Annotated in this window: 202 protein-coding genes, 6 pseudogenes and 4 riboswitches (1 of these 212 cut by a window edge); of the genes and pseudogenes, 67 read left to right on the top strand and 141 right to left on the bottom strand. The window is 36.0% G+C overall.

The features are described 5' to 3' along the window. From ACQKP0_RS13055 to ACQKP0_RS13030, 6 genes are all read right to left on the bottom strand, one after another. A protein-coding gene (locus ACQKP0_RS13055; protein ID WP_427406285.1) for a tripartite tricarboxylate transporter permease crosses the window boundary here: on the bottom strand, positions 1-825 show its 5' portion. Its footprint begins 681 nt before the window's first position; the window shows 825 of its 1,506 coding nt (coding positions 1-825); its start codon is at positions 823-825; its stop codon lies off the left edge, out of view. Positions 826-841: 16 nt separating this feature from the next. Further along, positions 842-1,285, bottom strand: a complete 444-nt coding sequence (locus ACQKP0_RS13050) for a tripartite tricarboxylate transporter TctB family protein (protein ID WP_427406284.1) — start codon at positions 1,283-1,285, stop codon at positions 842-844. Positions 1,286-1,345: 60 nt separating this feature from the next. Next, entirely contained in the window at positions 1,346-2,350 is a 1,005-nt protein-coding gene (locus ACQKP0_RS13045; protein WP_427406283.1) for a tripartite tricarboxylate transporter substrate binding protein, read from the bottom strand. Positions 2,351-2,501: 151 nt separating this feature from the next. After that, positions 2,502-3,179: a response regulator gene (locus tag ACQKP0_RS13040; RefSeq protein ID WP_427406282.1), complete on the bottom strand. Its 678-nt coding sequence runs from the start codon at positions 3,177-3,179 to the stop codon at positions 2,502-2,504. Continuing rightward, positions 3,151-4,782 (bottom strand): ATP-binding protein, encoded by a 1,632-nt coding sequence (locus tag ACQKP0_RS13035; protein WP_427406281.1) that lies wholly within the window; start codon positions 4,780-4,782, stop codon positions 3,151-3,153. Before ACQKP0_RS13035 ends, ACQKP0_RS13040 begins: the two co-directional genes overlap by 29 nt. A 255-nt stretch (positions 4,783-5,037) precedes the next feature. Beyond that, positions 5,038-6,501, bottom strand: coding sequence for a protein adenylyltransferase SelO (locus tag ACQKP0_RS13030; protein ID WP_427406280.1), 1,464 nt, complete (start codon positions 6,499-6,501; stop codon positions 5,038-5,040). 458 nt (positions 6,502-6,959) lie between these two features. On the opposite strand from ACQKP0_RS13030, the gene ACQKP0_RS13025 reads away from it, so the two are divergent. The 3 genes from ACQKP0_RS13025 (at position 6,960) to ACQKP0_RS13015 (ending at position 10,118) form a co-directional block, all read left to right on the top strand. Further along, entirely contained in the window at positions 6,960-7,229 is a 270-nt protein-coding gene (locus tag ACQKP0_RS13025) for a CD3324 family protein (protein WP_427406279.1), read from the top strand. 376 nt (positions 7,230-7,605) lie between these two features. Beyond that, on the top strand, positions 7,606-8,256 hold the full coding sequence (locus tag ACQKP0_RS13020; protein WP_427406278.1) for a FusB/FusC family EF-G-binding protein: 651 nt from the start codon (positions 7,606-7,608) through the stop codon (positions 8,254-8,256). 560 nt (positions 8,257-8,816) lie between these two features. Further along, positions 8,817-10,118 (top strand): NRAMP family divalent metal transporter, encoded by a 1,302-nt coding sequence (locus tag ACQKP0_RS13015; protein ID WP_427406307.1) that lies wholly within the window; start codon positions 8,817-8,819, stop codon positions 10,116-10,118. Positions 10,119-10,372: 254 nt separating this feature from the next. On the opposite strand, the gene ACQKP0_RS13010 is transcribed toward ACQKP0_RS13015, so the two are convergent. The 3 genes from ACQKP0_RS13010 to ACQKP0_RS13000 form a co-directional block, all read right to left on the bottom strand. Further along, positions 10,373-12,649 carry a glycoside hydrolase family 3 N-terminal domain-containing protein gene (locus tag ACQKP0_RS13010; protein WP_427406277.1) on the bottom strand — a complete coding sequence of 759 codons (2,277 nt, stop codon included), beginning with the start codon at positions 12,647-12,649 and terminating at the stop codon, positions 10,373-10,375. 263 nt (positions 12,650-12,912) lie between these two features. Then, positions 12,913-14,199 carry an MFS transporter gene (locus tag ACQKP0_RS13005; RefSeq protein ID WP_427406276.1) on the bottom strand — a complete coding sequence of 429 codons (1,287 nt, stop codon included), beginning with the start codon at positions 14,197-14,199 and terminating at the stop codon, positions 12,913-12,915. A 136-nt stretch (positions 14,200-14,335) separates the two neighbouring features. After that, the gene (locus ACQKP0_RS13000; protein ID WP_427406275.1) at positions 14,336-16,624 is read right to left on the bottom strand and encodes a glycoside hydrolase family 3 C-terminal domain-containing protein; all 2,289 of its coding nucleotides are present in this window, start codon (positions 16,622-16,624) and stop codon (positions 14,336-14,338) included. A 156-nt stretch (positions 16,625-16,780) separates the two neighbouring features. Between ACQKP0_RS13000 and ACQKP0_RS12995 the strand changes: the two genes are divergently transcribed. Beyond that, a complete protein-coding gene (locus ACQKP0_RS12995) occupies positions 16,781-18,022 on the top strand; it encodes a helix-turn-helix domain-containing protein (RefSeq protein ID WP_427406274.1) in 1,242 nt (413 codons plus the stop codon). A 50-nt stretch (positions 18,023-18,072) separates the two neighbouring features. After that, positions 18,073-18,144, top strand: a pseudogene (locus ACQKP0_RS12990) (IS3 family transposase); the annotation flags it as partial. 130 nt (positions 18,145-18,274) lie between these two features. Here the strand turns inward: ACQKP0_RS12990 and ACQKP0_RS12985 are convergent. Continuing rightward, a complete protein-coding gene (locus ACQKP0_RS12985; RefSeq protein WP_427406273.1) occupies positions 18,275-19,042 on the bottom strand; it encodes a class I SAM-dependent methyltransferase in 768 nt (255 codons plus the stop codon). Between the two features lie 287 nt (positions 19,043-19,329). Next, entirely contained in the window at positions 19,330-20,550 is a 1,221-nt protein-coding gene (locus tag ACQKP0_RS12980; RefSeq protein ID WP_427406272.1) for a YibE/F family protein, read from the bottom strand. Positions 20,551-20,801: 251 nt separating this feature from the next. On the opposite strand from ACQKP0_RS12980, the gene ACQKP0_RS12975 reads away from it, so the two are divergent. Beyond that, positions 20,802-22,400 (top strand): FIMAH domain-containing protein, encoded by a 1,599-nt coding sequence (locus ACQKP0_RS12975; RefSeq protein ID WP_427406271.1) that lies wholly within the window; start codon positions 20,802-20,804, stop codon positions 22,398-22,400. A gap of 173 nt (positions 22,401-22,573) precedes the next feature. Continuing rightward, positions 22,574-23,650 (top strand): HupE/UreJ family protein, encoded by a 1,077-nt coding sequence (locus tag ACQKP0_RS12970; RefSeq protein ID WP_427406270.1) that lies wholly within the window; start codon positions 22,574-22,576, stop codon positions 23,648-23,650. Between the two features lie 219 nt (positions 23,651-23,869). Here the strand turns inward: ACQKP0_RS12970 and ACQKP0_RS12965 are convergent, their stop codons facing one another. After that, entirely contained in the window at positions 23,870-24,496 is a 627-nt protein-coding gene (locus ACQKP0_RS12965) for a hypothetical protein (RefSeq protein WP_427406269.1), read from the bottom strand. Between the two features lie 84 nt (positions 24,497-24,580). Beyond that, entirely contained in the window at positions 24,581-25,252 is a 672-nt protein-coding gene (gene yeiL, locus ACQKP0_RS12960) for a transcriptional regulator YeiL (RefSeq protein ID WP_427406268.1), read from the bottom strand. 79 nt (positions 25,253-25,331) lie between these two features. Here yeiL and ACQKP0_RS12955 point away from each other — a divergent pair, with 79 nt between their 5' ends. Beyond that, on the top strand, positions 25,332-26,510 hold the full coding sequence (locus ACQKP0_RS12955; protein ID WP_427406267.1) for an MFS transporter: 1,179 nt from the start codon (positions 25,332-25,334) through the stop codon (positions 26,508-26,510). A gap of 259 nt (positions 26,511-26,769) precedes the next feature. Here ACQKP0_RS12955 and ACQKP0_RS12950 read toward each other — a convergent pair whose 3' ends face one another. From ACQKP0_RS12950 to ACQKP0_RS12910, 9 genes are all read right to left on the bottom strand, one after another. After that, on the bottom strand, positions 26,770-28,722 hold the full coding sequence (locus tag ACQKP0_RS12950) for a lamin tail domain-containing protein (protein ID WP_427406266.1): 1,953 nt from the start codon (positions 28,720-28,722) through the stop codon (positions 26,770-26,772). Between the two features lie 86 nt (positions 28,723-28,808). Further along, positions 28,809-29,612, bottom strand: coding sequence for an HAD-IIA family hydrolase (locus ACQKP0_RS12945; protein WP_427406265.1), 804 nt, complete (start codon positions 29,610-29,612; stop codon positions 28,809-28,811). 19 nt (positions 29,613-29,631) lie between these two features. Continuing rightward, a complete protein-coding gene (locus tag ACQKP0_RS12940; protein WP_427406264.1) occupies positions 29,632-30,429 on the bottom strand; it encodes a sugar phosphate isomerase/epimerase family protein in 798 nt (265 codons plus the stop codon). A 51-nt stretch (positions 30,430-30,480) separates the two neighbouring features. Beyond that, the gene (locus tag ACQKP0_RS12935; protein WP_427406263.1) at positions 30,481-31,575 is read right to left on the bottom strand and encodes an ABC transporter ATP-binding protein; all 1,095 of its coding nucleotides are present in this window, start codon (positions 31,573-31,575) and stop codon (positions 30,481-30,483) included. A 12-nt stretch (positions 31,576-31,587) separates the two neighbouring features. Then, a complete protein-coding gene (locus ACQKP0_RS12930; RefSeq protein ID WP_427406262.1) occupies positions 31,588-32,412 on the bottom strand; it encodes a carbohydrate ABC transporter permease in 825 nt (274 codons plus the stop codon). Then, positions 32,402-33,307: a carbohydrate ABC transporter permease gene (locus ACQKP0_RS12925; protein WP_427406261.1), complete on the bottom strand. Its 906-nt coding sequence runs from the start codon at positions 33,305-33,307 to the stop codon at positions 32,402-32,404. The genes ACQKP0_RS12930 and ACQKP0_RS12925 overlap by 11 nt, the downstream gene beginning before the upstream one ends. Positions 33,308-33,441: 134 nt before the next feature. Then, positions 33,442-34,746 carry an ABC transporter substrate-binding protein gene (locus tag ACQKP0_RS12920; RefSeq protein WP_427406260.1) on the bottom strand — a complete coding sequence of 435 codons (1,305 nt, stop codon included), beginning with the start codon at positions 34,744-34,746 and terminating at the stop codon, positions 33,442-33,444. Positions 34,747-35,188: 442 nt separating this feature from the next. Then, positions 35,189-35,791, bottom strand: coding sequence for a glycerol-3-phosphate responsive antiterminator (locus ACQKP0_RS12915; RefSeq protein ID WP_427406259.1), 603 nt, complete (start codon positions 35,789-35,791; stop codon positions 35,189-35,191). Between the two features lie 512 nt (positions 35,792-36,303). Continuing rightward, positions 36,304-37,077: an acetoin reductase gene (locus ACQKP0_RS12910; protein ID WP_427406258.1), complete on the bottom strand. Its 774-nt coding sequence runs from the start codon at positions 37,075-37,077 to the stop codon at positions 36,304-36,306. Positions 37,078-37,580: 503 nt separating this feature from the next. Between ACQKP0_RS12910 and ACQKP0_RS12905 the strand changes: the two genes are divergently transcribed. The 5 genes from ACQKP0_RS12905 (at position 37,581) to ACQKP0_RS12885 (ending at position 44,856) form a co-directional block, all read left to right on the top strand. Continuing rightward, entirely contained in the window at positions 37,581-38,648 is a 1,068-nt protein-coding gene (locus ACQKP0_RS12905; protein WP_427406257.1) for an extracellular solute-binding protein, read from the top strand. A gap of 268 nt (positions 38,649-38,916) precedes the next feature. Continuing rightward, positions 38,917-39,930 carry an ABC transporter ATP-binding protein gene (locus tag ACQKP0_RS12900; RefSeq protein WP_427406256.1) on the top strand — a complete coding sequence of 338 codons (1,014 nt, stop codon included), beginning with the start codon at positions 38,917-38,919 and terminating at the stop codon, positions 39,928-39,930. 10 nt (positions 39,931-39,940) lie between these two features. Continuing rightward, positions 39,941-41,656, top strand: coding sequence for an ABC transporter permease (locus tag ACQKP0_RS12895; RefSeq protein ID WP_427406255.1), 1,716 nt, complete (start codon positions 39,941-39,943; stop codon positions 41,654-41,656). A gap of 12 nt (positions 41,657-41,668) precedes the next feature. Continuing rightward, positions 41,669-42,496, top strand: a complete 828-nt coding sequence (locus ACQKP0_RS12890) for a glycerophosphodiester phosphodiesterase family protein (RefSeq protein ID WP_427406254.1) — start codon at positions 41,669-41,671, stop codon at positions 42,494-42,496. Positions 42,497-42,681: 185 nt separating this feature from the next. Beyond that, positions 42,682-44,856, top strand: coding sequence for an extracellular solute-binding protein (locus tag ACQKP0_RS12885; RefSeq protein ID WP_427406253.1), 2,175 nt, complete (start codon positions 42,682-42,684; stop codon positions 44,854-44,856). 41 nt (positions 44,857-44,897) lie between these two features. Here ACQKP0_RS12885 and ACQKP0_RS12880 read toward each other — a convergent pair whose 3' ends face one another. Then, on the bottom strand, positions 44,898-46,457 hold the full coding sequence (locus ACQKP0_RS12880; protein WP_427406252.1) for a malate:quinone oxidoreductase: 1,560 nt from the start codon (positions 46,455-46,457) through the stop codon (positions 44,898-44,900). A 575-nt stretch (positions 46,458-47,032) separates the two neighbouring features. On the opposite strand from ACQKP0_RS12880, the gene bacA reads away from it, so the two are divergent. After that, positions 47,033-47,830, top strand: a complete 798-nt coding sequence (gene bacA / locus ACQKP0_RS12875) for an undecaprenyl-diphosphate phosphatase (RefSeq protein ID WP_427406251.1) — start codon at positions 47,033-47,035, stop codon at positions 47,828-47,830. A 200-nt stretch (positions 47,831-48,030) separates the two neighbouring features. Here the strand turns inward: bacA and hprK are convergent, their stop codons facing one another. Next, entirely contained in the window at positions 48,031-48,966 is a 936-nt protein-coding gene (gene hprK / locus ACQKP0_RS12870; RefSeq protein ID WP_427406250.1) for an HPr(Ser) kinase/phosphatase, read from the bottom strand. 105 nt (positions 48,967-49,071) lie between these two features. Continuing rightward, positions 49,072-49,443: a winged helix-turn-helix transcriptional regulator gene (locus ACQKP0_RS12865; protein ID WP_427406306.1), complete on the bottom strand. Its 372-nt coding sequence runs from the start codon at positions 49,441-49,443 to the stop codon at positions 49,072-49,074. 206 nt (positions 49,444-49,649) lie between these two features. Between ACQKP0_RS12865 and ACQKP0_RS12860 the strand changes: the two genes are divergently transcribed. Further along, positions 49,650-50,864, top strand: a complete 1,215-nt coding sequence (locus tag ACQKP0_RS12860; RefSeq protein WP_427406249.1) for an MFS transporter — start codon at positions 49,650-49,652, stop codon at positions 50,862-50,864. Between the two features lie 93 nt (positions 50,865-50,957). Next, the gene (locus tag ACQKP0_RS12855; protein ID WP_427406248.1) at positions 50,958-51,800 is read left to right on the top strand and encodes an aldo/keto reductase; all 843 of its coding nucleotides are present in this window, start codon (positions 50,958-50,960) and stop codon (positions 51,798-51,800) included. 131 nt (positions 51,801-51,931) lie between these two features. Here ACQKP0_RS12855 and ACQKP0_RS12850 read toward each other — a convergent pair whose 3' ends face one another. Next, on the bottom strand, positions 51,932-52,750 hold the full coding sequence (locus tag ACQKP0_RS12850) for an ABC transporter ATP-binding protein (protein ID WP_427406247.1): 819 nt from the start codon (positions 52,748-52,750) through the stop codon (positions 51,932-51,934). 491 nt (positions 52,751-53,241) lie between these two features. On the opposite strand from ACQKP0_RS12850, the pseudogene ACQKP0_RS12845 reads away from it, so the two are divergent. The 4 genes and pseudogenes from ACQKP0_RS12845 to ACQKP0_RS12830 form a co-directional block, all read left to right on the top strand. After that, a pseudogene (locus ACQKP0_RS12845) lies at positions 53,242-54,180 on the top strand (FecCD family ABC transporter permease); the annotation flags it as partial. Further along, positions 54,181-55,197, top strand: a complete 1,017-nt coding sequence (locus tag ACQKP0_RS12840; RefSeq protein ID WP_427406246.1) for a FecCD family ABC transporter permease — start codon at positions 54,181-54,183, stop codon at positions 55,195-55,197. 23 nt (positions 55,198-55,220) lie between these two features. Next, positions 55,221-56,135 carry an ABC transporter substrate-binding protein gene (locus tag ACQKP0_RS12835; RefSeq protein WP_427406245.1) on the top strand — a complete coding sequence of 305 codons (915 nt, stop codon included), beginning with the start codon at positions 55,221-55,223 and terminating at the stop codon, positions 56,133-56,135. A 523-nt stretch (positions 56,136-56,658) separates the two neighbouring features. Beyond that, positions 56,659-57,663, top strand: coding sequence for a DUF3231 family protein (locus ACQKP0_RS12830; RefSeq protein ID WP_427406244.1), 1,005 nt, complete (start codon positions 56,659-56,661; stop codon positions 57,661-57,663). Between the two features lie 295 nt (positions 57,664-57,958). Here the strand turns inward: ACQKP0_RS12830 and ACQKP0_RS12825 are convergent. After that, a pseudogene (locus ACQKP0_RS12825) lies at positions 57,959-58,024 on the bottom strand (methylated-DNA--[protein]-cysteine S-methyltransferase); the annotation flags it as partial. Between the two features lie 16 nt (positions 58,025-58,040). Next, complete coding sequence (locus ACQKP0_RS12820; RefSeq protein ID WP_427406243.1) at positions 58,041-59,375, bottom strand: amidohydrolase family protein; 1,335 nt, start codon at positions 59,373-59,375, stop codon at positions 58,041-58,043. 135 nt (positions 59,376-59,510) lie between these two features. On the opposite strand from ACQKP0_RS12820, the gene ACQKP0_RS12815 reads away from it, so the two are divergent. After that, positions 59,511-59,858 (top strand): helix-turn-helix domain-containing protein, encoded by a 348-nt coding sequence (locus ACQKP0_RS12815; protein WP_427406242.1) that lies wholly within the window; start codon positions 59,511-59,513, stop codon positions 59,856-59,858. Next, positions 59,807-60,406 carry a hypothetical protein gene (locus ACQKP0_RS12810; protein ID WP_427406241.1) on the top strand — a complete coding sequence of 200 codons (600 nt, stop codon included), beginning with the start codon at positions 59,807-59,809 and terminating at the stop codon, positions 60,404-60,406. Before ACQKP0_RS12815 ends, ACQKP0_RS12810 begins: the two co-directional genes overlap by 52 nt. Positions 60,407-60,532: 126 nt before the next feature. On the opposite strand, the gene ACQKP0_RS12805 is transcribed toward ACQKP0_RS12810, so the two are convergent. From ACQKP0_RS12805 to ACQKP0_RS12785, 5 genes are all read right to left on the bottom strand, one after another. Then, positions 60,533-60,772 (bottom strand): indolepyruvate ferredoxin oxidoreductase subunit alpha, encoded by a 240-nt coding sequence (locus ACQKP0_RS12805; protein ID WP_427406240.1) that lies wholly within the window; start codon positions 60,770-60,772, stop codon positions 60,533-60,535. Positions 60,773-60,811: 39 nt separating this feature from the next. Beyond that, entirely contained in the window at positions 60,812-61,369 is a 558-nt protein-coding gene (locus tag ACQKP0_RS12800; RefSeq protein ID WP_427406239.1) for an NADPH-dependent FMN reductase, read from the bottom strand. A gap of 78 nt (positions 61,370-61,447) precedes the next feature. Next, a complete protein-coding gene (locus ACQKP0_RS12795; RefSeq protein ID WP_427406238.1) occupies positions 61,448-62,068 on the bottom strand; it encodes a superoxide dismutase in 621 nt (206 codons plus the stop codon). A gap of 358 nt (positions 62,069-62,426) precedes the next feature. Beyond that, a complete protein-coding gene (locus ACQKP0_RS12790; protein ID WP_427406237.1) occupies positions 62,427-62,813 on the bottom strand; it encodes an ImmA/IrrE family metallo-endopeptidase in 387 nt (128 codons plus the stop codon). A 289-nt stretch (positions 62,814-63,102) separates the two neighbouring features. Further along, entirely contained in the window at positions 63,103-65,370 is a 2,268-nt protein-coding gene (locus ACQKP0_RS12785) for a TOTE conflict system archaeo-eukaryotic primase domain-containing protein (RefSeq protein ID WP_427406236.1), read from the bottom strand. Between the two features lie 84 nt (positions 65,371-65,454). Between ACQKP0_RS12785 and ACQKP0_RS12780 the strand changes: the two genes are divergently transcribed. The 4 genes from ACQKP0_RS12780 (at position 65,455) to ACQKP0_RS12765 (ending at position 67,648) form a co-directional block, all read left to right on the top strand. Next, complete coding sequence (locus ACQKP0_RS12780) at positions 65,455-66,000, top strand: DUF6155 family protein (RefSeq protein ID WP_427406235.1); 546 nt, start codon at positions 65,455-65,457, stop codon at positions 65,998-66,000. Positions 66,001-66,394: 394 nt separating this feature from the next. After that, positions 66,395-66,715 carry a YbjQ family protein gene (locus ACQKP0_RS12775; RefSeq protein ID WP_427406234.1) on the top strand — a complete coding sequence of 107 codons (321 nt, stop codon included), beginning with the start codon at positions 66,395-66,397 and terminating at the stop codon, positions 66,713-66,715. 1 nt (position 66,716) lies between these two features. Next, positions 66,717-66,944, top strand: coding sequence for a hypothetical protein (locus tag ACQKP0_RS12770; protein WP_427406233.1), 228 nt, complete (start codon positions 66,717-66,719; stop codon positions 66,942-66,944). Between the two features lie 227 nt (positions 66,945-67,171). After that, a complete protein-coding gene (locus tag ACQKP0_RS12765) occupies positions 67,172-67,648 on the top strand; it encodes a DinB family protein (protein ID WP_427406232.1) in 477 nt (158 codons plus the stop codon). 160 nt (positions 67,649-67,808) lie between these two features. On the opposite strand, the gene ACQKP0_RS12760 is transcribed toward ACQKP0_RS12765, so the two are convergent. The 15 genes from ACQKP0_RS12760 to ACQKP0_RS12690 form a co-directional block, all read right to left on the bottom strand. Beyond that, complete coding sequence (locus ACQKP0_RS12760) at positions 67,809-68,390, bottom strand: GNAT family N-acetyltransferase (protein WP_427406231.1); 582 nt, start codon at positions 68,388-68,390, stop codon at positions 67,809-67,811. A 128-nt stretch (positions 68,391-68,518) separates the two neighbouring features. Beyond that, positions 68,519-68,803, bottom strand: a complete 285-nt coding sequence (locus ACQKP0_RS12755) for a CD3324 family protein (RefSeq protein ID WP_427406230.1) — start codon at positions 68,801-68,803, stop codon at positions 68,519-68,521. Positions 68,804-69,342: 539 nt separating this feature from the next. Beyond that, entirely contained in the window at positions 69,343-71,679 is a 2,337-nt protein-coding gene (gene helD, locus ACQKP0_RS12750) for an RNA polymerase recycling motor HelD (protein ID WP_427406229.1), read from the bottom strand. Positions 71,680-72,030: 351 nt separating this feature from the next. Then, a complete protein-coding gene (locus tag ACQKP0_RS12745) occupies positions 72,031-72,552 on the bottom strand; it encodes a GNAT family N-acetyltransferase (RefSeq protein WP_427406228.1) in 522 nt (173 codons plus the stop codon). Positions 72,553-72,773: 221 nt separating this feature from the next. Next, complete coding sequence (locus ACQKP0_RS12740) at positions 72,774-73,796, bottom strand: C45 family autoproteolytic acyltransferase/hydolase (RefSeq protein WP_427406227.1); 1,023 nt, start codon at positions 73,794-73,796, stop codon at positions 72,774-72,776. Positions 73,797-74,109: 313 nt separating this feature from the next. Then, the gene (locus tag ACQKP0_RS12735) at positions 74,110-74,583 is read right to left on the bottom strand and encodes a hypothetical protein (protein WP_427406226.1); all 474 of its coding nucleotides are present in this window, start codon (positions 74,581-74,583) and stop codon (positions 74,110-74,112) included. 43 nt (positions 74,584-74,626) lie between these two features. Further along, positions 74,627-75,523 (bottom strand): serine/threonine protein kinase, encoded by an 897-nt coding sequence (locus ACQKP0_RS12730; protein ID WP_427406225.1) that lies wholly within the window; start codon positions 75,521-75,523, stop codon positions 74,627-74,629. Positions 75,524-75,765: 242 nt separating this feature from the next. Beyond that, positions 75,766-76,221 (bottom strand): YjdJ family protein, encoded by a 456-nt coding sequence (locus ACQKP0_RS12725; RefSeq protein ID WP_427406305.1) that lies wholly within the window; start codon positions 76,219-76,221, stop codon positions 75,766-75,768. Positions 76,222-76,349: 128 nt separating this feature from the next. Continuing rightward, complete coding sequence (locus ACQKP0_RS12720) at positions 76,350-76,883, bottom strand: hypothetical protein (RefSeq protein ID WP_427406224.1); 534 nt, start codon at positions 76,881-76,883, stop codon at positions 76,350-76,352. 653 nt (positions 76,884-77,536) lie between these two features. Further along, complete coding sequence (locus ACQKP0_RS12715; RefSeq protein ID WP_427406223.1) at positions 77,537-78,154, bottom strand: DUF5052 family protein; 618 nt, start codon at positions 78,152-78,154, stop codon at positions 77,537-77,539. 223 nt (positions 78,155-78,377) lie between these two features. Beyond that, positions 78,378-79,190, bottom strand: a complete 813-nt coding sequence (locus ACQKP0_RS12710; protein ID WP_427406222.1) for a DUF2262 domain-containing protein — start codon at positions 79,188-79,190, stop codon at positions 78,378-78,380. 108 nt (positions 79,191-79,298) lie between these two features. Beyond that, positions 79,299-80,801: a hypothetical protein gene (locus ACQKP0_RS12705; RefSeq protein WP_427406221.1), complete on the bottom strand. Its 1,503-nt coding sequence runs from the start codon at positions 80,799-80,801 to the stop codon at positions 79,299-79,301. Between the two features lie 529 nt (positions 80,802-81,330). Continuing rightward, a complete protein-coding gene (locus ACQKP0_RS12700; protein WP_427406220.1) occupies positions 81,331-82,203 on the bottom strand; it encodes a hypothetical protein in 873 nt (290 codons plus the stop codon). Between the two features lie 87 nt (positions 82,204-82,290). Continuing rightward, positions 82,291-83,691 carry a HAMP domain-containing sensor histidine kinase gene (locus tag ACQKP0_RS12695; RefSeq protein WP_427406219.1) on the bottom strand — a complete coding sequence of 467 codons (1,401 nt, stop codon included), beginning with the start codon at positions 83,689-83,691 and terminating at the stop codon, positions 82,291-82,293. 2 nt (positions 83,692-83,693) lie between these two features. Beyond that, entirely contained in the window at positions 83,694-84,341 is a 648-nt protein-coding gene (locus tag ACQKP0_RS12690; RefSeq protein WP_427406218.1) for a response regulator transcription factor, read from the bottom strand. Positions 84,342-84,701: 360 nt separating this feature from the next. Between ACQKP0_RS12690 and ACQKP0_RS12685 the strand changes: the two are divergent. Then, positions 84,702-85,094: pseudogene (locus ACQKP0_RS12685) on the top strand (Rrf2 family transcriptional regulator); the annotation flags it as partial. Positions 85,095-85,169: 75 nt separating this feature from the next. Continuing rightward, positions 85,170-86,075: an NAD(P)/FAD-dependent oxidoreductase gene (locus ACQKP0_RS12680; protein ID WP_427406217.1), complete on the top strand. Its 906-nt coding sequence runs from the start codon at positions 85,170-85,172 to the stop codon at positions 86,073-86,075. 153 nt (positions 86,076-86,228) lie between these two features. Here the strand turns inward: ACQKP0_RS12680 and ACQKP0_RS12675 are convergent. Both ACQKP0_RS12675 and ACQKP0_RS12670 read right to left on the bottom strand, forming a co-directional pair. Beyond that, positions 86,229-86,852: pseudogene (locus ACQKP0_RS12675) on the bottom strand (CPBP family intramembrane glutamic endopeptidase); the annotation flags it as partial. 219 nt (positions 86,853-87,071) lie between these two features. Beyond that, positions 87,072-87,494 carry an NUDIX hydrolase gene (locus tag ACQKP0_RS12670; protein ID WP_427406304.1) on the bottom strand — a complete coding sequence of 141 codons (423 nt, stop codon included), beginning with the start codon at positions 87,492-87,494 and terminating at the stop codon, positions 87,072-87,074. Between the two features lie 318 nt (positions 87,495-87,812). Between ACQKP0_RS12670 and ACQKP0_RS12665 the strand changes: the two genes are divergently transcribed. Together ACQKP0_RS12665 and ACQKP0_RS12660 are read left to right on the top strand one after the other, a co-directional pair. After that, the gene (locus ACQKP0_RS12665; protein ID WP_427406216.1) at positions 87,813-88,673 is read left to right on the top strand and encodes a methyl-accepting chemotaxis protein; all 861 of its coding nucleotides are present in this window, start codon (positions 87,813-87,815) and stop codon (positions 88,671-88,673) included. Positions 88,674-88,694: 21 nt separating this feature from the next. Next, positions 88,695-90,155, top strand: a complete 1,461-nt coding sequence (locus ACQKP0_RS12660) for an aldehyde dehydrogenase family protein (RefSeq protein ID WP_427406303.1) — start codon at positions 88,695-88,697, stop codon at positions 90,153-90,155. A gap of 183 nt (positions 90,156-90,338) precedes the next feature. On the opposite strand, the gene ACQKP0_RS12655 is transcribed toward ACQKP0_RS12660, so the two are convergent. From ACQKP0_RS12655 to ACQKP0_RS12635, 5 genes are all read right to left on the bottom strand, one after another. Then, the gene (locus tag ACQKP0_RS12655) at positions 90,339-92,363 is read right to left on the bottom strand and encodes a methyl-accepting chemotaxis protein (protein WP_427406215.1); all 2,025 of its coding nucleotides are present in this window, start codon (positions 92,361-92,363) and stop codon (positions 90,339-90,341) included. A gap of 1,145 nt (positions 92,364-93,508) precedes the next feature. Further along, complete coding sequence (locus tag ACQKP0_RS12650; RefSeq protein ID WP_427406214.1) at positions 93,509-94,504, bottom strand: SPFH domain-containing protein; 996 nt, start codon at positions 94,502-94,504, stop codon at positions 93,509-93,511. Between the two features lie 41 nt (positions 94,505-94,545). Next, positions 94,546-95,424 carry a TPM domain-containing protein gene (locus ACQKP0_RS12645; RefSeq protein WP_427406213.1) on the bottom strand — a complete coding sequence of 293 codons (879 nt, stop codon included), beginning with the start codon at positions 95,422-95,424 and terminating at the stop codon, positions 94,546-94,548. After that, a complete protein-coding gene (locus ACQKP0_RS12640) occupies positions 95,421-96,449 on the bottom strand; it encodes a TFIIB-type zinc ribbon-containing protein (RefSeq protein ID WP_427406212.1) in 1,029 nt (342 codons plus the stop codon). The genes ACQKP0_RS12645 and ACQKP0_RS12640 overlap by 4 nt, the downstream gene beginning before the upstream one ends. Before the next feature lie 68 nt (positions 96,450-96,517). Then, the gene (locus tag ACQKP0_RS12635; RefSeq protein ID WP_427406211.1) at positions 96,518-97,195 is read right to left on the bottom strand and encodes a PspA/IM30 family protein; all 678 of its coding nucleotides are present in this window, start codon (positions 97,193-97,195) and stop codon (positions 96,518-96,520) included. 563 nt (positions 97,196-97,758) lie between these two features. On the opposite strand from ACQKP0_RS12635, the gene ACQKP0_RS12630 reads away from it, so the two are divergent. Next, on the top strand, positions 97,759-99,003 hold the full coding sequence (locus ACQKP0_RS12630; RefSeq protein ID WP_427406210.1) for an aminopeptidase: 1,245 nt from the start codon (positions 97,759-97,761) through the stop codon (positions 99,001-99,003). A gap of 286 nt (positions 99,004-99,289) precedes the next feature. Here the strand turns inward: ACQKP0_RS12630 and ACQKP0_RS12625 are convergent, their stop codons facing one another. The 9 genes from ACQKP0_RS12625 to ACQKP0_RS12585 form a co-directional block, all read right to left on the bottom strand. Then, positions 99,290-100,363 (bottom strand): AI-2E family transporter, encoded by a 1,074-nt coding sequence (locus tag ACQKP0_RS12625; RefSeq protein ID WP_427406209.1) that lies wholly within the window; start codon positions 100,361-100,363, stop codon positions 99,290-99,292. Positions 100,364-100,690: 327 nt separating this feature from the next. Continuing rightward, positions 100,691-101,545, bottom strand: a complete 855-nt coding sequence (locus ACQKP0_RS12620; protein WP_427406208.1) for an MBL fold metallo-hydrolase — start codon at positions 101,543-101,545, stop codon at positions 100,691-100,693. A gap of 1,019 nt (positions 101,546-102,564) precedes the next feature. After that, a complete protein-coding gene (locus ACQKP0_RS12615) occupies positions 102,565-103,845 on the bottom strand; it encodes a dicarboxylate/amino acid:cation symporter (protein ID WP_427406207.1) in 1,281 nt (426 codons plus the stop codon). A 25-nt stretch (positions 103,846-103,870) separates the two neighbouring features. Beyond that, positions 103,871-104,719: a diaminopimelate epimerase gene (dapF, locus tag ACQKP0_RS12610; protein ID WP_427406206.1), complete on the bottom strand. Its 849-nt coding sequence runs from the start codon at positions 104,717-104,719 to the stop codon at positions 103,871-103,873. A gap of 203 nt (positions 104,720-104,922) precedes the next feature. Continuing rightward, positions 104,923-106,116, bottom strand: a complete 1,194-nt coding sequence (locus ACQKP0_RS12605; RefSeq protein ID WP_427406205.1) for a MalY/PatB family protein — start codon at positions 106,114-106,116, stop codon at positions 104,923-104,925. A 308-nt stretch (positions 106,117-106,424) separates the two neighbouring features. Beyond that, positions 106,425-107,405, bottom strand: a complete 981-nt coding sequence (locus tag ACQKP0_RS12600; RefSeq protein ID WP_427406204.1) for a 1-aminocyclopropane-1-carboxylate deaminase/D-cysteine desulfhydrase — start codon at positions 107,403-107,405, stop codon at positions 106,425-106,427. A gap of 36 nt (positions 107,406-107,441) precedes the next feature. Then, positions 107,442-108,611 carry a trans-sulfuration enzyme family protein gene (locus ACQKP0_RS12595; protein WP_427406203.1) on the bottom strand — a complete coding sequence of 390 codons (1,170 nt, stop codon included), beginning with the start codon at positions 108,609-108,611 and terminating at the stop codon, positions 107,442-107,444. A 1-nt stretch (position 108,612) separates the two neighbouring features. After that, positions 108,613-108,978, bottom strand: a complete 366-nt coding sequence (locus tag ACQKP0_RS12590; protein ID WP_427406202.1) for a RidA family protein — start codon at positions 108,976-108,978, stop codon at positions 108,613-108,615. A gap of 285 nt (positions 108,979-109,263) precedes the next feature. Then, positions 109,264-110,544, bottom strand: a complete 1,281-nt coding sequence (locus ACQKP0_RS12585; protein ID WP_427406201.1) for a dicarboxylate/amino acid:cation symporter — start codon at positions 110,542-110,544, stop codon at positions 109,264-109,266. 756 nt (positions 110,545-111,300) lie between these two features. Here ACQKP0_RS12585 and ACQKP0_RS12580 point away from each other — a divergent pair. Both ACQKP0_RS12580 and ACQKP0_RS12575 read left to right on the top strand, forming a co-directional pair. After that, a complete protein-coding gene (locus ACQKP0_RS12580; protein ID WP_427406200.1) occupies positions 111,301-111,987 on the top strand; it encodes a helix-turn-helix transcriptional regulator in 687 nt (228 codons plus the stop codon). Positions 111,988-112,314: 327 nt separating this feature from the next. Further along, complete coding sequence (locus ACQKP0_RS12575) at positions 112,315-112,770, top strand: MarR family winged helix-turn-helix transcriptional regulator (RefSeq protein ID WP_427406199.1); 456 nt, start codon at positions 112,315-112,317, stop codon at positions 112,768-112,770. A gap of 479 nt (positions 112,771-113,249) precedes the next feature. Here ACQKP0_RS12575 and ACQKP0_RS12570 read toward each other — a convergent pair whose 3' ends face one another. From ACQKP0_RS12570 to ACQKP0_RS12560, 3 genes are all read right to left on the bottom strand, one after another. Then, entirely contained in the window at positions 113,250-114,416 is a 1,167-nt protein-coding gene (locus ACQKP0_RS12570) for an MFS transporter (RefSeq protein ID WP_427406198.1), read from the bottom strand. Beyond that, positions 114,413-115,240, bottom strand: coding sequence for a MerR family transcriptional regulator (locus ACQKP0_RS12565; protein WP_427406197.1), 828 nt, complete (start codon positions 115,238-115,240; stop codon positions 114,413-114,415). The genes ACQKP0_RS12570 and ACQKP0_RS12565 overlap by 4 nt, the downstream gene beginning before the upstream one ends. A 193-nt stretch (positions 115,241-115,433) precedes the next feature. Further along, a complete protein-coding gene (locus ACQKP0_RS12560; RefSeq protein WP_427406196.1) occupies positions 115,434-116,447 on the bottom strand; it encodes an alpha/beta fold hydrolase in 1,014 nt (337 codons plus the stop codon). Positions 116,448-116,581: 134 nt separating this feature from the next. On the opposite strand from ACQKP0_RS12560, the gene ACQKP0_RS12555 reads away from it, so the two are divergent. The 3 genes from ACQKP0_RS12555 (at position 116,582) to ACQKP0_RS12545 (ending at position 118,778) form a co-directional block, all read left to right on the top strand. After that, a complete protein-coding gene (locus ACQKP0_RS12555) occupies positions 116,582-117,475 on the top strand; it encodes a LysR family transcriptional regulator (RefSeq protein ID WP_427406195.1) in 894 nt (297 codons plus the stop codon). Positions 117,476-117,535: 60 nt separating this feature from the next. Continuing rightward, positions 117,536-117,643: a hypothetical protein gene (locus tag ACQKP0_RS12550; RefSeq protein ID WP_427406194.1), complete on the top strand. Its 108-nt coding sequence runs from the start codon at positions 117,536-117,538 to the stop codon at positions 117,641-117,643. A gap of 295 nt (positions 117,644-117,938) precedes the next feature. After that, on the top strand, positions 117,939-118,778 hold the full coding sequence (locus ACQKP0_RS12545) for a YitT family protein (RefSeq protein ID WP_427406193.1): 840 nt from the start codon (positions 117,939-117,941) through the stop codon (positions 118,776-118,778). Positions 118,779-119,267: 489 nt separating this feature from the next. Here the strand turns inward: ACQKP0_RS12545 and ACQKP0_RS12540 are convergent, their stop codons facing one another. Next, on the bottom strand, positions 119,268-120,089 hold the full coding sequence (locus ACQKP0_RS12540) for an alpha/beta fold hydrolase (RefSeq protein ID WP_427406192.1): 822 nt from the start codon (positions 120,087-120,089) through the stop codon (positions 119,268-119,270). Positions 120,090-120,256: 167 nt separating this feature from the next. Beyond that, on the bottom strand, positions 120,257-121,618 hold the full coding sequence (locus tag ACQKP0_RS12535) for a PLP-dependent aminotransferase family protein (protein ID WP_427406191.1): 1,362 nt from the start codon (positions 121,616-121,618) through the stop codon (positions 120,257-120,259). Between the two features lie 131 nt (positions 121,619-121,749). Between ACQKP0_RS12535 and ACQKP0_RS12530 the strand changes: the two genes are divergently transcribed. Together ACQKP0_RS12530 and ACQKP0_RS12525 are read left to right on the top strand one after the other, a co-directional pair. Continuing rightward, positions 121,750-122,694, top strand: coding sequence for a DMT family transporter (locus ACQKP0_RS12530; RefSeq protein WP_427406190.1), 945 nt, complete (start codon positions 121,750-121,752; stop codon positions 122,692-122,694). A 35-nt stretch (positions 122,695-122,729) separates the two neighbouring features. Beyond that, positions 122,730-123,623 (top strand): DMT family transporter, encoded by an 894-nt coding sequence (locus tag ACQKP0_RS12525; RefSeq protein ID WP_427406189.1) that lies wholly within the window; start codon positions 122,730-122,732, stop codon positions 123,621-123,623. Positions 123,624-123,684: 61 nt separating this feature from the next. Here the strand turns inward: ACQKP0_RS12525 and ACQKP0_RS12520 are convergent, their stop codons facing one another. Together ACQKP0_RS12520 and ACQKP0_RS12515 are read right to left on the bottom strand one after the other, a co-directional pair. Continuing rightward, a complete protein-coding gene (locus ACQKP0_RS12520) occupies positions 123,685-124,056 on the bottom strand; it encodes an MmcQ/YjbR family DNA-binding protein (RefSeq protein ID WP_427406188.1) in 372 nt (123 codons plus the stop codon). Between the two features lie 24 nt (positions 124,057-124,080). Continuing rightward, positions 124,081-124,476 carry a VOC family protein gene (locus ACQKP0_RS12515; RefSeq protein ID WP_427406187.1) on the bottom strand — a complete coding sequence of 132 codons (396 nt, stop codon included), beginning with the start codon at positions 124,474-124,476 and terminating at the stop codon, positions 124,081-124,083. Between the two features lie 393 nt (positions 124,477-124,869). Between ACQKP0_RS12515 and ACQKP0_RS12510 the strand changes: the two genes are divergently transcribed. From ACQKP0_RS12510 to ACQKP0_RS12495, 4 genes are all read left to right on the top strand, one after another. After that, positions 124,870-126,312, top strand: a complete 1,443-nt coding sequence (locus tag ACQKP0_RS12510; protein ID WP_427406186.1) for a L,D-transpeptidase family protein — start codon at positions 124,870-124,872, stop codon at positions 126,310-126,312. A gap of 209 nt (positions 126,313-126,521) precedes the next feature. Next, complete coding sequence (locus ACQKP0_RS12505) at positions 126,522-127,403, top strand: LysR family transcriptional regulator (protein WP_427406185.1); 882 nt, start codon at positions 126,522-126,524, stop codon at positions 127,401-127,403. Between the two features lie 205 nt (positions 127,404-127,608). Beyond that, positions 127,609-128,439, top strand: a complete 831-nt coding sequence (locus tag ACQKP0_RS12500) for a sulfite exporter TauE/SafE family protein (RefSeq protein ID WP_427406184.1) — start codon at positions 127,609-127,611, stop codon at positions 128,437-128,439. A 341-nt stretch (positions 128,440-128,780) separates the two neighbouring features. Next, positions 128,781-129,254: a hypothetical protein gene (locus ACQKP0_RS12495; RefSeq protein WP_427406183.1), complete on the top strand. Its 474-nt coding sequence runs from the start codon at positions 128,781-128,783 to the stop codon at positions 129,252-129,254. A gap of 248 nt (positions 129,255-129,502) precedes the next feature. Here ACQKP0_RS12495 and ACQKP0_RS12490 read toward each other — a convergent pair whose 3' ends face one another. The 10 genes from ACQKP0_RS12490 to ACQKP0_RS12445 form a co-directional block, all read right to left on the bottom strand. Beyond that, complete coding sequence (locus ACQKP0_RS12490) at positions 129,503-130,771, bottom strand: cytosine deaminase (RefSeq protein WP_427406182.1); 1,269 nt, start codon at positions 130,769-130,771, stop codon at positions 129,503-129,505. Further along, the gene (gene codB / locus ACQKP0_RS12485) at positions 130,761-132,035 is read right to left on the bottom strand and encodes a cytosine permease (protein WP_427406181.1); all 1,275 of its coding nucleotides are present in this window, start codon (positions 132,033-132,035) and stop codon (positions 130,761-130,763) included. The genes ACQKP0_RS12490 and codB overlap by 11 nt, the downstream gene beginning before the upstream one ends. Before the next feature lie 347 nt (positions 132,036-132,382). After that, positions 132,383-133,708 carry an Ig-like domain-containing protein gene (locus ACQKP0_RS12480; RefSeq protein ID WP_427406180.1) on the bottom strand — a complete coding sequence of 442 codons (1,326 nt, stop codon included), beginning with the start codon at positions 133,706-133,708 and terminating at the stop codon, positions 132,383-132,385. A 548-nt stretch (positions 133,709-134,256) separates the two neighbouring features. Beyond that, positions 134,257-135,090 (bottom strand): hypothetical protein, encoded by an 834-nt coding sequence (locus tag ACQKP0_RS12475; protein WP_427406179.1) that lies wholly within the window; start codon positions 135,088-135,090, stop codon positions 134,257-134,259. A 347-nt stretch (positions 135,091-135,437) separates the two neighbouring features. Continuing rightward, the gene (locus ACQKP0_RS12470) at positions 135,438-136,685 is read right to left on the bottom strand and encodes an McrC family protein (RefSeq protein ID WP_427406178.1); all 1,248 of its coding nucleotides are present in this window, start codon (positions 136,683-136,685) and stop codon (positions 135,438-135,440) included. Between the two features lie 4 nt (positions 136,686-136,689). Beyond that, entirely contained in the window at positions 136,690-138,996 is a 2,307-nt protein-coding gene (locus ACQKP0_RS12465; protein WP_427406177.1) for an AAA family ATPase, read from the bottom strand. Between the two features lie 309 nt (positions 138,997-139,305). After that, positions 139,306-140,043, bottom strand: a complete 738-nt coding sequence (locus ACQKP0_RS12460) for an ABC transporter permease (RefSeq protein WP_427406176.1) — start codon at positions 140,041-140,043, stop codon at positions 139,306-139,308. Continuing rightward, positions 140,040-140,774, bottom strand: a complete 735-nt coding sequence (locus ACQKP0_RS12455; protein WP_427406175.1) for an ABC transporter ATP-binding protein — start codon at positions 140,772-140,774, stop codon at positions 140,040-140,042. The genes ACQKP0_RS12460 and ACQKP0_RS12455 overlap by 4 nt, the downstream gene beginning before the upstream one ends. After that, a complete protein-coding gene (locus ACQKP0_RS12450) occupies positions 140,771-141,208 on the bottom strand; it encodes a helix-turn-helix domain-containing protein (protein ID WP_427406174.1) in 438 nt (145 codons plus the stop codon). Before ACQKP0_RS12450 ends, ACQKP0_RS12455 begins: the two co-directional genes overlap by 4 nt. A gap of 319 nt (positions 141,209-141,527) precedes the next feature. Next, on the bottom strand, positions 141,528-142,181 hold the full coding sequence (locus ACQKP0_RS12445) for a DUF4097 family beta strand repeat-containing protein (RefSeq protein ID WP_427406173.1): 654 nt from the start codon (positions 142,179-142,181) through the stop codon (positions 141,528-141,530). Between the two features lie 162 nt (positions 142,182-142,343). On the opposite strand from ACQKP0_RS12445, the gene ACQKP0_RS12440 reads away from it, so the two are divergent. The 3 genes from ACQKP0_RS12440 (at position 142,344) to ACQKP0_RS12430 (ending at position 143,967) form a co-directional block, all read left to right on the top strand. Then, a complete protein-coding gene (locus ACQKP0_RS12440; protein WP_427406172.1) occupies positions 142,344-142,490 on the top strand; it encodes a hypothetical protein in 147 nt (48 codons plus the stop codon). Positions 142,491-142,552: 62 nt separating this feature from the next. After that, complete coding sequence (locus tag ACQKP0_RS12435) at positions 142,553-143,311, top strand: MerR family transcriptional regulator (protein ID WP_427406171.1); 759 nt, start codon at positions 142,553-142,555, stop codon at positions 143,309-143,311. Continuing rightward, complete coding sequence (locus ACQKP0_RS12430) at positions 143,308-143,967, top strand: GAP family protein (RefSeq protein ID WP_427406170.1); 660 nt, start codon at positions 143,308-143,310, stop codon at positions 143,965-143,967. Before ACQKP0_RS12435 ends, ACQKP0_RS12430 begins: the two co-directional genes overlap by 4 nt. Before the next feature lie 413 nt (positions 143,968-144,380). Here ACQKP0_RS12430 and ACQKP0_RS12425 read toward each other — a convergent pair whose 3' ends face one another. The 5 genes from ACQKP0_RS12425 to ACQKP0_RS12405 all read right to left on the bottom strand — a co-directional run bounded on the left by ACQKP0_RS12425 (position 144,381) and on the right by ACQKP0_RS12405 (position 148,845). After that, positions 144,381-144,647 carry an SDR family oxidoreductase gene (locus tag ACQKP0_RS12425; RefSeq protein WP_427406302.1) on the bottom strand — a complete coding sequence of 89 codons (267 nt, stop codon included), beginning with the start codon at positions 144,645-144,647 and terminating at the stop codon, positions 144,381-144,383. Between the two features lie 197 nt (positions 144,648-144,844). Beyond that, positions 144,845-145,591, bottom strand: coding sequence for a chitin disaccharide deacetylase (chbG, locus tag ACQKP0_RS12420; protein ID WP_427406169.1), 747 nt, complete (start codon positions 145,589-145,591; stop codon positions 144,845-144,847). Then, positions 145,579-146,565: an ROK family protein gene (locus tag ACQKP0_RS12415; protein ID WP_427406168.1), complete on the bottom strand. Its 987-nt coding sequence runs from the start codon at positions 146,563-146,565 to the stop codon at positions 145,579-145,581. Before ACQKP0_RS12415 ends, chbG begins: the two co-directional genes overlap by 13 nt. Positions 146,566-146,588: 23 nt before the next feature. Then, positions 146,589-147,995 (bottom strand): APC family permease, encoded by a 1,407-nt coding sequence (locus ACQKP0_RS12410; RefSeq protein WP_427406167.1) that lies wholly within the window; start codon positions 147,993-147,995, stop codon positions 146,589-146,591. Positions 147,996-148,131: 136 nt separating this feature from the next. Further along, positions 148,132-148,845, bottom strand: coding sequence for a GntR family transcriptional regulator (locus tag ACQKP0_RS12405; protein WP_427406166.1), 714 nt, complete (start codon positions 148,843-148,845; stop codon positions 148,132-148,134). 178 nt (positions 148,846-149,023) lie between these two features. Here ACQKP0_RS12405 and ACQKP0_RS12400 point away from each other — a divergent pair, with 178 nt between their 5' ends. Then, on the top strand, positions 149,024-150,415 hold the full coding sequence (locus tag ACQKP0_RS12400; RefSeq protein WP_427406165.1) for a sugar phosphate nucleotidyltransferase: 1,392 nt from the start codon (positions 149,024-149,026) through the stop codon (positions 150,413-150,415). A 101-nt stretch (positions 150,416-150,516) separates the two neighbouring features. Then, entirely contained in the window at positions 150,517-151,245 is a 729-nt protein-coding gene (locus ACQKP0_RS12395) for an SIS domain-containing protein (protein WP_427406164.1), read from the top strand. Between the two features lie 549 nt (positions 151,246-151,794). Here ACQKP0_RS12395 and ACQKP0_RS12390 read toward each other — a convergent pair. After that, positions 151,795-153,594 carry a PD-(D/E)XK nuclease family protein gene (locus ACQKP0_RS12390; protein WP_427406163.1) on the bottom strand — a complete coding sequence of 600 codons (1,800 nt, stop codon included), beginning with the start codon at positions 153,592-153,594 and terminating at the stop codon, positions 151,795-151,797. Positions 153,595-153,847: 253 nt separating this feature from the next. Here ACQKP0_RS12390 and ACQKP0_RS12385 point away from each other — a divergent pair, with 253 nt between their 5' ends. Next, positions 153,848-154,450: a M15 family metallopeptidase gene (locus ACQKP0_RS12385; protein WP_427406162.1), complete on the top strand. Its 603-nt coding sequence runs from the start codon at positions 153,848-153,850 to the stop codon at positions 154,448-154,450. 558 nt (positions 154,451-155,008) lie between these two features. On the opposite strand, the gene ACQKP0_RS12380 is transcribed toward ACQKP0_RS12385, so the two are convergent. From ACQKP0_RS12380 to ACQKP0_RS12355, 6 genes are all read right to left on the bottom strand, one after another. Continuing rightward, complete coding sequence (locus ACQKP0_RS12380; protein WP_427406161.1) at positions 155,009-155,500, bottom strand: PTS sugar transporter subunit IIA; 492 nt, start codon at positions 155,498-155,500, stop codon at positions 155,009-155,011. A gap of 87 nt (positions 155,501-155,587) precedes the next feature. Continuing rightward, complete coding sequence (locus ACQKP0_RS12375) at positions 155,588-156,913, bottom strand: 6-phospho-alpha-glucosidase (RefSeq protein WP_427406160.1); 1,326 nt, start codon at positions 156,911-156,913, stop codon at positions 155,588-155,590. A 45-nt stretch (positions 156,914-156,958) separates the two neighbouring features. Then, complete coding sequence (locus ACQKP0_RS12370; protein ID WP_427406159.1) at positions 156,959-158,557, bottom strand: PTS transporter subunit EIIC; 1,599 nt, start codon at positions 158,555-158,557, stop codon at positions 156,959-156,961. Positions 158,558-158,680: 123 nt separating this feature from the next. Next, complete coding sequence (locus ACQKP0_RS12365; RefSeq protein WP_427406158.1) at positions 158,681-159,454, bottom strand: MurR/RpiR family transcriptional regulator; 774 nt, start codon at positions 159,452-159,454, stop codon at positions 158,681-158,683. A gap of 226 nt (positions 159,455-159,680) precedes the next feature. Then, positions 159,681-161,066: a 23S rRNA (uracil(1939)-C(5))-methyltransferase RlmD gene (rlmD, locus tag ACQKP0_RS12360; protein WP_427406157.1), complete on the bottom strand. Its 1,386-nt coding sequence runs from the start codon at positions 161,064-161,066 to the stop codon at positions 159,681-159,683. A gap of 157 nt (positions 161,067-161,223) precedes the next feature. Further along, positions 161,224-162,108 (bottom strand): polymorphic toxin type 44 domain-containing protein, encoded by an 885-nt coding sequence (locus ACQKP0_RS12355; protein WP_427406156.1) that lies wholly within the window; start codon positions 162,106-162,108, stop codon positions 161,224-161,226. A 181-nt stretch (positions 162,109-162,289) separates the two neighbouring features. On the opposite strand from ACQKP0_RS12355, the gene ACQKP0_RS12350 reads away from it, so the two are divergent. After that, the gene (locus tag ACQKP0_RS12350) at positions 162,290-162,907 is read left to right on the top strand and encodes a sugar transferase (protein WP_427406301.1); all 618 of its coding nucleotides are present in this window, start codon (positions 162,290-162,292) and stop codon (positions 162,905-162,907) included. Positions 162,908-163,082: 175 nt separating this feature from the next. Here ACQKP0_RS12350 and ACQKP0_RS12345 read toward each other — a convergent pair whose 3' ends face one another. The 10 genes from ACQKP0_RS12345 to ACQKP0_RS12300 form a co-directional block, all read right to left on the bottom strand. Then, on the bottom strand, positions 163,083-164,648 hold the full coding sequence (locus tag ACQKP0_RS12345; RefSeq protein WP_427406155.1) for a sulfatase family protein: 1,566 nt from the start codon (positions 164,646-164,648) through the stop codon (positions 163,083-163,085). A 145-nt stretch (positions 164,649-164,793) separates the two neighbouring features. Continuing rightward, positions 164,794-166,194 carry an MFS transporter gene (locus ACQKP0_RS12340; protein ID WP_427406154.1) on the bottom strand — a complete coding sequence of 467 codons (1,401 nt, stop codon included), beginning with the start codon at positions 166,192-166,194 and terminating at the stop codon, positions 164,794-164,796. A gap of 16 nt (positions 166,195-166,210) precedes the next feature. Beyond that, entirely contained in the window at positions 166,211-167,968 is a 1,758-nt protein-coding gene (locus ACQKP0_RS12335) for a sulfatase (RefSeq protein WP_427406153.1), read from the bottom strand. 417 nt (positions 167,969-168,385) lie between these two features. After that, a complete protein-coding gene (locus tag ACQKP0_RS12330; protein WP_427406152.1) occupies positions 168,386-169,051 on the bottom strand; it encodes a TetR/AcrR family transcriptional regulator in 666 nt (221 codons plus the stop codon). A gap of 106 nt (positions 169,052-169,157) precedes the next feature. After that, entirely contained in the window at positions 169,158-170,144 is a 987-nt protein-coding gene (locus tag ACQKP0_RS12325) for a formylglycine-generating enzyme family protein (protein WP_427406151.1), read from the bottom strand. A gap of 530 nt (positions 170,145-170,674) precedes the next feature. Then, complete coding sequence (locus tag ACQKP0_RS12320) at positions 170,675-171,931, bottom strand: nucleoside permease (protein ID WP_427406150.1); 1,257 nt, start codon at positions 171,929-171,931, stop codon at positions 170,675-170,677. A gap of 48 nt (positions 171,932-171,979) precedes the next feature. After that, complete coding sequence (locus ACQKP0_RS12315) at positions 171,980-172,915, bottom strand: nucleoside hydrolase (protein ID WP_427406149.1); 936 nt, start codon at positions 172,913-172,915, stop codon at positions 171,980-171,982. Positions 172,916-173,156: 241 nt separating this feature from the next. Further along, positions 173,157-173,258: riboswitch (purine riboswitch) on the bottom strand. Between the two features lie 420 nt (positions 173,259-173,678). Then, positions 173,679-174,119, bottom strand: coding sequence for a CoxG family protein (locus ACQKP0_RS12310; RefSeq protein ID WP_427406148.1), 441 nt, complete (start codon positions 174,117-174,119; stop codon positions 173,679-173,681). Between the two features lie 100 nt (positions 174,120-174,219). Then, complete coding sequence (locus ACQKP0_RS12305; RefSeq protein ID WP_427406147.1) at positions 174,220-174,807, bottom strand: GNAT family N-acetyltransferase; 588 nt, start codon at positions 174,805-174,807, stop codon at positions 174,220-174,222. A 110-nt stretch (positions 174,808-174,917) separates the two neighbouring features. Beyond that, complete coding sequence (locus tag ACQKP0_RS12300) at positions 174,918-175,142, bottom strand: hypothetical protein (protein ID WP_427406146.1); 225 nt, start codon at positions 175,140-175,142, stop codon at positions 174,918-174,920. Positions 175,143-175,359: 217 nt separating this feature from the next. Between ACQKP0_RS12300 and ACQKP0_RS12295 the strand changes: the two genes are divergently transcribed. Together ACQKP0_RS12295 and ACQKP0_RS12290 are read left to right on the top strand one after the other, a co-directional pair. Next, the gene (locus tag ACQKP0_RS12295) at positions 175,360-176,073 is read left to right on the top strand and encodes a TerC family protein (protein WP_427406145.1); all 714 of its coding nucleotides are present in this window, start codon (positions 175,360-175,362) and stop codon (positions 176,071-176,073) included. Between the two features lie 136 nt (positions 176,074-176,209). Beyond that, positions 176,210-176,662 carry a hypothetical protein gene (locus tag ACQKP0_RS12290; RefSeq protein ID WP_427406144.1) on the top strand — a complete coding sequence of 151 codons (453 nt, stop codon included), beginning with the start codon at positions 176,210-176,212 and terminating at the stop codon, positions 176,660-176,662. A gap of 337 nt (positions 176,663-176,999) precedes the next feature. Here ACQKP0_RS12290 and ACQKP0_RS12285 read toward each other — a convergent pair whose 3' ends face one another. From ACQKP0_RS12285 to ACQKP0_RS12275, 3 genes are all read right to left on the bottom strand, one after another. Then, positions 177,000-177,806, bottom strand: coding sequence for a hypothetical protein (locus tag ACQKP0_RS12285; protein ID WP_427406143.1), 807 nt, complete (start codon positions 177,804-177,806; stop codon positions 177,000-177,002). Between the two features lie 230 nt (positions 177,807-178,036). Next, positions 178,037-179,914 (bottom strand): molecular chaperone HtpG, encoded by a 1,878-nt coding sequence (gene htpG / locus ACQKP0_RS12280; protein ID WP_427406142.1) that lies wholly within the window; start codon positions 179,912-179,914, stop codon positions 178,037-178,039. 351 nt (positions 179,915-180,265) lie between these two features. After that, positions 180,266-181,633 (bottom strand): TrkH family potassium uptake protein, encoded by a 1,368-nt coding sequence (locus tag ACQKP0_RS12275; RefSeq protein WP_427406141.1) that lies wholly within the window; start codon positions 181,631-181,633, stop codon positions 180,266-180,268. A gap of 204 nt (positions 181,634-181,837) precedes the next feature. Here ACQKP0_RS12275 and ACQKP0_RS12270 point away from each other — a divergent pair, with 204 nt between their 5' ends. Then, the gene (locus ACQKP0_RS12270) at positions 181,838-182,332 is read left to right on the top strand and encodes an N-acetyltransferase family protein (RefSeq protein WP_427406140.1); all 495 of its coding nucleotides are present in this window, start codon (positions 181,838-181,840) and stop codon (positions 182,330-182,332) included. 37 nt (positions 182,333-182,369) lie between these two features. Here ACQKP0_RS12270 and ACQKP0_RS12265 read toward each other — a convergent pair whose 3' ends face one another. Next, complete coding sequence (locus tag ACQKP0_RS12265; protein WP_427406139.1) at positions 182,370-183,578, bottom strand: M20 family metallopeptidase; 1,209 nt, start codon at positions 183,576-183,578, stop codon at positions 182,370-182,372. Between the two features lie 301 nt (positions 183,579-183,879). Between ACQKP0_RS12265 and ACQKP0_RS12260 the strand changes: the two genes are divergently transcribed. The 7 genes from ACQKP0_RS12260 to ACQKP0_RS12230 are packed head-to-tail and all read left to right on the top strand — an operon-like array spanning position 183,880 to position 190,250. Beyond that, positions 183,880-184,977: an extracellular solute-binding protein gene (locus tag ACQKP0_RS12260; protein ID WP_427406138.1), complete on the top strand. Its 1,098-nt coding sequence runs from the start codon at positions 183,880-183,882 to the stop codon at positions 184,975-184,977. After that, positions 184,967-185,800: an alkaline phosphatase family protein gene (locus tag ACQKP0_RS12255; RefSeq protein ID WP_427406137.1), complete on the top strand. Its 834-nt coding sequence runs from the start codon at positions 184,967-184,969 to the stop codon at positions 185,798-185,800. The genes ACQKP0_RS12260 and ACQKP0_RS12255 overlap by 11 nt, the downstream gene beginning before the upstream one ends. Positions 185,801-185,834: 34 nt before the next feature. Continuing rightward, a complete protein-coding gene (locus ACQKP0_RS12250) occupies positions 185,835-186,680 on the top strand; it encodes an ABC transporter permease (RefSeq protein ID WP_427406136.1) in 846 nt (281 codons plus the stop codon). Continuing rightward, complete coding sequence (locus ACQKP0_RS12245) at positions 186,677-187,456, top strand: ABC transporter permease (protein ID WP_427406135.1); 780 nt, start codon at positions 186,677-186,679, stop codon at positions 187,454-187,456. Before ACQKP0_RS12250 ends, ACQKP0_RS12245 begins: the two co-directional genes overlap by 4 nt. Before the next feature lies 1 nt (position 187,457). After that, a complete protein-coding gene (locus tag ACQKP0_RS12240; protein ID WP_427406134.1) occupies positions 187,458-188,462 on the top strand; it encodes an ABC transporter ATP-binding protein in 1,005 nt (334 codons plus the stop codon). Continuing rightward, on the top strand, positions 188,459-189,262 hold the full coding sequence (locus ACQKP0_RS12235; RefSeq protein WP_427406133.1) for a DeoR/GlpR family DNA-binding transcription regulator: 804 nt from the start codon (positions 188,459-188,461) through the stop codon (positions 189,260-189,262). The genes ACQKP0_RS12240 and ACQKP0_RS12235 overlap by 4 nt, the downstream gene beginning before the upstream one ends. Then, positions 189,252-190,250 (top strand): histidinol phosphate phosphatase domain-containing protein, encoded by a 999-nt coding sequence (locus tag ACQKP0_RS12230; protein WP_427406132.1) that lies wholly within the window; start codon positions 189,252-189,254, stop codon positions 190,248-190,250. Before ACQKP0_RS12235 ends, ACQKP0_RS12230 begins: the two co-directional genes overlap by 11 nt. 263 nt (positions 190,251-190,513) lie before the next feature. Here ACQKP0_RS12230 and ACQKP0_RS12225 read toward each other — a convergent pair whose 3' ends face one another. From ACQKP0_RS12225 to ACQKP0_RS12215, 3 genes are all read right to left on the bottom strand, one after another. Next, positions 190,514-191,182, bottom strand: coding sequence for a YqeB family protein (locus tag ACQKP0_RS12225; protein ID WP_427406131.1), 669 nt, complete (start codon positions 191,180-191,182; stop codon positions 190,514-190,516). 16 nt (positions 191,183-191,198) lie between these two features. After that, complete coding sequence (locus ACQKP0_RS12220; protein ID WP_427406130.1) at positions 191,199-191,792, bottom strand: TetR/AcrR family transcriptional regulator; 594 nt, start codon at positions 191,790-191,792, stop codon at positions 191,199-191,201. Between the two features lie 237 nt (positions 191,793-192,029). Continuing rightward, on the bottom strand, positions 192,030-193,496 hold the full coding sequence (locus ACQKP0_RS12215) for an amidase family protein (protein ID WP_427406129.1): 1,467 nt from the start codon (positions 193,494-193,496) through the stop codon (positions 192,030-192,032). A 295-nt stretch (positions 193,497-193,791) separates the two neighbouring features. Here ACQKP0_RS12215 and putP point away from each other — a divergent pair, with 295 nt between their 5' ends. Continuing rightward, the gene (gene putP, locus ACQKP0_RS12210; protein ID WP_427406128.1) at positions 193,792-195,273 is read left to right on the top strand and encodes a sodium/proline symporter PutP; all 1,482 of its coding nucleotides are present in this window, start codon (positions 193,792-193,794) and stop codon (positions 195,271-195,273) included. Between the two features lie 139 nt (positions 195,274-195,412). On the opposite strand, the gene ACQKP0_RS12205 is transcribed toward putP, so the two are convergent. The 8 genes from ACQKP0_RS12205 to ACQKP0_RS12170 form a co-directional block, all read right to left on the bottom strand. Continuing rightward, complete coding sequence (locus ACQKP0_RS12205; RefSeq protein WP_427406300.1) at positions 195,413-195,997, bottom strand: TetR/AcrR family transcriptional regulator; 585 nt, start codon at positions 195,995-195,997, stop codon at positions 195,413-195,415. Positions 195,998-196,151: 154 nt separating this feature from the next. Further along, positions 196,152-196,694: a phosphoribosyltransferase family protein gene (locus ACQKP0_RS12200; RefSeq protein ID WP_427406127.1), complete on the bottom strand. Its 543-nt coding sequence runs from the start codon at positions 196,692-196,694 to the stop codon at positions 196,152-196,154. A 16-nt stretch (positions 196,695-196,710) separates the two neighbouring features. Beyond that, positions 196,711-197,781: an NCS2 family permease gene (locus tag ACQKP0_RS12195; RefSeq protein WP_427406126.1), complete on the bottom strand. Its 1,071-nt coding sequence runs from the start codon at positions 197,779-197,781 to the stop codon at positions 196,711-196,713. 229 nt (positions 197,782-198,010) lie between these two features. Further along, positions 198,011-198,112: riboswitch (purine riboswitch) on the bottom strand. 146 nt (positions 198,113-198,258) lie between these two features. Beyond that, positions 198,259-199,170 carry a diacylglycerol kinase gene (locus ACQKP0_RS12190; RefSeq protein WP_427406125.1) on the bottom strand — a complete coding sequence of 304 codons (912 nt, stop codon included), beginning with the start codon at positions 199,168-199,170 and terminating at the stop codon, positions 198,259-198,261. A gap of 238 nt (positions 199,171-199,408) precedes the next feature. Further along, on the bottom strand, positions 199,409-200,287 hold the full coding sequence (locus ACQKP0_RS12185; protein WP_427406124.1) for a LiaF transmembrane domain-containing protein: 879 nt from the start codon (positions 200,285-200,287) through the stop codon (positions 199,409-199,411). After that, positions 200,284-201,363 carry a hypothetical protein gene (locus ACQKP0_RS12180; RefSeq protein ID WP_427406123.1) on the bottom strand — a complete coding sequence of 360 codons (1,080 nt, stop codon included), beginning with the start codon at positions 201,361-201,363 and terminating at the stop codon, positions 200,284-200,286. The genes ACQKP0_RS12185 and ACQKP0_RS12180 overlap by 4 nt, the downstream gene beginning before the upstream one ends. Continuing rightward, positions 201,360-201,815, bottom strand: a complete 456-nt coding sequence (locus ACQKP0_RS12175; RefSeq protein WP_427406122.1) for a zf-HC2 domain-containing protein — start codon at positions 201,813-201,815, stop codon at positions 201,360-201,362. The genes ACQKP0_RS12180 and ACQKP0_RS12175 overlap by 4 nt, the downstream gene beginning before the upstream one ends. Then, positions 201,812-202,342 carry a sigma-70 family RNA polymerase sigma factor gene (locus ACQKP0_RS12170; RefSeq protein WP_427406299.1) on the bottom strand — a complete coding sequence of 177 codons (531 nt, stop codon included), beginning with the start codon at positions 202,340-202,342 and terminating at the stop codon, positions 201,812-201,814. The genes ACQKP0_RS12175 and ACQKP0_RS12170 overlap by 4 nt, the downstream gene beginning before the upstream one ends. A gap of 410 nt (positions 202,343-202,752) precedes the next feature. Here ACQKP0_RS12170 and ACQKP0_RS12165 point away from each other — a divergent pair, with 410 nt between their 5' ends. Next, positions 202,753-203,181 (top strand): helix-turn-helix domain-containing protein, encoded by a 429-nt coding sequence (locus ACQKP0_RS12165; protein WP_427406121.1) that lies wholly within the window; start codon positions 202,753-202,755, stop codon positions 203,179-203,181. 152 nt (positions 203,182-203,333) lie between these two features. Here the strand turns inward: ACQKP0_RS12165 and ACQKP0_RS12160 are convergent, their stop codons facing one another. From ACQKP0_RS12160 to ACQKP0_RS12130, 7 genes are all read right to left on the bottom strand, one after another. Then, complete coding sequence (locus tag ACQKP0_RS12160; RefSeq protein ID WP_427406120.1) at positions 203,334-203,759, bottom strand: HIT family protein; 426 nt, start codon at positions 203,757-203,759, stop codon at positions 203,334-203,336. A 505-nt stretch (positions 203,760-204,264) separates the two neighbouring features. Next, entirely contained in the window at positions 204,265-204,672 is a 408-nt protein-coding gene (locus ACQKP0_RS12155; protein WP_427406119.1) for a hypothetical protein, read from the bottom strand. 58 nt (positions 204,673-204,730) lie between these two features. Continuing rightward, a complete protein-coding gene (locus tag ACQKP0_RS12150) occupies positions 204,731-205,243 on the bottom strand; it encodes a sporulation protein (RefSeq protein WP_427406118.1) in 513 nt (170 codons plus the stop codon). 159 nt (positions 205,244-205,402) lie between these two features. Then, complete coding sequence (locus tag ACQKP0_RS12145; RefSeq protein WP_427406298.1) at positions 205,403-206,215, bottom strand: arylamine N-acetyltransferase; 813 nt, start codon at positions 206,213-206,215, stop codon at positions 205,403-205,405. 386 nt (positions 206,216-206,601) lie between these two features. Continuing rightward, positions 206,602-207,546 (bottom strand): SDR family NAD(P)-dependent oxidoreductase, encoded by a 945-nt coding sequence (locus ACQKP0_RS12140; RefSeq protein WP_427406117.1) that lies wholly within the window; start codon positions 207,544-207,546, stop codon positions 206,602-206,604. Between the two features lie 277 nt (positions 207,547-207,823). Next, entirely contained in the window at positions 207,824-209,122 is a 1,299-nt protein-coding gene (locus tag ACQKP0_RS12135) for an MFS transporter (protein WP_427406116.1), read from the bottom strand. A 16-nt stretch (positions 209,123-209,138) separates the two neighbouring features. Then, on the bottom strand, positions 209,139-210,359 hold the full coding sequence (locus ACQKP0_RS12130; protein ID WP_427406115.1) for an MFS transporter: 1,221 nt from the start codon (positions 210,357-210,359) through the stop codon (positions 209,139-209,141). Between the two features lie 425 nt (positions 210,360-210,784). Here ACQKP0_RS12130 and ACQKP0_RS12125 point away from each other — a divergent pair, with 425 nt between their 5' ends. Then, the gene (locus tag ACQKP0_RS12125; protein ID WP_427406114.1) at positions 210,785-210,934 is read left to right on the top strand and encodes a hypothetical protein; all 150 of its coding nucleotides are present in this window, start codon (positions 210,785-210,787) and stop codon (positions 210,932-210,934) included. 159 nt (positions 210,935-211,093) lie between these two features. Here ACQKP0_RS12125 and ACQKP0_RS12120 read toward each other — a convergent pair whose 3' ends face one another. From ACQKP0_RS12120 to ACQKP0_RS12090, 7 genes are all read right to left on the bottom strand, one after another. Then, a complete protein-coding gene (locus ACQKP0_RS12120) occupies positions 211,094-211,489 on the bottom strand; it encodes a hypothetical protein (protein ID WP_427406113.1) in 396 nt (131 codons plus the stop codon). A gap of 175 nt (positions 211,490-211,664) precedes the next feature. Next, on the bottom strand, positions 211,665-212,222 hold the full coding sequence (locus tag ACQKP0_RS12115; protein WP_427406112.1) for a hypothetical protein: 558 nt from the start codon (positions 212,220-212,222) through the stop codon (positions 211,665-211,667). 50 nt (positions 212,223-212,272) lie between these two features. Next, positions 212,273-212,428 (bottom strand): hypothetical protein, encoded by a 156-nt coding sequence (locus ACQKP0_RS12110; RefSeq protein ID WP_427406111.1) that lies wholly within the window; start codon positions 212,426-212,428, stop codon positions 212,273-212,275. A gap of 98 nt (positions 212,429-212,526) precedes the next feature. Continuing rightward, positions 212,527-213,213: a hypothetical protein gene (locus ACQKP0_RS12105; RefSeq protein WP_427406110.1), complete on the bottom strand. Its 687-nt coding sequence runs from the start codon at positions 213,211-213,213 to the stop codon at positions 212,527-212,529. Positions 213,214-213,302: 89 nt separating this feature from the next. Then, a complete protein-coding gene (locus tag ACQKP0_RS12100) occupies positions 213,303-214,256 on the bottom strand; it encodes a magnesium transporter CorA family protein (protein ID WP_427406109.1) in 954 nt (317 codons plus the stop codon). Positions 214,257-214,294: 38 nt separating this feature from the next. Continuing rightward, on the bottom strand, positions 214,295-215,245 hold the full coding sequence (locus ACQKP0_RS12095; protein ID WP_427406108.1) for a magnesium transporter CorA family protein: 951 nt from the start codon (positions 215,243-215,245) through the stop codon (positions 214,295-214,297). A gap of 21 nt (positions 215,246-215,266) precedes the next feature. Further along, a complete protein-coding gene (locus tag ACQKP0_RS12090) occupies positions 215,267-216,202 on the bottom strand; it encodes a magnesium transporter CorA family protein (RefSeq protein WP_427406107.1) in 936 nt (311 codons plus the stop codon). Between the two features lie 299 nt (positions 216,203-216,501). Further along, positions 216,502-216,675: riboswitch (M-box (ykoK) riboswitch) on the bottom strand. Positions 216,676-217,323: 648 nt separating this feature from the next. Between ACQKP0_RS12090 and ACQKP0_RS12085 the strand changes: the two are divergent. From ACQKP0_RS12085 to ACQKP0_RS12075, 3 genes and pseudogenes are all read left to right on the top strand, one after another. Continuing rightward, positions 217,324-217,611, top strand: a pseudogene (locus tag ACQKP0_RS12085) (S-adenosylmethionine decarboxylase family protein); the annotation flags it as partial. A 188-nt stretch (positions 217,612-217,799) separates the two neighbouring features. Further along, positions 217,800-217,971, top strand: a riboswitch (M-box (ykoK) riboswitch). A 564-nt stretch (positions 217,972-218,535) separates the two neighbouring features. Continuing rightward, positions 218,536-219,240 carry an MgtC/SapB family protein gene (locus ACQKP0_RS12080; RefSeq protein ID WP_427406297.1) on the top strand — a complete coding sequence of 235 codons (705 nt, stop codon included), beginning with the start codon at positions 218,536-218,538 and terminating at the stop codon, positions 219,238-219,240. Between the two features lie 20 nt (positions 219,241-219,260). Next, a complete protein-coding gene (locus tag ACQKP0_RS12075; RefSeq protein ID WP_427406106.1) occupies positions 219,261-220,034 on the top strand; it encodes a magnesium transporter in 774 nt (257 codons plus the stop codon). A gap of 75 nt (positions 220,035-220,109) precedes the next feature. Here the strand turns inward: ACQKP0_RS12075 and ACQKP0_RS12070 are convergent, their stop codons facing one another. The 7 genes from ACQKP0_RS12070 to aceA all read right to left on the bottom strand — a co-directional run bounded on the left by ACQKP0_RS12070 (position 220,110) and on the right by aceA (position 226,957). Beyond that, the gene (locus tag ACQKP0_RS12070; RefSeq protein WP_427406105.1) at positions 220,110-220,556 is read right to left on the bottom strand and encodes a hypothetical protein; all 447 of its coding nucleotides are present in this window, start codon (positions 220,554-220,556) and stop codon (positions 220,110-220,112) included. A 138-nt stretch (positions 220,557-220,694) separates the two neighbouring features. Then, on the bottom strand, positions 220,695-221,252 hold the full coding sequence (locus ACQKP0_RS12065) for a thioredoxin family protein (protein WP_427406104.1): 558 nt from the start codon (positions 221,250-221,252) through the stop codon (positions 220,695-220,697). 223 nt (positions 221,253-221,475) lie between these two features. Beyond that, positions 221,476-222,906, bottom strand: coding sequence for an Asp-tRNA(Asn)/Glu-tRNA(Gln) amidotransferase subunit GatB (gene gatB, locus ACQKP0_RS12060; protein ID WP_427406103.1), 1,431 nt, complete (start codon positions 222,904-222,906; stop codon positions 221,476-221,478). 12 nt (positions 222,907-222,918) lie between these two features. Beyond that, positions 222,919-224,376 carry an Asp-tRNA(Asn)/Glu-tRNA(Gln) amidotransferase subunit GatA gene (gene gatA / locus ACQKP0_RS12055; protein ID WP_427406102.1) on the bottom strand — a complete coding sequence of 486 codons (1,458 nt, stop codon included), beginning with the start codon at positions 224,374-224,376 and terminating at the stop codon, positions 222,919-222,921. Positions 224,377-224,387: 11 nt separating this feature from the next. Next, positions 224,388-224,678: an Asp-tRNA(Asn)/Glu-tRNA(Gln) amidotransferase subunit GatC gene (gene gatC, locus ACQKP0_RS12050; RefSeq protein ID WP_427406101.1), complete on the bottom strand. Its 291-nt coding sequence runs from the start codon at positions 224,676-224,678 to the stop codon at positions 224,388-224,390. A gap of 334 nt (positions 224,679-225,012) precedes the next feature. Further along, positions 225,013-225,489 carry a DinB family protein gene (locus ACQKP0_RS12045; protein ID WP_427406100.1) on the bottom strand — a complete coding sequence of 159 codons (477 nt, stop codon included), beginning with the start codon at positions 225,487-225,489 and terminating at the stop codon, positions 225,013-225,015. A 184-nt stretch (positions 225,490-225,673) separates the two neighbouring features. Beyond that, entirely contained in the window at positions 225,674-226,957 is a 1,284-nt protein-coding gene (gene aceA, locus ACQKP0_RS12040; protein ID WP_427406099.1) for an isocitrate lyase, read from the bottom strand. 419 nt (positions 226,958-227,376) lie between these two features. Between aceA and ACQKP0_RS12035 the strand changes: the two genes are divergently transcribed. Both ACQKP0_RS12035 and ACQKP0_RS12030 read left to right on the top strand, forming a co-directional pair. Then, on the top strand, positions 227,377-227,745 hold the full coding sequence (locus ACQKP0_RS12035; protein WP_427406098.1) for a DUF4183 domain-containing protein: 369 nt from the start codon (positions 227,377-227,379) through the stop codon (positions 227,743-227,745). A 105-nt stretch (positions 227,746-227,850) separates the two neighbouring features. Continuing rightward, positions 227,851-228,144 (top strand): DUF4183 domain-containing protein, encoded by a 294-nt coding sequence (locus ACQKP0_RS12030; RefSeq protein ID WP_427406097.1) that lies wholly within the window; start codon positions 227,851-227,853, stop codon positions 228,142-228,144. A gap of 242 nt (positions 228,145-228,386) precedes the next feature. Here the strand turns inward: ACQKP0_RS12030 and ACQKP0_RS12025 are convergent, their stop codons facing one another. Both ACQKP0_RS12025 and ACQKP0_RS12020 read right to left on the bottom strand, forming a co-directional pair. Further along, positions 228,387-229,076: an ABC transporter ATP-binding protein gene (locus ACQKP0_RS12025; RefSeq protein WP_427406096.1), complete on the bottom strand. Its 690-nt coding sequence runs from the start codon at positions 229,074-229,076 to the stop codon at positions 228,387-228,389. 10 nt (positions 229,077-229,086) lie between these two features. Next, positions 229,087-230,478 (bottom strand): ABC transporter permease, encoded by a 1,392-nt coding sequence (locus tag ACQKP0_RS12020; protein ID WP_427406095.1) that lies wholly within the window; start codon positions 230,476-230,478, stop codon positions 229,087-229,089. Between the last annotated feature and the right edge of the window lie 208 nt (positions 230,479-230,686).

The raw sequence follows: 230,686 nt of genomic DNA, 5'->3' as shown, positions 1-230,686 counted from the left end.
AAGCAAAGAGGCGATGGTCCCTCCTGCTCCTGGTAAAACTCCAATGAGGAAGCCTAGTAATGATTGTTTCCCTGCTGTCGTAGACATTTCTCGAAATTCTTTTTTTGATAACCGCAAACTACCAATTTTATTCGTATTAGCACCTTTTTCCTTTCGAGTAATAATTAATGAACACACTTCTGCCAGTGCAAACAGCCCAAGCGCAATGACGAGGAAATCAATCCCTTCTAATAGGTGTGCACTGCCGAATGTGAACCTTGGTGTACCGGTTTGAGCATCAATCCCAACTGTTGCAATCATAAACCCAATGGTAGCTGAGATTAATGCCTTTATCGTTGACCCTTCAGCTAAACTTGACACAGCTGTTAATCCCATCAGCATTAAAGCAAAATAAGCAGGTGGTCCAAATGAAATAGCAACATTTGCAAGGGTCGGTGCTAAAAGGGTAAGCAATATAACACTGATCGTTCCTCCAATAAAGGACGATATCGCAGCAATCGCTAATGCCTTTCCAGCCTTCCCCTGCTTGGCCATCGGATAACCGTCAAAGCTCGTAGCTACTGCTTCAGAGGTACCCGGTGCATTTAATAGGATCGAGGAGGCAGCCCCACCATATGCCGCACCATAATAAACTCCAGCCATTAATAATAAAGCCAGGGCCGGTGACATTCCATAAGTAATCGGAATCATAACCGCAATAGCTGTAATAGGACCTAGACCAGGTATCATGCCAATAACCGTCCCGACGATAACTCCGATTAAGACAAACAGGATTCCTTGAAAACTGAAAACAACTTGGAGTCCTGATAGAATTCCTTCAAACATGATTCATTGCTCCTTTCTAAAAAGGCAAAATTCCACTTGGTAGTTGAACTTGCAAAAATGCTGTAAATAATAAATAAATAGCTATTGGCAGAACGAGCGAAACGATGCTATTCGATAAAAAATGTTTATATCCGAGATACCATGAGCAAAAAAAGATAAAAAGCGCTGTTACAATAATAAATCCAAGCAATTCCAGAAAAAGAATATAAAACAGAATAAAGCCTATCACGACTAGAATAGGAACTAAGTCCTCTTTGCTTACTTTGGCTATTTTCCCAGAATCCTTAATAAAAAATAAACCGATCGATAATACCAATAAAATAAACCCTAATGCAATCGGAACGACATCAGAATCAACTGGCACATATGCATAAGAAGGCAATCGAAAACTAAGAATTAAATAAATGACAGATACCACAATTAAAACAAGTGAAACCTTTTTGTTTTTTGTGTTTAACATGAAGAGCACCACCTTTGATAGAATGAGCCGATGAAAAACACATCGGCCCATGTAAATTTACTATTTTGCTAGACCAAGTTCGTCTAATAATTCCTTCATACTTTTGTTTTCTTCTTCCAAAAACTTTTGATAGTCGTCGCTGCCCATATATTTCTCATCCCAGCCGTATTTTTTCCTAATTTCTGCCCATGGAGAAGAATCACTTAACTCTTTAAATTTTTTCTCATAATAGCTTATAGCAGCTTTGTCCATATCTGAAGGTCCAAAAATTCCTCTCCAGTTAACGAAAGTGGCGTCAATTCCTTGTTCCTTCGCTGTTGGGAAATCCGAAATGACATCCCCTTCAAGCCTTTGTTCTGAAGTAATTCCTAATACTTTGATCTTCCCTGCCTTAACCTGTTCAGCAGTCTCAGCCACTCCTGCTGAAAAAACTTGTGCATTCCCATTTAATAAGGAAGTTAATGCTCCACCATCTTGGTCAGATACATACTTAATCTTCGTAATATCTACTCCAGCAGCTTTCGCAATTTTTACAAATTGAATATGATCCATGCTGCCAGGAGAAGAAGCACCTATCACCGTTATACTTGATGGATCTTTCTTCATATCATCAAATAGGTCATTTAAACTATTCCATTTGGAATCTGCTCTTACGGCAAATGCTGCATAATCAGCAATCAAATTGGCAATTGGTGTAAAATCTTTGTAATCATATTCTGATTGACCATTTAATGGTACAAGCAGCATCGGAGGTGAAGTGACAAATAAGTTATAAGGACTTCCCTTTTTTGAATGGATGTACGCCCAACCAACAGCTCCCCCTCCGCCGGTTTTATTAACAACTCCCATTTTTTGATCAATAATTTTCTCCTCACCTAAAACTTTCGCGGCCATTCTAGCAGTCGTATCCCATCCCCCTCCAGCACCACTAGGAGCGACAATTTCAATTGTTTTTTCCGGCTTCCAGTCCTTTCCTCCATTTGAGGATGAAGTATTACTTGAACAAGCAGATGTAAGAACCATAAAAATTGCTAATGTAACAACAAACATAATTCTTTTTCTCATTTTTCTAATCTCCCCCTTCAAAGCTTAAAAAAATAATATTAAAGAATGAGTAGTTTGTAACCGTTTACAAAATAAATTAAAAATAAAAAAATTGTGAACATTTCGTTCATAATGTTCACAATCAATGGGAAAATAAGTATAAATAAATTTATTATTTGGATAATCGATATTTTCTTTCAGGTCTTCCAACAATTCCGTATTCTAATTCGGCATTTCCTTCACCAATCGATATTAAATACTCTAAATACCGGCGAGCAGTTGGTCTGGATGCCCCCATTTTTTCACCCAATTCTTCTGCAGATACACCATTTGGCAAAGCTTTTAAAATTACTTTAACTTTTTGCAATGTTAAGGGATCGATTCCTTTCGGTAAATTTTTGTTTAAATTAGTTCGTTCAGCTGTTAAACCAAAATATGTATCGATTATATCTTGATTTAATTCTTCAGAATCAGAGAATAATTGGTGTTTTCTTTTATAGCTTTCAATTGATTGACGAAATCTTTCCATCGTTGCAGGCTTAATAATATAATCAATGGCACCTTGCCTTATAGATGCTTCGACATACATTTTTTCTGATGCCGCAGATATAATGATCACATCTACATGTGGGTAATCTTTGCGAATTTCATATAATAGATCTGTTCCTAATTGGTCAGGCATAAAAATATCTAATATCACTAAATCAACTTGATTATTTTTAAGTAAGATAAGGGTTTGCTCTCCATTTAATGCTTTTCCAACGACACAAACATCCTCTATTTTATTTAGAAACTGCTCATGGATCGATGCCACTCTAAAGTCATCTTCTGAAATGATTACATTGATCATGTAGATCCTCCTCATATTTATTATGCTTAGGTATAAAAATTGAAAATATTGTTCCGCCGCACTTTTTCTCTTGTATTTCGATCGTTCCATGTAGTTCATCTACTACTTCTTTTACTATACTCAATCCATATCCTCGTTTTTTTCCTGTTTTTGTTGTATATCCTTTTTGAAAAATTTGATTCATAGCTTCAACTCTAATTCCACATCCAGTATCGACAATTTCAAATACAATATCATTTCCTACATCTGTTGCAAAAAAGGTGATCTCTTTTTTCATGCTATTTGAAACCGCCTCAAAGGCATTATCAATGATATTTCCAAGAATAGATATTAATTGGGAAAGACCAATTCGTGTTGGCAATGGTTGTAATTCACTCGATTGATCAATCGTAAATTTCACTTTCATTTCTGAGGCTTTTCCCATTTTTCCAATGAGAATAGCTTGAATCTTATGATCAACAATCTGTTGGAACAATATTTGATTTTGATTCTTATGAATGGCAGCTTCGGATTGAATAAAAGATAAAGCTTCATCAAATTGTTTTAACTGAAGCATTCCAGACAGAACATAGAGCTTATTCGCAAATTCATGTGTTTGCGCCCTTAAATCCTCTGAATACTTCCTAACCTCTGTGAGGGTATCTAGCATTGCCTTGATTTCCGTTTTATCACGAAAACTCGCTACAACACCGACAATTTTATCTTTATTCATAATCGGAATCCGATTGACAATCACATTTTTCTCATTCAAGACCATTTCTTTATCATTTTCTTGGATTCCCGTTTCTAGTACCCTATGCATTTTGGTATTTGGTACAATGGCTTCAATCGGAATATGCAATGATTCATTTTCTATGTCTAGAATCCTTCGAGCAGAACCATTCATCATCGTTATGTATCCCTTTGCATCTACAGCAACAATTCCTTCTTTAACCGTTTGTAAAATGGCACTCCTTTCTCGATATAAGGAGGCAATTTCATGAGGTTCTAAGCCAAGAATGTCCTTTCGGATATTTCGCGCTAACAGGACACCGCCCAAAATCCCTAGTAATAAGACAGCTAGAGAAATCATACATATTTTAAATAATCTTTTTCCTATTACTCTATTAACAACTGCTTCCAAAAATCCTACTGAAACAATCCCAATAATTTCTCCATTATCATTAAAGATAGGTGCTTTCCCCCTAATAGATGGTCCTAACGAGCCCACCGCTTCCGAAATATAGTACTTACCTTTTTTTAATGCCAGATCATTATCTCCACCGACCATTTTTTTGCCAATCTTTTTTTCGTCTGGGTGGGAATACCGTATACTGTCCGTATTTCCCACCACAATAAATTCCGCTCCAACCTCTTCAGAAATCTTTTTTGTAATTGGTTGAATGACGGTTGAGGGATTTTCTAATGTAAACGCATCCTTAACGGATGGCATTAATGAAATTGTGGTCGCTACCTGCTTAGCCAGCTGTCCTATATGCTTCTCCGTATTATCCGATTCAATATATCCGTAAAATACAGTCAAAATGAGGATTACAAATAATAAAAGTGTCGTAATTAAAGTGACTATTTTTGTTTGAAGCGATACAGAAATACTTTTACTCATCCTATCCCCTACTTCTCAAAAAATGTTTATTTATTATTGTAAATCGTAGGGAGATAAGATTCTATCTTTATGTTTCATAATTCTAAAAATTCTATTTAATGATAACTGAAATTAACTAATTACACACAATCTAATTCTTTAATATTTCCAGCAAAAAATAATGCTGCCACTATAAAGGGCAGCAGTATTATAAAAAACTATAATTTAATTGAGAAAACTGAAAAAACCTTCCTAATTTCTCTTAAGTATTCTATATCAAGTACCACAAAAGGTTCGGTACGGAATTGTTGACGTAGGCACTGTGGAATACTCAGCATGTTCGTCGGAGTGTACGTAAGGGTTAGCAAGCACATTCAAAAGCTTTTCCATCACGCTTAGGTCTCCATGTTCCACTGCTGCTTCTAGCGCCTCTTCTACTCGGTGGTTCCGTGGGATTACCGCAGGATTGCTGTTTTGCATCAACTCTTGAGAGGAGCTTTTCGATTCCTGCTGTCTATCTAATCTCGTAAGCCAAAGCTTATGCCACTGAGCGAATTCTTGGGTTCCAAATAGGTCTATATCATCCAGTTTTTCAGAAGTTAACGTACGGAAAGTATTGGTATAGTCCGCCCGATGCTCCCTCATCACCTTGAGGAGGCTATTAATAAGGACTTCATCCTCTTTTTCTTCGTTAAATATCCCAAGCTTTGCTCTCATACCCGCAAGCCAATGGGAGTGATACAAATGATTGTATTCTGAAATTTGTTTCTGTGCTATTTCTACAGCCCGTTCCGCATTATCATCTAACAGCGGTATTAAAGATTCAGCAAATCTCGCAAGATTCCACCCAGCCATATACGGCTGATTCCCGTAGGAATAGCGGCCTTGAACATCGATGGAACTAAATACGGTAGCTGGGTCGTATGCGTCCATAAAAGCGCACGGGCCATAATCGATGGTTTCTCCACTAATAGTCATATTATCGGTATTCATCACCCCGTGAATAAAGCCAACCAATTGCCATTTGGCAATAAGCTCTGCTTGACGCTTGATTACTTCCCGAAGTAACGAAAGATATCGATTTTCATCAGCTTTTATCTCTGGATAATGACGCTCTATTGTGTAGTCAGCCAAGATCCGCAATTCCTCAACTGTTCCCCATTGTGCCACATATTGAAAGGTACCGACGCGCAGATGACTTGCTGCCACACGGGTCAAAATTGCACCAGGCAGCTCGGTTTCACGGAGTATTGACTCGCCAGTTGTCACTACTGCTAGACTACGGGTGGTGGGAATCCTAAGGGCATGCATCGCTTCACTAATGATGTATTCACGTAACATTGGCCCGAGAGCCGCTCGACCATCCCCTCCGCGAGAGTAAGGCGTTCTGCCTGGACCTTTAAGCTGAATATCAAACCTCTCACCTTGTGGAGAAATCTGTTCGCCCAGCAGCACAGCTCGGCCGTCCCCTAACCTATTAAAATGACCAAATTGATGCCCCGCATAAGCTTGAGCAAGAGGCGAAGCTCCTTCGGGTATCTTATTTCCAGCAAGCACCGCTACACTATCTACGCTTTGCAGAGACTGAGCATTCAGACCGATCGATGCTGCCAATTGATTATTAAGAATGATTAACTTCGGTGAGCATACAGGAGTTGGGTTAACGCTGGCAAAAAACGATTTCGGCAGACGAGCATAACTATTGTCAAAGTTCCACCCTGTTTCATTACTCTTTGTCATAATTTCTCCTTTTCTTTTTTCTTTATATTATAAAACAAAAATCAATAAACATTTTATTTTAGTTATCTACATCTAATACAAAACCATACAATCCCATTTTATTCTACTAATTCATAATAATTTTAACTAACAACCCTTCCCCTACATATTATTAACTGAAACGGCATCTTGTGTAAGACGCAGGATTCCGTTTTAGCCCTGGACTGGTTCTTGCCGAAAAACACCAAAACAATTCAACCTAATGATAAATTTCGCTATAATTATAAATTAAAGGGGGTGTTTACAGTTGGATAATCACCTAAGATTGTCTGGTACTTCTTTCACTCATGCAAAGCCTATTATTGGAAAGGCGGTACTTTGCATGGGGCGAAACATTTAATTTTATCGCCAAACAAGCTTTTCTAATATTTGGCTTTGTACCTTATTTTTTTCAAAATCAAAATAAGGGGCGAGCGAAATTGAAATATATTAACGCAAGCAAAGTTTTACCTGAAAAGCTAATCATGGAAATCCAAAAGTATGTCCAGGGGGAAACCCTTTACATCCCCAAACTGGAAACTGAGTATCGGAAATGGGGAACCTCAAGCGGCGGGAGAAGGATGCTTGATCGACGTAATGCCGCTATTAGAAATTCTTTTATTAGCGGAAACAGTATCCAGCAACTAGCTGAGGAATATTTCTTATCAACCGAAACCATTAAGAAAATAGTTTATTCAAATAAAAAGTAGGTGAACAGTACTGGTGAAAATTTCATCAGTGCTTCTTTATGTAAGGCTGTTTTCGTAAAGTTTGTTGCTTTTTAGTGATATTTTATTAACAATCTGAGTTGATTGTAGCGGAGGGCACTTGACTCCTGCGGGAAAAAGAGGGAAGTGGGAGACCCCGCAGGCGGTAACGCCGAGGAGGCTCCCATCCCTCCCCGCGGAAAGCAAGTGTCTGGAGCGGAAATCAACGGACTAAGTTTATTGTCTAAAAACAACAATTTATACGAAAAGAGCCTTATGTAAAAAACGTTTCTAAGTCATTTTCTCCATTTTCGAAGCTTGCTGTATTTTTTAAAATAATGGTATAGAGGCGTCCGCAAGAAGATTGGAGAGATACGTGATGACCGAAAAATTCATTAAAAATGAACAGCTAAATTTTATAAAAAAACAGATTGCTTTAATTAAGGACAGCACCAAAAAGAATGTAGCCCCATCCGTTTTGGCTGCTGTGATCGACTTAGCCAATGCCAAAATATTGGACCTCTTTCCAAATGCAGCTTTGGATCAACAAGAAATGCTGGATCTTTCTGGACTGAAAACAGATCACGAGTATGAGCTATATATCGAGCGTCTTACAGCCTTTTTGCTGCCCTTTCCAAGAATCACCGAGCAGCAACTGAAAAAAATGTTTCCGAAGAATAAAAAATTAAAGCTGCCCGATATTTCAAAAATAAACCACAGCCAGCTGACCTATTTAAGCTGGAACGATCTAGGCTCTAATAAAAAATTTATTGTATATGAGCTGGACGGAAAAATGGTCGGTATTGAATGTAAATTTACACCTGCAAGTAAAAATAATATTTGTTCCTTCTGTAATAGCTTTGGCAAGGTTGCCTATTTTACTACCGTAACAAAAGCGAAAAAATCTAAAAACCCGGATTATTACAAGGCTATCGGCAATTTTATATGCGTCGATAGCAGCGAATGCAATAAAAAAATAACCAATATCGAATATTTAACAACTTTTCTAAACGACTCACTAGGAATGTGAAAACTTCACATGGTGCCTGACACCATTGTGAAGTTTTCACATTTTTTATTCTATATTTTTTAGTAAAACAATATTTATGGCACTCCTTGGATACTCTAAATGAGGCTTTCTAATTCAGTAAGTTTTATTTTTATATAATATGAAGTGGCTATTTTTATGATGCTGCTTACTCAACATTTCTTAAAGGTTATACTATTGATATTTAACACCCCCAGTTAAGTACCGTTCATTTTCCTTTTTTATGAAAGTAATTCAAAATGGTGATTCCAAGGATGTATGATACACAAATGGATATAATCATCTCAATCACGAATACTGCCACCATCGAAAACCATCTCCCCATAGGTTTATACATCATATTTCGGTAAAAAAATGTTCGCTTATTCTAATTTATGTTGTCAAAATAGCAACGTATGTTGAATTTTTTTCAATAATTTAATTTATTTATGCACTTTTTTCAACACCCAGAAATAAAATAGGTACGTATCTAAAAACTTGTATGGGAGTGAAGAGTGTTGAGTGAAGTAGATTCAGGGTTAGCTTCATCAGTAAAAAGTCAAATGGATGATAGTATTTCCTTTAAAGAGAAGATGACAAAGGGCAGGTCAGGATTTAAAAGAAGATTATGGCTGTTTTGGGCACTATTAGGACCAGGAATCATTTCCTCGCTGTCCAACAATGATGCCGGTGGAATGATTAGTTATACGATGACAGGAGCCATGTTTGGCATAAGCTTTTTTCTTCCACTGTTATTCCTGCTCGCACCGATTGACTATAACATGCAAGAAATGTCAATGCGACTAGGCGCTGTAACCAAAATCGAATATAGGGAACTGCTTCTTCGCAATTTCGGCAAGTTTTGGCATTGGACCAGTGTGGCGGCACTTGCACTTGCGAACCTGATGTACATTGTAACCGAGTTTGTAGGAATGACGGCTGGACTGACATTGATGGGACTGCCGCTATGGGTAGCTGATGTCATCAGTTTCGCCTTCGTATGTTGTATTTTGCTTTGTATGGGATATTGGTCAAAAGAACGATTAGGGATATTAGTCGGGGCAGTCAATATCGTATTCATCATTGTTGCCTTTTTATCCCAACCCGATCCGGCTGAAATTGGTAAAGTATTTACCAGTTGGCCGAGTATATCATGGGATCTAAACGAAAATGGGGCATTGGTGTTCATCCTTGCAACAATCGGAAATGCAATTGCACCATTTATGTTGTATTACAACAATAACACGACTCTAGATAAAGGTTTAACGCGTAAGGATTTGCGGTTAGGACGTATCGACATTGGAATTGGTTCTCTATTGCAGCCGATTTTTGCTGCGTGCGTCATGATCGCCGGTGCTGCACTCTATGGACAGGTGGCTAATCTCGATGAGTCCAATCCAGCAGATTTAATTACTGCATTTGTGCCGGTTACTGGCAACTTAGGCAGCGTTTTGTTTGCTTTAGGATTATTTAATGCCGGTTGGCTTGCTGCCATCACGATCTCCTTTTCGTCATCCTATACTGTTGCCGGAGCCTTTGGTTGGAAGAGGAGTCAAAACCACAAAATTTCGGAAGCGCCGAAATTCTATGCTTTCTATTTTGGCTGTCTGCTAGTTGGAGCTGTCGTTATTCTAATCCCTAACTTGCCGTTAAGTATGCTGGCCGTTTTTACTCAAATTTTTGCGATTATGTTGTTTGTTCCAGATTTAATCTTTTTAGTTCTGCTTACCAACAATCGAAAGCTTATGGGGAAATACGCTAACTCCCCGTGGAAACGGACCTTCGGATGGGGAATGGTATTGCTTTATGGGGCTGTTTCGGTCATAACGATAATTTTAACAATAAATGGTACAATGTCCCCGTGATGCAATATATAGAGGAACAAGGGGTAGTGATAGATTTAACAATGTAGGCTTACAATGAGGGATGGATTTTGTACCTTTTAATTCCAGTAAAGACTTATTGGTAAAATAAAACTTATTTACTTATGAGAAAATTCACCATAATATTATTACTCAATTAATTTAGAATTACTATGCCCTGAGCCTTTTATAAGCTTCAGGGCATTTAACTATTAAAATATCCTCAAAAAATATTTCAACTTCCTTGTTAAGTAAATTTAATTTTTGACCATATTCCGGTACTTCTCCGTCCGCTCATCACGAATAACACCGCTCCAGCTAAGACCAAAAGCAAAGTCATAGACGTGTTTTTCACTATCAACATGGCATTCCATATCATGTGGGACATCTTCAAATTGCTTTTCGACAGTTTTCATGTTAGCCGGCATTTGAAATGGAAGAAGACCTGAAGGCTCCACTTCCCCAGTTAGTATTTCAAAGATAGCCTGATCCTGTACGCCAAAATTAGCTACAACGGCATCCACTTCTTTTTCAAATTCCTCAACAATTGTTGGATTGGACATGAATAGGGAAACAATGACCGGCTTTCCTTCCATCTTCTTTTTTGTTTCTAAAATCATATCTAAATCAGTTGTGTTATCCGGAGTTACAGTTTTGCCTTTATACGAGCGGTTCGAAACATCTCCCGGTCGGGAATCACCAGCAAAACTCACTTCACGCGCATGCCCTGCAGTATATGGTTTGTATTGCAGACTGATCGGCACATATCCGTTGCCGCCAGCCTCTGCATCAGCATGGCTATATCCCATACCAGACATAGGCGTACGAATGAACACAAGCCCGATATCGGCTTCTTCCGGATTGTCTGTTACTGTAAAATATTTATTCGCAATATCGAGATTCACTGGAAATTCAAGCGATTCCGGAATAAGTCTGCCAAACCAGTCTTTTCTTGGTCCGGTATATCTTTTTGGAATATACACCTTACAGCCTTTTGCTAGTGGCAATACCTGATTCCTATTTTTCAACATAACAACAGACTTCAACTGTGCTTCATATCCATCTTTCATAAAGTCAGGATTTCCAACAATCTGTGCACTTTCTTCCACCGCTAGATATGGATTTTCAAATAGCCCCAGCCGGAAAATATTTTTTAACAGACGGACAGCAGATTCCTCAAAACGCTGGCGCATAAACGCTTCACCGTGCTCGGCAACCCCCATTTGATAAGCATCAATGATAGGCCCCGCCTCATTATTGCCGCCGAATTGGTCCACACCTGCCATCAACAGCTTATAATGGCGTTCCGCAACTGTAAGCTGTTCCACCCCCCATGGCTTCCCTCCTATTAGTGTAGCGGGATCTGGTGATTCATCATACGTGATATTCCAATCGGTACAAACAACCCCATCATACCTGTTTTTATTACGAAGCAAGTCATTAATCAAATATTGGTTATAGGAATTTCCGACATTTTCTCCGTTGACCGGATCTTGATTAAAAGATACGGTGTAATAAGGCATTACCGCTGAAGCCTTTTCGGTTTTACCGGATAGTTTAAACGCACCTTCCACGAATGGCTTCACATGCTCTTCAAAATTGTTTCCGGGATAGATAGCATATTTCCCGCTGCCATAGTGTGCATCTCTTCCCGCTTCACCTGATCCGCCACCCGGCCAATGTTTGACCATGGCATTGACACTGTCATAGCCCCAGCCATCGGTAATTTCCCTGTCACCCTCTGAAGTTTGAAAACCATCTATATAAGCACGGGCCATATCTGTCGAAAGCTGCGGGTCTTCACCAAAGGTCCCATTAAAACAGAACCAGCGGGGATCTGTTGCAATATCTATTTGAGGAGAAAGAGCCGTTGCAATTCCTAAAGCACGGTATTCTTTTGAGGCAATCTCACCAAATTTTTCTACAATTTTTGGATCAAAAGTTGCAGCAAGACCCAAAGATTCCGGCCACATCGAGATGCTGCCGCCTGCTCCGGAATTAAATTCAGAACTTGAATCAGAACCATGTCGTGGATCAGAACTATTGTTAGCTGGGATGCCTAGACCCAAGCCTTCTACTAATGCCTGAACTTCATTATTCCAGCGGGCGGCTATTTCCGGGCTCTCAACGGTTGTCATAAGAACATGTCTTAAATGATCATTGGTTAGAAATTCAATTTGTTCATCTGTTAAGTCCCAAGGGTTTGCTTTGCTTTCTTCATATGACTTGCCATTATAAGTACCTGCAAACCAAGCATTACTGTCGGCAGGGATAGATTGATGCCCGCTGTATAACATAAGACCGGCAATTTGTTCAATCGTCATCTTGGAGGCAAGATCCTTTGCCCGTTCCTCAGGTGATAACCTCCAGTCCTCGTATTTATCGATTTTTCCATCTTTATTTAAATCTTTAAAAAAGAACCCATCCTTCTCGAAAATCTTTACTCCTGAGGATTCCGAATAGCCAAGAGTCGGACCGCCGGCGTTTTTTACATATTGAATCTTAGCTGCAGAGTTGAAAATTCCTTTTTCCATTTTCATTTCCCCTTTCATTCAAAATCTATTTTATTTTTTAAAAAGGCTGTTTTCGTAAACTTTGTTGCTCTTGAACAAGGAGTGGCTGATTTCCACTCCAGGATGCTCGCTTTCCGCGGGGCGGGCGGTGAGCCCGCAGGAGTCTCGCACCTTCCGTTCCAATCAACGTTTTAAAACTTATTTCAAAAACAACAATCTTTTAAAGAAGTGCCTTTAAAAATAACTAGGTAAGAAGATATTCCGTATCCAGTACACATGGCATCTTATTTTGCTTCCGGAAGGACCGCAAATACATCATCCTTATGTTCTCCGACTTCAGGCAGTGGTTTAAGTGCTAACATTCCTAAAATGACAAGAATAGATAGGAAGAGATAGAAAAATGTCCAGCCGCCAATGCCCAATAATAGTGGGGCAATTGCAGGCACGATGGATTGCGGCAATGCATTCGCTACGTTCATTAAACCAAAGTCCTTTGCTGCATCTTCTTTGTTAGGTAAAATGCGAGTCACTAATGCCATGTCAACCGAAGTGAAGCATCCTAAGCCCAATCCCATGAGGACAGAAGCGATGAGAATTGCTGTGAAATTTGGAACAAAGCTAAAAATTAATAAACCAACTAAAATGATAAATGCAGACCCATATAAAAATGGTTTTTGTTTTTTATATTTGTCAGAAAGAATTCCGCCTAAAATGCTAGTAAGTGCCACAGCCACTAACCCTATTAAATTCATCGTTCCAATACTTGTTGTAGCTTGACTTTCTGTAAAACCTAAACGGTTCACAAGCATGACAGTTAGATAAAGGCTGCTGCTATAGCCCATCATCAATAGGAATTTTGAAACAATCGCCCATGAGAAATCAGGAAATTTACGCGGATTCGGGTATACTTTGCTTAGTTTTTCTCCCAGTGATTCTTTTGTCCCCATAGATTTTTCAATTTCCACTTTGCCATCACGGATGATAAATAAACTAATGATTGGTCCAGCAATACCAATAATTGAGATAAGCAGCCATTTCGTAAAAGTAGACGCATGAGGCATACTCATCATTAACACCATACCGAGCGCAATTCCAATAGGGATCGCCAAGCCCATTAATCCGGAAATCGTTCCGCGCTTATCTTCTTTTACCTGGTCAGGAACTAATGCTGTATAAGCGGCCATTCCAAAATTAAAAAATAATTGCGCAACACACCATCCTACCATAACCTGCCAAACCTGAGTGGCCGTTCCAATCCATAATAATGCTGCACATCCGAATAAAGGTCCTAATAAAATCCAAGTACGCCGACGGCCAAATGCAATATTAGTCCGATCACTAACTGCACCGCCTATTGGATTCCCAATTAATGCGAAGAAGGCTCCCACACCAGCAACTAAGCCGTAAGTAGACGTGTAACCATTTGGATCAATTTCCATTACCTTAAACGTTAACAACATGGAGGCAGGTGTCATAAGTCCCACCATCATACAGGCATAACCAAACATAATCCCAAAAGTCAATCTGCCAAATGGTGTTTTCACTTGACCGTTCAATGTTAATTCAGCCATATCATTTCCCCCTTACAGCGAATGTGAACGCTTACATTAAAATGTATGAAAAATATTCCAACTTACTAGATTTCTTGTCTTTTTGAAAAACATCCTCTCACGATCCCTAGTCAGGCCACGAGAGGATTTCCAATGTTTAGTTTGTTACTAGTTGTCCATTCATGTGTGCAATCAATTCACTTAGCATTTCCTCTGTAAACGCCCCTTGGCTGAAGTTAACAAGGGCACGAAGCGGCATATGCTTCATCATCGCTGCCATCATTTCAGCTGCATCAGGGTCCATATCTTCCATATTCAGAGGATTGCTCTCATTAGCCTTAGCTAACAGCTCCTTCGCAATTGGCGCTAAAATCGGATTTGATAGCAGATCGCCAACTGTTGTATTACGGTGAACCGATTTTGGCACCGATACAGTTGACTGAACATGGATACCCTCTGATAGAACAATGTCTCTTGAAGATTTACCAACGAGAATGTTAAATTCACCCGTTTCAACATACCAATCTTTCAATTCGACGTTATAGTAAGCAAATGACCGCTTATTTAATGTAAAGGTAACAGTTCTTTCCTCACCCGGCTGCAATTCTACTTTTTCAAAGCCTTTTAATTCTTTCTCCGGACGGACTACACTACTAGCTACATCTTGTACATACAGCTGGACAATTTCTTTCCCTGTTACATTTCCAATATTTTTTACGCTGACAGTAACATTTAACGAGTCAGTGTCTTTAATCTCTTTCTTATCTACAATAAGATTACTATATTCAAAGCTTGTATAGCTTAATCCATAACCAAATGGGAATAATGGATCAATATTCTTTTTATCGTAGTAACGATAACCGACGAAAATGCCTTCTTTATATTCCACTTTGTCCCCTTCACCAGGGAAGTTTAAGAAGGAAGGATTATCGCTTATTACTTTCGGGAAGGTCTCCGCTAATTTACCGCTTGGATTCGCATCGCCAAATAATAAATCAGCAATCGCTCCGCCAAGTGCCTGTCCGCCAAGATAGCCTTCCAGCACAGCTTTGACCTTATCAAGCCATGGCATTTCGATCGGGGCACCGTTACTTAACACAACCACAATATTAGGGTTTACTTCAGCAACCGCCTCAATCAACTTTATATGGTTTTCCGGCATCCTTAAATGTTCACGATCATAGCCTTCTGATTCATAACGGTCTGGAAGGCCAACAAAAAGAACAACCGTATCCGCTGCTACTGCCGCTTCTGTTGCTTCCTTAATTAAGGCTTCCTCCACCTCATCGTTATTAAGGTTATAGCCTTGTGCATAAAGTACATTTGTGTCCGTGCTTGACACCGATTTAATTTCTTCTAGAATATTTTCAAGTTTAGTTGGAACGATGTGTGAGCTTCCTCCACCTTGATAGCGTGGTGTTTGGGCGAAACCACCAATTACTGCTACGGTTCCGGACTTTTTCAATGGAAGAATGTGATCTTCATTTTTTAATAGAACCATGCTTTCGCGTGCAACTGCTCTTGCAAGCTGATGGTGTGCGTCTTTATCATAGAATGCATATTCTTTCTTGTTGTCTACAGCTTTAAAAATAATATTCAGGAGACGTTCTACAGCACGGTCTAGTTTCTCTTCAGCTAATTGACCATTTTGAACCGCATCAATAATTTTCTTTTCGCCAACCCCGAAGCTTGCAGGCATTTCCAAGTCCAATCCGTTTTCTAAGCCTGCTACTCTTTCATTGACTGCTCCCCAATCGGAAACAACAAAGCCTTCAAAGCCCCATTCGTCTTTTAAAATTTCATTTAATAAATAATTATTTTCAGAAGCATATTCGCCATTCACTTTGTTATAGGAACACATCACGGTCCATGGTTGAGCCTCTTTAACAGCGTCTTCAAAACTGGCCAGATATATTTCTCTTAATGTTCTTTCGTCCACGACAGCATCAACCGACATTCTTCGGTGCTCCTGGTTATTGGCTGCAAAATGTTTCAACGAGGTTCCAACACCTTGGCTTTGCACACCATTAATATGCTTGGCAGCCATTTGTGAGGATAAATAAGGATCCTCAGAAAAATATTCAAAGTTTCTTCCACACAGCGGGGAGCGCTTAATATTAGCACCTGGACCAAGGAGGACGGCTACATCTTCAGCCTGACATTCCTCACCTAATGCAACCCCAACTTTTTTAATTAATTCTCTATTCCATGAACTTGCTAATCCTACTGCAGATGGAAAGCATGTAGCGGGAACACTGTTGTTAAGACCTAAATGATCAGCATCCTCCGGCTGTTTCCGGAGTCCATGCGGACCATCGGTTACCATAATCGAAGGAATTCCTAATCGTTCAATCCCTTTTGTATGCCAAAAATCAAGTCCTGAACATAGACTTGCTTTTTCCTCTAAGGTCATTTCCGCAATGATTTTCTTTAAGTCTCTTCCCATAATATTCCTCCTTGTAAAAATCAATAGAAAACGCTTACTTGTCTTTCATTATAGTTTTTCTTTTTACACAGTTATGGTATATTTTTTAGAAAAATAGTATTAGTTTAACGAATATTATAAAAAATGCTTCAATTTTGTTAGTGGGGGTTCACATAGATGAATTTCTTAAAGAAAGAAGAGTTAAATTATATTTGTAATCTTTTATTTACTACCAATAAAATACCCATGTATGTTATAGATGATAAAGGGAACCTAGTATTGGATTTCTCAGAAAACCTCCTACAGAATCCGCTGTTTCCTTCAAGAATGGATTTTTTGGAGCAGTTGATGTTAAAGGATGATTATTACCCATTTCCAGTTTTTCAATCCACTACTAATCTTGAAAACTTTTTTTCTATTCAGCTCTTCTCAAAAAGCGAATTGAATGGAATCATCTGTGTTGGACCTGTCCTTTATTCCAGACTTCCAGATGAAACCATTAATGGTCTCATCCATGATTTACAACTAAACCAAAACAAGGAGCAGCTGATTGAGTATTATCAGTCTCTCCCCGTTATCACTAATTTAAATTTTATTAATATGAGCATGGCTTTGTATTACATGCTATTTCAAGAGCAATTGGACATGGAGGAAATCTTGCTGAATAATCACCATTTAGAAAAAGAGAAAATTAATATTGAAGCTCCAGAGATCCAGATTTCTGAGCAACGCAAAAATACTAAGGTTCATCATGACTTTGTTGCTGAGAAAAAACTCTTTGACTCTATTCAGGCTGGGAAAAAGACTGAAGTCCTCAATATGTTGAGGGCATTACCTGAAACAGGTGAGCCCGGGATATTATCTAAAAGGAGTCACTTACGAAGTCAAAAAAACTTAGCGATTTCAGGGATTACACTTGCAACGAGAGCAGCTGTGAGCGGAGGACTTTACCCAGAAATCGCCTATACACTTAGTGACTTTTTTATCCAGAATCTTGAAGAGTTGAATGACAGTAATTCAGTCATGCGGTTATTGGAAAATGCTGTCTTGGAGTTTACAGAACGAGTGGAACAAAGTAACAAGAATAAGTATTCCAAACCCATCTATGCCTGCCAAAATTATATCTTTACCCATCTTTACGAGGACATTACTCTACCTCAGTTAGCGGAAATAGCGGCCATGAATCCTAGTTACTTATCAACACTGTTTAAAAAAGAAGTAGACATGTCTATAAGTGAATATATCCAACGTGCCAAGGTGGATGAGGCCAAAAACTTAATCACCTACACATCCCATAGCTTGACGGAAATATCAACCCTTTTGAACTTTCATGACCAAAGCCATTTTACTAAGATTTTTAAAAAGTATGGAGGAGTAACTCCAAAGCAATTTAAAAATGGGTTGTTGGAAGTTGATTAATAAAATCTAGATTAGTTTATTAATAGAATTTGAGAGTATAAGCATTTTATACACGAATCAAAGCAAAACTAAAAGGATTGAATCCTGTACAATACAGAATTCAATCCTTAATCGCTGCTTAACATATTTTTCCTTACATTTTAGGTTCACTTCATCCTAAGGCTGTGTTAGTGCAGAACGCTTTAAAATATTGCTTTCGATATTTTACTTATAACAAAGCTCCGATCAATCACTAGCTTTGTTATTTAAGATTTATTTTTTGTACGCCTCATACACAAATTGCTGATTACTATTTGTAGGTTGTTTTTTATCATCAAAATCGGCAGTTACTACAACTTCGGAAAATCCTATACTTTGTAACACCAATTTAAATTCTTCAACACCATACCAACGTAAGGCAAAACGTTGTAACTCCGATTGAATTATTTTTCCTTTACGCCATTTTTCATACTTTAAATATGAAACTTTATACTGATTGAATAAATCCGCTTCAACAAGTTTACTTTCCATTGTAATGATATCATCATTAGGAAAAGTAAATGTTGATATCTCACAATCAGTAGCTACATTAAAATTTTTATCGGGTAGAAAAATATCAAGAATTAGTCTACCTCCTATTTCCAAATGCTCATACAATCTCTTTAAAACTTCAATGGATTCATCTCGGTTTTCAATTAATAAAAAAGAGCCAGCAGGAATAATAATTGCTTCGTATTTATTAGGTAGAGAAAGCTCCTTTAAATCTGATTGAAATAAATTAGGTGTTAACCCACGTTCTTCGCAGTGTTGATGACAGGAAGCTAACATTTCAGCTGAGTAGTCAACTCCATCTACATTAAGACCAGCTTCTAAAAGAGGTATGATTACACGACCAGAACCAACCATTGCCTCAAGAATAGGTCCTTTACAATTTTTCAGCTTTTCTTGATAAAACTCTATATCCCCACTGAATGACTGTCCTATTTTTTTGGTGAGATCATAAACCTCAGTACAAAGCTCTCCATAATTACTAAAAGACATAAATATTTACCCTCCGAATATTGTAATTTTACTGAAGGGCAATAACACTAGATTACCGCTTCAGCACCTCGAATTTAGTTGAATTTTCTTTTGAGCTGACTGTCATATAATTCACTCACTTCCCTATTTGATATGGATAAGTTTAACATAAACAGAAAATTGAATATATTATTTAAAATTTTTATTTCACATCAAAAAAAACACCTAACAATGTTAGGTGACTAGTTCATAGTTATTTATCCCCATCGTAAAAAACATCAATTTTGCCTCTTACTATTTAGTATAGTCTACAACATATTTTTAATTATTTTATTATCTTCTCTTTCATTTAAGTTTAAATTTCTTTCAACTTTATTGTTTATTACTTTTTCAAAACGGGGCATCATTCTAGATGATATAAAAGCAACGATTGGTACAGTCAGAACCACCCCAAAGCATCCGGTAATCCCTTGAATCACTTCAATGGTCACCATATTCATGTTGGTCAATTGGGTAAAATGTACTTTCATCGCATACAAAATCATCAGAGAAGAGAGAGTAGTGCCAGTAAAGGCAAGAATCAGGGTATTGGCCATTGTTCCCATCATATCGCGGCCAACATTGATACCGGAAAGAAAAAGTTCCTTCTTGCTAAGAGTAGGGTTGGCCATATAGACCTCATAAACGGAAGATGCGATGGAAATACCTACATCAATGATGGCACCAAGAGTAGCAAGCATGATTCCTGCAAACAGTAGCCCTTTAAGCTGCATACCTGTTTGCTGGGCAACAATAAGTAATACTTCCACTTCTTTCGTATTAAACCCTGAAATTTGTAATAATTCGCCTAAAATGTAGGCAATAGCTCCGGTTATAACCACGCCAACTGTTGTCCCAAGTATGGCTGCAATAGATTTCGAGCTCCAACCGTTCAATAAAAGCAACGTGATACAGGTTGTCAGGACCCCTACCACTACTGAAGCTAATATCGGAGAATACCCCCTATATAGCATCGGAATAAATAAATAAAAAATACTGGCAAAAGTAAAAAGAATACCGAGCACCGATTTCAACCCTTTTTTCCCGCCGATTGCCCAAAGAACGCCAAAAAACAGTAAAATCATGAAAGCCAGGAGGGGGGCCCGGTATTGGCTGTATACCGTTACGAAATAATTTTGGTGATCGGCCGAGTCTACGTTCACCACAATGGTCTGTCCTTTTTTTGTAAGAACGTTTATGTAGGGACTTAAATAGTTTGTAATGGTGTGGATCTCCCCTCGATGTTCCCCAGAAAGAATTTTGACCTCCAGCTGCTGAGTCCCATGATACAATCCGCCGTCTGCAGGATCCTTCGCTAAGTCTTCGCTGATGACCCTCAATACTTTTGCTTTTTCATAACTTGCATAAGAAGTCCCGCCCTGCTCATTATATGCTTTTTCAGGACTCTGATAAAAAAAATACATCAATAAACAGATAAGCAACACCACAGCTGTGAAAAGAGCTGTTCTTACTTTCTTGGATGTAAACATAAGAGACCTCCATGCCATTTTTCGAAATGAATATTCTACCATTCTATTAACCTACTAGATGATTGTTAACGCAGCGTAAACATAATCTTTACTTTATGTAAAAAAATATATTTTTATTTAGAAAATAGTTGTTTACAGAAAATTAACTCAAGTCAAATATTCCATTAACATTTATTTCTTAAGATTTAACTGTACTCTCACACTACCAAGCGCGCGGGTGAGAGAAGCAAAATTTAGGAGGGATTATTCGTATGTTTAATGTATTAAATCTAAAAAGGTCTACGAAAATTAGCCTAGCAGCTGCGTCTGCACTCCTGGTAATACCCTTGCTAACAACAAGTTTCACAGGTACAAGCAATGAAAATCCAATGGTCATGGCCCATGCAGAAGAACTTAAGTATGCTTCTAAAGACATCGCACTCAATCCCGGCAGTAATGAGAGTGAACTGCGTTTTACGTGGTATTCATCAGCTAATCCAGAAAAAGCAATAGTCCAAATTGCAAAGAAATCAGATATGACAGGCAATGTATTCCCTGTTGATAAAGCTAAGACCTTTGCAGGAACGGCTTCACAAGCTGCGACAGTCGGAGCAAATGTCTATTATTCCAACAAAGTTACGGTTACCGATCTTGAACCTTCTACTCAATATGTGTATCGGGTAGGAGACGGCACAAACGAGAGTTGGAGCTCTGTTTACAACTATGCAACACAACGATCTGATCAATACAGCCTTATGTTTGTTGGCGACCCACAAATCGGTGCTTCTGGCAGCGTGTCGAAAGATCAGGCTGGTTGGACAAACACGCTTAATAAAGCAGTGGCCAAGTTCCCAAACTTTAGCTATATTATGTCGGCAGGCGATCAGGTGAATACAGCAACAAGCGAAGCAGAGTATGACGCTTTTCTAAGTCCAGATGTACTCAGAAGTTTGCCTATAGCAACGGTTGTCGGAAATCACGACACCAGTGTGAATTACAAATATCATTTCAATCAGCCTAATGAGTCAACAAAATACGGCGTAACCAATGCCAGTGGTGACTATTATTATACCTATGGCGAATCTCTGTTCATGGTTTTAAACACGAACAATACGGACGGAGCCTCACACGTCCAATTCATGAAAGAAACAGCAGCCAAATTTCCAAACGCGAAATGGAAATTCGTCACATTCCACCATGACATTTATGGAGCTGGACCTCACTCTACCGAGTCCTTGATTACAAACTTAAGAGCCGCTCTTTTTCCAACGTTTGATGAGCTGAATGTCGACGTCATCTTCATGGGTCATGACCATTCTTATGTCAGAACTTATGTGATGAAAGGGGATATCCCACAAAAAAATCAGCTGATCGACAGCAAGGGAAGGGTCGTTAACCCAACAGGATCAATGTATATCACCGCAAACTCTGCAAGTGGCAGTAAGTATTATGAATTAATGGTGACTCCGGAAGTATATTCCGAGGTTAGAACCCAGCTTAAAGTCCCAACCTTCTCTACCATCAATGTAAATCCATATAGTGTTTCGGTTGATACCTATAGAACGGATACCATGGAAAGAGTAGACACGTGGTCAATGGTAAAAACCAGCCTTCCAATGCTTCAGGGATTGGTTGAAGAGTATATCTCAAAAAGAGATTTGAAATCAGGACTTTCCAGTCAGTTGATTAACTCCCTGAAACAAGCACAACATCAATTTGATAAGGGCTCCAAAACACAAGCAGTCAAATTTGTACAAGATTTCCTAAAGCATTTGAATAACGAAGCCATGCAGAAGAACGTGACCCAATCTGCCAAAGATGTCTTGGCAGATGCTGCAGAAGAACTCGTCTTATCCTTGACTGCACAATAAAGGAATGCCTGTGCTTAATCACAAGTAAGCTTTCATCCCACTGGCTTTTGTGGACAGTGGGATCTTTATTTGATTGTATTCCTTTTTAAACAAATAACGGTGAAATCCCTGTCTGTAATCAGACTCAGATATAGATTTACTTTCCGGGATTAATAAAACAGGAGGAAACGAAGATGGTTAAAAAATGGGTCATGTTGATCGTTGCCTTGTTTGCGATATTCGGCTTCATTGCCCCTGTTACGTACGCCCATAGCATGGACAGCGAGGCTTATTCAGACATTTCGGAAAAGGATGGGGTTATCAAATATGTGCTGAGGATAAATATGGACCAATTAAGGATTATCATAACCCCGACTGATCCGGAAATCAGCAATCATGCACCAGACGTGATTAACCAATTTCTGCGGAATTCCAAAACAGAAGTGGGATCCTATCTACTTTCCAAAATCAAACTCCATGTCGACGGATTACCGTTGGAAGGCAACTTGACCTCGCTTCAAGCAACAGAAGTGAACAACAAGCTTTATGCAAAAGCAGTACTGGAGTACCCAGTAAAACAAGAGCCTGAGCAATTCATATTATCCTATAACCCGTTTTTTGATGATTTAGACCAATGGCATACTAATTATGTCACGTTAGACCTCGGCGGAAAGAAACAAAATCCTGTGTTGACCTATGATTCTCGAGAAGTCCAACTGGGCGAATTAAGTTTTGCCCATACTGTCAAACAATTCTTATGGCTTGGAATGGAACATCTGTTTACCGGTTATGACCATATTTTGTTCATAATAGCCCTACTTATAGGAGCTACCTCAATTAAACAGATTTTGAAGGTTGTTACAGCATTTACAGCAGCCCATACAACGACTTTGATTTTAACAAGTTTGCATATTGTGACGTTACCTGGAAGATTTGTCGAGTCTGCCATTGCGCTTAGCATCGCCTATGTCGCCATAAATAATCTGTTAAAACTGAACACGAAACACAATACCTGGTTAGCCTTCGGATTCGGTTTAATTCACGGATTTGGTTTTGCCGACATATTATCAGAAATGAGGATGGACGGGGTACAGTTTGCATCTTCGCTATTGACATTTAATTTAGGTATCGAAATAGGTCAAGTGATTATCGTATTGTTTATGTATCCTGTTATTCAATTACTCCGCCGAATCAAATGGCCGATTCCTGCTATTTCAGCGGCAATTACCCTTTTTGGGATGGTCTGGTATATCGAGAGGGCGTTTTTTTAGAATTGTGACTTTCGGAAAGGATATATTAGCGACACCCTTTTACAGTTTCAAAAAAACTGAGGACTTGGTCTTGGTACGGCAGGAAAAGTTACATATATCGTATAGTTTTCGGCCTGAATCTAAAGGATTCAGGCTCTTTTATATTCTTTTCAAAATAGGTAGAAATTCTTTTTTTACTTTACTATGATTTAATCTGGTATAGCCTCCAAACCATTCGGATTAAACTTCAAAGACTTTATAAATTTTTTTAACTCTTTTTAATTGAGATACAGTAAGTTCGTTTTCTCTCTTTTTTAGTACGGTTAAAAATGCCTCTTTATTGTCGCTCGTTACAGCAGGGATCGTACTTTCAGAATGTTGCGGGATTTCCTTTGGTCTACAAGTCTCCAAATGAGTGAGTAAGAACGGAAAAATTCGCTCATTGTTTTGCTTGTTTACTACTGCAAGCTTTCCTAGTGTTAAAACTCCTTTATCAACAGTGATCACCGAGCCAGTTTTCATTGCAGAAAATAAAGTTTCAATATGTTTCATAATAATCTCAGATGACACTCGTGCTATGGTAGATAAAGTAGTCATCGCTCCCCAAACTAAGCGATTATTACGACTTTTTAGAAGGTCTATGAAAACCAAAGCATAGTCACTTATGAGTTCTGGTTTTATTTCTCCAATTTCATACGCTACTTTTATACAATCCTGTTGAATCTTTTTATCTTTATTAGATAAATTCTGAATTACTTCTTTAATACCTTCATGATTATTTTTATCAACTAATTCATGTGCAAGTTCAATATTCGGCTCTTCATCCTTACGATTAAGCTGTGATGCTAATTTGTTTACTATCGTCATAAAAATCCCCCTTTTACCAAATGTAATCGGACACAATTAGGCAGCAACCATTTTTTCAAATAAAGACAAATCTTGAATCTTTAGTTATTCATTCAACAACATTCCGGCAAGCTCATATAGGGTGTTTTGCTGTAGAATGCGATAGTGACGACCTTCCTTTTGCAAATATCCTTTTTCGCAAAATTGCGTAAGCACATACAATAAATGCCGATAGGAGACGCCTAAAAAATCACAAACAGTTACGTGCTTCTCCTTATAGGTCTCTCCATCAGCTGTTTGTAAAATAAAGTCCGCAAGCCGGTTTTCAAGTGGGAAAGAACTACTTTGCGCATACTTTGCAGCCATTTTTGTTGATTTTGCACTTAAAAACATGGCTAGTTCGCGTAGAAATGTCGCATCTTCCAGCATTTTTGTGCGACATGAGTGTAAAGGAATGGCAAAACAAATGGTCTCGGTGGTAGTTTGAATCCCCTTTGTATAGTAAATCCGATTTAATAATTCCATTTCCCCAATAAAATCCTTCGCCTTGATAAAACTCAATAAGGAAACTTTCCCATTTTGATGCGTTACATAAACTTTTGCTTTTCCTTCAATGACATAAAACAAATAATCCGGTCGCATGCCTTCTTGAATGATCCATTCATCACGTTTATATTTATGTACTTCTATAAACTCTTCAATCGGAAAAGAAAATAAATGCCCAATTGAATATTCCTCCAAATAACGCTGTCTTTTCTCACCTTTATAAATTTCCATAATCCGCCCCAAAATATGAGATATCTCATATTATTGTACGTATCTCCATGATATTATGCAAACATCGGGGGGAATTAGAATGAATTCACAACGCTGGATGAGCAGACAGTTTTTTAGTTTCTTTATTACATGGGGGATTTTTCTACCTTTTTGGACAGGCTGGATGATTCATACAAAAGATATTTCGGTTTCACAAGCTAGTTTGATTATGAGTTTAGGGTTGGTTGCACGAGGCATTTCTACATTATTAATATTTCCTTATTTATCGAGGAAATTTAGTAGTAAAGCCTTAATAAATGGGATGGCAATCGGTACGCTAATCGCCATTGTATGTTATATTCCTGCAAATTCTTTTGCTAGCTTGCTGGTGGCAACATTACTTTTGCATTTATTTTATCCAGCATTGATGCCTGCATTGGATAGCGCAGCTGGCATCCTTGCGCAAAATAAGCAATTAAAACATTATGGGAAGAGCCGCTCTTGGGGATCCATTGGCTTTGTTATTTCTGGCGTGATTTTAACTGTTTTTACAGGGGCACTTGGGGATGACGTGATTTTATGGGCGCTGCTGCTCGGCACGCTTGTACTCGTATGTCTTAATTTTATGCGTGCACCCGTTGTTCTAAATGAAAAGCCGCCAGTAAATCAAACAAAAAAAGTCGGCATGCTGCAATTATTTCGGGTTAAACACTTCGGTGTGGTGCTCGTTATTGTGATTTTACTGCAAGCGGCACACGCCTCTTATTACAACTATGGCTACATTTTTTTACAAGAAATCCATGCACCTAAATATTTAATTGGTGTGATTATTAACATTGCCGTGATCTCAGAAATCATTTTCTTTTTCATTGCAGACCGGAGCTTTCGTCGATTTTCAGTTGGTTCCTTACTAACACTTGCGGCGCTTGGTTCAACTGTGCGTTGGATACTAGTATTTACCTTTCCAAATGTTATTGTTTTCTGTATCTCGCAAACATTGCATGCCTGCTCATTTGCGATGGGGCATTATGCTTTTATGAAATTCTTGATCAAAAATATTCCACATTCACAGATTCCAAATGCACAAGGTATGTATTCAGCACTGGCACTTAGCTGGAGCACAGCGATCTTTACGATTTTCGGCGGTTATTTATATGAAATCGAGCCAAGATACGCCTTTATCGGAATGATTGTTTGCACCATTCCATCGATGCTGCTTGCACTTGTTTATCGGAAATTGGATCATCAAAAGGGAGAACTGTTTGAAAGAACAAGTTAAAAGATGGGAACAACATTTGGAGCATATCGGCGGTTTTTAAAATAAGCTGCTATGGTACCTATGAATTTAGTTGCTTAAAACACATCAAATATCTTCGCTCATTTACTGAGTACTCTAAAAGAAAGAAAAAACAATAAAAGCCATAGTCAAAAAACATAAATCATGTTTTTAATGACTATGGCATCTCTTATTTTACGCTACGTATAGAATAATAAGGAAGGATAACGAAACATTCAACCGTTTCCTTTCAGCATCATAGCTATTTGCTTTTTCGCTCTTCCTTTTCAATCTCCTTATCATCTTTCATTAATATCTTCATATCTATTTTTAGCATGCGATCCCTTGGATATGTGCCAGTGTAACGATACTTGTTTGCTCCAGATTCAAAGTTTACATAAAGTTCCTTTTTGACTAATACCGCTCCTTCATACATTGGAATGGCTACTATACTTTCTCTTGGTTTTGCTGTTTGACCATCAAGGAACCAAAGGGGTACATTTTTCCCACCAATCATAATATATGCATGGGGCTTCTCTTTTAGAGGAGCTTCATATCGATACAAAACGCTGTCATTCGCTCTGCCGTAAGAAGTGACTAAAGAAATTCCTTTCTTTTGAACAACCGCACCTTGAACCTTCCCAATCGTCGATAATACATAATCAGGAGTTGCGGGTTGACTTGACCCTTTATTCCATTGTTCACTTGAAAGCATATCCGTACTACTCTTAAGCTTATATCCAACCATCCATGCATATTGCATTTCTCCAGCACGGTTAAGCAAATGGTGTGATGGATCTGTTGGGTAACTATTTGGTTCATAAAACTCCCCAACCCAAAGGATGCCATTATCATCGTCATATACATCATAAGCGGCATCTATAGGAACTGGAATTTGGTTCGTGAATTTGATCTCATCATTATTTTGAGCGGTTACTATATCATTTATATTTAAAGTGAATAATGATGTTTCAGATGCAATCCAAACATGATCCTTACTGACCGCGACTCCTCCCGCATGACCTGTATACGGAGTACCATCTTGGTTATACAACAAAATTGATTTAATTAATTTCTCAGTCGTTGCATCAATTACACATAACGTTCCTGGCCTTCCGTCCTCTAAATAATTAATGGAGAGTAACCAATCCTTTTTCTTATAATAACCTAATCCCTGCGGCACAAGATCTTGAACTAATCCAGGGATAACTGGCCCGTCCTGACTGATATTCCATAGCTCTTGATATTTAGGGTCTTTAACGTTAGAGGATCTTTCCTCCTGTGTAATCTTTTGATGAGCTGGAGTCACAGTTAATGGAACTGATTTTGAAGATTCATTCCCTGATAGATCCTCAGCTGTCATTTGCAAAGTATAATCTTGATTACCTATAAGAGAGTATAAAGTAAATTCATGTTTGGATGGGGAGATTGAGAACTCTAAAACTCCATTTTTATAGACATTATAACGGTAGATGTCGGACTCTGGATTTGGATCCCAGGTTAGAGACGCTTCTCCGTTTCCTACCTTAGCTTTTATATTTGCTGGGATTTGCGGAGCATCTTCATCCAGTTTGGGTCTTGGCGGAGCCTGGTTAGGTACTATCCATCCTGAAGTTGGATTTTGATTGCCAGATAAGGTTTTCATCAATATGCTTCCATCTTTTGGATAGGTAAATGTAATTGATTTATTCAAGTAAACATCATCACCTGTATAAGTTGCTCGAACAACTTCTTTTCCATTTGGATCAATGACTGAAACTGTCTGTACTTTTGTATTTACCATCCCTCCTATATTGTCTAATACCTGTAATTTCTCTTCATCTAAATATTTACTTTTGTAGGAAGCAAAGTAATTATGATTGAAGGCTTCTAAAGTAATGGGCTGAATTTCTTGTCTTCTAGTCCAAAATAGAATCGTATCCCACGGGGCAATTTTAGTGGAATGTTTAATTTCTACATTCCAGCTCCCCGATTGAATATGATATCCCTTTAAATCTATCTCTTTATCACTATTATTATAAATTTCTACATACTCAAATGCATCATAACCAGCATAGTTATCCGTATCTGGTACTACCTCGGTGATAAGTAAATTGGGAATAGAAGTGTTCTCTGTTGCTTTTGATTTGGAAGTATGAAAAAACAAAACATTTCCCATTACCAGAACAAGCGTAAAAGCATAGATTACCAATTTATAAGACTTTATGCTCCTCACTCTTTCAGCCTCCTTAAAAAAAGTTTTTATGGTTTTTCTTTTGATCCAGTTAACGTTATATAGTCACAGTTTTGGACACCGTTTGGTCAGGCACCAAGGATAGACACCCTATTAAATAATGATTGTAAATTTTCAACAATATAGTCGGGGTAAATATTTGTTTGTTCAACATCTTCTTTGCTAGATACTCCCGTTAACACAAGACACGTGTGAAAATCATTTGTCTTTCCCAACATAATATCGGTCTCGAGACGATCTCCAATGATTAAACAACGGTTACTAGTAATCTTTAATATCTCGAGAACTTTATTCCCATAGAATGAGGAAGGTTTCCCAATTACATCATTAATCGTTTGGCCAGATGCTACCTCAATTGCTTTAGCTATTGCCAATGTATCTGAAATATACCCTTCAGGAACTGGACATGACGGATCTGGATTGGTCACAATTAGTTTCGCCCCATTGCGCACTGCGTTCATCGCCAAATTAAGCTTTTCATACGTAAAGGAACGATCTAATCCGACAAGAACATGTGTTGCTTCCATAGGGTTTTCTGTCATTTTTAATGCAAAACGATTAAATTCTTCCTCAATTGCTTTTTCACCAACTATGTAAACACATGAGTCCGGAAACTTCTCCGAAAAATAGACAGCTGATATAAAAGGTGCTGTAATTACTTCCTCTAGTTCAGCAATAATCCCCATTGTTTGAAGTCGTTGTTGGCATTCTTCTCTTGTTTGCGTTGGTGTATTAGTAATAAAAAGAACTTTTTTGTTTTGCCTTCTTAGCAGGTCAAGTGTTTCTTTCACACCGGGTAAAAGCTCACTACCGACATATATCGTTCCATCTAAATCAAAACAATAGGCATCAAAATCGTTAATGTTAACCAATCTATTTCTCCACCTTTACCTAAATTAAAACTTTATTTTGAAGAAGTTCCTTACCTTTACGTAATTCTTTTAATGGAGTAGCTGGAGCATATTCCAAAATGAGTTGGCAATCGACGGAATGTTCATTAATCATCGCAAAGATTTCTTTCCATTGAATCGACCCTTCACCAATTGGCAAATGATCATCTCCAGTTCCATTATTATCATGGATATGGAGTGCAAGAAGTTGATCCTTTGTATCTTTTATTAGTTGTGGAATATTCCATCCATTTAGATGAGCATGTCCTATATCAATTAAATATCCTGCCGTTTCATCCATAACTTCTAGAAAACTCGTAAACTCATTTTGCGTAAAAAGAGAACTGCCATTGTATCCTACATTTTCAATGGCAAGCTTCACGTTCAAAGGTTTAGCAACTTCACACAACCTCTTGATATAAAACGCAGCGCGTTGTTGAGCAAGTTTTTTATCAAAAATTGGAGAGAAGCAAAACCCAGGGTGAATGACAACATGACCAGCACCAATCATACTAGCAAATTCAATAGCTTTTTTATATTCAGAAAATGAAGCTTCTCTAATTGCCTTATTTTCACTTGTAAGGTTGATATCCCATGCAGGTGGATGAATGGTATAGCCAACAGGTAATGCTTTTAGTTTTGATGAAAAATCCTCAAATAAATCTTCCATGTCATCCCACTTTTCTCCATCCATCATTAGTTCAATTTTATTCGCCCCATGTTTTATTAAATCATTTATATTTTCAAAAATATCATTATTAATAAGCACCAAATCGGAATAACAGATATCTCTTTTCATTTATTATCATCCTTTTCCGTAATATTTTTTAAACTCTGAAGCTAATAAGAATTATTGGTCTAATTCCTTTGGATAGCCAATTGAATTAGTTGTTTCTTTATCAAAAATATGTATGTGATTGATCATTAGTCTTACATAGACCTCTTGACCAGGACCCCATTTCTTATTTTCACTCATCGCAATCAGTTCATTGCCCTCTAATTCAATATACACTCCATAGCTGCTTCCCTGGTTCTCAATATATTTCACAGTCCCTTTTAAGGTATTTTCTTGAGGAGAATTGAATATTTCAATATGCTCTGGTCGAATACCAAATACTAATTCTGTCGTATTATGCTTCTTAATCTGATTGATCCACATAGGATTTAATTGAAATATTTGTTTCCCGATCACAACTTTGCCATTTTGATAAATCATATCTACTATATTTGTAGGAGGTGAACCGATGAACTTAGCTGTAAAGATGTTTGCAGGACGATGATAGACATTTTCCGGTGTGTCCAGCATTTGTAAATGCCCTTGATTCATTAAGGCAATACGATCTCCAACGGTCATCGCTTCTATTTGATCATGTGTTACATAAACAATCGTTTGTTTATACATATCATGAATTTTGACTAATTCTTTCCGTGCGGATACTCTTAACTGTGCATCTAAGTTCGATAATGGTTCGTCAAGTAAGAAAAAATCGCATTTTTTTACGACAGCCCTTGCTAAAGCAACCCGTTGTCTTTGACCACCTGACAAATCTTTAGGTAATCGCTCTTCATAACCTTTGAGCTGAAGCATTTCTAATGCCGAACCCAATCTAGCCTTAATTTCTTCTTTCGGAACCTTTTGGACCTTTAATCCATATGTAATATTGTCTATAACATTCATATGTGGATATAATGCATAGTTTTGAAATACCATCGCTACATCTCTTTTTCCACTTGGTATATCATTCACTCTTCGACCATTCATATATAAGTCACCTGATGTAATGTCTTCAAGCCCTGCGATCATTCGCAAAGTGGTAGATTTTCCACATCCAGATGGACCTAAAAGAATCAAGCGTTCTCCCTCTTTTATAGTAAGATTTAACCCTTTTACAACTTGTGTTTTTCCATATGACTTCCAAACATTTTGAAATTTAATTTCCTTCATCCTAATCCTCCATTACTTAATTCCTGAAGAAGTAAACGTACCGATAATATACTTCTGGAAAATTAAATATAAAACTAAAGGGATGATCATGGTTATGACCGATACAGCCATTGCTACTGTAAAATTCGTTCCACCTTCAGAACTAATATACATTTGTAAAGCCAAAGGTAATGTATAATTTTCAGTATTTTTTAAAATGAGCACTGGCCATACATATTCGTTCCACGAACTAATAAAGAACCAGATCCCCGTTGAAGTAACCGCCGGCCTGACTAATGGAAGAACGATGTCTTTCATAATAAATGCGTGACTTATATTATCTAATCTAGCTACTTCAATTAATGAGAATGGAATTGATTTCATCGATTGCCTTATTAAGAAAATCCCGATCGCATCTGCCAGCTGAGGTAAAATAACTCCCCAAATATTGTCGGTTAATCCGATATTAGATATGGTCAAATAATTCGGGATCATCGTGACAGTAAATGGAATAAATATGGTACTAATCAAGATAAAATACAAAATATTTTTCCCTTTAAAATGAAAATATACGAAAGCATAGGCTGCTAAAAACGAAGTAATGACCTTAAAAATGGTCACAACGGACGCTAATATGAACGTATTCATCGTAATTTTCAAAGCTGGTAAACTATTAAAAAATGTTTTATAGTTTTCAAACGTAGGTTTTAAGGGAATGATATTTAAAACATTGTTGTATGCATCCTCTAACGATTTAAACGAAGTTCCTACCGCAAAGATAATCGGAAAAATAAGAACAAGAATCGTGATAATAAAAACAATATGCCAAGGTATCGATACTGAGCGTTTAATTTTCATAGTAGATACCTCTCTCAACGAACTTAAATTCAATAATCAATAACACTAAGAAAATCACCATAGTTATGATTGATAATGCTGCTGAGTGACCTGTTCTATATAATACAAATGCTTCGTGATAAGCATGATAGATCGCGTTTGAGCTTGCATAATTGGGACCTCCTTGTGTAATCACTTTAATCGGTGTAAAAACATATTGAAGTCCTTGTACAATGGTAATAATAAGTACATATATACCAGTTGCACTGCTCATCGGTAAAACGATATGAAAGAATATTTTCCATAATGGTACATTATCCAAACGTGCAGCTTCTATTATTTCACGGGAAACACCATTAATAGAGGCATAAAGGACAATAAAGTTATAACCGAATACTTTCCAAGACGTAATCAAACTTAATACCAGTATTACCCATCCATCTAATTTACTCCAAATGGGCATTTCAAATCCAAACCACCTTAAAATGATTGCAACCGGTCCTGACACTGGATTTAATATCCAAGTAAATAAGATCGATCCTACCACCAGTGAAATAAATGCGGGTAAAAACATTGCACTTTTATAAAAGCCTTTAAATCGTTTTAAAATTACATCGATAACAAATGCAAAAACATATGGAATCACGCAGTTTAATACTAATAACAAAGCAATATATACAAATGTATTTCCAAATATTTTTAATGTTTTTGGATCAGTTACAATATCAATGTAATTTTGAAAACCAACAAATTTTTTCGTAGTGCTGATCATATTCCATTCGAAAAAACTTAAATAAATTGTGTATATAAATGGCCAAAACATAAACAATGCAAATATAATAATAGAAGGAAATAATAATCCATAAGCTTTCCAATTATCTTTATTGATTCTTTTCTTTATTGCTACAGCATTCATATTTTTTCTACCCTCTCACCTTTCATGTAAGTTACACGGGGCATGTGACTTATAGGTCTGACCTCTCCAACCCAAAATAGAATCTATAATGAGATGGAGAGATCTGACAAGTCAACCTCATCAATACTCTTAAATTACTTCAAGATTTCGTTGATCGCTTTTTCAGTTGACTTTAACCCTTCCTCTACTGATACACTACCCCCTAGAATTTGATCTCGGGCATCTAATAATAATTGTTCCGCTTGTAAACCAGCGTCCCCAGGGAATGAGGTCCAAGGAACGATTCCGTCCATTTGTTCTATTGCTGCTTGCATCATTTCATTTTCTTCTAAATATTTTTTCAACCCGTTCTCTGCTTCTGCAACATCCTTACGTGGAGGTACATACCCTGTCCCTTCTGTCCATTTCGCCATTGATTCAACGCTATAAAGGTATTTCATGAATTCCCATGCTGCTTTTTGTTGATCTTGATCTTTGGCCGTGATTGCTAACATAGCTCCACCTGCAGGCAGTTTCACTTCCTTGCCTTCCCAAGCTGGTGATTTAATAGCAGCAACATCAAACTTGGCATTATTTTGAATATTTGACCGTTGAGCGATTGTTGTATAAGCCATGGCTACATTACCATCGATAAAACTTTGTACACCTTGATCCCAAGATAAATGAACAGCTGATTTATCTTTTAAAATCATATCAGCCCATAATTGGTAGGCTTTAATGCCCTCATTTGAAGCAAATGTTGCTTTATTATCCGTTATCATTTGAGCACCATTACTTTCTAGTAATGCTTGTGTAGCCCAGTTATCGGCAGGTTCTTGAAGATAAAAGCCATTTTTACCTGTTTTCTCTTTTATGATCTTAGAAAATTCTTTTACTTCTTCCCATGTTTTTGGACCATTTTCATTTAATCCTGCTTTTCTTAAAATATCTCTGTTTATGTAAAGTACTGGAGAACTTAATGAATAAGGAATACCTACTTGTTTACCATCCGAATTTACAGCTAAATCCATTACATTTTTGTTGAAATAATCTTTTAAAAATGTTTTATCTTCTGGAAAATTTTGATCAATTACTTCTTGTGGTGAGGTATAGCTAAAATTATTTGAAAAATAGTCTTTAAAAGCCCAGCCTACTTGCACCACTGCAGGTGCTTTTCCCGCTGCTGCTTCAGCTTGTAAATTCTGCATTAAGCCTTTATACATATCTGGATTAAATTTCGCTACGACTTTTGTCGTTTTACTTTGTGCATTAAATGCATCTACTAATTCATTAACTGTTTGTCCACCTTGAGTTTCCGCATTAACATGCCAGTACTCAATCACCGTTTTTTTGCCGTCTTTTGATCCAGAATCACTTGATGAACTTTTATCAGCATTACCACATGCCGCCAAAACAAATACCAATGTGAATACACTAAATAATCTCAAGAATAATTTCATATTTTTTCTCCTTCACAACATCATTTTTGGTTTGTTAGGTTAATAACTTCCTAGACTTACTTATCTTGCAAAAGAATCACCAGTAATAATGAAATGTAAAACTTAGGTCACCTCCATTACTTTTTACTAAACAATAAAAAGACCTCAAATAAAATGTATATTGGTATACATTAATTTTGAGGTCTCTCTGTTCGCACCGTTTATCTATTCACTTTACAGTTATAATATAGACGGTAATTATTAACTGCATATAAATTTTATGTAAATTTCTTATTTACAATTGCTATTTTCGTAAAGATTGTAGTTTTATCGTAAAAAGATAACCTCCAAATAAGCTTAGTTTCGGGGCATCTTTTCTAAATATAATTTATTATCTAACATGAAATGGTGGTTTTTATTAAGATTTTCTTTTCAAAATCAACATAGTTTTAGAAAAGAGCCTTTACAATTCATTTAGATTCATTTTCCACATTTCTGAGTTTGACGTTGAAATTGCAACAGCTCCATTATCTAGTGCTTCTTTCGCATGTTCAGGTGAGTTTAATAGCCCGCCTGTGATGATCGGTACTGGCAGCACCTGGGTTAATTTATATAAAAAATCTGGAGCTCGACACGGCATAATCTCAATGATATCCGAGTTAATTTGACCAGCATCCTTAACTAAATGAGTATAAACATCCGTATCAATTAAAAAGATTCGCTGAATAACCATAAGTCCGCTGGATTTTGCTTTTTTTATAATCCCATTCTTTGTCGTGACGATTGCATGTGGTTGAACATTTCTTTTTATAAATTCAATTCCATCGCGGTCCATTTGTAGACCACCAATTTTTTCAACATGCAATAGAACTGGAAGTCCTTCAGATTGAATGTAATCAACATATCTCTTTACTGTTAAAATAGTTCCCGTCATTAACAATACTGCGCTCAAATTTTCTTTATACTTAATCGCTCGCTCAATATACTTTGGATCCTTTATCGCTGCCACCATTTTATGCTTTTCTAATCGAGTTTGTATCAATTGTCCTACGTTGTGTTTTTCCATTTGATCATATTCCTCTCTTGGAGTTGAATCTTGGACACAAAAAAGATAAGTTTTTGTGTTGTTAAATTATTTAGATGTAAGCTGTTTAAAATCTTCATTATATTTTTTGCCTTCATTTTTGTTTCCCATATGGACACCACTCTTTTTTTCTATTTTAGCACTAAACTAAGTTGTGCCCATGGAACAAAATCGGAGAAAGTATATTGGATCTACTGAGTAAGAAACGATAAATTGGATTAAGAACAAAAGTTTTTTTGTTGGGTAAGCTCCATTGATAAGAAATTTTGAGTATTTGGAAAACATTGTGTTAAGAGGGTTAAAAAGAATCCTCTTGTAGATTTAAAATAAAATCTGATCATTTTTAAAATTGATTGATAATATTAATAAAGTTCGATAAAAAAATCATGTTTTAATTGCAAACAAAAAGAATCCACTTTGGAAAACTTTATCAAAATGGATTCTTCTCTTTTTTTAAGTAAATTAGATGTTATACCTTAGAATTATCTAATTTATCATCTATAAACAAGACCACCATCAGTTAACATAGCTTGACCAGTAATATAATCTGAGTCATCTGAAGCTAAGAAAGATACTAAATTAGCAACATCTTCAGGTGTTTGATATCTTTTAAGAGCAATTTCTGAAGAGAATTTTTCAAAAGCTTCCCCTGGTTTCAAATCATCGTTATATTTAACCATTTCTTCATCAATTCTATCCCACATTTTTGTTTTTGCAACACCAGGACAATATGCATTTACCGTTATTTTGTATTTAGCTAGCTCTTTAGCAGCTGAATGTGTGAAAGATTTCACAGCATGCTTAGTCGCAGAATATGTTCCAAGCATTTCATATGATTCATGGCCTGCTATGCTACATGCATTAATGATTTTTCCTTTTGTTTCTTGTTTAATGAATTGGTTAGCAGCTGCTTGAGTACCAAAAACTACACCATTTACATTAACTTTGAATAATCTGTCAAGCTGCTCTTCTGTAATTTCCAAAAATGGAGAAACTGCTTCGATACCCGCATTGTTTACAAAAACATCTAAACGACCAAATTTATCTACTGCTTCTTTAACTAAATTGAATTGGTCCTCTTGTTTAGATACATCTCCTTTAACACCGATAACATTAAAGTTTTTTTCTTTGAATTCGGAAACAGTGTTGTTAAGTAATGCTTCGTTTATATCATGTAGTACAACATTAAAACCATCCTTGCATAGTCTCTCTGCTATGCCTCTCCCTAGTCCGCCAGCAGAACCAGTAACTATAGCTACCTTGCTCATAATCATTCTCCTTTTGTGAAAAAATCTTTTTAAGTTTTAATCTATTTTGAAAGAAGAACAACAAAAAATAAATTTGTCCATTCTTAATCATAAAACAGATTATATTGAATATTACCTATTTTAGAATAACAAATTCTATATGTTTTCACAAAAATTCCGCTTACTTTTTTTAGAAAATTGTTCATTTTAGGTATAACTTTGAAGAACAATGAAAACTAAGTATTATCAATATATTGAAATATTCATTTTGAGTTGTTCACTAAAGAATGGGGAACCCATCAAAAGTAAATAATTGTTATCATCCCTCTTTTGACACGTTCTATTTTTGTCCCCCAAAAACCATCCTGCACTTTAAATTTTTTATGTTTTAGTCAATTTATCACAATTGTAAAGCTTATTTTAACATTGTTAAGACTATGTAAATTGTATTGTCCTATTAAAAAGCTCCTTCTATAATGAACTTGCATTATAAAATTGACACGTTCAAAAAAGGAGAAGATTGAATGAAAAAGCTGATATTGATCATGGTTGGAATCGTTTTAAGTATCGCTTTAGCAGCTTGTGGCAATGGTTCTGGAAATACTGGTGCAGGAGACAAAGCTGCGAAAGATAAATCTTTAGTTATCTATTCAAACTCAGTTTCTGATGGCCGTGGTGATTGGCTAACAAAAAAAGCCGCTGAAGCTGGTTTTAACATTAAAATGGTAGAAGCCGGCGGTGGAGATTTGCTAAACCGTTTGATTGCTGAAAAGAACAATCCTATAGCAGATGTGGTTTTTGGCTTAAATCAAATGAACTTCGAAACATTAAAAACAGATAATTTACTTGTTCCTTATCAGCCAAAATGGATTAATGAAATACCAAAGGCTTCCAGACAATCAGACAATTTCTATAATCCGCTTGTGGAACAAAGAATTATTATGATTTATAACAAAGATGTCTACACCCCGGAAACTGCTCCAAAAGACTGGACAGATTTAATTGAAAACAAAAATTTTGCAGGTAAATATAACGTTCCAACAAATTTAGGCGGTGCGACAAACCGTGCTGTTGTCTATGGGTTTCTGATGAGAAATTTAGATCCTAAAGGGGATTTAGGAGTATCTGATAAAGGATGGGAAATGATCAAATCTTTCTTTGATAACGGATATAAAACTCCAGAAGGAGAAGACAGTTTCAAAAACCTTGTATCAGGTAAGGTTCCAATTTCATTCACTTATTCTAGCGGTCTACCAGGATATGAAGAACAATATGGTTTCAAGGCAGGAATCGTTTCTCCTGAAATCGGCGTACCAACAACAGTTGAACAAGTTGGAATTATCAATAAAGGAAAAAAACAAGATACATCTGTTGCTAAGGAATTTGTTGATTGGTTTGGCAGTGCAGAAGTTCAGGGGGAATGGGCTAAACAATTTGGTACTTTACCTGTTAATGAGAAAGCATTTGAACAAGCTTCCGATCAAATGAAATCGATCTCTACAAACACTAAAGTCCAAAATATGGATTATACTTTCATTTCAAAACATATTGACGAATGGGTAGAAAAAATCGAATTAAATATCTTCAAATAAGGAATAAGCAACGATGCTTCCAAAGCAAATTCTTGTGGAGCTCTGCGTTTACCTACCTAAAGTTTATTCATTCTAAAAATATGAAAAACATAACCGCCTTGATTAACCAATGGGTTAGTCAAGGCAGGACTGATCAGAAAATGTCTGCTGCTTTCTAGTCATCCCTGCCTTGAAATGGGCAGCTTTTCTTACTTACCCCTATTGAATAACCTTATAGACCATCGATCCATAGTGGATTTGACGGTTTATAAATGAAGGAGGAAGTCATTTGATTCATTTTCAAGATATACAGGTAAAATTCGGTCATTTTGTTGCAATCCAAAATCTAAATTTAGATATAAAAGAAGGTGAATTTTTTACCTTCCTAGGACCATCCGGCTGTGGGAAAACAACTACATTAAGGACATTAGTAGGATTTATTACACCTTCTAAAGGAAAAATCATTGTAGATGGCAAGGATCTTACAAATACTCCAATTGAAAAAAGGCAAATTGGAATGGTCTTTCAAAGCTATGCCTTATTCCCAACTATGACCGTTTTTGAAAATATCGCCTTTGGATTAAAGTTAAAGAAGCAGAAAAAAGAAGAGATTAATAACCGAGTCGAAGAATTAGCAAGAGTTGTCGATTTATCAGATGAGCAGTTAATGAAAAATGTATCTGAACTATCGGGCGGTCAGCAGCAACGAGTAGCCATTGCGCGGGCATTGGCACTTGCTCCAAAAATTATTGTATTAGATGAACCATTATCAAACTTGGATGCAAAGTTACGAAAACAACTAAGAAAAGAACTAAAAAAATTGCAACTTGAACAAGGTATTACAACAGTCTATGTAACACATGACCAAGAAGAAGCCCTAACTATGTCAGACCGCATAGCCGTTTTTAATAATGGTGTTATTGAGCAGGTCGGCACACCGGAAGAAATCTACAATCATTCGAAAACAGAGTTTGTCTGTAATTTTATTGGAGACGCAAATGTAATGAGTCGAAAATTAATCGAAGAAATAGCGAAAAAAACGGATATGAAAGTAGATTTAACAAAAAAATATTATATTCGGACAGAGAAAATTAAAACGAAAGTGCTGGATACAGATATTCACTCTGTTGCACTAAAAGCAAAAGTTAAATCAAAAGAATATTATGGGACATATTCACAATATAAATATCAACTATCGGAATCTACTATTATGAATATAGAAAAAGAGGATGGCAAATTTCAATATGCTGAAGGTGACGAGGTAACATTATTTCTTAATCCAAAAGACATTCTGCAATATTAGGAGAAAAATCATGAATAAATATTTAAACACTCATGTTCATCATAAAATATACCTTTGGATTGTCGGAATCATCCTTACTTGGTTTATTGCAGCTTTTCTTATTCTTCCAAATGTAAATATCTTATATACGACATTTTTTGCTGGTGGTTCCTTTTCACTAGATCCATTTAATAAATTACTATCGTCTGAAAGAGCGATGAACAGTTTATTGAACAGCTTAATTTTAGGTATTACATTAGTTTTCACTGTAAACATTATCGGGATCTTCCTAGTATTAGTGACTGAGTATTTTGATATTAAAGGAGCTAAAATATTAAAACTCGGTTATTTTACAACGATGATTTACGGCGGACTTATCTTAGTTTCAGGCTATCAATTTATTTACGGGAATTCTGGATTTTTAACGGCTTTTTTAGTGAAAATCTTTCCTAGCATGGATCCAGATTGGTTTATCGGTTATCCCGCAGTTGTGTTTGTCATGACCTTTGCATGTACAACCAATCATATCATCTTTCTTTCGAATGCGATTAAAAGCATTGATTTTCAGACCATTGAAGCGGCAAAAAATATGGGGGCGACACCTTGGAAAATTCTTACAAAAATTGTTTTTCCTGTATTAAAGCCTGTCTTAACAACTGTATCAGTGTTGTTATTTGCAACAGGAATCGGGGCGATGTCTGCTCCGTTGATCGTAGGCGGTGAAAACTTTCAAACGATTAGCCCTATGATTCTAGCATTTGCAAAAAGTTTAAGTTCAAGAGATCTTGCAGCTTTATTAGCCATATTTTTAGGAATCACACAAATTATTTTACTTTATGTTGTTACAAGATCTGAAAAAAAAGGATTTTATATGTCTGTCTCAAAAGTAAAAACGAAAATCGTGAAACAAAAAATTGAAAATAAAGCTATCAACTTTATCGTTCACTTGTTTGCGTATGTCTTATTTGCTATCTATGTTCTGCCAATATTTGCTGTCATTCTCTTTTCATTTACCGATTCGTACAGTATTAATACTGGTACACTTTCATGGTCTCATTTTACTTTAGAGAACTACACGAAAATCTTAACAGACGAAACAGCCTATCAACCATTTGTGATCAGTATGATTTATTCGGGATTAGCGGCTATCCTTGTCGTAGCAGCTATGCTATTTATTGCCCGCTTAATCCATAAATACAATAATAAACTAACAACTGCTTTAGAATATTTATTCCATATCCCTTGGTTAATACCTGGTATCCTTATGGCTTTAGGTTTAATCATCACCTATGATAAACCGCTGCCTATTATGGGGAATATCGTTTTAACAGGTACATTAAGTTTGTTATTAATTGCTTATGTGATTGAAAAAATCCCATTTACGCTCCGAATTTTGAAGGCATCTTATTACTCATTTGATCATTCACTTGAGGATGCAGCAAAAAATTTAGGTGCCGGGCCGATCTATACATTTATGAGAGTTATCTTACCAATTATTTTACCGTCAACTTTAGCGATACTTGCTTTAAATTTTAATAGTTTATTAGCAGATTATGATTTAACTGTATTTTTATATCATCCACTTTACCAGCCGTTAGGTATTGTGATTCGAAATAACACTGACCCGGCTACTTCTATTAATGCGAAGGCAATGAATTTTGTATATTCAGTTATATTAATGGCGATATCTTCCATAGTCATTTACTTAGTATACGGTAGAGGAAGTAAAGTAAAAAATATTTTATAGAAGAGGTTTAATATGAAGATTATCAAAGAAAAACTAGAAAACAATCCATTTTTAATTGCTGTTCATAGAGGAAGCAGTATGGGAAATATTATAGAAAATACAACCCCTGCTTTTCATGCGGCAATCCAATCCAACGCAGACATATTAGAAATTGATATTATCCGCTCGACAGACGGAAAGTTTTATCTCTTCCATGATGGCAATGAAAAAAGGCTTTTAGGACAGAATAGGAATATTAAAACAATGGATTCAAACGAGATTGATTCACTCTACTATCGTAATAACATTGGTCATGTTGTTAATTTTAAAGTGGAGAAATTAGAAGATGTATTGACTACTTTTAAAGGAGACATTCTCATAAATTTAGATCGTTCTTGGGAATATTGGGAAACACTACTCCCTTTTCTCGATCAGTTTCATATGGAAGAGCAAATCCTTTTGAAATCGCCCGTTAATAAAAGCTATTTGGATCTTTTGGATATCCATCCAGTGAAGTTTGCGTATATTCCCATTATTAAAAAGCTGGAAGAAATAGAAATAGTGACAGCCTATAAACATATCAACCTAGTTGGGATGGAAATCATTGCTGAAGATAAGGAAAGTCCACTTTTCCAAGATGAAACGATTCAAATGATAAAAGAAGAAGAATTACTGATATGGATAAATGCCATAAGACTAGATGATGAGCATGTCCTATTTGCAGAATTTGATGATGATACCTCTATTATAAAAGGGCCGGAATATGGCTGGAAAAAGCTTCTTGAAAAAAGGGCTGATATGATCCAGACGGATTGGCCATGCCTATTAAATAACTACAGAGAAAAACTAAAGCTTACTTAATAATAGTAAGAATTTTAACATGAAGTATTCATATGGTAAGTTAAAAAAAATGGCTGCTGAAATTGAGAAATGGTTGATTGAAGAGACTGAGATTGTTAATGAGAAGTAGAGTTTTTATGAGTTTTACTTAAAAAAGAAGTATTTGATAAAATTGAGCTAACTTATCATTTTCGGGGAGTGGAGAGATGGTAACGATATTAGATATTGCTAAAGCTGCTGGTGTTTCACACGGAACGGTTTCAAATGTGTTGAATGGCAAAGGAAATGTCAGCTCTAAAAAAATGGAACTTGTTCTGAAAGCAGCTGAAGAATTAGGATACAATCTTAATACTAATGCTAAAGTTTTACGATCCGGTAAGAGCCAAACCATTATTATCATATTACCGACGTTTGCTTTAGAGGAATATGCTGCATTTTATGAAAGTGCATTAAAAGAAGCTGCTGCTAGAGATTACCAACTTAAAGTATATTGTACGTATGATAATCCAATCAAAGAATTGGAAATTATCAAAGAAATCATCAAAGAGAGACCTTCGGGCATTATAACTGTTTCCTCTTTAGATGATGCTAATGAATACTATAATCAACTTTCCATTGATAAAAGTGATATCATTTTTATTAATCGTCATCCAAGAAATGCTTTAGAGTTTATCTCGTTTGATTTCAAGCAGGCAGGCATTGACATTGCAGAATATATTAATCATTTTGATGTGAATACCATAGGTGTTTTTACAGATGAAAATAAATATGCCAATGAAAATGATTTTATTTCCGCTTTTTTAAGTCAAGTAAACCATAAAAATGTAGTCATTTCCCAGTCCAATATGGCACATGAGTATGAAAATGCCTTCCAATTCATTCAAAGTACATCGTTGGATTTTATCATTACTACAAACGTTTCAAAAGCTGTAAAGGTAATTAAGGCATTTCATTACGGGGCAACGAATCCTTTGCCAAAATTAATCTCTTTGGCTCCCTTCAACAATACGTATAGCAATGAAATACTCTTTTATTTTCAGGATTATGGACATATGGGTGAAAGTGTCATTAAAAAATTGATTCTTAGTCTTAATTTAAAGGAAAAAAGCCATTCAAGAAAATACAATAACATCGGATTCTTAGAAAAAAATTTACATGATCGAAAATATGATTCTCAGTTAAACATTTTAACGATTAAATCACCAACAACTGAAGCGTTAAAGAAAATCATTCCCCATTTTGAGAAGAACACAAATATACTCATTAACCTTGATATAAAAAAGGATTATGAAATATTTGATATTATTAAAGATGATGAAAAATGGAAAAGCTATGACATCATACGATTAGATTTAGTTGGACTTTCTTGGTATGGTCAGAAAATATATAAGAATTTACATGGCCTAAATAAAAGTTTAGACCGGATCTTAAATAATTTGCCTTATTTTTTAAAAGATTACTACGCAAATATCAATGATGTGACCTATGCACTGCCATTTGATATAAGTACTCAAATGCTCTTTTATCGAAAAGATCTTTTTGAAAATGACATAGTAAAACGAAAAAATTTTGAGAAGACGAAAACGGAATTAAAAATTCCACTAAATTTTAATTCGTATAATGAAATTCTCAAATTCTTTAATGAAAGTGATTTAGATTTATTAAAAAATATAAATGGTGCCTCGATGATCACTGGCAATTCAGGTACGATTGCCGCTGAATATTTACTTAGATATTATTCTCTTAAAGGCCAACTATTACATGATTCTGAAATAAAACTGATTCCAGACATTGCAAAAAATGCCATGAAATTATTACGTGATAATTACAGAAATTCAAAAATTATTGATTCTAATTGGTGGGGGGAAGAAGTAAAAATGTTTGCAGATGGAAAATCTGCAATGGTCATTGGATTTATGAATCACTTATCAATAGTATCACAAAGCAATATTAAAGATTCCATTGGTATCGCGAATGTGCCCGGAGATACGCCTTTACTGGGCGGAGGTATTTTAGGAATTACAAAAACTTCGGAAAATATAACCGAAAGTATAGAGTTTTTGAATTGGGTAAATAGCAGCGAAATCTCAGAACAAATCACTCTACTAGGCGGAAACACAGCCAGTTATTTTTTATCCAACAGTTTTGTTGTCCAAACAATGTATCCATGGTTAAACAAAGCAAAAAAAAACATTATGAACGGGAAACGGGAAACCACTTTTGAAAATGGACAAAGCATTGATTTAAAACAAGCTGAAGAAGTAATTGGTAAATATATATTACAATTAGTTGCAGAAGAACTGCCTGATTATGATCAATATGTAAAAAAAATAAATGAAGAACTTAGTATAAAACATGAGTATTTAGTAGCACAGCTTTAAGCAGGATCCGTCTTTTAACGGATCCTGCTTTTTTAAAAGAATTAAACAGGAACAGTTTCCTTTTCTACATTACGTGATTCATTCGATAAATCACTTTGATCCATCTGCAACGGTAAGTTTTCGCCTAGACCAAGCGCCCGAGCTGTTGAAGTATGAATTTCATTGAATAGCTCTGGATTTTCCGCTAGTAATACGCCGTAAGAAGGAATCATTTCTTTTATTTTCGGTTCCCACTCTTTTATATGTTGCGGGAAGCATTTTCTTATTACCTCAAGCATGACGTGAACAGCGGTAGAAGCACCTGGAGAAGCACCGAGTAATGCAGCAACCGATCCATCACCCGCAGTTACAACTTCCGTACCGAATTGAAGCGTTCCTTTGCCGCCTGTCTCAGTATCTTTAATAACTTGTACACGTTGGCCTGCTACCACGATATCCCAATCTTCGCTTTTAGCGTTCGGAACAAATTCTCGCAACTCTTCGATACGTTGTTCTTTTGATAACATAAGTTGTTGGATCAAGTATTTTGTTAATGGCATATTTTTTGCACCTGCCGCTAACATAGTAAAGACATTATTTGGTTTTACAGAACCTAATAAATCCATATTTGATCCAGTTTTTAAGAATTTTGGTGAGAAGCCAGCAAACGGTCCAAATAGTAATGATTTTTTGTTGTCGATATATCGTGTATCAAGATGCGGCACAGACATTGGAGGAGCACCAACTGCTGCTTTGCCGTATACCTTTGCATTATGCTGTTCTACAACTTCCGGATTATTACATACTAGGAATAATCCGCTTACAGGGAATCCTCCTATATGCTTACTTTCAGGAATACCAGTTTTTTGAAGTAAAGGTAAGCTTCCGCCACCGCCGCCGATAAAGACAAATTTTGCAGTATGGTATTCGATTTTACCGGTATCGATATTATGCACTTTCACTTCCCACAAGCCATCGCTAGTACGTTTAAGATTCTTAACACTATGCTTGTAGTTTATCTCGACGTTGTTACTCTTTAAGTGGTCAAACAACATGCGTGTTAAAGCACCAAAATTGACATCCGTTCCAGAGTCGATTTTTGTTGCCGCTATCGGTTCATTCGATGTACGGCCTTCCATGATAAGCGGAATCCATTCCTTCAATCTTTCAGGGTCATCGGAAAATTCCATCCCTTGAAACAGATGATTGTTTGACAGTGCTTCAAAACGTTTTTTCAAAAACGTTATATTTTTCTCCCCTTGTACTAAACTCATATGAGGCAATGGCATGATAAAGTCCTGCGGATTATTTAATAGATGGTTATTTACAAGATAAGACCAAAACTGTCTTGAAACCTGAAACTGTTCATTGATTTTTATAGCTTTGCTAATATCTACGGATCCGTCCGGTTTTTCGACGGTGTAGTTAAGCTCGCACAGTGCGGAGTGACCCGTTCCCGCATTATTCCATTCGTTAGAACTTTCCTCTCCTGCATTGTCGAGCTTCTCAAACACTGTAATTTTCCAGTCCGGTACTAATTCTTTCAAGAGTGTTCCCAAAGTCGCACTCATGACTCCGGCACCAATTAAGATAACGTCTGTTTTAGTTTGTCTGTTACTCATTTTTACCATATCCTTATACCCTAAGATTTGCAGAAATGATGTAGACGCTCCATCTTAGGCTTCACAGCAAGCCAGGGTACGACCAGTCACACACCTTTTCTGTATCAATTATACTCTATTATAGTGTAACACTATTATTGATAGATTAAAATATATTCGAATAAGTAACTACTTACTTTAATCAAAAAAATTAAATCTTTCTTTTCTATATTTATTTCTTAATAAGTAATGATTTCATTTGATTTATTAAACCAATCAGCATACGTTAATTTTATCATTTTAACGTTCCATTTTCTTTGGTAGATGTTTCAGAATAACGTCATATTCGCTAACTTTGGGAATATCCGCCGTTTTTATTAGCATTACTCATACATATTTCTATTTTTGACAATGACAATTCAGCGGGTATAAAATTATATTTTACAATTGGTAAAATAAAACATACCTAAAGTACTATAAAATTACATAATCTTTACATATCCTTAACCATAACTTAAGAAGTAACACCCAATTCCTTAATACAATAAAAGGGAGCTTATTATAAGTAACAATAAATGAGGGGTCTGAGGAAAAACATGAACGAACATATCATAGCCTTTATTTTAGGAATCGTAGAAGGATTAACTGAATTTTTACCGGTATCATCAACTGGTCACATGATTTTAGTTGGTAGCTTGTTAGGGTTTGAGGGTGAAAAGGCCAATACTTTTGAAGTAATCATACAACTTGGTTCGATGCTAGCTATTTTAGTATTATATTGGAAAAGATACCTTTCTCTATTAAATTTCAGTTCAATTGGCAAACCAGAAAAGAAATTAGACGCTATTCACATCATATTAGGAGTCATACCTGCTGCAATAGTTGGATTATTGCTACACGACTTCATTAAAAACCAACTTTTCTCACCTAAGGTTGTCGTATTCAGCCTTATAGCAGGTGCAATATTAATGATATTTGCAGAAAAAAAACACGGAAATTTCACTTCTAACACAGTTGATGAATTAAGTTATAAGCAAGCTTTTACCATTGGACTATTTCAATGCTTAGCAGTAATCCCTGGTTTTTCCCGTTCTGGATCTACAATATCCGGGGGATTACTAGTTGGTGCAAATCACAAAACAGCAGCAGAATTCTCCTTTTTGGTTGCCCTCCCTATTATGGTAGGTGCAACAGGCTTGGATTTTATTAAAAGTTTACATTTTTTACATACAAGCGACATTCCTTTGTTCGCTATCGGTTTTATTACTGCATTTGTTGTAGCCATGTTAGTAGTGGTATTGTTCCTTAAAATACTAGAAAAGGTTGGTTTAAGCGTTTTTGCCTATTACCGAATTGCATTGGCTGCCTTATTCACTATCTTTGTTATACTTTAATAATGGCGATTTTATGATTTTATTGAAGTCTACAAAGTGTACAAATCTATGAAGAAACCGCAAAAATCGTATAATTTAAGCCTGAATCTAAAGGATTCAGGCTTGTTTTATATCCAGGACCGATTTAAGGATCTTATGATATTGTTCAATTTACTTTATAATGATTTTGTAAAATTTCTAGCTAACTATTACTTTAAAAGTTATAGTTTTTCAGAACCTGAAATATCTTCTTCAATCCTGCTCATGAACTCTTCTGCTGCGCTGTATCCTTGCTGCCTTAAATACCAGTTATTCGCTGCTGCCTCAATTAACCCCGCTACATCGCGTCCAGGCTGGAGCTGGATTTCGATAGATGGAACCTTCACACCCATATATTCTATATATTGAGGTTCCTGATCCAATTCATTATTCAAATCATCTTTCTGCCATTTGGTCAAATGAATATCAAGAGCAATTCGTGTTTCCTCTTGAAAAGCCTTACGACCGTATAAGCGAACCACATTCAACAGCCCAATACTGCGCAGAGCCAAGAATTCCTTAGTTTTCTCATCATGAGTACCTAGAATCGTTTGTGGACTCAGCTTTTTTAAGACAACGACATCATCCGCAACCAACCGGTGTCCCCGGCGAATTAATGTATGCGCAGTCTCACTTTTCCCTACCCCAGAGTTACCGCGAAGTAAGATCCCAATGCCAGACACATTAACACAAACTCCATGCTCAGTCATTTCTGGTGCTAATTCCTTCACCAAATACGCATCCAGTTTTGTTATAAATTCTGAAGTTGTCTCAGGCTGATTGGTTAGTAGCAGGGGAATCCCCTGTTCATTACAATGATGTTTTAAATAGGTAAGTCCTTCTTCTCCTGCAGTAACAATAAAACATGGAGGATGATATTGAACAATATTTCCAATTCGGAATTTACGTTCTTCGTGGCTCAATTTATGTAAGTAGGTAATTTCCTTTTTCCCTAAAATTTGAACTCGTTCAGTTGGAAAAAAATCAAAATGACCGACAAATTCTAATCCCGGACGATGGACCCTTGATTGCGTTATCATTTTCTGCAGTTGGCTTTCACCAGCCACAACTTTCAATGAAAACTTCCGAACTAAGTTTTCGACTGTTATTTTCTTCACCTTTTTCTCCCCGCCCTACTAGCCTTTTGTTATTTGAATTATACTGAATAATTTTAAAATAGTCATCTTCTTGCTTTTTAGAATAAAGCTGACGAAATAATTAAATCACTTCAGATGCTCATTTAAAACATTCTCTTCTAAGACCGTAAATTTATCACCATATACTTTGGTAATATGTTTTTCTCCCCAGGCACATAGCGAATCTAAGATATCCTTCAAACTCCAGCCATACTCACTGAGTTCATACTCTACTTTTGGAGGAACTTGATTATAGATAATTCGATTTATGACTCCATCTTCCTCTAATTCACGTAATTGCTGTGTTAACATCTTTTGAGTAATGTCCGGCATAAGGCGTTTCAATTCACTTGTACGTTTTTTGCTGTGTGTTAGATGGCATAGTATCACGCATTTCCACTTGCCTCCAATTACTTCCAGGGTAGCTTCGACGGATATATTGTATTTCTTTTGCTTCATCAACTAACTCCTCCTAAATTGATAGGCACTAAAAAGTACCTACATTACTTTAAGGTTCCTATATTACTTTAAAGTGCGTACTTCTCAATTATTACGATATATTCCATAATAACATTCGTCGGCTGAAATGGATGTATTAATTCTTTTGTATAGTTACCTTTATACAGGTTCATTTATACAATTTCACAATATTAAGGAGGGATAAAATGACTATCGATAAAAAACGAAGCACATTTGCACTTCTGGCTCTCGCAATAAGTGCATTCGCCATAGGAACTACAGAATTTATCAGTGTAGGGTTATTACCGCTAATAGCTGAGGATTTAAAAGTACCTGTTACAACAGCTGGCCTCACTGTTTCCCTATACGCTTTAGGAGTTACATTTGGGGCACCTGTATTAACATCGCTTACTTCCAGTATATCACGCAAGTCTTTATTACTATGGATAATGATCATTTTTATTGTCGGCAATAGTATAGCAGCAAGTGCTGCAAGTATCGGTGTATTACTTGCCGCTCGTGTGATTTCTGCCTTTTCACATGGTGTCTTTATGTCTATTGGCTCAACTATCGCAGCTGATTTAGTACCTGAAAACCGAAGGGCCAGTGCCATATCCATCATGTTTTCTGGCCTAACGGTAGCGACGGTTACAGGTGTACCATTTGGAACGTTCATTGGACAGCATTTTGGTTGGAGAATGGCGTTCATCCTCATTGTAGCAGTCGGGGTTATTGCTCTAATTGCAAACAGCGTCCTCGTATCATCTGACTTACGAAAAGGAACTCGCACATCGATTCACGATCAGCTTAAGTTATTGAAAAATGGACGTTTATTACTTTTATTTATTATTACTGCCTTAGGATATGGAGGAACATTTGTAGTTTTCACTTATTTATCACCAATCCTGCAGGATATAACTGGATTTAAAGAAGGAACTGTGGCTGTGATTCTGCTCGTATATGGAATCGCAATTGCAATTGGGAACATGATAGGCGGAAAGTTATCAAATCAAAATCCCATGAGAGCATTATTTTATATGTTCATTGCTCAAGCAATTGTTCTTTTTATCTTCATGTATACAGCACCATTTAAACTTGTTGGTCTCATTACAGTTTTCTTTATGGGTCTTCTAGCCTTTATGAATGTCCCAGGATTACAAGTATATGTGGTCATGTTAGCAGAGCGGTTTGTACCGACTTCGGTTGATGTAGCTTCCGCTATGAATATTGCTGCTTTTAACATAGGCATCGCTTTTGGATCCTACATGGGAGGAGTTATTACAGATTCAGTCGGAATGATTCATACCACTTGGATAGGATCACTCATGGTTTTAGCAGCCGTCCTGTTAACAGGTTGGATTCGGATCATTGAAAAAAGAGACCACAAAGCTGTTAGTATTCTTGGCCAAAAGTGCTCTTAATTGTTTAAATTTCAATGGACGGTTCTTATATTCTTATGTATTCTACGAAAATAGATAAGAGAGAACCGTCCCCATTTTACGGAGGGATATATTATGATAAAAAACTTACAAGATTCAACCATACTTAATAATGGAGTTAAAATGCCTTGGTTTGGGATTGGGGTATTTAAAGTTGAGGAAGGTCCTGAATTAGTTAATGCTGTTAAATTTGCCATTAAACATGGATATCGGAGTATTGATACAGCCACCATTTACGGAAATGAAGAAAGCGTTGGCCAAGCCATCCTTGCTGGTATGGAGGAAACAGGAATTTCTAGAGAAGATCTTTTTGTTACTTCAAAAGTATGGAATGCTGACTTAGGCTACGAATCTACCATCGCCGCATATGAAACAAGTCTAAAGAAACTGGGTCTTGATTACTTAGATCTATATCTGATTCACTGGCCGGTAGAAGGCAAATATAAAGAAGCATGGCGTGCTTTAGAAACTCTTTATAAAGAAGGAAAAGTAAAAGCGATTGGAGTAAGCAACTTTCAAATCCACCATCTAGAAGATTTAATGAATGATGCAGAAATCAAACCGATGGTCAATCAAGTAGAATATCATCCACGATTAACTCAAAAGAAACTGCTGGAATTTTGTCAAGAACAAGGAATTCAGCTGGGGGCTTGGTCGCCATTAATGCAAGGGCAGCTATTGGATAACCCAGAATTGCTGGAAATTGCAAATAAGTATAACAAATCGATTGCACAAATTATTCTACGATGGGATTTGCAAAACGGCGTAGTAACCATACCAAAGTCCACGAAGGAACATCGAATTGTTGAAAACTCGGCAGTATTTGATTTCGAATTATCGAAAGAAGACATGGAACGAATTAATCGGCTTAATCAAGACCATCGAGTAGGACCTGATCCCGATAACTTTGACTTCTAAATAATAGTATATATAGTAATAAAAAGGCGCTTGCAACAACAATCTGGCAGCGTCTTTTTGTTATTTTAAAAATGTTGACCTCATTTACTTATGATACAGTTCTCTGGAAAAACCTCGATACTTAACACCCATTACTTACAGTATGTTGCTATTCTATCCTTGATACATCTGCCCTTACCATATGGGATACAAAGTGGAGTTCCAAATAAAGGATCACTTGTAACTTCACACTCCATATCAAACACATCTTTTACTAGACTGCAATTAATCACATGCTCAGGTTTTCCTTGCGCGTAAATCTGCTGATTCTTAATGGCTACAATGTTATGTGCATATCTGCATGCCAAATTGAGATCATGAAGAACCATTACAATTGTTCTTTTTTCCTTTTCATTCAGTTCAAAGAGTAAGTCAAGAATTTCAATTTGATGTGTCATATCTAAATAAGTGGTAGGTTCATCTAGTAAAATAATATCTGTATCTTGAGCCAATGTCATAGCAATCCATGCTCGCTGTCTTTGTCCACCTGAAAGTGAATCAACGGTTCTTTCCTTTAAATGTTCTAAACCGGTAGCTTTTAAAGCAGAATTAACTTTTATCTCATCTTTTTCCGACCATTGTTTTAACCATGATTGATGTGGGTACCTTCCTTGCTTAACAAGTTGGAGTACAGTCAACCCTTCTGGTACAGTTGGAGATTGAGGAAGAATGGACATTTTTTTAGCAACTTCTTTTGTGGAAAGCTTAGCAATATCATTTCCTTCAAGGAAAATACAACCGGATTTAGGCTTTAGGAGACGGGCAATTGAACGAAGCAAGGTAGATTTTCCGCAGCCATTTCCCCCAAGAAAAACGGTTACTTCTCCTTTAGGAATTTCTAAATTTAACTCTTTAATAATGAGTGACTCCCCATATGAAAGTGAAAGATTATTTGTTTGAATTGCATTCATCCTCTTGTCATCTCCCTCATGGTTATACATAAACATTTCATTTGAATGGTATTAATGGTAAAAAAGCGGAGTTTAGACTTATGTTTATTTTATAGATATAATATTTTTAGTTTAAATGCAAATGATAATGATTGTCAATATCATCGATAATCATTATCATCAATGAGATTTTATTTGTTCACAATTCCGGTGAAAATAATTCTCAATTAATCATTGACTTATATTTATTTCATATTTTACAATTACAATGCTATTGATAACAATTATCATTATTAATTAAATTTTAGTAGACTACATACAAAGAAAATCTTAATTTCTAACATCCATGAATGGATAATGGAGTTTTAAACTAATTTCATTTAATACCTATTTATTTAAATTGAAGGATGAGATTTATGTTAAACTGCTTTTCTTCTAGAATCCTAAAAATGAATACTCGAAATTATCTAATGATCGCTCTTTTTATCTCGATCATTTTAGTAGTATTGTTATCCATGTTTTTAGCTGTAACTTTTGGAGCAAAGCAATTAACTTTACATACTGTTTGGTCTGCTATATTTGATTATAATCCAACGGTTACCCAACAACAGATTATTCATGAGTTGCGTTTTCCACGTGTGATTGGAGCTGCTGTTATCGGAGCTGCTTTTGCAGTATCAGGAGCGTTGATGCAAGGAATAACCCGCAATCCTTTAGCTGATGCCGGAATTCTTGGAATTAACGGAGGTGCGATGTTGGTGGTTGCACTTTGTTTCGCCTTTTTCCCAAGTATCCCCTACTCTCTTCTGATGTTTTTTTCATTTGTTGGTGCACTAATAAGCACATTACTGATTTTCATGATTGGCTCTGCTGCTCCAGGAGGGTTAACACCCATTAGACTTACCATTTCTGGTGCAGTAATTGCCGCATTTTTACATTCACTAAGTACTGGAGTAGCCATTTACTTTAATCTAAGTCAAGATTTAGCTTTTTGGTATGCAGGAGGAGTAGCGGGAATTAAATGGGAGCATTTAAAAGTATTGCTTCCTATTATTCTCGTTATTATTATTTGGGCGATATTTTTAGGACGATCCATCTCACTTATTTCTCTCGGAGAGGACGTCGCAGCGAATTTGGGAGTGAAAACGAATCGTGTCAGGCTATTTGGAATAATAGCCTCTGTCATTTTGGCAGGAGTTTCTGTTTCTGCTGTTGGTTCAATAGGATTTGTCGGACTTGTTATTCCTCATATTTCAAGAAAGTTAGTTGGCGGGAATTATCAGCTAATTATTCCGATGTCAGCATTGTTAGGAGCTATATTATTAATTCTAGCTGACCTGGGGGCTCGGATAGTTGACCCACCTCGTGAGCTAGCTATTGGGATAATGACAGCTCTTGTTGGCGTTCCTTTCTTCTTATATATTGCTCGTAAGGTTGGGAGGGACTTATAAGTGAATAACCTACTGAACAAAGATAACAAAAGGGCTTTTATTGTCACCACTGTATTTATTGTTATTAGTGTAATAGTCGTTCTACTAAGTTTAAATACAGGAACACTAAAGATTTCACCACTAAAGGTCATTCAAACTTTTTTAGGACAAGGGGACTTTGAAAGTTCTACAGTACTATTTGATTATCGTATGCCTCGAATATTAATTACGATGTTAGCTGGAATAGGATTGGGGATTTCCGGTGCAATATTACAAGGATTAACTCGTAATTCCTTAGCAGATCCAGGAATACTAGGATTACATGCAGGCGCAGCTTTTGGTCTTATTATCTTTGTTACATTCTTTCATTCTATGAATGAACATTCAGCTCTTTTCATTCCGTTGTTTACGTTTGGAGGAGGAGTTTTAACTGCATTATTAATTGTCTTATTGGCTTATGACCCCAATAAAGGATTATTACCAATTCGACTTATTCTCGTAGGAATTGCCATTTCTACTGGATTCAGTGCCATTGCACTTTTTTTCTCTCTTCGTCTAAATGAAGAGACATATTCATTTGCAGCTAGATGGTTAGTTGGCGACGTTTGGGGAAGAGATTGGATAAATGTAATTGCTCTTCTTCCTTGGATTTTAATTTTAGTGCCTTTCACTTGGATAAAATCCAAAGCGCTTAATGCAATATCTTTGGGTGATGATATTGCGTCCGGTTTAGGTGTTTCTGTTGAAAAAAATCGAATCCTTCTATTGGCAGCTGCTGTTGGTTTATCTAGTGCTAGTGTAGCAATGGCAGGTGGGATAGGCTTTATTGGTCTTGCTGCACCTCATCTTGCACGTCGATTAGTGGGGCCAATGTATCAACATTTTCTTCCTCTGTCAGGGTTGATTGGGTTAATAATCCTAGTGCTTTCTGACACCATTGGACGTTCTATCTTTCAGCCAAATGCCATTCCGGCAGGTATAGTAGTTGCGGCAATAGGTGCACCCTATTTTCTTTATTTACTTGCTAAAACAAAATAATTTTTTTTACAGGAGAGGAAACTATGAGAAAGAAACTTTTCATTCTAATCAGTTGTATGTTAATGGTTATGTTATCTGCGTGTGGACAAAATAATGCAGACACTAAAACAGCCAAAAGTAAAGAAAAAGAAAATAGTGAAGAATCAAGAATTGCTTCACTTTCTATACATTTAACGAATGATTTACTTGCTTTAGGTATAACGCCGGCAGGTTCAGTTATCGGAGGAGATTTAAAGGATTTTCTTCCACATGTAAAGGATCAATTAAAAAATACAAAAAAACTTGGTATTGTTACAGATCCAGATATGGAAGCATTACTGGAATTAAAACCATCTAAGATTTATCTTGATAAAGAATATGCCGGGCAGGATGTCTCAAAATATAAAAAAATTGCACCAACACATGTATTTGATCTAAACGAAGGAACTTGGAGAGATCATTTAAAATCAATAGGGAAACTGGTTAATCGCGAAAAAGAAGCACAAGAATTTATTACAGATTATGAAAAGGAAAGTAAAGAGGTTCAAGACTTAATTAAGAAAAAGCTTGGAGGAAATAGTAAGGTAATGGCCATTCGTGTTACAGCCAAGGAACTACGAGTATTTGGCACAAGAAGGCCAATGGGACCCATTCTATTTCAAGATTTAGGATTGAAACCTGCGAATGGGATTGAAAATATCGACAAAAACCAACCTTTTGAAGTAATCTCTCAAGAAGTCCTTCCAGATTTTGATGCAGATGCCATTTTTGTCATCGTCAACAGAGATGATCAAGCTCAAACCGCTTTTAAAGAATTAGAAAAAACAGCCATTTGGAAAGGATTAAAAGCTGTTAAAGAAAAACAAGTTTATCTAATTCCTGATCAGCCATGGCTTGACTATTCTGCATTAGGAAATAAAATGGCATTGGATAATGCAAAAGAAATTTTCTCTAAATAGGATCAAAGATTTGCAGCCTTATAATCATAAAAAAGTTCCATATCTGAAAAACAAGCACCGAATGGAGGACCATCATAAATGATGGTCCTCTTTTTGACAAATAAATTGTGTAAATGGTCACGAAGTTCTCATGTTTTTCATGTTTTGAATAAGGGGGAAACAAATTATTTTCTAATCGTTGCTTTTTCTTTAAAATCAATAATTAAACTAGATTTAATCATAAAATCAACACCTAGAATTCCAATGAATCAGTACGTCTCTTTTGTCATTCCTAATTGTACTTTAAAGGAATCTATCATAAAATTATCAATTTCTAAACCTGTTACGGTTTGCTCATAGCACAATTCACTTAATGCTTAATGTTAATGAAATTCATGTAGTGAGATAGTGATCACTATTATTTTAACTGAATACTCCTTTCTTCAACGAGCACATTACATTGAATTTTTAGGGTTGGATATAATATTTTATAAATCCATGTAATTAAGCGAGTTTTTATATTCAAATTATTGAGGTGAATATGTTGGATAAAGATAAATTAAAACTTACATCCTCTGAAATAGGCTCACTATGGGGAGAGTTTGTAAATGGAACTATGACTGATGTAGTAAATAAATATATGTTTTCTACCATTGAGGATGAGCAAATTAAAGAAGTTTTTGCAGATGCTTTAGAAACATTCAAAAGGCAAAAAGAACAAATTAGTGCATTTTTGAAAAACGAGGGCTTCCCAGTTCCAATTGGATTTTCTGAATCTGACGTCTTTAAAGGAAAACAAAAATTATTCACGGATATATTTTGTCTGAATTACTTACATATCATGACACTACATGGTTTACTAGGTCACAGTACTGCGTTAGGTGTGTCCGTGAGAAAAGACTTAAGGTTTTTTTATGATGCATGTGATGATGATGCAAAAAGGATGTATCACCAAACGCTTGAACTATTGCTTGAAAAAGGTAATTTTCAGAGAGATCCTTTATTCTACCCTGCAGAAAACCCTGAATATATTTCAAGTAAAGACTTCACCGATGGATTTTTCGGAAAAAGTAGAAAACTAGCGGCAACAGAGATCATTAGTATTTCATTTAACCTAAAAAAAAGTATTATGGCTAAAACGCTTTCTATTGCATTCAGTCAAGTCGCTCAATCAAAAGAGGTAAGAAAATTTTTAACCGATTCTGAGAATACAGCAGATGGACAAATAAAAGCACTTTCTAAAATAATGCAAGCAGATAATTTACCTGTTCCAAAATCTTGGGAAACAGAAGTAACAACCTCAACAGAGTCTCCTTTTTCTGACAAATTAATGCTGTATCATATTGGATTCTTATTTCAAGCAGCACAAAATTATCACGGAGCAGGTCTGGCATCGGCAATGCGAACAGATCTTGTTACTGCTTATGAGGGAACGATTCTAAAAAATCTTTTGGTTACAAAAAAATGGTTTGATTTAATGGTAAAAAATAAATGGCTAGAACAACCACCGCTTGCTCCCAATAGAAAAGAAATCTCAAGTCAAATGTAGTAATCGGAGGATTATTATAAACATAAAGAAGATTTTTTTGACCAACCTCTAATTATTTTAGAGGTTGGTTTTTAATAGGCAAAAATGTACTCTTTAAAATAGTAATAAATATTATCTTGTGAGTTATATCTCTAGTTTGTTTAACCACTCTCTATTAAGCACAACTTCAACTCTCTGCTTTACCACTATTTGTGGTCGGTTTACCCTAACAAATCTAAATGAGGTACTTAAGAGTTCTTAACATCTACTTATATTCTGTCTTACAAGATCTCTCATGTTGAAGCAGCCATTCTTTTCACCACAGACCTCCTGCATAACCGGTTAATTTCCCATTTGAACCGATGACTCTGTGAAAAGGAATATAGTTCCACTATGCATTAAAACTTCCCCATCATTTCAAAAAATTCCGCTTCAAATTTTTCATACTGCTCCATACAGTACTCATTACTCGGTATACAGTCCAGAATTTCCTTTTGAGTAAATAATCGCCCGCTTTTAATGATCCTATTTATATCCTTTGTATTCCGAATATCCTTTAAAGGATTACTGTTCAATATCACTAGATCAGCAATGGCCCCCGCTCTGATTAAACCAATATCGTTAAGATGAATGGATCTCGCCGCATGAATTGTTGCTGCTTTTAGAGCTTCCATTTCCGTAAATCCAATTTCCACAAATAACTCTAGTTCACGATGAAGCGCCATTCCTGGAGGTGTCCAAACTCCTGCAGGGGTATCTGTTCCTGCTACAACCGTTCCTCCTAATTCAAAATAAGTTTTAGCTACAACTTTTGTAAACTGATTCATCATGCCTAATTGTCTTTTCAAAGCCTCTGACTGCTCCGACACCACCATCCAGTGATTTGCTAACCCTCCCTCTCCTTCCAGTGTTTTTGTAACATCATTTTTCACATACCAATAGTCTGGAAGCTTCTCAATCTGATCATGAATAATCATAGTAGGGCATAGCTTCACATCATATTGAAGCATTTGTTCACACAATCGCTGAATCCTAACTTGATCAGGGTGTTTCCAATCAACTTTCCCCCATTCCTCTTGATCTGCTTGTGTATGCCAGTTGGGGTAAAGTGCTTGAATAAATCCGGATGCATGTTCAAACCAGGTAACACCCATTTTAGCTGCATTCAATGCGTTTACTTTTGAGGAGTGGATGAGATCGCAGCTTACTTCTAATCCACAATTTTTAGCTTCAGTAACGACCGCTTCCATCACCTCTTTTGCGAGCCACCCGTAAACTTTAATAAATTTCGCTCCTGCTTCAGCTTGTCTTTTCACTTCATTCCTAGCTTCGTTAGGATCATCTGTCACAAAATTCCCCGTACTCGTCGGTCCCCAAAGTCCTGGAGATCCATCGATCATACGGTCAGCAGAATAAACCCTTGGAGTTGGAGCATGGATAGGAGAATCAATCAAACTTTTTAACTGCAATACATTTCCTGCGGTATTCCTAACAGTTGTCACCCCAGAAGCTACAAACTGAGGTGCATATCCTTCATTAATATGACAATGCATATCTATTAAACCTGGAATTATATATTTTCCTTTAACATCAATAATTTTAATGTCGACTGGAGTATCACTATCCTGATGAAAAATATTTTTAATAAACCCATTATCAATTTCAATCGACCCTTGAAAGTTTGTTGCCCTCTCGACATCTATAATCCATGCATTTTTTAATAAATACCTCATATATCTCCACCCCTTTTTTGATGATTGCTCCCATTCATTTTAGTAAAATACATATAGAGCACTCGCATTTTTCTCATATAGTGGAATTTATCGGTATAGATGAAAAATTTGATTTAAAAGGGGGAAACAAACTTCATGAAGACTTATGGAGAAACATTGAGGAAAATTAGAAAACAAAAGGGATTTACAATGGAACAATTGGCTAATGGAATTTTTTCTGTTTCCTTCCTATCAAAATTTGAACGAGGAGAATCAGACATCTCCCTTAGTTACTTTTCTCTTATTCTTGAAAAACTTTGCCTTACTTTTGATGAATTTTTTTATATACATAACGATTTTGAACTTGATCATCTTGAAACATTCTTTAATGAAACGGATAAGGCCTATTCGAATCGTAATTTACTACAAATCCAACGATTAAAAAAAAAGAAATGGAAAAATGGGAGAAATACAAATTCCAGCCATTCCTTTGTAATAAACTGATGCTCGAGGTTTATGAAAAAATAATAAGTAATGAAATTATCACATCTGAACAAGAAGAACTAAATATTTTATATGATTATTTATTTAAAGTTGAGGTGTGGGGATATTATGAGCTTCGTTTATATAACTCTACCATGCTGCTTATGAATACTGAAATGGTGCTGACCCTCTCTAAAACAGCCTATGAAAAAAGTACTCGTTATCATAAATTAAAGAAAATTAATCATGTAATTGTGCCAATTCTAATCAATACTCTCATTCACTTGATAGGTCCCGTAAATTTAGGGAATGAAAAAATACAGAAGTACAAAAAAGAAGCGGATATTTTCTTTTCATATTTAGAAAATGCCAGTATACCTGAAAGCAGCTTATACGAAAGAATTCAGCTGTTGTATATAAAAGGGATATACGAAATTAAAATGGGGGATTGTAAAAAAGGGATAGCAAAGGCTAATAAGGCTATTAAAATACTTTCTGATTTAGGGTCGTATGATTTAGTAAATAATATGGAAAGTTATTTGGGGCTTGTGTTGGATGTGAATGAGTGAAAATCGTGGAATATTACAGTTAAGCAAACTCTTAAATTGATTTTCGTATTAAAAAAAGAGGACCCATTTTATTGATATGGTCCTCCTTTAATCTTGTTTCCAATCCATTATTGAAAAATAATTCTATCAAATAATCCCAAAAAACTTCTCTGCTTTTTCAAGATAGGGTTGTTGCTCTTCTGTTAAATCATATTCTTCGAAAATCGCATCCACTGGACATACTGAGACACATGCTCCACAATCAATACATAAGTCTGGATTAATATAATATTGATCCGTCCCTTTCACTATACAATCAACTGGACAAACCGTTACACACTCACCTGCTTGTTCTGCTGCACATGGACTTGTAATAACAAAAGCCATTATATCCCTCCTTAAATAGGAAACGTTATATAAAGTATTCTAGTTCTCTATATACGTTCTTTTTCCCATTAAACCTTTTTGTAAAAAAAACATTTCCTCCACCAGTTTTTCGATTCGCTTTAAAATATCATCATCGATTATTTCGCTATTTTCATTAAAAAAATCATTATGGATAAATACATTACTTGAAGGCACAACCCCTTTTAAATACGACAGAATGGGCTTTAGTTGATATTCCGTCACTAAAAAGTGTTTTTCTGTACCTCCTGTAGTGACAATCCCTGTTACCTTTGACTTAAAAGCATCAACTGGAAGATGATCAAAAAGGTTTTTTAATACCCCTGAGATGGATGCTTGGTAAATAGGCGTACCGATAACTAGAAAATCTGCGGATAAAATCTTGTTCACTACTTCTATAGTATCTTCGTTATAAAATGCCAATGGTTTACCACGAACAAATTCAACATCATAATCTTTTAGATCAATTAATTCCGTTTGAATAGCTGAATCAAGACCACGAGCTGCGAATAAAACGGAATGTACAGCTTCAGCTGTCTTTTGCCCGACTAATGATCCTGAAATCCCAACAAGTTTCATGTATGCTCCCCCCCGATTGTATAGGGCTTCCCCATCATTAAATAAGGTACCATTTCGGTACCTTATCGAAGTGTTGAATTATTTGATGGTCTGCTCATATTTCGCAGCTACAGCATCCCAATCAATAATATTGAAAAAGCTCTCAATGTATTCAGGCCTTCTATTTTGGTATTTTAAATAATACGCATGCTCCCATACATCAAGACCAAGTATAGCTGTTTTTCCATCCATAATAGGATTATCCTGATTTGGAGTGCTTGTCACCTCCAACTGACCATTTTGATTTACGACAAGCCATGCCCATCCAGAACCAAAACGAGTTGTAGCTGCATCAGCAAATTTTTGTTCAAAAATGCTAATATTCCCAAATGCTTCATTTATTGCTTCTGCTAATTTCCCAGAAGGTGCTGCCGCTTCTTTGAAAGGGGCAATAACCTCCCAGAAAAGTGTGTGATTTAAATGTCCCCCACCATTATTTCTAACGGCAGTTCTAATTTCCTCTGGTACAGATTCCAGATTACTCAATAATTCTTCTAATGTTTTATTTTGCAACTCATCTTTTCCTTCTAATGCAGCATTTAATTTATCTACATATGTTTGATGATGCTTGCCATAATGAATTTCCATTGTTTGCTTGTCTATGTAAGGATCCAATGCGTCGAATGAATATTTTAATGCTGGTAGTTCAAATATTGTCATTTTAAAATACCCCCAGAAATATAAATTTGTACTTTTTATATTAAAATATATAAAAAGTTTAATAAAATATTACCTTATTAAAAAATTAAAGTCAATCAAATAATTCTGAAAGCGTGCGTTCTATATCCTTTTTATCAAATCATAATTAAGTACTACAGAATTGAAAAATCAATCCTGTGCTTACATTTATTATATGAAAAAGAAAAAGAGTGCTCCTACGATTAATGAAAGGGCTGTTATTGACCGAAAAAGAAAAAATACCGTTCTTACGGTAAATGAAAAGACGATACTTTAACAAGAAAAGGAAGATGAGAGCTCCTACAGTATTTGAACAAATCATTTATTCAAAAACATCAAATTAAATTAGTTCTTTATAAAGGAGAGATAGAAGATTTCGTAGCCTTTTAGGAGAAATTAGTCCTTCTTGATAAAGATCACATGCATTTTTCGCTAGTCCCTCATAATGTATAATAGGCTTAGCTGCTATTAGATTTTCTAACTGTAATTTTCTTCGAATCAACAATACATTTGGTTCAGCTAAAAGTTTATTCATCAAAGTCTTTTTTATATGTCCAATTTCATAAAGTCTTCTAACCATTGATTTATATGGAACTTGGAAAATATGGGCTAATTCTACTGCTTGCTCTGAAGAGACAGCATTTTTATGGATATCTAAAAATAATAATTCTTGTTCCAGAACATGCTTTGGTACTAAAAATATTGCTGCAAATAAATTTGCCCGCACTTCTCTTATATTTTCGAAGATGCATTATTAATATGGACAATAGCTGGATACAGTAAAGAACGGTTTAAAAGTGAACTATGGCCACCAAAATATGCCTCTATTTTTATATAGACATTTTTTTATACCTGTTTAAAAAAGCTATCCCATATAAAGGATTATTAGCTTTATATCCGTGACGACAGAAGAAGGATATTACAGCCTTTTCGAGTTTCAGTCCCCTACTGGGTCATTATTTTTAAAACTTTGAGAGTAGACTGTTAACTCCTTCTTCCTTCGAGTTATACTCTAATTAAAACAACCTCATCTGTTCCGACACTTGCTTCTCATCACCAATTACATACCCCATCGACTTATATCCTGTTAATCGTTTTTCAAACATCGCTTTTAAAATCGGGACTTTTTCGTCAACGTAATCATACACTTGAACTTCTTCCTTACTATAGTATTGACGATGAAGGCGACCAACATATTGCTGAAGGGTGCCCTTCCATGATATTGGCATTGTTAAAAATAATGTATCCAGCCGGGCATCGTCAAAACCTTCTCCGATGTATTTTCCAGTTGCAATGACCAACCGTTCCTCTTCTTTCGGTACGGCATATAGACGTTCTAGCTCTTTTTTCTGATCTTTTTTCTTCATGTTTCCTGCTAATACAATGATATTTTTAGCAAATCCATGAAATAGGTTTTTTAATATGTTTAGATGTTCAAGACGCTCAGTCAAAATAATGGGGGATCTCCCTTCTTCCAATGATCGTAATACATCATCGAGAATTTGAAGGTTTCTCTTTGAATCAATCGCAAGCTCCTTATAGATATCATAAAATTCAGTTTTCTTTGTCAAAAATGTTGTTTCTTTCTTGATTAATCGATGACCGAACTGGTGAATTTCCGCTTGTGATTTTGCATCAATTGTATAGCGAATAGGCCCACATTGCATCATAATAATTGGGTGCATTCCATCTTTACGTTTTGGGGTAGCAGTCAATCCTAATACATATTTTGTCCGTATTTTTTTCAATACATTTTCAAAAGTGATCGCTGAAATAATATGACATTCATCTACAATGACTTGCCCATATTGTGTAATAAAAGATTTAAGCTGACCTTTATAATTCAAACTTTGAATCGTTGCGACATCCACTTTTCCAGTTATCTTATTTTTCCCACCACCAATTTGTCCAATTTCACTTTGAGAAACATTTAAAAATGTCGAAAGCCGCTCTACCCATTGATTCATTAATTGAGTACGATGCACAATGATGAGCGTATTTACCTTTCTCTCGGTAATGATAGCTGTGGCAACAACTGTTTTACCAAAACCTGTTGTCGCAGAAAGCGTGGCTTGATTGTGTTCTAACAATGTATTCACGACCTCAGCTTGCTGTGAAGTAAGTGTTCCATAAAAATTTACATCAATACTCTCACCAGAATATTGACGATCGACAATATCCACTTTAATTGCTTGCTCCGCAAAAAAATCTAACAGTTCTCTCAAACACCCTCTTGGCAGAATTAAAACATCCCTTTCATCATCTGCACACTGAATCATATGTGGAATTCCAAATGTGGATAGCCTTTTAGCTCGAGCTTTGTAAAAATTCGGGTTATTGAATGAAGCTATATCCGCAATTTGTGATAGTAAGGATGCGGGTACTCCATTCTTCTTAATATAAATCCCATTTTTCAATTCAATTTGTATTTCCTTCGGTGGCAATACAGGATTTTCCACTTCAGTCCCAATAATTGCTTGAACATCTTTTTTTGTCATTTTATAAACGGTAGATAAGTACAGCCATTGATCTGGATAAGGAGTAAAATTTTCATCAACAAATATACTATTCCCATTTTTTCCTGGAACCTTTTGAAAAGGGAGAGCAATAAGATTTCCGAATCCTCCTTTTGGTAAAGTATCCTGGTTAGGGAACATCCGATCAAAAGATTCTAAATAAAATCCTTCATTCTCTTCTTTCGTTTTCTTTAAAAGAAAGATTCCTAATTTCCGTGCATTTACTGCAATAATTGGAGAAGAAAAGAAAATCCATACATGTGCTCCATTGCCCGACCTAGACCGCTCAATATGATAAGGTATCTTCAATCCCTTACAAGTTTTGGAGAATACTATAACATCTTTTTGCCATTGCCCTTTATCAAAATCAACCGCCAAAAACGAGCATGTCTCATCCTTTAATAATGGATAAATCCCAATCGTTTTCTTGCCGTTCATATGTTCAATATGCACTTGATCTGTCAAAGGGAGAAGCTTACGATTTTGACACTTATTGCAGCTAATTTGCGGTTTTTGGCATAATGGTTTTTGCCATTCTAATGCACAGGCAGGCACATATCCTTGCTTTCCACTTTCAGATTCCCAACGTAGCGCATAGACATCTGTTCTACCCTTAAATAAACTCTTCAGCAGACTTATTTTCTCTCCTAATGAAGACTCCTTTGTTACTATTTTACTAGGATCAGCTGAACTTTGATTATGCATCATCTTTACAAGTAACTGTTTTAAATAATAGTTTTCCCTTTGTAATTGTCGGTAATCTTTCATGTATATCCCTCGAATATTAATTATGTATAATAGCATTATATCCAATTAGTTCGAAAAAATATCAATAGAAACAGAGGGGCTAGAATGAAAATCAAAGTAACCGATTTAAAAAAACAATTAAAAGATTATGAGCAAAAAGACCTTATTCAATTAATTGCTGACCTTTATAAATCTAGTAAGGAAGTGCAAACCTATTTATCCATCCGTTTCCTTGGTGAAGAAGCTATTATCGAATTGTTTAATCAAACAAAGAAAACTATCGAAAATGAATTTTTTCCGGATAGAGGGCATGGTAAGTTACGTTTAAACCAAGCCAAAAACGCCATTTCCCATTTTAATAAACTTACAAAAGACGAATTAAGGACTACTGATCTTATGCTTTATTACGTCGAACAAGGCGTGGAATTTACAAATGCTTTCGGTGATATAGATGAAAGCTTTTATAACAGTATGGAAAAGATGTATGAAAAAGTAACCATCATGTGTGATAAAGAGGAAAAATACTACCATGCTTTTGCTGATCGATTAGAACAAGTTGTAATCGATACAGATGGCATTGGCTGGGGATTCCATGACCAATTATCATATTTGTACAGTCAGATGGATCATGTGAATGAAGACGAAGAATAAATAAAACTGTAGTACCGATAATGTTGAGGAAAACTAAAGAACATATCAATACCATAAGCGGACATTGAGTCCGTTTTTTTTTATTAACTGACCAAAATTTAAGGGCTATGCGGACACTGAGTACGGTATTTATGAAAAAATACAAGGAAACTACTTCCTTTATACAAAATAACAGAACCTATGTCCGTAAATATAAAAAATTAACCCATTTTTTCGCAAATAACGGAACTGGTGTCCGCCAATCATCGCTTCTCCACTGACTTTACTGATAAAAAAATATGTAAAAATTAAAGGGAATTTCCACCCCCATACTTATAGAAAAAAATGACAGACATATTCTCGTTCATGTAGAATAAAAAAAGAGAGAATATTTTTTAAAAGGAGTTGTTTTATCATGATGATTGTGACAACAGAAAATATCGTTAATCATAAAATTACTGAGGTGAAAGGCCCGGTTTTCGGATTAACAGTAAGAGCACGTGGTCTTGGAAAAGATATCGTCGCTTCATTTAAAGGTCTCATCGGCGGGGAAATTAACCAATATACAGAAATGTTAGAAGACGCGCGAAAACAAGCAATCGATCGTATGGTTGAAAATGCAAAGGCAATGGGAGCAAATGCGATTATTATGATGCGCTTTGATTCTGGGGAAATCGGCCAGAATATGAGTGAAATTGTTGCTTATGGAACGGCAGTAGTAGCAGAAAAGGAATAGAATGATGAAGTGGTTTTTTGGTTTTTACGGTATACAAATTATCATCGCTCTCATCTTAATTTTTGGTTCTTGGTTTATTTGGGATCGCCGTTTCAAAACTAAACATGGGCAAAGGGTGCCTGATGGTTTTGTTCGCACAAATGAAGTTTCCATTGACCCAACTACGAAGAAAAAACTAGTCGTTTATTTTAACCCTGAAACTGGGGAACGATTTTATAAGGAAGAATAATTACAATATCTAAAGTTAGGGACGGATCTTTCGCTTTATCAAAGCAGAATATCCGTCCCTTTGCTTTTTATGACAATTACTATTCTATAAATTCACTATCATAAATTGTAAAAATATAGGATAAAAGACTAATAATATTTTTACATTCATATTTCGATAATCATCGAAACTATAAGGGGCTATAATAATCCTGTGATAAAAAGGTAGAAAAAAGGAAGTGTACTTAAATGAATGCAATTGATTTAATCATATTAAATTTTGAAGAAATTAGACGTAGAAGTATAAAAGTTTGGCAAGCAATACCTCAACAAATGTTGAATTGGAAGCCCGACGAAAATGCTCTTACTTGTGCTGAAATGATTAGACATATACTGGAAGGCGAATTTCTTTATCACCAAATGCTAATCGGAAGAGGAAGTAAAGCATTAACTAATTTATCAAATCCTTTTGAAACAAAAGAATTTACAACAGTAGAAGATGACCTTACATTTGCACTGCCTTTTCGAGAAGATTTCTTAAAATACATTAAGACAATAAGTCTGAGCGATTTAGAGAATATAAAAATAGATCGTTCTGACGTAGGTTATGTTAGAACGCTTGGAGATATGTTATTACGTATTGCTTATCATGAGTCCGTTCATACAGGACAGTTGTTAGATTATATGAGAACAATGGGAATTGACCGCCCTATGATATGGGATTGATAAATTAGGACAAGACTTTTTTAACATTTCAGCCGTTGTTAGATTAGATTTTTGTCCAATAATCCGAAGAAAAAACATAATTAAAGTTAGGTTATGTGGAAAGGTGACTCTTCTTTTGAGTCACCTTTACCCTTTCAATGTACTACAAATATAAAAAATACTATTCAATTAATTTCGTATCATAACGATTCCATTCATCTTTATGGAGAATATAATGATAATACTGCTCTCCTTCAATTTCTACATTCCCATTCATATGAAATCCACATTTTTGAATTACTTTATTAGAGCTTACATTATGAGGGAGAACGACGGCATTAAGTAGTTCAACATCTGTATTTTCAAATAAATAATTGATCAATGCTTTTGCTGCTTTTGTTGTGTATCCCATGTTTCGATAATGTTTTGAAATAGCATAAGCGATTTCTCGATTTGGTTCATTCAGCTCTTCTTTAATACCTGTATTACAGAAACCAATAAATTCACCAGTTTCCTTTAAAATAATTCCTAGCTTCAAATAATTAGCATCGCCGATATTAGGTACTGCTGCCAAAAAATTTTTATTACCTGGAACCTCATAATTTGTAACCCAGTTTAATCGTTGTTCTCTCGTTGAACGCCAATCTGGCAAAAATTCATAAACTTCAGGTTGTGAGGTAATTTCATATATACTGTCTACATCTTCAATTCTAAACTCTCTCAGTAATATTTCACCACAGTCTATTGTAAATAAATTGGTCATATCTATCCCCTCTCCCTTTATAAGTGTTGGTTAGATTATATCTGACTTACACTACTTGAATAAACCTCATACTTTTTTCATAAAAGAAAATAAGCCTATGCGGTATAATAAAACCACATTGGCTTATTTTAAAAATTTGTTCTTTTTCTTTTTTCTTTTAGTACGATTCTTTGAATACTTTTTGATGACAAATAATATTTTTCACCTAAAGCAGCCGTATCCATTCCTGATAGATAATCGTTATAAATATTAGAATTTCTTACATCCAATTCTTCTCTTGTAGCAGTACTGGACCCCCAACTCTTTTTATTTTCTTCTCTTCGAGGGATATAAAGATATTCACCATCAACATATTTTTGTATTAACTCCACCAACTCAGCTGGTAAAATATTCTTTGCTTTTTTATAGCTCATTTTTGCACTCCTAAATTTTTAATCTTTCTTTTAGGAAGAGCAAAGGCTATTTTTATTTACATTATTTTGCAATAGCCTCTGCTATGCAAAAATAGTATACCTTCTCATACAATCAATCCTCCTTGCATTTTATTTATTACTTTTCTGTTTCAAGTTTAATCCATATTATACCATGTATATCATCGAATCATTTAAGAAACTGAATCTCTTTATCCGTAAACTTTAACACCTATAAACATTGCAACCCAAATTGCGTAATAATTCGGGCTCTTAGTACCCTTGTTATATCAACTATTATTTTATCTGTGCTTTTGGGACACTAGATCCACTATTTGTGACAAAATGGGATGAATCCTTATGTTTACGGACAAAGGTTCCGCTATTTTATAAAAAAGCAGTGATTTCCCTGTGATTTTTCGTAAATAGCGGACTCAGTGTCCACTTAGTCCTTAAATTAGGGGCATTTATTAAAAATAACGGATTCACTGTCCGCTTATGATATTCAATTTATTAACGCTCAAAGCGATAATTGATTGAGTTTAAGCTAAAAGCAAACTCTCCGGCGAAACGTTAAGCAAAAAGGGGCTCGGTTCTCCTACACTGTAAAGCTGCAAGTGATGTAAAGCCCTGGTACAGGCGGTGTAGAACAATCTGCGCAGGCTCTCATCACCGTATACTTTAGCAGATGCGTCATAAATTATGACTGCGTCGAATTCGATACCTTTGGCTAAATACGCTGGTATGACAACAACACCTTGCTCGTATTCAATTGAGCCGCTCTTCACAAGCTTGATTTCTACATAGCTGCTTAGTGCCTCGTAAGCAGCGGTGCTTTCCGCAGCGGATTTGCAAATAATCGCGATCGTATTATACTGTCGTTTCTGCAAGTCGACGACTTTGGAAGCGATGCTGCGGTGCAGTTCGTCACGATCGGACAATTGTGTGAGAACAGGTAGCTCACCGTCTCGTTCAAAAGCAGTAATCCGTTCGCCTTCTGGCACGAGTCTACTTGTAAATTCGGTAATTGGTCTTGTGGATCTGTAGCTACGGGTTAAATTGATTGCTTCCGTTTGATCCGGACCGTATAAGTCGGTAAGTGTATGGAAATCGACCATTTCACTAGCATGAGCGAATATCGCCTGGTTAAAGTCTCCGAGCACAGTCATCCTTGCCGAAGGAAACAAACGTTTCAAAAACTCGAATTGAAAAGCAGAATAATCTTGCGCTTCGTCTACAAGCACATGTTTAATAGAAGAATTCATCTGAAAACCTTGAATTAGCTCTTTTAAAAGTAAGAACGGAGTAGCATCTTCGTAAAACAATTTACCTTCGTCTAACATTTTCACAGTCATTAGGCAAATATCCGCCCACTCCTCAGGCGTTTCCCCCTCCATCCAATATTCGATCTGCGTTGGATTGGCAAATAGCTGCTTGTATATACCCTTAATGTCGACGAAATGTAGGTTCTGGATTCGTCTGCGTAACGGTTTCAACTTTTGGTGGACAATCAATTGGCCAAGTGCTTCGATCTCATTCTCATAATTCTCAAATGATTCTTCTGTAAAGCCTCGTTTTTTCTTTAAATAGGTACGAGCTTTTTGGTAATCCGCATTGCTAAGCAGCTCGATTTCTTCCTGCACCCATGGCTTTGTCCGTTCGAGCTTCTCGGTTTCATCTATTTGCTTGTTTAGCCATTCTCTCAACTTCTCTAGTCTGTTGTGAAAGCTGAGCGAGGTGTAGCTGCTATAAAATCTTTCCTCAATTTGATTGGCGGTGACAATAGGTTTCCCTCTAAATATTATTCCTTTGAATAGCATGCCTGATAATTCCAGCGACTGCCTGTATGTTTTGACTGTCTCGAAAAAACGGGTAGATGCCTTGAAACGAATGCTCGCAGTCCTAGTCCGGTAGGAAGGGGTATCCGCTGCAGTCAACACATATTCCAATTGCTCGTAAGGACCCTCGACTTGAAATGCTCTACTTAGCCGATGGTCCAAGTATTCCTGGAATGTGACCTGCTGCATATTCTCTTCGCCAAGTTCGGGCAACACATTGGAAACGTAGCTATTAAACATCTTGTTAGGTGAAAATAGAATGATTTGATCAGCTTTCAGTCTATCTCGATATTTATAGAGTAAGTAAGCGATTCGCTGGAGGGCGGCCGATGTTTTGCCGCTGCCAGCAGCGCCTTGAACAATGAGCAGCCGCCCGTGATCGTGCCGAATGATTCGGTTTTGCTCCCGTTGAATGGTGGCAACTATGCTGTGCATATGTTTGTCTGTGCCTTTGCCAAGTACCTGCTGCAAAATCTCATCTCCAATGGTGAGACTCGTATCGAACATTGATTTGATACTGCCATCGCGGATGATATATTGCCACTTTTTATTCAGCAAGCCATGAACTACTCCTTCTGGTGTAACGTACTCTGCCGGACCTGGCGGATAATCGTAGTAGACGCTCGATATGGGTGCCCGCCAGTCGTAGATTAGGAAATTGTCTCTTGTTGTATCCGTAAGCGTAGAGACTCCGATATAGATACTTTCCACTTCGGAAGTTCCTTTTTCAATGAAATCAATTCGACCGAAATAAGGTACTTCCTGCATTCGGTGCAATACGGACAGCCGATTGAAGGCGTTCCTGTGGATGCTTTGGCTTACGGACAAGTCTTGAGCCTGTTGTCTTAAGCCGATGATCGTCTCGAGATAATCGTCAAAAGTATCTGTGTTAACCTTGACGTCATCCCAAAAGTGTTTACGAATATTGATCACTTCATTACGACGTCTGCCAGTTTCATCTTCCAGCTTGCTGATTTGCTCCGTAATTGTCTCCATTACGCTATCCAATCGTTCTTGCTCCTGACGAAGTTCAGTGTTCATATCATGCACTCCTTAAAAAAATTTAAAATGAGGGTTGACTGAAGAGGTTATTTATTATATAATATAATTGGGATAATATATTACATAATAAATAAAAGTTGTGTTTCTATACTAATTTATCACAGATTCACAGTTTTATCAATGTATTTAACATGACCGACACCATAATAGATCATAAAACCCCTTGAGCACTCAAGGGGTTTTATTTTATCAATATTTATTATTTATGTAAGACATAATCAACGATTACATCTTCCGGATGCCCCCTAATGTTGCAAAAAAAACTGTTTTTTTGTATTCAAACAGTTTTTCCACCCCATTTTGAGAAAATAACCTACAACTACCTCAATTTCATACAAATTTCTCCATTCGAATATCTGACCACATTTTATCTTGCCAATATGTAAAATTTTCAATACGACCGATTTCTTTGTAACCCAGCTTCTGATAGAGCTTCTGTGCTTGTTTGTTAAATTCAAATACACCTAATTCAATACGTTTATGCCCCTGCTTCTTAATCTGCTCCTCCAAGTATTGAATCGCTGCATAACCGATACCTTTTCCCCGTCCGTCGGGCTCACCGATTGATATACCTATCCAAGCGGTCCCCGGCTCTTTTTTGTATAGATGACTTGGATCGACCATGTAATTCATTTCACCTATCAACTGGTCATTCAGATATATTAGGTATATATGATGGTTTTCCAGGCGTTTAGTTAAGTCATCTAGAGTCATTTTCTCACGATGTTCCAATTCTGTTTTGTTTCGGTTAGGACGGATCAATGGAATTAAAGATTGGTCGTTTTCCCACTTATTAAACACCTCTACAAGGCTTGAAGTGGGTGCAGTTAATTTTACAAATTTAGTAGTCATAGTACTCGCCTCCTCTCTAATACATTTACATTAAAACTCTCGATTAGTTGGATTCCTTTTGTAACCATATCATAATCTTTTTGAATGAAGCTGCTTTCTTTAGTTTAAATACAAGCCTTCACAACCTTATTTATTTCTCACCATAAATATTATTTCATTTATCTTCTTTAATGTTTAATACCTACTACAGAATTACTTCCTTCTATTGAATAACTAATAAGCTACTTGTTTTCTATTAGACCATTTAATTTAGACTCATTAATATTTTTCCCATTAACCCATTCTTGGAAGTCTATATCTAATACTTGTTTACTTTGAGCAATCGTTGTTAAGATCCTGAACTGATTAAAAGAGTATGAAAAAGTATGGATAGTTCCAAATAAATTTTCATAATCAGTAAAGAATACTGGTGAATTTTTGTCTGAAAAAATATCGAACATTTGCCTTTGTGATAGATCTTTATTTTGATAAGTTAACAAATACTGATTACGTTTCATAGAACCTTCAATAGATGGTCTATTTTTCTTTTCAAGCTCACTTACCTGAAAATGATTTACGCACGATAATAATGCTTGGTCTTTTCTTACAATGACTTTTTCTGGACTAGCTTCAACTGCTGCTATATTTCCGTCTCCATCTCCGAGAGAAAAATTATAACATGCCGAATGTGGTATTTCTTTTAACATTAGAATTGCATCATCTAATGAAGTACAGGTATCGAGTATCATTCTTATCGAAGTCCATGCTGATAAACCTTTCGAATAGTCATTGTTACTTACAAAATGCAGACCCGAAACCAAACCATATTCATTTACACCATCATGTCTCCCTATGGCTTGTAGATTATAACCTGCTGAAGCATAAGCACCTTCCGTCGGTTGTAGCAAGCTGAAAAAACTATCATAGAAAACAGGGGAGAAATCATAATTTCTTACATAGTATTCTTTTGTTATTAGTGACGAACATCCCATTGCTTCAACTTTCGGTACGTCGTAACCACTAAATAATGCTGCGGACTTGTTAATTGAAATTTCTAATCCCTCTGATAATCCATGTATTTCATCTAGCAAATGAGGAGCATAAGCAGAGAAGATTGACTTCATATTATTAAAATCTATTTCCGGTTTAGTAATGGCTTCTAAGGATTTTAATATTGGTCTATTTTTAAGGAGTTTCCCCATCTTTAACCCGATATTGAAAGAACTATCCCTAATTTGTAATACATCCACATTAAAGTTAGACATGCAACTATACCCCTTTCCCCAAAAACATTGTCTACCAGTTTTCCTTGTTCAACAAATCGTGTTCTTTAACACAATTACAATTATTTCAAATTTCATAATTTTTGACAATCATTTACTTCAGAAACTAGCCTCTTTAGTGTAAAAAAAGAAAATGGCTTGAAGGATAAACTCCGAGCCATTTTTTGTGAAATATATTTGATTATATTGATGAAAAAATATGTGATTACTAGTGAGATTCGTTTGAAATTTTCTGTTTTCACCACAAAAGTAAACCCGGAAGCCGAAGCGATCCCTTGTTTAAATTTTGCACCCATCAGTTCAATAAGTTAGCATTTTCCAGTGCAACATTTAATGTATTACTTAAATCATTGTAATCCAAATCCCAATAGTAACCATTGCTATCTAATACTGCGTTATTTTCCATAACCCAAATACTTCCGCCGTAGTTAGTATCACCTTTTGTTCTAATCAAAATTTTTTTGTATCGTACTGGCTTAGTATTTTGAGGAGGGAAGGATTCAATTTTTGAATACCTTTTCATTTTCGAGATATCCTCGGAAATTTTTGAAACCATATCTTCGTCTATAACAATATAAGAATGTTTCTCTGTTAGAACAATTACATCTTTTATATCCTTTTTAGAGAGATTAAATCCCCAAATTGACAAATGAGTTTGCTTATAATACACAAAGGAGATTAATATTATTAAAGCCATTGAGGATAAAATAATCCATCTTTTTATCGTCATTTTACACCCCTTAAAATTCAAAATAATTCCAATCTCCATTTACCCTTCAATCCTTACGAGCGGTAATTAATTATTTTAAAATTTAGTTAACCTTTGACCGGTCCCATGCAGCTTTGAATGCCTTGATACTCTCAAATCTCATTTCTCTATTTTCACTAACTGCACGTAAAGCTATTTCGTAGAGTGGTTTCCCAGCATCCCATTTTGAGAATGAGTGGTCCATTTCTCCACCTAATACTCCAAACGCAATAGCTCCCATCGTAAATACATTAGTCTTTGCGTCAATAGGGGCACCAAGGGTAAATTCTTCTGGAGATTTTGAACGTTTTGCTCCCCAAAAATTCTCACCCATGTCATTGATAGCGGGCGCTTTTCTGTAAAAATCTATATCACATATTTTTGTAATATCCTTCGCAAAATCATATAAAATACTACCGTCATAAAAATCCACAGCTACATACCCTTTTGATTCAACAAATTCATGAAACGAGAAAATAGTGTCTAAAGACTCCAACCGTTTTTGAATAGGCAAATGTCTAAACCGATAAAACGGTGATTCAGGGTGATGATATTTTGCTGGAGGCGGGAAGGACCAATGTGAGTGCAAGCATTCCCCTTCAAACCAGTCAAATACAGCAGCATACCCACAATCCATATGGAAGTGATCAAGCAATTCGATAAGATGTGGATGTCTTAAAGTAGTATATAATGGTATTGCATTCTGTAATCGTGTTACCGCATCTTGTGGATTCCCCGAAAAATCTAATGGTCTTGAACCTGCGTACTTTACGAATTTTTTTCTGCCATCCTTTTCGACTCCAAAACAAATATTGCCTGAGTCTTGTTCGTCAAACACGCAAAATACATGACCAAGAGATTTTAACCATTCGAAATCAAGTTGTTCTTGAAGCTGAAATGTAACATCGTCCAAAGAAATTGTAACTGGAAATTTTTCTGTTTTATTAGATATAAAATTCATAATATCCCCTTTCAGTTTATGGGGGAATCCGTAGTTTAAAGGGCAATTATACGTTTATCCCCTCAATTGGTTTAGCCCTATTTTCATTTAAATTTATGTTCATAAGACAACGCCTCCTTTCAATAATTAAGAATAAGTTATCATTCTGCACCTTGGAAATCTAGAGTTTTTTCAATAAAATGGAAAATAACAAAAAAGAGCACAATTCTTGATATGGAATTGCACCTGAATGTGGAAGAAGTTTAGTTTGTCATTTCGTTTCTGTTATGATAAAACAACTGAAAATAAGTAATCACAGCCAATAATATACACAATAAACCGATCACTAAACTACTAGTGAAGAAAATTCGTCCACCTACCGTAGGAGAATTGGAGGCTAAATAACTAAGTAAAAATAAACTTCCACCCAAAAAGAACAGATAATAGGCAAACCATTTATTTTGGTTTTTTAAGAAAGAGTATCCAATTAGTACTAACAAATATAAACCGGTTATTTGCATAATTAAAGGAAATGTAGGTTGAAATTTAGCTGCATATACAAAAAAATCTAGTTGCGAAATATCACTCTCACTTAGAATTTGCCCATTCAACAATTGAGAAAATGGTGTTGAATAAGTCCATTCCGATGGATAATCTATTAATGCACTGCCTTCATACCAAGCAACAGCCGTAGAAAATAAAAGTCCCGTAATAGCTATTCCGAACTGAATTAGAAACGATAACGTTTTTATTTTTCCTCACCTTCCAATCAGTTTCATTTCACTCTAAAAATTCCCATATTATTGAAGAATCCCATTCTATATTCATATTGTTTTCGGCTACCTAATTAGTCCTCGATCTTTACAAAATCTTCATGGTTGTCTCGGATAAAAGCACTAATTCTTTGTATAGTAAAACAGACTGTTTCATTAAATTTAATATGCAAAGGATAAATTGCTTCAGAAAGTTCCCCATTCTTGTCAAGATCCTCACGTGTTACAGCAAACTTCTCTAAAGTATTGGGACAATTATATTTTTTAAGAACTAATTCAGTTTCTTCTAGGAGCAAATACATGTACTCTTCCTCAAAATACTGCAATCCAGTTTTGATTGCTGACCAGATTTTAGGTTGAGCCATAAAATAGGCACTCCACCAATAGAACTCAGCCTTTGATTCGATTGCATGATCGTAATACATATGAAAAACAAACAACGCCTTTTGTCCTGTAGTTAGCTCTTTATAAAAAAGTTCTTTAACCATCGAGCTATTCTCTTTAGCCATTCTACTTTTATAATCCAAAATTAGCGGTTTAAAACAGACATGTAATAGAGCTTTATCATCTAAAGAAACGAACTCCTGTCTTTTCATCTTTACTCCCATTCAATCACCCCTATTTATTAATATACAATGATTGGAAAATTAATGAAAGAATATTAAAACAGAATTTTCGATTTATTAATAATAATTTTTATATCCTTTTGAAATTGCATAAGTAAAGCACCTGAAACTAGTCCTTAAATGAACACAAGCTAATCTTTTATTTTTTATTAAAGTTTTGTTTAGTGTATAAATAAATATAAATTATTAAATCTACAGTAAAAAATAACATACCAATAACTAAAGTATAATATTTAAAAAAGTTAGCTGTAGAATATCCTCCTACATAGATGAGATACATAAATATGAAAATAATACCAAATATCGAGCATATCTTTTGGGCTTTTATCAAAGCTACATCTCCTTCTAAACACCAAACTTACGAAATTTATTGCCTATTTTGATATATTCTGTATTGGTGTTATGTATATACAATTCACCAATACACAACATTATAAAAATACTGAACTATGCAAAAAAACAGGAGGATCTCTTTAGGGACTCCTGTTGTTATTAATAAGTTGAAATAGGCTTTCTCTTTAACTTTTGCAGCTTTTCCACTAATTTCAACATATATTGAAGAAAGAATGACTCTTGAATCCTCAATTCTTACACTCTATAAGCGGAAGGTCCGCCCTTTATCTTCATTAAAATTACTATTCTATTAACTTCGTATCATACATTGTAAAATCACAACGATAGATGAATAAATACTTCCCATCAATAATTAAACCTGTTGAGTTTGGAACATCGGTTGACCAATACGATACTGAATTTCCCGTGAATGTTGCTACCGGTTTTCCAAGCTGAGATCTGATTAAAATGATTTTTGACTTTCCATCAAAGTAGTTATGAAAATTATTCACGATTTTATTAATAAATGGAGTGCTTCTATCATTATTCTCAACTGTAACTTGCTTTGGTAATTCATTCATGACATCTGTTAGTCCCTTTTCGTACATAATTAATGTACTGCCAACATGGGTGATTTGTTTTCCACCAATTGTTATATTTAATACTGAAGATTGCTTAGTTGTTTCACCCTTTTCATTTGATATATCAAATTTTGTATCCCTGCTGATGTTTCCGGATTTTCCTTTAATCGTGTCTATCGGCAGCCCATCAGCATCATAGGTTTGTAAAGTTACATCGAGACCTTTTAATTCCTTCACAATATTTTTACCCCATAAATCAAACAACTGACATCCACTAAGTAAGAATATCAATGTAATTGTTAATAAAGGAATGGTTAAAAGTTTCATATATCTTTTCATTTGTATTCCCTCCCTCGTATGTATTCATTATATACGAGAGGTACCTTCAAAAAGTTCCAAAGCTACATGTGGGGTAGATTTCAGTCCCTCCTATTTCGTACATCTTTCATGTTAATGCATTTTCTTATAAAATGAGTTCGATATATTTAAATCAGCAAATGTGACTCTGGTGTCTCACCATTGCTATGCACTTCATTGAAATGTTTAGCAATCTTTCAATCCATTATCCTGCAATTTCTGCCGAAGTGAGCTCACCATTAATATTGCCATTTACAATAATTGAATGTCCCCAAAACATATCACCATCGGAAAAGAATATCTCAAAACCACCTTCTGGATAAACACTAATGCTACTTAATTCCATGAGATCAATGAACATTTCTTTTGTAATCTCAGCTATTACTGCCTCATCATTATCCTGCAGCCATTCATTTGCTAACTCTACAAGTTCTTCTGCAGCATACATTCTGATTTTCATATTCCATTCATCCTGCTCATTGAACAGAGCATATGCTGTTTCCAATGCAGACTTCATTTCATTCTCATCTTCATTCCAATCAAAATACAAAATCCCTTCTTCTCCTGCCCAAGAAACGTTCTTTTCAAAAAGTTTAACACTCTTAACAAGCTCGAACTGACTTAGAACTTCATCAGTGTAAAAAACCGGTTTCATGAATTCCTGCAAAATCATTTCTAGTGCATCATCTTTATAATTTGTTTCAAGAACATTAACAAGCATCATTGAGTTTTCTGCCCTTCGAACCAGTAATCTTACAACTGAATGACTTTTCAAAATATCTCTTGATTTTTCCAATTCCTCATCACTAACCAACCATTCAAGTCGTAACTCTTCATTTTTAATGGGTTCATTGTTATGTAAATTTTTCCACGCAATCAAATCTATAGACGCATTCCAAAGTATGTCTCCTCCAGCTTTTCCGGCACCAATCCCTGATGCGCCTGTGACAGCTGCCACTTCGATAACATCATCTGTAAATCTCTGTTCAAATCTATTTCTTTCACTCAATTGACTCATTTTCATACACTATCCTTTCTCTAAGCTAATAGTCCCATCTACTAAAAACACCCATGTGTCTAGAAGAGAAACACATGGGGTACTAGTCATGCTTAAAATCAAATTAATCTATTGGATTGCTTTTCCGGTAAATAATGATTGAGGACCACCCGCTATTATTGATTCCTTCCCCTGTCCGGTTATCACTACTTTTCCGCCCGACGGCACCTTAATTGTTGCAGTTCCCCATTCTGCTAACTTGCTAGTTACTACATTATTTGCCTTATCATACACTACATAATCATAGCTAGACTTATACAAGCCATATACCATAACTTGACCTTCTTTCTGACTTCTATTCAAAAACTCATAGCTTTTTCCTTGAGGAATGGTGAATCGTGTGAATGCTGGTGTATTACTTGTTTTTCCTTGAAACTGGAGCTTTGGACCACCCGCTTTTATGGATTCCTTGCTCTGCACTGTGATTACTACTTTTCCGCCCGACGGTACCATAATTGTTCCAGTTCCCCATCCTGCTAGATTGCTAGTTACTACATTATTTGATTTATCGTATACTACATAATCATATCTAGAATTATACAGGCCATATATCTTAACTTGACCTTCTTCCTGACTTCTATTCAAAAACTCATAGCTTTTCCCTTGAGGAATGGTGAATCGTGTGAATGCTGGTGTTCTACTTGTTTTTCCTTGAAACTGGAGCTTCGGACCACCCGCTATTACAGGTTTCTTGCCCTGACCCGTGATCACTACTTTTCCGCCCGATGGAACCGTAATGCTTGAAGTCCCCCAAGCTGAAATCCTGCTGAATACTACGTTTTTGGCCTTATCGTACACCACATAATCAAAATCGGTGTTAGCCAGCCCATCTACCCTTACATCCACTTCCTTCTTACTAGTATTCAAAAACTCATAGCTTTTCCCTTGAGAAATAGTGAATCGTGTGAATGCTGGTTTACTACTTGCTTTTCCTTGAAACTGGAGCTTCGGGCCACCCGCTATTACAGGTTTCTTGCCCTGCCCCGTGATCACTACTTTTCCGCCCGATGGAACCGTAATGCTTGAAGTCCCCCAACCTGAAATCCTGCTGAATACTACGTTTTTGGCCTTATCGTACACCACATAATCAAAATCGGTGTTAGCCAGCCCAACTACCTGTACAGAACCTTCTTTCTTACTTTTATTCATAAACTCATAGCTTTTTCCTTTGGAAACATTGAATCTTGCGAATGCTGGGGAACTACTTGCTTTCACTTTAAACACGCTCTTCGTGGCACTTGCTTTTACCTTTACATTGCTTTGACCTGTGATTACTACTTTTCCACCTGAAGGAACCTTAATGATTGAAGTTCCCCAATCAGCTAATTTGCTGGTTACTACGGATTTTGTCTTATTGTATACGACATAATCATAGCTGGTGTTACTCAGACCATTTACCTTAACCTGACCTACTTTTTTACTTTTATTCAAAAATTCATAGCTTTTCCCTTTTGAAATCGTTGCAGATACTGTTGTACTGCTTATTTTCAAAGTCGCACCGTAACTTTTAATGGAAAACAATAAACAAACCACTGTTATTATTAAAATAGGAAACTTTTTGATACTTTTCATATTGACCCGCATCCTGAACACAATCTAAAAAGTCGTTTTTTAATTAAGATTTGTGGTTATTCTATTTCTAATTTTTATGTCAATAAATCTTCGCAATTGTTGTAATGTGATATGTCTTTTTTTACATGTATATAAATCAATATATTTAGTGCATCTCTTCTGCTCAATAATTACTAGAATTATGGCCCGAATGTTGTTTCTCCTTTTGAAGCCGCTTAAATATCCATCCCCCTCTTATATTCCATATGTAGGAAAATGACATATTTATATAATAACAGAACAGTACAAAGGGATTAATAATATTTTTAAATAATTTAGAAATTTAGGACATTTGGATCATCGTGTAGAAAGGTCGCAGTATATATGTTTGGTAAATCTATATCATAATTCGATAATAGTTTGGAACCAATTTTGTACAACAAGGGGAATTATCAAATAAAGAAAATAAATAGCTCTAAGTGCACCTGGCTAGGTACACTCAGAGCGTAATTATGAGAATTAATTAATTAATAATAATCGTGTTTTCTCTTTACTTTTTAATTTCAATCGGAGATCCATTTTCTTGGATTTTTTTCATTAGCTCATCAGTAATCACAATATCTGGATCTTGTACTTTTGTTTCCTGTTCCAATTGCTTTTGATAACGATCCGCTTCTTTTATCCAGCTGCTATATTCCACACTAAGCAATTCTTTATTATACCTAGAGAAAGTAAGTTGAGCGATTTCTCCTTTATCTGATCTCACTTGGAAAGTAATATCAGAATTCTTTGCCCCTCCTTCATTTTCTTGATACCCTTGGGAAATATATTTCACAGATGCTACTTTATCAGATATTAATTGATATTTTTCTGCTGCTACTTTTGCTAATTTTTGATACTCCTCATTGTTCTTAATTAAATTTTTATCCATTCCTTCACGAATATCTGCTTTATGATACATCCACTTCGAAATCGAGTGATTTTCTCCAGTGACAGCATCTAGAGCAAAATCATAAGATAACCGATCATTCACCTTCACATGCACATTCCATATTGCACGTAACTGAGTTGTACTAATCGGACTGTACATCATTTCCAACGTTTGTCCACTTAGATCGACATGAAAGATTCTCCACAAATTTTGACTAGCAAGCTCTGCTGCCTCTTCCATCTTCATATCGTTTACCGTTGGCTGATCTTTGCCAACAAACTTTATTTTGTAATCCTTTTTTACATAGTCCACAGGAACATTGCTGTTCAATGATCCTACATATGGTAAGTTGTAGCTGGTAGAAACAAATTCTGTTTTACTTTCTTCTGCTGCTTTTACGATTTGACTAATACCCCCGAATATCAATGTAGCAGCTGTAATAGCTCCTACTGATCCTAGGACCATTTTTTTCCTTTCATTTCTTTTTTCCATTTCATCCGTCTCCTTTACATTTTAATGTGTGATGTGATCACAGTTGTAAGTATATAAATGGAATGTTATCGAACTATCATTAACTTATTACTGACTTGTAAAAGTTAATTTAGCCGTTGTCCCTTTCCCCAGCTCAGATGAAAAGCTCAGCTTTGCTCCATGAGTGACTGCGATCTGCTGGCATAGTGCAAGGCCCAGTCCAGCACCACCTTCGGAACGACTCCGGGAAGGATCTACTCGGTAAAAAGGTTCTATAATGTGAGCAAGATGTTCCTTCGTCATTCCCTTACCATTATCTTGAACAACAATTACTTTCTTTTGCTTCTCTAAATATGCTGCCAGCTTGATCACTCCATCAGGACTGCAGGCTTTCATTGCGTTATCAATTAAATTCACTAGCAGAATATGCATCAGATCTGCATCACACAATAATGTGTCAAACTGATACTCATAGATCATCTTTATTTTTCCCTCTCCTGACTTGAAGGACATTGCTTGCTCCAACTCATGCACCAGTTTTTCCATACGAACATTGTTCCGTTCAATTTTATTTCCACGAAGAGTTGCCATATCCAACAAGCGATAAGCAATTGTCTGAAGTCTACGACTCTCAGACATTATGTAATTTGTCGCAAATAATTTGTCCTCCTCTGAGCGAACAACCTTCTGAATATATTCCGCATAACCATAAATAGTGGTTAATGGGGTTCTAAGCTCGTGTGCCAAATTATCAACAAATTGCTGCTTCTGTTCTGCCGCTGTAGCTAACTGCTGTATCTGACTCTCAATTTCCTCCGCCATATGATTGAAACTACTTGCCATCTCCGCAAGCTCATCTCGCCCCTTAACCTTAAGCCGATTCGCATACTGCCCCTGGGCAATGCTTTTGGATGCGGCTGAAATTTGCTGTAGTGGTTTAAAAACTCGATTTAATACAAGTAATAAACACACGGAAAGCAAACCACAAAATACAATTCCAATCGAAAACAGCATAACTGTCATTTTGTTCCACGAAGAAATAATTGCAGATACATCATAATAATAAGCAAGCGTATAAGTATCATATGGTGCTGGTATTGTACCCACTACACGGATATAATCCTTATTTCCGAGCTTTTCCATCGAAACAAGACGTCCACTTGTTTTTGAAAGATTAGGGATTTTAGGCGATTTAATAGAATCTCTCATCATATCTGTATAAAGTGGTTTGCTCTCTTTAGAAATAATCAAAATTACTTTTTGTTTGCTGTAAAAATCAACATATGAATGATAGAGCGATTTGATTCCACTCTCAACCGAAGTTCCCCTTCCCTCCAATGCATACATGTCCTTCGCATACGATGATGCAATAAAATAATGCTCTCTAAGACTACGATCCTTCGAATTATCTAAATTACTCTTAAGCGTCACAACTAAAACGAACAAAATCCCACTATAAAAAAAGAGGAGAAATAGAATAAGTGTAAATAAAAAGGTCCGCGATTTCACCGCTACACCTCCAAACGATATCCCATTTTATAAACCGTTTTAATTCTCCCCTCCATATCCAACTTCTTTCTTAGCTTTTGAATATGAACATCTACCGTCCGCGTATCTCCAACGTAATCATAGCCCCAAGCAAGCTCTAACAGCTTATCCCGAGATAATGCAATGTTTCGATTATTGACCAGCACTTCTAGTAAATCAAATTCTTTAGGGGTACATTCAACTAAATGTTCATTCAAAAACACTTGCCGACTTTCAAATTCAACTTTCAACCTATCCAGCTTAAAAACCTTACTTTCCCTCTTCGTACGCCTTAGCACTGCATCCACTCGCGCCAGCAATTCCAACATTTCAAAAGGCTTAACTAAATAATCGTCAGCACCTAATGTCAAGCCCTTCACCTTATCCGTCAAACTGCTCCGTGCTGTCAAAAAAATAGTAGGGATCCCTCGAATCTGTTGAAAAACCTCATATCCGTTCATCGCTGGAAGCATAATATCAAGTAAGACAAGATCGACTTCACGCTGATCCAGCTCATTAATAGCCGACTGTCCATCAAAAACTGTCATACATTTATGTCCAACCGATTGAAGATTTCTTTTAATTAACTCACTAATAGGAATTTCATCCTCGACAATTAAAATTGTTGCCACTATGATCACCTCTTCAATAGCATAGCATCGTAATGTAATAGAGTTGTAAAAGCTGTTAGTTTAATGTTATTTTAGGAATCCGTTCGCAGCAACTAAGGATAACAGAAAATTCACTTTTTTATTTTTTTTAGCATCTTAACGATAATGAAACCAGAAAAAAAGCATTACTATGTTGTTATAGTAATGCTTAAAAAAACCGTGTTATTTAGAAAACAGTCCACAATTACTAATTATTTCATCTGAACTTAGTAATGTAGCTTCTTGAATTGTGACATTATTATTTTTCATTTGACATTAAAAACTTAAGTGAATATTATAGATATATTAAGTCTACAATAGGAGTAATAATATGAAGTAAAAAAAGCAACGAACTATGCTCTCCACACCATGTTATTTTTAGCTATTAATCCTCCCGATGAGCATATTGGTGTGGCAAAATTAGCTGAACGCCAAGAAGTTTCAACGACATACTTATCTAAAATACTAACAAAATTAGTAAAGTCAGGTATGATTGAATCTGTCTCAGGTGCAAATGGTGGCTATAAATTAAAACCTGGCTGGAAAGAACTTTCATTACTCGATGTTATAAAAGCTATTGAAGGTTTGACGCCTATTTTTGATTATTGTCTCGGCCATAATCCTGATTGTTTAATTCAGAAAGCGATCTAATCAGCCGAGGAAAAGCTTTTAAATGAATTGGCTCAAACACGTATAGTTGATCTGGCTAACAAAATGAATAAGACATCTATATAAATCATGAAGTCTTTTACTTAAATTGTAGATATTAAAACTCTATTATATATATTATGAATGAGGAGGAAAATAATGATGGATAAATTTGATTGTATTGTAATTGGTGCAGGACCCGCCGGATTAAGTGCAACTTTAACTTTAGGAAGAGCGCGTAGAAAAATTGCCATATTTGATAATGGAACAAATCGAAACCGTGTAACTCATGAGTCACATGGTTTTTTAACAAGAGATGGAATTAAACCGCAAGAATTTAAAAATATCGCAATTAAAGAATTAGAATCGTATCCTTCTGTTTCAATTTCGAATGAGACTGTTATTGTGGTAAATAAAGATGATCAAACGGATTTATTTTTAGTCAATACATCCAACAATAAATCTTATATAACAGAAAAAATACTGTTAGCTACTGGTATACAAGAAGAATTTCCCTTATCACAGATTAAACAATATTACGGTAAAAGTTTATTCAGCTGCCCATATTGTGATGGTTGGGAGCTTAGAGACAAGCCGTTAGCTATAATTGCAGAAAATAATAAACACCTTATTCATCTGACTAAATTGGTTTTTAATTGGTCGAAGGATTTAATCGTTTTTACTAATGGTCATCAACTACCCAATAAAGTGCGAAATGACTTTGAAAGTAAAAAGATTAAGGTATATACAGCAGTTATTAAAAACTTACATGGAGATAATGGTAACTTAGAAAGTATTGAATTAGAATCAGGTGAAAACATTCTAAGAAGTGGTGGCTTCATAGTACCGAGTTTTTATCGCCCAAATAAATTTGCTGAACAATTAAATTGTCAAGTTGATGAAAACGGAGGAATTATCACAGACGGTGCTGGACGAACAACAGCGAAGGGGATATATATTGCAGGTGAAACTGAAAAGGTAGGACCCTCTTCTTTGATGATTGCTGCAGCCGACGGCAATAAGGCTGCTTCAAGCATAAACATGGATATAACATTAGATAGATTTTAAAATGTAAGCTGATGAGTTATAAATGCAAACTCATCAGCTTTTTTATTATGAGGTCTAATAACTTAAAAGACTTACTCCATTAAATGGCCCGTTCTCTGCATACTCTCTGTATTTTAAATTTTAACATAATTTCAAGAATTACCTTTTCTATCACTAAATCATATAATGCTTTCCATTAATAACGTTTGTATCTTCCTTTCCATACAATATGTTCTTTGGATTTATCACGATGAGCAAAACTGCCACCACTGAATAAAGAATTGCGCTATACATGATTAATTCCAATAAGTTTCCGTTTATTAAGCCAATAAAAAAATTAAAGAGTTGGTGGATCATGATTGGAATGATTAAATTTTGATTTAAGTTATAAAATGCGGTCATGACGATCTTCGTAGCTATGAGTGCAATCATAAAGAATAGAATATATTTGATTAAATCAATGCCCATATACCCCATAGTAAACCATATAGGCAGATGCCACAGCCCCCACCAAAACCCTATGATTATTGAAGCTTTTAATGACGAATGCTTCTTTTGGAGCTCCGTTTGAGCGAAACCTCTCCACCCTAATTCTTCTCCTAGTGGCCCTGCAAGAAAGTTTTTAAAAAAGAAATAGATCAGCATTCCCCATGAAGAAATAGTAAAAATAGAGTCTACTTCACTATTTTTAGATACGAGAAACAAAGTTATCAAAAATAGGGAGGCTTGAATGATACTCGCAGTAAAAATCACAGATAATTTAAGTTTATTCTTAAATTTATCTTTTGCAAACTTCATTGAAACTAAAAAGGTTATGAACTTTTGAGACTAGTTTATATAAATTTAGCTACTTGTCCAATTGTGTACATGATACTCTCCTTTATCATTGCTACATATTCCTTGTGAGCTATATTTTATGCAAAAGCTATGTTAAAGGTTATTATTGAAAAACGAGTGAGATCTCTTAATAATTTTAAGATCCCATTCCTTTATTCATCGTATTGACTTAAATAAGAATCATAGCCATTCTTTCGAGCTGAACACATGATGTTTCTCAAAATCATTCATTATTTCTGGAGGCAGCAGTGATTTGAATTGTTTTTTTGTTGCCCACTGGTAGTCAGTATGTTCCTTGGAAAGAATGACATGTTTATTTTCACTTCTACATAAGTATGTAAGAATGACTACTTGTCTTGTAGGATCGGTTTTGAAAGTGGTTGCATATAAAATCTTCTCAACCGTAACATTTAAGCCAACCTCTTCCTTAATTTCTCGCACCAATGCTATTTCTAAATCTTCGCCGAACTCTATTTTTCCCCCAACACATTCCCAAGTTCCTCCACCAATTTCATCATCGATTGCTCGTTTTACAATTAACACCTTTCCTTCATTTAAAATAACACCTTTAACAGCAATAACCATTTTATTTACATTTATCATTTTAGGCACCTTTCTGATTAAGAAAAATGGGATACAGCTTTTACTTTAAAATACAAAAAGGTCAGTTCTCTTTCTTTATTGAAGCGAAAGTACCATCCTATCAGTTTATATGAGCTTTTGACCACAATTCGGGCAAAAGTTTGGCACTTTTGATCGCCGTAATACTGAATGCTGATCGTTGTTTATATATTTTATCTCTTCCATCTTGTTTCTATATTCTGATTCTATCGTATATAAATGAACTTTTCATATATTTAATTATTTCAGAAAAATACCGATATATATTATAAGAAGATTTATTAGATAGGAGGAAGAAGAATGACAATAAGTATTGAGACTGAGATTCATCCAATGCTGCAATCCTTTATAAACGCTGGACCCTATATTCAAGCACTAGTAAATGATGATATTACAATCGGTATTTATGATACTGAAAAATTGATTATGAACTTTCCAGCTAAATCATTCTCTTTGAATGTTGCACCGGGAGATCCTTTAATTGAAGGAGATATCATTACGAAAGCCATTCGAGAGAATAAAAATCAGGCGATGATTGTACCCGCTGAAATATTAGGAGTTAGTCTCATTTCACATGCAGTACCGCTTCGAGATGAGGATGGAAGAGTCATTGGAGGGGTTGGCATCGGCCAAAATGTTGATAAGGCAAACAAGCTCTCAAGTGTGGCTAACAACCTTTCCGTCATAATATCAGAGGTGACCAAAACAATTTTAGAAATGGCAACTTCCATTTCACAATTAGCAGAAAATATGAGACTTATTTCTGACAGATCCCTTGAGGTAAATAATAGCGTAAAGCTTATAGAAGAGGTGTCAGTAGTTGTTAAAGGAATTGCTGATCAAAGTAACTTACTTGGATTAAATGCAGCAATCGAATCGGCACGTGCTGGCGAACACGGAAGAGGATTTTCCGTTGTAGCAGATGAAATCAGAAAAATGGCAACGGGATCCAAACAACAAGTAGATGAAATACAATCTATTACAAAAACAATTAAAGATATTATTGAAAGCCTAAATCAAGATATACAAAAAACAAATGTCGAATCTGATTCACAGTCCGCTGCGATTGAGGAGCTGACAGCTACAATGGAAGAAATCAACACCAATATCCAAAATCTTGCTGAATTAGCGAAAGAAAACTTAGAACTAAAAAATAACTAGTAGGAGTTGATTGAGATGGCAGTGTTAAATTTCAAAACATTAAACAGTCAGTACTTAAATGGTGAATGGAGAGAAGGCACAAGCAGCCTAACAATAGAAAACAAGAATCCTTACAATGGAGAGATAATTGCAAGTTATAAAGCTGCCAGTTTAGAAGATCTTGATGTAGCTTATAAGTCATCGGAAAACGTTCAAAAACAATGGGCAAAAACGAATCCGATTATCCAACGTAATGTATTTGATAAAGCTTACAATATTATTGAAGAAAATCGTGAAGCAATCGTTGATGTCATTATCGATGAAATTGGTGGAACACGATTAAAAGCAGAATTTGAAATTGGCCTAGTACAAAATATGTTGAAAGAAGCTGCTTCATTACCAATGAGAATGAATGGTTCAATCTTACCTTCTCCAATAGATGGTAAAGAAAATCGCGTATATCGAGTTCCAGTCGGTGTGGTTGGAGTAATAAGCCCATTTAACTTTCCTTTCTTCCTATCTATGAAATCCGTTGCACCAGCTTTAGCTAGTGGGAATGGCGTTGTATTAAAGCCACACGAGCATACTCCTATCACCGGCGGTACGATGATCGCTAAGATATTTGAAAGTGCGGGACTTCCAAAAGGCTTATTAAATGTTATTACGACAGAAATTTCCGAGATCGGTGATCGTTTTGTAGAACATCCTATTCCTCGTGCTATTTCATTTACGGGATCTACTAAAACAGGAAAACATATTGGTGAAGTAGCCGGCAGAAACCTGAAAGAAGTACATTTAGAATTAGGTGGAAACAGCGCCCTTGTCGTTTTAGAAGATGCGGATATTGACCTTGCTGTCAGTGCAGCTGTCTTCAGTCGTTTTACTCACCAAGGTCAAATTTGTATGTCTGCAAATCGCATAATTATTCATGAAGCAATATACGATGAGTTTGTAGAGAAATATGTATCAAAAGTATCAACATTAACTTGCGGCAATCCAAAAGATAACAGTACAATAATTGGTCCATTAATTAATGAACGCCAGGTGCAAAACACAGTGGCATTGATTGAAAAAGGTATAGAGGAAGGTGCCAAACCTATCATTAAAGGCAATGTCATTGGAAATATTGTTGAACCAGTTGTATTTACTGAAGTCACTCCTGACATGACCATTGCAAATGAAGAGTTCTTTGCTCCAGTCGTATCCATTATGAAAGCTTCTAGCGACGAGGAGGCGATCTCGATCGCGAATCAAACCCCTTATGGATTAAGTGGTGCTATTCATACAAGAAACGTGGAACGTGGTGCAGAACTTGCTAAGTTAATGGATACAGGTATGATTCATATAAACGATGGAACTATTAATGATGAGCCGAATGTAGCGTTTGGAGGAGTAAAAAACTCAGGTGTCGGCCGTTTAAATGGAGAATGGAGTCTAGATGCATTTACAACCACTAAATGGATTTCCATTCAACATGAAAAACGATCTTATCCATACAGCTAATTCTTTAATATAGTTCATGAAGAAAATCGTGATAAAAACCCCCTGCAAAAGTAGGGGGTTTAATAGTTATTAGATTACTAGTTATAAGTTACTTAAAAGATATCCACTATTCAAAAGGACTTTTTTAAAGCGAAAAAAACATCCTTTAATTATCACAATTAGTTGTGAATGATAAAACAAAAATTAAATTTTAAAATTGGAAACAGCATTTTCAAGTTCCATAGCCATAGATGACAATTCTTGACTTGATGAGGCAATTTCCTGAAGTGTAGCAGTTTGTTCCTCAACTGCAGCTGCCACATTTTCAAAGCTTTCTTGAGAAGAGTGGGCAACCTCATCCACATCTTGAATGATTTCAACGACTTGCTTCGTGCTTGATGATAGCTGCTGAATCGATGAAGAAATAGCTATCATTTGCTCGGAAACTCTCGAAACGATAGAGGTTATTTCATTAAATGTCACTCCAGCCGTCTTGACGACATCTGAACCTTTTTTCACCTCTTGTGTTCCATTATTAATCGAATTCACTGCAAAATCTGTTTCCAACTGGATTTCCTTAATCAATTCTCCAATCTGACCAGCTGCCTGTTTGGATTGTTCAGCAAGCTTTTTGACTTCATTCGCCACAACTGCAAAGCCTTTTCCATGCTCACCTGCACGTGATGCTTCAATTGAAGCATTTAAGGCTAGTAAATTCGTCTGATTGGAAATATCAGAAATTGTATCAACGATTTGACCAATCTCATTCGACCGTTTTCCTAGGTTTGTAATAACATCTGCAGCAGCGTTTACCGTTTCATTAATCGTTTCCATCTGATTCATAGCTGAAACAACGGATTCTTCCCCAAGCTTTGCTTTTTGAACGGCATCTTCAGATATTCTAGCAACCGCATCTGAATCTGTAGAGACTGCCTGAAATGTCTCAGACATTTTTACAACTGTTTCAGCAGCTTCCTTCGTACTTTTGATTTGTTGCAAAGTTCCTGCAGTTACCGAATCAACGTTACCCGCCACCACCTGAGCTGCCTGAGAAGTTTGATCAGTGCTCACATTTAGCTGTTCAGATGAAGCCGCCACTTGTGATGAATTAATCTGTACAGTGCGAATGAGTCCATTCAAATTATCCAGCATTTCATTTAAATCATTTGAGACTTGACCTAATTCATCCTTTGTACGGATATCAAGTCGGTGCGTCAAATCCCCTGCAGAAATCTTTTTAATGATTTGAGACATTCCAGTAAGATTTTTCAACATATACTTTAGTAAAAGATAGGTAATAGATACTAAAATAACAATTGTAATAGTGAAAAAGATTATAAGTTTTACTGTTAAGCCGTTTAATGGCTCAAATACCTCATTCTGAGTCACTGTTGTTGCAACAGACCAACCGGTTGACTCGACTGGTTTATAACCTATGTAATACTTTTCGTTGTCAAGCTTCACCGTTTCTAGCCCAGTTTTACCTGCGACCATCTTCTTCGCAATCGAACCGATGTCTCCCTTTTGACTTGTAAGATTCTTCAAAATTAATTTTTTCTTCGGATGATAAATCACATTACCATTAGGAGCTATTAAAATACTGTAGCCTGTTTTACCGATTTTATATTGCTCCATAATTGAAGGAATGGAATCGAGGAATATATCAACCGCCACAATTCCCACTGATTCATTGTTTACCTTTACTTCCTTCATTACACTCATAATCACTTTACCGAAGACTTGATCCATATAAGGTTCAGTATAATATACACCTTCAGCATTCGTTACTGGCTTAAACCACGGACGTTCAGCAAGATCAAAGTCTGTACCTGAAAGTACGTTTCCTGTCCCAGTTAAAAAGTTACCTTTTTCACTTGCTACCCAGACCATAGCCACATCCGGGTTCATGCTTTTAATTGCTTCTAACGATTGATTCATATCCTTGTAATATTTGTTCGTCAACGCTTCGTTACGTGTTTTTGCTGTATTGAGGTAATGGAGCACGGTTTGATTACTCGTAATCGAATCCACCAGTTGCCCTTTCCCTTCAAAAAAGTTATTTACCTTATCCGCTACCGATTTACTTTCAACTTTTACTTCCTTTTCAATATTTGCAGTCATAATATTTTTGGTATATACGTTTACAATAGCGGCCGTAGCAGTAAGAACTATCGCAATAACTACAAATAATACAAGGGATACTTTTGTTGAAATATTTCGTCGTTTCATCTAACCCCTCCATTAATTATGAATGTATTGTAAAAAGTTTTAGATTAAAAAGTAAAAAAAGTCGCTACCTTTATGAGGTTACTCCCACCTACAAACCCATAAAAAAGAAGTAACAAGCCGATTTTGTTCCCTTCGACCTTGATACCTTTATCAAGAACTTTTTTAATTGTTGGCAGAAACAATTGCGAACACCCTTCAACCCCAGTATCTCACAAAGCGGAAAACAATTTTTGAACTTTTTACAATACAAATATGATCATATCCCTACGACTTTAGCTTCATTCTAGCATAGCAGTAGATTTATAGTCATTAAGGGGTTCAAAATTGAATCTTTATTCATTTTAAACTCCTAGGGCAAAATGTGTGTTATAAATAATCTCTTTGAGAGTCGTCATTAAGTGTTAATTTCATTGATTTTATCAATATTTCCTGAAAAAAATGATGTGAAAAATGAAACTTTTTCCAATAAATTAACGATTTTTTATTGAAAAACTTGTATGATAAATAGTTCTTTTGACTCACCAATTAACGTTGATATTTAACCTATTTTCTAAACATGTCAGAATACAAATATATCCCCCAGTTGAGCAGTGCTACACCGTACAACTAGGGGATATAAAGAAGATATATAGAATTTTTTCATTTAATCATAACAAAATCGCAAGCTCCGCAGCTCTAGTGTACGGATTTCATAGTCTTCGACACAAGATTTAGGAAACACGGCGAGGGACGATCCGATGCCCGCTTATCGTAGGGAGGAGACGGAGAAATCGGCTTACCGATGGGGTATTCCTTTGTCCGCACTTTTCTGGTAGATCTTGTTCCCGGTTCCCTCTCGATCTACTTCTTTCCGCGCTTTTCTGGTAGATCTTGTTCTGATTTCCCTCTCGATCTACTTCTTTCTGCGCTTTTCTGGTAGATCTTGTTCCGATTTCTCTCTTCAGCTACTTGTTTCCGCGCTTTTCTGGTAGATCTTGTTGCAAAAATTCTGCTTGCGCTAGACGTAAACCTCGCTCTTCGTAAAGTTATTCACAGTGCGAGTATTTTATAATTTCGCTAAACGATAAAAAAGGAAAGGGATCTCCCTTCCTTTTTGAGTAGAACTACTTAGAAATGGATGACAAGTAAAATAGAACTCACCCTAATTAAACAAGTTTTTGCCCACAGTTAGGGCAGAAGTTTGCTTCGCCTGTTTTTGTACCGCAATTCGGGCAAAAGTTTGGTCTCTTTTGGTCGCCGGCCATTGGCTGTGCAGCAGGTTGTGCAGGTTGAGATGATGCGGGCTGATTTTGGGAATTTTGATTCATTTGGTTCATCATTTGATTGGCAAAATTCATTCCCATCATCATCCCTGCCATATCAGATGCCGCTCCGCCACCCTTCATTTTTCCTGATGCCATGCCATCTGTCATAGAGATTTGCTGGTATCTATCAACATTACTAATCATCCCGTGGGAAGCATTTTTTGTGATCATGTCTTGAATTTCTTTTGGATAGTTGAAGCTCATGACATTAAATCCAGTGATCGAGATGCCGCTCTTTGTCATTTGCATATCTAAATCTTCTTGAATTCCTTTAGAAATTTCGAAAGAGTTGGACTGAAGATTGAAGATATCCTTTCCTTCCCTTGTAATCCATTTCATCAGGAACTGATCGAGGAGTGATGTGATGCGTAATCTAACATCTTCTACTAAATATTGATTCTTAACGCCAGCAATTTGATCAATTAAGGCAATATAATCATTTACTTTAAAATTAAACGTTCCATTCGCTCGAATCGGTATCCCGCCTGGTAGTCCCGGTGCCGGCATATTAATGGCATTTTGTGTTCCCCATTTTACAACAAACTCTTTCGTGTTCACAAATAGCACTTCTACCCGCATGCCACTATTAAATCCAAATTTAAAACCCTTTAAGGTCGATAAGAAAGGAATAATTTGCGATTCGATATCGTACTCGCCTTCATCACGAAAGATCCCTTCGATTTTTCCATTGTTTAAAAAAATCGCATCTTGACCAGGACGAATAATCAATTTACTCCCCTTTTTGATCTCACGATTGCTCCATTTATAGAAAATCATATCATCTCTAAATTCTTGCCATTCTACTACATTTGCAAATTGGTTTTTAAAAAATGACATCTATGATCTGCCCCTTTCCACTTACTTAACCTAACTAGCCTTTAAAACTTGCCGCCGCTTCCGCTATGCGAGTGCCCTCCACTAGTAGTACCTCCACCACTAGAGAATCCCCCGCCATTATTATTATTATTTTTAGGTTTTAACCGCTTCGTTACGGTTTGTCTAACAAATCGATCATACTTGCTATTAACTTTTGAATGATTACTATTTATATAGGTTTGCCCATTTACTGTAACCCTTCCGCCAGAGGTATAAGCCATAATTCCTACACTGACACCTGCTACGGCTAGAGCAGCAATGAGTTGGAACCACCATTGAAAAAAGATATTTTCTTGATCTCCACCCATTTCATTAGCAACGTACTCTTCATTCTCGACACCCGAATCATAACCATTATACTCTTCCGAACTGCCACTTGGTTCCTCACCCATATACTCATGGGAGAGTGTAATATAATCCGAAAAAGATTTAAAGTAGTTACCATCTGATAAATCAGAGGTAATTTCATCACGAATCTCTTTTAGCCGCCAAGAATCCAAATAATCTTCTGCTTTTTTAAATCCTGCCAAATACACATCTCTTTCCTCCATATCGAGGATTAAAATGACGGCATTTCCATCAGGCTGATCATACCCAGGATCATTATCATCGTAAAAATCCTCTACATATTGTCGGGCTCCCTTTCCATCAGTTCCATCTACCGTAATAACCATAAAAGCAGTATCTCTTTCCTTACTTAGCTTACTTGATAAAGCTTGAAGTTTTTTCACTTCTTTATCTGTTAACAGCCCAGCATCATCATAAATATATTTATGCCGATCAAAGTTTTGCGCTTTAGCCGATATTCCTAAAGGAAGAAGGAGCAATAGAGTCATCAATAAGAAAAGGAATCCCTGCTTTAGCATACGAATTCTACTCACCAAAAGCCACCCCCCAGCAGATAGGAGACACATTTTAATGCGATAAAGGTACCAGCTGCGATGCCACCAAACCATGTCGCTACCCTACCAGTACTGATGGGCGGTTTGCCGACAATTTTTCCCGTTTGTCCGTTCATCGCAAACGTATATATGGAATTGTTATAATCATAGCTGACCATCCATACGGGCAGCAAAACATAATCACTATTCAATTTTCTCGTATCAATATTCTTATTCATATAATTTACTGTATGATAGCCTCTTAATGTCGAAGAAATATAGGAATCAATATATTCGCTAATTTTATGTTCCGCCCGTGGGAGCAGTTCTACATCATTATAATTATATTTCTCCGCAATATATCCCGCTAAATACGGAGTTTTAAAATCTTTTAATTGATCGTATGGGAATGGTTCCAATTTATCCATTAATTTATCATCCATCTTCTCTGATGCATCAACAGGAACCTTGTCATACTCCAAGTTGATATCACGATAGACATCATAATAGTTTGTTTCTGTATAAATATAATCTCCCTGCTCATAGGTTCTGACCTTTGTACACTCCGCATTTACTTGTACCTTACTATTTAAATCATATAACCAAAATGGAATATACATCCCTGTTATACTCTTGATCCGGTCTGCTGTCATGAAGCCTTTCGGTGTCAGAAGTCCTTTTCTGCACCATTTTTGAAATGCTTGAACGGCCTCTTCCCTACTAATAGAAAAAGGAATGACCTTGTGTGGGGCAAGATGTCCTGATAATCGATCGGCGATGACTACACCCGCTCCACAAAAACTGCAGTTTGTTGCGGCTGTCTCTGCAAGTGTCAGCAGCACAGCTCCACAATTCTCACAATGGTACTCATTCGCCTCATCCTCAGAAAATGTAGCCGTCTTCAACTCCTCAGGAAAATTTTCGATATTTTCATGTCGGCCGCAGCTTTGACAAGATAATTTGCCTGAATCAGGATCAAAACTCATATCATTCCCACAGTTGGGACATTTATATTGAAGGATCATGTTCTCATCCCCTTTTTATATCATGGAAAGGCTGCAGCTGGGTGGCTGCAGCTCTTAATAGATGACTATTAATTATTTTTCATTCTCGCTTTTAGTGCTTCAAGTTCATCATCAACTTCACTGCTATTGCTGTCATACTTAGCTGTCAGATCTGCTATTTCATCTTTCGGCCCTGCGTTTAGTTCAGCCATTGCATTCGCTTCATCGAGAGCACGATTTACCTTCTCTTCCATTCGTTCAAATGCCGAGATTGATCCCCCTGATTTAGTCACCGATGACCCCAGCTTATTCATTCGTTCCTGTGTTTTTGCCACAGACCATTTTGCTTTGAGCATCGATCTTCGTGATTCTAATTCACCAATATCCCCGATCAGTTTATCGTGCATTTGTTTCATTTGCAGAGAATTAGAAGATGCCAATTGATAGGCTGTTTCCAATTCGGATAACTTTGCTGCCAACGCCGTCTTTTTCTCTAGAAACTTTCTCGCATCTCCTTCATTCCCTGCCTCTAATGCCTTCATTGCATAGCGTTCCATTTTCTCCATCTCTTCTTGGCACTCATTTACTTCTCTTTTAGCCCGCTGCTCTTCCGCCATTACTGATGCTGTTTCCGATTTAACCTTACCTAAATCCTTGTTAAGGTTTCTTAAATACTGATCAATCATCTTCTCCGGATCTTCCGCCTTATCCAATAAAGCGTTAATATTGCTTGCCATAATATCCTTAAATCTTGTCAATATACTCATACTGTCCATTCCTCCCTTTTTCTGAAACATTATAACTACATTATACTGTTTTAATTAGAGAATAGTTTCATTTTTTGTACTACTTTTGTGAGAGAGTCAGTAGTTGGTGGTATCTTATTAAATTCTTATTTGATTATTATTAAAAGCTAGCATTAATTTATTGATTTTCATAGCTTTCAAAAACAATAGCTGAAATTTTTATCTTTTTCAAAGGCTGTTTTCGAATAGATTATTGTTTTTCGGATAGATTTTCAGGGCTAAAAAAATTTTGTTACGTGCTCTTTTCCATAAATAATAAGTCTTAAATTCCAATAGGAAGATAAATTAGAACCGTAAAAATCCTAGTAGATATTTACTTCGTAAAATTTTTACCGATTTTTACTTGATGTTAAAAACAACAAAGTTTACGAAAAGAGACTTTTCAAAAATCTCAAACAAAAAATACAATTAATGAAAAAGTTAGAGTATAATATCGAACAGATAGCATGGTTAAACTAACCTGAAAAACATCAGTACAATTATTAAAAGGAACAGGGAACGGTTCCTAAGATGGAGGTAAGAAAATGGTTTTGCCAAATTTTAATGAAAATCTACAAAAATATGCAAGACTTTTAGTTGCAAAAGGAATCAATGTTCAACCCGGTGATTGGGTAAAAGTGACGATTACTGTTGATCAGGCTCCTTTAGCCCGTTTAATCTCAAAAGAAGCTTACGGTTTAGGTGCAGAAAAAGTAATTATCAAATGGTCTGATGATGAAATCAGCAAACTTCATTACATACATCAACCTGTAGAAGTGCTAACCGACATTCCTGAATACGAAATTCAAGAATCTGAAGACCATGTGTTAAATCATCGTGTTTGTCGTTTATCCATTGTATCAAGTGATCCTGGCTTACTAAATGGTGTTGATCCTACAAAAGTTGCTGCTTATCAAAATATAGCCGGTAAAGCGTTTAAAGCACAACGCATCGCTACCCAAAATGATGATTTAAAATGGACAGTAGCTGCAGCTGCAGGTGCTGGCTGGGCTGCACATGTCTTCCCTAATCTCTCAACATCTGAAGAACAAGTAGATGCTTTATGGGATCAAATCTTTAAAACCTGTCGTGTCTATGAAGATGACCCGATCGCCGCTTGGGATGCGCATAAAAAGACTTTAAATGAAAAAGCAGCCAAATTAAATGAAATCCAATTTGATGCTTTACACTACACAGCACCCGGCACTGATTTAACTCTCGGATTACCAAAAAATCATATTTGGGCAAGTGCTGAAAGCTATAATCCAAAAGGAGAAGAATTTATCGCTAACATGCCTACAGAAGAAGTTTTCACTGCTCCTGATACACATCGAATGGAAGGCGTGGTCCGCAGTACAAAGCCATTAAGCTATGCTGGTACTCTTATTGAAGGCATTGAAGTTCACTTTAAAGATGGAAAAATCGTGGATATTTCAGCTGAAAAAGGGGATGAAGCCATTAAGAAATTGGTCTTTGATAATGAAGGTGGAACAGGATTAGGTGAAGTTGCTTTAGTACCGGACCCATCTCCGATTTCTCAGTCGAATATTACTTTCTTTACTACATTATATGATGAAAATGCATCCAATCACTTAGCAATTGGTGCAGCTTATCCAACAACCATTCAAGGCGGTACAAAAATGAGTGAGGAAGAATTATTGAAACATGGCATGAACACCTCTACTGTTCACGTTGATTTCATGATTGGTTCTAACAAAATGGATATTGACGGGATCAAACAAGATGGCACTGTTGTTCCAATCTTCCGAAACGGAGACTGGGCGATTTAAGCATTTCTCCGGGGATCGAACAACAAAAAGCTTACTGGATTTTTTCGATAGAACTTTCAAAGATCCTTCTTTTACATGACAGACGTTTTCCATTGTCCACATATTAAACGAGGGTGACTCAAAAGGTCGTTAAATAACGACTTTTTGAGCACCCTTTTCATTTTGGTTTTTAGAATATCCAAAAGGTCTTATTTTAAATACGGATTTTTGTCTTTTTATTCTAAAAAAACAAAAGGGATGACTCAAAAGTCTAATTATCTAGACTTTTGAGTCACCCTCTTTTCCCTTATTCTTCTACTTTTCTAATTCGAAATAGCTGATAAATGTGAAGAACGACTACTTTTAATACAGCATAGGTTGGAATAATTAAAATCATCCCTAACACGCCTGCAAGATTTCCTCCTACTAAAATAAGCAAGATGATTGTTAATGGATGAACATTTAATGTTTTTCCCATTACTTGTGGAGAAACAAAATTACTTTCAATTTGTTGAGCAACAAACATAACTATTACTACGTAAACTGCCATAATTGGATCCTGAAAGAAAGCGACTATAATGGCAGGAGTCGCTGCAATAAATGGTCCTAGAAAAGGGATCACATTTGTTGCCATACCGAACAAGGCAAGAATTAGCGCATAGTCTAAACCTATAATTAAGTAACCGATTAATAATAAAATTCCTACAACTGAACTAACAATTAATTGACCTTGAATATAGCCACCTAATGCTTTATCCATATCATGAAGAACGGAGCGAATTTCTTTCTCTTTTGATTTTGGAAAGAAGCGCGTTACATTAGGAACAAATCTATCACGATCGTTCAACATATAGAAAAGAATAAATGGAACAATCACAAGGGAGAAAATAAAGCCAAACACATTACTTAAAGTCTTGGCCACTATTGCACCAGTAGACAATGCATTTGTTTGTAGCTTTGCAGTGACATTAGCAATGATATCCTTGGCAAATTGCGGGATATATTCCTGATTCTTTTGCCAATAGTCAAAAGCATCCTGTCCAGCCTTCACCATATCAGGTACATTTTCTACTAAACGTTTAAATTGATCTTGAAGGAGTGGTCCAACTAATTCAACTACGGTCACAATAACCCCTATTAACATTACAAATATCAGCATAATCGCTAATTTTCTAGGAATTTTCCACCCTTCTAACAGTTTAACGATTGGCCTTGCCAAATAATATAAGATTCCTGAAATTAAAAAAGGAATAAACAACGTTTGAATGAAAATAACGAGTGGGGTAAATACAAAGCTAACCTGGTTTAACAGATAAATAATTATTAAAACAATAATTATTCCAATTCCTAAGTGAAGGAGTTTCTTTTTTATTTTAAACACCTCTATTTTTTTAGTTTTCTTCTATATTAATCAATTTTCTAAATAGATAAAACCGATTGATAGAAAATCATTATTGATTTACTGCTTAATGTCTAGTATAAAACATACTACGAAAAAGTTTGATCACAAGTTTCATTTTCAGAAGAAAAAAAGGAGAGAAATAATTCTCACCTTTTTAGTCATGTTCGTTTAACTTCTATTTATCTGTTAAAATGGGACGAGGGGACAGACACCTTGTCCCGTTTATTTATAAATCAATTATGTGAGATTAGAATGTATTGAAAAATTCTATTGTTATTTAAAGAGAGTTTTTTTGGATAGCGAGGCTTATTCAGTAACGTAACCATTGACAAAACATTCGATTATTTCCATTTCCTCTGCATTTAATTTCCTTTGCAATTCCTTTGAAACTTCTTTAATAATAGCATTTTGATTCCCACTATATTTTTTAGTCAAAAATGCGGTATCTTTTAAAAATTTTATTCTAAATTGGAATTCCTCTTTATAAACCGGCTTATCATGATGAGATAAGAAAAAAATGTTTGCATCATATTTTTCAAGTTGCTCAACTAATTGTAATGTATTCGCAATGGTATAGCTCCACTTTTTTGAGTAGAGATTCGCATACATACAGTCTCCTAAAAAAAGAACTTTTTCTTCAGGTATATAGATAACAGTGCAATCATCAGCGTGATCGCCACCTACATGTTCAATGACAGCAGTTACCCCTCCTAAATTAATCGACATTTTCTTATCAAATGTGATATCAGGTATTGGAAGAAAAACCTCTCGCTGATTACCCAATTCTTTCTTTATTGCTTCCGCACAAAATGGAATTTCTGTACCTTCTTCAACACGCTGATCTAAGAATTTATCTTCCCATGACAACTCTTTAAGTTTTTTAATTTTTTCCTGAGTTTTATAATGAGCAATCGTTTCTATATCTATTGTACTCATCCCAAATATATGATCCCAATCTGAATGAGTTAGAGCAAGAAAGTCACCTCTAATATGCAATTCTTCTAATTGTTTAAGAAATAAATTAGCATGTTTGGATGAATTTCCAGCATCAATTAAAATTGTCTTTTTATCTCCTGCAACTGCTGCTAAAATGGGTCGATCTGTTTCTTCATAGGGTGGCAAGTATACAATTCGATTTGATATTCTTTCTATCTTCTGCATGTCTCTATTCTCCTTTAAATGACGATATAAATTGGATGGAATACAAAATGTTCATTATTTCAACACACTGACTGTCATTACCTTACAGGAAACGCATATGGTAGATCAACATTGCAGAGTATTTTCCGAAAATCTTTATTAACTCTCTATCCTTCCACAGGGGAGCCATAATTAAAAGGCTTGAGTATGAATCAAAAGGTGTGATTGATTCCTGTTCCCAAATCAAAGTAACTAAAACAGGAATCAAAGGGCTCGGTTGATTCCCTTCCACTGATCAAATTAACCTGAACGGGAATCAATAGGTGCGACTGATTCCCGTTCCCAAATAAAATCAACCTGAACAGGAATCAAAGGGCTCGATTGATTCCCTTCCCCTGATCAAATTAACCTGAACGGGAATCAAAGGGCTCGGTTGATTCCCTTCCCCTGATCAAATTAACCTGAACGGGAATCAATAGGTACGTTTGATTCCCTTTCCCCGATCAAATTAACCTGAACGGGAATCAAAAAGCTCGATTGATTCCTTTTCCCTGATCAAATTAACCTGAACGGGAATCAAAGGGCTCGATTGATTCCCTTTCCCCGATCAAATCAACCTGAACAGGAATCAAAGGGCTCGGTTGATTCCTTTTCCCTGATCAAATTAACCTGAACGGGAATCAAAGGGCTCGGTTGATTCCCTTCCCCTGATCAAATTAACCTGAACGGGAATCAATAGGTGCGATTGATTCCCTTTCCCTGATCAAATTAACCTGAACGGGAATCAAAAGGTGCGATTGATTCCCTTTCCTTGATCAAATTAACCTGAACGGGAATCAAAGGGCTCGATTGATTCCCTTTCCCCGATCAAATTAACCTGAACGGGAATCAAAGGGCTCGATGATTCCCTTTCCCCGATCAAATTAACTGAATGGGAATCAATAGGTTCGATTGATTCCATCCCCGAATCAATTTTTTTTACAAAATAAAAAAAAACGATTTCCATACCTCTAGGAAACCGTTTTTTCAACTATAACATACTACATTTCACTAGTATATTCCGTCACGTTCGTTTCGGAAGGTTTTAACTTCTTAGTCATCCAATTCTTTCCTTCAATAATTCTGGCCATCAACATTCCACAGACAGTATCTCCAGATGAATTCACCATCGTTGCTGGAGGATCTACCAATGTTCCTAACATAGAAAGGATAACTAAAGCTTCTGGAGGGAACCCGTACAATGTGATAATTAACAATTCACCGACAAAAGCTCCACCTGGTACTCCTGACATGACCATACCGCTTAATAAAGCAATGAGAATCGCTGTCATATATGTATCTATTCCGGTAAAAGGCATGTTGAACAGACCGAAAATAAAAGAAATTTTTAATATCGCACTTAAGCAGGATCCGTCCATATGGGCTGTTGCTCCAATAGGAATCACTATTTCACGGATGTCTCTTGGAACACCAATTTTGGCGGAGGCCACTAAGTTTGCTGGAATCGTAGCAACACTACTTTGGGTTGCCAAAGAAGTGGCAGCTGGAGTGATGATTTCCTTCCAGAATGTTTTTGTCCCTCTTTTCCCTCCAGCTATAAAAGCATAAATGGTGAAGGCAACAAAGAAATAAACAATTGCAATTGGATAATAAACGGCCATCGCTTTTGCATAAGAGCCAAGCAAGTCAGGACCGAACACTCCGATTAACGTTGCAAAATAGGCACCTAAGCCAATTGGAGCAAGCCACATAATAATAGAAACGAGCTTCATTATGACATCAGAAAGTAAAGAAAGCCCTGCTGCCACTTTCCTACCCTTTTCACCTAGCATACTAACGGAAAGACCAAATAATATAGAAAAGACGATTAAAGCAAGCATGTTTTTTCTTGAAAACAATTCAAGAAAATCAGGTACAGTGAATGCGGAAACAATTTGATCTGAAGTACTTAAAGGCTTTATTTCATCCGGCTTCTGCATTTCAATATGTACTCCTTCTGCCGGAGGAAATGCTGTCACACCTATAATCATAAAAATGGAAGCAATAATCCCCGTAACCACAAATACTAATAGCATAACTCCCAGTATCTTACCGAGCCTCTTGAGGCTTGCTATGCTGGCAACGGCACTACTAATAGAAATAAATACAAGAGGAACGACAACGGTAAACATAAGATTGATAAAAATATCGCCCAACGGTTTGAGTACTTCAGCCTTAGGCCCGGCAATCCAGCCAATAATGCTTCCTGTTACTATTGATAGTATTAAAATGATAGGAAATTTATATGATTTCCATATCCCTTTTTTATTTAGTTCGTTCATATAATTCCATCCCCTCTAGTTATCTTTAAACACTTATACACCTTTCTAAGCTTTCCAGTGGAATGATCCCTTCACAGACCATAACGGCATTCCCTTCAAGAAATATGTCTTTAATCATTTCTTCTGTTAATTGAAATGAGACTACAAGGGTTCCACCAAGAGTTTTTACAGTGACAGGAGATTCAATTAAATTCAATAATCGTAATACAATCGCTGATGCGGTTGCACCTGACCCACATGCAAAAGTTTCTTCTTCTACACCTCTCTCAAATGTCCTAATTTTGATATGATGCTGATCGATAATTTCAATTAAATTTACATTAGTCCCCTGTGGAAAAATGTCGGTTCTATTCCTGATCTTACTTCCCCAATCATGAAAAGAAGGCCATTTCAATGGGTCAAAAGAATCTTGCAACCATACCGTATGCGGTACACCAACATAAGCATAATGATAGGATTCGATTTGTTTGTTAATAGATAATACTTGGTTTAGTGCAACCTCACTCTTTTTAATGGAAGGGAATTTTATTTTTACATGAGATTCATGGATGTATGCATCATAAATTCCATTTAGCGTTTCAAATGTCATTTCCTTTCCAGCCACATCAAGCTCGTAGGCAAATCTACAAACACAACGAGCTCCATTTCCGCACATTTCTCCTTCGCTGCCATCGGCATTAAAATATCTCATTTTGAAATTCGCAATAGGTGATTTTTCCAACAATATTAGACCATCTGCGCCAATATTAAATCTCCTTTTACAAACTTCCGTAACGAATTTGGTTAATGATATTCTCTCCATGATGTTTTCTCTATTATCGATCAAAATAAAATCGTTTCCACAACCATGCATTTTTGTAAAAGGAATGCTCACTTTACCAGCGCCTCCATACATTCAGGAATAACCTCTAAATTCCTCTGAAATCTTTAGATTTTTTGACTAAACCATCGCTTTAAACGCACATAATCTTTACCATCTTTGGAATAGTCAATATATTTAGCGCAGACACCCCTGTATAATAGTAGTCTAATACAGGGATAAAAGAACGAGTGAAGACCATGACCATTCCTTTTTGTCTAGCGAATATTCGAAATTAATTTAGATTCATTTTTATCATAGCTTTCCTTTATCTGTTTTAAAGCCAACTCTAGTAAAGATCTTGTACAAGCGATATTTACTCTTACAAAGTTACCGCTATCTTTTCCATACGTGCTCCCAGCATTGACCCTAACTCCTGAATCCTCAAAGAATTGCATTAATGACTCACTATTTAAGCCTAACTCTTCACAGTCAATCCATAACAAATAGGAACATTCAGGATATTGAACTTTTAACTTTGGCATATTTTTATTGATGTACTCAATAGCAAAAGCAATATTTTTTCGTAAATAATCATTTAATTCATCTACATAATAATCGCATTCATTATAAGAGGTTATTAAAGCCTCCACCCCTAAATAGTTATAATCAAAGTGGTGTTTTATGTAAATATCATCAAAAGCTCTCTTCAGGTTTTTGTTTTTTATAATAACATAAGCGCTAAAGAAAGATGCTAAATTGAAGGTTTTACTTGGAGAGTTCATCACCACAACATGTTTATCCTCTTCCTCACAAAACTCTAAAAAGGAGTGAAAAGATAATCCTTTGTGGATCATATCGCTATGTATTTCATCACTGATAATGATCACGTTATTCGCTCGGCATAAATCGTACATTTTCTTCATTTCTTCTTTTGTCCATACCCGTCCAATTGGATTAGCAGGATTACATACAAGAAGTATTTTCACATCAGGCATTTTTAATTTATTCTCTAAATCTTCAAAATCAATATCGTAACTTCCATTTTGGAATTTTAATGAATTGTCGACAGCTTTTCGATTATATTTCTCAATTACCTTTTTAAAGGTTGCATAAACTGGAGTTTGAATCATGACTTTGTCCCCTGGATTCGAATAAGCATCTAAAAACATCCATAAAGCACCTGTCATTAACCCTGGGGCATAACTAATTTCATCTTCTCGAATATCGACTTTATGATGGCGCCCATACCAACCTTTAATCGCACTAGTAAATCGTTCTTGAGGAAAAAGTCCATAACCGAAGACTCCAAAGTCTACTTTTTTCTTTAAAGCATCTAATACTTCACGAGGAGCCCTGTAATCAGTGTCAGCAATCCCTAGTGGAATCAATGAGCCACCTTTCCCTTCGTTATCCCATTTATCCGAATCAGTGCCGATCCTATTTAAAGTTTCATCAAAGTTGTGTAACATAGATTTACCCTCTTTTTTCGAGATTTTTTTCCGTAACTAATTTCATCATAACCCAACTTATGCCTGCCGGGCACATCTCAAGACATGCCCATAAGCAGACATTTTAAAAGGCTCTTTTCTAATACTTTGTTGCTATTTATAACAAAGTAAAAATCGGCAGAGATTTTACGCAGTAAATATCTAGTTGGATTTTTACGGTTATTTTTGCACTTATACAAAAAGTATGGGATGAAGAAAAGAGCACGAAACAATTTAATCAAGTATTGGAGCCGTTTACGAAAAGCAACAATCTTTACGAAAACAGCCTTTTAATTAGAACCATATAACATGTTAATCTTCTCATCCGTCCAGCCAAAAATACCACCCGTATGAATAAACAATATGTTTTGGCTATCCTGCAAGCTTCCATTTTTAAGTTCATGGTATAGACCATACATGGCCTTCCCAGTATATACAGGATCAAGGATAATTCCTTCTTCATGTGCGAATTTCTCGATAAATTTCAGCTCTTCCAATTGGCTTTTTCCATATCCTAATCCTATATAACGATCAATAATGTTGATCTCATTTTCTATAAATGAATAAGGATTATCCCTATATTGATTCATATCTTCTAAAATATGCAATATATCATGTGCTGCTTGTTCTTCCTGATTTAAAACACTGATTCCGATAATGTTTTTATCTTTATTACATTCTTTATTTCCATATAGCAAACCTGCATATGTTCCGCCTGAGCCGTTTGCAACTACGATCGTATCAAACTTCATACCTAATTGCTCTTCTTGACGCAGTATTTCATTGTAAGCATCTAAATACCCTAAAGCACCGATACCATTTGAACCTCCCATCGGAATAACATAGGGTTTGTGTCCCGATTCAGTCAACTCTTTGGTCAATTCTTCGATGATTGGTGTTAAATTTTGGTATTCTTCCTCACTTACCAACTTAATTTCTGCACCTACTAATTTATTGAAAAATAGATTTCCTTCATTCTTATATATTTCACTTTCTTTTAAAATCAATAAGGATTTCATTTGATATTTAGCGGCAATTGCAGCAGTTGCTCTCGCGTGGTTCGATTGGATCCCGCCACTTGTGATTAAATAATCACATCCTTTGTTTTGAGCATGTTTTAACAAATATTCTAGCTTTCTAACTTTGTTTCCGGATGTCGCCATTCCAGTCTGGTCATCGCGTTTAATATAAACCGATTTATTCAAGTGTTTACTAAAAAAATGGGCTTTTTCAATTTTTGTAGGTAAATTGGCGATAGACACTTTATCCACACAGATCACATCCAATCCTTAAAGTATTTTTCCCCTTTATGAGGCCACTGATTTCACTTGATCTAATGCTTTAAATATATCATTTAGAAGATCATATTTGTCTTCAATCCCACAACTGAGTCTAATTAATCCGTCTGTCACTCCTAAATTAAGTCTTTCTTCTTCAGGGATTACGGCATGGGACATGGTGAATGGGTATGATAAGATTGATTCTACACCACCTAAACTAACAGCGACAATTGGAAGCGTCACATTTGCAAAGAAGTCTTTCACATTTTCATAGTTACCTAAATCAAAAGTCAATACGGCCCCTCCACTACTTGCTTGTGAAAAATGGATTTCTTTCCCTTTGTGATTGGCGAGACTTGGATAATAAACCGCTTTCACTTTGCTGTGTTTTTGAAGCTCCTTGGCAATAAAATCTGCATTTTCTACTTCCTTTTCCATACGAACATTCATTGTTTTGATCCCTCTTAAAACTAACCAACAATTATAAGGATCTAACATACTACCAAACATTTTTTGCGTTTTGGATATCGTGTTAGCAATCTCTTCATCACTGGTAACAACCAAACCAGCTGTTACATCACTATGGCCATTAATAAATTTCGTCGCACTATGAATGACGATATCTACTCCGAGTGTGATTGGATTTTGATAGATCGGTGTCATAAACGTATTGTCGATCATGGTCTTAATATTGTGCTGCTTCGCTAACTTTACAACACCTTTTATATCTGTAATGGTTAACAGGGGATTAGAAGGGGTCTCGATATAAATACCTCTTGTATTTTCCTTGATTGCTTCTTCCCAGGAAGAGAGACTCGTCTCATCTACGAAAGAATATTCGATTCCATACTTAGGAAACATCTCTGTTACTAGTTGATAGGTTCCCCCATATATATCTTTGCAAAGGATTACATGATCTCCTTTTGAAAAATTAAGCAGCACTGCAGTGATCGCTCCCATACCAGAAGAAAAGGCAAAACCATATTCACCACATTCTAAACAGGCAATCGTTTCCTCCAGTGCCTTCCTTGTTGGATTGCCAAATCGTGTATAGGTGAACTCTTGTTGTTCTGTAAAGTGAGCTTGGTGAAATGTGGATGCTTGATAAATCGGTATGGATGAACTACCTGTATATTCATCTAGTAATGGACCACCATGAATTAATTTTGTGTCTAGTTTCATATTCTTCATCTCCATTTTATTTATCAATCGCCGCAATAACCTCAATTTCAACTAATGCATTTTTTGGCAATTTTTCAACAGCAACAGCTGTTCTTGCAGGATAAGGAGAATTAAAGAATTCTTTATATACTTCGTTCATCGCATTAAAATCATTCATATCATTTAAAAAAACAGTCGTTTTGATAATGTCATCCATCGAACCGCCATTTTCTTCGATGATCGCCTTTACATTTAATAGTGATTGTCTTGTTTGACACTCAATTTTATCACTAGGAAATTCATTTGTTTCTGGATTAATTGGAAGTTGTCCAGATGTATAAACCAAATTGCCAACTCTACGATATGCTGAATAAGGACCAATTGCTTCCGGATACTTTTTCATATAAAACACCTCGTTGTAATAATTTTTTATTATCGTGATAATATTATATTATCAAAAATTTTCTATTTCAATTTATTTTTTAAAATTTTGAGAAAAAAATTATTATTAAAAATCTAACTAAAAAAGAGAATTTAAAAAATACGAGGCAGCTCAGTTTTTGTGGAGCAACATCGTAATCAGCAAACTGTTTGTTTTTTTATGTTGGCGGACACCAGCCTAGGGTTTTCAATTCCACAAAAAAACGATTTCCTCACTTCTAGGAAATCGTTTTTTAGCTATAAGTTACTACATTTCACTAGTATATTCTGTCACGTTCATTTCGGAAGGTTTTAACTTCTTAACCATCCAATTCTTTCCTTCAATAATTCTAGCCATCATCATTCCACAAACGGTATCTCCAGTTGAATTCACCATCGTCGCTGGAGGATCTACCAAGGTTCCTAACATTGAAATGATCACCAAAGCTTCTGGAGGGAACCCATACATTGTGACAATTAACAATTCACCGACAAAACCTCCACCTGGTATTCCAGACGCAACCATACCGCTTAATACGGCAACGAGAATCGCAGTTGCAAACGTATCTATTCCGGTAAAAGACATATTGTACAGACCGAAAAGAAAAGAAATTTTTAATATTGCACTTAAGCAGGATCCATCCATATGGGCTGTTGCTCCAATAGGAATCACCATTTCGCGGATGTCTCTTGGAACACCAATTCTAGCGGAAGCCACTAAGTTTGCTGGAATTGTAGCAACACTACTTCCTGTTGCAAAAGAAGTGGCAGCAGGAGTAATGATTTCCTTCCAGAATGTTGTTGTTCCTCTTTTCCCTCCAGCCATAAATGAATAAATAGTGAAGGCAACAAAGAAATAAACAATTGCAATTGGATAATAAACGGCCATCGATTTTGCATAGGAGCCAAGCAATTCAGGACCGAATACCCCAATTAACGTCGCAAAATAGGCACCTAATCCGATTGGAGCAAATAACATAATAATCGAAACGAGCTTCATTATGGCATCAGATAGTAAAGAAAGCCCCGCCGAAATTTTCCTTCCCTTTTCACCTAGCATACTAATAGAAAGACCGAATAATACAGAAAAAACAATTAGAGCAAGCATATTTTTTCTTGAAAACAATTCAAGAAAATCAGGCACAGTGAAGGCGGATACAATTTGTTCTGACGTACTCAATGGCTTTATTTCATCCGGCTTCTGCATTTCAACATGTACCCCTTCTGCCGGCGGAAATACTGACACACCCATAATCATAACGATGGAAGCAATAATCCCAGTAAACACAAACACTAATAGCATAACTCCCAGAATCTTACCGAGTCTCTTGAGGCTTGATATGTTAGCAACGGAACTACTAATAGAGATAAATACAAGAGGAACGACAATGGTAAACATGAGATTGATAAAAATATCACCCAACGGTTTGAGAACTTCAGCCTTAGGTCCAGCAATCAAGCCAATAATGCTTCCTGCTATGATTGATAGTATTAAAATGATAGGAAATTTATACGATTTCCAGATCCCCTTTTTATTCAGTTCATTCATATAATTCCATCCCCTTCGTTATTTTTAACCATTTATACATTTACAAAGAAGTCTTTCACAATCAATAGTTACTTAAATCATAAGTCAATATGACTCTCTATTACTTACTTGTGAAAAATGGACTTCTTTCCCTTTGTGTTCGCAAACAATAAAGCGCTTTCATTTTACTGTGTTTTTGAAGCTCCTTGGCAATAAAATCTGCAGATCACTGCCATGCCAAATGAAAAGGCAAAACCATATTTAGCACATTCTAAACATAAAATCGTTTCCTCCAATGCCTCCCTTATTTGATGGTTTAAATCGTGTATATGTGAACTCTTGCGATTCTGTATTGTGAGCTTGGTGAAATGTGGATGTTTGATAAATAGGTTAAGGACCAAGCGCTTCCGGATACTTTTTCATTTAGAACACCCCCTTTTTATAATTTTTTATTATCGTGATAATATTATATTATCAATTATTTTCTATTTCAATTTATTTTTTATAATTTTTTGAAAAAAATATTATTTAGAATACACTTTTAAGAATGACATTCAAAAAGAGACATATACACCTTTTTTGTTAAAATGTATGTCCAAAATCTCTACTTATCAAATATGGATTCTAGGATTATAGAGTTATATCGTCTTTTTTGCACTGGAAGATTTATTGAAAAATTGTTAAACTTAAATCAATTTAGATTTTAGCCTTTTCTCTCATAAGTTTTTAGAGGGATATTCATAGACAGTCTATTACCGTTTTTTAAGGAGTAAAATTATGAAGAATAAAGTTTTGATTCACTACAAAAAACTAGTTGAATTTTTAGGTATAGTTCTAGGAGAAAACTATGAAGTGGTTTTACACATTATCGAGAAAAATAACTCTTATGTAGGAGCCATTGCAAATAATCATATTAGTGGTCGAACAAACAATGCACCATTAACAGAACTTGCACTTAAAATGATGAAGGACAAAACCTATCAAGATAAAGACTATGTAACGAACTATAAAGGAATTACCAAACTAGGAAAAGAAATTCGTGGTTCTACTTATTTTATTAAAGATGAAAATAACGAATTAATCGGTATGCTCTGTATCAATTTTGATTTTAGCAAACATAAGAAAATTGCAAATGACATTCTAGACCTGGTTCAGCTCCTTAGCCCAATAGAAGATGAGACCGCTCCTTCGAAAAAGGAAACGATAGAAGAGCATCACGATAATGAAATGATCGAATATTTTTCAGACTCTATTGAAGAAATCGTATACTCGGTCGTCGATCCATCTCTTTTAAATCCAAATATCGCCTTAAAGCAAGAACAAAAGATTGAGATCATCAACCAGTTATCCAAAAAAGGAATTTTCCAATTAAAAGGTGCCGTATCTCAAGTCGCTGAATTACTAAATATATCTGAACCTAGTGTATATAGGTATTTGAAAATGATTGATAAGGATAAGAAGTAAATAGGAGGAACGAAAATATTATCTGATGGGGTACTGGTGCAAAAATTGGTCTGCAATAGTATTGAACTATAGTAGAACTTTAACATGTTGTAGATTTGAAATAAAGTTGCGACGTTTATAAAAAAGATGCGATGTTTAAAATAAAATCACGATGTTCTACCCCTTTAGATTTGATTGGCTAAAGGGTGCACAGTTAAACTTTACAATTCATTCAATACTAAGATCTATCCTGTATAAGAAGGATAGATCTTTTTTGCATACTGATAGTTAGCAATAGAAACTATTGGGATTTTATTGTAATTGGAAATGCTATGGGAGTGAATTTAAATGGAATGGAAATCTAAATTTAACACCCCGAAGGAAAGCTCGGGTTTTCTATTATGGCAGGTAACTCAAGCTTGGCAAAGAATGATTGCAAAGGAACTTAGTCGGTTTGATTTAACTCATGTACAATTTGTATTATTAGCTGCTTGTGATTTTTTGTGTACTTATGGAGAAAATGTTACCCAAAAAAAACTTGCTGAATTTACAGAGACTAATATTATGATGGTTTCCGATGTAGTTCGGACTCTTGAATCGAAAGGTTTTTTGAAAAGAACTAAAAATCCTTTAGATAAACGTGAAATTCTACTTTCAACTACAGAAGAAGGCTGTAATAAAGTGAAGGTTGTCATCCCGATTGTCGAGTCAGTTGACGAAGTATTTTTTGCCAATATCAAGGATAAACAAAATTTCAATAAAGTTCTACTTTCACTTATTACACTTAATTCAGGAGATAAATGAAAAATCCTCTCATAAAAATTTAAGAGAATGCAGGAAAAAGTGATCAAACTTTTTTATTGGCTGTTTTCGTAAAGTTTGTTGCTTTTTTTGTGATATTGTATTAACAATCTGAGTTGATTGTAGCGGAGGGCACTTGACTCCTGCGGGAAAAAGAGGGAAGTGGGAGACCCCGCAGGCGGTAACGCCGAGGAGGCTCCCATCCCTCCCCGCGGAAAGCAAGTGTCTGGAGCGGAAATCAACGGACTAAGTTTATAGTCTAAAAACAACAATTTATACGAAAAGAGCCTTTTTATTAAAACTAAACATAGGCATGCTAAGAAGACATCCATTTTGTTCAATCTTTTTTCAAAATGGATGTTTTTTATTTGTTCGAAAATGTAGGTTTATGGAGTTGATGTATAAAAGTTGTACGCTAAGCAAATTCCAAACAAAAAAAGCCGATTTCCTTCTTTTTAAAGGAATCGACTTTTTTGTCTTACTTAACTTGTTACATGTTCAGGTTTATTATTGTAAGCGAACAACCGGACTGCTATCAGGAGAGCCAGTAAGACCATTATAAGTCCAGACCAGACGAGGTTACCTATTGAGGAACCGCTGATCACCTGCCCCCCGATAGCCGAGCCGAGAGCGAAACCAAACTGGATAAACGAAGTATTGACGCTAAGAGCAATATCTGGTGAGTGTGGTACTAAGGAAACCAAATACGACTGTTGTGCTGGGGAGGTCGCCCATGTTGCCACCATCCATATCATGATTAACGGGATGATAGCATAAATCAAGCCGCCTACCCAAGTTAGCAGAAGTAGCATTCCGGCTTGGAGGGAAAGACCAGTGTAGATCATGAACTTCGGCCCTTTTGTATCCGTAATCACTCCTCCAAATTTGGAGCCGAAAAAACTGCAAAGACCAAAGAGCAACAGAATGCTGGAAAGCGCAGTAACCGACAACTTGGCATTCGCTTGTAGGAAGGGAGCAATATAAGTAAACAGCGTAGAGTATCCCCCAATATAGAACAGTGTAGTGGCAAGCGCAAGAACAATCTTTTTGTCTTTCAAAATCGACAGCTGCATTCCGATCGTAATAGTTCTTTGTTCGGTAATAGACGGGACTCTGGCGAAGACTACCAGCAACGGAATCAACGTTAGCATACCTATAAGGATGAATAAAGTTCTCCAGCCAACAACTTCGCTTAAAAACGTGCCTGCAGGTACACCGAGAACAAGAGAACTGCTTAAACCCATCAAAATAGTGCCGATAGCTCGACCTTGATTCTGTACTTCGACCAAACGAGTCGCCACAGCCATTGCAATAACAGTAGCAGCTCCTCCACTGAGGCCTTGAATCACTCGCGCCACCAATATCATTTCAAAAGAGGGGCTGAAGTAGACTAGGAAGTTACTCAGAATAAAAATACCGAGCATGATCAACAGTATTTTTTTACGATCCACCTGGATGGTTACCGCAATCACAACGGGGGCTCCAAGCGCTGCGGAAAGGGCGAAAGCCGTAACAAGCGCTCCAGCAGAAGATGTCGTAATTCCAAGATCTGCTGCTACCATATGGAGGATTCCGCTTAAAATGTACTCAATTGTCCCAATAAGAAACACTGCCAAAGCAAGTAAATTTACAACCCATTTATTACTCATAGACGATCCTCTCTTTCTTCAATAGGAATTTGGATTTCGACAAGACAAGTACCCGGCTCACCTGAAAGCGGCACATAGATTTCCCTTCCCGGCCGATCGCCTCGAATACGGTAGCCGTTACGCTGGATCCATGTAGCAAGGTCTATACATGCTGTCTCCGAAAACGCTGAATCTGAACGGAACAACAACGCGGCTACTGTCTCTGAAGGCAAGTAACGTAGATTAAGATGCTCGGGCAGCTTAAGATCGTTCGATTTCACAGTATAGCCTACCTCAAGCTCAAAGGCATGCACAGTGCTACCGAGTGCGTTCCATAGAACCGTCTTTGGGCCAGATAAGAAAGATCTGGATCGGCTATCGAGAAGTCCATCGAAGATTTCGAAGAGGATTGGAATATCGTCAACTGTACCCGTCGAAGCATACGTAATCATGGGCATTTCTTCAACGCGCTTCATAACAACTTCCTGTTCTTTATCTATTCTACCGTCGCGCTCCACAAGCTGTATTCGTTCTTTAACTCGGGTAAGCTTAGACCTTTCGATATCAAGCAATTTCTCGATTTCACTCTCTTTTAGTCTAAGCATGCCACGAATCTGTTCAGCAGATATATCTTCTTGGAGAAGATGCGCGATTTGCTGTAGCGTAAACCCTAATTCTTTAAAAATGACGATTCGATTAATCTCCAGCAGCTGTTCAGCGGAGTAGTATCGATACCCAGTTGATTCATCGGTTTTGGCAGGCTTTAAGATTCCGAGCTGATCGTAATAGCGCAGGGTTTGCAGAGGAATTCTGCTTAGCCTAGAAAATTCGCTGATTTTAAACAATGCTTCACCTTCCCTCCTTTTATTTCAGTCTGAGTATACACCCTCTAGTCGGGTATAAAGTCAATCGCTTAGTCAAACTTCCGCAAAATTTTCGATGTACAATCAGCTCTACTTGGTAAAATGAAGTCCAAAAACGTGCATTTTTAAGAAGACCAATTATCTAGTTCTCCGCTACTGGATTACATAAAGTCACTTATCCTAACTTTAAAAATTGTTTCAGATAGTTGTCTATCACAAGAGAATCCTGTTCGTTTTGTCCGATTCCAAAGCAATGTCCCCACTTGGATTCGATAGGACGGAAAACTGCATTAGGCATGTGTTTTACTTCATACGCATTATCCTTGGGAGGAAAAAACAAGTCGGTCGATCCTGGCATGACAAGGGCATGAGCTGTGATCCGCTTTAATGCCTGTTCAAAATTTCCGTTGTCTTGAGGATTGGCGCTAATATCCCCGTTTATCCCTGTGCGGAGCATGGCAATCAAGTCGTTGGCATCGAAGGAAAGGAACACTTGATCCCAATAGTCTTCCAAATATGCCTTTAACGTCGAGTATCCCTCCACCTGATAGAGCTGTTCCAAATAATAAGCTTGAGAAAATCCCCAAGGAGCATAGGCACGTCCCATCGCGGCGAGACCTGCTGTAGGCTGATGGGTATAGAAGCCTTTCTTCCAATTGGAGTCAGCTTGCAATGCTACGATAAGCCCTTCAAAAACAACCTGTGCATGTGGCCTGGTCTTTGCTGTTCCGCCAAAAGGTGCAATCCGCTCGACCATCTCAGGATAACTTGTCCCCCATTGAAAGGTTTGCAGCGCTCCGAGCGACCAGCCAACGACTAGAGCAATCTTCGTAATACCAAATTTCTCGGTTACGAGCCGATGTTGTAGCCGGACATTATCATAAATCGTAATGAGTGGGAAATTTGCTCTGTCAAAAGGGGTTGGTGTATTGCTCGGGGAGGAAGACAGACCATTTCCCAACATATTAGGCACAATAATAAAATATTTGTCAGGATCGAGAGCTTTACCTGGCCCAATCAACCACTCATTATCGGTGTGTTGGCCTGCAAACCAGGTAGGATAGACAATCACATTGGACTTAGCGGAATTTAAAGTTCCGTAGGTTTTATAGGCAAGAAAGGCTTGAGGCATCTTTTGCCCAGATTGCAGCACGACATCTCCCAGTGAATAAATTTCGTAATCTTTCATGATTCGTCTCTCCTTTGTTATACAAGATTTGGTGTTGAAGCTTGATTTTTACTCTACGATACTGTTACCATCAAATCAACGAAACGTTTTTGACCATAATGTTCATTTTTTTTGAATTAAGAGGTGCTGTCTCGATGGAAATCCGCCAACTTAAAACATTTTGGACGCTTGCTTCCACACGCAGTTTTAGCCGTACTGCCGAAGTATTGAACTATGTTCCGTCTACTGTAACTATGCAAATCAAGGCTTTAGAGGAAGAATTAGGGGTCAAGCTGCTGGATCGCTTGGGCAAGAGTGTCGTATTAACAGATGCAGGCCACCAGTTGTTGCCCTATGCCAACAAAATTTTAAATGATATAGAGGAGGCTCGGTATGTCTCAAGTCAGAGCGGAGAATTAACTGGTACGGTTATAATCGGTGCAGACGAAGTGCTCTGTACATACCGGCTACCTGCATTGCTCCGGCTTTTTCGCGAACGATATCCACACGTTCGTCTTTTGTTTAGGCCCTTGTCTAGTCACAATTTGAAACAGAGTCTGAGAGAAGGAAATGTTGATATGGTCTTTATGCTGGATGAACCTGTCGTATCTGCGGATCTTCATACAGAGATTTTATTGGACGAACCTTTTCTTATGGTAGTTTCACCCGACCATCCATTAGCTACACGGTCTACATTAAGCATAGGAGATTTTAATAGAGAACATATTTTATTAAGTGAAAAGGGTTGCTCTTATCGGACATTCTTCTATCGCACGTTATTAAGAAGAGGGGCAGACAGCTTGACCGAACTGGAATTTAATAGTGTAGAGGCCATTAAACAATGCACAATGGTTGGACTCGGAATTGCCTTACTACCTGAAATGGCGATTAAGGGAGAGATGGAGCGGGGAGAACTGATCGCTTTACCTTGGAATTTATCTGAAATACGATTTGCTACTCAAATGCTGTGGCATCAAGAGAAATGGATTTCACCATCGATGAAGGTATTTATCGAATTGGCAAGAAGTATACTAAAACGAAACCCTTAAGATGTTTTCAACAAAATAGCTAAATCGGAATCATTTAATGATGTATCTTTTAAAAATATTGTGTTAGCAGATGGTATTTTTGAAAACTGTGATTTGTCCAATGCCGATTTTATGGGAGGGATTATTCACAGAGTTGAGTTTAAAGAATCAAAACTGTTAGGTGAGTAGTACCTGCTCACTCGCATTATGTATCCCCGCAACCGGCAATAGCGAAGCCCATGCAGTTCTTTTGAATCTGCGAAGCTTCGCTCTACTTTTTCTATAGGGATGTTTCATGATCTAATACAGTACTGTTTCCAACTTTATTTGTTCTTTACATCCGATAATTATTAAAAAATATTGATAATTTGTAATAAAGTTTAATTAAAATAAAAAACATACTACTGTTCGATTTAAATGTTCCACGATATAATGGTGAGAGTTTGTGCCTGAGTAAATATTTTTATAAGCAGTGAGGTAGTGTATGAAAAAAAGAACCACAGACATTATTTTTATTATTATTGGTGCATTTCTTTTTGCGTTAGGTGTTAATTTATTTGTTATTCCGAACGAGCTTGGTGAAGGAGGAGTAACTGGTATCACGATTATTACCTACTATTTATTTGAGTGGTCACCAGGTTTAGTCAACTTAATTTTGAATGCATTTTTGTTAATAATTGGTTATAAATTTTTGAATAAGGTAACAACGATTTATACGATTATTGCTGTAGTTTTTAACTCGCTTTTTCTTCATCTGACAGAAAGTTGGAATATTGCTTCTAATGAATTGATGGTAAACGCCATTTTTGGAGGAATATTTGTAGGGTGTGGGATTGGCCTAATCATTCGGGTTGGCGGAACAACAGCAGGTACTACCATCTTAGCAAGGATAACACATAAATATTTAGGGTGGAGCATTAGCTATGGTCTATTGTTTTTTGATTTATTAGTTGCTTTTTCATCTTATTTTATCATTGGTGCAGAAAAGCTGATGTTGACAATTATTATGCTATATATAGGAACGAAAGTGATGGAATTTGTAATCGAAGGCTTGAATCCGAAGAAGGCCATTACGATTATTTCTGATAAACCGAATGACATTGCCAAACAGGTAACTACATCAATGGACAGAGGGGTAACCGTATATTCGGGTCATGGTTATTATACAAAAACCCCAAAGGAAATTCTTTATATTGTTATTAGTAAGCAAGAAGTAATAAAGCTAAAAAGGATTGTTCAATCTACTGATCCGAATGCTTTCATCGCTATACACGATGTTCGTGATGTGTTCGGAGAAGGATTTATTGATATTTCTAAAGCTTAATAAGAGGTTGTTTTAAAAGAGGTTGAATTTGTAGAGTTGGTATTAGATAGATATCTGCCTGTTTTAATTACTAATATAAGGTAGAGTCAGCCCCTTATTCATGGCTTCTAATTTTGACAATTCTCTTGTAAAAAAGTCGTCTCCTGGATGGAGATTACCTGAAGGTTTAACTGAAGAGTTATATTACACCATATATTAAAAATTTGGTTAATAAACAACTTTATTATGTTTTAAACCACTTTAAATCAAATTCAATGTTCAGAGCTCAAAAAATAAGAAGAGCAATTTCCAATTCACTAAAGAATCGGCAACTGCTCTTAGCATACAAGGAAGAAATGAAGGTAGCAGCTTAGAAGCATATATCAGCTTAAAAAAGCCCTCAAAGAGTTGAAGAAGCGAGGAATTTCAGCCCTTTTGCGACCTGGTCTTATGGTGGTGGTGGTCATGCATAAGCCTTGGTCTTAGTGCCTTCTCAACTCATAATTAACCTTAATCTGACGTGGTGCTCGCTGGCACAGTGCCCAAAAAGGTAATGACTGCCTCGTTAAATGCCGAAGCTGAATCCACATTGGAAATATGCGCGGCACCCTGAATCTCTACATAGTGTGCATTCGGAACGCGATCCGCCATGCGCTGGGAAACATCTGGCAGTGACATACGGTCCTGCTCGCCTGCGATGAACAGGACGGGCATGGACAGAGTAGCCAAGCTTGTTGTTGCATCGAAGCCCACAATCCCCTCAGCCACATAGGCAAGTGATTGTCCGTCGGCCGTCGCCGCCAGGCCGTGCCATACCTGATAGGTCTTCACTCCTTCTGTGCTTACACGGAAGGTTTCGTTAACATTCATGGGCCAGATACCTTCAAACCGCTTGACCGGACCGTCTTCACTTCGAAACGTTCTGGCCCATCCTTCGGCCATGGTCCGGAACTCCTCCGTTGCCGTCGTATCGAAGCTGTTAGCGACGATAAGTTTCCCTACGCGATGAGGTTGTGTGAGCGCAATCTCGAGCGCCACCATCCCGCCAAGCGACAAGCCGATGATGTCGGCTTCCTCTATAGAAAGATTATCAAGGAGCTCAAACACGTCCGCGGCAATGTCAGACACGCTGAATGGTCGGTTGAGCCTTGCCGAAGCACCATGCCCGGCATGGTCCGGTACAATCACCCGATATCCTGCCTCGACCAGTGGAGCTATCTGAGGCACCCAAGCTCGGCCAGAATTACTGATGCCATGCAGCAAGACGACGGGGCGGCCCGATCCAAATTCGATGAAATAATTCCGTCGGTTGCCATTATTATAGTAAGCCATGATATCTCTCCTTTGTTGTTGGTCTATCGTGAAAGGCTATCAATTATGTGTTTAATGCCCCTCGCCACTTAATTTTAACCATCGAGTACCAAGTGCCACAATAAATAAAAAGTGCATCTGTATCGGTACAAATATATAGGAGCCCAGCTTTATGTATTCAAGGAAATTTAGAAGGATCTATTGTTAGCGACCTGTCTTATTTCATTAATTAAAACACTAACACCATTTTCAATATCATCCATACGTACATGAGAAACATTCAATTTTAACAAGTTGTCTTTCGGAAAAGAGGGAAGATAATGCTTGTCAATCGGTTCAATCCATATTGATTTCCTCTTCAGTCTTGTAATAACTTCGTTTGCTGGTAATCTATCATTCAGTTTAATGTAGGTATGCAGAGAAAATTTTTCAGGGGCATCGAATGTAAAAAGATCCCCACTCTGAATAAACTGTTGTACTAAAGCTGCATGAAGGAGTTGTGATCTTTTATCATAAAAAGACTTAATTTTTTGTTTATGCTTATCAAACATGCTGCTTTTCAAGTATATTTCCAACGCACCTTGCGAAAGCATAGAGCTATCAATATCTTGAATTCTCTTATACTGTGTAAAAACGGAAAGAAGCATATCGGGTATAACAGCAATACCGATTCTTAATCCTGGAAATATGACTTTTGAATAGCTTTTTAAGTAAATGACATGTGACTTGTCGTCGTAAGCAAACAGTGGGTCCGCTTTAGTATCTTGCTCCATATCAGCCAAATAATCATCTTCAACAATATACACATCGTATTTATGCGCAAGTGCAACGATTCTCTTTTTCTCTTCAGTGCTATAAGAACTACCTAGCGGATTATGGAATCTGGGCATCGTGTAAAAGAATTTAATATCTTCTGTTTTGAAAATTTCCTCCAATTCCTCGAAGTCGATGCCTCGGGATGTTCTCTTTATTCCCATAACCGGAACACGATAAGTCATCAAATATTCGATGAATAAATGATAGCTTGGCTGTTCGATTAAAATCTTACTTTTTCCGTTTGGAAAGGTGAGAGCAGCCAAAATGGAAAGGGCTTGCTGTATCCCGGAGACAACAAAAATGTTACGGACTTTTGTGAATACCTGATAATTGGTTAATTGTTTTTGCATGATGTTGAGGAGTGATGGCAATCCTTGTGGTGTTCCATAAATAAACAAGTCCTGTTTATAAGTATCAATTGCCTTATTGACGCAATGTTGAAAATCCAAATAAGGGAAAATGTCAGAGTCTGGTGAAGTAGTCGCAAAATCAATAACTCCCTGCTCTTCGTGATTAGGAATCATCGTCGATTTGACGACGTAATAGCCGCTTTTGTCTACAGAATAAACGATGTGACGTCGTTCAAGATCATTCAGAGCTCGTATAACGGTGCTTTTATTAACTTTATATTGATTTGCCAGAACCCGAATTGAAGGAAGTCGATCTCCTTCTTTTAAAGTATGGTTGTCGATTAGTTCTTCTAAATCTTTAACAATAAGCAAAAATTTATACATTCTAGTCAGCTCCTGCTGTGCATCTGTACCGATACAGATGCATTTTTCTTTTATTGTAGCACACGGAACTCATGTATAAAATCAATGCGTAGGGGCAATTAATGCAGCATTCATATGAGGAGGTAAACATCATGAACGCTAAACGAATGAACTATGCTGCCTATACAGCAGCTATTGCAAATGCGGCCATTATTGGGTTTTCATTTCTGTTTGTTAAACTTACTGTTACCGTGGCTCATCCTCTAGATGTGCTGGCACATCGATTTTCTATAGGGTTTATTACCGTTGCTATACCTTTTCTGTTCGGTTGGGTTCCTATCCAGTTTTCATTACGTGATTTATGGAGAGTAATCCCTTTAGGTCTATTTTCGCCAGTATTGTTTTTTGCTTTTCAGACTTACGGATTGATGAACACTTCTTCATCGGAGGCGGGTATTATCCAAGCAACTGTTCCTATATTTACCATGCTACTCGCATCTTATTTTTTAAAAGAACGAACAAGCCTTATACAGAAGCTGTCACTGATCATTTCTGTGGCAGGAGTGGTGTTAATTTTCTCAATGATAGGCGGAAGTGGATTGAATGCAGCGAATCTGGGAGGGATCACTTTACTGTTGTTATCCGCACTTTCATTTGCAGGCTATAGTGTTTTGGCTCGTCCTCTAGCCCAAAAATACGCGCCGATGGAAATCACGCTCATAACGATGGGGATGGGATTCATTGTTTTCCTATCCGCTTCCCTTATTCGGCATACAGCCGAAGGAACAATCAGTACATTTTTTCAGCCGTTTACTCATCCCACTTATGTGATGGCACTACTCTACTTGGGTGTACTATCCACCGTGGGAACCACGCTATTATCAAGTTTTGCATTGTCTCGGCTCGAAGCTTCGAAAGTCAGTGTGTTCAGTAATTTTTCGACGCTAATATCGATCATAGCAGGAGCCCTAATTTTGCATGAAAAAATAACAATCTATCATGTACTGGGTACCATTATGATCATTGCAGGTGTATTAGGTACGAATAGGGAACAAGCTCGGTTTAAGACGAGCCGATCTACTAAGAGTGGAAAATAAATCCGATTTTATTGATATACAAGGGGGTAAGTTATATGAAAATAAAAAGCATATTATTTCTAATAGGAATCAGTTTAATATGGGGTTCACAGTTTTTCTTTGTAGATATCGTAATCTCTGGCGTACCTCCTGTTACACTTGCAGCTGTGAAGGCAACTGTTGGAGCTATTACATTAGCTTTGATCTATTTTTTATCTACTAAGAAAGAGAAAAGTCAAAAGACCTCCACTTATACAGAAAAGAAGTTGAGAGCTCTTTATGTTACTATTGCTTTTTTTGAAGCGATTATTCCTTTTTTCTTAATCGGATGGGGGCAGCAACGGGTATCCAGCAGCACTGCTTCTATTATTATGGGGACAATTCCAATTTTTACGCTCCTTATCTTATTTATTTTTAGAATTAGCCGATTACGGTTGCTGCATTTTTTAAGTATTGGAGTTGGCTTTATTGGTATTCTCATAATGATCTTGCCCTCACTGACCGTCAACTTTACTAATCAGAGTTTATGGGGATTGTCTGCTTTGATTGTTGCTTCAATAAGCTTTGCGGGATCTTTGGTACTCATTGAAAAGTTGCCGCCAATATCCTCCGTCTTGGCAATGAGGAATGTGCTAATTATTGCATCAATTATTCTGATACCAGCAGCCTTTCTGTTGGAAGATCCGCTAAGAATTAGACTTACATTTATTGAGACGGTAGCTCTTTTTATTCTAGGAATTTTCCATTCTGGAATCGTCTACATGATGTTTAATCAGCTAATCAAACATTCAGGAGCTGCTTTTGCATCGCTGACCAATTATTTTGTTCCAGTAATTGGAGTTATTCTCGGAACCATTTTATTAGGAGACCAGATCGATTCAAAGACGTGGTTTGCTCTAATAATTATTTTGTTTTCTTTGATATTGGGGAGTGCAGCTGCTAAAAAGTAAATAATTTTTAGCACAGCAAAAGACATAAAAAGTAAAGAAAGGCAGATAATTCCGCCTTTCTTTACTTTTTATTCATTTCATTCCATTTCTTAACCAAACGCTTCGGGGCCGCACGCAAATAGGCTTCTTGAATGAGATCGCTCAATTCATCCCAGTCTTCCCCATCTGGATTTTGGATAGATACCCAGCCGTGACGCCCTATATATGGAGTTTTGAAAAAATGCTCTTTTTGCAGCAATATTTCTTGAGTTTCCCGGTCTGATTTGAACGATAGACGGAATCCCTCGTCGCTTTCACCTGAAATTACGAATGATTTTCCGTTAATTTTAAACGTATTGTGACCGAAACCATCGATATGTTCAACAGCATCGGGTAGTACAAGACAGATATTGCGCACATTTTCAAGCATGCCTGCCGTGTCTTGTGATTTCATGCTTTTATTCACCAAGCATAGATGCTATTTCGCATTCTTATCAGGCTGATGAATTCCGAATGTATTGCCTTCGGTATCAATATAGTATCCTTGCCACGCCATTCCAGGGAGAGCATATTTAGGCATAGCGACCTTACCGCCATTCTCAATAATTTTAGCTTCTGTTATATCGTAATTTTCCACTCCCATTGTACATGCATATCCATTTAAAGCTTGGTTTGTTTCCGGTGGAGCACTTTGACGCTGCATCAAAGCACCATTGATTCCAAGTTCATTCTCATCACCAGTCACTGCCCCAAAGTAAGGCATTCCTGCATATTCACTCCAATCTTGAAATGACCATCCGAATACCTCTCCATAAAACTTCTTTGCCCGTTCCATGTCACTTACATGAATTTCGAAATGAACTAATCTTCCCATGTTTTCCTCCTATTTATACAAAGAATTAACTATTTCCTTAAATCATTCTGTGTAACCGCTTACGATTACTTGTTTATTATTATAAGTAGTACGGAAAATAAATTCAATTTTTATTATTGACTAAGTAGCTCACAACTTCCACGGGATTATAGATATTAATGAGAAAATCAAAACAAAAAGCCTTTTTACCATATTTATAAGAGGTCATAAAATACGATTACAAAAATATTGCATATTTATTTCACTTTTTGACATATTGTAACAAATTCCTCACCATGAAATCTGATAGTATAATAGTAATATCATAGTAATATATCTTAATAGTAAGATAAACTAATCAACAATCTAAGAGGACGTTGATACCAAGGTTAACAAGTGGCGGAGGGAATATTTATGAATGCATTAAATGAAACAGTTGAAGAAATGGATATAAAACGGAGTGACCGATATAAAAAGCCTGCAAAACGGAAGTTTATTGTAATTGGAATTATCATTATTATTGCACTCCTTTTTGCGGGAATGAGCTATTATCAGGCAACTCGTTTTAATTCGCAGGTTACGATTAATAACATAAAAGTCGGTGGACTCACTGCTGATCAGGTAATAAATAAATTAAAAACCTCTGAATTAAAAAACAGAGTTTATATTGGAAAACAAAAAATATTAGATGGAAAACCTACGCGGATGGCCTTTACGGCTAAAGATCTACCTGAGGTTAAAAAATTACTGAAAAGCCAGTGGACGTTTTTTCCTTCCTTCAAGGAAGAAAATTTTTCGTTAATACCCAAAAAGGCGGATCAGTTTCGAAGCCAAACGATGGAGAAGCAAATAGAAGAAAAGCTCCTATCAATGAATAAAAACTTAAAAGCACCCCAAGATGCGGATGCGAAATTAGAACAGGGTAAAATTGTTATCACAGATGGTATGAATGGAGAACAGTATGATATCGCCGGTCTATTAAAGGAATATAAGGAACAGAAATATACGAGTGATATCCATCTGAAACCTATATTCCTACAGCCAATCAAAGCGGACAGTCCGATTATAAAAGAAAAGGAGAACATATTGCAAAATCTCCTTCAACAAACAGTTGATTATAAGGTACAGGACAAAGCGCATACTTTAAAAGCCAGTGAATTAATTAAAAATGCCTCTGTGTCAAAAGATAAGAAAATTACAATCACCACAAGTGACATTAAAAAGAAGATAGATGAAATTAATAGTTCTCAATCAACATTAGATAAAAATTTTACATTTAAAACCCATTCGGGAAAAAATATTACGGTAAAGGCACAAGGCTATGGCTGGGCAATAAATACTGAGAAAGAAACGGCGAGGATTCAGAAAGCTTTCGAAAAAGGAGACAAATCGATTTCTGCTTCTAATATTTACGGAAAAGGCTGGAGCAATGAAGGTATCGGCTATGAAACGACAGCGAATAATGGCATTGGCAACACATATGCTGAAGTATCCATTGCCGATCAGCATATTTGGATTTACAAAAATGGAAAATTAGTAGTTTCAACGGATGTAGTGACCGGCAAACATAGCACCGGAGAAGATACTTCACCAGGAATTTGGTATATCCTATATAAACGAACACCATATACCCTCAAGGGCACCGCTGTAGGTAAAGGGGCATATGAAGTTGAAGTAAATTACTGGGCACCGTTTACAAACAGTGGTCAAGGATTCCACGATGCCAGCTGGCGGACGAACTGGGCAAAAAATGCCTTTCTTACTCAAGGATCAGGCGGCTGTGTTAACACGCCTCCAAATATTATGAAAACCGTGTATGATAATCTCAGTACCTACGATCCGGTTGTTGTTTATTAAAGTAGGACGGTTCTTGTGCTTCCAACTATGGAAGTGTGAGAGCCGTCTCTTTTCTTTTCAAAAAAACTCAAATAGATTAGCATGTTGCTTTTATCCACTAAAAAATAAAAAAATATATTCATTTTCTACTAGAATTAACTTTTTATCATACCATTAAGCCAAATTCTCCATTCAGTTTCTTTAAAATGCATACCAAGGTGGGATTTACAATGAACATAGAAAGTTTAAGAATGTTTTGTTTAGTAGTTGAGGAAGGAAGTATAAGTCAGGCAGCACGCCTAAGTTTTGTTTCTCAACCCGCAGTTACTCGGCAAATTCGTCAATTAGAAGAAATGTATAGAGCTAAACTCTTCGAGAGAACGTCCGGAAAACTAACCCTTTCAAAGGCAGGAGAAACTCTTTACCCATATGCCAAGGAAATAGTGGAGTACTCTAAACGTTCCTTTGAAGCCATTCAAGAATTAACTGGCAATCAAGAAATTGTACTTTACATAGGGGCAAGTTCAACGATTGGTGAGTACTTATTACCTGGATTATTAGGAGAATTCAGCAGAAGCTATCCGAACTTAAAATTTAATTTATCCATTGGAAATACTCCTACTATTCTATCTAAGCTAGAAAATAACGATATTGATATAGCCTTTGTAGAAGGTGTGATAGAAAACGAAAATCTTATCATAGAAAAATTTACTGATGACGAACTAATTCTTGTCACCTCTCCTATTCATCATTGGAGTAACAGAGATAAGATTCATATTCAGGAACTTCCAGAAGAAAATATGATTTGGAGAGAATCGGATTCTGGTACACGTCAGATCGTTGAATCAGCACTGAATGAATACGCCGTGCTAGAAAACATTAAAAGTGCCATGGAGATTGGAAGTTATCAATCCATAAAAAGTGCAGTGGAAGTAGACTTAGGTGTCAGTTTTCTCCCTAAGTTAACAGTTGCAAAGGAACTAAAAAATGGAACACTGCACGAAGTAAAAATATCTGATTTTCATATTTCAAGAGATTTGTGGATGGTACAGAAATCCCATCGATTTAAAAAGTCGGGATTAAAGTATTTTATTAATTTTATTCGACAGTAAACCGATATTAGTTTTTTAAGCAGACAAAATTTCGATTTAGGATTTAGTCTGCTTTTTTGCTGTTTCTCTTTTTTTAAATGGGACGTATTTTAATCATACCTATCCAGTAGGTATTACATTTGCTTATAGCCTATAAAATTATTCAAATATACATCTCTACATTCATTTGTTAGCCTTAAATTATAAGGAAAAGGAGGGCACGATGATGGAATTTACTACGGGGTTATTACTTCTTGCAGTTGGCATAATAGCGGGTGGTTATGGAACAATCGTTGGAGCTGGAGGAGGATTTATTTTTGTACCAGCACTTTTACTTTTGTTTCATATGGATCCTTCATTAGCAGCTGGTTCCGGAATTGTCATCGTATTGATTAACTCTTTATCAAGTGTAATTGGTTATGCAAAACAAAAACGAATCAATTATCATACAGGTTTAACATTGAGTCTCGGTGCACTTCCAGGTTCCATGCTTGGTGTATGGCTTCTTCAAATCTATTCATCAAGTTATTTCTATGTAGTTTTTGCCACTCTTTTAGTTGCTTTAGGAGTTTTCTTATTTGCTAGTAATTCCCACTTAGTCATTTTAAAAAGGAAAAAGGACCATCGATTGAGTAGAGAAGGACGCTCCGATGAGGTCCATGCGGTATCCACAGTAACATCGCCCACCGAAGAGAAATCACGTCTTCCAATGAAATGGATCATTCCACTTGGTTTCCTTATGGGTGTTCTTTCTGGTTACCTTGGAATCGGTGGTGGATGGCTACTTGTCCCCATTTTAATTTATGTTTTTAAAGTATCAACTCACATTGCAACAGCAACATCTATCTTTTCTTTAACACTTTATTCATCTGTCGGGGTCATTTCACAAATGTTTTATAGCAGTATTGATTGGATGACCGTATTATGGGGAGGTTTAGGTGTCATTATTGGCTCTCAAATTGGTGTCCTTCTTTCTAAGAAGATTCCAGGGAAAGTGATTCTTCAAATGCTTTCCATCCTGTTAATTGTAATCGGCTTTCGTATGTATTTAAGTTGATAATATTTGTCATACCCAATGGTTAAAAGTTTTATTATTACGAACTGGTCAAAAAATGCCTATCTTACTCAAGGTTCAGGAGGCTGTGTTAACACACCTCCTAGTATTATGAAAACCGTGTATGATAATCTCAGCACATACGATCCGTTTTTATTTATTAAGAAGGGATGGTTCTTGTGCTTCCAACTAAGGAAGTTCGAGAGCCGTCTCTTTTTTCAAAAGACCATTTGTCATTTTATGTTAAAATAAGAATATGAAAAATGTACTAATAAAGGGAAAAAGATTGTTCAATAAGAAGTGAAACAGATGTATTTCGTAACAGTAAAATTAGGGGGTGCGAAATGAATGTGTGTTTGAAATTTTTAACGGTATTATTTTTGGCTTTTACATTAACAGGATGCATAGGAGAAGATTATGATGTTGGCGTTCCAACGGCTCATTTATCTTTAGATGATGGTAATTTTTTTTCTAAGCAATTAGCAGAAGCAAATATCAGTTGGAGCTCATCCAGTGGTGATGTACAACAAACAATAGCTGATATTCGGGAATTCGGATTATCACAAGATGAAATAAGGGTGTCTGCTAACCAAAAAGTTTTTTTAGATTTTAAAGAGAACGAAGAAAATGGTGGAGATATATGGACAGACCCAGAAATAACGGCTTCCTTATTAAAAGACGGACAAAAAATTGAACTCAAAATGGATGATTCTAGAGAATTTCGATTCCCAACTAACAAGGGAAATTATGTTTTAGTAGTTGAATATATAACATCGTCAGGAAGTGCTCAATATGTAGGAAATGTCTTAATTCAGTGATAGTAAACATTCTTTCATTCACTAACGAAGTGTTTTAGTTGAAGAAGAACTGGACTTTGAGTTAAAACGCTTAGGATTATTTAAAATACCCCAAGCGTTTTTTATTTTCTAATTAAGGTTAATTGATCCCATTGAAACTCGGGTAAAAGTTCTCTTTTCGTAAATAATCTTTTTGGCATCTTGTTATAGAGTGTAGTGCCTGTCCCACAAAAAAGCGCAACCCTATTAAAGTTGCGCATAATTGTTTCCTACCTATTAAAATGAACTTTCTCTTCCATTTGATCTAAAGTGATTGTTGCTTCACTTGGCTTTGTTTTGGCAATCAGCTTTCCATTTCTAAAGGAATACGTAACGACCGCTTGCTTGCGAATGGCTTCATATTCATTTTCTGCAGACAAGACAATGAAATTAGCTGGTTTACCTTCCTCAATTCCATAATTCTCTTCAATTTGTAGTGTTTTGGCACTATTTTTCGTGATTAAATCAATGGAATTGACAATTTGTTCATAGCCCATTAATTGCGAAGCATGGATACCCATATGCAATACTTGAAGCATATTTCCTGTTCCTAGTGGATACCATGGGTCAAAAATATCGTCGTGGCCAAAGCAAATATTTAGCCCAGCTTCTTGCAACTCTTTTACCCGTGTTAGACCTCTTCTTTTTGGATACGTATCAAATCTCCCTTGAAGGTGAATATTCACTAGTGGATTCGATACAAAATTAATGGAAGAAAGCTTTAATAGGCGGAATAATTTATACGTATAGGCATCATTGTAAGAGCCCATTGCCGTTGTATGACTCGCTGTTGTGCGCGTACCTATTCCACGTTCGTATGCCTCTTTTGCAACAACCTCAACAAAGCGTGATTGTTCATCATCAATTTCATCGCAATGAATGTCTACTAATCGATTGTACTTTTCAGCGAGGTCAAAGACTATTTTTAATGAATCCACTCCATATTCTCTCGTAAATTCAAAATGAGGAATACCACCTACTACATCTGCGCCCATCTTCAATGATTCCTCAAGCAATTCGACCCCATTAGGATAGGAAAGGATGCCTTCTTGTGGAAAAGCAACAAGTTGAATATCTACGAAGGATGCCATTTCTTCCTTTACTTCCAGCATTGCTTTTAAAGCTGTGAGCTCTGGGTCTGTTACATCTACATGTGTGCGGACGTGCTGAATCCCTTGAGCAATTTGCCATTTTAATGCCGTTTTAGCTCTTGTTTTCACATCATCCCTTGTTAATGTTTCTTTTCGTTGCGCCCATCTTTGAATTCCTTCAAACAAGGTGCCACTTTTATTCCACTCCGGTTCACCGGCTGTTAAAGTTGTATCTAAATGGATATGCGGCTCAATAAACGGAGGAAGGACAAGCGAACCATTCACATCAATGATTTCTTTCCCTTCAATATCTCCAAGTGTTTGCGTCACTTTATTGAACTTGCCGTCTTCTATTAATAAGTGCCAAAGTCCATCTTTTCCTCTAAGCTTTGCATTTTTAATAATCACTGATTACCCCGCCCTTATCATTTATTTTACTCATGGATGCCTTTTTCTGAGGCAGACATTTCATCACAACGACATAAATAATGGCAGACCCTAATATTGCATTGATTGGAGGGATGCCTGGTACAAATTTTGCAATGACAACTCCACCTACCCATGCGATGATTGCAACCCAATTAACTGCTTTAAATGTCATCTTTTCAAATGGTTCGTATTTTCCACGTTTTAAAATAAAATAATCTGCTAAGATAATCGCTCCAATCGATGGTATTGCGGAGCCTAAAATCGTCAAAAATCCGACAAAGTTATTATAAAGCCACATAGCTGCAATTGTACCGATAATTCCGTTAAAGACAACCACTTTATGCTTCGATATTTTCGTAATATTGGCAAAGCCTAATCCTGAAGCGTATAACGCACTATCATTTGTTGTCCAAATATTTAAGCCGAGGACAATGATGGCAGGGATAATGAGCCCCTGTAAAAACATAATATCCGAAACATCCGATTTTCCAAAAGCAATGGCCCCTACAGCACCAAACAAAAACATCAGTGTGTTTCCAAGAAAGAAAGCAATCACAATCGCCGTCACAGCTGAACGTGATGTCTTAGCAAAACGGGCAAAGTCAGGAGTAAGCGTACCACCGCTAATAAAAGAACCGATACAAATGGTTAATGCTGCTGCAAGTCCCATTGTCTGAGTTGGTTCATAGGCGAGCAAGCCTTGAAGCCCCCCGATTGTTCCAGCTGCATCAAACATTGAATAACTTCCGAAAATAGCAATTGCGGGAACTGCGACAAATCCTAATACGGTTAAAGCCTTTATTCCAAATATCGCTGACGCTGTCATCATTAATCCTAAAATAATAATTAATACATAAACATTAATCCCAGTCGCCTTTTCAACTGGAACAGCAAACATCGCAAGACCGACACCAAACCACCCTACTTGGGTTGTAGCTAATAAAAATGAAGATAAATAAGAGCCTTTTTCGCCAAATGCATATTTCGTCAACAAATGGGTTGATAACCCTGTTTTTGCTGCAATATAAGCCAATGAACCTGTATATAAGCCTAGGATGAAGTTCCCTGTTAATACAATCCAAATAAACTGGACAAACGTCAACCCGCTTCCTAATGTCCCACCAGACCACATACTTGCTGAAAAAAAAGTGAAAGAAAGCATGACCGCAAGAATCTTCCAAAATCCATTTCGGTTCGCCTGAGGCACTGCCTGAAACGAGAATTCTTTATCTACATTTGACATACCAATTCCCCCAATAAGTTAGTTGATTCGAAACTGGTACCGAAGAAAACTTCGATTACTTTAGACGAGTAGGAAAATAAAAAGCTTCTTGCCAATATCCTGACAAGAAGCTTTTTCTACATAATGAACCTCGGATATCCTTCACATAGGCTATCCAAGCAATGAATCATTATTTCCGCTGTCCTTGTCAGCCTCTCTGGACTGAATTAAAGGTACCAGTATTTAATTAAGAATATTATTGCACAAAATCGTTGGTCTGTCATCCCAAAATTACTAAACAAACGGTCAGGCACCTATGTGAATTTTTCACATGGTGCCTGACACCGTTAATGATACCGATAGTATTATTACTGTACCTTGATGGTTTTAGTTTTGCTTTTGTTGCCAGCAACATCTTTAGCAAAGATTTCTAGTTTCGTTCCCTTCGGTTGTTTTTTTATATTTATTTTGTACGTTCCTTTTGTGCTTGCAGTGCCTTTGGCAAGGTATTTGCTCCCTTTGTAAATATATACGGTCGCACCCTTTTCGGCTTTTCCGGTAACGTATGTGGTTTTACTTGTAATTTTATTTACGGTAGGGACTGATGGTGGTTTTTTATCAATCGTGAAACTATATGTGTATGTCTTTCCGTAGTCATCCTTCACTGTTATTTTGTAATTTCCGTCTTTCGTAAATGTGTTAGAGGATGGCCAAGGGATAGTACCTCCATTTTTTGTAACGATCTTTGATGTTAATTTATTATTCGTTACATTGACGATCATATTTTTATTCAAAACAGCTTTATTAGCAACGGATTTCCCTTCACTTGAAACAACGCTAATGACGGGAACTACCGTTACACTGCAAGTTGCAATTTTCCCATTGGAAGTTTTCGCTGTAATTTTTGTACTACCAGCTTTTATAGCTATGATGGTTCCGTCAGTATTGACTTTAGCAACAGTACTATTGCTGCTTGCCCAAGTAATTTTTTTATTAGTGGTATTTTCTGGTCGAACGACTGCAGTGAGTTTTTCAGAGGTTCCGACACCTAGGCGAGTGTTTGTTTTATTCAATTTCACGCTCGTTGCATCAATAGGCTCCACATAATTTGGATTTGTGTTGAACCAAGCATATGAATCAACATTATTTTCTGAGTTTGTTTTAATTCGTATCAAGGGAAATCCACCAACTGATTTTTTTACGAGAATGGGATAAATGACGTCTGATTCACCCCCTGGGTATAAATTTACTGAGAATTCATCATAGCCAGCAAATTCATCAAAAAATAAAGGCGCTGGCCCAGGGTTTTTAATTTGCTTTCCATCTGGTGTGAAGAAATTTTGATCCGTATAACTAGAAATAAAGTCGCCTATTTGAAGTAATTCCTCAGGTCCGGAAGCATATTTTATATGAAATTTCATTAAAATCCACTCTTCATCATCTTTCGGCTGAGGATTTTCCTTGTATTCATTATGAATGATTCGATTAGCTTCGTCTCCATTATAAATTTCTTTCAGCTGCAACTCCATCGTTCTCTTTGGATAAAACGAATCGTACTGATAGGTTATCTTGTGTTTTTTAAACGAGGAGTACGGTGTTTGCCGATCCCCTGTACTTGCTTGAACAGATAATCCAATAAGGTTAAACATGATTAACAATGATACAAAAATTTTCGCGGTATTTTTCAACTTCATTTTGCTTACTCCCTCCCTTCTTTTTTACAAATATATTCAGTTTTTGATGAATTAAAAACAAATAATTTTATGAAAATTGGCGGGGCGATGTACGAAAGATTCTATATTGTCGGTGGTATATGAAAAACAAAAGGGCAAGACTTAGAGGTAACATTATTAAAAATAATGCTTAGCACTGTCAAAAATTAAACAAATATGTAAAGGAACTTTAAAAAAAACCGAGAAAGATTTATTATCTCTGGAGAATTGTAACATCAAAAAAGCCGCCTCTGACTGTTCATTAATAGTCCTTTGGCTGCTTTTTTTATTTTGTAGAACGATTAAAATGAAATTTAAAACTAAGGGGTATGAAATTATTGCCATTAATTTGGATACGGTTCGTTGAATATCATCAAAGAACATAGTTAAATTTGAGAATAAAGTATAATATCAATGTTTAAAAACAAATAACTACTCATTCTTTGATAATCTTAAAGTATTCTAGTTTAATTCCAACTCTTCTTTTAAAAAAAGAACTAGTAGTTTAATAACAATTATTTTTATAGCATTTAATCGTCTATATTTTTTAATCTCTCTACTTCATCATTTAAACCTAATTTAATCATTTCATTAATGACCAATTCTTTTAACTCTATATCATCTGAAATCAAGCAAGTAAATTGGGCATCTCGTATGAAAGCTAGTTTACTTTCTATTGTTGCAGTATTAAAAAAATTTTTCACTTCATTTAGGTTAATATTCATATCCTCTTCAAGTTTGTAGATACTATGGTCTCTATTAGCATTTTCCAAAGCTGTTATCCCTAAACCGTCAAGAGTTGGTAAAAGTGTTTGTTGCTCTCTTTCTATCATTACTTTTCTTTCCACGTAATGGTATACATCATCAATTATTTCACATCCAATAGTGTTTATTACCTTTTCTACTACATAGTTAGCTCTTTTTACAAATTCCTCAATTTCACTTTCTTCTTGTTTAAGTTGTTTAAACAAGTTTAAATAATCTTCCTTATCTTCAAAATAATTAAAGTTAGAAATAGTTCCTGCATCTTTCATTGTACAAATTAAACTAACAAACTCTCTTATATTCCTAGCAACAATCTTTATATGTGAACCAAAATCCATTGGACTAATACATACAACAAAAGCATCCTCTAAATCAGAAACTGTTCCAAAGTCAGTTAACAAACCAAAATGTATTCCATCACAACCTATACTTGCAAATGTAATGACATCATAGGGAGTAACAATATAAGGATCGTAGTCGGACTCTAAGAAAAGACCCAAATCATCTAAAGAATATCCTTCTTGTTCAAGAACCATCTCTAATTTTTTTAACTTTTCAAATGTTAGTGGCATTTGCTCATACTTTCCTAAATTGCTCATATTGTCCTCCTTTAGTTATTCTACTTGGTTAGATTATGTATAATTTCCCCATTAAATTTTTACATGTTTTTCTGAAAATTTTTTTACATTTTTTTAAACATTTCGTAAACTAAAAAAACACTCACTCATACAGTAAGTGCTTAAAAAATGAAAAACCTCACTTGGTTAGATACGGTTCACCTTGACTATTTATACGGAAAACTAATGACCAATATACATATTAAATTGCTAATATAAATAAGAATGTGTTCATTTTGGAAGCTTACTGTTAAAAATTCTATGAGTAACGGAACATTTATCATGTAGAATAAAAGCAGCAAAGCTTCCATTTATCCTACTCAATTTATTTATAAATATTCCATTAAATCATTTAATATTTCATCCAAGTTACTTCTGCAAATATCAACATGAAGTATAAATATTTTAACTACTCCATTCTCTGTTTCTATTTCATACTCTTCTAAAGGATTTTCAAATTTTTGGTTTACTCGAAGCACTGGATATATCAAAAAAATCTTCTTACAATTGTAAGCAAGAGCATATGCTAGCATTTGATAAATATCAGTTTGTGAAACATTTACATTAAAGCCACGGATAGGATTTTTATATTTTGCATCAACAATCACTTGGATTTTATCGTCTCTGTAAATGGTAATATCTGGTTTTAACTTAAAAGATTTTTTCTTTTCGTCCAAGTATTTTTGAGGTTTTTGATACAATACAGAGTACCCTTCAATTTTTGACAACATCTTATAAACCGTATATTCAAACAATTCATTCAAGGGGATTAAAAATGTAAATGTATAATCCGGTCCATTAGAAAAGCCAGCTTGTTGATTATGATAAAACAATTTAGCTAAATTAAATATAGGCAGATATTGAGCGTTTAATTTATTGAATTGTATCCTTTTAAATATTGATCTATTTAGGTTAATTGTCTGTACATCTTGTAGATATAGTAGTCCTACTTTTAACAATTTCTTATTCTCTGCTATTTTTGTTATTCCTAATAACCTTACAATTGTAGTTTTAAAAATTTGATTTAATAAAGTATCCTCAGTAAATTCTTCATACTTCACATAATGTTGATGATTCAGTCCATGATTCCTTAACAATGATTTTTGGAATAAGATCTTACCTTTAATAAATTGAATATTTTCTTCAATTGATTCATATTGGCGGTGAACATTCAATTTATATTCGTTTAGAAATTCCCTAATAAAAATTCCAATAAAGACCTCTAGTATATCATTATGATATTTAGAAATCATCATCGGCGTTGGCAGTTCTTTTACTTTTAAATAGTTAGAAAATGAGAGTAGTCGAAATAATAATTGAATAGATTGTTCCTTTTCTATTTCTATATTCTCTAAATTTTCATCACGAAAAATTTTCGGTAGAATTTGGAGATGCAAATTTCTAGATGCAACGAAACCAACATATTTTTTTAACAATAGTCTATTATCTGCACGTAAAATTAAATTTTGACTACCCCAAATAGATTCAAGGGACTGAAGCTCATTTTTTTGTTCATTTGTAAGATCGACATAGCTTGTACGGTCTTCAAACATTGTAATCATCTTTGTAGATTTCATCTTTTTACTCCAAATAAACAGCCATAATAGCTTGTTCAAAATCAGATAATTGATCGCGATGCGATTTCATACTTAAAAACTTAATACCACCGTAATCATTGAAGAAGCCGGTACCGATAATTTCTTTAATAGTTTTTGAATCATGATAAAAATACTCCATTAATAAAGGAATGATTTTATAATTCCAAGCCTTATACAAATCCTCTAGAGTAATAATATCCATAAAATATGAATGCCCTATTCGATGATCTCTATCTAGATGATATGTAATCTTTTTATTAAGAACGTCCAATAATTTATCTAATTCGACAGAATTATTGACCTTTGAACTAATATTTAAAAAAGGTTTAATAAAAATTGTTGGATCAGGCTCTACCTCTTTAAATACGAAACGTCTTCTTAATGCGGTATCTAGCATAGATATTGAACGATCAGCTGTATTCATAGTACCAATAATATACAAGTTTTCAGGTATAGTAAAAGGCTTCTTTGAATACGGTAACGTAACAAATACACTATCCCGCTTATCTTTTTCAATTAATGTGATCAATTCCCCAAATATTTTAGAAACATTTCCTCGGTTGATTTCATCGATAATCAAATAGTAAGGCTTAATTTCATTAGATGATACTTGTAGTTTATCTTTATTCTCCCCATGAACAAGTTTTAGAACATCCGATATAGTTATTCTTGATAATTCATATATCGTTTTTAGCGTTAAATTCTTGCGGCCATTAAGTTCATATATATCTACTGGTTTCTCAAACTCCTTTATCCATGTTACTTCTCTTGTATGAGGATAAGTTAGTTTCGTATTATATTTATAATCACTTTTAATTATTCCGATATCCCGAATAGTTGATCGACCATCATAGATTAAAACAATATCACCAATGCTCATTTGATTCACTAAATTATCTAAACTACTCGAATCTTGAAGTGGCTCTGGTTCATCATCAGATCTTTCTTTATTTAAACTTAAAAAAATATCATCATATGAAAAATCCGTTAAATTTTGATCATCAAGCCATCCAACGGCAATCACTTTTTGTCCTTTACATTCTTTATAAATATTTTCACTGTTTCGTTGTCCCAATGAAACCTTCCAAATTTTTGAAGAATCGCGAATCAGTTGGATTTCATCTGAGTGTATATCTGCTTTTAACAATTGAGTAGACGCAGACTCTACAAATTCTTTTAAAATCCCATCTTCAATTTTATATTTTAAATCGTTTTGATCTTCACTACTTAGTTGAGGACGGATTCCTTCTATGAATTCTTCATATGAGTATGATTGATGAAAAGTAACAAATTTAACTCTCTCTTCCTTTTCAACAGTTTCAAACTTCACATAATTATTATTTCGCTTGGACTCGAAGCATTCAATGATCTTTTTTGTAGCATAGGTTTTACCCGTACCTGGTGGCCCATATAAAATTAAGTTCGGGTTATACTCTAAAAGATTTGCATATATTTTATATTCGTCTAGTTCCTCAAAATTATCATCAAGATCATCAGGCATATTATCTTTCAGTTCTTCCGAACCTTCCATCTCGATCAGGGGATTTCTTGGTGTTACTCTTCTACCGACCAAAAGATTATCGTAAAACTGAATAGGATTATCAACAATGAAATATCCTTTATCATCTAACTCTGATAAAACACTTTTTAAGTATTTTTCCTTATTCGGAGCCTCTTCCTTTGCATATTTTAACAATTCCTTCAAAGAATACTTAATTTGATTTTTTTGATCATATAAATTTTGAAGAGGACTATATGGTTCCCATAGACCGTTCTGAAAAATATTTATGCTATCAATTCGGGAATCGCTATTAATTAATATGTTCAAATCTTTCTCTTTTGGTTCTAATAAAGTATTTTCTAATGAAATGAAAATCTTCCTTTCACTTTCAAAAAGAAAATTTATTGGATTATTGGGTGCATCATTGGAAAGTGTTAACTCAAAAAAACCACATCCCTTAGTTGCCTTTGAAATTTTATTTAATAGATTTATATCGTACTCAAAGTATGGATACTTAATAAACTTCTGAACAGTAATAGGATTTTTAAAAACTTTAACCTCATCAAATAAAACAGCCCAGTTATCTTCTTTGTGAATATTATTTGGTTTCTCTCCATACTCCTTTACCTTCCAAAGTGCATTAATCTGTGAATTAAAAATCGGGAAGACAAGATCCCTAGGCTCAATTCCTCCATACCAAGTATTCCCCTCTGGACCCGCGGCATAAAATTTTTCTTCTATTTGTTCGGGTTTTTCTTTACCGAATTTTCCGAAAAATATTTTTTGCAATTTGCATACCTCCTTTTTCTATACATAAAAATACAATATACTATAATTCTATCTAACATTAATGGTTATTTATATAAGTCAAAGGTAAAATATTAAATTTTTTAATAATGAATCCCTTAAATATTGGTTCATTTTCTTACAAGGTAATTTATATAACTACTTCCTTTGTTTTGGATAGTATCACTAATAAACTCTAGAACAAATCACATAAAATTTCGCTTTACGTTACTCTATTGATTAATTCCTATCCACCAGAATATATATATATATTTATTTATTGTCTACTAGAATAATATTTTTATCATATCATTATGCATTTTCCCCATTCATTTTCTTCTTAAAAACGAAAATAGCAATAACTATAATAACAACCGTATATCCAATGACCCACCAAAGATGCGGTAAAATGGAGGCGTAGTCTCCAGAAAGGGCAGCTCTACTCGCGTCTACTGCGTGAACAAATGGAAGTGCATAAGCAATCTCTTTGAACCAGCCCCCTACTAGATTCAAATCAAACCATGTACCGCTTAACCATGCACTAACATTCGTTAGCAGCGCTCCACAAATACCGCCTACCTGCTTGTCGTTAAATATGCTACCTGCTAATAATCCTATTCCTATAAATAGTAAGGATATTGGCAGAAGGACAAGAATAGCAAGCAAAACATTGGCATTGAACGGCAATCCTAAGAAAAGTGCTGCGATAAAGCTAATGATCGTTTGAACAATTGCCATGGGTACGAGTGGCACTATATATCCTATAATGTAGTCAGAGGCAGAAAGAGGTGCCGTGAACAATCGCATCAAAAACGAGGTGCTTCTATCTTTAGCTATTAACATTCCAGAGAATAGCGAGATGAAAGAAAGACCGAAAACTGCTATGCCAGGTATAAGTTTATTAATGTTAAATATTTCAGTTGGTACATTCGCTTGAATGGCAGTTAGCAATAATAAGATAACTAATGGGAAACCTATTCCAAATACCAAGTTTAAGGGATCCCTAAGAATCTCTTTGCGGTTGCGTGCAGCAAATGCTAGTGATCTCATCTTTCCACCTCCTCTTTAGTAGCTAATGTGACAAAGGCATCCTCTAGTGAATTTGTGTTGGTCCTTGCCATTAATTCAGCTACCGTTCCAACTGCCTTTAATTTCCCTTTCGCCATGATTCCTATACGTTCTGAAAGTGCTTCCGCTTCCTCCATATAATGGGTTGTGAGAATGGTGGTAATATTACCCTTTAATTTTTCAATAGCAGTCCAAAGTTCCCCTCTTGCGATGACATCCAGACCAAGAGTAGGTTCATCAAGGAAAAGTATCTGTGGATTCGTTATAAGTGCCATAGCAATACTCAGTCGTCTTTGCATTCCTCCTGATAAGGTTTTTGCCTTATTTTTCGATACTTCCGTCAGACTAAAAGTACTTAGCATCTCATTCACTTTTATCTCTACCGTTTTTTTATCGAAACCGTATATTTGAGCAATTAATTGAAGATTTTCTTTGACGGATAAATTGGGAGCTACAGCCGTTTCCTGTGGTGAAACATTAATCTTTTCTTTTACAGCATGGGGATTGGAGACTATACTGTTGCTAAGGAGGGCTGCATCTCCACTCGTAGGTCGGCTAAGGCAAGTCAACATCTTGATTGTTGTCGTTTTACCTGCACCATTCACTCCAAGTAATGCAAAAAGCTCGCCTTGTTTAATAGATAGATTGAGAGAATTGACTGCTATCTTTTCTTCGAATTTCTTTGTTAAATTTTTTGTTTCAATAGCAATCATTCGTCTTCCTCCTTATATTCCTGTGCATGAAGGATGTCCTGTGCAAACTGCATGAAAACATCGTTTTTGACAATCGCAATTCCCTGCGTCTCATCTCCCAGAACAAGCAAACTATCTCCTGCTTCAATATTAAATATCTCTCTAGCTTTTTTAGGAATAACAATTTGCCCTCGTTCTCCAACCTTTACTAGTCCAAATATGTGCTTTCCTTTTGGTTTAATACCTATCTCATCCTTATCATCCGAATCACTTACTAGATCATCCAATGCCACATCATATAATTGTGCTAACGCCTTACAATTATTGATATCCGGCACTGTTTCTCCGGATTCCCATTTCGCAACTGCTTGCCTTGACACCCCGATTTTTTCCGCCACTTCTTCTTGCGTGTATCTCAGCATTTTACGCATTTTTTTCAAATTCATATTTATCATATTTTTCACATCCTTTGTTTTCATTATATAGCACATCTTCCAATAATCTACCAACCAGAAATAACATAGAATGTTAATTTGGATTTGCATTTTGTTGAATGTGAGTTGTTTCAGTCCAAAGTAAAATCTTATTTACAAAAATGATCCCTCGTAAATTAAATTGGGGGATCTCAGACTGAATTCTAATAATTTTACACACTCAACATGGCTTCAAAGCGCTGATAAATTTTACATAATGGAATCGTTTGAAAGAAAAATCTAATTACCACCTATATTTGGACAAGTATTTTCTGTTATATAAAATTTCGACTATATGTCATTATTTCAGTGATATATTCCCCGATGATGTCTTCAATTTCACTTCATATTCTCCATTACTGAATTTTCCTCTTGTTTCCTTTTTATTTTGTTGAAGATCATCTAAATCAATGGCAACAGATCGTCTACCACTATTAGACTTTAGAAGAAGTGTGACATCTGGTTCAACATCTTTTAAAGATACATCTACATGACCACTTGTTGTTTTAACATACACATGACTATGGAATTGCAGGAAGTCGAGCATTACATTTCCACTACTTGCATTTACCTGTAAATCATGTGTTTGCAAGTCCTTACCGACAACATTGCCTGAAGACCCATCTAGTATTATCGCACCTTTAAATTGAATAGGTATTCGAACCTCTAATTCAGGCTTTTTCTTAAAAAAGCGAGTTATGTCTTTGTTAACTCCGATTGAAATTTTTCCTTTTTTCTTATCCATTTTTAATCCCGCATTATCGTATAAAATGAGAGATGCCTCTGATTCCTCAATATCAGCTGATACAACTTTTACATTAATACTTCCAAATTCTATTTGAATGCTATCTGTATTATTTACTGGAAGCCTTTGAACATCTACACTTTCTTTCTCCGAACAAGCAGTTAAAAATAATAAAACAAATAAAAATGACATAACTAAGTACTTTCTCAACTTACAGCACTCCTTTCATTGTGCATCATTATAAGAGGTGACGTAGGGTCAATTGCAATATCATTTTCAATTTATATAAATATTGAGGTTAAAAGACTTGAAGCTGACGTGGCGTCATTTTATATACTTATTTCAAACACTAGAAATCGGAGGGATGAACGGTTGAAGCAAGGCGATATTATTATTTATGGATGTGTTATTATTGGTGCAGGTATTGGACTTATATTGGATCATGCTTTTCCGGGTGTATTAATTGGATTGGGAACAGGTTACTTACTTCGGAGTTCCTTCAAGAAAGATAAAGAATAATACAATTAAAATTTTTGTTATTTTCAAAAAGACTTTAACAAGAAGGAAGTAGGTGCTTTTAGTTGATACATATCAATAAAGTAAGAGAAATAACAGGTGTTACAGTAAGAACACTACGCTACTACGATAAAATTGGCCTATTACAACCTGCTTCTAAAACGCAGGGAGGGCATCGACTTTATACAATTAACGAAATAAAAAAGTTGCAGCAAATACAGTTTTTCAAAAAAATTGGTTTTTCATTAAATGAAATTGATAACATGCTCACTAACAGTGATTGGGATTGGTCAGAAGGTTTAAAGGGTCAATTATCTTTTGTATTAAAAGAACAAAGAAGATTAAAGAAAATAGAGCTGTCATTAAAAGAAATCATTCATGGCATTGCCATTGAAGGTGAAGATAACTGGAACGCAATTAAAAAGATCATGCAGCTTTCTGTTAAAGATAAAGAAATACAACAGTCTTATCGTGAATCCATATTTGACGAAAAGGAAAAAAAACTTTTAGAAAAGCTGCCTAAAATGACAAGTGAAAACTCTAATTCACTTGAATGGATTGGACTAATTGGACAATTGAAACGTTTTATGAAGGATGGTCCTGAATCACATAGAGTGCAAAATATTATTAGAAGAATGGAGGAAAAACGTTTAGAAGATTTTGAAGGTGAGGATGAATTTTTAGATAAGCTGTGGGAGATAAGGAAATCGCCACAGCAATCAGAAAAATTAAGCTTTTATCCGATAGATGAAGATTTACTTAAATTTATGGACGATGCATATGCCATTTATTTGGATAGATTAGGTAAGGAGGAAATTAAATGAGTATAGAACTACTTCTCCTAATAGGAGGATTAGCTCTTTTGGACACATTAAGTCCTACAACAATTGGCGTAACAGTATACCTACTCCTAACAGAAAAAGAAAAACTTACAAAGTATATTTTAATATATTTATTGACTGTCGCTTTACTGTACTTTTTAATTGGAGTATCCCTCATGCTAGGGTTAAGTTTTTTACTTGAGACTATTTCAAAAATATTCCAAAACCGTGTAGTTAGTTGGTTTATATTTATAATAGGCGGGATATTATTTATTGCCAGTTTTTTTGTTCAAAATAAGAAAAAAAAATCAAAATTACCTGTTCTAAACTCAAGAAGCATTCTTTCTATTCTGACACTAGGATTTATTACATTTCTAATTGAAGCAGGTACTGCATTTCCATATTTCGCATCAATAGGTTTAATGATTAACTCAAAGCTAACATGGTTTGAATGGAGTTCGATTTTAGCAGCATATAACTTTATCATGATACTGCCTTCTCTATTACTGTTTACCTGCTATCTCCTATTTAGAAAATGGATTACAAAGCCACTTCAAAAACTTCATATGAAAACTTCTAATTATGGAGGGTCAGCACTTTCATGGATTATGTGCATTGTTGGATTCATCCTAATGTTTAAGAGTTTGGATTATTTATAATATGTCTGACCAATACGATAAAATAGGAGTATATTAGTTTAATTTAAATACTGTAAAAATTGTGGACTGTTTTCAATTACTATGCCAACTAAGCTCAATCCGATTGTGAAAGATCGAACAAATCAATTAATCCAGCAAGCTGTTAAAAAAGGAATTACAGTCGTTATTACGGATGGTTTGAAAAATCCATCAATTTTCTAAAAATATTATGACAAAATACATAAAAAAAAGATGTTTGGAAATAAGCTGCGAACATTTCTCTCTTTTTATTTCAAAAGATGTATTTTAAATTATTGAACCACCCACTCCTTAGAAATTATTCATTCTTCGTTGTACTTTTGATTGACTTCAAACAAGGGGGGATTTCGAAATATCCCCCTTAATCACCATATCAATTTCTGTTTCACATGATCTTATGCCAGAATTCCACCGTCAATCACATATTGGCTTCCTGTGATGAAAGAAGCATTTTCCGAAGCTAAAAACAAAACAAGATTTGCAATCTCTTCCGGTTGAGCATAGCGTTTCATCGGTAAAACCTCGTTTTTGACAATCGCAATTCCCTGGGACTCATCTCCTAGAACCAACAAACTGTCTCCTGGGCCAATATTAAATATCTCTCTAGATTTTTTAGGAATCACAATTTGTCCTCGTTCTCCAACCTTTACTAGTCCAAATATGTGCTTTCCTTTTGGTTTAATACCTATCCCTTCGTTATCATGTTAAGCAAATTTCGATATGAAAAGAGCCATCACAAAGGACGGCATATAAGAAGGGGTAGTTTATTGAACATAAGTTTAATTTTTTTAGAGAAATTAATTATCAAAATTAAGCTAAGCCTGTGATTTTCCGATCACTAAACTAGTATTCAAAAAGATCAACGTAAATCCATAAATGATGATGGACAAAATGTCTTATAGCATTTTAACTGAATATCGTATTTATTAACTGCTTCTTTTGTCTTGTTATCTATTAGTATAGATAATTCTCGGATTCGTGGAAGATTATATGAACTAAGATTTAATAGTGTTTCATCTATAAAACCTGGATGACACATCATTTCTATTGGACTTTTTTGAACACGTTTGAAGATACTAACTAGTGTTTCATATGTCGCATTATCTTTATGAAAATCAGAACAAAACTCAGGTATTTGTTTTGATTTATTTGTATTTGTTAGTTGACGAACTGGTAGCACATACTCTTTAGAAATACTTTCAACAATAGAAGAAATCGGTTCATTTGCGTGTATATTGTGATGTGTATCTATGTGTGTTGGTTCTAATCCGAGTGTATAAAAATACTCTATCTGTGCCCTAAGTTCTTTTTCTAAATCCATCCAATTCCCTTTTTTTAAAAGATCTCTATTATGATGAAAATATCCCCTATCATTAATTAATGATGGAACATTGGTATGAATAGGTTTACCAGCGGTAAGGTTTAAGTGAACACCAACTCCTAAAGAAGGGCAATTTTTTACTAGATTTACAGCATGTTCAGCAGCAGGCATGTTAACCATCAATGTTGTTGATGTTACAATCCCGTTTTTATGGGATTCAATAATCCCATAATTTACTCCTCTTGAAAGACCAAAGTCATCTGCATTAATGATTAAATACGACATGTTTGCTCTACCTCTATAGCGGTATTATGATTTTTAGCAAGATGCAAAGCTCCCCATAAACCACTTTGTCCATTAAGAGAAGCTATTTCAATATTTACACGCCCTTGTTGTACTTTAAATAGACGTAGCTTCATTTCGGTTTCAATTTTAGGAATCAAAAGGCTCGATTGATTCATAATACCTCCTCCTAAAATGATAGCTTCAGGGTTGAAAATTTGAACTAGATTAGCTAGGCCAATACCCAAGTATCTACAAACTTGTTCGATTATCGAGTAGCAAGCTTTATCTCCTTGTCTTACTGCTTCAAAGATCATTTCGGCTGTTAATGTTTTTTTACCGGTTAATTTAGATAAAATTACCGATTGTTCCTGAATTAATAATTGTTGACCTCTTTTTGTAATTGCAGTTCCAGACGCTAATGCTTCCAGACATCCAAAATTTCCACAGGAACACGGTGGGCCGTCTGGTACGACTGTTATATGTCCTAATTCACCAGCGAGATCCCGACTCCCACGATAAATTTGTCTATCTATAATAATAGCTCCTCCAATACCAGTACTGATCGTTACATATATTTGATTCTTATAGCCCCTCCCAGCACCGTAAACTGCTTCCCCAATCCCTGCAGCATTGGCATCATCATCAATAATTATAGGTATTTGATTCATCTTCTTTTGGAGGTATTCAACAATTCGAAAATTAGACCAATTTAGATTACCCGTGAAGTGAATGATTCCTTCTTCTCTATTTAGTGGTCCAGGAATACTAATACCTACGGATTTTAAAATGCCATCTTTATAATTTGATAGCGCTATTAATAGATCGAATTCTTCCACTAAAATATCTATTAGCATTTCGGGGGATTTTATATCACTTGTCTTTAAATAACGGGTTTCAATAATTTTATTTTCAGTAGCAATACCTATTAATGTTTTAGTTCCTCCAATATCTACTACTCCATATAATGTTGTCATTTATATCACCTTTTCTAAACATTTTAAGATTCATCCGAACTCATAACTTTACCGACACTGTTTAAAAGACTTTTGGTTTTTCGATTAAGGACTAATCCTATTAAAAGGCCAACAAGGATATAGATAAAAACTAGCAATAAGATTAAATTATATGGCCAAGCTGGTATTGGAAATATAGAACCATAAATCGGCAACAACATCACAAGAGCGCCGATTAAAGGTGCGATTCCATGTGACCACAAGCTAAATTCAAGCGGATGATTTTTTCTAACAAAACGCATCAAGGAAACGGATGCAAGAACATAAAGAAGTAAAATAGGCAAGGTTGCAAACGACCCCAATACTCCATATCCAATCGGATATGGACCAAAAATAAAACCTATAGTCAATGCAATAAGAGTTGCAAATATACCAACAGCATTAATTGCATGAATTGGGGTTGAAAATCGTTCATGGGTTTTTCCTAATTTCTTGGGGAGGACATTTTCTCGACCCATTGCATAAATTACGCGAACAGTGGCATTATTTAGAGCAAGGCTAATAGCAAAAGCGCTTACAATTCCGGCGATATCAACTGCTATTCTTAACCAATCCCCTACATATGTTGCAGCTAAATAATCCATAGCTAGTACAGATTGCGCAAACTCCTCTCCGTTATTAGGACCAAATCCAATGGCCATTGCGTAAGTGACTAGAATATAAAACAGGCCCATGCCTATTACCGAACCCCAGATAGCCCTTGGGATGTTTTTCTTAGGATTTGCGGTTTCTTCTGCAACCGTAGCAGCTGACTCAAAGCCCATGAATGTCATCATGGCAAAAATCATTCCAAAAAAGATGCCACTCCATCCAGTAGGAGATCCTTTAATCGTTATGACATCAAAAGTATGCCCTTCAGCTCCACCCTGAAAAATAATAGCTAATACCACTAATAAGATTATTAGCATTTCCGCACCTACAAAATATAAATCAGCTTTCATGGAACTACTTATTCCCCGTGTTGATAAATACCAGATAATCAAAATGAAAAAGATTGAAAATACCCCCCAGTGAATATTAATTCCAAGATGTTCAGTTAAAATCTTTGAACTAAAAAAAGATGCAACTAAAATGTTCTGAGGGTAAAAAACAAAGTATCCACTCATAAGTAACCATCCTGATAAAAACCCTACAGTTTGACCTAGCCCGGCAGAATTGTAGGCAAAGAAAGATCCTGCATGGGATATACGCTTAGAAAATTGTACAATGGTATTAGCAACAAAAAGTGAACCAATCAACGCAATGATATATACCAAGGGAACAGATGATCCTGCCGACTGAGCTACAACTTGAGGAACAAACATCATTCCGGCAGCTGGTGCCATTATTGCAATTGACATCGCAATCGCACCAGGAAGACTAATTGCATTTTTCTTTAGTTGATTTGACATAAGAAATCACCTCCGTATTTTTGGTAAAAACCAATATCAATAAAGGTAAATACCAATTTATTAAAACTCTATAGGAATCTAAAAATTTTGTCAATTATTTTAAAAAGAAAAAAACGGATCAATACATGATCCGTAATTAACGATAAATTTCCGTCTCAATATCATATCTATCTCCCCTATAAACGGAATGAGCAATTTCAATAATAGTATCATTTTGATCAAAAGTTACCTGTCTTAATCGAAAAACTGGTATCGTGTAATTTATCTGAAGTAATTCTGATTCCTGAGGAGTCGGCATTCCCACTTCTATTTTTTGTTGAGCCTTTATAATTTTTATATTGTACTCATCTTCCAAAATTTTATAAAGTGACTCGTTCTGAAAATTCCTATTTTCAATTCCGGGGAATCGTTCAATTGGCAGCATACTTGTTTCAATCGCAAGGGGCTCGAGATCTGCTAATCGCAGACGTTTTAATATAAGCAAATTCCCCTCTGATTTTAGTTCAGCAGCCATATTCGCTGAGGGGTTTGTAATAATATTTTTCTCACAAATCTTAGACCCAGGCATCATTCCTCTTAAACTCATATCTTCACTAAAGCTTTTTAATTTTTTTCCATGCGGAATTTTATTTTCGGCGACATAAGTTCCGCTTCCATGCCTCCGAACGAGAACATATTCATTAACAAGTTCTGAGATTGCTTGTCTAACGGTCACACGACTCATTTCAAACAATTCCGCAAGCTCCCTCTCAGGTGGTAACACATCACCAGGTTTCAACTCCCCCTTTTCAATCTTCTGGATTATTTTCTGTTTTAATTGTTTATATAAAGGTATTTTTTTTAAGCTCATGTAATTTCATTCCTCCACATTTTAAATCACTCTATTGACATTATAACCAAAAACTCATACTATTTAAAGTAAATTGATACATACCAATTATGAGAGGTGGTATTTATATGTTAAGTTAGTCGTTTATAATGGTTTATTTTAATATTATCAATGATTAAATAAAAATGGAGTGATTACTGTGAAAACAGCCATTATACTAGCTGCAGGCAAAGGGAAAAAAATGTGGCCATATAATGAATATTGGCCCAAAGCGGCTTTACCAATAGCAAACCAAGGAAACATTGTCCATTTAGTAAATCATCTTAAGAGTTTATCCTTTGAACGAATTATTGTTACCACAAGTTATTTGGGACGTAGGATCAAATCCCTTCTTTGCGAGATTAAAGGTATTGAAATAATTGAAATTTCAACTACAGAAGGGACCGCAGACTCTTTAGAAAAGGTTGTGCATGACCTTCAGGATGACAAACTTTTTATTTTTTATGGGGACCTATTTATAACCCGAGAACGTTTAAGTAGTTTTATTAATGCTTATCAAGTTCAATCAGACACTTTGGATGCCCTTATCTTATCAAAGCCAATAGAAAACGAGCACGCTCAGGATTGGTTTGGAATCGCTATTGGAGAGGATCGTCGTATAGAAAATATTTTTGGACATCCTCGTCCACATTATGTACAGGAAAGAGTAATGGGGGCTTTTGCTTTAAATACTAATGTACTTAAGAGAATGCTGAACTATAATCCAGGCTTCATGAAAAGTGTACCTACTGGAGTTATGCCACAGCAGGAAGTTGAGTTAGAGCAAAGCTTACAATGGTTGATTGAAGAAGGATACAATGTTTCATCTTATCCGATAACAAACGGAGTCATTGATATAGATAAACCATGGCACCTTATGCAGGCAAATCATCTAGCTATATCCGAAATGACAAAAGTACTTGATAAAAATGAAATACATGAGACGTGTAAAATTCATTCAACAGCAGATATCCAAGGATATGTAAGTCTTGGTAAACATGTGAAAATAGGTAAATATGTAACAATTAAAGGAAATGCCATAATTGGTGACTATACCACACTAGATAACGGCGTCGTGATCGAAGGAAATGTAGTAATTGGTTCCCATTGTCGGATAGAAAATTTTTGTCGCATTGGACCAGACAGCGTAATTGGACATAAAAATCGGATTGGACATTGTGCAGAATTTAAAGGTATTACTTTTGATAACGTCAGTTTTATTCATTTTGGTGAAGTTTTCGGAATTATTGGGGAATCAACAGATATAGCTGCGGGAGTCACTGTTGGCATTACTCGTTTTGACGACCAGCTTCAAACTCAAATTGTTAACAGTCGTAAAGAAATTCCCGAGGAATTCGGAAATGCAGTTTACTTTGGAGATTTTACACGCACAGGTATTTTAAGCTTATATATGCCTGGGATTAAAGTAGGCAGTAATTGCATCATTGGATCTGGAGTTGCAGTAGAAAAAGATGTACCTTCAAAGACTTTACTATATGCCGAGCAAACCATAATTGAAAAAAACTGGGGTCCTCATCGTTATGGATGGTAAATTTAAATAAAAGTTTCACGGTCAGATACGAAACTGCCAAAAGAGTTTAATAGGTTTTAATGAATAAATTTATATATCTTTATTTAAGGAGGAAACGAACAATGACATCATTATTTACCGATTACTGCAAGTTTTTTAATAATATTCTGTTCGAAGTTCAAGAAACGCAAGAACAAGCAATTATTGAGGGGGCAAGCCTTATATCTGCGGCAATTATGAATGGAGGAAGATTTTATGTCTTTGGTTCAGGGCACTCTCATATGATTGCAGAAGAAATCTATAATCGTGCAGGCGGGCTAGCATTCGTTACAGCGATTTTACCTCCTGAACTAATGCTACATGAACGTCCAAATAAAAGTACTTACCTTGAGAGAGTCGAAGGGCTAAGTAAGTCATATCTAAATTTGCACCAAGTAACCAACAAGGATGTAATTATGATTGTTTCAAATTCAGGGAGAAATATCGTTCCAGTAGAGATGGCCATAGAGTCCCGTAATATTGGCACAAAGATCATTTCCATGACAAGCATGAAACATTCGAAAGATGTTACCTCAAGACATAAGAGTGGAAAAAAATTATATGAACTTGCTGATGTTGTACTCGATAATGGTGCTGTCATTGGCGACGCAGGATTCCGTATTCTAGATACTGATATTTATTCTGGAGCAACATCTGATGCAATTGGATGTTTTCTAGCCCAAGCACTCATTGTTGAAACCCTGCAGCAATTAGTGAAAAAAGGTTTTGAACCTCCAGTTTTTAAAAGCTCGAATGTAGATGGGGCAGATCAATTTAACGATGAGCTTTTTGATAAATATGTGAAGTGGTAGTTAGTTTTTCGATTTTTACCTGTAAATAGTCTTGGTTTTTAACTTTATCCCTGTGTAGTCCTATCTAATCTATCGATAGTGGGTACATCTTGATGATAGTTAACCACGTAGAAGGTCTAGAATGAACGTTTTAAAATCATCAAAGACCAGAGAGGAGAATTATCATGTTTTGAGTTGTGCACTTTGAAATCTTCTTACTCTCAGCTTTTTTACTCAACCAAACACCTTAAATAAATAGGATTACTTTTTTGATTCCTTTAGGAATGTTATTAATCAATTTTTGCATTTCCATTGCCAATAATCTTGAAAAAATAAAAGAGCACTGTATTATTTTTCAGTGCTCTTCTACATGGGTTTATAATTTTTAATTCAATTGAAGTATAATATTGTATAAAGTATATTGAAGCATATCATTGCCAATTCGGAAAAATTATGATTCAAGTCACAAAAAAAGATGCAACATTAGTAAAAAGGAGCACACATGTAAAAAATTCTGCAGTTGCTGTCAATTTAACAAATCTTACATTAACCAACTGACATTTGTAATATTCACTCCACTTTACTAACCGTTTCATCATAAATCATTTGAAGCTTTTCTAAAATATTTTGCAAGTCTTTGTTGTTATATAAAGCATTGAAAGCATTCAATAGTCCTGATTCTTTTAACCCTCCAATTGATATTGTTTCAGAGTGAATACGATTAAATTTAGCTTCGAGTGTAAGTCCTTTTTTGCTAAATTTAATGCCCTTTTCTTTAATATTTTCCATTAACAGGACGCGTTTATCTGCTTCAATCGGACCAATTTCTAACGTAAAGTACAGTGAATCTGGGTTTAATTTCATCCAAAATAAAAATGGCCCATTATCCCACCACCAATTTTCTCTTGTTTCTCCTAATTTCTCTTTGAACGCATCAAACAAAGGAATTTTAAAGGATAGATTTTGTGAAGTTACACGATAATGATTTTCAGGGATTTCTTTAGATTCCATCCACTTTCTAAATGCATTTTGAATTTGTATTTTTGTTTCATTTAAAGTGGAAATTTCCACAGGTTTAGTTAGTTCTTCTTTTACCGGATTCTCATTATTTAATATTGCAGCTACTTGTTTCCGCAATAAAACAAATTCCGAACTATTATATAAATCTAGCATTGCTTGTGTAAGCTCGCTTATATCATCCCATTTATTGATATCGATCTTTTTAGAGAAGAATCTCGTACGACGTGCTTTTTCTATTTTTGATGTTTCTTTAAACGACAACCCGATTTTTTCTAATTGTTCAAGCAGCCAAAGACGGGCTGTATATTCTATTGGCCCCACTTCAGCAATCAGACATAAACGATTATCATTTGTCTGTTCAAACCAAACAATTAATCCTTTTCCTAACCAATAGCTTGGTTCCCGTAATTGTATGTGACTTATAGGATTCCATTCAGGTGGGAATAAATTCGGAATCGTTGGATGTGCATTATAAAGGACCTCTTCCTCAAACTGTTGTTGAACGAATTGTTCAAAACTATACGATAAGATGTTTTGCCCATGTTTGAAAATATAATTGATTGTATTTCGATACTTCATTATGAATTCAAATTGATACCCTGATTCAAATTGCAATTGTTTATTAAGCATTGACGTTTCTTCGAATAGTGTATCAATTGTCGCTTTATGATTGCGGTATATATCTATTGCTTGCACTATTTGATCTTGATTTGGATAAAACTTTTCCTTTAATATTTGGTCGTAATCTTCAATAAATTTATAAACATTATCACTTAATTGATCCTGATATAACATAAGAATGGTATGTAAAATTGATTCGATACGCTCATAAGTAAGGATAAAGTATTGTTGATTAGAAGGTTCTTCTCCATTCAGAGTTAAGTAAATTGGGATTATTGTAAAATCCCCAAACATTTGTTGGATAAAATATAAATAATCATCCAATTGATTTTTCGATTCAGTGGAATAAAATTTATTTTCAATTAGAAGGATGAATTTCAACTGTTGATTCACAATAACTAAATCGATAAATCGGTTCTTATCTGTTTTAACCTCACGATATATGTGGCTATCCATTAAAGAGTGGTTAAGAATTTCACCAACTGTTTCATATTGTGGATTACTGCTGTTTTCATCTATTAATATGAGATGTTCAATCATTTTACGAATAAAATAGTCACGTAAACTATGATTTTCTTTCGGATTTAACAACCACGCTAAAATATTCGAATGACGGATTTCATGGTTTTCTAATTTTAAGATTTTTAATGTATTAAACGAATTCACTTGCTGATTGAGCTGTTGGAAAGTCGTATCATTTTCTAGCTCAAATAAATCTCGAATCTCCATCTACGTTCACTCCGATTGTTTAGTAATCAATTATAATGATCATATCATCTCTAATTTTACCAAAAAAATTAACCCTTAAGGACAGTTGGTGTTATCTTCAGTCCGTAATGGATTACTGAAAAATGATATGATACATCTAGAATAATTACTAACATTATTTTCTCATTCTCATAAATATCTAGGATGAAAGACTGATATAGATCTGTTAAACAAAATCATGAAACATTAAGACTTTGATATTCGTCATTAAATAATGACAATTGAAATTCGGAAAGGAATATTATTTTTGAAAAAGAGAAATAGAAATTTTTTGTTAATCATTTGCTTCGTAATCATCGGAGTCCTCTATATACAATATTTACAATCAAATAAACCCTCGAATAAAAATCATTCAATTACTATACCAACTGAGCTCAATCCGATTGTAAAGGAACGAACAAATCAATTAATCCAGCAAGCTGCTAAAAAAGGAATAACGGTCGTTATTACGGATGGTTTCCGAAGTGCGAAAGATCAAGATCAACTTTATCAAAAAGGCAGGACAGTTAGTGGAAATATTGTAACGAATGCAAAAGGAGGCGAATCTTATCATAATTATGGGCTTGCCGTTGATTTTGCGTTAAAAACCCCTTCGGGAAAAATTATTTGGGATATGAAATATGACGGGAATAAGAATAGCAAACCAGATTGGTACGAAGTTGTGGATTTAGCAAAAAAACTAGGGTTTACTTGGGGTGGTGATTGGCCTAAATTTAAAGACTACCCTCACTTGCAAATGGATTTTGGTTTGAGCATTGCAGATTTACAAAATGGTGTAAAACCTGATGCATCATCTTTAACAGTTGATTCAAATTAGGTGGAAAAATTTTCGCAAAATCGTTATCTGTATTTTTTATATGCTTACTACTCCGTAAGATTTGATGCCATTATTATGTGGTGGATATATAATGAACTGAATAAAAATGGAAATTCTGCAGCTTGATTTTACCTTCATAAAAAAGATTAAACTTTTTTATGAAGGCCACCAAGCAAAAGCGCGGCAGAAAATCTGTGTCTATTTTCTGGACGTAGTATCAATATTTTTAGCAATAGGCATATATTTTTAAGTTTATTTAACTTATATATGAAAAAAAATATTAGCCGATTATATATTAATTAAGCTTTAACATAAAAATCTCTTTTACTTATGGTACGGTTCACCGTAACGCATCTAAATGAGGTTTTTATCTAATTTATCTGTAATAGGAACAATAAAAAGGAGAGAAGGAATTTATACAATTCTAATCTCTCCCTTATTATGTCTTTAATGATAATCCCCTGTTTTTACGTTAACAGTAACAACATAAATTTCTATCTTACCTTAGCTAAGCTTTTGGTATTTTTCTAATGTTTCAGGAAGGAAAGGAGATGCTTCCTATTTCATTTTCACCTGTAACAAAACAGATTCACCACGAGTTACTGCTATTTCTTCTGTTTTTGTTAAAGAGACAACTGCTTCAAAGTTTGTGATCACAACAGGCGAAATGATACTTTCGGCTTTTTCCTTGACCAGATTCAAGTCGAAGGTAACAAGTTTGTCACCTGCTTTTACCTGATCACCTTGTACTACATGGCCATTGAAGCCTTCCCCTTCCATGGCAACGGTTTCCATACCGACATGTATCAAAATTTCTAAGCCATCTTTACCACGAATTCCAACAGCATGTTTTGTTGGGAAAATTTGTACGACTTCTCCGTCCATCGGAGCGACAACTACTCCTTCAGCAGGCTCAATCGCGATTCCATCTCCAATCATTTTCTGACTAAACACCTGATCGGGAACATCTTCAATTTTGACCACTTTTCCAGTGATCGGAGACACGATGGTCATCGTTGTCTCTTTTTTTCCAAACAGCTTCTTAAACATTCCGCTCTCCTCCAATTGGTTTGGCATCCGTAGTAAAAGGCGAAAAAGCTCTTCACTTTTTTCGCCTTTACTTTCAATCATCTGTAATTAGTTTAATTCTGGCCAGTACCCTTTATTAGCTTCAATTAAATCGTCCAAAATTTCTTTTGCTACTTTTGCACTTGGTACTGTTTTTGAGAGTGTTAAAGCCTGCCATAATTTTTGATAGCTACCCTCGATATAGGCTTGTACGACTAATTTTTCAACCGTTACCTGCTGGTACATTAACGCTCTTTGGAATTCAGGAATCTTTCCTTGACTTAATGGCTCTGGACCGTCGCTTCCGACAATACATGGTACTTCTATCATGGCATCGTCATCAAAATTGGCAATAGTGCCATTGTTTTCGACAATCAACAACATTCTTTCGTGCGTGTTAAAGGCAATTGCACAGGCAAGGTCAACGACAAAAGTTGCGTGAGCCCCCATTTCAAATTCACAGCCTTCTGCTGTTCCTCTTTCAATGATGGTTCTAGCTGTTGAAAAAACCGTCTTTTCTCTGCCATCGATAACTTCATTGGCCCTTGTGTATTCTGGATTCGAATGTTCTACCACATAATCAGGGTAGAGGTAATATTTTAAATAGGTGTTTGGCAGGAATCTTGGATCAACTGCTAACAAGTCTTTTGCTTTTTTATGTGTATCCTGCCAGCTTGCATCTGTATGCTGGGTATCCACTTCTTTTTGAGTAAGATAACCATGCTCTGCCACATAGTCGCGAATTTGAGGCAGATATTCATTGCCTTCTTTATCTTTAACGCTTGTCCACCAGCCAAAGTGGTTTAACCCAAAATAACGCACTTCTAAATCTTGTGGCTCTTTGTCGATGATATGCGAAATTCTGCGTAGCGTTCCTACTGGCATATCACAGATATTCAATACCTTTGAATTTGGGCGAAGAACCCGGCAAGCTTCCGCAACAATCGCTGCAGGATTGGAATAGTTTAACATCCAACAGTCCGGTGAGTATTTTTCTATTAAATCAATCATCTCGATCATATCACCGATGCTTCTCATCCCATAGGCAATTCCGCCAGGTCCGCATGTTTCCTGGCCTACGACACCATGTTTTAAAGGGATTTTTTCATCTTTTTCGCGCATTTCATACTTTCCAGTACGGATATGGGCAAAACAGAAGTCTACATCTGTGAACGCTTCTTCCGGATCGGTTGTAAAACAGTACTCTATTTCCGGCGCTTTTTCTTTTAGGACAATATCAATTGCCTCTCCCAATACCGCTTGTCTTTCGTCATCATTATCATATAATTTTAATTTTCGAAGCGGGAAACGATCGAGATTATCCAATAACATCATGACAATCCCCGGTGTATAGGTACTTCCTCCGCCTGCAATAACGACTGAGAATTTTTTCATGCTCTCCATTCCCTTCTTATAATCTTTAGTTTCTTTGTTGTGCATTTATTCGTCTGTTCTTAACCCTAGGTAGCCTTCGACAACTTTTCGAATATTCGTCACCTGTAAGCCATAGACAACCTGAACATTTTTATCTTTAATAACAACTCCGCTCGCACCGGTTTGCTTTATCAACACTTCTTCGTCAACCTTTTCCGGGTGCTCAATTGTTAATCGAAGTCTTGTATAACAATTTGTTACCGTATTAATATTGTTTGCTCCGCCCAATGCATTTACGATTACAGGGGCAATTCCTTGATCGACTTGCGGCTCGGGAGTACCAACAATTCCTTTACCTTTCTTTTCATATTCTTTCTTCGAATATAATTTGGTCTCTTCGTCTTCATCTTCTCTTCCGATTGTTTTAAAGTTAAACTTCACGATGAGGAAGCGGAAAACCATATAGTAAGCAGCAAAGGATAGTAATCCTACTAAGATATACATTGGCCAATGTGTTTTTTCAATTCCAAGCGGAACATTGAACAATAGAAAATCAATCATTCCATTCGGGCCAATGGCTCGGACATCCAATAGATGATACGCTACCATACCTAAACCACTTAAAGCAGCGTGAGCTACAAATAACAATGGTGCGATAAACAGGAATGAAAATTCAATTGGTTCTGTAACACCTGCAATAAATGATGTAACTGCGGCCGGTATTAAAATGGCTTTTACCTTGCCTTTGTTTTCAGGCTTTGCCGTGTGGTACATGGCCAAACATGCACCAATTAAACCAAACATTTTTGGAATTCCTCGGGCATCCCAGATCACGCTTGCGGAAAGCTCTTTTACAGTTGGATCGGTAATTTCCGCATAGTAAATATTTCTTGCCCCTTCGTATACTTGCCCGCCAATCTCTGCAACACCACCCAATGATGTATATAGAAACGGCGTATAGATTAAATGGTGTAGCCCAGTTGGTATTAATAAACGTTCCAATGCCCCGTATAAGAAAATTCCGAAGCTTCCGCTATGTTGGATTAGAGTTCCAAGACTGTTAATTCCAGATTGGAAAAATGGCCAAATAAACGTAAGCGCAACGGATAATAACACAACAACTGGAATAAGTACGATAAAGACAAATCGTGATCCGCCGTAGATTTGAAACGCGCCTTTAAATTCTTTATCAATAAATTTGTTATGGACAATAGCGGTTACAATCCCAAGAATGAGTCCCAGGAACACGCCCATATCAAGAATTTGCACACCCAAGACCATCGTTTGTCCGGTTCCCTGCAAGGATTCTCCTTCATAAAGAATCCCGCTGAGCTGCATAAATTTATTCATGGCATTTACAAATACCAAATAGCCTAATAAAGCGGTAAATCCAGCGATCGCTTTTTCTTTATTCGCCAAACCGACTGCTATACCGACACAAAAAATGAGTCCCAAGTTGACGAGAATCGAAACCAATGATCCAGTCAAGATTGTCCCAAATCCGGTGGTAATCGGATTATCTAAAAATGGAAAGACTTCCATTAACTTTGGATTGGTAAATAAATTTCCAAATGCAATTAAAATACCCTCAATCGGCAAAATAAGTATTGGAATGAACATCGCTTTTGAAAAGCGCTGCATGGCCTCCATGAGCTTCGTTTTCATTTTGCCTTCCCCCTTCCTGTATTCGTATTCGTTTTTGTCGACAGGTTTAGAATACACTGTAACCGTTTTATAGTCGATAGATTCAACAAGATAAAAAACGTGTTTCACACTTTGAAACACGTTTCACTCGTTCCTATTATTTTTAGTTATTAACGTTTCTACATAATACTTGACGATAAATTCAAACATCAGCATTAGGCCAGGAAAAAAGCTGTTCGACAGCATGTTTCGGTCGTCCAGTTTATTATGGTCGATGATTTTAAAATTTATATCGGAAAGCCCCGCGATCCGATTTTCTGTTTCTTTCGTGAACGACACCGTAAAAATGTGATGCTCTTTGGCTGCATGTAATTTATCGATGATAAGCTGTGTTTCGCCTGATTTTGAGATAACGACTAAGGCACCGATATCTTCCAGATTATTTTCGAATACGCCTATAGAATCCGTTCCACTCGCAAATATCGTTTTTCTACCTAATACCAATAATTTTTTATACAAGTACTCAGCTGCAATAGCTGAAAAGCCAGTAGCATAAATGAAAATATAACTTTGACGGAGATTTAGTACATTATGTATAAATGTTTGAACATCTTTCACCGAATTATGGTTCAACAAATCCTTCTCACTAATCTCCAAGAGATCTTCGATCACGCCACTTTGGGGTAAATCCGCTTTTTTGACGAGAGGCAGGAGCTGATAATACATATCAACAAATCCGGCATAGCCTAATTTTTTTGACAGGCGAATCACCGTCGCAGGTGAGGTAAAATTTTCCTTCGCTATCTTACGGACCCCCTCTTGCAAAACAGTGTCTATGTTAGTAATTATATATTGTACAATTCGGACTTCTAATTCTGTCAGATTCTTCCCTTGAATAATTTTGCTGATATCAATCATATTTTCATCACTCTCACTTTGCTATGGGGGCGGTTCTGGTGATATTAATTTTACATCAATTATGAAATATTCTATAATAAAAACCTCATTTACTTATGGTACGGTTCACCACTATTAATCCTAAACATAAGTACTTAGTATAATAATGTTTATTTTGTAAAGATTTTCCCATAATCTCACTCGAAAACTTAACAAAAACATATTCAAAACAAAAAACAGAGACCTATTAGATCTCTGCCTCCTCATTTAAAACTATTTTCGCAACAGCCTCACAATGTGTAGTCTGCGGAAACATATCCACCGGCTGTACTTCAACCGTCCGATATCCCCCATCTTCCAATATCCGTAAATCCCTTGCCAATGTCGCTGGATTACAAGACACATACACAACCTTCTTCGGTTTCATCTCAATAATCGTTTGCAATAGTTTCTCATCACAACCTTTTCGTGGTGGATCTACAACTAAAACATCTGCAACGATTCCATCTTCATACCATTTAGGAATAACAGTTTCAGCTTCCCCTACGGCAAATTCTACGTTGGTAATTCCGTTTAGTTCGGCGTTTCGTTTTGCATCTTCAATAGCTTCTGGAACGATTTCAACTCCGTACACCTTTTTGGCTTTTTCAGTGAGGAATAGGGAGATCGTACCGATGCCGCAGTAAGCGTCAATTACGGTTTCGTTTCCGGTTAGGTTTGCGTATTTTAAGGCTTGGTCATAGAGAACCTTCGTTTGTTCTGGATTGACCTGATAAAAAGAACGGGCGGAGATGGCGAATTTGATGTTGCCGATGTAGTCGTAAATGACTTCTTCTCCCCAGAGTACCTTTGTTTCGTCGCCGAAAATTACGTTTGTACGTTTGCTATTAATGTTTTGAACGATTGATTTTACGTTTGGAATTTTGGCTGTTATTTCTTCTATAATTGCTTTATTATTTGGTAGGTCTGCTGTTCGTGTGATCAGGACGACCATGATTTCGTTTGTTTTCATTCCGTAACGGGCCATGATGTGACGTAGTGTTCCTTTATGGGTTTGTTCATGATAAGCACGGACGCCGTATTTTTCGCAGATTTGTTTTACGGTTTGAACGACTGCATCATTTTTTTCCTGTTGGATGAGACAGGCTTCCATGTCGATAATTTCGTGGCTTCGATTTTGATAGAATCCAGCGATTAAGCCGCTTTCTCTTTCACCTACAGGAACCTGAGCTTTGTTGCGGTATCTCCATGGGTCTTCCATTCCGAGAACTGGATGAACAAGGACATTTTCAAGCTTGCCGATTCGTTGCAGGACATCCTCGACCTGTTTTCGTTTCGCTTTTAATTGGCCTGCATAGCTTAAATGCTGAAGTTGGCAGCCACCGCATTCCTTATAGATCGGACATTCAGGTTCAACACGATCCGGGCTTGCCTCATACAGCTCGATTAAACGGCCAAAACCATAGCCTTTATTCACCTTAATCACTTTAATCTTTGCTTTTTCACCTGGCAGACCGTCTGGAACGAAGATTGGATAGCCTTCGACCTTGGCCACCCCATTCCCATCGTGGGTCAAATCGACAAACGTGACATCTATATAATCATTTTTTTGGACTGGTAGCTGAATTTTCATGAGTTTCTTCCTTTACTAACCGATTTTATGCTGAAACGATTGTATCATACTATAGTTTTCTTTGCGAAAAACATATGAGGAAAATTCTCTTAATCAAACGTTTGTTTAAAAAATAAAAGGACCCCAATTGGTCCTGAAAGAGTAATATTCAACGATATTAAAACCGGTACCCCATATCATAATCTGCACACCCATCTTGAATGGCTTTTGAATCATCTGGATTGTCATAATAAGAAAATATATATTTCCAATGAGAGGTTCCTGAGTATACTTGATACATTCCTGCGGCGATCCGCAACACCCTGCAGTTAAATCCAGCTGCTTTTCCCATATATCCAAAATGATGATTTCCGATATATTCCCCTGTTTCCATCGTCCCTTTAAATGTATAGAGGGTGACATCTCCAATCGTTTGTTTTAAATCCCAAATTCCATTTGTTCTTGTAAGCACGTAGAAGATGCCTAATCGATAAGTATTGGCAAAGGGGGCTCCTTTCGTCTTCAAATAAAAATCATAGTTTCCCTTAATATATATGGCAGTGGGTAAATTAATTTGGTATGTTTTGTCAATCATGTACGTCGTTGATTGGGAGGGATGTTGTTCCATTAGTATTTCTGCTACTCTCAACTTTTCTTTCGTTTCTCGTTCAATCCATTCAACTTGCTCTGTAATGATTTTTTCTAATTCCTCTTTATCTTTTTTCGTTAACGATTTCGTCGAACCTAAAAGAGCGGAAATTAAGTAGCAAACAAGAGGAACATAATTGATAAAGACCAGATGGTGTGCAATTGGTAAACTCAATACGACAGCCAAATACATTAAATATGTTTTATAAAATAATGCCGATATGATGGCAATTGAACTTGGGATAAAAAGATAAAGTGTATATTCTAAATCATTTTTTGAAAGGAAAGGAAAATGATCCTTCCATAAATAATAGCCGATCAAGGAACCACTGATTCCAATGACCATACTAATATATTTTCTGGGGTGTTTTGTTGGGTAATAACGAAAAAGGAATATTAAGCGATTCAGTTTCACATGATCACCTCTTTACAGCCTATGCAAAAAGATATCCAGTAGGTGCATGAGCTAATTAATTTACTGCAACATGTGATAAAAGCCGTTTCTTAAAAATTTTTTCTCCATAAAAATATAGCAATCTAGACGAGGGGGGAGAGAATTGGAACCTATTCATACAGATTCCTCCAGAACGATTTTTATGAATGAAAGGAAAGGGTATTTATTAGCTAAAAGATGGATGGATATTATTGGCGCATTCATGGGGTTCGTTCTTTTTTTATTATTATTTATAATTATTCCTTGTTTAATAAAGTTGGAGAATCCGAGAGAGCCGATCTTTTTTAAGCAAATACGTATCGGGAAAAACGGAAAACCATTTTATATGTATAAATTTCGCTCAATGGTGCCGGATGCGGAAGAAAAATTAAAGCAGTTGCTTCAGTATAATGAGGTTTCTGGGGCGATGTTCAAAATGAAAAACGATCCGCGATTGACTAAGGTCGGAAGATTCATTCGTAAAATGAGTATCGATGAACTGCCCCAAATTTGTAATATCATCAAAGGAGATATGAGTCTTGTTGGTCCAAGACCCCCATTGCCACATGAAGTTCAAAATTACAGTCCTTATGATAAACAACGGCTGCTTGTCACTCCTGGTTGTACAGGGTTATGGCAGATCAGTGGCAGGAATCAGGTAAGCTTTGAAGAAATGGTTGAGTTGGATTTGATGTATATTCAGAACCGCTCTATTTTAAATGATATAAAAATTATTTTAAAAACCTTTTTATTGTTATTTCGTCCTAAGGGGGCGTATTAAAAAACATATAGGGCATGTGGTCAGCTGGACCGTATGCCCCTTCTATTACACTAGCTTTTTTTCATAGCACATACATTCATGGACCATTTTAAACTGGTGACTTTCCCATAATCTTGCCAATCAAAAAATCGATTTATCTAAGATAAACTGTTTCTTCCATTAGAACCCAAAAATTCTATATTTCTAAAAAATGATTGTTTCTGGAATCTTCTATTTGGTCTACTTTTTGATTTAACCTTTCCTCAGCTTCCCAACCTTTTATGGAATTAATTGCAGCAGTAGCTCTTCTCGCTACAGGCGCAATGGTATTTTTTAACTCAGGCTTCACCATTTCTTCATATACAGCTATCTGTTTTTGGAATACATTTGCAGAATCATGATAGAATTTTAAATCCATAATATCCGCTCGCCAAGATAATAATGCATGAACCAATTCATTTCGAATTTCAGAATACTCTTCCGAATTGTATAAATCATTTCTTTCTAAAGGGTCATTTTTTCGATCAAATAGTCTCCCCTTCCCTTCATCAAAGTAATATTCTAACTTCCAACTGGCTGTTGCTAATGCCGCTGATTTAAAGAGAGTTGCAACAGCACATCGACGTGGTGAAGGTTTCCCTTGTTTTAATGGGGTAAATAAATCTAGCCCCTGCATCGTATCACTCTGAATTCCTGCTGCTCCCAATATTGTCGGCGCAATATCATTCCATATGGCAAATTGTTCACGCTTTCCTGAAGGCAACGTTCCTGGCATACTCATAATAAACGGAACTCTCCAGGAAGCATCATAATAATTATGCTTATCATTAAAGCCGTGATCATATAATTGAATACCATGATCAGAAGTAAAGATAACTAGAGTATTCTCTCGCAATCCTGATTTATCTAAAAAACGTAATAGTTTTCCTACTTGCTCATCGCAATAAGCCGCTAATCCATAATACAATTTACGAAGCTGATTCACTTTATCTAAAATTCCTTTGTGCAAAATTGCACCATGAGATTCATATAGATCCTGGATCTTAACTTCTTGTGACAAAGGTTGTCCTGGATCATAATCTGAAAAACCTAGTAATGCTTTTATTTGTTCAGGAAGAACAGCAATCTCCCCTTCAGAATAATTTAGTTCGGGCAGTTCCACATCCTCATATAATTCAGCCCATTTTCCAGGTGGATCAATTGGCTCATGCGGACTAATCATTGAACAAAACGCAAAGAATGGTTTTTCGTTTTCCAATTGGTATTTTTCTATTTCTTCAATAGTCTTATCTACAATAAAGGATTCGATAAATAGTTCCTCCGGGATCGGATTGGGATACTCACTTACACGATTATAGCCATGTATTTGTATATACTCACCGTAACAATCCATCGCATTGCTAAACTTCTCACCAACTAGATGCTGAACATCAAAAGTATCTGGTATACGGCCGAAATGGGTTTTTCCAACCATTATATTATGGTAACCTTTTTCCTTTAAACGGTCTGGAAGGGTTGGAAAATGTTCATATCTTTGGAATCCATTTTCTACACATCCGTGAATTGGTGTATGTAAGCCCGTTAATAAGCTGCATCTAGCAGGTGAGCAAACTGGAGAAGAAGTGTGACCTTGTTCAAATAAAATCCCTTCATGTGCTAATCTGTCTAAATTCGGTGAAATTGCAAAAGAACTCCCCATGCATGATAATGTATCCCATCTTTGGGAATCAGTTGTAATCAATAAAATATTCGGCTGTTTCATGCTTTACCCCCTAATAATTTAAAGTCTAAAAGAATGATTCGTCGACAGAGAAAAAAGTAAATATACTACTCTTAGCGCTTATCAGTTATCTTTTGAAGCATTTTATTAGCTGTATTCGCACGATCATCTTTGACAACCGGTTCAATTAAATATTCCTTTGATCAATTTCTTCCCTTATTTCAATTAACTTCTTTTTAGAAAGTTTGTATGGGAACATAACGAAGATTCCTAGTGTAAATATAATAGCTGGAACCCATGAATTTAGGGCAAGTATACCTTCTAGTGAAAAAGTAGTTTGCTCTTTATGTGGGACATAACCTATAAACGTTAATAAGATTCCCAACAACCATCCTCCAATTGCCATTCCTGTTTTTTGGAAAAACACGGATATTGCAAAAGTCAGTCCTTGAACACGTATTTTTGTTTTCCATTCACCAAAATCTACACAATCTGCGATCATAGAAAATATTAAAATTCCGACAAGTCCGGATCCCACTCCGGCTAAAAAACGCGATGCCAAGATTAAGAAAACACTTTCGTATGGTGTAAAATATAAAAATAATGAACCCAAAGCTGACATCAGGTAACCAGTTAAAAGGAATGTTTTCTTCTCAAACTTTTTTGTGAATAAAGATACGACCGGAACAGCTACTAAAGGTGAAAACGTTCCTATCAACATATACAAACTAATTAATTCAGTCTTTCCGACGTTATATGTCATATAATAGATTCCCGCTGGGCCCATTATAGCACTTGTTATTGAAGTAATTAAAAATGAAACAACAACCGATAGAAGCTGATTATTTTTTACAATCGCTGTAAAAAGCTGTCGATTCTTTAATTTATCTTCGCTCTTTTTTACAACCACCCCAACATTTGCATAAGGTTTCGTGGTTTTAAAGGCAATATATATTCCAATTGCAGCGATAATGGAGTAAATGATTGCTGTATAAAAAAATCCTGATTTTGGGTCAGAAAACATATGAACTAAAGGCAGAGTTAAAGATGTTGCAACTATAGATGAAATTTTGTTAACTACTGATTTAGTTGAAAGTAAATGAGTCCTTATATCCGGGTCAAAGGTCATTGATCCTGCCATCGACAAATATGGAATATTACCAAATGAATAAGCAAGATCAAATAGGATATAAGTTGCACCTGCATAAATAACAAGGGACATGCCATTCCCCAAAAAATCTGGGACTGTAAACATTAAGACTCCTGTTAAAGCAAAAGGAATTATACACCATAACATAAAAGGTCTGTATTTTCCGTGTTTTGAAGTCGTTCTATCTGCAATTGTACCGACAATCGGACCGAAGCATGCATCTATCAAACGCGCAATTAGAAAAATGGTACCGGCAGCTGCCGCGCTTATTCCCATTATATCAGTATAGAAATACATCAAATAAGTTGTCACAGTCATAAACATGAGCATAAACCCAAAAGCCCCAAATGAATATCCAACCATGTCTTTGAATGGAATATCCCGCTGATTATTCTCCACTTTATTTTTTTCTCCCACTTTTAAAGTTTGCTGTTGCATGCAAACATTCCCCCATTTAGTTAACAAATAAATGGGGGAATGTTTGCATTTTTTCACCATTTTCACCAAGACAGTCCACAAATTCTAATACTTTTTGTTCGGTCACCTCCTTAATCCCTTTTTGTTGAATATGGCTTTTAAAAAATTCCTTGATTTGCTGTTTATTATGTTTAGGAGTAAGGTTAAGCAGGGCAAGAAAGGCAGTTTTACCTTTTTTATTCCACACTTCACCTAAACCTAGATTAAAATTAAAATATTCATCCCGAGTTTCTTTTTGTTTCTTTATTTCATCTGATGTAATAACCCCATTCTTCGGGATACCTACTCTTTCAAATTGCTCAATTGGGGCATCTGATTCTCTCATTAAATCGGCCATTTTCTTAATCATTCCTACTTCGATCTCAAAATCTTCAATACATTGGTTTTGCAGAGGATCGCTTTCCAGATCAAATAACAGAGTACCGTGTAAATAAGGGTTCAAAAAAGTACTTGCTCCTATTTTCATCACTCGGTTCCCTTTAGTAAACGTAAATGGTTCCGATAATTCAATGTCGGAAAGTTCATCCATGCTAAACATGTTGTGCATATGTGTTGGCATTAACGTATATTCGTATAGCGGTTTATTATCAGGATTTACAGGAGCCTTCATATATACGTATTTTCCATCTGTAATATTGATATGCCCTCCATGTGCCCCAAAAAGAGCCGCCTCTCTTATTTTCTTTTTAGATTGAATTACTTGTCCTAATGGTTTTCCCTGTACATCATCAGGAATTGTGACATTAAAGAAATCTAAAAGAGTTGGAGCTATATCTATTGTTTGAACCAATGTATCAGAGCGTTCACCTTTCACTCCATAGCGAGGATCCCATATAAAAAAGGGAACGTTCACAATTTCATTGTAAAAAGGCTGAATATTTTTTCCCCACCACTCTTTTTCACCTAACATAAAACCATGGTCAGTATTTACAATTAGTAATGTATCTTTCCATAGATCATATAAATCAAAGAGATCTATTACCTTTCCTAAATATTCATCACACATACTAACTAAGGAAGCGTATTCAAAAATAACATGCTGTACTTCCTCCGGCTGCTCAGCAACCTTCCCATAATCAGGCCAATCAAAATGTCTTCCTTCATATTGATGTGGGTAAAGGTCTTTATATTTCTTATGTGTAAAAAAAGGTTCATGTGGATCAAATGCTTCAATTTGCAAGAACCAGTTGCTTGCATCTTTATTGGTGTGTATAAATTCGATTCCTTTTTCAAATGTTAGTTTCAAAGGATGTTTTTCTTCAGAATCCATATATTGGCGATTAATCCAATCTTGTCTCCATAAATCTCCAAGTTTATTACTTGTAACACTTTCAGGAATGTTTGGATCTTTTACATGCCCTTTCCAATGATCACCTTCTTGACCTCTTACAAATTCCCAAGAATTATATCTATTATGATAAGTAGCGCCTCCATCCTCAAAATAGTGATTATGGTCGGTTGTAAGGTGCGTGTACATTCCATGTTTCTTTAGCAACTCCACCATTGAAACATCAAATGGCTCTAGGGGTCCCCAACTTCTATGCAAAAAATTGTACCTTCCGGTGTGAAGCTCTCTTCTTGCTGGGATACACGGCAGGCTTCCTGCATAGAAATTATCAAATGTAACTGTTAAATCTGAAAGTCTATTAAAATTGGGTGCATGTATCCAATCACATCCATAATTAGGAAGCATCCTTTTGTTCAGTGAATCAAACATAATCATTATCGCTTTCATATTACTCTCCTTTTAAATTTTGATAATCATCATTTCTGTATAAAGTTAACACGAAGTAATTCATAGTTTACACTGTGTTAATATCAAAGAATATACCATGCAAACGATTACAATTCAATAAAAAAATAAAAAATTCACAAATTTTAAAATAAAATGTTGGTTACTTCTTCTTTTTTAAGAAGGCTCTTTTCTGAAACATTGTTGCTTTCTGCAACAAAGTAAAAATCGGCAGTAGGATTTTTACGGTTATTTACTACTTTCATAATGAGTATGGGATGATGAAAAGAGCACGAAGCCTATTTATTTAAGGATTAGAGCTATTTACGAAAAGCAATAATCTATGCGAAAACATCCTTTAAGAAATAGATTGAAATAATAAAAAAAATGCAGAAGATTCTTCCCTTCTGCATTTTTTCTCTATATTTCATTATTTTCTTGCTTACTTATACATAAATAGCGATTGATCACGACGGTAAGTTCTATCAATAGATCTTCTGGGTCAATATTCCGCATTTTACTAATTAGATGTCCTCTAATCGCGAATCTTTGTATCATTGCCGTCATCGTATGACTAATCAATTCGGCGGTCATGTTTATATTAATATCGCTACTAAAAGAATGATCTTTCACACCTTCTTTAAGAATGTTCAACAGCAATGTATTCTCTCCTAAAAAGTTTTTATACTTTTCTTCTAGTTCATGTGTAGGATAAATCTTTTGATAATAATTATCAAAAAAACCTGTAAAGGCAATAAGATCCGCTTTTTCGCGATATACTTCTATAAAAGCCTTTAAAAATATGTTCAGTTTTTCTGTACCATTTACACCTAAATTGACCTTTTGCTGTACAAAATCATATATTTCTCTTAATGCTTTAATCTGAAAATCAAATATAATCTCATGTATGTCACTATAATACTTATACAATGTTACACGGCTAATTCCAACTTTAGCGCTAATATCTTTCATCGTCACCTGTGGCATTTCTTTTTCCAAAAAGAGCTGAAAAGCGGCATCCATTATTTCTTCTTTTCTATTATTTCGATGATGATTTATAGACTCTTCCCAAGTCATATCAGTCATTTTCATTCCTCCTTTTCATTATTGGGATTGTTCTAAATTTCTCGTAAAGGAGTTATTTAAATCAGGTTAACAAAGCATGTATTTACTTCTTCTAACCCTTTTTTGTTTATTCGCTTTCTTTGCAGTCAATAATATCTTTAACACAACGGAACCCTAAATTGCCTGATGAACTGTCTGGAGTATTTGAGGTTCTCGCTGCTAATCTATATCGGTTGCAATATGATACATGGCAAAGATACGATCCACCTCTCATTGATTTAGTCTCTCCATTTGGAGGTCCTTGAGGATTGTCAGTGGGTGCATTAATATGAAACGTTGGACTAAACCAGTCTGAACACCATTCCCAAACGTTTCCTGACATATTATAAAGACCGTATCCATTTGGATAAAAAGCATCTACAGGTGCTGTAGCTAAATATTCATCTGCAAGTGAATTTTCTATAGGAAATTTACCTTGCCATATATTGCAATAATGTTTTCCTTCGGGATTAAGATCATTCCCCCAAGGGTATTTTTTTTGAATAAGTCCTCCTCTCGCTGCATATTCCCACTCAGTTTCTGTTGGGAGTCTTTTCCCTGCCCACTTACAAAAGGCCATCGCATCATTCCATGAAATATGTACAGCAGGATGATTCATTCTGTCATCAATAAAGGAATCAGGTCCTTCAGGATGTAGCCAATAAGCCCCCTCAACCACTCTCCACCAGGGGGTTCCCACTGGAACTTGATTTACTTTTTTTGCCGTTTCCTTTGACAATAATTGATAAAATACAAAAGACCATCCATATTTTTCTGCATCTGTTTTATAATTAGTCGCTGAAACAAATTCAGAAAATAATTGATTTGTCACGGCAAATCGGTCTATTAAAAATGTTTTGACTATTACTTTCCTAATCGGTCCCTCACCATCAGCAGGGAAACCTTCTTTATCTTCGGTACCCATTAGAAATTCTCCGCCTTCAATTCGTACCATATCTTCCTCATAATCTTGCTCACTAGTAATCAACTTTGTTGAGTTACTTAGATTAACAGTTTCATGTGTCAATACAGAACGGCTTATAGAACAACAAGATTTTTTATTTGTAGAAGACAAATTTTATCCCCCTTTGCTAATATTGTTTCAATTAACTTTCAACATTTTATTAATCATAAAGCATCTTCATAGATGGATTTAATGTATAAGTACATACTTATTTTCCAGTTTACACTATGTTAACATATTCTTCTGAAGATAGTGAATAGTACAAAGAGATATTATATAAATATGGGTTAGCTGAACTCTTAAAAGGATACTAAAAATGCAATAGAATAAGCTTATGGTAATTGGCAGAAAATGCGGATTTACAACTTGAAGGAAATTTCCAATATTAAAAGCCGATAGGCGCTGTAGCTAGACACAGCAGACACTTTTTATGCCTAATATCTTTAGTAAATTTTTATACTTTCTTACCTTTGAACAAAAAAATCCATTTCCTTGTGACAAATTTAGCAACGATTCATCAGTGTTTACACAGATCTTCTTTCCCCGCTACAAAAACCAAAAAAAGCAGCATTTCCCCCAAAAAGAGAAAAATGTCTGCTTTTTTTATAGTTTATATATTACTTGACCCCAAATCATAAAGATCAAGTAGCTTTATTTACATGTTTCATTGGATCATGGTCATTTTTGTATTTGAAACATACCGCAAAAACGATTCCGAGAACGATGGTATAGGCTGCAAAAACTAACCAGATATGCTGCCAGTCTTTTACACCGTCAACCGTTAAATAATCCACTATTTTCCCACTTATCACAGCGCCTAAATAGGCACCGATTCCGTTCACCATTGTCATGAATAAGCCTTGTGCACTCCCACGAATTCGACGATCCACTTCATTCTCTACAAAAATCGATCCGGAGATATTAAAGAAGTCAAACGCTATACCATACACAATCATGGATAATAGTAATAAGATGAACCCTCCGCCGGATGGGTCTCCATAAGCGAATAAACCAAACCGCAATGTCCAGGCCGCCATACTCAATAGCATGACCGTTTTAATCCCAAATTTACGTAAGAAAAACGGTATGGCAAGAATAAAGAATACTTCTGCAAATTGTCCAATGGATAATAAAATAGCTGGATATTTAACAGCAAGGCTTTCTTTATAGTCAGGATTTAAGGCAAAATCATGCAGGAATGGGTCAGCAAATGCAAGGTTAATTTGCAGTGCAGCACCAATCAGCATAGCAAAAACAAAGAAGATGGCCATTTTCTTTTGTTTAAACAGAACAAAAGCATCCAGTCCTAAAAGGCTGACGAATGACTTGTCCTTCTTAACTTTTGATGTTGGACAATCAGGCAGTACAAAAGAAAATAACGCAAGTAAAATGGCAGCTCCTGCTGCAATGTATAGCTGGATATTGCTTAACTCAAATCCGCCAAGACTAATGGCCCACATGGCAAGTATAAAACTAATGGTTCCGTAAACACGAACAGATGGGAAGTCTTTCGTAGTATCGAGTCCTTCCTTTTCTAAACCAGAATAGGAAATGGTATAAGATAATGAAATCGTCGGCATGTAAACCATAGCGTTAACAAACATCACCCAAAACATGAGGTTTGGATTTGAAGTTTGTGCGGCTATAACTAAGCAAGTCGCCCCTAGAAAATGACAAATTCCATATAATCTATTTGCTTTTATAAAGCGGTCAGCAATAATCCCTACAATACTTGGCATAATAAGAGAAGCAAGCCCAGATGAGCCATAAACGGCTCCAACTTGTGAGCCAGAAAAATGTAATGTATTTAACATATACGACCCAAGTGTAATAAGCCAACATCCCCAAATGAAAAACTGGAGAAAAGTCATAATTTTAAGCCGTGATTTGATTGTCATTTTTTCCTCCTGCTGAAAGTTAGTCTCTAAGTTGCTCTTTTCTAATCATTAGGCTTTTTTAGCTAATTCTGTAATGTAATCGAAGAATGCATTGCGATTGACATCATAGACCACATTGACAGGTCGTCCATCAGCTGTTTCCTCTGTACGTCCTTGGCTCGGTCCATCTGTATGAACAATACTGTTCACTCTCTTCATTTTTACGAGATCACGATTCCCAACATACGCTGTCGTTAAAACATCCCATAAAAAGTATGTTGAATTTGTTGTAAAGTGGACAAGCGGCGGGCACATCGCATAACATTGACCAATAAAATCAACACCAAGGTACTTGCGTTCAGCTGCCCAACGATTACGTATATCTACAGTAAGAGGTACTTGATTCGTACTTTCAAGCGCCACTAAATCAATTTCTATGCTGCTGTTCCAGACACGACCGGCTGCTTCCGGATCCCAAAACACATTCCATTCCGCTGTGCCATCATGTTCCGGCTCTTCCACATTTCCTGTTTCACGAAAGGTACCGCCCATCCAAACAAGTCGTTCAATTTTCTCTTCAATAGATGGATCTTCATCTAATGCGCGGGCAAGATCTGTAAGTGGACCCGTGAATAATAATGTAGTTTTTTCAGTTGACTTGTGAATCGCATCAATCATATGAAGATGTGCCGGCTTTTCTGCTACTGGTGTGTCAATCTTTCCAGATTCATTTAAAATCGGCAGGGCATCCACAAAGAAAGCGTGCAAACGCCAATCTTTTGGAAAAGGATTTTTTCCGCGGGAATTGGACTCAGCTACATCTAAGCTGCCGTGTCCAAACCGATCAATGATTTTTCTGCTTGCAAACATAGCTGGTTCCAGATAGCAATCAGCTGGAATAACGGATACACCGGTTAGTTCAACATCTTCCATTTGTTGTAACAAAAATAGCGAAACAAGATCATCAACTCCGCCATCATGATTAAAGTAAATTTTCTTTTTCATTATTTTCTCGATCCCTTCATGGTGAATTTTAATAAATTGCTTAGGGATTCACCTAACTTTTTAATATTTGAACACTCGAATAACTTCACACTTTGTTCCACACTTAGAGCCATCAAAATTTGCCTGACGTGCCGCTTCGCATGGTAGCTTATAAACATCTTAAAATATAAAAAACGCTCCGATAGCTACCGGAGCGTTGACTAGGGCATGTGTAAATACTAAGGAAGAATTGATCCCTTCTTCCATTTAACACTAACCTCGTAGTCAAGCCCTTTACGGCGGCTTGGTAGAAACTTTTGGGCCATATCCCCAACTTTATACGACGTAATTCTATTTAATTCGCATTAATAATAACAATAATTTAGGGTTCCGTCAACTAAACCCGAACATTTTACAATAATTTCTATAGATTATTCGTGATTTAAAGCGTTTACAATGTTATTCTCTCTTTACTACATTCAAACTTTTGCAATGTGGAGACTGACTATATTCAGCACAATTTAAAATCGAAATTGTCAGGATCTGGTCCGTCGCGAAGACTTTGATCTAACCCATGATTCGAACCAAGGTGGACATTTATTGCATCCCATTGCCTCATTAAATGCTTAACAAACAATCTTTTATGAGTATTCTTATTCCTTCTGGCTCCTTAACAATCTGTCCCTATAATGAAAAACGAGCGTTATCCTTGTACCAGGATAGCGCCCTATAATGGAAAATTGTTAACATCTTTGTTTATGTAGCGATTTTCAATCTTTGAAAACTATGAAAATACTGCAATTTTACGTGCGATAGATTCTGTTAAACGAGTTGCTACTTTGGGAACAGCGAATTTAATAATTGGTGTTAACACCGCACCCGTTAATCCTCCTGCATGGACATCCACCCTACAAGTCATTGTTGTTTTGCCATTTAAATCTTCTACAGTAAAGTGACCGCTTCCTGTAAAATTATCTGATAAACCTTTTAGTTCAAACTTAATATTTGAAGGTTCATTCCATTCGGTAATATCTACCTGCGCTTGTATTGTTTTTTTAATACCTTTCACACTACCTTCAAATGTCCAAATAGATTGCCTGTCATTTATAATTTTATGTTCTTTATATGCTGGTACTATCGTTGCCCATTTTTCAAGATCACTAACATAATCCCAAACTGCTTGTACATCTACTGGAATTTCTACTGTATGTGTTCCCGTTGCCATTATGATTCCCACTTTCACTACGTATGATTTGTAAATTTATTTTTCTACAAAATATAATTATTACATAAAAGACATAAACTTACACCTTATACCCCTTCTTTTACACTAGCTTTTTTTCATAGCACATACATTCATGAACCCGTTTATACTTTTCCGTTATTATATCTTTTTGATCCCCTACATAATGGGCAAATGCTTGAACAGGGTATAGTTTTGGTATTTGGCTTTTTATAGCCCCGTCTAATTCCTGGCCACCGACTAAATAAACATGTAGATAAGATTCCACCTTTTGAAACTCATTTTTTTCATACCATTTATTTACCCAAGCATCATCCCTTGTCCATGCTTCAAGGCGATTTAATCCTTTTTGTTTTGATATTTTTTCTGCTTCATATAATAGTTGATTGCCAATCCCTTTTCTTTGAAAGTCAGGGTGTACTGCAATATGCCATATCATCCCGCCAAGTCCTGTACCTCTTGAACAGACTGTACCTTCCTTCACTTCATATTCAATATCCAATAACCCAACGATATGTCCTTCCTCAACTGCTACTAATTCAATTGCGGGGTTTTCATAGGTTTCTTTTTCTCGCAAAACATTGTCATAATAGGCGGTATCCAAAAAGGAGAGGACTCTACAGTGTACCCATCCTTTTTCATCATTTGGATTGTATTGTCTAATTTCCATTATGATCTCCTTTATTTATAAATTTTTTAGGGTGGTTATAAAATCGAAAGAATTTCTTAATCAAACGTTTGATTAAATCCCACAAACCGCGTTGCATCAACGTTCAGGCGTCAAAATAGGTAATTTCCCCTGTTCTCTTCTAAATCGTAATTAAAATAGTTTGCTAACTTACAAAGATAAGCAAGGCAATCCGCTAATTCTTTTCCTAGGTCTTCCCTTACTGCTTTTTTTCCGATTTCTAAGGCTTGTAATTCATCTACTCCATTTTTAATTTCCATTTCCGTTACTTTAAATATCTTCCTAAATTCTTCAGCTACTTCAGTGGTTAATAGCATGTGAATATAAAGAAGAAACATTTTATTGGCTTCGTATTCACCAACATTAAATTAATCAAACCCCATATCTTCCTAAAATTTTTGATACACCTCTTGAACTTTTTTCACGTTGACCCTCCCCTTTCGTCTCTTGATACAAATATTCTATCAAACTAAAAAGAAAATGCTGTAAAAAAAGGAAGTTATTTTTGGGACATATTCTTTCATTCATATCAATATGTATAGGGTAAGAAATAAAAAAAGAGGAGTTTCTATGCACGAAATTTTTAAAGTTTTTTTCATAAACCTAGTATGTGACATAGATAATATGCTTATCTTAGGAATTATTTTGCGTAAACATTCCCACTTAAAGATAACTCTTCCGGCAGCTATAGTTCTTACGCTTACGAGAACTACTTATATAATTTTGATTGATGGACTTTCAAACATCCCTTTATTTCAACTGCTGACAGGTATTATTTTACTTTTTATAGCTTATAAAGTTGTCACTAGATCAACGTGGGAGGATGACTTTTTTAGACCGTCTCGTTCTCCTTTTTTAAAGGTAAAAGTCTTGTTACTTCTTGCAGCTACGGACTTTTTGCTTTGTTTAGATGGGGTCATCGTCATTTCGAGGATTTCACAGCACGTGGTGCCGGTGGCAACAGGGATTTTTTGCAGTCTTTTGATTTCGCTTCTGTTTTTTACATTAATCATAAGACTTGCAAAAACTTTTTTTTGGATCAATTTTATAGCAGGAGGTTTTATTGCTCAAAATGCCATTATCGGGATCAGTAAAGATCCATGGCTGGCAGACTGGATCCATTTTATCGATCATTTGTTTCCAAGAGTGAATATTGTAAACATCATCGCTAACGGGGTTGTGATATTGATTATTATGATCGGGTTATTTGCGTATATTAAGGAACATCGGATAACGATATGGAAATAGCAGGCTACTACAGATACCAAAAAATAATAAAATGACTAATAAATTGGCGTTCAAACTGATAACCGTTTTGGAACGCTTTTTTTATGTAACGTTATTAGTATTGAATCGGTATAATTTTATAGGAGGGGGGATGGAATTGCGAAAACTAATAAGTTTGTTTTTTGTTTTTCTAATCGGGTGTACTTTTCTTATAAGTACAGCTTATGCAAAATGGGCTTACGCTTTTGTCGTTTATAATGGTGACATTTATGTTATTTCAGAAACTCAGATTGAACCCAATCAAATCGGTAAGAAAATAGGTAAGGTAACTAAGTATTCGGACCAAGAAGGTAGTTATAAAGGAAATTTTTCAAATATGTTTCCAAAAGGCACTGAATACTATGAAATCAAGGGAATGCAAACAAAAGAAGCAATTGCAGTGAAGAAAAGTGAGGAAAGATTTATAATGGCAAAATATGACGGTAAGTATGATTATATTGATGATGAATATGGTGATAACAAACATTATTGGAGTTTATTACTTTATTTTATTGGATTCATTTTGTTATTCGGTATTATCTATTTATTTAAGAAAAGCAGAAACCAATAATAAACTTAGAAGGGCTTCATTCGGAACTTTTAATGACCGCTCTTGCCATTTTGGACCCAGCACGGGAATCATTCGAGGATTTTGATGACCGTACGAGTCCTTCTTCTTCGCGGTTTATCTATATCAATCCTGCTTTTTGTTATACATGATGGAGCATCTTTAAATACAGAAATACCCCTCTCATCTCCGTTCGTAAGCATCTTAGGGACTTTTTTGGTGACCTACACATATCAAGAAGAATATAGAATAATAAATTTAAAATAAGCCCCGATGAAGAACGGGGCTTTAATCATTGGTTAGCTCATTTGATATTCATTGTATTTTTTAAAGTCTATAACTATTTATGTCTTTTTCCTTCTTTAACTAACCATTCGCCAGTATCCCAATCTGAGCTCTTCTGATCTATATAATATAAATCGAAGCGGATACCTAAATCGGACCAAGGGCTCCTAATAAATATAGAACGAAATATTTCTTCTAATCCCGGAATGGAGAAGGCAATTGGTTCTGGAAACATGCTCTCGCACTGATTTCTTGTTAAATTAGTATATAAAGCAAATTGTAAATATGGTACTTTTGTATATGAATCATATACCCATTCAAACTTCGGTGCTCTAAGTGAGGAAAAGTCAGTAATATCATCGTTAAATTCTTGATCTGTTGATGGAATAATAAATGGCCATTCTTCATCGGGATAATTATAGAGATTAGTCACTTTAGCAAGATATTGTTTTAACGAATACCATTCTTCTAAGGATAGAAGATGTTCTGGAATATTTAAGCCAAAGTGATCAACACCTGTTAAATTCCCTTTTAACTTGATGCGAAGCACCTCAATAGTTATTTTATTACTATTATGAAGTTCCCCATTGTTACTAATAGACCTACTTGTTAGTTTTTCTTTGTTTGTTCCAATAGAAAAATTCCCTATCGTTATATTTTTGTCAATCGTTGTATCAAGAAATAAAGTAGGGGATTCTACGGATTCTGTTACTACTGAAATCTCTGGCAATGCATTAGAAGGCATTGTATGAAAATAAGTCGTATTACCTTTTTGAATGGAAATATCCTCAAACAATTCTAAAAAATGTTTCACCCAAATCTTATCTTCAGGAAAAATTAATGATATATTTTTAAGTCTCAATTTTCCTTCTCCTTTCACTATAATGCTATTAGAATAGTGATAAAAAGCATGACTTACCTGTCTTTTTGTGCTCTTTCCGGACAGAAATAACTAATAAAAATGATACAAAAAGCCGAATCTCTTACACGAATGAGAATCCATTTTTCCGAAATAGAAACATGCATTGCTAAAAGAATTTAGTCTCGCACAACTAAAAATGACGTGTGCTCATGCACACGTCATCTCAAAAATTACACCATTACTTTACAAATATCATTTGTAAACTCAACAGGATCACTGATTGGCAGACCTTCAATCAATAGTGCTTGATTGTACAATAGATTAGTAAATAATTTTACTTTTTCTTTGTCTTGATCAAATGCCGTTTTTAATGATTGGAATACTTCGTGGTTTACATTGATTTCTAAAATTTTATCTGCTTTTACATTCTGGTTGTTTGGCATCGCATTGAGGACTTTTTCCATTTCAATGGATACTTCGCCTTCTGCTGTTAAGCATACTGGATGGGATTTTAAGCGTTTAGAAGCTTTGACGCCTTTTACTTTGTCCGATAAAACTTCTTTCATATAATCTAATAGATCTTTGTTTTCTTTTTCTTCGGATTCTGTTTTCGTCTCGTTGTCTTCCTCAATCCCTAAATCACCGCTTGATACTGATTTGAATTCTTTTTCTTTATAGTTCATTAGCATTTTGATGGCGAATTCATCCACATCATCAGTGAAGTATAGAATTTCATATCCTTTATCTGCAACTAATTCTGTTTGTGGCAGCTTCTCGATTCTTTCGTTCGTTTCACCAGTTGCATAATAAATATATTTTTGATCTTCAGGCATTCTTGATACATATTCATCTAAAGTGACTAATTTCTTTTCTTTTGATGAATAGAACATTAATAAATCCTGAAGTACTTCTTTATCTTGGCCAAAATCATTGTAAACGCCAAATTTTAACTGTCTGCCAAATGATTGATAGAAATCCTCATACTTCTCGCGGTTATCTTTTAAGAAGCTTTCCAGCTCTCTTTTGATTTTGCTCTTAATATTTTTCGCGATGAATTTTAACTGCTTGTCTTGTTGTAAAATTTCGCGTGAAATGTTTAAGCTAAGGTCTTCTGAATCAACCATACCTTTGACAAAGCTAAAATAATCAGGAAGCAAGTCCGCGCATTTTTCCATGATTAAGACACCATTAGAATAAAGCTCTAATCCTTTTTCAAATTCCTTTGAATAATAGTCAAAAGGAATGTTCTCAGGAATAAATAAAATCGCATTATATCTTACAGTTCCATCAACTTTAATATGGATATGTTTGATCGGTTTGTCGAAACCGTAACGTTTTTCTTGATAAAAATTCTCGTAATCTTCCGGAGTAAGTTCGCTTTTATTTTTTCTCCAAATCGGAACCATGCTATTAATTACTTGTTCCTCTTTGTAATCCTCGTATTCATCTTCACTGCCTTCTTTAAGGCGTCTTTCCGTTACTTCCATTTTGATTGGATAGCGGATGAAATCGGAGTATTTTTTGACGATCGCTTTTAATCGATATTCATCAAGATACTCATCATATTTTTCATCTTCGGTATTTTCTTTCAGCTTTAAAATAATTTCCGTTCCAACGGCATTTTTCTCACATGGCTCAATACTATAGCCGTCTGCACCTTGAGATTCCCATTTATACGCTTCATCACTGCCTAGAGCTTTACTAATAACTGTTAACACATCTGCTACCATAAAAGCGGAATAGAAACCTACACCGAATTGACCGATGATATCATGGCCATCTTTTATTTCATTTTCGCTCTTAAATGCTAAAGAACCACTCTTCGCAATTGTTCCGAGATGATTCTCAAGGTCTTCCTTCGTCATCCCGATCCCAGTATCAGAGATTTTCAATGTACGATTCTCTTTATCAGCTTCCACTTTTATGTAATAACTGTCTTTATCAAAACTTAATGAATCATCTGTCAGTGCTTTATAATAGATTTTGTCAATTGCATCACTCGAATTGGAAATCAACTCTCTTAAAAAGATCTCTTTTTGAGAATAAATCGAGTGAATCATCATGTCTAATAATCTTTTGGATTCTGCTTTAAATTCTTTCTTTGCCATAAGAATATCTCCTTTCAAATTCATATCTATCACTATTTTAGCACTCTAACACCAAGAGTGCTAATCATTAATTTTAATATCATAAAAAACAGCTCTGTGTCAATAAGAAAAGCGGAAGCGCCGCAGGTCTAGCGTACGGATTTTGTAGTCTTCGACTGAGATAAAGGAAACACGGCGAGGTAGTAAGGAGTCGATGTTGACTTATCGTAGGAGAAGACGAAGAAATCCGCTAGCCGATAGGCGCTGGAGCTAGACACAGCAAACAATTTTCATGTCTAGTATCCTTAGTAAATTTTATACTTTCTTACCTTTCAACAAAAAATCCGGGACCTTTATGATCCCGGATTTAAATTAACCTGTAATAACTCTTTCTTTCGGATAATGATAATTAGTTCTCTTCTTATTACTTCCTCCGATAATAAATAAGAAAGAAGTTAAACCAATTCGTCCAATGAACATTAATACCATGAGAACACATTTCCCGAACACGCTTAGTTCAGGAGTAATTCCCATCGACATGCCTACCGTACCGAACGCAGAACAAACTTCAAAAAAGATTTCGATTAGCTGATGCTGACTATCAGAAATGCTTAAAGCGACCACCGATACACAGCACATGACAATAGCTAACATTGTAATCGCCAGCGATTTCATAATATCATCTGGATGAAGTTCTCGATTAAAGACTTTGATATCACGGTTACCTCTTGCAAAGTGAAAAATAAATAACATATTTAAAGCAAATGTTGTTGTCCGGATTCCCCCGCCGACAGAGTTCGGGGATCCCCCAATAAACATGAAAATACTCATCAATAACAGTGTCGGCATAGAAAATTGCGTTATATCCATTGTCGTAAGACCGGCACTTCTTGTTGATGCTGTTTGAAATAACGCATAGAAAAAGCTTTCATGCCAAGAAAAATTCTTAAAGTAATGGTTGTATTCAAATAGCAAAACGAAGATAGTCCCAACTACAAGAAGAATGAAATAGGTAAAAGTCGTTAATTTTGTAAATAAGGAAAAACGGAATGGATGAGCAAGATCCATCTTTTTTCTAGATAAATAGGTCTTTACTTCAATTAATACAGGGAATCCTATTGCTCCAAGAATGATTAAAATAACAGATACAAATTGGACAAAATAATCATTGGCAAAAGGTACTAATGACTGACCTGTAATATCTAGCCCTGCATTTGTAGTTGAACTGACTGATGCAAATAGCCCTTGAAGAAAGGCCTCTTTCCAGCTAGGGAAATATTTTAAGAAGTGAAACCCGAAAATAAGGGCTCCAAAAAGCTCAATCAGGATAATAATCTTTATAATTTCTCTCACTAAATTAACGAGCCCTGATAGGGCAAACTGATTATTGTCAACCATTATTAGACGACGCTCTCGGAAGCCGATTTTTCTGCCCAAAAGCATCCAGAAAAAGGTACTCATGGCCATAATGCCAATACCCCCGAATTGCAATACAATCATAATAACGAAATAGCCAAATACACTATATTTTTCCGAAATACTAAATACTGATAGACCTGTGTCACTTACTACACTGACAGCTGTAAAAACTGTATCAATGAAAGACACTTTAACACCTGGTTTATGAACTGCCGGGATACAAAATAATAGAATTGATATTGTTACCGCCAGTAAATAATAACCTGTAATAACCTGTGCTGGCGACCTCTTTTCCAGCCACACTCGGAATTTACTCCTCATGGATTCATACCCCTTCAATTTTTTTCATATTCCCTATGATAAATAATATCAGATGTATTTGAAAGTACTATTTTTAAAATATGGGTCATGGACTTTTTTTCTACGGGAAGAATTGTCGTTATTTTCCCCAAAAAAGTCTCATCTAGAAGGAAAAAATACATTATTACTAGAATATATACGGTAAATTTATATGGAGGTTTCAAAATGATCGTTAGACCAATAACAATTTCCGATGCTAGAAGCTTTGCGCATTTATGTAAAGAAATCGATGAGTCCGGATTTATGCTTTATGAGCCAGGTGAACGAATCATTGATATTGAAAAAGAAGAACAAAAAATTAGCCGTTTTTTAGAGGATGAGAACTCTACTATTTTAGTAGCCGAAGAGAATGATCAACTAATCGGGTATATGATTGCAGTTGGCGGGTCTGTAAAAAGGAACAGGCACTCAGCTTATCTCGTATTAGGAGTTTCCGAGAAGTATCGAGGGCAAGGTGTTGCCTCCCGTTTGTTCGATAAAATGTTTGCTTGGGCAAAGGAAATGGGCTTTACAAGACTTGAGCTGACTGTTATCAAAGATAACGATAAAGCATTTAACTTGTATCGAAAAATGGGATTTGTCCTTGAAGGAGAAAAGGTTCATTCTCTTATCATTGATGGCAAGCCTGTAAATGAATATTATCTTTATAAGCTAATTTAAAAATGCTCCGGTATTTCACCGGAGCCATTTTCTATCATCAATAAGCTGCTTCAGTAACTGGCTCTTCCGCTTTCTCTACTAAATAATGATGGACAATCCCTAAAAATGCTTTTCCTGCATCTACCATGGCCCTTTCATCAATATCAAACTTTGGATGGTGATGTGGATAGGAGGCACCGATTTCCTCATTACGGGCTCCGGTATGGAAAAACATACCCGGTCTTTCCTTTAAGTAATAAGCAAAATCTTCACTTCCCATGATTGCCGGCATTTCGACAAGCATTTCTTCGTTTAAAGTGGATTTTATGACATCCACAAATACATTTGTTTCCTCTTCATGATTATAAACAGCAGGATAGCCCCTGCTATATTGAATTTCGCATTCTGCATGAAAGGCAGAACAGATGCCATTTACAAGATGTTTTAATTCCTGTTCGACTAAAACCCTTACTTCTTCATCAAATGATCGTACCGTTCCTGTTAGAACAGCTGAATCTGCTATGACATTCCCGGCATTCCCTGAATGGAACGATCCAATTGATACGACCGCTGCTTTTTGGGGGTCAACTCTTCTGCTAACAATGTGTTGCAGCTGATTAATAATCTGGGCACCTATGGCAATTGGGTCAATCGTTTCATGTGGAGCTGATCCATGTCCACCTTTCCCTTGAATCTTGATTTCAAAAGCATCTGCAGCAGCCATTGAGTAACCGCTCTTAAATGCATAGATTCCTAACGGTACAGTTGAAGCTAAATGATTACCAAATACAATATCTACTCCATCTAAGCACCCATCTTCAATCATTGCAATGGCTCCACCAGGTGATAATTCCTCAGCATGCTGATGGAGTAAAACAACATTGCCAGCTAATTCCTCTCGTCTTTCACTCAACACTTTTGCAACGGCGAGTAATGTGGCTGTATGTCCATCATGACCACATGCATGCATCACACCAGGAACCTTCGATTTGTATGGTACTTCCTTCTCATCTTGAATGGGCAGTGCGTCAAAATCTGCGCGAAGGGCGATCGTTTTCCCAGGTTTTGCTCCGCGAATCGTTCCAACAACCCCTCTTCCTCCCACATTTGTTCTCACTTCTATTCCATAGCTTTCTAGTATACTTGCAATCATTTTCGGAGTTTCAACCTCTTGGAACGATAATTCTGGATGTTGGTGCAAATATCTTCTCCATTCAACCATTTGATCATACATTTCTTCTATTTGAAAATACCAATCTTTTAACATATGTACCCCTCCGTTTTGATTATGTTTTAACCAGACTTTATTTATATAGTTGCTTGTTAGTATTAATGAAAGAGTATACTGACTGAATTTTCAGTTGTCAATTAAAATAAAGGTAATTCCGAATATTCCTATTACACTTTTTCCCTCACTCCAATACTTACCCCTTTAATCCATTTACAATTTCTTAATACCTGTTTCAAGAAACATTTACATTTGTTTAATGTTTGCTTTACTTTGTTTAATTATTATTTATCTTGTAAAACAAAATAAACAAAAAAGAAAACCTAGGAGGCTGTATTTGATGAAAAGAAAGTCATTATTAAAAATGGCGACAGCAGGATTATTATCAGTTTCTTTACTTGCAGCATGTTCAAGCAACGACGGAGAATCGAAAAAAACTGTTTCAAATAAAAATCTATCAATCGAGGAAATTACGAAAAATGCGAAAGCTGAAGGAGAAGTCAATTCCGTAGGGATGCCAGATTCATGGGCGAACTGGGTAGGAACATGGAACGATCTTAAAACAAAATATAGCATTAAACATTCAGATACAGACATGTCGAGTGCTGAAGAACTAGCAAAATTTGAATCTGAGAAAAACAATGCCACAGCAGATATTGGAGATGTTGGGATAGCCTTCGGACCATTAGCAAAAGAAAAAGGCTTAACCCTCCCTTATAAGACCTCCTACTGGGATGAAATTCCTGATTGGGCAAAAGATGATGAAGGAAATTGGATCGTAGGTTATACAGGTTCTATCGCTTTCATTACAGATAAACACAATGTAAAAAACCCTCCAAAATCATGGGCTGATCTTAAAAACGGAAATTATAAAGTAACAATTGGAGATGTATTGAAAGCGAATCAAGCTCAATTCGGAGTATTAGCTGCTTCTTTAGCGAACGGCGGGGATGAAAAGAATATTCAACCTGGAGTCGATTTCTATGCAAATCTAGCCAAACAAGGACGCCTTCGCACGACAGATCCAAGCTTATCTGCTCTTGAAAAAGGGGAAGTAGATGTAGCAATTGTTTGGGATTTTAATGCTCTTGGTTACCGTGACCAAATTGATAAAAATCGTTTTGATGTAGTTATTCCACAAGATGCATCAGTTACATCAGGCTATGCAACGATTATTAACAAAAATGCAAAGCACCCGAATGCTGCAATGCTTGCACGTGAGTATATTTTATCAGATGAAGGACAAGCAAACTTGGCTCGTGGATATGCAAGACCGATTCGCGAAAATGTAAACTTACCGGAAGATGCAAAAGCAAAACTTCTTCCAAGTGATATGTACAAAAATGCTCATCCAGTAAGTGATATGAAAGCATGGGAAGAAACAACACAAAAATTACTTCAATTATGGCAAGAGCAGGTGTTAATCAATGTCAAATAAACTAATTTTTATTATGATCGATGGCTTACGATACGATACAGCCGTTTCTCAGATGGGTTATTTACATCATCTAATCGAAAAAGGAAAAGCATCAAGATTTAAAGTAAAGTCAGAATTACCGAGCCTTTCACGCCCGCTTTATGAAGTGTTGCTAACAGGTACGCCTGCCTATATAAATGGCATAACGACCAATCAAACGGTTCGATTATCACACGAAGAAAGTCTATTCCATTTGACAAAGAAACACGGATTAAAGAATGCAACTGCTTCTTATTATTGGGTAAGCGAGCTGTATAACTCAGCACCTTTTAATCCTGTGACCGACCGAATTCAACTGGATCAATCCAAAGCCATTGAGCGAGGTATTTTTTACTGGGAAGACCATTATCCCGATACACATCTTTTTGCAGATGCCAATTTTCTACTAGATTCATATGAACCGGATTTCTTGTATGTCCATTCGATGAACATTGATGATGATGGTCATAAGTTTACTGCAGATTCAAAAGAATATCGAAATCGAGCGATTACAGTAGATAATATTTTGGCAACCGTTCTACCTAAGTGGATGGAAGCTGGCTATCAAATCATCGTAACAGCTGATCATGGTATGAATGACGATGGACAACATGGAGGTACGACAACCGCTGATAGAGATGTGCCATTGTTTATTATCAGTGATCGATTAGCTCCGGGAATATATGAAGAGGAGATTCCGCAACTACAGATAGCGCCTTTAGCATGTGAGCTGTTGGCTATTCAACCATCAGCAGCTATGCAACCATTAATGATTCCGAATTTGAAAGTGGCGTCTTCTCTTTAAGAAGACGCTTCCTCATTTGAAAGGAGTAAAAAAATTGAAACAGATAAACGGAATGCTTTTAGCAAGTATTATTCCTTTCTTTATTCTTATTTTTCTATTTTTATTTGTTCCACTATTTTTCATGATTTATGGAAGTTTTCAAACTGACGGCGGAACAGGATTTACTTTCAAACAGTATTTAACGGTATTTCAGAATACCTATTATCATCAAGCGTTTATCAATAGTATTTTAATCTCACTTATATCAAGTTTTATTGCGATTGTGTTTGCTGTATTTGCCACATATTCCTTAACGGTTTTTTCAAAGAAAGTCCAAGATCGTATTTTAGTGTTTGCTAATTTAACTTCTAATTTTGCAGGAATTCCATTAGCATTTGCCTTTATCGTTCTATTAGGAAACAGCGGCTTGTTTACGATATTATTCCGTCAATTCGGCTGGGATACACTGAGTTCCTTTAATTTATATTCATGGTCAGGACTGGTACTCATTTATATATATTTTCAATTACCACTAGCTGTTATGCTGCTATTCCCTGTGTACCAAGGCATTCAAAACCAATGGAAAGAAGCAGCTTCCTTGCTAGGTGCATCTTCTGCACAGTTTTGGTTACGCATTGGTTTGCCGGTCATTTTGCCGAGCATTGCCGGCACATTTAGTATTTTGTTTGCCAATGCGATGGGTGCTTATGCATCGGCATATGCGCTAACAGGAAGTACGTATAATCTGGTCACCATTCGAATTGGAGCATTAACGTCTGGAGATATTTTTGCAAAGCCTGAGCTAGGCAGTGCGGTTGCCGTCATATTAGGTTTAACACTAGTAGCGGCGATGCTGATTAATGAATGGTTAACTCGTAAAGTTCGGAGGGATTTATCGTGAAACGACCATTTTATCATTATCTGACGATCGGAATTGTCCTTTTGTACTTAGTTGTTCCACTGTTAGGGACGATTCTTTATTCATTTGCAACCAAATGGCATAAGACGATATTACCTGAAGGCTTAACCTTCCACTGGTATCATGAATTGTTTGGTGATCCTAAGTTTATTGAAGCATTAGGTCGCTCGCTTATTTTTTCCTTAAGCGCGACGGTCTTATCAGTTGTTATTATGGTTCCAGCTATATTCTCGATCGTTTTATATGCACCTAAACTTGAAAAACTCATTCAATCTTTCATTGTTATGACCTATGCCATGCCCGGTGTCATCATTGCGGTCGGGTTAATCAGAGCCTATTCCAACAGCGGTGTTTCCATGGTACTCGTAACGATTGGTGCTTACTTTGTCGGCATCCTTCCCTACATGTATCAAGGTACACGCAATAGCTTGAGAAATGTTCATGCAGTGTCATTAATGGAGGCAGCAGAAATATTAGGAGCAAGCCCATTAACTGCATTTAGAAAAGTTATTTTACCAAATATTTTACCAGGAATACTTGTTTCCTCTTTACTCTCGTTTTCGATATTATTTGGTGAATTCGTGCTCGTTAACTTGTTAGTTGGCAGCAGCTTTGAAACGATTCAAGTTTATTTATACAAGAAGTTAAATGTGAGCGGGCATCTCGCCAGTGCGATTGTCGTTTGTTATTTCTTCTTAATCTGCATTCTCTCTGCCATTATGATCAAAATGACTCAGACAAAAAAGGAGACGGTGTAACTTGAGTTATATAGCGATAGAAAATATTAGTAAGTCCTTTAATCATCAGACGGTATTGCACGATTTAAACCTTTCTTTCCAAGAGGGTGAATTTGTCACATTGTTAGGCCCAAGCGGCTGTGGAAAAAGTACCCTTCTTCGGATATTAGCAGGATTAGTCACTCCTGAAAAAGGAACGATCAAAATAGACGGAAAAGATGTAACAAATAAAAAAGCGAAGGATCGTCAAGTCGGAATGGTCTTTCAATCCTATGCACTCTTCCCCAACATGACAGTGGAAGAAAATATCGCTTTCGGATTAAAAATGAAAAAGATGAGTAAAGAAGTCATACAACAAAAAGTTTCGTACATCATTGAACTTGTTGGACTAACTGAAAAAGGAAAATCCTATCCGAAAGAATTATCTGGCGGACAGCAGCAGCGCGTGGCATTGGCACGTTCGCTCGTAACTGAACCAAAAGTACTCCTGCTTGATGAGCCATTAAGCGCACTAGATGCACAAATTCGAAAAAACTTACAAAAGCTGCTTCGTTCCATTCAACAAAAATTAAACATGACCATGGTCCTTGTTACACATGACCAAGAGGAAGCTATGGCAGTTAGTGATCGAATTTACATTATGAATGCTGGGCATATTGCACAAAATGGGACACCCCGTGAGATTTATAACCGACCAGCTAATGAATTTGTCGCACGATTTATTGGAAATTACAATGTCTTAACAAAAAAAGAACTATCATTATTGGTAGAAAATGACCAACCATTTACTCGTGGTTTGTACGCAGTTCGACCGGAGGCAATCAGCTCTGAGACGGTTAACGACGGCTACAAAATTTCAGGAAAGGTGCAAAGAATTACACCTCTTGGCAATATCACTCGTTTTGAAATTGAAACCCATGGTGTCACAGTTACCGCAGAACAGTTGAACAAGACGAATGAAGATATACGAGTTCATGAACAAAAAACACTCTATATCAATAAAGAGGATGTGATTCCACTAACATGAACTTATTGTCAACTGAACGTCAGCAAGCTATTTTAGAACAGCTGGATAACGAGGAAAAAATCTTTGTCGCTATTCTTGCAAAAAATTTAGGAGTTACCCCTGAAACAATAAGGCGAGATTTAGATATTCTTGAAAAAGAGAAAAAACTAAAGCGAGTTCATGGCGGTGCCGTCAAATATCATCAAACCAATAACGAACCTCACTTTGAGAAAAAAATGAATTTACGCTATGATGCCAAAGCTGCTATTGGCAAAAAAGCTGCGGAGTTTATACATGACGGAGATACCATCATGATTGATGTAGGTACGACGAGTATTCATTTGGCAAATTCGTTAGTTGGAGTGCAGCGAGTTACTATTGTTACAAATTCACTCGCTGCAGCAGAAGTATTAAATAATCGATTAGAAAATAAGGAATTTGAAGGAAAAGTCATCGTACTTGGCGGCATGACCAATCCAACACAAAAATCGATTGTTGGAGCTTTAACATGCAAAATGTTGAAAGATTTTCGCTTCGATAAAGTCTTTCTTTCATGTGGCGGGATAACACTCGATAATGTAAGCGACTATGACTTAGAAGAATCGACAGTTTCTTCTGCGATGATTAAACGAGCAAATCAAGTATTCCTTTTAGCGGATTCCTCCAAAATAGGCAACGAATCCTTTTATCGAATCTGCTCATTATCAGAGGCGGATTACATTATTTGTGATCAAGATATGCCAAATACATGGAAACAACAAAAATTAGAAACGATGTTACAGTGGATTACGGCAGAGGGAGACGAGCAAAATGAAGGTTGATTACCATTTACATTTAGAAGAAGGACCATATTCTTTACGTTGGCTTGATCGTACAAACATCGCTATGAATCACTTTGAGCCCATTCAAGAAAAGAAACATACGATCGAATGGCTGAATAAAAGCATGGAGCGTTTGATACTTCGAGTACAAAAAGGAGCATACGACCCTTCTTGGATCGATTTATACTTACAAGAGGCAAAAAGAAAAGGACTAAGTGAAGTCGGTATTGTCGACCATTTATATCGGTTTAAGGAAACCCGGTCATATTTTGAAAAATATCTTGATTTAAGTTCTAGCGATATCGGTATGAAACAACAAATTTGGCTGGACCAAGTAATGACTGAATCAATGGAAGATTTCGTAAAGGCAATCAACGAGGCCAAACCAAGATGGGCAGCTGAAGGAGTTACACTACGCCTCGGAATTGAGGCAGACTATTTTCCTGGCAGTGATGAAGAGTTAAAAGAGCTTCTCAGTCGTTATGAGTGGGATTATGTGATTGGATCTGTCCATTATATGTATGGATGGGGCTTTGACAATCCCGATACACAGGAAAAATTCCATCAGTATCAGTTGGAGGAACTATATCACGACTTCTTCCAAGTAGTTGAAAAAGCTATTCGCAGTAAGCTATTTGATTTTGTCGCACATTTAGATAACTTAAAAGTATTCAACTACCGTCCGGATGAAAGCCTCCTAATACCTCATTACGAAAAAATTGCAAAAGCCTTAGTTGAAACGAATACAGCTACAGAAATAAATGCAGGCTTATTTTATCGCTATCCAGTGAAGGAGATGTGCCCAAGCCCCCAATTTTTAGATATCTTAATAAAAGAAGGGGTTACATTTACAACATCTTCTGATTCTCACTTTCCAGATGACATCGGATCATATGTCGATGAGAACACAGAAACACTTCTTAAAAAAGGGGTTACGGAGATTGCTACATTTGAGAAGCAGTGTAGAGTTATGAAACCTTTAGGGTAAGGCGTTTTATGACTGTTTTCGTAAATAGTAACAGGTTTGGATACAGTTCAGTAAGTAACTTTGAGCGTTGTTTAAGTACAATGCTCTATTTTTTTATAAGTTGTCAGTTTTAAAGAAATAAATGTAATTTACTATCTGAAAAAGAAATGACAGAATCGCTGTTTCCTTTACTGCTTGGGCAACCAATTTCTAGAAGCAGGATCTTCTTATCTTTCCTATATCTATTGGTCTCCTTAATTATTATTTTCACTTTTCTTTATCGTTTATCGATAATATTGTCTTTTATCGTTTTCTTTTACTGATATTCTTATTTTCCAAAGCTCTTTAGCCAACTGAAATGCTTCTTTAGCCTCTCCTTTTTCAATCGCTATTTTCCTAGCTTTTAATAGAGCATTCGCAGCAGGTGATAGATCGGGACAATCCACTACCCATTTTTTAAAATCTTCTTTAAATGGTTCTTCGTCGCTCCAAGGATAATTATGTTGTAAAAATGCAGTTCTAACTGTGTTTTTATTAAGCTCTTGTTTATATCGAAATATTTCTTTCTCATCGTTTCCTAATAACGCCAACTGATTTCCGTCCATAAACACAAGTGAGATATCTTTCTTATATAAGATGGTTTCTTCATTTCTAAGTTTTAGTATAACTTTATTATCGTAAATAGATATTTCCAAGCTTTCATGAAAGGACAATAAAATCAAAGCAATTCCCGCAATTAAGCCAAGAAGCATTGTGATAAAACCTACCCATGCTCCATTATAGGATGCAATTAATTTTAAAGGTCCCTGGAAAGGTACCCACGGCAAAGAACTACCCCATTTTGCAATACTTGGAAGAAACCAACCAAGCACTAAACCGGCAAGCGGGAAACCAAGCCATAGGATAGCTTTATCAGTTTTTGAAAAGTTTAATAATGTATGATTATTACTCATTCAAGTTCACCCTTTTTTAAGATAATATACTTGTAATGGTTTGTCTCCATACCGCTACTACATCTATTTGAATTCCTACCATCGGATAATTTGATAAGTTATCAAGTATTAACGCTAATAAAGTTGCTTTTTCATGCAATCCTTTTGAATCAATAAGTCCAAATTCTCCCCCCTTTTGTAGTAATCTATTAAACCCGTCAATAAACCCTTGCTGTACGGATTTAATTTTCGATTTATACTCTTTGTTATGAGCAGACTCTCGGCTTCCATATAAAAGAAACTCATTTAATACTTGAACAACTAGTAGTTGAGCATCTGTAGATACTTCACTCAATAATTGCAATCCTTCATTAAAAATTTTCTCTTCAAAATTCTCCTTCGTATATTCATGAATATGAAAGTATGTTTCGAAACTATATCCCTCAAAAATCCAGTTGAATACAGCATCTACTAGCTTTTCTTTCGAGGGGTAATAATAATATATTGATGGCTTTTGTATGCCTACACTATTAGCTATCATAGAAAGTGATGTTTTTTCAATTCCATACTGTCCAATTAACCATGTAGCTGTTTCTAGAATTTTATGTTTTGTCTTTTCACTTTTATTCATCATTTCACCTTTTTCTACCTATCGTTAGGTAAATAATAACATCTAACTAAGCCAGCTGTCAAAACTATTCATTACTTCCTTTAGCCCAATCAATATGCTCCACTATTTGCATTTATATCTTTCACCTATGATTGATTATTTCAAACCTACAACTGTAAGTAGTGTGATGCTCTTTTTACCAATTTCTGATTCCAATAACAATAAAAACCGCCACTAAAGGCGGTTTCTCCTATTCTATTAAAGAAATACAGGTTTGCGTCGATGATTGGTAGCCTGCTCAAAAGCATATCCTAATTTGATTAATAGCCCCTCACTAAAAGCCCCTGCAGCTAATGTAATCCCAAATGGTCTGCCATTTTCCATATAACCTGCCGGCAATGCAATAGATGGATAACCTGCTTTTGCACTGATAGTCGATCCTACATAAGCAGGAAAAAGAATGGCATCAAGATCATACTTTTTCAATGCTTCATCAATTCCTTTATCCTGCGCATAATACAAATCCTCTATTTTAGCTAACAGATATTCAGGTTCTCTTAATGTATTTGATAAAGTACCCCTGTATTCGAGTTTATCCTGACCATATTTCAGCGTCTTCTCACGATGTGTTTTGTTAAATTCAATTAGCTCTCCAATCGAGTGAACAGGTAAAGTAGCTGGTAACTGTGAAAGATAATTTTCCAAGCTATGCTTCAATTCATAAGAGTTTACCGCCCAGCTCCATTTCCGATGAAAAGATGGTAAATCAATATCACTAATCATCTCGGCCCCGGCTTCCTGCATAGAATGGATTGCTTGCTGGAACAACTCTTCATCATACTCACCAGGCATGAAAGAATCATTCGGAGCCTGAGTGAAAACACCAATCCGTGCTCCCTTCAACCCATTCGGATCTAGAAAACTAGTATAATCCTGTTTAGCTATCCCCTCACTTTTATATGTTGCCGGATCTTCTTGATCAACTCCTGTTAGTGCACCTAATAGAATCGCTGCATCCGTTACGGTTCTAGCCATCGGTCCAGCTGTATCCTGTGAATGTGTAAAAGGAATGATTCCCGTACGGCTTATGAGTCCTACCGTAGGCTTTATTCCCACTGTAGAGTTTTGAACAGAAGGGCTTAAGATTGAACCATCTGTTTCCGTTCCTACTGCTAAAGCAGCAAAATTAGCCGCAACTGCCGCCGCAGATCCAGTGCTTGATCCCCCTACAAAAAACTCTCCTGGCCCATATGGATTTGACACCTGTCCCCCTCGAGAACTATAACCTGCCCACATCTCGCTGGACATCCCATTCGCCCATTCTGTCATATTCGCTTTACCTAAAATAACAGCGCCTGCTTCACGCAGCTTCGAAACAAGAAAGGCGTCCCTGTTACTATTGTAGTTTTCTAATGCTAATACTCCTGCACTTGTATGTTGTTTATCATTTGTTTCAATATTATCTTTTAGCAGAACCGGAATACCGTGAAGAATCCCCCGTGCTCCTTTTGTTTTCCGCTCATGGTCAAGCCCTTCCGCAATAAAAATAGCATCCGGATTAATCTCTAATACCGAATTGATTTTCGGTCCATCCTGATCATATTTGGCGATTCTATAAAGGAAATACATCACGAGTTCCTTTGAAGTAAGTTTCCCTTTTTCCATTGCATCTTGAATTTGTAATATCGTTTGTTCTTCTATCAAACTCTCTTTTAAAAATTCCATTCTGTTCTCCAATCAAATTCCTGATTTTTCACTATTATTAGTATATTTGAACTAACTTTGTCAATCTTTTTGTTGTCGGATGTATTCCAATAGTATTTTAAAAACATTGAAATACTATATAAAAATACCATTTATGTTTTTTATATTTTAATTCTTTAGTATAAAAGAACTATTAAACCATCATTCTATTTCTACAATTAATAAAAATTATAATTTTACAAAATTAATTTTTATTATATAATGAAAGGGTATTCATTATATTGAAAATACGAACAACTAGAAGGAGATGACAACTATGACAGCAGATGTGTACAAGCTAATTTCGATAGGTTTATATATGGCTATGATGCTTATTATTGGATTTTACGCCTATCGAAAGACAAGCAATTTAACCGATTATATGCTAGGGGGACGTTCTCTAGGCCCAGCAGTTACAGCATTAAGTGCGGGAGCTGCCGATATGAGCGGCTGGTTGTTAATGGGACTACCTGGAGGACTATATTTAAATGGTTTAGCTGACGCTTGGATTGCCATTGGATTAACGATTGGCGCCTATTTAAACTGGATTCTCATTGCACCTCGTTTACGATCTTATACACAGGTAGCTAATGATTCTATTACGATACCCTCTTATTTAGAAAATCGATTTAAAGATTCTACTAAGCTATTAAGAATAGTTTCATCACTCGTCATTTTAATATTCTTTACTTTTTATGTATCATCAGGGATGGTTTCTGGAGCTGTTTTTTTTAAGAGCTCCTTCGGCCTAAACTATACAACCGGATTATTGATTGTAGCTGGTGTTGTTGTAGCCTATACATTATTTGGTGGATTCTTAGCCGTTAGCTATACTGATTTTGTTCAAGGCTTAATTATGGTTATAGCTCTTCTCCTTGTGCCAGCTATTGCTATTTTCAAAACAGGTGGACCATCTGAAACCATTCATACCATTCGGTCCATCGATCCAGCACTTTTTGACCTTTTTAAAGGGTCAAGTGTCTTAGGAATTATTTCCGCATTAGCTTGGGGACTTGGATATGTAGGGCAGCCGCATATTATCGTCCGCTTTATGGCGATTAAAACGATCAAGGAAACTAGAAGTGCAAGAAGGATTGGTATGAGCTGGATGATTCTTTCCTTACTAGGAACTTCTTTTACTGCGTTGATTGGGATTGCTTATTTCCATAATATTGGAGCTCCTCTAGGTAAGGCTAATGCTGAAACAGTATTTATTCAGCTAGGACAAATTTTATTACATCCACTTGTAGCTGGATTTGTGTTAGCAGCTGTTCTTGCGGCAATTATGAGTACCGTTTCATCACAATTAATTGTTACTTCCAGTGCACTTACAGAGGACTTGTACAAATTGATGTTCCGCCGAAATGCATCGGACAAAGAACTTGTCTTCTTTGGTAGAATGGCTGTTTTAGTTGTTGCGATCGTTGCTTCCCTTCTAGCCTTAGATCAAAATTCATCAATATTAAAACTTGTGTCCTATGCTTGGGCTGGATTTGGTGCATCATTCGGTCCTGTTGTGTTCCTCAGTCTTTTCTGGAAGAAGATGAACAATTGGGGAGCCATTTTCGGAATGATCACTGGTGCTGCAACTGTTATCATATGGGCAAATCTCGGACTTAGTGACACCCTTTATGAGATGGTACCTGGATTTATTGTTAACTTACTCGTTAGTGTGGGGGTTAGCTTAGCTACTTACAAACGTAATGAAGAAATTGAGAAAGAATTTGAAGAAAGCAAGTTATTATTGAAGAGAGGATAAGGATAATGCCACCGAGTTCGGTGGTATTTTTTAGTACTTGTATAGTTGTGTGCTCCCTTTTTTTGTTTGCGTGCCCCTTCTTTGGGTGCGTACCCTCTCCGAAAGCAAGTACACACTTGCATTTATTTTTAAAAAACTACTAGGGGGTCAGTCCCCTAGCAAAAAGCTGAATACTATGTTTCAAAAAGTCATTTCGTGAGTTTGATATAACCTTTTCTCCAAAGCGTGATTTAGAAAGAAAATAACCAAAATTAATCCAAATAAAGTTCATCGCTTGAAATTCAATATCTGTATCAATCAGCTTGCCTCTTCTCTTCATTTCAGTAAAATAAGAAACTAGATTGGCTTTTAATTGCTTAGGAATTTGCAAAATGGCTTCATTTAATTCCGGAAATAATTGTGCCTCTTGAAATCCAAGCAAAACTATGTCTTCGATTTTTTCCATATCCTTATGGTAGCTATCTGCAATTTTCCATAAATCGTGTTCCAGATCCCAAATCATATCCTCACTTATGATTTTTTCTAAAAAAGGGCTATAAGATATCGATTGGATAGCAGCATCCATTATTCCTTTTTTATTTCCAAAGTGGCGGAAGATCGTAACTTCATTCACACCTGCTCGTTCGGCAATAGCACGAGTGGTCGCACCTTTATAGCCATAGTCTCTAAATAATTCTATAAATGCTTTAATAATTCGTTCTGATGTACTATTTTGTTCATTCATTTTCATCCAACTTTCAAATAATGCAAGTATCACTTACATCGACTAGCATAAATTAGAAATATGTCATTGTCAATTACTTTTATTTTCCATTTAATGATATAGGGCACGTAGACATCATTGATTTATGCCCACATGCCCCATCATCATTTTAAGACTATTTCTTAAATAACGGCAATTTTTCTAAAAAGATAATATCCTCACGCTCTGCTGCATCACCTTCTGCAAGAATGGCTGCTTTTGCAACCACTTCTCCTCCAGCTTGTTTGATTAATTCTTCTAAAGCTTGTATCGAATGCCCTGTGCTTATTACATCATCGATGATCGCAATTCTTTTTCCTTTAATTGCAGCAGCATCCTGAGAATCTAAGCATAGCAACTGTTTTTTCTGAGTGGTGATAGAAACTACTTCATTGACAATCGGTGATTCCATATAAGGTTTAATACTTTTTCGGGCAACGATATAATGATTCATTCCTAGCAGCTTTGAAATCTCGTAAACTAACGGAATCCCTTTCGCTTCCGCAGTAACTAAAAAATCTACAGGCGGCAGCTTTTCTGCTAGTTTTGGAGCTGTATGGCTGACCAATTCAGTGTCTCCCAGAATAACAAAGCTCGCAATGCTTAATTCCTCTGAAATTGATATAATAGGAAGTTCTCGTTCAATACCTGCAACCTTTAATTTGTATATTGTATCCATAACTGCTCCTCCATTTCTATAATCCAAATATACTAATTGCCGCTTTCATAATAATACCTGCCAACATGCCTAAAAACGGATCTGTAATCGCGGTGACAACCATAGTGGTTCCCCCAACTAAGCCTGATGACCCATCACCAGCAGTAAGGGCAGCAGTGGCATTTGGCGGTACTGTTACAATTGCTCCTAACACGAATAAAAATCCTGCTATCGATGCAGTAGGTATGAATCTACCAATCTTCGGAAGTAATCCGGAAAATAAAATAATTGCCATGAGTGCCATCATTAGTACACCAGACCAAACTGCATGTGGCGCACTCGAGGTTGCAGATATAATTGCTTCAACAGGTCCACCGCCAAAGAAAGTAGATACCATATCAGCTAAACTACTGATCATTGTTAATATGTCGACATTTACATGTGTATCTGCAATGTCTCCATTGATTTGACCGAATGCAATGTTCGCTCCGATATTTAAGCATACCATCGCAAGAGCACCGCGGATCACATAAGGATTAATAACAAATTTCTGTCTAATCAACTTCTCTGTTACCTCAATCTTCTGTTCCAATGGTTTATTTTTATTAAAAAAATAAGAGACAATGCTTGAAAGAACAACAGAAACTGTAATTGTATATACCAAGTCCTTTGTAATCATATAGGTAAAGAATCCGGTAATAAATGAGATAATTCCTACCAATCTATCATTTTTTGCCATATCCCAAGCAACACGAGCAAGCATGATTCCTACACCGGCCATCATTCCATTTGTGATGACAGGTCCAATCCAATCAATAATTTTCTCCAATAATCCAAACATACCAATGATAAACATGATAGCTGCTCCAAAAAAAATCATTGATAAACGCTCACGCATGTTTCTACCCATTGTTCCTGCAACAGTTATCGTCTCTGCCTGAAAGGAAATAACGGCAACTGATCCAGTTAATGCGTTTCCTGCCGCACCAGCTACAAAAGCAAGTGCTGTTGGAACAGAGGCAAAACCGAATGTTAACGCCAAAATACCTTGAGGCAGTCCATTTAGTACACCACTAAGAGCTGCCAATAAATCCTTTAATAAATCCATTTCTCTCTCCGTTTCTTGCACACCATATATCGCCAGTAAATTCTCATTGTTATGAGATGACAGTTAACAATCGTTATACTCTTTTATTCAGGCTGCAGTGCAAGATAATCCGTGAAAATTCCCTTTTATCTGTGATCTTATGCTAGATATCTGCGATGGTACTAAAGAAGGCCTTTTAAAAAGCAAAAATCGCCTTCTTTAATATAAAGAAGACGACAAGATTTTATATATAACGAAATCCGCCGTCCATAGTAGAGCAATTTAAGGTTACTCTGTAGAGACTCCCAGACCTTATTTCCGGGAATATATGGGGCATTTCTAAATAAATATTATTTTTTTATTATTACAAACCTTAAGTTACCATATATTTCGACAAGCTTCAACAAAAATTTAGGATTCTTACTTTTATTTACCAACTATTAATGAGACTTTTCAAAAAAAATCAGTAGAAGGACGAATCCCTCTACTGACTGAACTTTACACTTTATCTTCCGGCCGAATATGGTCAAGCGGAACAAAAACCTCTAGATGGCGATACAAATTTTCAAATACAGCAGGAACTAACCCGCCGAACTCACCATCAATATTTAATTGCATTTTTTCGGTTGAATCGACTTTAATACGATTCGCTTGTGTATAGATAATATTTGGATCATTGACATGATTACCAGTAATGGCTGCTGTAACTACTCGAATAAATTCAGCCAGATTTGTTTTCTTTAAAATAATCAAGGAAAACAATCCGTCATTTATCGATGAGTCTGGAGCTAATTTTTCAAATCCACCGACTGAATTAGTTAGACCTACTAAGAAGAGCATCGCTTCCCCTTCAAATAACTTCCCATCATATTCAATGCTTACTTCTGTAGAACGGATGGACGGAAGCATTTCAATCCCTTTCATATAGTACGCTAATTGCCCAAGCATTGTTTTTAATTTGCTAGGCACCTCATAGGTTAATTCAGTTAGTCGCCCGCCGCCGGCAATATTAATAAAATAGCTTTCATTCATTTTCCCAATATCAACTGGAATCGTATCACCTTGTACAATAATATCTGTTGCCGCTTCAATATCACGCGGGATGTGTAAAGCTCTAGCAAAATCATTGGTTGTCCCGACTGGAATGACACCCAATTTTGGGCGGTATTCCTGCTCTGCCAGCCCGTTTACCACTTCATTAATTGTTCCATCCCCGCCTGCCGCGATGACAATGTCATACTTTCGTTCAACGGCAATTTTAGCAGCTTTAATCGCATCGCCTGCTTCAGTTGTCGCATGACAAGATGTTTCGTATCCGGCAACTTCTAGTTTTTGTAATACTGTAGCAATATGCCGCTTAAATATTTCGCGTCCAGAGGTTGGATTATAGATTATTCTTGCCCGTTTCATCTGCACCATCCTACTCTTACATATACAAATTTAAATTTCATACTATATGAATATGGTGAAGCATTCTGTCATCACCATTTACCATGTAAGCATTTCTTTACTTAATAAGAATAGAGCTCAGCCAAATGTTAATTAGCCGCGCTTCTTCTCTACACACAGAAAATCTGGCCGCAGCCAGATAGAAATGTTAATATACCAATGGAACTATCATACCTTTTTTGATTGTAAAAATCTAGTATTATGGAATTTTTGTCACATTTACAAACGAAGATCTTGAAATGTTCAATTGATTTTTTCCATTACCAAATTTGATCGTATTTGATTTTTTCTTCTGATTCAGAGCCCCTGTTATTTCTTCAACATTTACTGTGTGTATGGTTAAATCCGACTTGTCCAACACTTGGACATCTACATTAGAGGCGGAATCAATAGACCAATTATTAGTCAGATTTCTCGGTTTTATCGTAATTGGATTTTCGTTCCCAGCTACCTCTAATTTTACATGATTTGGCACTAGTAATGTTGGTTTCATTTGCATGTCATTTATGAAAGGCTGATGTCGATCAGGTAAATTTTTCAATTCAATATATAAAGTATCTCCTCTTTCCTTGATTAACAAATAATCATCAGATGCCTCAATCAGCTTTTGCTTGGGAATAATTTCAGCCACATATGTACCAAACATAGAGATGCTATTATCTGCAGTACTCTCAATGGTTAAAGGAAAGTTTCCAGCATCGACCACTACTCTTTTTATTCGCTTGTTGAGCTCCTTATCGTAATTAGGCAAATCTAATGTTCTTTGTTCTGCTCTCATTGTTGCCGTTACTTTATCAAGAATACCGGTCGTGGTGACAATGGTTAAACCAATTCCTACGATGCCTATCACTCCAACAAAGAAGATACTTAATAAATCATATTTGACAATTGGTTTTTCCTGTTTCGAAAAATAAAGAAACAGCAGGATTTCCAATCCCAGTACTATTAATAAGACAGGCCACCAGCCTACCATAACAGTTGCTGCATTCCAATGGAAAATTTGTGTAAGCACGAGAAATACACCTAGAAAAATGAGAGAGGCTCCCATTGAAAAAGTTCCAACACGCCATGATTTCATTGTTCACCATCTCCCTTTCGTTTATTCCCAGTCATTAACTTAATTCCTCCACCGATAAGAAGAATACAAACGACAGTTGTCTGGAAGTACCTTCCAAACCAGAATTGAAAATCTATATTGAAATACTGATTGAAGATTGGCGACAATACTGGCAATAATATATTCACAAATAAATAGTAAAGTCCGAGTAGCAACAGCCCAACCCCAACCCATTTTTGCTGATTGATTAAATAGGAAATCACAGGTTTATCGTCCATTTCCTCTTTTCCATACTTTGATGCCTTTTGCAGACCATCAAAAAAGCTGTAAAACCAAATGATAGGGACGAGAAACAAAAAGATCCCAAGTCTAAGTACATCTAAAATGTAGATAGAAAATAAAAATGCTGCCATTAACTGAATTCCACGTCGCTGCATTCCTAAATATAGATGACCTGCACCTGGAAAGATAGATAGGAATGTAGCTATTGATCGACTCTTTTTCCCTTCTTCCCTTTTCATTTCAAGTTCCTCTAAAATAGATCGATCAATCAGTTCTTCTCCACGTTGTTTTTTCGTTAATTGCTGCATCACATCAAAGAAACCATAAATCCAAATCACTAAAAGAAACATGAGAAATACAAGAAATTCTCCTCTTCCAGTAAGTGCAGTAATGAAGATGACCATCACACCTAGTCCAAGGAAGGATACTAATATCGTTAAACCCCGATTCATTAAACCTAATTGAAAATGCCCAAGACCCGGGACAAACGATAAAATGATTGTGTAAAAACGCTCAGATTCCGGGTTACTCGTATTTGCAGGTTGGTCTGAATTTACCACCCCGCTAGATTGATACACCTTTGATGCGGTAATTGCTGTAACGATGAAATTTACAATATAAAGAACAAATCCTATTAAAGCAAACACCACCGCTATAAAATCATCATACATCTGGTGTGCTAAAAGAACTCCCATCATCGGAAAACCAAAAACAGCTGCTGTATAAAAAATTCCGCTAATTTTCCCTAGATAGAGCAAACCTCCACCCGGAAAAAAAGCTAATAAAAATGCGATAATTGGATTTTTTTTGTTCATTTTTTAGCCTCCTTCTCTGATTCCTTTTGTACTTTATCAATAAACGAAACCGTATGATCCATAAGCCCCTCCACAACGGACGAATCTTGTTTTTTATTCGATTCAAACTCACTGACAACATTCATAAGGTGAGAAAAAACCCCTGTTGACATCAAAATAAATGTCATAGCTGCAGCTAATACATAATGAAATATAGGTTTTTGGTAGAACTTCGAAACGGAAGGATTCTTTTCCGGTATATTTTGCTGCTTAATTTTCATCATGATGGTATCTGTAAATACCTCTTCATTCGTCATGGCAGGCAACTGCTGTTCTTGTGCTTCGACAACCTCCAAGTAGACTGACAAGCATTGGTCACAGCTGAATAAATGTGCTTCATATTGCTCACGAGTTTTATCATCAAGCTGGTCATTCACGTATAGAGTCCATTCTTCATCACTCATATGTTTCATCGAAAATCGTCCTCCTTCCAATGCTTCTTCATCCAAAGTCTTGCACGATACAGCTTTGTTTCAATGGTCTTTACTTGAACCTTTTGCTCCTCTGCCATTTGCTGATACGTTTTTTCCTTTATGTAAAATCCTTCAACCACTTCCCGATAATTGTCTGGAAGCTCAACAAGCCGCTTGCTAAGAATGGATTTCTTTTCTTTTAATAACACCAATTCCTCAGTGTTATTCTTCCCTCGGAACTCCTCTGGTTGAAATTCAACCGTTTGGTCCTCGCGCCGTCGTACTTTCTTCCTCTTCATATCAATTGCATGGTTTACTGCAATTCTCGTGATCCATGTTTTGAAACCTTGATTCTCGTATTGGGGGAGAGAAGCATAGATTTTCAAAAACACTTCTTGAGCTGCATCCTCGGCATCCTGCTGGTTCCGTAGAATCGCAAAGACCGTGTGAAAAATGTGCATCCGATACTTTTCTACTAATATCCGAAAAGCATGATCATTTCCATTCTTCACCTTCTCAATAAGCATTGCATCCAAAAACTCTCTCCCCCCTTTCCACTCTATCTACCATCATAAACGACAGATACGATCCAAACCCCTACACTAAATAAAAAAATTTTTTAGAAGGCTCTTTTCTTATACTTTTTTGCTATTTGAAACAAGGTATAAGAAAAGAGCACGAAATCAATAATCACTAAAATTCTAAAAATCCAACAAAACAAATAAAATGAATGTATGTTGTTAATTCATACATTCAATAAAACAAAACACACCATTTATATAGGTAGATGTTTTTCAATTAAAGCCTCCGGACAAGATCAAAACTTCGCAACCATCTAGTATCAAACATTTGCTACTATTAGGTTACATCGTTCCACCTTGCGATTCTTACATTATTTTTAAAACTATAGTAAAAAAAATACAAAGGAGTTGAAATCATGGAGTTTGCAAAAAAGCTAAAAGAAGAACGTTTAAAACATAATTTATCTCAAGAGGATTTAGCCCGTGAATTAAACATAAGTAGGCAATCTATCTCCAAATGGGAACTTGAAAAGGGTTATCCGAATATTGAAACACTCATTATTTTGAGTGACTTATTCAACATAAGCATTGACGAATTAATTAAAGGAGACAGTTTTTTGAAAGAGAAAATTATCAAAGAAGGAAAATTGGGGGAACTAAAAATGACAGATCAATTCAAATGGTTATATGTAGTGAGTTCAATTTTAGTAGTAGCTTGGCTTTTTATACTTCCCTGGTACAATCTATCGGGTCTAACATTAAGCATAATTAATCTCATAGGTATTATTTACTTTGGAATTGTCGTTAACTACGTCAAAAATAACAAGAAAAATTTTTTCAATTAAATATCGCCAAATAAAAAAGGAATTGTCTTAATGACGTAAGTAATTAGTTTTGAAGTAGAAAATACAGAAAAACAGTCAAAATATTAAAGGTTTTTGATATGTTTTTGAAGAGAAAATAGCAATACAATTAGCAATCATAAAGGTATTGGATTTTAATCCAATACCTTTATGGCTTCTATGATGTTTCTTTTTGTCTCATCTAATTTAGTCCCTACTTCATAGTGGGTTTCTCCGTCTTCTGTATAGAAGTCTGCAAAGTTTTGTCCTTCATATCTCGGAACAACGTGCATATGAAAATGTGTTAATTCATCAAAAACTCCTCCGTTTTGACATATAGTAATTCCATCAGGATTAAACAATCTTTTTATAGCTTTTGATATAACCTTTGATGCCTTAATTAACGAATTTGCGGTAGTTTCGTCAAGTTCATCAAAGTATCGAATATGTTTTTTAGGCAATATCAGAACATGTCCTTCGTTATATGGATTGTGGTCTAAGATGCAACAAACATATTCGTCTTCAAATACTACATTAACGGTCACTTTTTTATTTGCTAATTTACAACCTAAACAGTTCATTTAGGCTCCCTCCCTTTAGATGCTTTTTAAACTCAATTATTAAGTTTTACCATAATAGAGCCCGATTGTGGAAGATTTCAAAAACGTTTATTTTTCTGTTTAAAAATCTCCGATCAATGCTTTATGTTCTGGTTTTTTTAGTCTTTTAACACTTACAAAAATACCCAACACCAAATCTATAATCCTCACATTATTTTTTTTTTAACATTGAATACTTTCGATAAGCTTTATAGAAGCTACTACGTAAAGGAAAGCGACTTTTTATGTAGTCTTATTCAATCAAATGGCCCGTTTGTGGAACAAAAAAAATCCTACATATCAACTCAGGATTTTCATAAAAATCATATCGAATAGAGAACAAACGTCTGTATATAATGAAGGAACAAGTGTTCGTATTTCGAGGAGGGTTTATTAATAACTGTTGAATCTCCTTTAGAATAGTTTCTGCAGTATCCCTACTAAGGGATACATTTTTGGTTTCAATATCCACTTGTCATATCAGCAACTATTTATCAAGCTGATACGAGCAGACTAAATCTTCTGATTTCCATTCGTACTGAAGCTTTAATTCGTTTCCGCTGCGGTCGGCAGTCATAACGAAAGGATCCGCTTTTGGCTCATGCAATATAACCCGAATCTCGTTTCCTTCTTCCTCATACTCCCCGAACCATATTTGAGTATAGTCATACGTTGTTTTATGAGTTGTTTTATGAGTTGTTTCATGAACAGATAAAGGGCTCTTTTTGGAAGTAGGATCGTTCAAAAATTTCATCTCTGAAAAGCAAGCTGGAGATTGGGAACCGTCCATAAGCTTCCAGTTCCCCTCTAATTTCAACTCTTTTTCATCATTACAACCAACCAGCATGGAAACGGCCAATAGTACAGCCATCATTCCTACTACTGTATTTTTCATCAATACCCTCCTCCCCTTAAAATGGGGTTTTCAAAAATTTAGTCAACTGTTGATAGGGTTATTGTTTAACTGTATGATCCATCGATTTGCTTTTTACCAATACAAAGGAATAATACCCAATATAATATACTGCTAATATGAAAAATACACCTAGAGTTAACGGATCTCTTCCATACATTTGCGGAGTCATTTGAGGCTGTGTTTTCGATAAGGTATACACTTCAAAAATCCGATATAAAAATCTACTTAAAAATAGAAGTAAAACAATGGATTCAATCCATATATGTGTTCGATAATAGATGATCTCATTCTTCTGCTCAAACGTGCTATGTTTCATAGCGTAAAATAATAAAACCAGACCTAAAACCACACCAACGAAATCATATAAAAATGAGATCGGATGTAAGGCACTAGTTAAAAGCAACAAAATCACTACTATAGAAAAAATTGTAATGCGTACAACAAGCCTTCTCTTTTTTAACGGCTGAAATCCTATCGAACGCTTTATCCTTCGATATAAAATTAATCCAACGACTAAAAAAGAATATAAATATTGCGGAAAAATGTGCAAATAAATTCCTGCTTTCTATAGTTTTTGATAAACCTTTCTGTGGTGCATACCTAATCGCAATGCACCACAGAATTTTATTAGGATCAACAAAATTATTTTAACAAAGCCATTTTGAAAATTAAATGGTTTCATAAATTTTTCCTTTTTAGCTTATATTATTCATTTTCCAAACAACGCGACACCACGTTCACTAAGAAATTGAATCGATTCATCCAGCGAATTTTCATCTATTTGATAGACTTCCTGTATGGTCGTTTTCCATTTATCGATATCGCGCATTTGAATTTCTCGAATATTACGGTATGTCATTACCTTGATTGATCGATCTCTTAAAAAATAACACTCATGTCCATTAAATCTAACAGCTGTAATCCTTCTCATCGTTGTATTTTGATCATCATCAATGTATGATTTCATAATATCTGACTGAATATCTTCTTCTGTTAATGGACACCATTCTATCTCCTTCTTAACAAAGGACTTGCCATTTGAACGACGGTCGATTTCGAATCGATCCGTTGATTTTTGAATAAAAATAATTTCCTCACCAAAGCCATGCAAGACATGTCTCCTCTTCGCCTCCAACTCAACTGGCTTCATAATAGGAGAGCCATAGCCGACATCGACATAAAATTGACGCTTCTCCAAAGTTACCATGATCGCTAAGTGTCCAGGAGTCACCCGAACTAACGAGACAGGAAAACCTAAATGAGATAAAAGCCGGGAAAAGTTAATGTTCAATGTATAACAAGTGCCGCCCCAGCCTCTTTCAATTAAATTTTTAACAAATACATCTAAAGCTGGAACAAAGTTTGTTTTCTCTTTATAATAATGAAATTTGCTAAATGTTTCGTAAGGAATACGGGATAGGTGCTGCTGAATTAATCGCTGTAAATAATTCAGTGAAGGAGATTCTATATCTATTTTTAAATATCGTAAGTAGTCTTCGATTAACTGTTCCAAATCTACCACTCTTTCATGAAATATATCTTTTATCCATTCTCGCAAAAAGTGGGAAATCCTGCAATATAATCGAGTTTAATAGTATAAAATGTATTGAAAACTTAATTATAATTTAATTATTATATTTTCGAATTTAAAAAACGTTGTTTTCACTGAACAACATTTATAGAAAAATAATCTCTTTTTAATAGAATTTTAATTTTTCAGCAGTATAGTGGGTATTGTAACAAGGATTCGATGATTCATTCCTATTAATCAACGCAAATGACCGTTTGATTAGTTACCCCCTTTTATACCCTGAATATATCCGGCGAATAGCCGGACTTTTTTTTGCTCTGATGATTGATGAAAAGGCTGGATGATGATACAGGCAGCGAAGTACTATGGATCAAATCTTAATTTTTAGTTAGCTGGGTGCTTATCTCCCATATTTTTTCAATGTTATCTGTTTCAGTGGCGTATCTTGGATAACAGCTAGATCCGAATATTTGTTTTACTCTCTCTACTAAATTATCTTTATCACCTTTAGGCGGTTGGATCATTTCCCTTTTATGATTGATTAATTGACCTGTGGCATTCTTAAATTCATCTGATGTGCAAATATGGAAATAGTTATTAGCCATTTCGGCTGGTGGAGGAAAATATACATTCTGGATAGTAGCAATAACCTTCCAAAAGGATCTTAATTTTTTAATTGTTTCTTTTGACATCCTTACACCGTTTATTTGTAAAGCATTTACTTTTATCCCGCTATTTTTAAACTCATTTGCCATTTTAAAAGTCAGCATTAATAATGCCATTTTCGAGTCACCGTACATTTTATACACACTATAAGGTCGACTCTCTTTAAATTCACCGTGTAGATTATCAAAATCTATTTTTCTCTTGGGATCAAAAAAATGTTTGATGTTTGTCGTGCAAGCGTTGAGGATTCTCGGATCTTCCGATTTAGCAAGGTAGTCTAATAATAGATTGGTCATCAAGAAAGGGCCAAATGTATTTGTGGCGAATGTCAATTCAATATTTTCAGGACTAAGTTGATATATTTTTTCGCCATGATTCATATATGCAGCATTATGAATTAATATGTCCAATTTTGGATATCTATTTTTATATTCTGAACAAAACTTACGAATAGAGTTAAATGAAGAAACATCAAGTTCCATCAGCTCAACCTTCTCATTTTTTGAAGCTTCGATAATTTCCTTTTGAACAATTTTACTAATCTCGATATTGCGGCAAGCCATGATAACGGTGTAACCTTCTGTAGCAAACTTTAATGTCGCAGCTTTCCCTATTCCAGAATTTGCTCCTGTGATAATAACTATTCGTTCTACCATCCCACACCTTCCCATTCATTTTTTAGTTTAATTCTATTTGTAAAATTGTATTAATATGTTTTTACATCTCTTTTAGCAAATTCATCTCGGAACCAAATCGCAAGGTCAGAACAAGCATCCTTCTGTACCTTTCTTTTTGGGGTACCATCTGCAAAACACGGATATACAACATTAAGAAGTTTTAGACAGAAAAAAGCCGATTTTCACCACTCTAAGGGTATAACCGGCGTATATAATAAAGACACTTCCAAATGATTCTGTTAGACAAAAATCTATTTTATAAAGCTATGTTTTCTGATTTATTGATTTTACGCTTGCTATGGTACCATATGCCGACTGGGATCAGTAGCAATGAAAGGAAACCTCCTGCGAGGGAGAGTGTGGCATAACTGGAATGAGCTACAACCATTCCTGAAAGTGCTCCACCGGAAGCGCCAGCTAAAGCAATTAATACATCAATTGTCCCTTGAGTTTTTGCGCGTGACGATACAGCAGTCGAATCCACAATGAGAGCTGTCCCGCTAATTAAGCCGAAGTTCCATCCAAGCCCCAGCAAAGCAAGAGCGGAGATAAGTCCCCACATGGAATCAGCCGGTGCAACTGCTGCGATAATTCCTGCAGCAAGTAAAGTACCACCTGAAGCAAACGACATTGTAGTGCGGCCTATCTTGTCAACAAGAATACCTGTCACAAGAGATGGAAGGTACATCGAGCCAATATGAAAACCTATTACTAATCCAACATCTCCTAAACCATGACCGTGATGCTTCATATGTAATGGAGTCATTGTCATAATAGCGACCATTACGATTTGGGTTAAGATCATTACAATAGCCCCAACAATAATTCCCCGATTATTAGTTGTTTTCACGTCTGATAAGTTGCTCTCATCTTTCTGAGTATTAACAATTGCCTTCGCTACAATAAATGGGTCCGGACGAAGGAGACTCCAAAAAACCAGCCCCGCAAAGATGTAGGCAGCCGCAGCTAGCATAAAAGGGCCAGCTAGTGCAGGGACACCAAGTGATAAAGCAAATCTGCCCATTACATCAACTAAGTTTGGACCTGCGACGGCACCAAGTGTAGTAGAAACCAATGCAATACTGACGGCTGTTGCCCGTTGTGTTGACCTTGCTAGATCTGTACCTGCATAACGTGCTTGTAAATTTGTTGCTGAGCCTGCACCATAGATAAATAGTGAAACGAGCAAAAGTATAATACTATGACTAATTGCCGCAAATATAACCCCTATTGCACCAATACCACCTGTAATAAATCCTGTTGCCAACCCTAAACGACGCCCGTAACGCTGAGTAAGTCCCCCAATAAGCCATGCAGCCAAAGCTGAACCCAGCGTGAACAACGCTGTAGGTACGCCTGCAAAACTTTCATTGCCTAGCATATCCTGAGCAAGAAGCGCTCCGACAGTGACTCCTGCCGCAAGTCCTGCACCACTAAAAATTTGTGATAAAACTACGATAAGTAACGTTCGTTTATATAGGCGTTTCTGCATATCTGGAGAATCAACATAATTTTGCAGACGCTTTTCTTTTATTCTATTAAGTTCATAGGACATCTCTCAGAACCACCTTTTATCCTAAAATTGCATTTTGTTTTTCTTCAAAATATCCAGATTTTGAAGGAATAAACACTGTAACTAAGAGTACGGCTGCAAATAATACTCCGACACCAGAGAAAATAAGACATACCGCTTGGAGAGAAAACCATTCAGCCGCTAATCCAAGTAGCAAAGTTAACCCAATTTGAATAAGACCTTGAATCATATCTGTGATACTTCCGAACCTTCCCATTACTTCAACTGGAACATTACTTTGAAAAAAGGTTGCATATCCTGAATTCGCAAATGCCATAAAGAAGCCTAAAAATATAAATGCTAATGTTGCTGTTATAAAGTTAAAAGAGGCATAGAACAAAATATATCCGATTGATGTTAAAAACATTCCAGCACCTATAAATAGTTTTAGTTGCACCTTTTTTGCTGCAATGGCTGCAACGGCAGCTCCTGTTAATGAACCAATCCCCGTTATACTGACAATTAAGCCATAATCTCGATCAGACAATTTCAAATGCTGCTTTATAAAAGTCACCTCTTGAGAATCGACAGCAAAGCCAATTAACATAGCAACCTGAAACAATATGTAAACAGATATAAAATATTTTGCTGCTTTCGCAAATTCTTTAACTGCTTTCCAATCGTTTACAATCGTTCTCCAATGTATCGGTTCTCTCACATTCTTTAAATCCTCATCTACATTAGGAAGAAGATAGATAAAAAATGCACAAACGATAAAAGAAATCGCATTGATCATAATACAAAGCTCTGTACCAACGTACAGGATTAGTACTCCTGCAATCGCTGGACCTAATAAAAATGCTCCTGAATTAGTCATACTCATAAATGAATTAAATCTTTTTCGATTTTCCTGTGGAACTAATTTGGTTATGTATACAGTTGAACTCGGTCCGAAAAATGCACCTGCAATATTAATCATTAAGAGTAGTGCATATATCGCCCATAAAGATCCAATAAAAGGAATGCAGAATACAAGAACTCCCCTAATGATGTCAATAACAATCATTAACTTTCTTTTATTTACACGATCAATGATACTCCCAGACCAAGTATTCGTAATTAAAATTGCAATAGGTCTAATCATGTAAAGACCTGCAACTGCTGCTGCCGAGCCAGTTAAATTTAAGATTGATATATTAAGTGCAATTAAGTAAATCCAATTGCCTAAATAGGATACACCAATCCCTGATAATAATAGAATCGGATTCTTCCAGCTCATTCACTCATCCTTTCTCTTTCCTCTAAAAAGAAGACTTTGTTTCAATTTTATTGATAAAAATACCTGTGAAGCGATTTCTATATGTAGTATAACTTGCTAATCACGTGCTATAAGGAACAACATTTGTTGTAACAAAACCAAGAAGAAATACTTTTACTTTTTATCCCAGCACTCCAATTCTTGATAAATTTTTACATATATTAATAATATCACCCCAAATTTACTGAAAGTAAAATAAAATATGAATATTATAAGGAATTTTATGTGTTGAATTTTGATTTCCTTACTTAAATATTAAAATCTTGATTTGAAATAAAGTTGCGACGTTTTCATGATAAGGGTTCTTGATTTTATAAACGGGAACCCTCCTTATCAAAAACGATGGTTAATTGTACAATTTTATAAAATAAAAATGGAGGGTTCTAATGATTGAAAAAATTTTTAATACAGGATTTGTTAATTTAAATTATGCAGAAGGTAGTAATCCATCTAACCTATCTCTACTGTTGCTTCATGCAGCTACTTCAAGGTGGCAATCATTTCAATCCATAATTCCTGAGCTTGAGGAAAATTAGCATTTATTCGCGGTAGACTTACGAGGTCATGGTAAGCCCATTAGTGGAATTTCTTCAAATAAGATAAAAAAGAAGCGAACTTTTAACGAGTGAATATCGATAAAAGTTCGCGATTTTTTGCCGATTACTCGACTAAGTTTCAATAATGTATTAGTAATCCTATAGTAAGTTACAATATTTCTTTTCCAGCCTTATAAATCTTTTATCAAAAGTCTTCCTTTTTAGAAAATATTTCAATACCTCTCTAGCCTTTTCTATTTGATTACATTCTATATAAGCAGCTACTACACTTTCAAATTCTTTTTTATAAGGAAAAGTTTCATGAAAGTTTTGGAATGCATGTTCAAAATAATATAAAGCTTCGGAAAATCTATTATTTTTTGTATACCACAATCCAATTATAAACATTAAATCTCTTTTTTCAGTAGGTAAAAGTTGTAATTTTTCCAATGAACTTAAATAAAGATTAATTTCTTTCCTCTTTAATCCTATAATGTGTAAGAAGTATCCCCTTGAAACCACATTACCATATGTTTTAACTGTTGAAAAATACATTTTATATATTAAAAACATGAACTAAGATATACTTAATACATACATAAAAATCATGACTTTTCACCTATTTTATATCCGATTTAGTAGATAATCCCTAGCTTTTCTAAGCGCATTATCTATTTTACTTCCTAGCCGATCAATATAAAATTCACAAAATTTAAAATGGTCCAATTCCTTAATATTTAACCATGTCGGTAAACAAGAGATTAAACAGTTTTACTTCACCCTTCTCTATCACTTCTGTTTCAACATCAACTATTTTTTTATTTAAAATTTGATCTTCTATAAATGTATATCCTAACATTTCCATTTCTTTGTAAAATTCAAACGATTGTACAATAGATGATTCAATATATTCTCTTTTAAAAGTCCAATTATTATTTATCTCATTAATAAAAGAGTAATCATAAAAAAGGGTATAGAATTTATCTAACAAACTAACAAATACGCGTAAGTCTTTTCTTGTTCCCCCTAATCTTTTTATTAAAATAATATCATCGTCTAAGATGTCCTGGTTATTATGCATTAATATTTTAAAATCAATACAATCGATATTCTCTTCATTTGTCCAATCTATAATTTTATATTCTAAAAAGGATTTAGTAAAATGATTTAATATCAAATCCTTTTGAATAGTTGAATAGTTTGCTTTTTTTATATTATTTATTTCTACAATACTATTCTCTTTATATAGATTTATTATCTTTTCTATTTTTTTGTGAGAAATAGTCATTTTCTATTATCTCCTTTAGATGGATTTAACAAACATCATAACATCCATATTTAAAAGCCGATCCGTTCAATGGGCAGAGGAGAAAGCTGGAAAACTAATTGGATGAGATTATCCCAAGAAATAGTAACTAAGAGAATTCTACGATAAAAAGCGATGAGGGTAAACTCTTCAGAATCGTCAATCGTAATTATATTGTATTGAAACAATTTCAAAACCTCGTACAAGTGCAAAATATGTCATTACAGAACGCATAAATCATCAGGCGTTCCTTTCGATTGAAGAAACGCCATGATTTTTCTAAATGTTATTCAAATGGATGAAACTCAATTGATTTTTCTCGATACATTTTATTACGATACTCATACACAATAATAACTTCACCAATAAAACTTGCTGGAGAAATTTGTCCCCCCATTTTAGCAATTAGGTGATTGTCTTTTGTTTCAAAATCAATGATATTACCAAAGAATATATCTTTAAATAAATGCTCAGGTTGAATTCCTAATGATTTTACATCAATTAAATATTTTTTATCATTGATTTGTATTTCAGCTTTATCTGCTGATAACTTCGTTTTTACATTTTTTAATACGATTGCTATTGGGTTATCAACAAGAACCTCCACCGGAACTTCTTGCCTCTGTTTTTTTTGTATGTGAAAAACATGAGCTTCTTGTTCTAACACACCTGTTCCATACCCTTTGGTTAAAATGATGATAAGCTCTTTTTGTTCATCACCATTAATATCTTCCAAAAATATTTGTGGAGACCATGCACAACTTGTTGTGTTTATCCAGAAAGGTCTAGAAAAAATAGCACCTTTAAAATCAATTTTAAAATCTGAATATACCCCATCCCTCTTTTTAGCATAGAGGATAATATCTCCATTATCCGACTTTGCCACCGTATCATACCCATCTATCCTTGCTTCGGCATTGATAGAAGCAGCACAAAATGAAACAGCTATTATTAAAATAAGTATTTTTTTCATAAGAAAACACCTCATTACAAGTGTTTCCAAATTTGGTTACTTATTGCATAATCCTAGCCATTTACAAAAAACGACTACAATCATTCTTATTAACGGGAAAAATATTTCTTTTTGTAAAATACAAAAGTAGATAGACCAGTCAACAAGACTGTACCGCTAATCACATACCAAAACGCATTCGGATTATCTTGATAAGGTATCGGTACGTTCATTCCGTAAATACTGGCAATTAGCATTGGCACTGACAAAATAATCGTAAGTGCCGCAAGCAGCTTGAGAACTCGGTTTACGTTATTTTGGATGACATTCCCATATGCATCCATAACATTATTTAAATTAGCTTGATTAATTTCCGTCACTTCGTACGCCTGCACCAACTCGATTAACACGTCGTCTAAAATATCTGCATCGTCTTCATACAGTTTGATGTAGTTCCCGTGTAATATTTTCTGCATCGTGAATTTCATTTGTTTTAAAGATGTTACCATATATATCAGACTCTCGTTCAAATTAAGCAGCGTATACATCTCACGATTACGATATGACTTAGCAAGTTCCTCTTCTGCCACTGCGATTTCCTTTTCAATCGTTGCCAAAAAGCGAATATATTCCCGCGCAGTCACGCTTAATATATTTAATGTATTACGCGTTTTCATATGTGTCGCAGAATGAGTCACCTTTCCGTTAAAAAAGTCCTGCATAAAAGGAATATCTTCATTGCAAATAGTAATCAGGTGATCTTGAGTGTGAATGATCCCCATAGGAATCGTCCGATATTTTACATCTGTATTTGAACTATCGACATCTAATCGATCATAAGGTACGTGAATAACGATCAAAACTGCCCCATCTCGCTTCTCAATTCGCGGTCTTTCGTCCATATCAAGAGAATCAATGAAAAAATCTTTTGGGACGTTAAGTGTTCTAGCCACTTTGTTTATTTCTTTAGAAGTTGGCTGGGCTAAATGAATCCAACTGTTATGAGTAATGTTTGACGCCCTTTCAATCTTACCTTCAGATGTACTTTTGTATATAAAGAGCATTTGTCACACATCCTTTCTTATGCACGGTAGCAATTATATTAAAATCGTAAAAATTTTGTTTTATAGAATACGTATACAAGACCTCCACTAAGTGCTGCCATAAGCCCCATAGCTACTATAAACATGAATGGTTCTTCTTCATAAGGAAGTGGAACGTTCATCGAAAAGATACTTGCAATAATAGTTGGGATTACTAGCACGAGTGTAAGCGTAGTGAGTATTTTCAAAACACTATTTAAGTTATTATGAATGATAGATGCATAGGCATCCATCAGCCCACTCAAACTAAGACTGCGCATCTCTATCACTTCAGCCGCTTGTTCAAGATCTACTAGTGCATTATGAAGCATTTGCTCATCCTCTTCATAAAGCTTTATATCTTGCCCTTTGGAAAGATGCTGAAAAACATTTTTCATCGCACGCAAAGACGTTGAGAAATATACGAGACTTTTATTAATGTGAATCAAACCAAATAGCTCGCGATTATTATGTGATTTTTTCAATTCTTGCTGCAGGCGACCAACTTGCCCGGTAATACGTTTGATATAATCAAGATAAGATTGTGCAATCGCCTCAAATAATAATAAAGTGATCCGTGTCTTCATATGTGTTTGAAAAAAGCCGTACTTTCCTGAAATTAATTCTCCTACTAACGGAATGTCCTCTTTTGTAACCATCACCAAATGACCTTTCGCATGTATGATTCCAATTGGTATTGTTCGATAAGGGACCTCTTCATACAACCGTTCCTCATCTAGAGCAATTGGTGCATTGAGAATGATAAGTAATGATGAATCATCTCTTTCAATTCGTGGCCGCTCATTAGCGTCTAATGAATCACGAATGAAATCTTTGGGAATACTAAGTTTTTTTGAAACTTGGGAAATTTCGTCATCTGAAGGAGCAACAAGATAAAGCAATGTATTATACTCCATATCGGAAACCGTCCGCACTTGACCTGATAATTCGCTTTTATAAATCTTAAGCATCTCCATTCCTCACTTTCTATTCTAAAATAGCCGTATTTTATAAAATATCCAGCCAGTCACCAAGCTCATGACTAGAGAGAGTGACATAAGAACTGCAAGAGCGTACTCTCCATCTTGAAATGGCAGCGGGAAATTCATCCCATACATAGCTGCGATCACCAATGGAAAGTTCCCGATGACCGTAAACGCTGTTAATACTTTGACAACTGCGCTTAGGTTATTTTCAATCGCAGCAGAATATGCATCCATTAAATTACCTAAATTCGTGTTAAAAATTTCAGATGTATCAAATGCTTGCTGCATCTCAATCAGGGCAGCTTGCATCCATTTTTCATCTTCCTTGTTCATGTAGAAGGTTGGCACCCTCACTAATTTCTGCATCATCACAAGATTGATCTTAAGCGCCTTTGTGAAAAAACCGAGACTCTTATTTATATTAAGTAAAGTGTACACTTCACTGTTCTTAATCGATTTTTGTATCTCTTTTTCCGCTGCAATGATTTTTTGATTAATATCATCAAGGGAATGTAAATAATAACGCGCAGATACAAGTAATAACTGTAAAAAAGCATGTGTTTTCATATTCGTATAAAATTGTTTTACAAGTTCTTTGCTAACTTCTTGTAAAATCGGATGATTGACTCGACAAATGGTAACAATCAAATCGCTCGTTTGAATGATACCAATCGGAACTGTCCGGTATGGTACTGCTTCACCATCGGCCATTTTTAACGGCACATTGATGATAAGCAGCAAATTGTTTTCGTTTTTTTCAATCCGGGGGCGTTCATTGGCATCGAGGGGATCGCGGATGAAGTCGACAGGTACTCCAAGGCGACTTGCAACGTAATGCAACTCCTCTTCCGCTGGTTCAATAGGATGTCCCCAACTGCCCAGAACGCTTTCGGACTGTTCTTGAAGCAGCCCTTTTTCGTCGCTTTTATAGATGTTAAGCATCGAAACGTCCTCCTTATCTGTTGGATGAAAACAGATTTAAGTTCTTCACTACTACTATCTCCATCGGCCATACTTGGACTTTCTATCCTGACCCCCTCCTTTCTCTTGTAAAATAAATTCGCAATTGGTTGCTTGAAGGATTTAAATCGCATTGTTCCAGACCATTAAAAAACAAATTCGAATGGATAATTCCCTGCAAATCCAAATGGATTTTTCTCCTTCTGTATTGCTATTTTTAGAAATGAAAAAACCCTCCAGGAGTCCTAGAGGGTTGAATGAACGCACGAAAAAAAGCATTTCAACTTCCCCCTAGTCGAGTTTTGGCACTATACAACGTAAAGAGATTGCTTCATCTCTTAGCCACCTTAAGAAAAGCCTTAATCCGGCAGTTCCTGTTCTACCCATGGGCATCTTTCGATATTTCTGGGCAGTGGCCTATGTTTGTATAGGAGCCTCACCTAACGAGGAATTATTCAATTCCATGCTATCGTAATCCCGGTTTTTTTATTTGTCAACCATAAATTTTGATTTTTTCCAAAAGTATTTAATATTTAATTATGTCAAAAACCTTATGGTGCTAGGCTTCAATTGCTCCATTAAAAAAGTTAGCTAAAGGGCAAAATTTTATTATTTCTTAATTGTCAAAAAGAAGATTAACAAATACATACGCGAAACGTACGATTTCGTGTTCAGCATTTAACATAATAAATTGATAAAGTGGGGATATGCACCATTGACAGTTGTTGTTGTTACAGTCGACGGAATTTAAAAAAACTTGTTCGAAAAAAAGTGGAGAAGAAGGTCATTGATGTGGCTGTATCCATATTCTCCTTTATCTTTAACATGAATATATAAAAGTAGCAGCTACCGGTTGGCCTTTCCTAAAAATGGAGGACACCGAAAATGACATACTTGTAACGGCTGATCTTTGAGGAATCAAATTTGAATGGATCAATAATGCCGTTTTTTTACAAAGACTCTTTTCTATAACTTTGTAGGTTTTGAAATGAATAATTGTACTTAACAAGTTCATGCTTAGGAAACGTTACATTGATAAGAAAAGATGCCCAGAAACAAAACCTTTTGGGTTTTAAATATTTTTACGATACAGCTAAAATAACTTACCAAATCATGTGATTGAAGCCGCAGAACGATGTTGAGCAACTGTATTATCTGCTCCGATTAAGCAGTTCGAACCGTGCTCGTTTTGTTATCTGAAATCCATCTCTCAATTCATACGTATCCTGAAAAGGGTTTTGCAGCATCGGATTGTTACACTTGTGGATCCTAAGGAGGCGATTTCACACCTGCTGTCTAAGCATAAACCGAAAACATTTTATCTAAAAATTTTAATTCGAGGTATTGGAGATATCCAGGATGAAAAACTCGCATTGATATTATTAAAGTAAAGCTACTACCCATGGGAGTATTGCTTTTAGAAAGCTGTTTTCACAAAGAGTGTTTCGATTTCCTAAAAATGTTTAAATTTATTATTTTGTTTGGATTCCAGGCATCTTTTCTTAAAAAGAGGCTTTGATAAAGTTACAAACTTCTATTGACAACATAAACTATACAGGGTAAAATCCATTTGAAATGAATAAGTCCTCGTTAGGTGAGGCTCCTATGCAAACATAGGCCACTGCCCAGAAATATCGAAAGATGCCCATGGGTAGAACAGGAACTGTCGGATTAAGGCTTTTCTTAAGGTGGCTAAGAACTTTTTGTTCTTTACGGTGTATAGTGCCAAAACTCGACTAGGGGGAACCGGTAAGTGCTTTTTTGTGTGTTTTTTTGTGCGCTTTTCAAACCCTCTAGATCTTCTAGAGGGTTTTTCTTATTGTTAAATAAGAAAAGCGCAAGCGCCTTGCTCATCGGCGTACGGATTTCGTAGTCTTCGACTGAGATAAAGGAGACACGGCGAGGGACGAGTCGATGTTGACTTATCGTAGGGAGAAGACGGAGAAATCCGCTAGCCGATAGGCGCTGGAGCTAGACATAGCAGACACTTTTCATGATTTATAATTCAATAATATTTATACTTTCTTGCCAAACAAAAAAGGGGGGAAACTAGTGATGGACAGTCATCCGAGTCGAAATTTTACTTTTATAAATGATTCAGGAATACAGTTAAGAGGCAGAGTTTCTTTCGTTCAGTCCTCTCATGTTTCCCTTTCTTTGATATCCATGTCAGGTGGGTATGTTTAGACAGGTTTATTTGACATGTGAGTCGAACAAGATTCGTTCAAAGCGATAAGCTCCCTCATTACGGGAGCTTTTTTATATTTTGAAAACTATAAGAAAATAATAAATTGAAGAGGTGATACACCATGACGATGACAATAGAAATGATAATAAAGCTTTGCCTTGCCCTACTTTTCGGGCTATTGATCGGAATCGATAGACAAATTAAACAAAAACAGCTTGGCATAAGACCCTGTATGGTCATTTCTATAGCTAGTTGTTTGGTGACGATTGTTTCTGTCGAAGCATTCGGCAAATTCGGCGGTCCGACTCACCCGAATATGGATCCAATGCGACTCGCTGCGCAGATTGTAAGCGGAGTTGGTTTTATTGGAGCTGGTGTCATTCTACGGAGAAGTAACGAGGTTATTTCCGGCCTAACTTCTGCGGCACTCATCTGGTCCGCATCGGCATTAGGTATTACGGTTGGAGCAGGTTTTTATCTAGAGGCAGCATGTGCGGTTATCCTCTTGATGAGCGCAGTCAATTTTATCCCTTATCTCATTAAAACTTTAGGTCTGCCAACACTTAATCGACATGAAATCTCAATAAAAATTGTGGTGGAATCTAATTATCGCATGACCGAATTAATCAAAATGATTGAGCGTAGAGGACAAAATGAGAAATCTAAAAAAGAAGAGTATAAAATTAGACACTTGAAAATTAAAGACATTGATGACAATCGTCAATTGATTAATATGGTTCTTTCCGTACCAGAAGACCAATATACTACAGAAATTTATTACTATATCAAAAAAATTGATCACGTTCTTAGTGTGGAGATTGAGAATTTGTAAGAAAGAGAGGAGAAGGAGAGATGATCAGATTAAACCAATATAAATTTAAAGAAGAATACACCTACTATATGCTTCAATCATTAAAAGAAGGGAACATGGATGCGTTTCGCAAGGATTTTCTGGATTTGCATCCGATGGATCAAGCGACATTTTTTTTGGAACTGTGTGAAGCAAGAAGATTTAAGATTTATTCTTTTTTAACTCCTGAGGAATTTGGAGAAATCTTCAGCGAACTAGATCCATTCATGCAGAAAAAATGTATTTTAGAACTTGACCGTCCATATGCTATTGAGATGCTGAATGAACTGCCTCCCGATGATGCGACAGACTTTTTTGGACTTCTTTCCAGTAAAGAAGCTGACTTTTATCTGGAGCGGATGGAAAAAGACGAAGCCGACGACATTAAGCAATTACTCACTTACAAGAAAGGTTCGGTAGGATCCTTGATGACAACAGACATGGTAACAGTTGCAGAATCGGATTCAGCAGCTGATGTGTTGGACCGCCTAAAACATAGCGAATCCGACGCAGAAACCATTTACTATTTATATGTTACAGATGCTAAAGCTCAGCTGCTAGGTGTCGTATCATTACGTGAGTTGATTATTTCTGCCCCGGATTGTCACATGATGGATATTATGAATTCACAAATTGTTTCAGTATCGGCAAATACTGACCAAACAGAGGTCCTGCAAATTATACGTAAATATGGTCTTCTAGCTATTCCAGTAGTTTCGGAGGAATATAAGCTCCTGGGAATAGTTACTTTTGATGATGTACTGACTTATCTGTGAAGATTAATAAGGTACCCGAAAATGTAAACTTCGACTCATTCTTGAGTCTCAATGATGAAATATAAGGGGGGAAACTTACCTTTCCCCCTTCCTTTTGACAAAGATAATAAAGGTCAAGAATAATAAAAGTATTATAAAAACTGTCACTAAAGTAGGGAAGATCAAGCCCGAAATATCATTTTTATTTCCAGCATACTCCCCATTTCTGATAGCTTTTTTATACTTACCATTCTTGTCTTGAATGGCAATTGCTTTATCCGTACTAATACCTTTGATTGAATAGTACTTAGTCCCTTTCTTATAGGTATTTGAAAAATTTCCAGAATACGTTCCTTCCTTGTCGGAATACTTTGTCACATGTCCAATTTCTTTATCTATTTCTTCTACAAATTCATCACTCACTACATAAACAAAACCATCCCAAACCACAAATAAATATGCCCAACTGGCTGACGACTTATTTGAGTAAAAAAAAGAATTAAATAAAATAAATAATATTAAAAAAGAAAAGAAAAACTTCAACTTCATACAACAATCCACCCCTTTAACATAAATGGACGTTAATATTTTGTTTTAGTTTCACTTTGATCTTCAATAGGAGCTGTTGTCTAAAAAAAACACATGGCGATTTTTATTATCAATTGCCATGTGTTTTTGAAATTAAGCTTTAGCTAAAGCTTCTTTTATGCTGTTATATACTTCATCCCAAAGTTTTGTATCTTCTGTATAGATCTGAAGCATTTTCTTAATTACTTCTTTTTGTTTTTCTTCAAAGCTCTCATCTTCTTTTGGAGGCAAGTCTGCTCTCAAATCAGTCACCATTTGCTGTACTTTAGGTGCACGAGGACCCCAAACTGCCTTTTCTTCACCATTCTGATCAATAAAAATAAAAATAGGAATCGAGCGAGCTGTTCCATTTGTTAAGTATTGATCCATCAATTCAAGGTTTGAGTCACGTAAAATCATACGGACATCTATATTAGCTGCCTCTGCTATTTTTAAAAGGATCGGTACATTCATCATTGCATCCCCGCACCAATCTTCTGTAATGACAATAGCACGAAGATCCTTTTCTTGTATGCCTTTAAAGAAATTTTGATCCTCTTCTAGAACATTGAAGCGATCATATATCGATTGTAAGTTTTCCTTATGTACTTGCATCCTATCAACAAAATCCTTTGAAGGAATCCCTTTTTCAAACCAATCATTCAGTGTCATCGTATCACTCCTATTCATTGTTGATATAAAAATATCATAAATAGAGGGATATTTCATTTTTTTAGGTTGGGAGGTTATTGTTTGATTTTTGAGTGACCTTTTTGCAGAAATACGTGATCTTTCCTTGACTTTGTGTGACTCTTTTTCAATTTTTCGTGTCCCTTTTAACTTAACTTTCAGCACCGACAAAAAGGACAGATCCCCACGATCTGTCCTTTGTCTGTTACCTCTTATTTAATTCCTGTACTAATAGTTTATTAACTAACGGTGGGTTCGCTTGTCCTTTTGTTGCTTTCATGATTTGTCCGACTAAAAATCCGACAGCCTTCGCTTTACCATTTTTGAAATCATCAATTGATTGCTGATTTGCTGCTAGGACTTCATCAATGATTTTCAATAATGCACCTTCGTCTGAAATTTGGACAAGACCTTTTTCCTTAACGATTTTTTCAGGATCTCCGCCATTTTCGACAAGCTCTTTAAAGACGGTTTTGGCAATTTTTGAAGAAATCGTTCCGTTTTCAATCAGCTTGATCATTCCAGCAAGACCTTCTGGAGTTATCGCGATATCCTGAAGTTCTTTTTGCTCAGCATTTAAGTATGCAGATAGTTCCCCCATGATCCAGTTTGATGCTTGCTTCGCTTCGGCACCTGCTGCAACTGTCGCTTCGAAGAAATCGGCCATTTCCTTTGTCATTGTTAATACGTTGGCATCATAAGCCGGCAAACCAAGCTCCTCAACATAGCGTTTTTTCCGCTGATCAGGTAGTTCAGGTATCTCAGCACGGACTCTTTCTTTCCACTCTTCATCTATAAAAATTGAAACAAGGTCCGGTTCTGGAAAATAACGATAATCATCCGAACCTTCCTTCACACGCATTAACAATGTCTTCCCTGTCGCTTCATCAAAACGGCGTGTTTCTTGTTCAATTATTCCGCCAGATGAAACCACTTCTATTTGCCGTGTTTGCTCATATTCCAAGCCTTTACGGACAAAGTTAAAGGAATTCAAATTTTTCAATTCTGTTTTCGTACCAAATTCCTCTTGTCCAAAAGGTCGGATTGATATATTGGCATCACATCGAAGGGAGCCTTCCTCCATTTTACAGTCAGATACACCGGTATATTGGATAATTGATTTTAATTTTTCCAAATAGGCATACGCCTCATCTGGTGTACGAATATCTGGTTCAGAGACGATTTCGATTAAAGGTGTTCCTTGACGGTTCAAGTCGACAAGAGAATAACCATCACCCGTATGCATTAATTTTCCAGCATCCTCTTCTAAATGAAGGCGAGTGATTCCGATTTTTTTCTTTTCACCATTTACTTCGATCTCTATCCAGCCGTGTTCCCCAATTGGTTTATCAAACTGGGAAATTTGATAAGCCTTTGGATTATCGGGATAAAAATAGTTTTTTCGATCAAATTTTGTTTCAGGGGCGATTTGACAATTCAATGCCATCGCCGCTTTCATTCCGAATTCAACCGCACGTTTATTCAGTACAGGTAACACACCTGGATAGCCTAAATCTACAACGCTTGTATTCGTGTTAGGCTCTGCACCAAAATGGGCAGGTGCCGATGAAAAGATTTTGGAATCTGTTTTTAATTCTACATGGACTTCAAGTCCGATAACCGTTTCATAGTTCATTTTTTTCACCCCTTACAGCTGTGGTTTTTGTTTATGATAGTCCGTTGCTTGCTCAAACGCATGTGCTGTACGATATACAGTCGCTTCATCAAAGTGCTTGCCGATAATTTGTAAGCCTAGTGGCAATCCATTCGTAAATCCGCACGGAACTGAGATCCCTGGGACACCCGCAAGATTGACTGGGATTGTTAAAAGATCGTTTGCATACATTGTCAGTGGATCAGCTGTTTTTTCACCGATTTTAAATGCCGGAGTCGGTGTTGTTGGTCCAATGATTACATCATATTTTTCAAACACATCTTCAAAATCTTTTTTAATTAATGTACGGACTTGCTGTGCTTTTTTATAATAGGCATCATAATAACCTGAGCTAAGTGCAAAAGTTCCAAGCATAATCCGTCTCTTTACTTCTTCACCAAAGCCTTCAGAGCGTGTCTTTTTATATAAGTCAATTAAATTTTCAGCATTTGGTGTACGATAACCATAGCGAACTCCATCAAAACGCGCTAAGTTCGATGATGCTTCAGATGAAGATAGTAGATAATAAGCTGCTGTTGCATATTTTGAATGCGGCAAGGAAACCTCTTCCCAAGTAGCTCCCAATCTTTCTAATACCTTTAAGGCATCTAATACGGATTGGCGAACCTCTTCATTCACACCTTCACCTAAATATTCTTTTGGAACAGCGATTTTCAATCCTTTTACATCACCTGTTAAGCTTTGCACAAAGTTTAGTACTTCGATATTCGCTGAAGTAGAATCATGAGGATCAATACCAGAAATAGCTTGTAAAAGGTATGCATTGTCCTCTACATTTCTTGTAATTGGTCCAATTTGATCCAGTGAGGAAGCGAAAGCAACTAACCCAAAACGGGACACGCGTCCATATGTAGGCTTCAAGCCGACGACACCACAAAAAGCTGCAGGCTGACGAATCGAGCCACCTGTATCAGATCCTAGTGAAAATGGAACCTCCCCTGCTGCTACTGCTGCTGCAGATCCACCAGATGATCCACCAGGTACTGTATTTATATTCCAAGGGTTGTATGTCTTTTGAAAACCTGAATTTTCAGTTGAGGACCCCATAGCAAACTCATCCATGTTTAACTTACCGATTGTAATCGTATTAACATGATGTAACTTGTCCATGACAGTCGCATTATATATCGGGTCAAAATTTTCGAGGATTTTACTAGCGCAAGTGGTACGAAGATCTTTTGTGACGATATTATCCTTTATTCCAATTGGCATTCCATAGAGAAGCTGCTTGGATTCCTCTGATCCTAGAGCATCATCTAATTGTTTTGCTGCAGCTCTTGCTCTTTCTTCATCTAAGGTAAGAAAGGCTTGGACCTTGCTTTCTACTTCTTGTATTCTTTTATAAGATTCATCGACAAGCTCAGAAACCTTAACTTCTTTTTTATGTAAAAATTCATGTAGCTCTGAAATTTTATGATCAAATAAAGCCAACTCTAACCCTCCTATTCTATAATGGATGGCACGCGAATTTGTCCATCTTTTGTATCTGGGGCATTCTTTAATACTTCTTCTTGCGGTAAACCCGGTTCCGCCTTGTCCTCACGAAGGACATTTCGAATATCTAATACGTGTGAGGTTGGCTCCACGTTTGTTGTATCCAATTCATTTAATAATTCTGCAAGACTAATAATATCATCCAGCTGTTTCGTAAATTTTTCCGTTTGTTCTTCATTAAATTCTAATCGCGCTAAATTGGCGACATGGTTCACCTGATCCTTTGAAATTCTAGACATTTCCTTCACCCCCGACAATTTTTCAAGTAGTTATAATATTATTGATAATAGCAAACCCCTACTATATAGGCAAGGGGACAAGCCTTATTAGCTCGCCGGGTGGCTATATTCTTTTAAAATCATTTTCCTATTAATTATTAATATAGACTATTATGGAAATAAAGAATAATCGTTTATGAATTAATTAGATCTAGTGACTCTATCATTTTTTACTTAACTATTACAAATGGAGTTATTTTCATTACCAATATATATATTTATTTAGGTGTAAAAGAAAATATAAAAAAACCGTCTGAAGACGGTTTCTTATTGAAGTAAATCCCCGTTAATTGGTTTAATAGGTTACTTGGTTCTCTTGGTATGCCTTCTTTACCCATTCGATTTGAGCAAGATGGTCGCGGACATGTAGAACACGGTATTCCAACAATTGCTTAAATGTGAACCGCCCCTGATCGGCATACACTCCCACTCGCTTGCATTGTTCGCTAGTTAGATTTTCTATAATAGGTTGCATACTGGAACGTAACAATTTGAACAGAAGCAGATACTGTTCACGGTCTAATAAATCATACCCCAAGTTATTCGCCCATGCGTCTTGGTCAAATGAAATCAGATTCGGCTCATCCTCCGCCAAGACTTTTTTTAGCCGAGATGTGGACGAGATCTCGGAATCTGTCACATGTATGAGGATTTGATGAATGCTCCATTTGTCCGGTGCGGGCTTGTAACGAAGCTCTTCCTCGGTTAATCCTTCAACGGCTTCCCGTAGCATTGAGTATCCTAAAGCGTATTCCTTAATTAACTCCTCCAATTCAATCCCTCCTATTTTACAATAACTGCTTTTAAAAAACTCACTAAATAATGTATTCTTGTTTTTGGGTAAATATCCTTTTATCTTTTCTTCAATCTGCCCCGTAATTGAATAAGGAATTTTATACTTTCTGTTAAAAAATACCTTCCCACTTTGCGAGAAGATATTTTATCCTATCATTCTATTATTTCATACTCGTAAACTGCTCCGCTTCAGTCGACCCTTTCAACGCGGTAGTGGAAGAGGTTCCTCCAGTGATGACCATAGAAACTTCATCAAAATATCCAGTTCCCACTTCTCTTTGATGTCTTGTGGCAGTGTATCCATAAATCTCATTTGCAAACTCCGCTTCCTGAAGCTCAGAGTAGGCGGCCATTCCTCTCTCTTTATATCCTTTTGCCAGTTCAAACATACTGTTATTTAAAGCATGGAATCCTGCAAGTGTTACGAATTGGAACTTATAGCCCATTTCCCCAAGCTCTTGCTGGAACTTGGCAATTGTTTCTTCACTCAATTTCTTCTTCCAGTTAAATGACGGGGAACAATTGTATGCTAACAGCTTACCAGGATATTTTTCATGAATCGCTTCTGCAAATTGACGTGCTTCTTCTAAATTCGGTTCTGATGTTTCGCACCAAACGAGATCAGCATATGGTGCATAGGCTAAACCTCGCGCGATTGCTTGATCCAATCCGGCTTTCGTACGGTAAAATCCTTCAGGTGTGCGATCACCTATTATAAATGGCGCATCGTAAGGGTCAACATCACTCGTAATGAGATCAGCCGCATTCGCATCGGTTCTGGCGATCAACAAGGTCGGTACACCCATTACATCAGCTGCAAGTCGTGCTGAAATTAGATTTTTAACAGCGGTTTGAGTCGGTAATAATACTTTTCCTCCTAAATGGCCACATTTTTTCTCAGATGATAATTGATCTTCAAAATGAACAGCTGCTGCTCCTGCTTCAATCATTGATTTCATGAGCTCAAATACATTCAATTGTCCGCCAAAACCGGCCTCTGCATCTGCAACAATTGGTGCAAACCAATCGATTGAATGATCACCCTCTATATGATGAATTTGATCTGCCCGCTGTAAGGCTTGATTTATGCGTTTAACAACATGGGGAACACTGTTAGCAGGATACAAGCTTTGATCTGGATACATATGTCCCGATAAATTTGCATCTGCAGCGACCTGCCAGCCACTTAAGTAAATTGCTTTCAACCCGGCTTTTACTTGTTGGACCGCTTGGTTTCCAGTTAGTGCACCAAGCGCATGTACATAATCCTCCTCATGTAATAACTGCCAAAGCTTCTCAGCACCACGTCGTGCCAATGTATGTTCAATTTCAATCGATCCACGAAGCCTCAATACATCCTCCGTAGAATAAGTACGTTGGATCCCTTTCCATCTTTCATCAAACTCCCATGTTTCTTGTAACTTTAATACTTTTTCACTTGTCATTTTCGTGATCCTCCCTAAATTTGTTATAATACAGATTATATTTAATAAAAGTATTATATAACAGAAGAGCGAAAGTGCAACAGTTTTTCGAAAAATTTTCTGAAAGTTATCGACAAAATTTGATTAGCTTTTTGTAGGGCACATGCCTATGTTAGTTTTTGTGCGTATTTTTTTCCACAAAATATGGAACAACTTTATATAAAACAACTTCTCGTTTTATATGAATGCCTGGTATAAGATTTGGAACTTTTGATGACCACTCAATCCATTTTTTAACAAAGACATTTATCATTTTCGCTTATTATCTATGATTTATAAAAATTTCTAAAAAATGTGCTTTTGGTTTCTATTATTTGTCTCTTACCTGATGATAGAAATAGCATATAAATATATAAAAATATCAATTAGTTGGTGAAAAAATGGACAATCATATTAATATGAGTAAATCCGTTAATCATATTCATATAAAGATTACAAATGAATGCTGTTGCAAACATAAAAACCCCATTTCTTTGACTTCTAAAAAATACTTTTCTAAAGCTTCTGAAGGATTTGTACATGGTTCTGATTTGCAAATTTCCGCTATTTCTTTTGTCGATGATAACGGATTAACAATTAAAACTTTTCCAACAACATTTCAATATTTTAATTTATTTATTAATGGAATGCTTCAAGAAAATGGGGTCGGTTTAGTCACTCCTTATGAACTTACAATAAAAGGGGGTTTTATACTTGATAAGGATGACCCAATTTCTTTGGAATTTGTAAGCCTCATTTTCGAAGAATGACAATACTAAAATAGTTTTGATAGGTAAAGTAGCTAAAGAAAACTACTAATTCTTTATATTAATTAAAATCCCCTTTATTTAATTTACTGAAAGGAGGTGATAATTATGGCAGCTTCTCTTATTCCCCCAAATTTTAAATCAAAAAAATATTATGCCCCAGCTAGTGCAGGTACAGTTACCGGCTCTGACTTGGTAATTGCAGCAACTGCGTTTGTAGATGACAATGGAACTGCGATTACCGCGTTCAACACAAATTTTGCCACTTTCAATTTATATATTAATGGTCAACCTCAAGAAAACGGGGTGGCTACAATTACTTCATCAGACTTAACTATTGTTGGCGGTGCTGTCCTTGACCCAGGCGATCCTATTGTACTCAACCTCGTTTATAACTTTTAATTAATAACATCAATTTAATTATGGTTTGAAAACAGAACAAAACCCGAAATATGGTTAATTTCAACCAAATTTCGGGTTTTTTCTATAAAAAATTGTAAACTTAATTGAGAATTTTATAGTTTACACAAGGTTTTAGCAAAAAAGTTTATCCACAAGTCTAGAAATTTTATAGTACGATAAACAATAAAAAAACAGGCGATGTATATCCGCCTGTTGTTATTTTTATGTTCTTTTTAAGAAATTTATACAGTTAGTTTAACCTCTTCAATATTGAGCTTTTTTTGCTTCAAACGGACGATTACGTCTGATTGTCTAGCTACTTCATTAGAATGTGTGACCACTATAATACATTTTCCTTCTTGACTAGCAAGCTCTTTAAAAATCGTAATAATATCCCCTGCAGTTTCTTCATCTAAATTTCCAGTCGGCTCATCTGCTAGTATGATATCTACGTCACAGGACAAAGCTCTGGCAATTGCTATCCGCTGTTGCTGCCCGCCGCTGAGCTTTAATACTTTTCGCTGAGCCTCTTCCTCACTTAATCCAACCTTTTGGAGCATTTCCAAAGCTTTCTGTTTCTTGTTTTTTGCTTTCGTTTTCCGAATATCCATCGCAGTGACAACATTTTGTAGAGCCGTCATGTAAGGAATTAAATTATATGATTGAAAGACAATCGCGATATTTTTATTCCTAAATTTCTCTAAGCCTATTTTTTGAATATCCCTTCCCTCATACAGCACTTTCCCTTCTTTTGGTATATCAAGGGCCGAAGCCAAGGCAAGAGTCGTTGTCTTGCCGGAACCTGAAGGTCCAACAATTGTATAAAACTTTCCTCGTTCAAACGTAAAATTTACTTTATCCAATATACGAACTTGTTTGCCATTGCTTTGATACCAATATCCTACTTCTTGAAATGCTAAGACAGTACCCATATCTATCACCCTATTCATTTTTGGTTAGAATCGTTTTCGGATGTAATCGCAGAATTGACGCTGATGGAATAATCGTAGCTAAAATTGCAATAAGAAGTCCTACCAAGCCTAATTTCTGCAAGTCATCGCTTGTTACACTGACATCAATTTCATCAATAGGATCGACTTGTACATTATTTAGCGTAGCAGCCCCCATAACAATCATCCTCCTTGGCTGTTCTACTTGTTGTTGTTCTGAGACGTCTACCTCTTTTTGCAGCAGATTATCCCCTATTTTTTGAGAAATGGTGTTACCAGTAAAGATAGAAAGACCAAATGCCAATACCCCAATGAATAGAATCTCTGCTACGAATTGTCCGATTAACTTTCGTTTTCTCTCCCCAATTGAGAGTAAAACACCCATTTCATATCTTCTTTCTTTAATTGATAACATAACGATTAGCCCCAAAATAGCAGCTCCAGCGATAGCCACTATGTATACAATTGTATGAGAGAAAGAGGCTACATTCTCAATCGGCCCAATCATTTGTTTATACGCACTATCATTTGCATCCAATTTAAATGTTTCCCAATCTATTCCCGTCTTTTTTGCTTGTTCCTTAAAATCTTCAATATTTTTCGGATCATCCAGATAATACACTGCGGAATCAACACTATCTGCCCTATCTCCCATTTTTAGCTTGGCAGCTTCTTTAAATGGAACATAAATTTTGTTATATGGGTGGGTAAATTTCATATTCATTCCCATATCTGCATTGGTTGTTTCATAGATTCCAACTACAGTTAGTTTTTCTACAGCATCTTTCATTACTGATTTCACTTTAATTTTACTTCCAACCTTGATTTTATTTTCTTCTGCTAGATTCTTTTCGATAAGAGCAACTGCCTTATCTGCATCTTCCTTATCTATTGCTTTTCCGTCAATGATTTTACTAGTGCCATCGTTAAAGTCTGGAAGTAAATCCGAATATAATACGCCAGATATAGAAATGTCTGGTTCTACCCCTTCCATACCCCCTTTAATCATCACGTTTCCGCCGTTCTGTTGTTGCCCTTGTCCGCTATTTACCTCAAATGGTTTAAATCCATCTGCAGCTGCAGGAGCACTTGTTTGATAATTATAAGCTTGTACATGTGGAAGCTCTGTAAGCTTATTTGCATCTTGTTCTGTTAGAGGATCAAAATCTCTGCTTTGTGTTTGCATTAATTTCTCGAGGTTAACCTGTAGTGTGACTTCACTGCCTAGCTTCTGTCTAGCAAGTTCACTCGCTTTCTCTGTAGCTGTTCGAATGGAAAACCCGGCAAGTATGAGATTTGAGATGATCATGAAAATAATAAAAATGACTGCAGTTTTTATTTTTCTTTCCTTGATACTTAAAATCGCTCGTTTGATAAAATTCATTTTACTTACCTCCTTCATATGCTCATCCTAACTCTGCAATATGGAGTTTGGGTGAAGATAAGCTGTAATTTTCCTGAAATATCGAATAGCGGAAGTGCCTTGATTAGCTAGCCAATCGAGTAGAGGGAAAATAAAGTAATTTATTTTCGCCCCTCTCACAACACCGTACGTACGGTTCGCGTATACGGCGTTTCAATTTATATTACAG

Source organism: Heyndrickxia sp. NPDC080065 (genome assembly GCF_050281185.1).
Taxonomy (GTDB): domain Bacteria; phylum Bacillota; class Bacilli; order Bacillales; family Bacillaceae_C; genus Heyndrickxia.
The sequence above is the reverse complement of the archived record's forward strand: the minus strand, read 5'-3'. Positions and strand labels throughout refer to the sequence as shown.

Coding starts and splice junctions, on each gene's coding strand:
- ACQKP0_RS12860 (WP_427406249.1), top strand. CDS start 49,650: ATGACTATCGATAAAAAACGAAGCACATTTGCACTTCTGGCTCTCGCA.
- ACQKP0_RS12345 (WP_427406155.1), bottom strand. CDS start 164,648: ATGAAACAGCCGAATATTTTATTGATTACAACTGATTCCCAAAGATGG.
- ACQKP0_RS12295 (WP_427406145.1), top strand. CDS start 175,360: ATGTATAGGGTAAGAAATAAAAAAAGAGGAGTTTCTATGCACGAAATT.
- ACQKP0_RS12405 (WP_427406166.1), bottom strand. CDS start 148,845: ATGAGCTTAAAAAAAATACCTTTATATAAACAATTAAAACAGAAAATA.
- ACQKP0_RS12450 (WP_427406174.1), bottom strand. CDS start 141,208: ATGATAAATATGAATTTGAAAAAAATGCGTAAAATGCTGAGATACACG.
- ACQKP0_RS12985 (WP_427406273.1), bottom strand. CDS start 19,042: ATGTCTTTTAGTAATTATGGAGAGCTTTGTACTGAGGTTTATGATCTC.
- ACQKP0_RS12535 (WP_427406191.1), bottom strand. CDS start 121,618: ATGTATAAATTTTTGCTTATTGTTAAAGATTTAGAAGAACTAATCGAC.
- ACQKP0_RS12090 (WP_427406107.1), bottom strand. CDS start 216,202: ATGCTTAACATCTATAAAAGCGACGAAAAAGGGCTGCTTCAAGAACAG.
- ACQKP0_RS12745 (WP_427406228.1), bottom strand. CDS start 72,552: ATGACTACTAAATTTGTAAAATTAACTGCACCCACTTCAAGCCTTGTA.
- bacA (WP_427406251.1), top strand. CDS start 47,033: ATGAACGAACATATCATAGCCTTTATTTTAGGAATCGTAGAAGGATTA.
- ACQKP0_RS12815 (WP_427406242.1), top strand. CDS start 59,511: ATGAAGACTTATGGAGAAACATTGAGGAAAATTAGAAAACAAAAGGGA.
- ACQKP0_RS12795 (WP_427406238.1), bottom strand. CDS start 62,068: ATGACAATATTTGAACTACCAGCATTAAAATATTCATTCGACGCATTG.
- ACQKP0_RS12215 (WP_427406129.1), bottom strand. CDS start 193,496: ATGGAATTTTTAAAAGAGAGTTTGATAGAAGAACAAACGATATTACAA.
- ACQKP0_RS12970 (WP_427406270.1), top strand. CDS start 22,574: ATGGTTAAAAAATGGGTCATGTTGATCGTTGCCTTGTTTGCGATATTC.
- ACQKP0_RS12415 (WP_427406168.1), bottom strand. CDS start 146,565: ATGACAACATTATATGGAGTAGTAGATATTGGAGGAACTAAAACATTA.
- putP (WP_427406128.1), top strand. CDS start 193,792: ATGACAGCAGATGTGTACAAGCTAATTTCGATAGGTTTATATATGGCT.
- ACQKP0_RS12710 (WP_427406222.1), bottom strand. CDS start 79,190: ATGAGTCAATTGAGTGAAAGAAATAGATTTGAACAGAGATTTACAGAT.
- ACQKP0_RS12135 (WP_427406116.1), bottom strand. CDS start 209,122: ATGTCCTATGAACTTAATAGAATAAAAGAAAAGCGTCTGCAAAATTAT.
- ACQKP0_RS12885 (WP_427406253.1), top strand. CDS start 42,682: ATGGTAACGATATTAGATATTGCTAAAGCTGCTGGTGTTTCACACGGA.
- ACQKP0_RS12100 (WP_427406109.1), bottom strand. CDS start 214,256: ATGCTCTTTATATACAAAAGTACATCTGAAGGTAAGATTGAAAGGGCG.
- ACQKP0_RS12585 (WP_427406201.1), bottom strand. CDS start 110,544: ATGAATGAACTGAATAAAAAGGGGATCTGGAAATCGTATAAATTTCCT.
- ACQKP0_RS12740 (WP_427406227.1), bottom strand. CDS start 73,796: ATGTCTAACTTTAATGTGGATGTATTACAAATTAGGGATAGTTCTTTC.
- ACQKP0_RS13050 (WP_427406284.1), bottom strand. CDS start 1,285: ATGTTAAACACAAAAAACAAAAAGGTTTCACTTGTTTTAATTGTGGTA.
- ACQKP0_RS12935 (WP_427406263.1), bottom strand. CDS start 31,575: ATGAAGGAAATTAAATTTCAAAATGTTTGGAAGTCATATGGAAAAACA.
- ACQKP0_RS12430 (WP_427406170.1), top strand. CDS start 143,308: ATGAGTATAGAACTACTTCTCCTAATAGGAGGATTAGCTCTTTTGGAC.
- ACQKP0_RS12555 (WP_427406195.1), top strand. CDS start 116,582: ATGGAAATCCGCCAACTTAAAACATTTTGGACGCTTGCTTCCACACGC.
- ACQKP0_RS12025 (WP_427406096.1), bottom strand. CDS start 229,076: ATGGGTACTGTCTTAGCATTTCAAGAAGTAGGATATTGGTATCAAAGC.
- ACQKP0_RS12130 (WP_427406115.1), bottom strand. CDS start 210,359: ATGAGCTGGAAGAATCCGATTCTATTATTATCAGGGATTGGTGTATCC.
- ACQKP0_RS12525 (WP_427406189.1), top strand. CDS start 122,730: ATGAAAATAAAAAGCATATTATTTCTAATAGGAATCAGTTTAATATGG.
- ACQKP0_RS12220 (WP_427406130.1), bottom strand. CDS start 191,792: ATGAATAAAAGTGAAAAGACAAAACATAAAATTCTAGAAACAGCTACA.
- ACQKP0_RS12080 (WP_427406297.1), top strand. CDS start 218,536: ATGACAATAGAAATGATAATAAAGCTTTGCCTTGCCCTACTTTTCGGG.
- ACQKP0_RS13040 (WP_427406282.1), bottom strand. CDS start 3,179: ATGATCAATGTAATCATTTCAGAAGATGACTTTAGAGTGGCATCGATC.
- ACQKP0_RS12755 (WP_427406230.1), bottom strand. CDS start 68,803: ATGAGCTATAAAAAAGCAAAGAATATTTTACCAGCTGAGTTGGTGGAG.
- ACQKP0_RS12530 (WP_427406190.1), top strand. CDS start 121,750: ATGAACGCTAAACGAATGAACTATGCTGCCTATACAGCAGCTATTGCA.
- ACQKP0_RS12920 (WP_427406260.1), bottom strand. CDS start 34,746: ATGAAATTATTCTTGAGATTATTTAGTGTATTCACATTGGTATTTGTT.
- ACQKP0_RS12700 (WP_427406220.1), bottom strand. CDS start 82,203: ATGGAAAAAAGAAATGAAAGGAAAAAAATGGTCCTAGGATCAGTAGGA.
- ACQKP0_RS12480 (WP_427406180.1), bottom strand. CDS start 133,708: ATGAAGTTGAAAAATACCGCGAAAATTTTTGTATCATTGTTAATCATG.
- ACQKP0_RS12910 (WP_427406258.1), bottom strand. CDS start 37,077: ATGAGCAAGGTAGCTATAGTTACTGGTTCTGCTGGCGGACTAGGGAGA.
- ACQKP0_RS12270 (WP_427406140.1), top strand. CDS start 181,838: ATGATCGTTAGACCAATAACAATTTCCGATGCTAGAAGCTTTGCGCAT.
- ACQKP0_RS12915 (WP_427406259.1), bottom strand. CDS start 35,791: ATGGAAAAACACAACGTAGGACAATTGATACAAACTCGATTAGAAAAG.
- ACQKP0_RS12850 (WP_427406247.1), bottom strand. CDS start 52,750: ATGAATGCAATTCAAACAAATAATCTTTCACTTTCATATGGGGAGTCA.
- ACQKP0_RS12715 (WP_427406223.1), bottom strand. CDS start 78,154: ATGAAAAGATATATGAAACTTTTAACCATTCCTTTATTAACAATTACA.
- codB (WP_427406181.1), bottom strand. CDS start 132,035: ATGTCAAATGTAGATAAAGAATTCTCGTTTCAGGCAGTGCCTCAGGCG.
- ACQKP0_RS12065 (WP_427406104.1), bottom strand. CDS start 221,252: ATGACACTGAATGATTGGTTTGAAAAAGGGATTCCTTCAAAGGATTTT.
- ACQKP0_RS12195 (WP_427406126.1), bottom strand. CDS start 197,781: ATGGATTTATTAAAGGATTTATTGGCAGCTCTTAGTGGTGTACTAAAT.
- ACQKP0_RS12455 (WP_427406175.1), bottom strand. CDS start 140,774: ATGATTGCTATTGAAACAAAAAATTTAACAAAGAAATTCGAAGAAAAG.
- ACQKP0_RS12770 (WP_427406233.1), top strand. CDS start 66,717: ATGATGAAGTGGTTTTTTGGTTTTTACGGTATACAAATTATCATCGCT.
- ACQKP0_RS12975 (WP_427406271.1), top strand. CDS start 20,802: ATGTTTAATGTATTAAATCTAAAAAGGTCTACGAAAATTAGCCTAGCA.
- ACQKP0_RS12540 (WP_427406192.1), bottom strand. CDS start 120,089: ATGGCTTACTATAATAATGGCAACCGACGGAATTATTTCATCGAATTT.
- ACQKP0_RS12185 (WP_427406124.1), bottom strand. CDS start 200,287: ATGAAATCATGGCGTGTTGGAACTTTTTCAATGGGAGCCTCTCTCATT.
- ACQKP0_RS13000 (WP_427406275.1), bottom strand. CDS start 16,624: ATGGGAAGAGACTTAAAGAAAATCATTGCGGAAATGACCTTAGAGGAA.
- ACQKP0_RS12235 (WP_427406133.1), top strand. CDS start 188,459: ATGAACTTATTGTCAACTGAACGTCAGCAAGCTATTTTAGAACAGCTG.
- htpG (WP_427406142.1), bottom strand. CDS start 179,914: ATGGCAAAGAAAGAATTTAAAGCAGAATCCAAAAGATTATTAGACATG.
- ACQKP0_RS12940 (WP_427406264.1), bottom strand. CDS start 30,429: ATGAAAAGAGATATCTGTTATTCCGATTTGGTGCTTATTAATAATGAT.
- ACQKP0_RS12620 (WP_427406208.1), bottom strand. CDS start 101,545: ATGCAGAAGATAGAAAGAATATCAAATCGAATTGTATACTTGCCACCC.
- ACQKP0_RS12385 (WP_427406162.1), top strand. CDS start 153,848: ATGACAATTGAAATTCGGAAAGGAATATTATTTTTGAAAAAGAGAAAT.
- ACQKP0_RS12580 (WP_427406200.1), top strand. CDS start 111,301: ATGAAGAATAAAGTTTTGATTCACTACAAAAAACTAGTTGAATTTTTA.
- ACQKP0_RS12115 (WP_427406112.1), bottom strand. CDS start 212,222: ATGACTATTTCTCACAAAAAAATAGAAAAGATAATAAATCTATATAAA.
- ACQKP0_RS12340 (WP_427406154.1), bottom strand. CDS start 166,194: ATGCAACAGCAAACTTTAAAAGTGGGAGAAAAAAATAAAGTGGAGAAT.
- ACQKP0_RS12475 (WP_427406179.1), bottom strand. CDS start 135,090: ATGAGCAATTTAGGAAAGTATGAGCAAATGCCACTAACATTTGAAAAG.
- ACQKP0_RS12125 (WP_427406114.1), top strand. CDS start 210,785: ATGATTGAAAAAATTTTTAATACAGGATTTGTTAATTTAAATTATGCA.
- ACQKP0_RS12735 (WP_427406226.1), bottom strand. CDS start 74,583: ATGGAGATTGGAATTATTTTGAATTTTAAGGGGTGTAAAATGACGATA.
- ACQKP0_RS12190 (WP_427406125.1), bottom strand. CDS start 199,170: ATGAAACGGGCAAGAATAATCTATAATCCAACCTCTGGACGCGAAATA.
- ACQKP0_RS13030 (WP_427406280.1), bottom strand. CDS start 6,501: ATGACAAAGAGTAATGAAACAGGGTGGAACTTTGACAATAGTTATGCT.
- ACQKP0_RS12925 (WP_427406261.1), bottom strand. CDS start 33,307: ATGAATGCTGTAGCAATAAAGAAAAGAATCAATAAAGATAATTGGAAA.
- gatB (WP_427406103.1), bottom strand. CDS start 222,906: ATGAACTATGAAACGGTTATCGGACTTGAAGTCCATGTAGAATTAAAA.
- ACQKP0_RS12670 (WP_427406304.1), bottom strand. CDS start 87,494: ATGATAAATGTAAATAAAATGGTTATTGCTGTTAAAGGTGTTATTTTA.
- ACQKP0_RS12365 (WP_427406158.1), bottom strand. CDS start 159,454: ATGATTGATATCAGCAAAATTATTCAAGGGAAGAATCTGACAGAATTA.
- gatC (WP_427406101.1), bottom strand. CDS start 224,678: ATGTCTAGAATTTCAAAGGATCAGGTGAACCATGTCGCCAATTTAGCG.
- ACQKP0_RS12605 (WP_427406205.1), bottom strand. CDS start 106,116: ATGTTACACAACTTTGATGAAACTTTAAATAGGATCGGCACTGATTCG.
- ACQKP0_RS12890 (WP_427406254.1), top strand. CDS start 41,669: ATGAAGATTATCAAAGAAAAACTAGAAAACAATCCATTTTTAATTGCT.
- ACQKP0_RS12880 (WP_427406252.1), bottom strand. CDS start 46,457: ATGAGTAACAGACAAACTAAAACAGACGTTATCTTAATTGGTGCCGGA.
- ACQKP0_RS12390 (WP_427406163.1), bottom strand. CDS start 153,594: ATGGAGATTCGAGATTTATTTGAGCTAGAAAATGATACGACTTTCCAA.
- ACQKP0_RS12655 (WP_427406215.1), bottom strand. CDS start 92,363: ATGAAACGACGAAATATTTCAACAAAAGTATCCCTTGTATTATTTGTA.
- ACQKP0_RS12835 (WP_427406245.1), top strand. CDS start 55,221: ATGAGAAAGAAACTTTTCATTCTAATCAGTTGTATGTTAATGGTTATG.
- ACQKP0_RS12320 (WP_427406150.1), bottom strand. CDS start 171,931: ATGACAATCAAATCACGGCTTAAAATTATGACTTTTCTCCAGTTTTTC.
- ACQKP0_RS12200 (WP_427406127.1), bottom strand. CDS start 196,694: ATGGATACAATATACAAATTAAAGGTTGCAGGTATTGAACGAGAACTT.
- ACQKP0_RS12470 (WP_427406178.1), bottom strand. CDS start 136,685: ATGAAATCTACAAAGATGATTACAATGTTTGAAGACCGTACAAGCTAT.
- ACQKP0_RS13045 (WP_427406283.1), bottom strand. CDS start 2,350: ATGAGAAAAAGAATTATGTTTGTTGTTACATTAGCAATTTTTATGGTT.
- ACQKP0_RS12905 (WP_427406257.1), top strand. CDS start 37,581: ATGAAAAAGCTGATATTGATCATGGTTGGAATCGTTTTAAGTATCGCT.
- ACQKP0_RS12650 (WP_427406214.1), bottom strand. CDS start 94,504: ATGTCATTTTTTAAAAACCAATTTGCAAATGTAGTAGAATGGCAAGAA.
- yeiL (WP_427406268.1), bottom strand. CDS start 25,252: ATGGAAATTTATAAAGGTGAGAAAAGACAGCGTTATTTGGAGGAATAT.
- ACQKP0_RS12310 (WP_427406148.1), bottom strand. CDS start 174,119: ATGGCAACGGGAACACATACAGTAGAAATTCCAGTAGATGTACAAGCA.
- ACQKP0_RS12855 (WP_427406248.1), top strand. CDS start 50,958: ATGATAAAAAACTTACAAGATTCAACCATACTTAATAATGGAGTTAAA.
- ACQKP0_RS12520 (WP_427406188.1), bottom strand. CDS start 124,056: ATGAAATCACAAGACACGGCAGGCATGCTTGAAAATGTGCGCAATATC.
- ACQKP0_RS12225 (WP_427406131.1), bottom strand. CDS start 191,182: ATGAGTAATAATCATACATTATTAAACTTTTCAAAAACTGATAAAGCT.
- ACQKP0_RS12595 (WP_427406203.1), bottom strand. CDS start 108,611: ATGGAGATGAAGAATATGAAACTAGACACAAAATTAATTCATGGTGGT.
- ACQKP0_RS12140 (WP_427406117.1), bottom strand. CDS start 207,546: ATGGTAGAACGAATAGTTATTATCACAGGAGCAAATTCTGGAATAGGG.
- ACQKP0_RS12205 (WP_427406300.1), bottom strand. CDS start 195,997: ATGAATGAACAAAATAGTACATCAGAACGAATTATTAAAGCATTTATA.
- chbG (WP_427406169.1), bottom strand. CDS start 145,591: ATGTCGTATTTAATCATTAATGCAGATGACTTTGGTCTTTCAAGAGGA.
- ACQKP0_RS12265 (WP_427406139.1), bottom strand. CDS start 183,578: ATGTTAAAAGATTGGTATTTTCAAATAGAAGAAATGTATGATCAAATG.
- ACQKP0_RS12820 (WP_427406243.1), bottom strand. CDS start 59,375: ATGAGGTATTTATTAAAAAATGCATGGATTATAGATGTCGAGAGGGCA.
- ACQKP0_RS12230 (WP_427406132.1), top strand. CDS start 189,252: ATGAAGGTTGATTACCATTTACATTTAGAAGAAGGACCATATTCTTTA.
- ACQKP0_RS12020 (WP_427406095.1), bottom strand. CDS start 230,478: ATGAATTTTATCAAACGAGCGATTTTAAGTATCAAGGAAAGAAAAATA.
- ACQKP0_RS12180 (WP_427406123.1), bottom strand. CDS start 201,363: ATGAACAAAAAAAATCCAATTATCGCATTTTTATTAGCTTTTTTTCCG.
- ACQKP0_RS12810 (WP_427406241.1), top strand. CDS start 59,807: ATGGAAAAATGGGAGAAATACAAATTCCAGCCATTCCTTTGTAATAAA.
- ACQKP0_RS12500 (WP_427406184.1), top strand. CDS start 127,609: ATGGAATTTACTACGGGGTTATTACTTCTTGCAGTTGGCATAATAGCG.
- ACQKP0_RS12380 (WP_427406161.1), bottom strand. CDS start 155,500: ATGTTTAAGAAGCTGTTTGGAAAAAAAGAGACAACGATGACCATCGTG.
- ACQKP0_RS12300 (WP_427406146.1), bottom strand. CDS start 175,142: ATGCTATTAACCACTGAAGTAGCTGAAGAATTTAGGAAGATATTTAAA.
- ACQKP0_RS13010 (WP_427406277.1), bottom strand. CDS start 12,649: ATGGAAAAAGGAATTTTCAACTCTGCAGCTAAGATTCAATATGTAAAA.
- ACQKP0_RS12640 (WP_427406212.1), bottom strand. CDS start 96,449: ATGATCCTTCAATATAAATGTCCCAACTGTGGGAATGATATGAGTTTT.
- ACQKP0_RS12575 (WP_427406199.1), top strand. CDS start 112,315: ATGGAATGGAAATCTAAATTTAACACCCCGAAGGAAAGCTCGGGTTTT.
- ACQKP0_RS12780 (WP_427406235.1), top strand. CDS start 65,455: ATGAAAATCAAAGTAACCGATTTAAAAAAACAATTAAAAGATTATGAG.
- ACQKP0_RS12775 (WP_427406234.1), top strand. CDS start 66,395: ATGATGATTGTGACAACAGAAAATATCGTTAATCATAAAATTACTGAG.
- ACQKP0_RS13015 (WP_427406307.1), top strand. CDS start 8,817: ATGGATGATAGTATTTCCTTTAAAGAGAAGATGACAAAGGGCAGGTCA.
- ACQKP0_RS12630 (WP_427406210.1), top strand. CDS start 97,759: ATGGTTTTGCCAAATTTTAATGAAAATCTACAAAAATATGCAAGACTT.
- ACQKP0_RS12350 (WP_427406301.1), top strand. CDS start 162,290: ATGAATGAAAGGAAAGGGTATTTATTAGCTAAAAGATGGATGGATATT.
- ACQKP0_RS12930 (WP_427406262.1), bottom strand. CDS start 32,412: ATGAAAATTAAACGCTCAGTATCGATACCTTGGCATATTGTTTTTATT.
- ACQKP0_RS13035 (WP_427406281.1), bottom strand. CDS start 4,782: ATGAGTAAAAGTATTTCTGTATCGCTTCAAACAAAAATAGTCACTTTA.
- ACQKP0_RS12105 (WP_427406110.1), bottom strand. CDS start 213,213: ATGAAAAAAATACTTATTTTAATAATAGCTGTTTCATTTTGTGCTGCT.
- ACQKP0_RS12075 (WP_427406106.1), top strand. CDS start 219,261: ATGATCAGATTAAACCAATATAAATTTAAAGAAGAATACACCTACTAT.
- ACQKP0_RS12590 (WP_427406202.1), bottom strand. CDS start 108,978: ATGAAAAAGTATCCGGAAGCAATTGGTCCTTATTCAGCATATCGTAGA.
- ACQKP0_RS12765 (WP_427406232.1), top strand. CDS start 67,172: ATGAATGCAATTGATTTAATCATATTAAATTTTGAAGAAATTAGACGT.
- ACQKP0_RS12460 (WP_427406176.1), bottom strand. CDS start 140,043: ATGAGATCACTAGCATTTGCTGCACGCAACCGCAAAGAGATTCTTAGG.
- ACQKP0_RS12160 (WP_427406120.1), bottom strand. CDS start 203,759: ATGAACTGTTTAGGTTGTAAATTAGCAAATAAAAAAGTGACCGTTAAT.
- ACQKP0_RS12375 (WP_427406160.1), bottom strand. CDS start 156,913: ATGAAAAAATTCTCAGTCGTTATTGCAGGCGGAGGAAGTACCTATACA.
- ACQKP0_RS12560 (WP_427406196.1), bottom strand. CDS start 116,447: ATGAAAGATTACGAAATTTATTCACTGGGAGATGTCGTGCTGCAATCT.
- ACQKP0_RS12035 (WP_427406098.1), top strand. CDS start 227,377: ATGGACAATCATATTAATATGAGTAAATCCGTTAATCATATTCATATA.
- ACQKP0_RS12720 (WP_427406224.1), bottom strand. CDS start 76,883: ATGGGAGTAAAGATGAAAAGACAGGAGTTCGTTTCTTTAGATGATAAA.
- ACQKP0_RS13020 (WP_427406278.1), top strand. CDS start 7,606: ATGACCGAAAAATTCATTAAAAATGAACAGCTAAATTTTATAAAAAAA.
- ACQKP0_RS12505 (WP_427406185.1), top strand. CDS start 126,522: ATGAACATAGAAAGTTTAAGAATGTTTTGTTTAGTAGTTGAGGAAGGA.
- ACQKP0_RS12955 (WP_427406267.1), top strand. CDS start 25,332: ATGAATTCACAACGCTGGATGAGCAGACAGTTTTTTAGTTTCTTTATT.
- ACQKP0_RS12275 (WP_427406141.1), bottom strand. CDS start 181,633: ATGAGGAGTAAATTCCGAGTGTGGCTGGAAAAGAGGTCGCCAGCACAG.
- ACQKP0_RS12370 (WP_427406159.1), bottom strand. CDS start 158,557: ATGAAAACGAAGCTCATGGAGGCCATGCAGCGCTTTTCAAAAGCGATG.
- ACQKP0_RS12570 (WP_427406198.1), bottom strand. CDS start 114,416: ATGAGTAATAAATGGGTTGTAAATTTACTTGCTTTGGCAGTGTTTCTT.
- ACQKP0_RS12305 (WP_427406147.1), bottom strand. CDS start 174,807: ATGGAAATTAGACAATACAATCCAAATGATGAAAAAGGATGGGTACAC.
- ACQKP0_RS12315 (WP_427406149.1), bottom strand. CDS start 172,915: ATGAAAAAGAAAATTTACTTTAATCATGATGGCGGAGTTGATGATCTT.
- ACQKP0_RS12800 (WP_427406239.1), bottom strand. CDS start 61,369: ATGAAACTTGTTGGGATTTCAGGATCATTAGTCGGGCAAAAGACAGCT.
- ACQKP0_RS12395 (WP_427406164.1), top strand. CDS start 150,517: ATGACATCATTATTTACCGATTACTGCAAGTTTTTTAATAATATTCTG.
- ACQKP0_RS12785 (WP_427406236.1), bottom strand. CDS start 65,370: ATGAAAGATTACCGACAATTACAAAGGGAAAACTATTATTTAAAACAG.
- ACQKP0_RS12155 (WP_427406119.1), bottom strand. CDS start 204,672: ATGAAAAATACAGTAGTAGGAATGATGGCTGTACTATTGGCCGTTTCC.
- rlmD (WP_427406157.1), bottom strand. CDS start 161,066: ATGAAAATTCAGCTACCAGTCCAAAAAAATGATTATATAGATGTCACG.
- ACQKP0_RS12170 (WP_427406299.1), bottom strand. CDS start 202,342: ATGCTTATTGAGAAGGTGAAGAATGGAAATGATCATGCTTTTCGGATA.
- ACQKP0_RS12635 (WP_427406211.1), bottom strand. CDS start 97,195: ATGAGTATATTGACAAGATTTAAGGATATTATGGCAAGCAATATTAAC.
- ACQKP0_RS12545 (WP_427406193.1), top strand. CDS start 117,939: ATGAAAAAAAGAACCACAGACATTATTTTTATTATTATTGGTGCATTT.
- aceA (WP_427406099.1), bottom strand. CDS start 226,957: ATGACAAGTGAAAAAGTATTAAAGTTACAAGAAACATGGGAGTTTGAT.
- ACQKP0_RS12175 (WP_427406122.1), bottom strand. CDS start 201,815: ATGAAACATATGAGTGATGAAGAATGGACTCTATACGTGAATGACCAG.
- ACQKP0_RS12330 (WP_427406152.1), bottom strand. CDS start 169,051: ATGACTGATATGACTTGGGAAGAGTCTATAAATCATCATCGAAATAAT.
- ACQKP0_RS12865 (WP_427406306.1), bottom strand. CDS start 49,443: ATGAAGCAAAAGAAATACAATATATCCGTCGAAGCTACCCTGGAAGTA.
- ACQKP0_RS13005 (WP_427406276.1), bottom strand. CDS start 14,199: ATGGCTGAATTAACATTGAACGGTCAAGTGAAAACACCATTTGGCAGA.
- ACQKP0_RS12665 (WP_427406216.1), top strand. CDS start 87,813: ATGACAATAAGTATTGAGACTGAGATTCATCCAATGCTGCAATCCTTT.
- ACQKP0_RS12730 (WP_427406225.1), bottom strand. CDS start 75,523: ATGAATTTTATATCTAATAAAACAGAAAAATTTCCAGTTACAATTTCT.
- ACQKP0_RS12165 (WP_427406121.1), top strand. CDS start 202,753: ATGGAGTTTGCAAAAAAGCTAAAAGAAGAACGTTTAAAACATAATTTA.
- ACQKP0_RS12615 (WP_427406207.1), bottom strand. CDS start 103,845: ATGAACGAACTAAATAAAAAAGGGATATGGAAATCATATAAATTTCCT.
- ACQKP0_RS12680 (WP_427406217.1), top strand. CDS start 85,170: ATGGATAAATTTGATTGTATTGTAATTGGTGCAGGACCCGCCGGATTA.
- ACQKP0_RS12260 (WP_427406138.1), top strand. CDS start 183,880: ATGAAAAGAAAGTCATTATTAAAAATGGCGACAGCAGGATTATTATCA.
- ACQKP0_RS12895 (WP_427406255.1), top strand. CDS start 39,941: ATGAATAAATATTTAAACACTCATGTTCATCATAAAATATACCTTTGG.
- ACQKP0_RS12510 (WP_427406186.1), top strand. CDS start 124,870: ATGAATGCATTAAATGAAACAGTTGAAGAAATGGATATAAAACGGAGT.
- ACQKP0_RS12980 (WP_427406272.1), bottom strand. CDS start 20,550: ATGTTTACATCCAAGAAAGTAAGAACAGCTCTTTTCACAGCTGTGGTG.
- ACQKP0_RS12255 (WP_427406137.1), top strand. CDS start 184,967: ATGTCAAATAAACTAATTTTTATTATGATCGATGGCTTACGATACGAT.
- ACQKP0_RS12705 (WP_427406221.1), bottom strand. CDS start 80,801: ATGAAAAGTATCAAAAAGTTTCCTATTTTAATAATAACAGTGGTTTGT.
- ACQKP0_RS12760 (WP_427406231.1), bottom strand. CDS start 68,390: ATGACCAATTTATTTACAATAGACTGTGGTGAAATATTACTGAGAGAG.
- ACQKP0_RS12335 (WP_427406153.1), bottom strand. CDS start 167,968: ATGAAAGCGATAATGATTATGTTTGATTCACTGAACAAAAGGATGCTT.
- ACQKP0_RS12965 (WP_427406269.1), bottom strand. CDS start 24,496: ATGACGATAGTAAACAAATTAGCATCACAGCTTAATCGTAAGGATGAA.
- ACQKP0_RS12120 (WP_427406113.1), bottom strand. CDS start 211,489: ATGTATTTTTCAACAGTTAAAACATATGGTAATGTGGTTTCAAGGGGA.
- ACQKP0_RS12515 (WP_427406187.1), bottom strand. CDS start 124,476: ATGGGAAGATTAGTTCATTTCGAAATTCATGTAAGTGACATGGAACGG.
- helD (WP_427406229.1), bottom strand. CDS start 71,679: ATGAACACTGAACTTCGTCAGGAGCAAGAACGATTGGATAGCGTAATG.
- ACQKP0_RS12495 (WP_427406183.1), top strand. CDS start 128,781: ATGAATGTGTGTTTGAAATTTTTAACGGTATTATTTTTGGCTTTTACA.
- ACQKP0_RS12095 (WP_427406108.1), bottom strand. CDS start 215,245: ATGCTTAAGATTTATAAAAGCGAATTATCAGGTCAAGTGCGGACGGTT.
- ACQKP0_RS12805 (WP_427406240.1), bottom strand. CDS start 60,772: ATGGCTTTTGTTATTACAAGTCCATGTGCAGCAGAACAAGCAGGTGAG.
- ACQKP0_RS12030 (WP_427406097.1), top strand. CDS start 227,851: ATGGCAGCTTCTCTTATTCCCCCAAATTTTAAATCAAAAAAATATTAT.
- ACQKP0_RS12410 (WP_427406167.1), bottom strand. CDS start 147,995: ATGTCAAATCAACTAAAGAAAAATGCAATTAGTCTTCCTGGTGCGATT.
- ACQKP0_RS12995 (WP_427406274.1), top strand. CDS start 16,781: ATGAATTTCTTAAAGAAAGAAGAGTTAAATTATATTTGTAATCTTTTA.